Below are 230,686 nucleotides of genomic sequence, written 5' to 3' on the forward strand. Positions count from 1 at the left end.
TTAGGGGCGTCGCCAAGTGGTAAGGCAGCGGGTTTTGATCTCGCCATCCGTTGGTTCGAATCCAGCCGCCCCTGCCATCCAAATTCATTATAAGCCAACCGCCAAGGGTGCTTCATGCCCAATCTTGTCGTTTTTAGTGGAAGTGCTCATCCACAGTTCGCCCAAAAAGTCGTAAGCCATTTACATATTCCACTCGGTGCTGCTTCTGTAAGCAAGTTTTCTGATGGTGAAATTTCAGTTGAAATTACTGAAAATGTTCGTGGTAAAGACGTTTTTATCGTTCAATCTACTTGCGCACCAACCAATGATAACCTTATGGAAATCTTGGTAATGGCAGATGCTTTGCGTCGTGCAAGTGCTGGTCGTATTACTGCAGTTATTCCATATTTTGGCTATGCTCGCCAAGATCGTCGTCCACGTTCAGCACGTGTACCGATTACGGCTAAAGTTGTAGCAGATATGTTGACAACTGTTGGGATCGACCGTGTGGTAATGATCGACTTACACGCAGACCAAATTCAAGGTTTCTTTGATATTCCTGTTGACAACATCTACGGAACGCCAGCGTTATTGGCAGACCTACGTCAACAACAACATGACAACCTTATGGTGGTTTCACCTGACGTTGGTGGTGTTGTTCGTGCACGTGCTGTTGCAAAACAATTAGGTGATATTGATTTAGCTATCATCGATAAACGTCGTCAAAAAGCAAATGAATCACAAGTGATGCATTTGATTGGTGACGTAAAAGATCGTGACTGTGTCATTGTTGATGACATGGTAGATACAGCAGGTACGCTTTGCAAAGCTGCCGATGCACTTAAACAATTTGGTGCTCGCCGTGTTATTGCTTATGCAACTCACCCTGTTTTATCTGGCAAAGCAATTGATAATCTTCGTAATTCTGTTATTGATGAACTTGTTGTTACCGACACGATTCCTCTTTCTGATGAAGCTTTGAACTTAGGTAAAATTCGCCAAGTATCTGTAGCTAGCATGGTTGCTGAAACAATTCGTCGTATTAACAACGAAGAATCTATTAGCGCTATGTTCGATAGTTATCTATAATAGCCCAGCTTTTTTCTTAAACCCTAGCTTAGCTAGGGTTTTTCTATCACTAAACTGGTCGCAAGTTTAGTTTCATAATCTCAATGAGGATATGCCCATGGCAAACTTCGTATTAAACGCTCAAGCACGTGAAGCTGCACTACAAGGGAAAGGTGCGAGCCGCCGCCTTCGTCATGCTTCACAAATTCCAGCAATCATCTACGGTGGTAGCGCTGAGCCTGTAACAATCACTTTAGAACTTCGTGAAATCGTTAAAGCTTTAGAAAGCAACGAATTCTTCGAAGAAGTGATCGAAATCAAGATCGGTGATAAAGTTGAAAACGTTAAAATCCAAGCGTTACAACGTCACCCAGCTAAAAACACTCCTATGCACGCTGACTTCAAACGCGCATAAGTGTTAAAGGCGTAAATTAGTGTCAAATATTTCGCTAATTGTTGGTTTGGGTAATCCTGGTAAGGAATATGCCCAAACCCGCCATAATGCAGGCTTTTGGTTCGTTGAACAACTTGCTGATCGTTATGGTATCTCTTTAAAAGCAGAACCAAAGTTTCATGGTTTCACTGGTCGTGGTCAAATTGAAGGTCATGACGTACGCTTACTCTTACCAACAACATTTATGAACCGTTCAGGTCAAAGTGTTGTGCCATTTGCCAAATTTTATCAAGTCACACCAGAAGCGATCTTAATCGCCCATGATGAACTGGATATGGATCCTGGCATAATTCGTTTAAAAACAGGTGGCGGACACGGTGGACATAATGGTCTTCGTGATATTGTTCCGCATATCGGTCCTAACTTCCATCGTTTACGTATTGGAATTGGACATCCTGGCTCCAAAGAACGTGTTTCTGGTCATGTGCTTGGCAAAGCTCCTAGCAGTGAACAAGATTTAATGGATGCAGCAATTGATCATGCGCTTTCAAAAGTGAAAATGCTTGTTGATGGACAAGTTTCACAAGCGATGAATCAAATTAATGCTTACAAACCCGCTTAAACTTAAACTGAATTGTTGAACAATCACGCTTGCCATATTGTGTTTTTAAGCGCAAAATGCGCATCAAACCGCCTATACCCTGCGGAAACGTGACAAGTCAACCATAAGATATTCATCTTAGGTCTTACTCAGGAGACGCTAGCCATGCTATCTCGTTTATTAAAATGTAAAATTCACCGTGCAGTTGTGACACATGCAGAACTTCATTACGAAGGTTCTTGTGCAATTGATGGTGTATTAATGGACTTAGCAGGGATTCGTGAATACGAAGAAATCCACGTATGGAACGTAACTAACGGTAAACGCTTTACAACTTACGCAATTCGCGGAGAAGATGATTCAGGCATTATCTCTGTGAACGGTGGTGCTGCTCATCAAGCTGATGTTGGTGATTTAGTCATTATTGCTACATTTGGTGATTTTACTGAAGTAGAAGCTGATCTTCATAAGCCACGCTTAGTGTATGCGAATCCAGACAACACTGTAAATCATACAGCGAACTGCATTCCTGTACAGATTGCCTAATAAAAAAAACAAGATTCCCAAAAAAGCCAGTCATCATGTACTGGCTTTTTTATGGGTATATTTTCTGATATGTCCAAATCAATACAAAAATGCGTCAAACTATTGATAGGTTTTACTGAACCTCACTTGCAAAATATTGTTCAGATTCATTAAATAAATAGACAATAAAGATAAATTGAATGAAAGCATATGGATAATAAAAACGCTCAGCAAAGTAAAATTATTCCATGAATTAAAACCTGAATCTTTAATAGATCTAGCTCAGTTCTGCTCTGTAAAGCATTTACAAACAGGGCATCAACTCTATGATTTAGATGATCTCCCTCTTCATGTTTATATTATTGCTCATGGACGAGTCAAATTAACAACAAGAACCAATTTATCTACTTACCTAGGTCGTCACGAAATCGTTGGTGAAATGGGTGTTATTTCCAACCAACCTCATCATGGCCGTATAATCGCAACTTGAGATACTTGTCTTATAGAGATTCCCCAACAGCAGTTTACTGCGTTTCTACAAAAACACCCTCAAGTTTTATTTACTGTATCTCAAATGATCATTGCCCGTTCTCAGCCTGAATTGCAGCATATTCACGCAATGAGCCATAGCAGGACACTTTCAATTATCCCAATCTCAATGCAAATTCCAGCAATTCATCTTGCAGAACAATTGACTGAACATTTAAAACGTTGGCCCAATGTAAGAGTCGTAACTGCAGCACATGTCGATGCCTTATTTGGAGAGGGATTTAGTCAAACAAAATTAGACTACAGTTCAGAAGATCTAAAGTTAAGACAATGGCTAGCTATTCTTGAAGAAAAGCATTGTTATGTATTATATGCTGCAGATCGACCTGATGATGAATGGGCAAAGCGCTGTCTGCACCAAGCAGACCGAATCTTAATTTTAGCGGAAGCAAATCAATCTCCGATTCACAGCCCCTTAGTTGATGTCTTAAATCAATATGATTGGCAAAATCCAATTGAACTGGTGTTGTTACGCTCTGAAGGTGATCCCTCACCTTACACTCTGCAATGGAAGAAACTATATTGCGCTCAAGCACATTATTTTATTCACCCGTGGTCCGAAACAGATATTCGTGCGATCGCAAGACAAATTACTAGTCAAGGCTTAGGGCTCGTTTTAGGCGGGGGCGGTGCACGTGGCTTTGCTCATATTGGGTTGATACGAGCATTAGAGCAACTGCATATCCCAATTGATATTGTTGGCGGAACCAGCATGGGAGCCTTCATTTCTGCTTTAGTCGCTTGTGGCTTCGATAGTGTAGAAATGAAACATATTGCATATGAAACATTTGTTGCTCGAAATTACCTCAATGACTACATCATGCCTAAAGTTTCATTGATTCGTGGGCAACGCTTTCATGCACGTTTGCAGGCTATTTTTGGGCATCGTCGAATTGAAGAATTGAAACAAACCTTCTACTGTATTTCTACCAATCTTTCTACAGGTGAAGCAGTTATTCATGATCAAGGTGAACTTGCGACTTGGGTAGGAACCAGCATGAGTGTTCCTGGCGTTGCTCCACCTGTGGCGTGGCATGAAAATTTATTATGCGATGGAGGTGTGATTAATAATTTACCTACTGATGTTATGCAAAATTTGGAACGTGGTGCGATTATTGCCAGTAACGTAAGTTCACATGATGACATTCGTGTTCCAGGCATTGGATTGAATGAACCTGATCAAAGCGCCTTATTGAACTGGAATAAAATTATTAAAGATAAATTATTAAGAGCTCCACGTCTTGCAGAAATCTTAATGCGTACAGCGACACTTGCTAGTGACACAATGATTCAAGCAGCAGCAATAGAGCGCGCTAATTTACATATACGCATGCCCATAGATGGGATTGGAATGTTTGACTGGCATCGGCTTGATGAATTGGTTGAACGTGGGTATGAGCATGCATTAGAAACCTTGGTTCCTATCCGAGATACGCTCCCCTCTGCCTGATTATCACTGCTCAGTGATCGAATTCAATCCAATACCATATTGATCTAATAAATGATCTAGATATTGATAGGTTTCTTCATCGAGCTGCTGCATGTAGCCATTCAAAATGCTCTGACATAGCTTTTGCTTTGCAATTGGCATACGGCGAATAATGTCAAAAGTGACATCCCATTGTAATCTTAATAAAGATGCATAAGCGATATGATGCAAGACCTCCTCATCAATCTGAGATATTGCCTCAGCCACAGCTTCTCTCGCTTGATCTTGCATAAACGTAACAACTACAAGCATATCAGTCCATAAATTACACTGATCTGCTGCGGCTACGATACTTTGAATAATTTCAACCTGTCTCAAGGCTGGTAAATTGGCTACAAAATTCTGTGCGTGATTCGACAAACAAGCGACCATAGGCAGCATATCTTCCCATAGCTCATCTTCCTGCGTAGCTTGAATGATCGCATTAATTACACCTTCTCCTTGCTGAACAGCCAAATCTCCCAGCTCTTGTTTCAAGCTATAACCAATATGCGTCATAAGTGCCAAGAGTTTTGGCCATATGAGGCGTTGAGAAGAATCACAAATAATTAATAACGTTTTTTGTATCCGCTCTTTCGGCAAGACATGCACTAAATGATCAATACGTTCTCTTGATTCAATATAAAAGACGATTTCGAGTAAATCGCTCTCCTTTTCAATCATTTCGGCGATATCTCGAAAAACATCGTCCGCCAACATGCCAACAAAACGTCCCATCGTCACAAAATCACGTTGCTCAAGTAAAATACGAGCGATATCTTTTATTTGATGCGTCGTTAACAACATCAATAATTCTCTGGCTAAACGAGGGTCAAGATAAACTGCAATATCGGCAAGCATTTTGGGTGTTAAATGTTTAGCGATTTGATATAAATTTTCTGTAGAAAGATGCGATGCAATTTGAGCAACAATCAATGGCGATAAAAAGCGTTTTACGATAAATACGTTTAACCAACTTGGTAACCAATTTACCCATACAGCAAGAGAGCGAAATCTGTTTTTTTGTTGATCTTGTAATTGTTCTATTATTCCAAAACGAAACTGACGTAGGCTCTCTGGAGCCAAGGGTTTAAAAAAATTGAGCTGTGTTTGTGAAACACCCAAAATATGCGCCAGCTTTATAATTTCAGCTTCAACAGCTAATCTTGTCATGACCAGCCCCTATTGTTGATAGTTTTTAAATAAAGGTCTTAGAAAAAATGGAACTTTAAAGAGACTTTGATTAATTTTTTTATTCTCTTGTTCGATCGTTTGTTTTAATTGCTAATTCAACCAAGCCAAATCTTGCTGCGAGACTAAACTAAAATCTTTTAAGCTCATCACAGGTCGGTGAAGTTGCTGAGCCAAGTTTTCCAACTCGATATTATTCTTAATATCCATTTTATTGATCTCCATTTTTATTGTTCTATGTTTGGAGTGTATGCGTAATTCAAAAAGAATTCTAGCACTTAGAATTATTGAAAAATGTGAATGATTTCTTACTTAATCTTCTGGTTTAAATAGAACGGTTCATTCTATAAAAAACTATTTTCAGAATATAGAAAGTCGATATAATCAAATCACATCGCTTCAGGGCGGGGTGAAATTCCCCACCGGTGGTAAGTTAGGCTTTGCTCATCAAAGACCTAATCAGCCCACGAGCCTGTATATTTTTATATACAAGCAGATTTGGTGAAAAACCAAAGCCGACGGTATAGTCCGGATGAAAGAAGACGAAATCACCGAAACTTACTTTGGTTTGTTTCGGTGTCCGCTTATTTTGCATCAGTCCTGAAATGTTCAACCGTAACCCAATTACGCGAGCGTTTCATATGTCTAGTTTAATTCAACCTGAACTTTTCTTTTCAGCACTCTCACCAGCTGAACTTCGTATTCAACAAGCTTTAGATGATATCCGCCAAGGCAAACCTGTATTGGTCATGGACGATTTTGATCGGGAAAATGAAGCTGATCTTATTATTGCTGCTGAAACATTAACCGTCGAAACAATGGCACAAATGATTCGTGATGGTTCTGGTATTGTGTGTTTATGTTTGACTGAACAATTAGCTGACTATTTAGAACTCCCACCTATGGTCATAGATAACTCTAGCCAATTCAAAACTGCATTTACCGTCACGATTGAGGCAGCACAAGGCGTTACGACAGGTGTATCAGCAAAAGATCGTGTAACAACGGTTTTTGCTGCAACTAAGGATGGTGCTGTTGCAAGTGATCTTCATCGTCCAGGTCATGTATTCCCCTTACGTGCTCGTGATGGCGGTGTACTAACCCGTCGAGGTCATACCGAGGGGACAATTGATTTAGCTCGTTTGGCAGGCTTAAAACCTGCAGGTGTGCTATGTGAGCTAACCAACCCAGATGGTTCTATGGCATCAGGTATTCAAGTGTTAGCGTATGCGCAAACACATGGCTTGACAGTGATTAGCATAGAAGAACTCGTCCAATACCGTTTAAAGCATAATCTTTAATACAAAAAAAGCCTCGATTCATCGAGGCTTTTTATTAGGATACTTTGCGCCGTTGATTTAATTGCTCGATACATTCAATCAGCTCATTAAACTGATTGATTTGCGTGATCGGCTGCGCTTGAGCCAGTTCTTCTGGTGTTCCATAGCCATAACTGACCGCAATGGTATCAATTCCATGAGCACGTGCACCAACAATATCATATTGACGATCACCGACCATTACACAGTGCTGTGCATTCAACTGTTCTTGCTCAAGAATATAAGCAATTAAATCTGCTTTGTTGGTACGTTCACCAGTCAACTCACTACCATGTATTTCTGTGAAATATTGATCCAACTCGAAATGCACCAAAATTTGTTTCGCATAGACTGTTGGCTTAGCTGTTGCTAAAAATAATTGATAATCTCGTTGTTTTAGTTTGTAGAGTGTCTCAGCAACATTTGGATAGACTTGATTTTCAAATAATCCGATCACTGCAAAACGTTCACGATAGGCTGCGAGTGCTTGCTCAGCCAACTCATCACTTTGGGAGTTTAACAATCTCGCCAAGGAACCTTTTAATGGTGGTCCAATCGTCCAATCCAAATCTACTTCATCAGCTATTGGACAACCAAGTTTCTCTAGTGCAAAACGAATTGAACGATGAATACCTTCTTTGGGATCAGTTAAAGTCCCATCTAAATCAATTAAAATATTTCTGATCGCCATTCGCTCAATCTCTTACAGCCTTACATAACATAGTCGAGAGTTTCTCGAAACTTACATATACTAGCGTAATTGAGAGAACAAAAGGAAATTGCTGTGCGTCCTACCGTACTATGTTTTTCAGGTTTAGATCCTTCAGGTGGTGCTGGTCTACAAGCAGATATAGAAGCCATAGGACAAAGCGGTGCACATGCAGCAATTGCTTGTACGGCTTTGACAATACAGAACTCACAACAAGTATTTGGTTTTGAAGCAAGTTCAAAAGAATTGCTGTTAGCTCAAGCAAATGCTGTGGTTGGAGACTTACCTATCAAATGTGTAAAATCTGGCATGTTGGGCACTACCGATAATATTGCTGCATTAGCTGAATTTTTAAGAGCACATGATGATTATCAATATGTACTTGATCCTGTTTTAGTCGCAAACAGTGGTGGCTCTCTAGGTGATCAAGCAACATTAGTAAAGGCATTTGTTGAGCTAATTCCTCTCGCGACTGTGATTACCCCCAATACAGTTGAATTGAGAGCTTTAACTGGTGTGGATGATATTGAACTCGCTACTCAGAAATTATTTGAGATGGGTGCTAAAGCAGTTTTAGTTAAAGGTGGACATGAAGATACTCCTGACCATATCCGTAATGTTCTCTATGCTGATGGGAAAATGATTGCTGAAAGCCGTTGCCCGCGTTTAGAAGGTCAATATCATGGTTCAGGCTGCTCTTTGGCAAGCTTCATTGCTGGACGTTTAGCCTTAGGTGATTCACTAAAAATAGCGGTTCAGCATGCTGAAACATGGCTATTTGGTGTATTAAAAAGTGCTGAAACACCAGTTCCAAATGGGCAAAAGATTCCAAAACGATTTTGATGTTTGAAATATTGAATATATTTCAATGAATAGTTATAAAAAAAGGCGCTGAATGCGCCTTTTTAAAACCCACAAATTATTGCGGAATACGCAATACCTGACCAGGGAAAATTTCATCAGGATCTTTTAACATCGGTTTATTGGCTTCAAAAATTTTATTGTATTGGTTTGGATCGCCATAATACTCTTTAGAAATCTTAGATAAATTATCACCTGATTTTACAGTATAGAATTTACTTTCTGGTTCAGGCACTTCAACCGACATCTGATCATCGACCTGAGCAACATGATCAATATTACCAACGGCAAGAACTATCTTTTCTTTATCTGCTTGGCTTTTGACTCGCCCTTTAATAATGGCTGTATCGGTATTTCCATTATAGGTTACTGATAAACCATCAACACCAAGACCTAAACTCTTAATCAAGCCTAATAATTTATTGGCAATTTCTTGAGCTGAAGGCTCAACAGGTGTGGCTGGAGCAGGCTGAGGTTCTGCTGGTGCTGTATTTTTTTTACCAATGCCTTTAACAAAATCAAAAATACCCATTTTTTATTTCCTCTGTAATTATTGATTAAGCATAGTCAAAACAGACTTACAATTAGTTATACCGAAAAAATAAAGCATGCGAGTTTCAATTTAACGAGGTCTTGTAAATATATGTATATGCAGTAAAACTGATTTTAAGCTTTCACATTTATATATTTTAAATATAAAAAGCCACCTTACGGCGGCTTTCAATTCGTTCAAAACTTGAAGCAATTTAAACATTTTCTCCCACAATATTGGTCATATAATCAATTGCAGATTGAACGGTAATAATTTTCTCAGCCTCTTCATAAGGAATTTGAGTACCAAATTCTCCCTCAAAAGCCATAATGAGCTCAACTACAGCCAATGAATCAGCGCCTAAATCATCTGTAAAGGATGCATTTGGTAAAACATCTTCTTCATTTACACGAAGTTGCTCAATAATGATCTCTTTAATACGGTTTGCTATATTCATAAAATTCCCTTTTGTTGTTATGGTTTAATACATTATTTTAAATAGCATAAAATTTATACACTCAAATAAATTATTTTCATATTTATAGTTTATTTTTTTGTAAGATATTTTTACATCTATTCATATGAAAAGTTGAACATATAAAAAAGCCACCGAAAAAGGTGGCTTTTAATCATGTGATATGATTAACCAAGTTTCTTAGTTACATAATCAATTGCAGATTGAACTGTAGTGATTTCATTTGAATCTTCATCTGGAATCGTGATGTCAAAATCATTTTCAAAAGACATTACAAGTTCAACCAAATCTAAAGAGTCAGCACCTAAGTCATCCATGAAAGATGCTTCGTTTTTAATCTCTTCAGCACGCATACCTAATTGTTCAGCTACTGCTTGTTTGATGCGTTGTTCGATATCGCTCACAGGAATTCTCCTCATTGCTTGTGGCGTTTTAATTTGCCACTAGTTTAATTGAATATAAAATTTTTTAAAAGTTTATACATCGCCACTTAGGCCATGTATAAACCACCATTTACGTGTAAAACTGTACCAGTAATGTAACTAGCTTTATCGCTTGCAAGGAAACTCACTGCATGCGCAATATCTTGAGGCTCACCTAGACGATTTAAAGCTACTTGATCACTCATTTTTTTACGAACATCTTCGCTTAACTGATCAGTCATTTCAGTCGCGATGAATCCAGGTGCAACACTATTTACAGTAATCTGACGACTGCCCATCTCTTTAGCTAAACTACGACTGAATGCTTCAATCCCTGCTTTTGCTGCTGAGTAGTTGGCTTGGCCTGGATTTGCAAAATGTGCAACCACTGAACTAATGTTAATAATTCGACCAAAACGTGCTTTAGTCATACCTTTCAAAACACGCTTCGAGAGACGGTAAACAGCTTTGAGATGAATATTGAGAATATCGTCCCAATCATCTTCAGACATACGAAGTAACAAATTATCTTTCGTAATCCCAGCATTGTTCACTAGAACTAGCACAGAACCGTATTTTTGCTCGATATCTGTTACCAGTGCATCAATCGCTTCACCATTTCGAACGTCAAGTACAGCACCTGCACCGTTTTCAGCAAAGCTTTCTGTCAGTTTTTGCGCGCCTGATTCAGAAGTCGCGGTGCCAACTACAAAAAAACCGTCTTGAATGAGCTGCTGTGCAATTGCTGCGCCAATGCCTCGGCTAGCTCCTGTCACTAACGCAACTTTTCGTTGTTGTGTCATGCAATTTTTCCTTCTGCCACTAATACTGCGTTTAGGGCATCTTCCATACGTGCTTTGCTATCAATCGCAAATGCTTTTTCTATGTTCGGTAATCGCTTCGCAAGATTACTCAGTACAGTCCCAGGTCCACATTCGACCACATACTGAATACCTTGATCTTGCAGATATTGCATGGTACGAGTCCATTGCACTGACTCATATAACTGAGCCGTTAATGCCTGACGCAATTGAGCAACATCTGTCGCAATTTCCGCGTTGACATTTTGTATTACAGGAAGGCGTGGTAGCTCAATGGCAGTTTGTTCCAAAGCTTCAGCAAACTGTTCTGCTGCTGGCTTCATTAATGAGCAATGTGAAGGCACAGATACTGGTAGCGCAATGGCTTTGCCTGATTGCTCCTTTGCAGCAGCGATAACCTGTTGGACCAAAGTCGCAGTTCCTGCAATCACAACTTGACCTTGCGCATTGTAATTGGCAGCTTCAACCGAACCCTCACCATTTGCTGTTGCAGCTTGGCAAAGCTCAACCACTTTCTGATCATCAAGACCTAGAATTGCAGCCATAGCACCTGCACCTTGAGGAACTGCATTTTGCATGAGTTTCCCACGCAAATTCACTAGTTTTACAGCATCTCCCAATGTCATCGCTTCCGCAGCAACTAAAGCACTGTATTCACCAAGAGAGTGTCCTGCCAAGTATTTTGGTACTACACCACCTAACTCCAACCATACGCGCCATAACGCGATACTAGCGGTTAATAAAACAGGTTGTGTATTTTCAGTTTGATCTAAACCTTCTCCGCTTTGCGCGATATGCCATAAATCAAAACCTAGTGCATTTGATGCTTCATCAAAGGTTTCTTTGATCACACCAAACTGCTCAGCAAGTTCAGCCAGCATACCTACTTTTTGCGAGCCTTGACCTGGGAATACAAATGCGGTTTTTGTTGCTTGAGCTGCCTGCTCAAGTCGTTTAGTCGACATATAAAAATCCTTAAAATGGTCTATTGCCAGTTTCATCATTTCTCATGATTCTACATGAGAATAGCAGCAGACTTTTTCTCGATGCGGAAATTTAACATTGATTAAATCGTTTTATAATTGCGAAAAACAACAAAAAAGGGAGCTTTCGCTCCCATTTTTTCTATACTTTAAGCTAACGCTTAATGCATATGATTCAATTATTCAGCATCAGCTGCTTTAGCGAATAATTGACGACCACGGTAAATACCGTCTTTAGTCACGTGGTGACGACGATGAGTTTCACCAGTAGTTTGGTCTACAGATAATGCATTCTCGGTTAAAGCGTCATGTGAACGGCGCATGTCACGGCGAGAGCGACTTTTACGGTTTTGCTGAACGGCCATGATGGCTCCTTACAAAGATCGAAAAATGGATCAGAACAAATTCAGTTGTCTTAACTCAACATGATAACACAAATTGTGTTATGAGTTAAGTTTGCCTTTCAAACTTGCCAAAACATCAAACGGATTATCCCGCTTTTCTTCGACAACGTCCTGAAGGGCAGGTTGATGTTTATGCTCACAAACACCATGTTTGGGAGACAAAGGCATCAACAATAACAATTCATCTTCTAGCAATGCGAATAAATCAATCGAAGCAGGTGTATCAATACTCCCTTTTTTCGACGATTCACTTTCACCTAAAACGATGAAATCAGCATCCTCATCCAATCGCTCTATCAGTAACTCATCATCAATTAAAGCTAAATGAAATTCTGAGACTAATTCAATTTCAACAGATCCCAAACAACGTTGGCATTCCATTGGAACTTTAGTATCAATATGTCCATCTAACCATACAATACGATGATAGGCATCCATTGATAGCTTACAGTCTATGTTGATCAATTGATCACCAATTGAACCAACAGCTTCTCGAGCAATACGAGCAAAGCGAGACAATGGCAGTATTCCTGACCATGTATAGCCCTGTTCAGCCCATTTAAATGGCTCGATTTGGCTTGGAAAAGTATTTGCTGACATAATTAAGGCGGCAATTCTACAAATTCATCGGTACTCTGTCAAAGATTAAGATACAATTTTGCACTTCTTTAGACAGAACTCGGGGTAAATTAAGCAATGCACCTGTTGCAGCCGCAACCTGAAGTAACAACTTCATCACTTGTTAGCACCCATTCAACTGATCTACCTCGATTGATACCAGATCAAGTGCAACGCTCATCTTGGCAAAAGTTAACAACTGAAGTAGAACATGTTGATTGGCTCATTTTACACTTTAATCACTGGTTTTCCCACCATAATGTCACATTAGTTAAAGGTGATTTTGAACCAGAATATTTCCCAGCGACAGATCAGCTACCTGCACGAATCCAATTTGCTCATGGTTTTTTTAATAGTGCCTTACATGAAATTAGTCATTGGACGATTTCAGGGGAACAACGTAGAAAGTTACCTGATCTAGGTTATTGGTATGCACCTGATGGTCGAACTGCGGAACAGCAAGCGCTTTTTGAACAAGTAGAAATCAAACCCCAAGCGATTGAATGGTTATTTGCAACTGCATTTGGTCGAAAGTTTCGTGTCTCTTTAGATAACTTAACTGGTGAAGGTGGTGATGGTGCTTTGTTTAAAGACAATGTTTTTAATCAAGTAAAACGTTTTTTTTCAGGTGAGTCTAAATTACCTCGTGATGCTGCACACTTCATTTATTATATCTGCTTGTGTACGCGTAATGGACGAGCATTACAACTTGATGAATTTAAACGTGAATCGCTTGATTGATTGACAAAATTATCACATCTGAGACTTGCATCCGCCCCTTAACACGTTTCATACTTAATTCAGCCATAAAGATCAGGGAGTTATAATAATGTTGCACTTACATATTCATCCTGAAAATCCACAGGCACGTTTAATCACTCAAGCTGTAGATCGTATACGTGCAGGTGATGTGGTTGTTTATCCAACTGATGCTGCTTATGCAATTGGTTGCCAAATTGGAAATAAAAATGCGATGGAGCGAATTGCACAGATTCGCGGTCTAGGTCCCAAACATCAATATGCGATTATGTGTTGTGATCTATCTGATATTGCAACCTATGCAAAAGTTGATAATGCAATGTATCGACTGCTTAAAAATAATACGCCTGCTGTAACCACCTTTATTTTGCCTGCAACCAGCGAAGTTCCAAAACGTTTGATGCATCCTAAGAAAAAAACCATTGGTTTGCGTATTCCTAGCAATCCTATCGCACAAGCGTTGCTAAAAGAGCTCGGCGAACCACTACTCACAAGCACCCTGATTCTTCCTGATCAAACAGAACCACTAGATGATCCTTATGATATTGAAAATCAACTCGGCAAACGCATAGATGTATTTATTGATGGCGGTTTCGGTACTTTATCTACCACTAGTATCGTGGATTTATCTGGAGAAAACCCAGAGATCGTACGTCGTGGGGTTGGAGATGTAAGTGCGTTTGAATAATAAAGATATAGCAAATGCATCTATTTCAAATGTTAGTGAACATTTATGATTATGCTGATGACCAGACAATCTATGTCATTGAACCTTGGCTTTTAGAACCTATCTATCACCCTTGAAGTCAAAGAACCCAAAGAAGGACTTATACAAATTAAACATGACAATAAGGTTTTGAATATTTTTTAGAAGTTAAGATTGTAAAAGACATATTTGAAGATTTAGAGAATCTAAACTTGTGTATTCGATCTCAATGTCAATCAATTATCGAATACGCAATTTATGATGCTTAATGTCTAAATTGAATCACATAAAATCTGATAGCCGCTTTTTCTGTACACCTTGCTCATCAAAATTTCCTGGACTTAACCATTGTTGATAAGCTGGCTCTAAATCTGACCACTCTTCATCAATAATTGAAAACCACGCCGTATTACGATTTCTTCCTTTCACAATTCGATCTTGTCTAAATAAACCTTCATATTGAAACCCGAAACGCAATGCGGCTGCTTTAGAAGGTTGATTACAATCATCACATTTCCACTCAATGCGTAGAAATCTTTGCTTAAAACATTGTTGTAATAATAGAAAAGGGGCTTAGGAAGTTAAGCATATCAAAAAGTATGGTAACTTCCTTATATGAAAGCAAAAAATAGATACTATTCCCGTTCAAGAATCACAGAGGCAAAATTCAGACAGATCATTCGCTTTTTTGCCATGGATTTAACTGCTTCAGATACAGCTAAACTCACCAATATTTCTGTACGTTCCATCAATACAATTTACATCAGGTTGCGTAAAAAGATTGCGGCACAATGTGAGGAAATATCTCCTTTCAACGGTATCGTTGAACTTGATGAATCCTACTTTGGTGCTCGTCGTATTCGAGGAAAACGTGGACGTGGTGCATCAGGAAAAACCATTGTATTTGGACTACTCAAAAGAGATGGAAACGTATACACAGAAATTGTGCCTGATTGCTCCAAAGCTACGCTACAGGGCATTATTCGGGGGCATATAGAGCTTGATTCTGTGATCAATACAGATGGATGGAGAGGCTATGATGGTTTAGTTGATATTGGTTTTGACAAACATTTAAGAGTGAATCATGGGAACAACGAATTTGCATGCGGGGAGCGTCATATTAACGGCATAGAATCATTCTGGGGATATGCTAAAAAGCGACTCGTCAAGTTTAATGGAATTGACAAAAAGATGTTTTATTTGCATCTTAAAGAAACGGAGTATCGCTTCAATCATCGGAACGGTAATTTATATCTCGATTTGCTTAAATTACTCCGTAACAATCCTCTTTAACTTCCTAAGCCCCTAGAAAAATAGTTTCAGTAGCAGCCCTCGATTTTTTCATTTTATGGGAGAAATAAACATTACCGATTTCTATAGCACCGTAGTCAAGTCTAGGATTAAGCAGAGCAATCCATCCACAGATTTCACCTTCAATTTCAATTAGAAAATGTGTTGAGCCTTTAAAATTAAATGTATTTTTTAAGGACTCCGTAAGTACAGTTAAATTTAATGGTGCGGCATACGGCAAATAGGTCCAACAACTTTCATCTGGCTCTGTTGCAACACAGTTCCAAATTTGGGAAAAAAACTCGATTTGAAACTTCAGAATTGATATCAATTAAATTGACATAATTCCCCTCAATATTTCCACGCACTAGTTCACAAGGCTTAAAGTGCTCAACTGAAAAACTGGTGAGCTGTCCAAATTTGTTTTCTTGTGTTTCTTGATATCTGTACATAAAAAAATGCCAATTTTTTATAATGCGAAGACAATTTAACCATAAAATTCATCTATGGACTGCATACGATGCCATAAGCATAGAAAATACCCTGAGAAACTTAAGGTTTTTGTAAGTGAGCAATTTATTAAATTAGGTAATTCGATTAGAATAGATGAACTTGTTGTGACATGTGAATTTGCATGTGTCCGCACTTTCTCTTTCATGCTTTTGAAAATTCGCGTGGCTTATAACGGTAATGAATCAAATCCTTTCTTCTACATTGGAGACTTCTCCTTCCATTCGTGTGCTTGACGAATGGCAAGAAGCTATACCTGAAGATTTGTATATTCCCCCTGCTGCATTTGAAATTTTACTTGAGCAATTTGAGGGTCCTCTAGATTTCCTCATCTATTTAATCCAGAAAAATGGATTTGATCTTTTACAATTGGATATTTCCCCAATCGCTACCCAATATCTGTCTTATATGGATAGCATGAAATCACTCAATATCGAACTCACCGCAGACTATATGGTGATGGCTGCATTACTCGCCGATTTGAAATCTCGTTTGTTACTTCCAAAGCCTGTTGCTGTAGATCAATTTGAGAAAGATCCAAAACAAGAACTTATTGATCGACTTGAAACGTATTTAAGAATCAAACAAGTGGCTGAAAAATTAGGGCAAATGCCAATTTTTGAGCGAGATACTTTTAGTACTAACGTAAGCATAGGTCATATTGCTCCGATTTATGAAGGTTATGATGTAGATGCATTACGTGATGCTTTGTTTTGCGTATTCAATCGTCCTGAACCCGTTAAACATGTTGTTGCACAAGAACCTGTACTGTTAGAAGAGCGAATCGCCTTCATCGAAAGTCAACTTGCAACTGGTTTGAGCTTGAGTTTTATTGAGCTGCTAAATCCAAAACAAGGTCGTATGGGAATGGTTGTAACATTTATGGCTGTTCTTGAACTCACGAGACAACAAAAAATTCAAATTATTCATTCTGGTATCGAGGCTCCATTAACTATTCAAGGAGTATCAGCATGAGTTTAGAACAATTCGATTCGCATGAAGGCATGTCTCTTGAAGATATCCATCATGATGTTTTGTTGCAAATTGAGGCTATTTTATTTGCCAGTGACTCCCCAGTTTCACTAGCACGACTAAAAGAAGCATTTCAAAACCAATATAATAAGCAACAATTACGTACTTTTCTGCAACAGCTTGCAATGTTGCAGCATGGTCGATCTATTGAATTAATTGAAACGGCACAGGGCTTTCGTTTTCAAGTCCGTGCAAAATATCGAAATATTATCGCGCAAGTTTGGCCTGAACGTCCGACGAAACTTTCTCCTTCTTTACTCGAAACGGTTGCAGTGATTGCTTATCATCAACCTGTAACACGTGCTGATATCGAACAAATTCGTGGTGTTTCAAACAATAGCCAAAACTTGAGAACGCTTTTTGACTGGAACTGGATTAAAGAATCTGGTTTTAGAGATTTACCTGGAAGACCCGCGTTGTTAGTTACAACGCCTCAATTTTTAAATGCTTTTGGTTTAGCTTCGCTAGGTCAATTGCCTCCCCTACAGAACGCCAAGGAAGCATTCATGGCTCTCGATGCACATGCGCCGAAGTCTTGAGAAGGTGAACTGTTGATCATTATGTCTAAGGTTGTGCTGTCATGAGTGAAAAATTACAAAAGGTACTGGCGAGAGTGGGGTTAGGCTCACGTCGTTATATGGAAGAAGTTATTGCTGCTGGTCGTGTCAGCATCAATGGTAAAATCGCCCAAGTGGGTGAACGTATTGAACCGACTGATGAACTCCGTATCGATGGTCGTAAAGTACAATTCCAGATTGAAGACGAAATACGTCGTCGTGTATTGATCTACTACAAGCCTGAAGGTGAGATTTGCTCACGCAATGATCCTGAAAAACGCCCTACGGTATTTGATCACTTACCCCAAATCGCCAATGATCGTTGGGTAATGGTGGGTCGTCTTGATATCAACAGTACTGGTTTATTGATTTTTACAAATGATGGTGAGCTTGCTAACCGCTTAATGCACCCTTCAAATGAAGTAGAACGTGAATATGCCGTGCGTGTTATGGGTGAAGTCACTCCGCAAATCCGTAACAATATGCTCAAGGGTGTCGAACTTGAAGATGGTCCTGCTAAGTTTGAATCTTTCTCCGAAATTGGTGGCGATGGGATTAACCGTTGGTATCAAGTCGTTGTGAAAGAAGGTCGTAATCGTGAAGTACGTCGTATCTTTGAATCACAAGGTTTAAAAGTAAGTCGTCTACTCCGTACTCGTTACGGTACAGTTATTTTGCCACGTGAATTACGCACAGGTCGCTGGATGGAACTCGATAAAGCTGATATCGATAACTTAGCGAAATCAGTTGAATTAAAACCTCGTCAAGGTACAGGCTTATTCGGTATGGCAAAACGTCGTACTGAACGTATGAGTGAAAAACCAATGGCGGCGCGTCGTGGAGGTTATTTACGTCAACAACGTCGTGATGATGAACAACCAGAACAACAACGCCCAAATACCAATAATAACGGCAACAGTGGACGTAAAACCATTGGCCTGAATAAAGGTTTTAAAAAGTTCTAATTGCTCAGCAATGGAAATAAAAAACGCTCAAATTTGAGCGTTTTTTATTGGACTTAGATATGAAAATCAAAAACTAGCTAGGCAATACCTTGTGGAATTGCTTTTAATAATTTTTGGGTATATTCATGTTGAGGATTCAAATAGAGCTCATCTGAATTTGCAATTTCAACCACTTCCCCATGATTCATGACCATTACTTGATCTGAAATATATTTCACCACAGATAAATCATGAGAAATAAAAATATAACTCAAACCAAACTCATCCTGTAAATCCTGAAGCAAGTTTAATACCTGAGCCTGTACAGACACATCAAGCGCTGAAACTGACTCATCACAGATCAAAATCTCAGGTTTTAAAGTTAAGCAACGTGCAATCGCAATCCGTTGACGCTGCCCCCCTGAAAACTCATGTGGATAACGATCATATGCTTCAACAGGTAGGCTAACACGCTCCAAAAGCTCTAGTGCAATTTTTTTACGCTCTTGATCATTTTGACCGATTGCATGAATACGCATCGGTTCAAGTAAAATCTGCCCAATGGTAAACCGAGGATTTAATGATGCGTAAGGATTTTGGAAAATGATCTGAATTTTACGTTGATAGAGGGCAAATTCCTTCTCTGACATCGCAAGAATATCTTTACCATCTATAAAGGCCTGACCACCAGTTGCTTCATGCAATCGCATAAGTAACAAACCAATTGTCGTTTTCCCAGATCCAGACTCACCCACCAAACCCAATGTTTTGCCCTTAGCCAGTTTAAAAGAAACGTCTTTCACCGCCTGAAACTCATCACGTCCCCATAATCCTTTACGACTATAAAATGATTTTTTGAGATTTTGTACATCCAAGATAATCGGCTCGTCACCTGTTAAGCCACGACTACGTTCTTGCAGATGAACCGTTGACAGATTAATAGCTTCGATAAGCTGACCATTTTCTTGTTTCATAAAGTCACTGGTCACAGGTAAACGATATGGGCGTGAAGATAGTTGTGGACGACAATGCAACAATGCTCGCGTATAGACATCATTCGGTTGTTCTAAAACTTGTTGAGCATCTCCACTTTCACGAATTTCACCATGACGCATTACAATCACTTCATCGGCAATTTCACCGACCAATGCCAAATCATGGGTAATAAACAACATTGACATTTCACGACGCTGACGCAAAGACTCCAACAAATCAATAATTTGTTTTTGAATAGTGACATCTAGTGCAGTAGTCGGCTCATCCGCAATCAGTAGTTTCGGTTCACATGCGATCGCCATCGCAATCATCACACGTTGTTGTTGACCACCAGATAATTGACTTGGATAAGCATCGATCTTAGTGTCGGGAGATGGAATACCGACTTCTTTCAATAATTCTAAAACACGTGCACGAGCTTGTTTACGTCCCATACCCAAGTGGATACGCAAAACCTCTGCAATTTGATCACCAACGGTAAATACAGGATTTAATGACGACATTGGTTCTTGGAAAATCATCGCAATATCTTTTCCACAAATATTACGTAGCTCTGCAACAGATAGATTAAGTAAGTCTTTATCTTCAAAACGGATTTGGCTCTGTTCTGAAATTTGACTTTGTCCTTTCGGTAACAATCCCATAACTGCCAATGAAGTGACTGATTTACCACTTCCCGACTCTCCAACTAAGGCAACTGTTTTATTTTTTGGGATACTAAACGAAATCCCTTTAACAGTTTTAATCCATTGTTTGCTCTCGGATTTAAAACTCACCTCAAGATTTTCAACTTTTAATAACGGTGATTCATTTATTGTTGTCATCTCATCTCACTCCGCTATTTCAGTTTTGGATCCAATGCATCACGTAATGCATCAGTAAACATAGAAAATGCTGTCACTAACACCGCCATCGCAATCGATGCGGCAGCCAATTGCCACCATTTCCCTAAAATCAATTCGGTTTGCGCCTCATTCAACATACTGCCCCATGACACAACACCGACAGGAACACCAAAACCGAGGAAGCTTAAGATTACTTCTGACTTGATAAACGCTACCACTAGAATTGAAATCTGAACCAACGCGATATGACTCACGTTGGGGAAAATATGCGCAAACATACGGCGGAAATGGCTGACCCCAATTGCTTTGGCAGCAAGTACATATTCACGAGATTTATGCTTCATATATTCAGCACGAATCAAACGGAACACGCCTGTCCAACCTGTTAAACCTAGAATTAATACAATAGAAAGAATACCTTTCTGCTGCAAAACCGCTGCAACAGCCAAAACCAACAATAGATAAGGTATTGAGGTAAAGATGTTATAGAACCAATTGAGCACATCATCTACCCAACCACCAAAATATCCCGCGATTGCACCAAGAAAAGTCCCAATTACAACAGCTAAAAGTGCTGATAGTAATCCTACAAGAATCGAAGTTTCTGCGCCTTTAATCGTTTTAAGGAGAACATCTTGCCCCCATTTATCTGCACCGAATGCCAAAGTTGATTTCAGCTCTTGCTTTTGATCAAGTAACTCGCCTCCAAGTTGCTGATTGATTTCTTGCATATCCGATGCCAATGGATCGGTTACACCGTAGTAATCAATGGCTGTATTGCCTGAGGTTTGTTGTGCTGTTTGAGTATTTAATTCCCGTAAAATATCTTTTAAAGGATCGACTGGATTTTCAGGTAGAACTTCCACTTGCTTGGCGACTGGACTCAGAGGCGAATCTTCAGTATCAGCGCCCATAAAGGTTGGCGGTGCATAACTAACTGCGACTTCTTTGTTCCAATCCGAGGCGATTACGCCTGTAACAGATAGTAGCAGCACAATGAAATAGGCGAATACGATGAATAAGGATGCCATAGCAATACGATCTGCTTTTAATCGTTGTACTGCCAAACGCCATAATCCTGAAGATTCGGTATTAGTCTGAACTTGCGCTTTTCGTTTTGATAATACACTCAGCATAGTTCACCTACTTCAACTCTACACGCGAATCGATCAATTTATATATCAGATCAGCAATTAAGTTAAAAAACATGGTTGCAGCGGCAACGTATACCGTAATCGCTTTAATCACAGGAAAATCACTTCGTTCAACGGCAATAATGACTTCTCGACCGATCCCTGGAATACCAAAAAAGCGTTCGATCAAAAAGGCACCAATTAACAAAGCAGGTAAAGTTGCCATCACATCCGTCACAATCGGAATCGAAGCATTACGTAAAACATGCACGCCATAGACACGTCGTTCACTCACCCCTTTAGCGCGTGCCGTGCGCACATAGTCCTGATTCACCTCATCCAAAATAAAGCTACGATACAGTCTTAACGTTGGGGCGATACTTACCACCAACATGATAAGAACAGGTAATAATGCATATTTGAATAGATTTTCACTGAAGCTATCGCTCCAGCCTTGAACTGGAAACCAACCAAGCTGATAAGCAAAGAAGTATTGAAAAATAATGATATAAACCAAAATACTAATCGACATTCCAATCGTGCAAAGCATCATTACCATACGATCAGTCAAACTTCCTCGCACTGAGGCAACAGCCAACGCCAAAATGATCGAAATAACGGTTTGTAAAATCGTCAATGGAATCAAAATCGTCAATGATGGCCCTAAACGCGTGCTTATAATTTGCGAGACCGATTCACCTGTACTCCAACTCACACCATAATCGAAGCTTATAATTTGCTTGATAAAGATCCAAAGTTGAACGTAATAAGGCTGATCGACACCTAACTGTTGACGGATATTTTCTATTTGCTCAGGATTCGACATTTTTCCTGCCAAAATATATGCAGGATCTCCCCCCACCCAATTGAATAAGAAAAAAATCAGCAGCACGACCCCGAGCATCGTTGGGATCATCTGCCATATACGGCGTATGATATATGCCAGCATAAAGATGCTCCCTTATTTCACTCGTTGACCTGTAATTTCATCAAAAAATGCTTTGTTGTTCGGTTTACGTCCGAGGAAATCTTCGACCAACTTTTCTGCTGGTTTTTGGCTACCTTGAGATAAAATTGTTTGTCGATAATGCTGACCAACTTTTGGATTATTTAAGTTATCGCCAAATGCCGACAACATATCCAAAGCCATAACCTCAGACCACATATATCCGTAATAACCTACTTGATAACCATTCATGATGTGATTGAACTGTCCAGGGAACTCAGTTGTTGGTACGTAGCCAAGTGCTGTAGCATTTTCCATTTTCTTCCACACATCCAATGGCTGTACCTTCAAAGCATCTGTTCCATGCAATGCCATATCATACTGGGCGTATAAAGTTTGACGTGCATAATGCAAACCACGACCGTAACTATGTACAGCGGCTAACTTTTTAATTAATGCTTCATCAACTCGTGGGCAGGCAGGTTGGCAATAATCTGCAAGTTTAGAAAGTGTCTCTTTTCGTCTTGCCCATTCTTCATACATCTGAGAAGGTGCTTCTACAAAATCTCGCTCAACGGTAGTGCCCGTTTGTGATGAGTATCGAGTGTTGGAAAGGATGCCATGTAAAGCATGTCCAAACTCATGTACAAAAGTTTCAAGCTCATCACTGGTCAATCCTTGACGGTTAAAGTTAGTCACTAAAGCTGAAATAGGTTTACGATCAGTTAATGTACTCCGTCCATAAACACTCCACACAGCAGCATGACCATATTTCCCTTCACGTGGGAATTTGTCCATGTATAGTCCGCCCAGCAATTTTCCAGTTTTGGTATCCGTTACATCGTAATATTCAACTTCATCTTGCCAAGCAGGCACTTTTACAGGTTTAAACTCGATACCATATAAGTTAGATGAAATCGCAAATAACCAATCTTGTGCTGCTTGAGTTGGAAAATATTCACGCAGTTTTTCTTGATCTACTTGATATTTAGCTTTGCGTAACTTTTCACTCCAGTACGCTTCACTCCATCGTTCGATTTTGGCTTGCTCAAGTGGAATATTTAATGTTTGAGCTTTAAATGCTTGTAAGGTTTGTACTTCTTTTTGTTCTAAAGGCGAAACTGTTGCATGAATATCTGCCAGAAATGTATTCACTGCCTCAGGTGTTTTTGCCATGCGTTTTTGTAAAACCCATTCAGCATAACTTGATTTTCCAAACAGTTTTGCAAGTTCATATCTCAAATCGACAGCTTGTTTTAATAAATTCAGATTCTTTTCACCACCACGGCGTGTAAATGCGACTTGATAACGCTTTCGTGCCTCGTCATTTTCTGCAAGCTCCATAAATGGACGATATTCTGGATATTCAAATCCTAGTAAATAATTTCCTTTTTCATTTTTCTTTACAGCATCAATATAGCTTTGTGGTAAACCTTTTAACTCAGCAGCAGTAAATTCTAGCTTCTGCTTATTATCACGAACGTTCCGACTATATTCCTGCTCTATTTTAGTGAGTTGATCCAATATTTCTTTTAAACGCTGCTGTTTATCAACAGGGAGTTGTATCCCTTTTTCTTCAAAATCTTTCAAGATATCAGCTTGAAACTTTTGATCGATAGGATCAGTAGATTTAATTTTTTTAAATTGTTGATAAAGCTTTAAGTTTTGCAAAATTTCAGTTTGAAACTGACTAATTTTAACCTCACAATCTTCTGCAGCTTTGCGAACTGCTTCATCAGGATCCACGTTGCTATACAACCCGATTGGACCGTAAAAATCCTCAAAAGAAGCAAGAATCGCATCCCATTTTGCCAATATTGGAGCGGCTGGCGTATCTTGAGCGAGTTGAAGAGCTTCCAAGGACGTAAGCTGTTTTTTAACATCGTTAATTTTGGCGTCACATAATGCTGGAATATCTTTTGACTGAAATAACGGTAAGGTTTGTCGAGTCAAGTTATCTGCCGATGAAAATTGATTAACTCCCATCGTGAGTAGGCAAAAGGTGGTGAGTTTTAAATTGTAATGTTTCATTGTTACTCCAGTTCTTTAAATTTTATTTCTTCATATCAATATCGATGTACATCCACTCCGCAGGAAGTATTGGATGCTTTTTAAAACCAATCACTCGAGGCTGCGCCAGAATATTTCGGTAACGAGCACCGATCACTTGTACAGGCATATAAACCTCTAAAATACGTGACATTTTTCTGTATATGGCATCGCGCTCTGGACCTGGCACCATGTTTTGAGTTTGTTCATAAAGACGATCAAATTCAGGAATTTTGATACAACCATTGTTCGTTACATTGATATTTTTGCCATAAAACAACTGCATAAAATTATCGGCATCAGGATAATCTGCGATCCAAGCTGAAGCTTTGAACATGGTTTTACATTGCTTTTCCAACTTCAAGGCTTCTGAAAATGGGAGAGATTGTGTGGTCATCTGTATCTTGAGACCATCAAGGATTTTCTTCCAGAATTCAGCTTGTTGTTGACTACGTAAACTACTACCACTAACAGTCATCTCGATGACCAAAGGCTTACCATTTGGCAAGGTTCTCCAACCATTTGTACCAACTTTGTACTGATAACGATCTAATAATAGATTGGCTGCTTTGACTGAATAAGGAATACTTGATCTGTAATTTGGGTCATAACCAACAACACCTTCTGGGATTGGTGCTTGTAATTTTTTAGCATCACCTTTTTGCAAGATATTGATGTAGTTATCTGCAGAAAATGCCATCGCAATCGCACGGCGTAGAGCTATTTTTTCTTTGCTTAAACCCCCAACAACAGGGTTTTGCATGTTCCAATAATGATAGTCAAGTGATGGATCAACGATGCGAGATAATTGCACACCTTTTTTCACCAATTCAGGTTTTAACTTACCATTTTGTAAAGCTTGTACAGTCAATTCACCATCAAGTTGAAATAAGTCAACCTCATCTTTACTGAATGACAACCAGCGGGATTGCCCTTCTTCCATCACTTGTATGTCAATCACACCAATCTGAGGCATTTTTTTGCCTTGCATCGCTTTTACAATTTTCTGGTCTTCAGGGGAACTCGCTTTAAAGTTCCATACAAAACTACGAAAGTCAGGATTGGCTTTTAAAATAATTCTTGAACCTGGTGTCCAGCGAGACAGCATATAAGGTCCTGTACCCACAGGATGACCCATCGCAAACCCAGCTTTATTTCTATATTTTTCGATCACTTCTCTTGCTACAGCACCTGCTGGTTGATGAGCAAGTAACATTGGAAAGTTTTGGTCTGGTCGAGTTAGACGGATAACCAATGTGTATCGGTCTGGCGTTTGTAATCCCACAATCGGTTGGTCGTAATTGAATTTGCCATTCTTTTGCGCTTGCTTCTGTAACGCATCCATTCCAACAATACGTCCATCCAGTAACCAACTGTTCGGTGAATGTAGATTCGGATCCAAGAGTCGTTTAAAGGTATACGCATAGTCAAAAGACGTGAGTTCACGTTTTTTTCCTTTAAAAGCAGGATCATTGGCAAAATAAATCCCTTTTTGCAAACGGATGGTATACGTCAAACCATCTGCACTAATCTCAGGTAATGCGACTGCCGTGCGAGGGACTAACTTTGCTGGCGATGCTAAATAATCATATGTATATAAAGTCTCGAAAATCGAACCATTCACGTGTGCAGAATACAAATCATGTACACCTGCAGGATCAAAACCTGTTTCAGCGACTGGAAAGACATAACGCAATACTTTATTTGGATCAGCTGGACTTTTAGCAAATGTCAAAGTTGTTGTAGAACTCGCTATAAGCCCAACACAAAGCGCCAAACTGTAAGATTTCAATGAAAGTTTATAATTTTGCTTCATCTTGAACTCAATACTTATTTTTGTCGTGGTGAAGCAATATCTAAATATTGCCAGTTACTGTTCATAATTGGATGGGCTTTAAAACCTTGAACGTGGGATTGGATCACCCAATTTCGAATACGGGTATCTTGTAAAATTAGAGGATTTTCAGCTTCAATTTGACGACTCATTTTTTCGTAATATGGCATGCGCTTTTCTGGAGGCTGTTGCATCGCTTGTTTATACAAACCATCATAAGCGGATGAGCTATAGCACGACTGATTACCTCTACCCACATTCGGTCCATATAATAGTTGCGTGAAATTTTCTCCTTCAGGATAGTCTGCATGCCAAGCTCCACCCCAAATCATATATTGACATTGCGTCGCTGCTTTTAAGTTATCGGCGAAGTTACTTACTCTGAAATCTGCGCGAATGCCGATCGCATCTAAATTCTTTTTCCACAACTCCGAATACATCACTGAGGATGAGCCACTTTCAGTATTTATTTTTAGAACAAGTGCTTTGCCATTTGGCAGATTTCGATAACCATCAGCACCTTTTTTATAACCAAAATGATCTAACAATTTATTAGCCAAACTCGGGTTATAGCCAATACTACTTCGATATTTTGGATTGTGCCCATTTACCCCCGCGGGTACCAACATTTCAGCTTTAACAGCCTGTCCTTTTCTTAATATCCGAATATATTCATCAACATTAAATGACATCGCAATTGCGCGTCTTAATGCAATTTTGTCCAAATTGTTCCCACCTATAATTGGATCACGCATATTCAGCATGGTATAGGTGATCTCTGCCTCCTTGTTCGGATAAAGTCGAATCCCCTTTTGTCGCATCGCAGGCTTAAGTTGATTATTTTGGTCTAAAACTTTAGGAATGGAACTCGAGGTGAGTTTATCGAAATCGAGTTGTTTTGATTGAAATGCCAGCCAACGTGACTGCTCTTCTTCAATAATACTGATATTTACTTTACCAATTTGAGGCATTTTTTTGCCTGTCATTTCTTTAACCAACTGGTTATCCCAAGCAGTTCCTGTCGATTTAAAATTCCAAACAAAACCTCGATAATCTGGGTTAGCTACAAGTTCTATTTTACTACGGGGCACATACTTACTCAGCATGTAAGGTCCTGTACCTACGGGATGCATTCCCAATCGATCTTTATAATAATCAACTACTTCACGAGCAGTAGCACCAAACGTACTATAAGCTAGAATATAGGGAAAGTTATAATCAGGTTGAGTCAAGGTAAATTGAAGTGTGTATCGATCTAAGGCTTTTACCCCCTCAATCTTGGCATCATAATTGAAGCGACCTGTTTGCTTCGCTTGCTCAACTAAGGCATTTGCACCCACAATTTTCTGGTCGATAAATGCATATGAAGAAGAATGATTTTTAGGATCTAAAATACGTTTGACCGAATACACATAGTCTTCTGCAATTAACTCTCTACGCTGACCTTTAAATGCTGGATCAGCAGTAAAATAAATACCTGGCTTTATTTTAAATATATAAACTTTCCCATTTTCTTTGATCACAGGCATACTTTGTGCCGTAGCTGGAACCAACTTGACAGGATTAGCTAGATAATCGTATTGCAGCAATCTCTCAAAAATAACATCAGCTACATTACCGCTATAAAAATTAAAAGTTTTGACCATATCAAAACCATCGTCAGGTGCTTCAAATGCGATTCGAAGCACCTTATCCGCTTGCGCTGGAGTTTTAGCGTTTCCCAAAGGAGCAAATACAATAACGGTTGAGAACAAAGCGACCGTAAAAAATTTAGACTTCAATTAAATGCTCACATTATCGTTTTTTAATAAATACTAGACTTTCGAATAGCATTCAACCACACATCGATCTTACCTGCCTGACTTAATCCAATGATCTTGTTCACAAAAATGAATGGTTTGTGATATTTTTACCAATCATAAAAATAATTCAGATGTAAAACCGACATCAAGACCCAAAATTACATTGCTAATTTCATGCCACTTTTCAAACAAATTTAAAATAGAAAAATTAGACTCCCGTCTATTCACCCCTCTAATCAATATTTATTCATCCTAATTAAAAGTAACTTTATGCAAAATCTCATTTTTTCATAACATTCTTAACAATTAAAATAAGAGACTATAAATACATGTTTTAAAATATATAAAATTAAAATGCACCAAATAAATGCAAATATAAATTAGCATGTTTCATTTTAATACCATGTATAAAACCTAGAAAACTGTAAAAAAATGCCAATAAAAAATATTTTTATAAATTCATAATTTTTTAATAAATAGTAAAAATATGAAAAGCTTATTCAATAAAACTAAAACGCTTTTACACAATTTACTCTAGATTAAACCTGATCCAAAAAATGTATTTGGCACATGTCTTGCTAAAACGCTCTTGTTCAGTCTTTAAGAGTGACAATCCACTAGGGGTTATAAATTTAATGAAAAAAACTAATTTCGTTCAATCAAATGCTATGCCAAAAGCGAGCAAAACCGTACTCAAACTCAGTACCCTGAGTCTCAGTATGTTGTGTTTAACAATGACCCATGCAGCTGAAAATGAGTCGACCACGGAGGATAAACCCGCCAAAGTCGTCAAAGTTGCCGTTACAGGATCATCGATTAAAGGCGTTGCTGCACAGAGTGCATCTCCGATCACGGTGATTAGAGCAGATGACCTTGTAAAGCAAGGTGTTACAACAGTCGAAGAAGCTTTAACCAAGGTTAGTGCCAATCAAGCAGGGTTTTCTACAGCTCAAAATGTAGGTGCAAGTAATACTGAGGGTTCTTCTGCGAATCTTCGAGCATTAGGTACTGATAAAACATTAATCTTATTAAATGGTCGACGTTTAGCATACAGTCCATTTAGCACCTCAACCACAAACCTAAATATTATTCCAATGGCAATGGTTGATCGTATTGAGATTTTACGTGATGGTGCTTCGGCAATTTATGGTGCGGATGCAATTGCTGGGGTAATCAACTTTATCACCAAGAAGTCTTTTGAAGGTTTAAATATTAGTGCTGGCTTTATTCAACCAGAACAAAGTGGTGGTGATAAACAAGACATTTCAATTTTTGGGGGGTATGGTGATCTTGATGAACAAGGCTTTAATCTTATGGGGGTTATTGACTATCGTCGTTCAAATGACATTATGGCGAAAGACCGTAAAATTAGCCGACGCGGTGGTTTAATACCAGAGCTTGGTATTGATGGAACTTCTGCAAATGGTTTCCCAGCAAATTTTCGTGATCCTGCTACAGGAGCTCTTGGTAATCCTTATGGCAATCTAAACTGTAATAATGCACCAAATACTATCGCTGATGGTGGGCTCTGCTATCTCAACACACAAGCATTGATAGGAATTGTACCCAAAACAGAAACAATATCTGCTTTAGGACGAGGTACGTTCAAATTAAATGATAATTTCAATGCTATCGCTGAATATGTTTACTCACGAAATGAAGTGACTACATCAATCGCACCTGATGTTTACAGCCGCTCAGTTACTCTTCCTTCTACAAGCCCATACTATCCTGGTAATGGTATAACTCCTGAAGTTGCTGGATTAAGTGGTAATCCCCTTGAACTTTATTTGAGATCACAAGCTGGTAATCGCATGTCTAATCCAGTGAATGAATCACATCGGGCATTAATCTCTTTAGAGGGTGAAGCTTACGGTTGGGATATCAATACAGGTTTATCTTATGCACGTAGTGAAGCGACAGACGGTTTTGCTGGAGGGTATTTAAACAAAAGTAAACTCCAAGATGCTTTAAACAATGGAACCATTAATCCTTTTGGTCCTAGTGAAAATCAAGAGCTTTGGAAGTCCTTTGAAGTAAAAGGCGATACTAACACTGGTACGCTCACAGCCACCACATTTGACTTTACTATTAGTCGTCCAATCTACACGTTGCCTGCTGGTGACGTAGGCTTTGCTTTGGGAGGTAGTTTTAGTAAACAGGACTGGAAAGCCAATGTGAACTCAGAAATTGTAAGCCAAGTTCCTGGTAGCGGTATTGATCCTAGTAAACCTGAAAGTAAAGGTAAGAGAGATATCACCGCAGCTTTTGCAGAGTTACATGTTCCAATTACCAAAACCTTAGAAGCACAACTCGCTGCTCGATATGATGACTATAGTGATTTTGGTGATACATTTAATCCTAAAATCGCTTTCCGCTGGGAACCGATTAAACAATTAATGTTCCGTACCTCATACAGTACTGGTTTCCGAGCGCCAAGCTTATATGACATCAATGCCCCTCAAAGTAAAACTTATACGGGTGCTCGCTACGATGACCCTGTGCTATGTCCAAATGGTAAAGCTATATCACCAGAATACCAAACTGAATGTAATACCCAATTCTATCGTACACAAGGTGGTACAAAAGACTTACAACCTGAAGAATCAACCTCAATTACAGCAGGTTTTGTAGTAGAACCGATCAAAAATTTAGTGTTCTCTGCTGATTATTACAACATCAAAATTGATGGGCTAATTAACAGCATCGGTGAAGCAATGATTTTCGGTGATCCTGAAAAATATGCAGATCGCTTCATTCGAGGGGCTGATGGTCGATTGGAATATATCAACAGCGCACTAACAAATATGGGTGGAGTTAAAACTGAAGGTATTGATTTAGCGCTAAATTATCTTTCACCGATGACTTCTACTGGTCGTTTTGGCTTCGGCATTGATGGCACATATGTTATCAAATACGACCGTCAAGAAGAGAAAGGTGGTGCATGGGAAGGTTATGTTGGTAAATACGATGATCCAGCAATCTTACGTTGGAAACATGTTGCCAATCTTAACTGGAGCTACGAAAACTGGAAAATGGTCTTCGAGCAAGAGTTCTACCGTGGCTATAAAGATCAAAACCAAATTGGTGATGAGAAATATGATAATCACCGCGTAAGTGACTATACCCTGTACAACGTTTCAGGAACCTATAAAGGCTTTAAAAATCTAGAATTAACTGCTGGTATCAAAAATCTATTTGATGCTGAACCTTCTGCTTCGAATGTGCTCGATAACTTCCAATATGGTTATGACCCTCGCTATAGCGACGTAACGGGACGTGCATATTTCCTCAGAGGCACTTATAAATTCTAAAACTCTAACCACTGCAAGATGTTCCTTTTTGTCTTGTAGTGGTTCAACGTAATCCTGATGTCTATATAAGATAAAAATTGCTATCAAGATTTTCAATCTAGCCTAAATACTTTTATATAACTCAGCGATTACATTTTCAGGAGCAATTATGGGCATACCCTTTGCTGAAAGTGAAAATCAATCTGCCAAACGTCTTGTCGGACTTGGTCTAGTTTTATTTTTACATCTTGTGATCGCCTATATTTTAGTAACAAGTTTAACCACTGATTTTACTAAACCAGTCGAGAAGCCTGTAGAACTTCAGATTATTCAAGATATTGAACCGCCACCACCACCTCCACCCAAACTGGAGGAAAAAACACCTGAACTACCCAAAATGGTTGAGAAAGTGGCAAAAATGCCTGATCCGCCTAAGCAGGTGGAGAAAGTAACGCCTATTGCAAAACCAACACCTATACAACCAACCAAAACCTCAGTGGCAACACCTGCACCTGTCACAGCGGCTTCTCCAAGTCCTAGCCCTGTTGCTGCTCCAGTTGCAGTTGCTGCTCCCCCAGCACCTGCAAAACCAGCTGGAATTTCACGAGGCGTTTCAGAAGGTGAAGCTGGTTGTAAAGAGCCTGGTTATCCACGTGAACAGGAAATGGCTGGTGAAGAAGGTACTGTGCGTATGCGCTTACTTGTGGATAGCTCGGGCAAAGTAATCGATGCAAAAGTCAAAAAATCGAGTGGTGTACGTGAGTTAGATAAAGCCGCGACCAAAGCTTATAGCTTATGTAGCTTCACACCAGCGATGAAAGATGGTGTACCTCAACAAGATTGGTATGAAATCGAATACACATTCAAGATTTCTTAATGAATATAGAAGTGAATTAAACAATTTTTGGAGAATTTAAAATGAATAAAACTGTAAAAAAAATCTCTCGATTTGCTGCGATTGGTCTTATCTCAACCAGCACCTTGCTTCCAATTAGTTCTGTTTGGGCTGAAGAAACCACGCAACCCACAGCTGTAACTACGGTCGCGACTGATGCAACAACACAATCATCACCAACACCACCACCTCTTCCTGCGACTGAAGAAAAAGTGCATAACCCTTATGGCTTAGAAGCTTTATGGCGTGAGGGTGATCTCGTTGCAAAAACAACCTTATTCATCCTTGTTTTAATGTCAATTGGTACGTGGTACATCATCCTTTCAAAACTATTTCAACAAAGCAAAATCAAACGCCATGGTACTGAAGCTGAACGTAACTTTTGGGAAGCAGATACATTAAATAGCGCAAAAGAAAGCTTAAACCCTAGCAGCACGTATCGCTACATCGCTGAAAAAGGTATTCACTCAACCAAACATCATGATGGCACCTTATTAGAACGCATTGATTTCAACACATGGGTAACGATTTCGATTCAACGTGCTATTGATAAAGTACAAAGCCATTTAGGTAACGGCTTGGCATTCCTTGCAACAGTGGGTTCAACTGCACCTTTCGTTGGCTTATTTGGAACAGTTTGGGGAATTTATCACGCATTGACTGCGATCGGCATTTCAGGACAAGCATCTATTGATAAAGTTGCTGGGCCTGTGGGTGAAGCATTAATCATGACCGCAATTGGCTTAGCTGTCGCTGTACCTGCAGTACTTGGTTATAACTGGCTGACTCGTCGCAATAAAGCTGTCATGGACAATGTCCGTTCATTTGGCTCTGACTTACATGCAGTTTTACTCAGTGGCGAATTACGCAACAATCCTGTCAATCGTGATTCTAAATAAGGAATACGATTATGGGCATGATGATAAATTCAGATCAAAGTGATGATGATGTGATCGGCACCATCAACACCACTCCGCTTGTGGACATCATGCTGGTGCTTTTGATTATCTTTTTAATCACTGTTCCAGTGGTCACACATACAGTTCCTGTAAAGTTACCTGAAGAAAAGAACACACCTTACGCCACAACCCCTCAAAATATTCAACTTTCAGTCAACAAAACTGGCGATATTTTTTGGAATGAACAATACGTTGCAAATAAAGAAACTTTACTTGCTCGTTTACAAGTTGAGGCACAAAAGCGCCCGCAACCTGAAGTTCATATTCGTGGTGATCAATTGACACACTACGCTGCAATTGATCAGGTAATTAGCACCACCCAACAAGCGGGTATTGGCAAAATCGCATTTGTCACTACTCCACCTAGTTCACCTTAGTCAGACGATAAGGAGTTAGTCATGGGTATGAATGTCGGACCAAAAAGTGGCGAAGATGATGTGATGCTCGATGTCAACATGACACCTTTAATTGATGTCATGCTGGTGTTATTGATTATGTTCATCATCACAATTCCAATCCCAAACAATGCCATTAATATCAATTTGCCTAATGGTGCACCACCGCCACCAACCGATCAGAAACCACCTGAAACCATCAACTTAAGAGTCGATGCACAAGGTCGTATTTTCTGGAACGATCAAGCTGTTGCTGATCGCCAAGCATTGAAGATTTTGTTTGAATCTGTTGCACAAAAAGCTGATCAGGATCAGATCAAGTTTAAACCTGATCCTCAAGCTGAATATAAAAATATTGCTATGGTGATGGCATTAGCTCAGCAAAGCAAAGTCACTAAAATAGGAATCGTGAGTAATAACTAGAAAAATAAACACTAACTATTAAGCTTCACAATTCTAAGTTCCTCCTGTGCTAACAAGTCCGCTTGTTAGCTTTTTTTATTTAATTTCACTTATGACGATTGGGAGAACCAAACTATTTACTTTATATCCTTTCGGTTTGTTATTGCAGGCATTTCCTGTCACCGTAGTTTTCACAACATAAGGCGAATACGGCATCACGTTTAAATAACCCGTGTTATCTGATCCTGTACGACAATCTTCTGCATCAAGTTTTTCGTCATAGCGACCAGCATTAGAAGACTCTTGCACTTCAGTAATCAACTTGGCATTCCATTGGCTCAAATAAACTAAACTTTTAGTAGCTTCAACAGTTCCTTGTCCCGAACCAGCACTTTCGATTTCAACCAGTTCGATCGATTTACCTTTATACATCGTTGGATGAACTTTAAATGTATTCGATTGACCACCAAACTCTTTTAAAATTTTTGCTTGTTTGAGCTTTGGTCTAGTCAATACATAACCTGCCCAAAAGTTACGCCCAGCATTTTCAAAACTAACACCAGATAAATAAGCTTCTTCGCCTGAAATTAATTTTACTTTTTCCGTATGATCAATCTGAATGGCTTGCTGAGGATTCGCATTTGAATCTTGTAAATTAGTGATCCAACTAATGATGGTTTTATCTGTTGGTACTTCTGCATGAGTCGTCGAGATCAAACCTGACAAGCATAGTGTTATAAAAACAAAATTCTTCTTATTCATTGTAACTCACCTTAAGTTTATGAATTAAATCGCTTATAAAATTCATTAGTTATCGTGACTTAGTCTTCCCAAACCCACCCACTCATAGCAAATCTTGTTACTTTTCAAAGATGAAAAGTAACAAAAATCCTTTGTTAGACTGACGGTACGTCCTTGCCGCCCTACACGATCGTAGATATTTACTAGACAATAAATACCTAAAGTTAGTTAAACTTTTCCAAATCAATCCATTGAGCATCAGGAAAATGCTTTGCCAAATAAGCCTTTAAATAATCCGCTGTATCTTTAGAAATAAGTGGATCTTTCGATTCATCTTTTAAGTTATATACCAAAGCATGCAAACTCAAACCACGATGTTTTAAAGCTTCTAAACTCAACAATGTGTGGTTAATGCTTCCCAAACGTCCAGAAGTCACCAAAATCACAGGAAATTGATGTTGAGCAATATAATCAATGGTCAATAACTCTGTGGTTAAAGGCACCATTAAACCGCCCGCACCCTCTAATAGCACCACATCAAAACGCTGAGCAAGCTCTTTAGTTGAAGCTTCGATCTTGGCAAAATCTAACTCACGCCCATCTAAACGTGTAGCTAAATGTGGTGAAGCTGGATAAGTGAAAATCTCAGGCATGGTCAATTTTTCATGATCTTCCTGAAACCAGCCACTCCCCATAATTTCACGGTGTTTTTCGATGTCTTCAGACACATCGACATTGCCAGTTTGCACCAACTTCTGGGTGATAACACGCTGCCCTTGTTCAGTCCAAAGTTTGGCGAGATAACCTGTGGCATAAGTTTTCCCAATTTCTGTATCAATACCACTGACAAAATAAATTGCTGCACTCATGCTTTTCTCCGCGCAATCACGTAAATCGGATGATAAGTTAGGCGAAAACCTTGCTCATCATGAAACTGTTGATAATCAGAATAAAACTGCTGCAAAGATTGCTTGGTCCAACGATGTGACTTTGCTGTTGCAGTCACCCCCGTCGCTTTTAAATGATGCAGCACTAATTTAGGATCATCAAAATATAGATGTTTTTGTTCTTCTTGTATAAACACAATCTCAAAGCCATTTTCTTCAAGTTTCTGTTTCAACACTTCACTAGAACAATAATTTAAACCTTGCCCAGTCAGCTTTTTGATTTCAATTAAATTATTTTCACCAAATGTAGAGAAACCCAAATAGCCTTCCGTTTTTAAAGCATCATGAATTCGTTTTAATAACGCAGGTAGATCAGTCATCCATTGCAAAGCTGAACTCGAAATCACCGCATCCAATTCTGATGGTAATTCAAGCTGCTCAATATCTCCGATCAACCAAGCTATATTTTGAATCGTTGAAAAATGCTGATCTACATCCTCATAAAGATCATTTAAAAATAATTGATCAAACTGAAAATGAGTCTGAAATAAATGCGTTAAATTACCCGACCCACAACCGATCTCAAGTACAGAATCAAAAGTATTAGGACAATACGCTTTCAGATATTCAAATAACTGTGCACTGATCTGCTTTTGCACTACAGCATGCTCAACGTAACTTTGCCCTGCTTTGGCAAAACGTTGAGCGACTAAAGCTTTATCGACACTCACAAACATTCCACCAATTTTTCTAATTCTGCTTTTTGAACCATAGACGTTAATGAGATACGTAAACGTGAACTATTTTGCGGTACTGTTGGCGGTCGCACAGGCATGGCATAAAAACCTTGTTGCTGAACATAACGTGCTTTTTCAATCGCTGCATTACTTTCGCCGACAATGATTGGAATAATATGGCTACTTGATGGACTTGAAAAACCTTTTGCAATTACCGCTTGCTGTAAAAACTGACTGATCTCAGCCAAGTGCTGACGCTGCTGCTGCATATTTAAAACTTTATTAAAGATAAAGTCAGACCATGCCATTGAGATTGGTGGTAACGCTGTGCTGAAAATCAAAGGACGCATTTTATTAATAAGATAATCACGGATGATAGGATCACAAATAATATAACCGCCAATTGAAGCAATCGCTTTGCCAAAAGTCCCAACCAGGAAATCAATCTGATGCAATACACCATATTGCTCAGCACATCCTAGTCCTTGCCCACCTCTCACACCGATGGCATGAGCTTCATCAACATACAACATGGTTTTGACAAAACGTTGCTTTAACTGAGCCAATGCAGCTAAATCCGTTTCATCACCATCCATGCTAAAAATACTTTCAGTCACCACAATAATACGTTCAACTTGCTCATCTTGTTGATATTTTTGCAATAACTGTTCCAAATGCTGCAAATCATTATGACGATAACGCACATATTGAGCATTCGATAGACGAATACCATCAATCATACTGGCATGAACCAGTTTATCCGCCAAAATCACGGTTTTACTATCAGCTAATGCAGGCAAAATACCGATATTCATGTGATAGCCACTATTGAAAAGCAAGGCAGCACGACCAAAAGCTTTGCTTAGGCTATTTTCAAATTGTTCGTACTCTGCAAAATTACCAGTCAACAAACGCGAAGAAGAAGAACTAAATAACGTCCGTTCTATTTTAAGCGTATCGAGAAATTCTTCTCTTAAACTTAAATCAGCGGCTAAACCTAAATAATCATTGGATGCCAAATTCAACATGGTTCGATCTTGAATGGTAATCCATCGTCCCTGCTGTTGATTTGTAGTAAATTGGCGAAAATTACCTTGCTGTTTAAGGTTGTCAAGCTGCTCAGCATAATGATCAAGCAAGGACATTAGCTTGTGCTCCTTGCATATTTTTGACCACTTCACTCATCTGCACTAATAAGTAATTTAGCTCATCATCGGTGATCACATACGGCGGCATCACGTAGACCAATTTTCCAAATGGTCGCACCCAAATACCACGTTCAACAAACTGCTGCTGTAAGCTTTTCATGTCAACACTAGAGCTTAATTCAACCACTCCAATCGCACCTAATACACGTACATCTGCAACATGATCAAGTTCTGCTAAATCACTTAATTGCTGAACAAGGATCTTTTCAATACGTTGAATATTGCTCTGCCAATCTTGTTCAATTAATAATTGAGTACTTCTTAGAGCAACAGCACAAGCCAGAGGATTCGCCATAAAGGTTGGACCATGCATGAACACGCCCGCTTCGCCACGACTAATGGTTTCAGCCACTTGTTTAGTCGTTAATGTTGCAGATAATGTCATATAGCCTCCAGTCAAACCTTTACCGATACACATGATATCGGGTTCAACTTGTGCATGCTCCCAAGCAAACATTTTGCCTGTACGCCCAAAACCTGTTGCGATCTCATCAAAGATCAACAACAAATTGTATTGCTGACATAATTCTTTGGCTTGGCACAAATACTTAGGATGATAAAAACGCATCCCTCCCGCACCTTGCACAATTGGCTCAATAATCAGTGCAGCAATACTGTGATGATGCTGTTCAATCTGGTGTTTGAGCTCTTGAATATCTTGTGGATTCCACACACCATCAAAGCGACTTTGAGGCGCGGGTACAAAGATTCGATTCGGTAAACTTGAGCCAAAAATCTGATGCATTCCCGTAACAGGATCACACACAGACATCGCATTCCAAGTATCACCATGATAGCCAGAACGTGTAGTAATAAAATTGGTTTTCTCAGGTTGATTCAACGCAGCCCAATATTGCACGGCCATTTTTAAGGCCACTTCTACAGCAACTGAACCTGAATCTGCATAGAAAATTTTATCTAAACTCGGCGGCGTAATTTTTAATAAGAGTTTACCCAATTCAATTGCAGGTTCATGCGTCAAACCACCAAACATGATATGCGCCATGTTTTGCAATTGATCAGTAATGGCTTTATTGAGTTCAGGGTGGTTATAACCGTGAATCGCACACCACCATGACGACATGCCATCAACCAAAGTTCGCCCATCTTCTAATTCAATGGTTGCGCCATAGGCACGTTTCACTTTAAAAGTTGGCAGTGGATTTAACATCGAGGTATATGGATGCCATATATGTTCTAAATCAAATAAATCGGTCATCCATACTTCCTCATTGGTTAGATAAATATTGCTTTTAGGGGAGAGCTGCCTTGTGCTCATTTATTCTGGTATTAGCCTTCGGCTGGACCTACTTTTCTTTCGGGAAAAGTAGGCAAAACCATTTGTCATCCACAAAACCTGTTCACTTCTGGTGCCCATCCAAGAGTATCAACTCATCCATATTCATCACTTTTACTATCACCACGCAGGTTGTGGATGACGCTATCGAGTATCAATTTGTGGGAAAACTCTTATAAAAGAATTTGCAAACATCTTAAACTTGTCAAAATCTAAAATATATTGCGAGAACTTTCATTTCAAGCAAGATTGAATGTTGAGTAAATAAAATCTTCAATTACTTGCACAGTCTGCTCCACCATAAAACATAGAAAACCATGAGAAGCATCATCAATAGAAACAACCGTTAGATTTTTTGCAGCTAAATTCTGGATATTTTGAACAACTTGGTAAGGAACCAAAGCATCATGCTCAGCAAATACATGCAACTGTCTGCCTTGATAATTTTCATACAAACCAACCAAATTTAATTGCCCCAACAACTGCAACCCATCCCTAAGCAATGCAATCGCTTGTGGACGAATCAATTTCTGCATAGCCAAAAAGTCTTTTTTTGCTGAATTTGCACCTTGGCACACCAATAAACCAAACCGTTTTAGCGTAGTAATCGCATCCTGTTCAAATGATTGTTTAAACTGCATAAAAGTTTCGACTGGCATTGCTGTCGTCCAATCAGCTTGAGCAACAAAACATGGATTCGATGCTAGAGTGATTAACAGCTTCTGTTGATCATATTGCTGTTGAATTTGGTTGACTAATAGTGTTGCCAGTTGCCCCCCCAACGACCATCCCACAATGACATCGAATTTCACTGCAAGTTCGACATGCTGCTGCAAAACTTCATTATCGAGAGCATTAAAAATATTAATTCGTTCAACGATATGTCCTCTTTGCTCCAATCCGTCATATAAAGGTTTTAATAATTCAGATCCACCACCCCATCCAGTGATGAGTAAAATTTTATACTTCAACTTATGACCCAATCATTCAAACTTAAAAAAATTATATCTCTTTATAATCATTATTTTCTAAATCTACCAATAGATTTGCGGGAATCACTCTCTCCCAATTTTGTTTGAACTGTTTATGAACCTTATCAATTTCAAAAGGACTATTTCGTGCAACTTGCTGAGCATGAGCAATGTCATTCACTCGCAAATATGCGATTAAATAATCATTCCCATCCAATTCTAAATGAAACCAAGATTCTATTGTTACACCCTCGGCTTGTAAGGTCTGAATAGCTTCATCTTTTCGTTGTTCAATTTCTATTTTCCAAGCATCGACATTTGCCAGCGTGTCTTGCTTTAATTTAATTAATACTGCACCTACGTCCATTCTATTTTCCTTTTACCTTATTTAAATTCAACGATATAAAACAATCAAAAGCCCTGAAAAGAATTTACTCACGCATCAAATTTTTAAATTTGCTAAATTAAGTATCTATCACACTTTGAGATCAAAATGATGAATACGATAAAGTCCAAAGTTCTTATCGTTTGTAGCACACTTATGTTGCTCGGATCAGCGAGTTCAAGCTTTGCTCAAACCTCTATTTTCTCTAAACAAAATACCGCTCAAAAAGAATGGGTTGGACAGTCTGCACCAGATTTCAAACTGCAAGATCAAAGTGGGAAATGGCATACGTTAAGCCAATACAAAGGCAAATGGATTGTGCTTTATTTCTATCCAAAAGACGATACAGCTGGTTGTACCCAAGAAGCCAATCAATTTAAATCGCTCTATCCTCAGTTTTTAAAATCTAATGCTGTGGTACTCGGTGTGAGCTTGGACGATGTCGCGTCACATCAGAAATTCTCAAAAAAACTCGGACTTCCTTTCCCAATTTTGGCTGATGATAAAGGCGACCTTGCTGGAAAATTTGGCATTGTTCGAAATCTAGGTATTACCAAAATTGCCAAGCGAGAGAGTTTTTTAATTAATCCACAAGGTGCCGTCATGTATCATTATACGAGTGTGAATATACAGACACATGCTGATCAAGTGTTGAAGGATTTAAAAAACTTACAGAAAAAATAGAATATCAAATCAAAAAACTCAGCATATGCTGAGTTTTTTTAATTCACAAATCTTAGATTTGCGATTGAATATAATTCTGTAAACCAATCAATTCGATCAAACGTAGTTGCTTTTCTAACCAATAAGTATGATCTTCTTCTGTGTCAGAAAGCTGCTGACGCAACATATCACGGCTAATAAAATCGCCTTTTTCTTCACAGAGTTTAATTCCTGTCGCCAGTTTTTCACGTACATGATATTCAAGTTCTAAATCGGCTTTTAAACAACTTACGACATCAGTACCCACATTAATGTCTTCACGGTTCATGTTTGGTTGTGCACCTAAAAACAGAACACGGCGAATAATGGCATCTGCATGTGAGGCTTCTTCTTGCATTTCATGATCAATGCGTTCATAAATTTTGCTCAAGCCCCAATCTTCATACATTCTTGAATGAATTAAATATTGATCACGAGCAGCCAACTCACCGCCAATGAGCATATTTAAATAGTCGATGACTTCTGGATTGCCACGCATAATATTTACTCCTTTCGAATACAAGTATTATGAGCAACTTATAAGACATTTGCAAAAAATTAATTGTGTAAGTTTATGATTTTTATAAAATTAAAATGAGAAACATACGCATTTACAGTTCTAATTCGCATAATTTGTTTAGATAAAATAAGCTCTTGCAGATTTATTACCCCATTCGAAGCGGTAAAGTTACATCATTTTGTATTATTTGATTTTTGTAACGATTAACAATACTTCTTATTTGAAAGTGGAATTGATCAAAAAAACATTAAAAATGACTGGTCAGCTGTTGTTTGTTTGAGCAAAATTCGCTAAATATCTTCAATCACAAAAATGATTAGGAAAAAAAATGGATAAAAGTAAAGCAATTCTAGTCACGGGTGCGACGGGTTATATTGCAGGCTGGATTATAGAACGCTTACTCAATCAAGGTTATAAAGTTCACGCAACCGTTCGAGACCCCTCAAAAAAAGATAAAATCCAACATCTCTATGACCTCGCTGAAAAATCATCAGGTGAAATTCACTTTTTTAAAGCAGACTTACTTGAAGCACATTCATTTTATGAAGCTATGAAAGGCTGTGAGGTTGTCATTCACACTGCGTCCCCTTTCGTAGTGACCAATTACAAAGATGCCGTTAAAGACATTATCGAACCTGCTGTGAAAGGGACTGAGAATGTACTAGACAGTGTAAACCGCACTGATTCAGTAAAACGAGTTGTTGTGACCTCAAGTATTGCATCAACCTACGGTGATGCAATTGAGATTCAAAATACTGCTCATAATGAATTTGATGAGAGCCACTGGAATAATAGCAGCAGTGAAACTCACCAACCTTATCCATATTCAAAAGTGGTTGCTGAACGTAAAGCTTGGGAAATGGCTGAACAACAGGATCGCTGGAGCCTTGTTTGTATCAATCCTGCACTTGTTATGGGTCCATCACTCACTGATGCGAGTCAATCAGGCAGTATTGAAGTATTACAACAGTTTGGTAATGGCAAAACCTTATTTGGTGTCCCACCAATGTGGAATGGAATCGTAGATGTTCGAGATGTTGCCGATGCCCATGTCGCTGCGGCATTAAATCCACAAGCACATGGTCGTTATATCATTTGTGGTGGCACATTAAGCTTGCTAGAGATGGGCAAAGCACTTACACAAAAATTTGGTTATAAATATCCTTTTCCACACTTTACTGTACCTAAAGCAGCATTCTCATTGGTCGCACCAATATTTGGGCACTCTCGTCAATTCGTAAAACTCAATATGGGATATCCAATTTATTTTAATGCTCAACGTAGCGTAAATGAATTGGGTATCGAATATAGAGACATTCGAGAAAGTGTTTGCGAACATTTCCAACAATTACTTGATGATGGCATTGTAAAAAAACGTGCATGATAATAAAAGCCTATTCAACTACATTCAGTTCAATAGGCTTGTTTCCATTTTTTTTAGAACTAATCATCAAAATAATCACTATAAATTTCACATAGTCCATCATCAAATCCCCAGCCAATGCCATCTGTATCGTGACAAATCTTTGCTGCTCTTTGTTGAAATTGACTTTCCACATTGAGCTGCTTCATCCATTTGATTGCCTGAGCAAACATTGACTCCATACTATTATAAAATGGCTCATTAATATCGCCATACATGTTGGTAAATTTTACTCCAGTTTCAACATAATAGATTGCAAGATCAACTAGATGTATATTTAATCCATTAAGCTTTTTAAAGTCCATAACCGCTTTTCGTGCAACAGATAACCTTGCATCACCAAATCCATGTTTGGGCAAAAATTCATCCCGAATTATTTTTTTATATTTAGAAAGTACGTCATTTGCCCCCTCTGTACTTATCTGTGAATCATAAAAATCTCTAACCACTGAAAACTGTTGATATAGTTTAACAATCTCTTGAAGCAATTGTTTTTCAGGTTTTGTGACAAGATGGGCTTTCAATGCTTTAATACTCATTCAACCCCTCCGTACTGCGCCAAGAAATCCAAAAACTCTTGCTCGTTCATTACACGAATGTCTAACTTTTGTGCCTTATCAAGTTTGCTCCCTGCTTTCTCACCAGCAACGACACATTTGGTTTTACTTGAAACACTACCACTCACACGCGCACCTAAAGCTTGAAGCCGCTGGGTTGCTTCATCACGCCCCATACTTTCCAATGTGCCAGTCACCACCCAACTTTCACCATTCAAAGGTTGGCGAGTTGGTGCAGTTGGTGCATCCCAATGAATCCCTGCAGCAAGTAAGCGCTCCAAGACCTCTAAGTTATGCTCGGCTTGGAAAAAATCCACAATCCATTCTGCCGTAATATCACCTACATCAGGTGTTTTCTTCAAAGCATCAATATTTGCAGCTTTCAAAGCATCGAAGGTCTGGAAAGTATTGGCGAGCATACGTGCCGTAGTTTCACCTACACCACGAATACCTAAAGCATAAATGAAGCGTGCCAATGTGGTTTTCTTACTTGCATCAATTGCATCAATAAGGTTTTGAACTGACTTTTCACCCATTTTTTCAATGCTGAGTAATTTTTCTCGATGTTCATGTAAGTGATAGATATCGGCTACATCTCTGAGTAGATCTAGATGTAATAATGACTCTACCCAACGATCACCTAAGCCCTCAATATCCATAGCCTTGCGTGAAACAAAGTGACGAATCGCCTCAATACGCTGTGCTGCACAATATAAACCACCAGAACAACGAGCTAAGGCCTCACCTTCTGGCATGACGACAGGAGAATCACATACTGGACAATTCGTTGGTAAATAAACAAGCTCAGCATCGGCAGGTCTAAATTCAGCCCATACCTTTTCAACTTTTGGAATCACATCACCCGTGCGATACACGCTGACGGTATCGCCAACACGTACATCTAAACGATGAATTTCACCAATATTATGTAAAGTTACATTCGAGACAGTAACACCACCAACGAAAACAGGAGCTAAACGAGCAACAGGTGTTAGCGTGCCAGTACGTCCTACTTGCCAGTCAATATTTTCAACCTTGGTCAAAGCCGCTTGCGCTGGGAATTTATAGGCTGTCGCCCAACGTGGCTCTCGACTTAAAAAGCCCAGTTGTTGCTGCTGTTTAAGGTCATCGACTTTGACCACCATCCCATCAATTTCAACTTTGAGATTCGGACGTTCAAGCTGAATTTGCTCATAGCGTTGTTGAACTTCTTCAATAGACTCACAAAGATATTGACGCTCTGCGATCTCAAAGCCAAATTTGGTCAACCAGTGCAAACTGTCATGCATCGTCGTTAAGCCATGATGAGGCTCGCATTGAGCAATACCATAAGCATAAAAAGCCAATGGACGGGATGCTGCGATATTGGGATCAAGCTGTCTTAAACTCCCCGCAGCAGCATTTCGTGGATTAGCAAAGGTCTTTTCACCTTTAGCCTCTTGATCTGCATTAAGCTTTTCAAAACCTGATTTTGGCATCAATACTTCTCCACGCACCTCTAAGAGTTGTGGAATAGCTTGGTGCTGAGAAGATAAAATCTTAGGTAAATTACGGATGGTTTTGACATTTTGAGTAATGTCCTCACCTGTTTCTCCATCACCACGAGTTACGCCTCGAATCAACACACCATTTTCATACCAAAGTGAAATCGCTAAACCATCGAGTTTAAGTTCAACCTCGTATTGAACCTTTTGATTCGGTAGGCGCTCATCAATACGACGTGCAAAGGCAAATAAATCATCCTGATTGAAAACATTACCTAATGAAAGCATCGGCACTGCATGAGTCACACTTTCAAATTTTGATAATGCTTGTCCACCGACTTTATTCGTGGGTGTATCAGCTTGCATAAACTCTGGATACTGTTGTTCTAAAGCTTTAAGTTGATGAAATAAATGGTCATATTCACTGTCGGTGATCGTAGGTTGATCCATCACGTAGTAAGCATGATTATGTTTAGCGATCAATTGAATCAATTGACGCATTTGCTCAATAACTGAGTTTTGTTCCATTTAAATTTCACCATATAAAAGGGCGGAAAACCGCCCTATGTCTTTCATTGCATTTATTACAAAAATTTTATTTTAAACAGTTGTTTGACTTGGTCGATAGTCAATCACATGATGACGCCAATGCTCTTTCAACTGCGGAGAAAACTCGAGGTTATTCTCATCATAAACTTTACCATCAATTTCACGCGCAATTAATCCTGCAATACTAGTCATCATATCGTAGCCAGTAACCGCTTTGCTGTTTGGTAAAGCAAGGAAGAAAGCCAAGCCCTGTACTTGTTCACCTGATAACGTCTCCAAGTCAAAACCTGCTGGACCATTATCTGTAATGCGCAATACTGAAAACATCAAAGCACTTGGTTCATCAGTATTTTCATAGCGGTGGAAACATGACATTTCACCAAAACGCAAACCGTATTTCAGTAATACTTTTAATGCTTTGTCTCCAGAAAGTGCTCGACGCGGGTTTGGATAGACATTTAAGGCAATAATTTCTTCAGCAGTTGCTAACGCACTTTCATCATCGTAACGTTGTTGCTCATGCAAATGGACATCTAAAATATTACTTTCACCATCAAACTCAGCAATCTCAACAGTCTCAATACTTGGGTTTAACGTGAGCTCAGGCTCAACTTTCGCTTCATCAAGTTTATCGGAAGGATTTACCAGATCCTCCAAAGCCTTCCCTTCTGTCTGAGTTGGAGTGGAAAGTACAGCTTCATTTGCTACAGATGTTTTAACTTCAGCTGATTCAGCAATCTCTTGAACTTTTTCAGGTTCAGATGCTTTTTCAACTACAGTGACTGGTTGAGAAGCAATAACGGGAGCAGCTTCGATTGGATTAGTTTTAAAACTCGGCTCAACACGTTCAACAGCTAGCTCAGGAGTTTCCACCTTCAGAATCTGATCTCTCACATGACGTGGAATCACAGGCTGATTACTTTCAGGATTAATGTGCAAATCTGCTTCTAGTGAAGGCTCAACTGGTTTTGGTTTTCTTAAAATCATTATCAAACCAACGAGCATAATCACAACGGCAATAACAATGCCTATTATTGTATTCATTTCCATATTAGGACTCCGCAACTAACCCGTATTCTTTTGCCTGTTCTAAATCGACAGTCACTAATTTTGATGTACCTGGCTCTGGCATGGTCACTCCCAATAAATCAGTTGCCATTGTCATCGCCAATTTATTATGTGTAATGTAAATGAATTGTACCTGTTCAGAAAGCTCTTTTACCAAATTACAATACCGTTGTACATTCGCATCATCCAATGGCGCATCTACTTCATCTAGAACGCAGAAAGGCGCTGGATTCAATCTAAAGATCGCAAACACCAAAGCTAAAGCCGTGAGTGCTTTTTCTCCGCCTGACAGCAAAGCTAACGAGCTATTACGTTTGCCTGGTGGTCGAGCCATTAATTTGACACCTGACTGCCAGTCATCCTCAAGACTCAAAGTGGCTTCACCACCGTTAAAAACTTTAGGGAACAATACTTGTAGCTCTTGGTTGACCTGATCAAAGGTGGTCATAAATAGCTTTCGTGTTTCTTGATCAATGCTTTTCATTGCATCTTTTAGTTGGTCAACAGTATTTTGCAAATCTTGCATCTGATGGCTAAGCTCATCAAAACGCTGTGACACTTCTTCGTATTCTTGAGAAGCTGCTAAATTGACTGCGCCAATTTTCTCAAACTGTTGTTGTGCTTTTTCCAGTTTTTGCTGATGCTCTTTAATTTCAATCGACAGATCAGATACAGGTTCGGAATTAAGTTCTTTGAGTTGTTCTAAATAATGTTCACGATCTGACTTAGCAGCCTGCCATGCCAAGCGTTTTTGTTCCAACTGTTCACGCACCTGTTCATCTTTTTGTTGAGCTTGATGACGTTGCTCTGTCAGTTGTTGCTGCTTTTCTTGTACTTGATTCAATTCAAGCTGCCATTCATTCCAATTTTTTTGCAATTTTTCAGTTTGCTGGAACTGCTCTTGAAATTGTGACTCGAGATTAGGTAACTCGAGTTGAATTGGATCAACAAATTTCTTTGCCTGTTCTATTTGCTCAATAATTTGTCGATATTGTGTCTTTAAAAAAGAAATATCTTTTTCCAACAACTCAATATGTTGATTGGCTTGCGAGGTCTGCTGGCGTAATACTTCACGTTGTTGTTGTTGTTGAGTCAACTGTTGTTGTTGCTCATCTAACTGCTCATTTAAACTTTCAACCTGAAACTGCAAAGTTTTATAGTTCGGTAATACCGCTTCTAATTTAATTGCGAGTGCATGCAGATCAATTTCTAGATCATCTCTCTGCATCGCATCTTCTTCAAGCTGCAAATCCAATTGTTTTAGTTGATCTGCCAATTGTTGTTGCTGCAATACAAAAGCCTGTGCAGTACTTTGTAATTTAGCAATTTGCACATCAAGTTGTTGTAATTCTTTTTGCTTTTGTTTTTGGCTTTGTTGCTGTTGCTGTAAATGTTGTTGCTGTTGCTGCAAAGTTTGTTGTTGAATAGAAAATTGGTTTTCTATCTCAAGTAATTGTGGCTGCATTTCTGCAAGTTGCTGTTCGATTTCCTCTAAACGCACTTGATGGCTTAGCATGCCCTGTGCACTTTGGCTATCTTCATCATAGTGCAGAGCGATCACCCAATCAGCCCCGACATGATAACCATCAAGCGTCAAAATTGATTGTGCATGAATAAGATCAGACTGATAACTCAATGCTATTGTTAAATCATCTGCAACGGCAACATGTGCCCAGAGCGAAGATTGTGGAGCTTCAATAAAATCATTTAAACGACGCAGTTGTTGTATTTGAATCTTTTGCTGCGTGGATGATTTTAACTGACGTGCCACATCTTCATGGAATGTTTGTCCACTTTCGATCAACTGTGCTTGTAACCATTTAGCTAAAAATTTCTCAATGATCACAGCATGAGCTTTGCCTTGAGTTGTTAAGCGCAAGCTTTGCATCAATCGAACAGCATTTTGATTTTGTTTTGGACTCTGCTTCGCCAGCAATTGATTCAAATTTTTCTGTTCAGCCAATAGAACTTGAATTTCTGTTTTTAAACTCTGTAAATTGGCTTTATCTTGCTGTTGTTGATCCTGCAAAATCTTTGCATTTTGTTGAAATTGCTCAATTTCGGTTTCTAAAAGAATGATTTCTTGTTGTAATTGCTGCTGTAATTGTTCTAGTTGTGCTTGCTCATCATCCTGAACCTGAGCACGAATCTGATTACTTTGGTTCTGCAAAGTCTGCTTTTGTTGTTCGATTCGTTGCACATTTTTAGCAAGCTGTTCAATTTGTGCCGCCATTTGCAACTTTTTTTGTTGCTGCTGATCAACTTGGGTTTTAATTTGATCAAATTGTTGTTGTGCTTGTTTTTGTTGCGCCTGAAGATCACTAAAGTGATGTTCGGTCGATTGTGTTTGCTGCTCCAATTCGACTAAGGCTTCACTCTGCTCATCATATTGTGCAGTTAAAGTTTCGACCTGAAGTTCAGAAAGCTGTAGTCGTTCTTTAGTTTGAAGTTTTTGTTGTTCAAGCTGAATCAGACTACTACTATTTTGTTGAAATAAGCTTTGCTTTTGCTCCAAAGTCATTTTCAATTCAGCCAGTTTCTTCTCTGCCTGTTGCCATTCATGCTGCAAAGGTGACGATTGCTGAATCAAACGTTGAAATAAAGCACTTGTCGCTTCTAAATCATGCTCAATTGTATGCGACTCTGACCGAACTAATTTAAAGCGTTCGCCAAGCTCGTTCATTTCAACAGTATATTCTTGTTGTAACTTCTGACTTTGATTCGCTTGGAAAGACAGTATTTCGATTTTTAAAGTACGAATCTGAGTTTCTAAGGTTTTATATTGGATGGCGGCTTCGGACTGGCGTTTTAGCGTTCTCAGCTGTGATTTTAATTCAGCCGCTATATCTTCTAAACGCGCTAAGTTTTGCTCAGTATGTTCTAAATGCTGCAAAGTCTCACGACGACGTGCTTGATAGCGAGATACGCCAGCAGCTTCTTCAATAAACACTCGCATTTCTTCAGGTTTAGCATCAACCAAACGATTGATCATACCCTGTTCAATGACTGCATAAGAACGTGGCCCTAGACCCGTTCCTAGAAAAATATCGGTAATATCACGACGGCGGCATCGTGTGCCATTCAAGAAATATTCTGATTTTCCTTCACGTGTGACCTGACGACGAACAGCAAGCTCATTATATGCATTGTATGCGCCGCCTAATTTTCCATATGTATTATCGAAACGAAGCTCTACACTGGCAACACCGACAGGTTTACGCTTAGATGTCCCTGTAAAAATAACATCCTGCATACTACCGCCACGCAACTGACGTGCATTCGATTCGCCCATAACCCAACGGATCGCATCAATCACATTCGATTTTCCGCAACCGTTCGGCCCAACTACCGCAGTGCGGTTCGCCTTAAAATGTAAAGTGGTACTATCGGCAAAAGATTTAAAGCCTGAAAGTTTTAAACTGCTTAAACGCATACTGCCCTAACTAACGGCGTGAGCGTCTCGCCCAAGCCAATTCAATCTGTTTCATTCGTGTTAGAGATTCCAACACAAGGTTGCGCAAGTGTCGACAAAAATCTTCCATAAATAAAGCAGCTTGTTGTGATTTTCGGATCAAAATTGCATCAATCACTAACTTAAACAAGGTAAATGATTCTTGTAGTTCTCGGCGCGATGTATTTAAGGTTAAAAAATAGCTACGACGTAGTGATGGCAACAATTCCTTATAAAATTGCATCATGTAAGGATTAGCCACCATCTCATGTTGTTCTGCTAGATATTTAAAAATAGCATCATAAAATTTCTCTATATCACCAGCACGAACAAACTCGACAAGTTGATCCAATAACTCTTGTAGTTGCTCAGCTTCATTTACTCGCCAAGTTTCACTAATACGCTGCACAATATGCCCAAGAACCATCACATTGGTATCAAACAAAGCTTTGACTTGCTGAGCAGACATTTCAGAAACAATCGCCCCACGACGTGGAAAAATCTCGATCAAATATGTACGCTCTAGTAATAACAATGCTTCACGGACAGAGCCACGACTGACATCTAATTCTTTAGCAATGCGCAATTCTTGAATGCGTTCACCCTCGACAAGCTCACCACTAATTATTTGTTCACTAATATATTTTGCAATCTGTTCAGAAAGACTATCCGCCTCTTCGAGATTCATGAGCCCCTCGCTATCTTTGTTATACGCATTTTCCAATGCTGTTTGCGCTTTTTTGTTTTAACTGATCTGACCTTATAAATTCTATATCATTGTCTGACAATTTCATTGCTTTTTAAGCCAATCACTACTTTTAGACACTATTTCACCTTTAAATTTGACTTAATAATCTATTTTTATAATTTAAAGATCAATTATTTAGATACTCTACTAAGCATCAACCGAATATCTGAAACATTTTTTCTAATTGATTTTTTATTGATATTATTCTCATAAATTTTATTTATGCAAAATATGTCTCATTTAAAATTCTAGCATCCTCGTTCGTTTATCCAATAAAAAAGTAGTTACAAGCAAACAACCTTATTGTTCATAACTTAATTTCCAAACGAAGATCACCATCTTTAGACTAAAAAGTCTTTTCTTTTCAATGGTTACACGCCAACAACATGACGTGCACTTTTAGAATAAAACAGCCTATTAAATCAACGTAATAGTAATGATTACATGCAATTAAGAACTAAATTAAACCTTTGTAAATAAAGTAGCTTCCAACAAAAACCAATAATCCTGCAAAACACTTCTTCAGCATCGCTGCTGATAATCGATGCGCTACCCTAGCACCAACTTTGGCAGTAATAAAACTCATCACACTGATCCCCAGAAAAGCATATACATGTACATAGCCAATCGTATTGGGAACATTAATCTGTTCTTTTGCACCAAACCACATAAATCCAATCGCACCTGCTAAAGCGATTGGTAAACCACAGGCTGCAGATGTTGCTACAGCTTGTTGCATCACTACACCATGTCGATTGAGATAAGGAACCGTTAAACTCCCGCCCCCAATACCAAAAATCGCGGATGCGATACCAATTCCGCCCCCTGCTGCAAATTGTAGTGGTGCTGAAGGTAAATGCTTATTAGGATCAATCTGTGCATGCGCTCCTCTAAACATTTTATAAGCCATCCACACCGCAAAAATGCCAATCACTAACTGTAAATGTTGTCCTGACATCAGATCAGCAATTCCCGCCCCAAAAAAAGAGCCTAATATCAATCCTGGAGCTAGATTCTTAAATACCGACCATAGCACTGCGCCTTTTTTATGATGCGCCATGACTGAGCTGATTGAGGTAACAACTATGGTTGCAAGTGATGTACCTACAGCTATGTGCATAATGACATTAGGATCATAATTCAGCTGAGTGAATACAATAAATAAAATTGGAACAATTATTAATCCACCACCAACACCAAACAATCCTGCGGTGAATCCAGCAATTGCACCAATGAGCAAATATATGATTAACTCCATGAATACATGACCACTCTACTTGTAAAAAATGATGGATGATTTCGCAACACGCCAGTTACAGCAACTCTTAAATGCAAAGAATCAATATCCAGAAGTGGTGTTATTCAAAACCACAACGACATCTACTAATGATGATATGCGTGAGCTTGCTCAAAAAGGCATGACAACAGGTCTTGTGTGTAGCGCGCAACAAACCAAAGGACGTGGTCAACACCAACGTGAATGGGTTTCCCCTGATGGAAATGTTTATTTAAGCACACTGATTCAAACCAATACAGCACTTGATGGGCGACTTGCACTTGAAGTTGCATTGAATATTTTACAGATCCCATGCTTACGTAACTTATCATTAAACGTCAAATGGCCAAATGATTTATACAGTTCACAAGGGAAATGGGGTGGGATCTTAGTTGAACCGCTTTCTGTAAATCAAGCGATTGTCGGTGTAGGTATTAATATCAATACCCCTAATGTGGAAGATGCAGATCAATCAATTACATCGCTACATCATTTAGGATTATATCAACTTGAACGATTTCAGCTTATTGCTGAATTATATGTTGCGATTCAACAAGCAGCTCAATGGTTCGAACATGGTAGCTATAATCTAGCTGAACGATTTAATCATCATGCGATTTGGATCAATGAGTTTGTAGAGTTTGAACATGCACTAGGTAAAACCTATGGTCAGTTCCAAGGCATTTCGAATGATGGTGCCGTTATAATCAAATCAGATCAAACACAACAGTTCTATCAAGGTCGTTTACGTCTTGCATCTAACTAAGGGATCACAATGCGATGAAAAGTTTATGGCTTGATATTGGTAATACTCGTTTAAAATATTGGATTACACAGCAAGATCAAATTATTGAGCATGCTGCTGAATTACATCTCCAATCGCCTGCCGACTTGTTGTTAGGACTTATTCAACATTTTCGTTATCAGAACATTACTCACGTTGGGGTATCTTCTGTTCTCGACAGTGAAAATAATCATCGTATTAAAACAATCCTAGATATTTTAGAAATACCCGTCATTTTTGCCAAAGTACATACTGAATATGCTGGATTACGATGTGGCTATGATGTTCCAAGTCAGTTAGGAATAGACCGATGGTTGCAAGTATTAGCAACCGCTAAACCGAATGAGAGCTATTGTGTGATTGGATGTGGAACGGCTTTAACTATTGATCTTATTGATGGTTTCCAACATCTAGGTGGATATATTTTACCTAATCTGTACTTACAGCGTGACTCTCTGATTCAAAACACTAAGGGTATCAAAATTCCAGATTCTGCCTTTGATAATCTAGATCCAGGACATAACACCGTTGATGCTGTTCATCATGGCATTCTCTTGGGCTTGATTAGCACGATTCATCAAATCATGCAGCAATCGCCAAGAAAGCTCGTACTCACAGGTGGTGATGCCAATTTGTTTGAAAAATTTTTAAAGCATTATCAACCGCAAATCGAATCGGATTTACTTTTAAAAGGCTTAAAACATTATGTTCAGGTCAATTCTGCTGCTACTAATGTTTGAACTACCTTAAATAAATGTTCAAATTCACGATAGCCATCATCCTCACAAAAATGTCCTGCTTGGCTTACTTCAATCAATTGCGCATTAATATAATGTGCAAATTTGAATGTGTATGGCACAGGCACGACAGGATCATTACTTGAAAAAAACACGATACGTCGAAGGATATTCGTTCGAAGGTATTTGCTATCGAAACGATTTTCTTGAATAAATTGATTCCATTCTGGATGTTGCGGAATTGTTTCGTTAAAACCTGCTAAAAATAATGCTGCCTTAATAGATGTCCCTTTGAGCTTATCAGCCAGATATCTCGCTGCCGCTAGACAAGATAATCCATGTGCAACCAAAATACTTTGTTGATTAATAGTATTTAATTGAGCCTCTAAGCAAGTTTGCCAAACCTCCGCATCAGGATGACTTGAATCAGCCAGAACAACTCTTTCAGCAGAGATACCAATGCTTTTTAGTTGTTGCTCTAACCAGATATACCAATGCTGTTCTGGATTTGCATTTTCACAATGCAAAATAAAAACCTTATTTTTCATATCTTGTGACATAGTTTACATTTATCAATAAAATCATATATTTAATTTTTATTATCTAATTTTTACTAAACGTTTAGTGTTTAATTTTGTACTATTTTTATACACTAACATTTTTATACACCAACCATCAGTTAATAAAAAAGGCGCTAATGCGCCTTCTAATGAAAGTATGGGCTTTTATTTATTATTTTTTGGTATCGTTGTTACCAAATAATGGTCCCATACCGCCACCACCACCGAATTGTTTCTGCATATTGCCCAAAGATTTCAACATTTTGCTCATGCCTGATGGATTCGCAAATTTCTTCATCATCTTCGCCATTTGTGCTTGTTGCTTGATCAATTTATTCACTTCAGCAACATCCATACCACAACCAGCAGCAATACGTTTTTTACGGCTTGGATTAATTAAATCAGGATTACGACGTTCTTTAATCGTCATCGACTGAATAATCGCTTCCATACGCTTAACTTGCTTTTCAGGATTAGCTTTTTCAATTGCATCCTGAATGCCCGCATTACTCATACCAGGCAACTTATCCAAGAAGCCCATCATGCCGCCCATTTTACTCATTTGCTCAAATTGCATCAGCATATCTTCAAAGTTGAAGGTACCGCCTTTTTGCAATTTTTTCGCCATTTTTTCGGCTTTTTCTTTGTCGATCTTACGTTCAACTTCTTCGACTAAAGAAAGGACATCACCCATGCCCAAGATACGTTGTGCAACACGATCTGGGTGGAATGGCTCAAGCGCATCTAGTTTCTCACCAATACCCAAGAACTTGATCGGCTTACCCGTGATGGCACGAACAGAAAGTGCAGCACCACCGCGTGCATCACCATCAGTTTTAGTGAGAATCACACCAGTTAAAGCCAAAGCATCATTAAAAGCTTTTGCTGTATTGGCAGCATCTTGACCTGTCATCGCGTCAACGACGAACAAAGTCTCAGTCGGCTTCACAGCAGCATGTAATTCTTTGATCTCATCCATCATGTCTTCATCGACATGTAGACGACCTGCCGTATCGACAATCAAAACGTCAGCAAATTGAATTTTTGCTTGCTCAATCGCACGATTGACAATATCAATTGGTTTTTCTGACGCTTGTGATGGAATAAAACCAACACCGACTTCATTTGATACTGTTTCTAACTGCTTAATCGCTGCTGGACGATACACGTCGGCAGAAACAGTCATTACTTTTTTCTTTTGGCGCTCTTTGAGGAAACGCGCTAATTTTGCAGCCGTCGTGGTTTTACCAGCACCTTGCAAACCAGCAAGAAGGACCACAACCGGTGGTTTTGCGCTTAAATCAAGAGTCTCATTTGCCTCACCCATCATTTTGGTGAGTTCATCATAGACAATTTTTACAAATGCCTGACCTGGAGAAAGCTGAGTCATTACTTCTTGACCAAGTGCTTCTTCCTTCACCTTCGCGATAAATTCACGAGTTACAGGTAACGCCACATCGGCTTCAAGAAGTGCCATACGTACTTCACGTAAGGTATCTTTAATATTGTCTTCGGTCAGCTGCCCTGAGCCAGTAACATTTCTTAAACTCTGTGTGAGTCGTTCTGTTAAGGTATCAAACATTGCGAAATCCGCTTAAAATGGCTAGTTGCAAAAAAATCTTTCTTAAAATAGAAAATTTATGCATAAGATGCTATAGGATACTGTAGTTCGAAGCGAATTTATATCTTATATGGTGAATATTATTCATCCCCCTAAAAAAGGTTTGACATGATCAGTCTCCCCTTGGTTTACACAATTTTGGCACTTGTCTCATATACCAGTTCATTCTGGTATCTGTTTATCCATTTAATGTCAAAACGTACTCCAAATCTTTGGTGTTATGGTCTTATTGTTGTATTAGGATTGATACTTCATGGTCTTGTGTTGTCACAGGATATGATGACTCCGTTAGGGGTAAATTATGATGTATTTAATCTCATTTCCTTTACCTCTGGACTGATGTTAAGCCTAAGTTTAATTTTAAGTCTGATTCGCCCAATATTACCTCTAAATTTAATCGGCATTCCTGTTGCTGCAATTGGACTAATCCTAGGGTTTTCTTTGAGTCAATCCAATCAAACCATTGAACATCATGGAGTCGGTTTAGATACCCATATTATTTTGTCTTTGTCCGCTTATGCAGTTCTGTTGATGGCAACCATTCAAGCAGTTCTATTGTGGTTTCAAGACAGAGAACTTAAGAAAAAACAAAAAAAACGTATTTGGGTCAACCTGCTCCCTCCTTTTCAAGTGATGGAATCCTTACTTTTTGATTTAATTATTACTGGGTTTGGTTTACTCACCGCTGCACTAATCTTTGGTTTCTTTACTATTGATAATTTCTTTGCTCAACACCTCGCTCACAAAACTGCATTTAGTATTATTTCTTGGTTTTTATATGGAGCTTTACTAATCGGACATTACAAATTTGGTTGGCGTGGCCGTAAAGCGATTCGATTTACAATTACAGGATTCGTATTACTAGCAATCGGATTTATTGGCAGTAAATTTGTTTTAGAAATGATATTAGGGCGTTAATTTAACTGTCCCAATAAAAACTAGACAGCTTCTATTAAAATGCGTATAAACCAGTTTTTGTTTAACTAGGTAATGCATTGTGAAACTCGCACTCGCCCCTATGGAAGGTCTAACAGATCCAATTATGCGTGATGTCCTCACTCATGTTGGTCGTTTTGATTGGTGTGTGACTGAGTTTATCCGTATTACTGACAGCATTTTGCCTGACCATATTTATTACAGTTTTTGTCCTGAACTAAAAACTGATGGTAAAACAGCTGCTGGAACACCTGTACATGTTCAATTTTTAGGAAATAATCCTGAAATGCTCGCAGCCAATGCTGCTAAAGTCGTTGAACTCGGTGCTCCTGCAATTGATCTAAATTTTGGATGTCCAGCTAAAACAGTCAATCGCCATCGCGGCGGTTCAGTTTTATTAGATGAACCTGAAACGGTACATCTCTTAGTCAAAGCTGTTCGTGATGCTGTACCTAAACATATTCCAGTTTCAGCAAAAATGCGACTCGGCTATTTAGATGAAAACCATACACTCGATAATGCACATGCCATTGAAGATGCTGGTGCTAGTTGGCTCACAGTTCATGCTCGAACAAAAGCCGATGGCTATACACCTCCTGCCTATTGGGAAAAAATCCAGCCGATTACTGAAGCATTGAAAATCAATGTAATTGCCAATGGTGAAATCTGGAATAATGCTGATGCCAAAGCATGTTTAGAACAATCAAATTGCCAAGATTTGATGATAGGACGTGGCGCTGTTACAACTCCAGATTTGACACTCTGTATCCGTGAGAATAGCGACCAAGCGATTTTAACATGGCAGGAGCTAGTCGTATTACAACAACGTTTTTTAAGCGGACAATTCAAAACTGAAATTGGAATGATTGGTCGTTACAAGCAATGGTTAGGTATGATGACTAAAGCCTATCCAGAAGCTCAAGAGTTGTGGAGCCTAGTAAAACGAGAAAAGCAACTTGAGAATATTCTTGAATATTTAAATAAAAAATAGGGAGCGATACTCCCTATTTTTTACTAATGCTCTTAATTAATTACAGACCACTAATTTTCATTTTTAAGTCAGTAACTGAAGCATTTTTAAATCCAACATTTCCAATTGAACTATTTTGTAGACCATTAAATCGATAATTAGCACTTCCAACCGCAGGAATTGTTGTCATATCATTACCTAATTTGATTTCATTTAATGATAAATCAACTGCATCAGAGGTGATACAAGTACTAGGTGTTGTAGAGCAAGTGTTTACAAAATTTCCAAAAACAAAACCATCGGATTCAATACCAGCATGAAAATTATCTAAACGAAAACCCGTTAAAGGATTTGATGCTTTCATTTGAAACTTAAAATTTGCACCAATAGCTGTTGTTGTTGGATCAGTTTCATTAGCGTAGCTAGAGACTAGCATCATATTACACCCTGTCCCAGCTCCACAAATAGAATCAATCGCCCCACCTAGACGCACCATGTAACCCTGTGGCGCTGCTCCGAGTTGAATATTCATTTTCGGTTTATTCGTAGCTAAAAACTTTATATTCAAACCGTCATTTAATCTAAGTAACTCTTTAACACCTGTATTTAATGTTGCTGTAGTTCCACCAAAAATGGTTCTTTGTGTATAAATACCAGGAGTTGTCAAACCCATATCTGATACAGCATTTGCACCAGCCGTATAGATAGAGAATTTAGAAAATACTAACTCATCTAAATTTCCGAAAGTTATCCCGATATTCGCAAAAGCACCATTAGTACCTGTCCCTTTATCTGTATCAATAACAGCATTTAGACTTAAGTTGGTAGAAGTACCAGCAGCTTTTGCGGTTATAGTTGGACTCGACATAGTTGAATTAGGACTTTGTGCAAGTACTAACGCAGCTCTACCACGATATTCTGTTGCAGCAACCGTCTTTGTATCCCAACCATCAGGATCAATCACAGCCATTTGTTTAAATTCAATGCTTGGGGTAGTTACATTAATATTTAAACCATCTTGACCAGTCGCAACAGATAGACTTTGATCATCCATGGGTTGCATTGCTATTACTAGAGGACTAAAAAATAGAGTTAGACATCCTAGCATCTTATTTTTATTCATCAGATTCTATCCTTAGTTTCGAGGAATAATTCCTAATTGGCCAGTAATACGTCCACCCGTCAACACCATTTCACCTAAGCGTTGTGGCTGTGCTCCCACTGTTGGAGGATAAAGATTTATATCTCGAACTCTTAATACACCTGAAATCTTTTCAGCATTCGTTGCACTATTTGCTCCACCACTTGCTCCAATACCTGTTGTTCCAGCTGGGTTGAAAGTTAGACCTGCTTTAAAGGAAACCATACCATCACAACCTGCTGTAGGACATGTCTCTCGAGTATCTGGTGAAATAATAATTGCATTATTAAATGCAACTTTACCATCGATATTATCGAAACCTACAGTAGAACCATCTAATGGATCGCTTAACTGAATTGAGCTTTTCCCACCATCTTTTACAGCCTTAAGCTCTAACTCACCAACAACACTCAAGCGACTACCATCAGTACTGGTATATTCACTATTTGGTATTAAAGAAAGATCTATTTTCTTACCGTCTAAACGTAATTTAGTAGACAACAAAACATCATTATTATTTGAGAAGTCCGCTGATGAAGCTGATGCCGGTGTAGATGTCCCTTTATATAATGCTCCTGGTAAATATCCTCCTGCAATTTGTGCAGATAAGATAATCAAAATGTCTTTTAAACTAGCATTAAAACTTCCATTTTCAAGCCCAACTGTTCCCGTACCGCGCAATAACATATCGATATTACGCAAACCAATATAACGTACTGAGTTTGTATCAGCGTTATCTAATAACAAGATTGAAGTAGTCCTTTGCTTAGTAGTATCTGTACTTCCATTCATACCCGTAGTACTCATGGCAAGTGAAAAACCTAAACGCTCAGCACCAGCTACAACAGTATATCTTGTTCCACCTAAATCATAATAGTAAGCATCTGCTGGAGCAGTTGTACCATACATAGCTAAATTTGCATTTAAATCATAGAAAGGTAATGCTAAACCCCACGTATTACCTGCAGTATCATTGATTTTAGGAATCGTTGTACCTATCGTTCTTGCACTATTGGTAAAACGTCCGCTGCGTGAAAATGCCTGAAACTCTGCACCTCGAATAGCAGCCAGAAGCGCATAAGGATTTTGATCAGTCGTTCCATTATGAATATTTTGAACGTAATCAGCATCAGTGGTTAATGTTGTAGAACTAGAACCATTCCAATAACGACTTGTTTGCAATACTTTATTCGCTGGTAATAAAACAGTTTTTGTATCTACTAAATTTAGATAAACATTTCCTGTATCAAACGAACCTCTGTTTCTCAAATTCAAACCCGTTAATTCTCCGAATTCAAATCCGTAGGTATTAAACCCTGCACCCCCTAGCTCCAATGTCGTCGCTTTTGTATTATCGCCTTGCAACATTGGATCATTCTTTTTGGTAAAGTCAGCTTTCATACGGAAAGCTATACCGGTATTACCAATAATATTTTGTGTTCCTGACGAACTAGTCCCATTATTCGCTTTACCTAAAATATTAGTATTATCGGGATTACCAAATTGGTTATTTGTCACATTATAGATTGGATCTGTTCGTATATTTCCACTATTTACACTGACATCCAAGCTATTTGAATTTGTTCCTCGAACTTGAATTGAACCATTCACCATACGACCACTTGCACCCAATCGTATAAGTCCTTTAGCTTTCTCTGATGTAGCTTGACCATTTAAAGGGGTTTTAGTTCCATCTACAGAATAACGGTTATTTGGATTTACATTCTTATTCAGCATAAATTCTAAGTTTAAACCCGAATTACTCGCTGTAGAAGAATATGTATTTCCTGTAATTGTTCCTGAATTTGCTGGATCAGTTACACGAGTAAAATCAACATAACCATATGTTGTATTCGGTGTGGTACTTGTTGAAGTATTTACCGTTCCATCTGCATTGTAATTAATAACTGCATCAGGTACCCCGGCTGCATTAGTTCGAACAATAAATCCTTCTGTACCATCAATGTACATTACGCCTTTAGCAAAAAAATTAAAATTAAAATTTTTCAGGATTAATTGATTGAGTGTTTGGCTTGGTGATAATCCAGTTGTTTGTCCAAGATAAATACTTGCATTTTTCGAAGCAAACGTTAACTCACTCTGACCAGTCTTACTAAATAGACCATCTCGAGTTTTAAAACTAATACTTGTATCTGAGTTGGTTTGTATTGCGATGTCCCCGACTGGACTTCCACAAGCTGTTGAGTCACAAACCTTAAACTTATTCATACTGATTAAAACAGGCGCAACTTTTAAATTGAAGTCTAATCCTGCCTTATTAGATTCACTACCAGTATTCATTTGAATATTGATATTAGGTCTTACTGTTGGTGATGAGCTATGCGATTGAATTTTGAAATTCTCAGCTTCAGCTCGTAATGTAGTGTCAGTTGCTTTTCCTGCACTTCCACGTCCTGCATTATCTTGCCAAAAGAAAGTCCCAACATTTAACTCTTTAAAATCTAAATTAACATTTAACCCATCTTGTGCGTTAACGTCGCGCATAGATGTATCATCTAATGCTTGTAAAGCATAAGTAGAGTTGCTAACTAATAAAATACTTACAGCTAGAGTATTAAGTACAAAATATCGTGTCTGTAGTTTCTGATTCTTCTTTTCCATTGTTCAATCCTTTGAATTCAATAAAATTTAACAACGAGCATGATTACTACATGCAAAAATTTGGACTTTTCCATCTATTGCAAGGTTGCCATTCATTTGTAAACCGAGGAAACCCTTTTCTCGTCCTACATCATAATTATTGGCTGTTGTACCTGTAGCACCAGTGCTTTGAGGAACAGAACTATAAATTCCTGTTTTTAAGAAACCATAATCTTGGGGATTTGTAGTTGTTCCCTCAATCAAGTTACCATTTGTATCATAATAGGATAAAACTGTACCTGTATCCTGCTCGATAGATAGAGCATTAAAACCAAAATTACGAATTTGAATGGGTTTACTACTATCAAAAGTAAATTGCATGGCTGGCTTAATTACCGTACCAGTACCAGTTTTTGGAAGGTATTGTAAATCAACTGCATCTAAGCCTAATTTCTGGATATTCAAAGTACCTTGCAATCCTTTGAAGACCACCCAAAGCTTACGTCCTTTATTATCTATACTAGGATCACTAGCTGCCATCGACCAAACTGGATCATTTGCACCCGCTGTACCCTGTTGTACAAACCTCTTGTTCACAGAAATCGCTAACCGACAATATTCCAAACGAGCAGAATCACAGTTAAATGTTGGTGTGGTTCCTGCCAATAGATCTGTGTCACTTAAGATATTGTGATTTAAAGAGAGTTTAAATGATAAATCGGCCCCACCTTGCCCTTGTATAGATTGCAAAGTTTGGTTATCTAAGGCTTGCAATTCAGCATGAGATAAGTTTGTAGTGCACAATAGAAGCAAAGGGATTATTTTTTTCATATTTAAACTCCCGTTACAGACCAGTAGTCGTTATTTTCATATGTTGAATCAACAAACCATCGATTACAGCTGAACCGAGGTTATTACTTGGACTTGCATTGGTAATAATTGCTGGTGTTGCCGCCTGATTCGTTGCTGGAAACGGCGCTGCTGTTGTACCAAGTATAGTATTCACACTTGCATTTGAACCTGCTTGCCACACTGCGGCAGACGTTGCCCAATTACGGTTCGTCGTTGTACCGTAAGTATATTGTTGATTTGGAGTTGAGTAATTAGGACCACAAGTTGTATTCCCTGAACAAGTTGCTGCACTTGTAGGCAATCCATTTGAGGTTGTGAGGGTATCTTGCGTCATCCAAGCTGAACCATTCCAATATTGCCACTGTGTAGAAGTCCCTTTTATATCAATATTATTTTCATAACAAGTACTCCAACCACCAAAACCACAGCCATATGACCTACGCTGAAACGCATATTGATATGCATTATTATTAACTAACTGTTGACGTTGTTTATATTGCGCTTCGGTTAATTGTGCAGTCGTTGTATTGGTCGCTGTAGAAGTAACCAATTTTCCAAATGAAATGCCTAATGCCCCCTCACCGCTATAAGCTATGAGAGTCTTACCACTGTCAGGACTAAAAACTGAACCAATACTAATACTGCTATGCGTTGCCAACTTTTTGTTTACAAGGGTTGCCGCTGAATAATCTGTACGAGGTGACCCACCTTGATAACCACTAATCTCACTTGTTCCACACTGATATACATTACAAGTCGAACCTAAATAACTTTTATCAGCACCTGTATAGTCCGTATAAATTTTTTTATAAATTTCTGGCTTATTTGGAATCCGCGCAATTTCTAAACTTAGGTTCTTACCATCCGAACCTAAAATTACGGGTTGATACAAACTACCCAAAACCAAATTAATATTCGGATTATAAATAAATAATCCTTCGTTTGCATCAAATGATGGTGCACCACCACCATCCAGTGCTGGTGTAGTTAAACGTTCTGTATCTGTTGTTTCTCTAGTACTTAAACGTAATACTTTACCCTCTAATGTAGAAGGTACTTCCCATGTTCTTGTTCTTGTTTTTGTATCAGTCCGAGTCCGTGTTTGTATTTGATATTGACAGCCTATAGCATTACTCATAGTTGTTGTCGTTGACCCAGTATTACCACAGTTTCCTGTACTACTTGAACTTAAAGTAGAGTTTGCTCCCGCATGTACTAAGGTCCATGCACTCGGTGTTCCCATCGACTCACTTACATTCTCAGTAACTGTTGCCTTTAGGTCTTGAGCATCACCACTATTTAAACGAATAACTCCCGCAATACCCAACGTATTATTATAGAAAGAACTCATACCATTATTATTATTAGAACCACCTAATGTTTGGAAAACTTGTAAATTACTTCCATTCATACTAAAACCATTCGCTATCGCTTGTAAGCGTAAGCGATTAGCACGTCCAGTGGCTGTTGTACTAAAATTTTCACCAAGATTAAATTGATCCACATCTCCTTCAACTTTACTTTGGTCACGAACAAAAGCATCCGCCCACAATGCTAATTTCATATTATAGGCATCTTCAGCTGTTTTTGTACCAGTCTCATATAATGGTGCTTCAAGATTCAGGTATGTAACTGTACCATTTCCACCAGTAAAATCAGGTACGTTGCTTGCTGTAGCAGCTTTAAAAATCCAAGGGTTATTTGCTGTTCCCCAACTTGCTATTTTATTGCCAAAACGATTATTTGAATTATTATCATTTTTAGACAATGCTAAACCATACAAATACAGGTCTGCTTTACCAACGGAGTGATCAGCACTTGTGACTAAACCATCTTTGTTCGTATCCTGAACAAGAGATGTTACCCCCCCCACAGGAACATAATGAATATAACCAGTATCTTTACTCCGATCCGACAACGATACCTCATTACCAGTTTTATCGCCGCGAAGTACAAAAGAGAAGTCTGTAGGTAAAATTGCAACGCCTTCACCAGTCGTTTGGCTTAAAACATCATCAGAAATTTCTTGTAAAGCAAAAGCATATCTACTTATGCACAAACTAATTAATGTCGCCAAAACAGTTCGTTTGAATGATACCGTATGAAGTGTAGTCATCTTGACCTTCCTGTTACACGATGCTCCGCATCAACGTTATTTTTCTAAATCTTCCTGAGTGACTTCCAACCACAAAAAAGGCGCAGTCAAGGATATGCTTCCAAGCATCACTCAAATTGTAGGCAGAATCCGCCTACCCAATCTTACTTTTTATTATGCCTACTATTTACGCAATTGCAAAAAAAACCCGTTAAAAGTTACATTTTTCCGATGTATGAAAAATAAATATAACCTACACATATTTTTGTTTGGCTAGCACGATTATACTTTCTGTCTTATCTGCTCCAAAAATTTAGCTAATTTTTGCTTTTTATCTGGTGGCAAAGCGTAAAGCTCTGCTACGGTAGCTTCAGGTTTTATTACACCCACTCCAGCACCGACAGCGAACCAACTAGCGGCACTAAACATGGACATCCCTCCCATACTATGCTCTACAAAATCAATATCTCTCGGTGTCCGATGCACCCAGCATTTTTTGAGCTCCTGATAACTTTCAGATCGAGGTACGTTTAACATGTATTTCCAAAACGGAGTGTCTGAACGCCCAGTATCATAATGCATACGAATAAAATCACGTATACCCTCCCAATATTGAGCATTTTGTTGATTATAGAAGTCTATATTTTGTTGTGAAATTACCCCATGGTTTTCTCTTATAAAAGAAACCAGTAATTGTAATTGGCTGAGCATTTGCCCAATTGATGTTGCTTCTAATGGCTCAATGAATCCCGATGCCAAACCTATTCCTACTACATTTTTTATCCAAACCTGTTGAAAATATCCAGCTTCAAATGCAATTGGCTTAACAGGATTTATAGAGTGCCCTAACCAATTTTCAACTTCAAGTTGTGCCTCCTGATCAGTGATGAATTGATCATGATATACATATCCCGCACCTATACGCTCTTGCAATGGTATTTGCCATACCCAACCTGAACTCATAGCTGTTGCGCGGGTAACTAATTCAATTTTATTTTTGTGCGGCAAATGAAAAGGTAAGGCTCTATTCATAGGCAATGTATCAGAAAAAGAACACCATTGGCTTTGATATTTTTTTCCAATCAAAAGCCTTGAAAACCCAGAGGCATCTATCACAAAATCACAACTTATCTCGTGATTAACACATTGAATTGCAGAAACATTCTCAGTTGTAGGGTTAAATACAAAATTCTCTATTTTCTGCTCAACATGAATAATACCTCTAGCTAAGGCAATTTTCTTAAGATATTGACCAACTCTAAAAGTGTCAAAATGTAGCGATGCACCAAAATTATTCTTTCCTTTCAATAGAATCTCTAAAACCTCTTGGAAAGGTTTACGCTCTTCACTAAACTCATAAGATGCCATATAGCGACTAACATCTATTCCATGGTTAAATAATCCTGATAAATATGGATTAAACCCAAACTCATTCCATGCAAAATCAGGAGTTGGTAGAGGAAAAAGATGATAGTAATAGTCTTCTTGCTTGCCTGTTCTCCATCGTTCATAACGAAACCCCAATTTAAGCGTAGATCCCGTTTGTTCTATAAAATCTTTTAAATCGATATTCAAATCATGTAATACCGAAAGCAAGTTCAAAACTCCACCTTCACCAACACCTACAATAGGAATCTCTGGTGCTGAAATTACCATCACTTCAACAGATGGACTAAACAATTGTCTAAGTTGCAATGCAGCAAACCAACCTGCCGTCCCACCACCAACAACTACAACCCTATTCATTCCTCGTAGATTTATCATTCTTCTTTTCCCAATTTGAAATAATAAAAGCAGCCTCGGCTGCTTTTTTAAAATGTAAGCAAATTAACAGAATGTTAATGTTCCATAACAGTTTGATTTTGGCACTTGATTTTTTAGCTGTACATTAGATAAAGAAAGTGTGGCAGGTGTAGCATCACTTAAATCAATTATAATGGGGTTCGGAGTAGTCATTGTAATTCCAAATAAAGTACCAACAGCAGCATCAGCTGGAGCATAAACGCGTTGAGATTCTTGATTCAAAAAAGCAGAAGCTTTCGTCGCAACTTGAGGATAAACAGCAGATACATCCACTGGATTTTGACCTTTTAACAAACCTAAATTTACAGGTTCAGCAAATGACATCCACCACCCAGCTCTAGCAATATCACTAGCTTGAGTAAAATTAGATAAAGAGGTCTTTCCAATATCAGCTCCATCAATATAATTGCCTGGCCATAATAAATCTTGTAATTGTAAGGATAAATAGCCGCCTGTACCTGTCAAAGGTATATTATGAATCATACTTAAAGATTGCTCAAAACTAACATTTAAAGGTAGTCCTTCAATTCTTGACCCCTCTTTCAATTTAATTTTCGCCTTACATGCTATAACTAAGATACAGTCAAAATCCACTTTGAGCTGGTTATTAGGTCCTTGGTCCAACGGAATATCAACACTCGCCGTTACATTATCAATACGTGCAGCTGTTTGACGCTTACCATTAACCTGAAAGGCTGGTGTTGAAAATCCTGCCGTCACGGATGGAATCGAAATTCCCAATGTATCACTACTAGCAGGATCTGAAACCCAGTCTCGATTATTACCTAAAGCATTTAGTTTTCCACTTAAACGTTGGTCGTTAGTTTTACCAAACAATCCTGGTGTTGTTGTCACTTCCCCTGTTGTTGGACTAAATCTCATAAAGCCACTTAACGACTGAATTCCATCAGTAGTAGATGGCGATGCATTATTAGTTAAACCAGCGGTTAACAAAGCATTTATTTTTTCAGCACTAGCTCTAAAACCAACGACCTCACGGGTTGAAGCGCTATTTGGGTTTTTAATAGCAAACTCCAAGAAAGGATTACTAATTTTAGCACTTGTAGCAGCACGTCCATCCCCCGAATAGGCTGGATTACCATCTATATCATAACCACCATTCGGAACAGCATTCCCATTAATGTCATAGTCCCCACCATTTGGAAGCCCACTCAAGGCTAGATTTTTAATATCAATATCACAGCCTCCAACACCATTCTGCCCGCCACAACCTAGCTGTAAATTCTTTATATTAGCATTCAACTCCAATTCAGCTTCAAGCCCTAATTTATAGAATCCTATATTATTGGAGCCACTAATATTCCTCATTAAATTTGCACTATCTGTTGGAGATATATATGACAAACTCATCAATGCCTGTCCTGTTGTAGCAGACATCTCACTATCACTCAGACTCTGCAAACCTTCGGAGGACGCATAGGCAAAATTCAGGCATACACTACCCAACGCCAACATAGCAAAATGTAGAGACTTAAACCGTCGCATAACGACCTCCGTGTTAAAACTTCCATATGTTCTTTTTATTACTTGTTTCTGTTTGATCGAATACTCACTTATATAGCAGTAGTAATTTCCGTGATCCTGTACAAAAACAAATCAAATTATAATGATTGTATCTTATTTTTTATTAATTGCTAGCTTCATTCGTCTGAACAATTCTTATGATGAATGAAGAATTTTTAAAAATCATCAAATTAAAAAACCCATCATTTACAAATGATGGGTTTTTTAATTTAGGTCTTCGGTAAAGTCACGCCTGTCTGACCTTGGTATTTGCCACCACGATCTTTATATGATGTTTCACATACTTCATCGCTTTCAAAGAAAAGCATTTGTGCGACACCCTCACCCGCATAGATACGCGCAGGTAAGTTTGTAGTATTGGAAAATTCTAAAGTAACGTGACCTTCCCACTCAGGCTCTAACGGCGTCACATTTACAATAATACCGCAACGTGCATAAGTCGACTTACCCAAACAAACAGTAAGTACATTTCGAGGAATACGGAAATATTCAATGGTACGCGCTAGGGCAAATGAGTTTGGTGGGATAATACAAACGTCTGATTCGATATCAATAAAACTTTTATCGTCAAAGTTTTTAGGGTCAACAATCGCTGAATGAACGTTGGTAAATACTTTGAATTCACGTGCGCATCGAACATCATAGCCATAGCTCGACACCCCATAAGAAATCAACTTTTCGCCATTTTCACCATAACGAACTTGATTCTCTGCATAAGGTTCAATCATGCCGTGTTTTTCGCTCATTTCACGAATCCAACGATCAGATTTTATTGCCATGACTTTTTTCCAAAATCTAAATTAATGATTGGCAGGTACTTTAACGTAAATCATCATTAATGAAAATAAGACTGCTATCCCAATAGGCAGAATAGCAAAGATACTTTATAAATTGATTAATGCAGAATAGCTAATCGGGATTGAAAAACTAATAAGCACGACAGATGCTGTACGTTGTAATTTTGATTGTGAAAGCCATTTAACCTTATTGGTCGCCAACATGGCTCCGACAGAAATCCAAAACAGAGCAATCGGCAGAATCAAACCAACAAAAGCACTCATATGCGCTAAGTAGATATCTTGGCTCTTCCATGCAACTGCTGGAAAAATAGCAGAAGCAAACAACAACGCTTTAGGATTTAAAAGCGTAGCAAACAATAATTCACGTGGGCGAATAGTTGGTTGATTTAATGCCACTTGTTGATTCGCTGTACGCCAAAGCTTAATCGCCAAATACAAGATATAGCCAGCGCTCATTAATTTTAAAAAGGTAGGAAGTAATGGTAAAGCTGTTGATACTTTGCCAATCAACATACCCCAAGCTGTTATAGCAACGATATAACCCAATGCTTCAGCCGGAATAAGTAAAAGTGATTTGCGTACACCAACCTGAACACCAGATGATGCCAATAATGTGTTGGTTGGGCCAGGAGTAAATAATATGGTTATAACTAAACCAATGAAAAACCATGAAATCATTGAATGACCACACTAAAGGATTCTCTGAGATTAATCCAATTACAATTTTATAGCAAAAAATAACTGTAAGCACTTATAACGTTAATTTCACTACAATTATTTAACTATTTATTTTATTTCATCTTTATAAATTTCAAGTAGCTCGCTACTGAACAGTCACCTAGATATCTATGTATATTTAAAGTACGATTACCGTGAATTTTTGAATAACATTTTACTGATTAGATTAAGATGTAGCATGAAATTTAAGCTAAGCCTAAGCAAAAAGTGCTATTTTATAATCAGTTGATCACACTATTTCCATTCTTCTACTCGCCAATATTTTATGCCTAAGCAATTTTTTCATAAGTGGCTTCCCTCATCAGAGAAAGTTGCTCAACTCAAGTTTATGCGCATTTTTGGGGAAAGCACCTTAAATCCTTTACTTTGGTATGTGAATCGTCACTCTGTTGCCAAAGCGATGTTTATTGGCACCTTTTGGGGCATATTACCTGTACCTTTCCATAGTTTATTTATTATTCTGACAATCCTATGGTTTGAGGTTAATTTGCCGATCGGACTGTGTATGGCATGGCTGACCAATCCTCTCACTGTAGTTCCTATACTTTATTTAGGCTTTTGGTTTGGAACTAAGATTTATAATGTCAATATGATTGATCAAGAGATGTTATTGGGTGTGCTACATCAAATCATCAATTGGTTAAAAAACTTTGGGCATGGGCATATAGACTTGAGTCTGGCAAAAATTTTAATTTCAGGTTTAGTAATAGAAGCCATTCTGTTTGCTTTATTGTTTTATTGTGCAACTCACCTCTTATGGCGCTGGTTTGTTATTAAAAACTGGAAAAATAGAATTCAAAATAATCAAGAAGAAATCATGTAGCTGATTTCTTCTAAATCTTTAGTTTTTATCCAATTGTTGTTTCATGTATTGTTCAACCACATCAAGTACATAGTCCTGACATGCCTCACCCGTAGCAGGATTATATGCACCATTATTGGTAATATTATTAGATAAAATTCTTATACCTAAAAATGGAACATTAAACTGATGTGCAATCTGTGCGACGGAAGCTGCCTCCATCTCCTCTACAGAAGTTTGATAATTATTATGGAAAAACTGGATTCGATCTAGCTCATTATTCCAAACATCTGCTGAACCAATCGTTCCCTCAACCACATTCCCTTTGCTATAAGAAGCTTTTGCTTTATGTGCAGCGATCAGTAACTGTTGATCACCTTCAAATTTGCGTATCGCAATCGGTTCAGGGTCAGACTCATCTTCTGGTAACACATCAAATGCCTCTGTCCATGCCAATGAGTTTGAACCACTCCCTATCGGTAATCTTGGTGTTCTAAACGCACCAATATTTGTCGTGTATTTACCTAATACAATATCAAACACGTTTAAAGCAGGATCATGCCCGCCTGATGTACCTTGGTTAATAATTGCAATTGGTTTATATCGCTCAATTGCAAGTGCTGTAGCTGCGGCAGAATTACTCATGCCCATACGTGTTTTGGACACGATCACTGGATAACCTTTATAAGTTCCTTTCCAAAACTTCCATCCACCCACTGTTTCAACACTGACGTTATCTAATTTTGATGCCATACGTTCAGATTCGACAGGTAAAGCACCTTGGATCACGATGGGTTGTAATTTAGTTTCTAATTGCTCTGTCTCTTTTGGAGAATCATCACCATTACAAGCACTCAGTAAAAATGCACTACACAATCCCAGAATACTTACAGCTCTTTTGACGGACTTCATATCATCACTCGAAAATAAAATAGTGATGAAGCAACTCTCATGCCATATTTTACCAAACGATATATTTTCAACATCAAACAAAGAAAAGCCCAACGAAATGTTGGGCCGAACTTAAAATAACCATCAGTTAGAAAATGCGCTTGTCATCTCTCTGACGTTTTGGAAGTTTTTCCATCTGTTTTAAGACACTTTCCGCAATATTGATATAGCTTTCAGAAGCGACATCTTGTGCGATGACACTTGGTTTACCATTATCGGCATTCTCTCGGATTTTTGCATCTAAAGGTAAACGACCTAGTAAAGGTATGTCATATTGTTCAGAAAGCTGATCACCACCACCCGTACCAAATATTTGCTCTTCATGTCCACAGTTAGAACAAACATGTGTTGACATATTCTCAATCACACCGAGTACAGGAATATTCACTTTATTAAATAATTCAATCCCTTTTACCGCATCCATTAAGGCAACATTTTGCGGTGTAGTAACAATTACCGCACCAGTCACTGGGATACGCTGTGCAAGCGTTAATTGAATATCGCCAGTACCTGGTGGCATATCGATAACCAATACATCCAAATCTGGCCACAGAGTTTGATTAAATAACTGCATCAATGCGCCAGTGGCTTTAGGGCCACGCCATGCTACAGGAGTGTTATGCGCACCAATCAAATGACCGATTGAAATCACGGCCATACCATAAGCATCTAAAGGAACAAAATGTTCATTTTCAATCTGTGGTGTACGACCAGCATTGCCCAACATAGTTGGAATACTTGGACCATAGATATCTGCATCCAACACCCCAACTTTTAAACCGAGTTTTTGCAATGCGAGCGCAAGATTCACAGTTGTGGTTGATTTACCTACACCACCTTTACCCGACGATACCAAGATTACGTTTTGAATACGTGGATGTGGAGCAACATCTCGTTGTTGTGGTGCAGCTTTCTCAATCGGAGGATTATTTGGGTCAGCTTCAGCTTTAGGAGATGCATCCATCACTGGAGGAAGGTTGGTGTTTTGTGCTTTTGGTTTAGATGAACAACTATGTCCCGCCTCGCCATGGGCAGCATGTTTCTGCTGAATAATATGCAGATTGAGTTCTTGGATACCACACTTTTCTAAGGCATCTGCAAGTTCATCATGGATTTGTTGTAAATGATCTTTTTCTTCAGGAAATGTATTGATCGTGAGCTGTAGGATGCGACCTTGAACATTAACTTGGCTGATACGATCTTTCAAGGCATTTTCAGAGTTTGGAAGAATATAATTTTGAAGGACTGTTTGGATTTCATCTTCCTTCACTTCTTGCGCAGGCGAAAAAACGGATTTTAAGGAAGAAAGCCACGACATTTTGTACTCCAAAAACTGATCATACTCACTGAATGTGGTTAGTTTAGCAGTATTGGAGATTCGACGCTCATATCAAAGACCGTAATTGCTCAATTTTATGTCGCAATTTATCTTTGCCTATCAGCGTCGATTGTTAAAGCTTTATCGTGATTAGCCTTTGAATTTATTGATCGTATCAGTGGCAGCTTTCTTTAAATCATCTAACTTGCTGCTAGCTTGAGCTTTCAGATCATCAAATTTTGCAGCTGCCTCATCTTTTAACTCAGCTGCTTTGGCTTTTGCATCTTCTAATTTATGCGTTGCCTCTTCTTTTAAGTGATCTAATTTCTCTTTGGCAGCATGTTGAGTATCCGCCAGTTTTTCTTTTAACTCATCTGCTTTAGCTGATAATGCAGCTTTACTTTCACCGTATTGATCGCTTGCATTGGTCTTTAAATCATCTAAAGCTTGCTCGCCTTTTTGCTTCAACTCATTGGCTTTATCTTTAGCTTGCTGTAAATCAGCTTTAGTTTGATCAATATCTTTCGCTGCGAAGTTTTTTACATCCTCCACAGTTTCCTGACCTTTTTGTTTGATATCACTTCCAAGCTCGCTGACTTTATCTTTAGCCTGCTGAAAGTCTGCTTTGGTTTGCTCTAAATCTTTTGCTGCGAACTGTTTTAACTGATCAATTTTGTCATTACTCATGTCTTGTTCCTCTTGTTATTTCGTAAAAGCTGTCGTTGATTTCTATTACAGTTATACAAGATTCTACCTACACTTATCGTGTTTGCTGCAAATTGAAACAAATGGGATACAGGATGATTCAAATTTATTGCTGATTAATAACCATTTGAATTTTCATATATAAAAATCATATAAATGCATAACACAACTAAATTACTTGATACGAGCAGACTGCTGAATCTCATACAATACATGCCAACTTAATGGATGATCTTGAGCTAGAGCAGGATGTTGAAATTCTACTAATTTCCTCATCCCTAAGCTTTGCATAAGCGCTTGTGATCGCAGATTTTCTAAAGTGGTAAAAGACACAACAGTTTCAAGCTGCAAATGATTAAAAGCAAAATCTAAGGCTGCATTTGCTGCTTCTTTTGCATAACCTTTGCCCCAAAATGGTTGATCTAAGCGCCAGCCAATTTCAACACAAGGCGAAAATGAAAACTGTGTGGGTTGATCATGTAATCCTACCAAGCCTATCAATTGTTGAGTCTGTTTTAATTCTACTGCCCAAAAGCCCCAACCCTGTTTTTCAATAATTGCCTTTAATTTATCTATATATACATCGCTTTCAGCGCGCGTTAAAACTTTTGGAAAATACCGCATAACCTCTGGATTAGCACTCATCTCTGCAAAAGGTAAATAATCCGTGTCTCGCCATTGGCGTAAAATCAGTCTTGGTGTTTCGATCATTTTTAGAACCATTAAATTTGTATTAAAAACTATTCACAATATAGGGAATTAGATCAGATATACTTTTGCGCTATCGTGAAATTAACCTGACTTATAAAGCTTTATATATGAATGAAAATGAACTTCTAGAAATTCAAAATGAACTGCAAGCTCAACAAAAGCGCCTGAACTATATTCTTTCGAGTAAAAGAAGAATCCAAAGCATGATTGATTCTTTTGAAGGTGATTTGGCAGAACAATTACTTCCTGTCATTCATAATGAAAGCAACGATTATGCTGGAATCGCAACAAGTTTGGCACTTTCAATTTGTTGGAAATTTTCAAAAGTTGAATTCCCAAAGACCGTTCATTGGTGCAGTGAATTAAGTATTAGCGATCTACAAGTTAAAGATGAATTTACCGCTGTAATTAAAGCCCAAGCTTGGTTGGGAACTTTAGGAAGTGATGAGCTTTGGCAAACGCCACTCTTTGCCGAAATTACAGTTGATCCAAAAACCAATAGTTTAAAAAGCTATCACATCCATTTCTTATCTAAAGGGAAAATCATCTCTTTAAGAAAGAACGCTAAGCAAAGTGTTACCGTTAAGCAGATGCAGAGTATGTAATCCTTTGGGATACATACTTTTTTAATCAAAATAAGATCATGTTCTTCTTTTGATTTACTTTATTCATCACAAAATAACAACTGTTCGCCCCCATACAACTCAAAGCCAAAATCGGCAGCATCATGAAATACATCACAACACCAATTTTTAAAGTTGAAAAATCAATGTGGTTCACTTGATCTTCGAACAGAATCATTAAGACCAGTAAAGCCCAAGCAATTAAGATCACAAAACTTATTTTTAAAAACTGGTATGAATCAAAAATCTGAGTGGGCAGTTTCAATACTGCAAAAACAATCAGATAAAAGATAAAAGCCAAAACGATGAGGATTGGGGTCAAATACATCATAACTTCCATGCCATCACTGACTACATGAAGCAGATGATTCTGTCGATAATTTAAGAACAAACAAAATGGAATCACAAAACTAAAAACAGAAACTAAACTGGCTGAGACTGATGAAAAAACTAATGACCAAGACCTCATTTTTATTTTCCTCTCTTTGATATTGTGATTATTCTCGATCAAACAGATGTACTTTGATTGAAGCCAAAGTGAAGCTTGTATGAAGTTTCAAAATAAGATTCCCTTCAGGCTAAAAAGATTTCACCGATTCCCTTGTGCAAGTCGCTCTTAAGTCATGTAAAATCATCCACCTTGTAAATACGAATGAGAGAACAATATCCGTGCGTAAAATTTTAGTCACCAATGCCCTTCCTTATGCCAATGGTCCTATCCATATGGGTCACTTACTCGGTTATATCCAAGCAGATATTTGGGTTCGTGCGATGCGTGCAATGGGTCATGACGTGACTTACGTATGTGCGGATGATGCTCATGGCACAGCGATCATGTTACGTGCTGAAGCGAATGGCATTAGCCCTGAAGCGCAAATTGCCAATGTTCAGAAAGAACACATTCGTGATTTTGATGGTTTTGGTGTGCATTTCGATCATTATGATTCAACTCATAGCGATGCAAACAAAGCACGTGCATCTGAGATTTATATTAAAAACCGTGAAGCAGGCAATATCGCTGTTCGCCCTGTCACACAATTATTTGATCCTGAAAAAGGCATGTTCTTGTCTGATCGTTTCATTAAAGGCACGTGCCCGAAATGTAAAGCGGAAGATCAATACGGCGACTCATGTGAAGTCTGCGGTACAACCTATAACGCGACCGAGTTATTAAACCCACGCTCAACATTGAGTGGTGCAACGCCAGTTGAGAAATCATCAGATCACTATTTCTTTAAACTACCGAATTTCTCAGAATACTTACAGAAATGGACACGTGATCAAGGTCGTTTACCATTGTCTATTGCCAACAAGCTAGATGAATGGTTTGAATCGGGTTTATCAGATTGGGATATTTCGCGTGATGCGCCTTATTTCGGTTTTGAAATTCCAGATGCTCCAAACAAATATTTCTATGTTTGGGTAGATGCTCCGATTGGTTATATGTCGAGTTTTGAAAACTACATCAAAACTAAACGCCCTGATCTAAGCTTTGATGATTTCTGGAAAAAAGACAGCGACAAAGAAGTTTATCACTTCATTGGTAAAGACATTGTTTACTTCCATGCACTGTTCTGGCCTGCAATGCTTGAAGGTGCGAACTATCGCACGCCATCTGGTTTATTCGTAAATGGTTTCTTAACGGTGAACGGTCAGAAGATGTCGAAGTCTCGCGGTACATTCATTAAAGCTGAAACTTATTTACAGCACTTGAATCCTGAATATTTACGTTATTACTTTGCTTCTAAGCTTTCAGACAAAGTTGAAGATTCGGATTTGAATTTGGATGACTTCGTTCAGAAAGTGAATTCTGACCTTGTCGGTAAAGTAGTGAATATTGCCAGCCGTTGTGCAAAATTCATTAACAGCAATTTCAATAATACACTTTCAAGCACATGCGATGAACCTGAATTGGTTCAAAGCTTTATTGATGCAGGAGATTCAATTGCTCAAGCCTACGAAGCACGAGAATTCTCTGCTGCTATTCGTGAAATCATGGCACTTGCAGACAAAGCGAATCAATATATTGATGAGAAAAAACCGTGGGCGCTTGCGAAGCAAGAAGGTCAAGAACAACAAGTTCATGATGTTTGCTCAGTTGGTATCAACTTATTCCGTCAGCTTGCAATTTACTTGGCTCCTGTTCTTCCAACACTTGCGACTCAAGTTCAGTCTTTCTTACAACTTGAAAGCTTTGACTTTGCATCACGTCAGCAAATCCTCGTTGCACACAAAATTGCACAATTCCAACCACTGATGCAGCGTGTTGATCCTAAAGCAGTTGCTGCAATGGTTGATGCATCTAAAGACTCTTTAGCTGCTGCGGCAGAAACACCAAAAGTGGAAAAGAAAAAAGAAAAGAAAGCTGAGAAGAAGCCTGAGCCTAAAGTGGGTGAAGCTGAAATTATTGGTATTGAAGACTTTATGAAAGTTGACCTACGTGTAGCTGAAGTTTTAGAAGCTTCAACTGTCGAGGGTTCTGATAAATTACTTCAACTTACTTTAAATGTTGGTGAAGCTGAACCACGCAATGTGTTTAGTGGTATTCGTGAGTTTTATCAGCCCGAAGACTTAAAAGGCAAATTGGTGGTGATGGTGGCTAACCTTGCGCCACGTAAGATGCGTTTTGGTATTTCTAACGGTATGGTACTTGCAGCGGGTAATGGTGAAGGTGTTTGGGTGATTTCACCTGAATCTGGTGCTAAAGCTGGTGATAAAGTTTCTTAAGATTTTAAATCTAAGATGAGAAAAGCCTCTACGTTGTAGGGGCTTTTTTATACCATTTATATAATTTATTTTCTTGTTTTAAAAAAATATATCGATAAAATAAAAGCGCTTTTTATTTTTTATAACTATCCGGGGTATGCATGAAAAAATTACTAGTTTCAGTTCTAGCGATGTCAACAATTGCATTTACAGGCTGTTCAGTTCGTATGGCAGACATGACTGTAGCTTCTACGAAGAACTATAACTTGAACTCAAACCAATTTGTGAAGGGTGAGCGTGTCACAGGTGAAGATAAGGTTCCGGTAGTTTTATTCCCATTAGGTATTCCTAACTTCAAAACAGCGGTAGATCGTGCAATTGAAAAAGATCGTTGTGCTGTGGCTTTATCTGATGTTGTTATTACTCAATTGAATCAAGCATTTATTGTGGGGCAGATTGGTTACCGTGTTGAAGGTACTCAAGTAATTGACCGTTCACAGCCAGAATGTAAAAAATAATTTTTAGTTGTAAAAAAGCCTCTACGTTGTAGGGGCTTTTTTGTTTTTGGGATTTCCCTCACCCCGACCCTTCCCCATGGGGAGAATCCATTATTAAATCAATATTGGAATGTTACCTTACGAAGTTGAATTTCTTATACGTCAAAAGTAAGGTAAATATAGCTAAATTCTAAAAACACTAGCACATGGAAACATCTGTAAAACCTAATTTCCTATGGTTTTAGGTGTGATAATAAATTAAGTATTCAGCTATAGTATATAACCTTCATCCCAACCTTTTCCCTGAGCCATATGTGGCGCAAGAAAAAGAGCTTTCAAAAAATTTTAAAATTTATATTTAAGTATGATAAAAAATACCCATCCCTTTAAAACTTATAAGAACCCCATGAAAACATTTACCCCCCTATTCCTCGTATTCGCTCTAAGCACCACAGCCCATACCATCCAAGCTGCTGAATCCACCATCTCCCTACAAAAACAAGTTGCTGGTTACTACCAATATCAAGCTGGTGACGTACAGATCACTGCCCTGCTCGATGGTACAAACTTCATGTCACCAAGCTTGTTTAAAGATATTCCACAACAACAAGTTCACGAGATTTTAAAGAAATACTATGCAAATCAAGAGAAAGGCGTACAAACCTCAGTAAATGCCTTCCTCGTTAATACAGGAAAATCTCTAGTATTAGTGGATAGCGGTGCAGCTAGTTGTTTTGGTGCTCATTTAGGTTCAGTTTTAACGAACCTAAAAGCATCAGGCTATCAACCTGAACAAGTCGATACCATTCTACTCACACATCTACATCCCGATCATGTCTGTGGAATCAGTAAAGATGGCGTTGCCAATTTCCCTAATGCGACAGTCTATGTATCTGATGATGAAGCAAAATATTGGCTAGATCCCAAACAAGCGGCAAAATTACCAAAAGATAAACAAGCCAATTACTCAGGCACGGTTGAGAAAATTAAACAAGCGATTGCGCCTTACCAAGCCAAACAACGCTTTAAAACCTATAAACTCGGTGATGACATTCAAGGTTTTAAAGTCATTAACACGGCGGGACATACACCTGGGCATTTTAGTTATGAATTAAAAACCAAAGATGAAAACGTGGTGTTTATTGGAGATATCGTCCATTCACATACTGTGCAATTTGATAAACCTGAAACGGCAATCGAATACGATATAGACCCGAAAAAAGCAGTTGAAACACGTTTAAAGCAATTCGCAAATTTTGCTAAAAATGGACAAACCATTGCCGCTCCACATTTACCGTTCCCCGGCATTGGACATATTTATTCAGCAGATGGAAAGAGCTATCAATGGATTCCTGTACATTTTAAAGATTAAGACAAATGAGCTGATTTTAGGCAATAAAAAGCGACTTCCATAGTCGCTTTTTTACGGTATCACTTCATTCCAAAGATCAACTTCAATCCAAGCAAGGTCATGACACCACCTGCGATACGATCAAAAACAGCTTTAGATTTTAAATAAACTTTACGTGGTCCTTCTGCTGACAATGCAACAGCCACTAGAGAATACCAACCTGCATCAATAAAGAAACACAAAATTGGCAACACCACATAGAAATAAGTTGGAATTTCTTTAGGTAATAAAGCAGTAAAAATACTGGCAAGCACGATTGCAATTTTAGGATTACTCAACTGCGTGATAAGACCTAAACGAAAAGCTTGTGCATAGCTCATGTTATGAACTGCACCCTCCGTTGATGCCATTGGTTCTTTAGCATGTTTAATAATTTTATATGCGAGCCAAAGTAAATACAGACCACCAAAGATTTTTAAAGCCAAATATGCTGAAGGCACTGCAAGTAAGATCGCCTGTAATCCCATCACAGCTAGAAAACCAAACAACGCTGCACCCGTACCTGTGCCAAGCGCAGTAAATAAACCATGTTTACGTGAAATCGCAATCGAGTTTTTTGCAACATAAATAAATGTCGGACCAGGGCTAATCGCACCTAACATCAATGCCAATGTAATCGAGCCTAAAATCAATATTGATTCCAAGATAAACCTCAAAATTAGAATAATTTTCTAGCAAATATTTTATGCGAAAAAGACTCATACAAGATACTATTTTTTACAAATCACAGTGCATAGATAAAATCTTACAATTCAACAAATTAATTAAAAACAATAATAAAAACCAAATAACTTATATAAAAAAACCATCAAAAATACAGAGCCAAGATGAACTATTAAATAAAAAACCAATCATCTACATTTCTTATTTAGCCAGCTAAAAGATTAAGTATTTACTCCACTATTTCACTATTTTAAATAATAAAAATCACCTTATAGATTCATTAAGCATTGTTAATTAGCCAAAACCGATCAGACTCGCTGCCACATTGATTGCAACCGCCAAAATCACTGTATTAAAAATAAAAGCTAAAACACAATGAAAAATATTCAGATGTCTAAGCTGTGAGCTGGTAATAGAAACATCTGCGGTTTGTGCAGAAGTGCCAATGATATAGCTGAAATAGACAAAATCGAGATAATCAGGTTGATCTGTTTTTGGAAAATCCAAGCCCCCATCGACTTGACGGCTTTTCGCAAGATAATAGTCATGTGCATAATGAATAGCGAACAAGGTATGCAGTAACAACCACGATGAGAAAATAGTTCCTATCGTTAGCAAGATCAGAATCGTTTTAATGATTGCTTGATCTTTGGGAACATGACTGAGCTGCACAGCAATCGAAATAAAACAAACAACGATTGCAATTAAAGCAACCGTAAGTATCATCCACTTCCCTTCATCTTGTTGCTTTGCTCTCTCTAAGATGTGCTCTGGGTCTAAACGCCACATCATCTTTAGAATCATAAACAAATATAGCCAGATTGCAGTATTCCAGCCAATTTGTAGCCGTGTCGCCCAATGCCATGAGCTGAATGCTTGCAGCACAAAAAAGATAACGAAGCCCAAAGCAAAAGTTGCGGATAAGTATGGACGATGTTTTAAACCACGAAAAAATCGATGCATAAAGGCTTGCATATAAAACCTACCTTAAAATTTTCAAAATCAAATTGTTTTATTTTTTAATACGATAAGTTTGTTGCTACACAAACCAATTTACCCCTATTACTCAATATAAACAAATCAGATATCGATCGTTTATTTACATCGGACAAGTTTGTCCGTTAAATAACTCTTATCCAATTTATATACCTAGCAAGTTCAATAATGAATAAACGTGTTCAACAAGCTGCTCATAACCGCGAAGAATTGCTTCATGCAGCAGAAGAGGTATTTCGGGCTCAAGGTGTACATGTGCCATTACAAGCGATTATTGATCATGCAGGCGTAGGACGAGCAACCTTTTATCGTAATTTCGCTGATCGCAAAGCACTCATGTTTGCCCTACTTGATCAAGCGATGATGCGCTTAGAACAGAGAGCATCCGCTCTACTCGAATATAATGATGGTTTTATTCGTTTGATTGAAGGGCATATTGAACAACTCCCTCATCTGATCGTACTGATTGATTACTGGCGTATCATTGATCGCCAAGACCCAATCATGCTAAACATTTATGAGCGACGAGATAAAGCATTACAACCTTTAATTGATAAAGCCATAGCGCATCAATTGTGTCGCCCTGATCTGACCCCACAAGACTTTGGCATGATTACGGCGATCTTAGGCTCTTCGTTTCAAGGACATCCTACTTCTGATCAAGTGCGACTGGCAAAACGTGCAATAGAATTATTATTAAGCGGCATCAAAATTTAGTTCGAGGAATAATATGGATAACAGCCCTCGCTATCTTGAAACTCCACCCGATTGGTCAGCCGATGAACGCCCTACGCTACCCGGCTCTCCTGCGGCTATCGCACATGCAAAGCCAAAACGTTTTGCATATTTCTTTATTGGACTATTTATTTGTATTGCTGCCAGTTTAAGTAATGGTTTTATTGTCGCTAATTTACCAATTTTCCAAGGTGAGTATGGTCTCACACCATCACAAGCAGCTTGGTTACCTGCTGCTTATGTGATGGCAAATGTCAGTTCAAATTTGATCTTATTTAAAGCTCGGCAACAATATGGCTTAAGACTATTTTCAGAAATTGGATTATTAGTATTCATTGGTGTGTTGGTCTTACACATCTTTGTCAAAACCTATGAAATGGCTTTATTTGTCCGCTTTATTGCAGGTTTAGCCGCTGCTCCACTTAGCTCATTGGGTATGTATTACACCATGCAAGCTTTTGGTAAAGCAGATATGGCAAAAGGGATTTATTTGGCTTTCGGCTTTCAGCAACTCGGTTTGCCTTTGGCTTGGATTATCTCGCCGTTTTTACTAAGCGCCAATCAATGGGATGTGATTTATACCTTTGAACTGGGTTTGGCAATTTGTTGTTTTGCAATGGTGGTAGCTTTAAAGCTGCCTCGAAGTATGCGTCTCGCGGTTTTTGAGAAACAAGACTTTTTTACCTTTGCACTGCTCGCTCCGGGTTTCGCCTGCCTGTGTATCGTATTAACACAAGGGCCTATTCACTGGTGGTTTGATAGCCCTTGGTTAGCCTATACCTTGATCGTCGGTTTTTGTTTAATTGTGTTTGGTTTGACTTATGAACATTATCGTCGCAATCCACTGATCATGACACGTTGGTTGGCGACAGGCGATCTTTTGAGTTTCATCGTCAGTGCCTTTGCGCTCAGACTATTAATGTCTGAACAAAGCTACGCTGCGGTCAATTTTCTAAAAACTGTTGGTATGGGTCCTGATCAATTTGTTCCGCTTTATGTGGTTATTTTCTGTGGAACGATTGCAGGTTCGGTATTTAGTGCGCTGACATTTCATCGTGAGCGTTTAATTTTAAATTTATTTCTGGCTGAAATTTTAATTCTGATCGCCTGTGCTTTGGATTATCACCTGACCAGTGATGTACGACCTGCAAACTTTTATCGAAGCCAGTTCTTGGTGAGTTTTGCAGGGGGCGTATTTATTGGTCCACTGCTATTGATGGGTTTTATGCGTACCTTACAACGTGGTCCTCAATATGTCGTGACCTTTATTGTATTGTTCTCAGCTACGCAAAACTTTGGTGGTTTAGTCGGTTCATCATTTTTCAATACCTATCAGCAACGCCACACTTATGATTATAAAGTTGAGATTAGTAGAAATCTCGATCCTACCGATCCCCTTGTCGCACAGCGTTTGCAAAGTTATCAACATAGTTCAATGCTCACAACGAATGACCCTGTTTTACAAAACAATCAAGCCCTACAGAATTTAAATAAGGTGGTGACTCGTGAAGCTCAGGTTCGTGCCTATAACGATGTGATTGCCTTAAATGGCATCTTTGCCGTTATTTTGCTGCTTTGGGGCTTATTTAAATATGCTCGTAATAAGTACAAAACCCATAGAAGCTTGCAAACAGCAAATTAATTTTATTGTATTTGATTGAGAAAAAATTATGTCTGAACAAGAGAAACCTGAAAGCTCCAAGATCGAAAACGCTGAGCAGAATAATCATGCTCAGTCTGACAAAGCAGTTGAGTCCGTGCCAAAAATGCCACCACCACCGCCACCTACAACCAGTAAATTGATTAAAACCAAACGCTCTACCTTATGGTGGATGCTTTTAGTATTAATTGTGGGGATTACCATTATTTTATGGGCGTGGCGAATTGGTCCATTTCATACGGCGATTGAGCAAACTGACAACAGCTATGTGAAAGGCAAAACTACCATTCTTTCCTCACAGATTAATGGCTATATCAAGGATGTATTGGTCAAGGACTTTGATCAGGTCAAACAAGGTCAAGTGTTGATGCATATTGATGCAACCACCTATGATCAAAAAGTCACGCAGGCTGTCTCAGGTGTAGAACAAGCAGAAAATAGTCTAGCCAATCAAACTCAAGCCATCGCCCAACGCCAAGCTGATGTGGTTGCAGCGCAAGCCAAACTTGATCAAGTCAAAGCGCAATACGACTTATCCATCGCACAACTTAAACGCTATCAACAACTTGGAGATAGCGGTGCAGCATCAAAATCTGAACAAGATAAAGCGGCTGCGGATGTACAAAATAATCTAGCTTTGCTCAAACAAGCGCAGGCGAATATCCTCGTTGCACAAGAAGCATTAAAAACAGCACAAGTCGCGCAAGCTGGACTAAGAGCACAAGTGAATAGTGCTCAAGCGCAATTGGATCAAGCCAATACCACAAAGGATTACAGCACGATTGTTGCACCATTAGATGGTCAACTCGGTGAGGTCAATCCACGAGTAGGTCAATACGTGGCAGCAGGAACACAATTATTGTATTTAATCCCGAAACAAACATGGGTGATTGCGAACTTTAAAGAAACGCAAATTGCCAATATGAAAATTGGGCAAAAAGCGTATTTTACTGTGGATGCCATGAATCATCAGAAATTCACAGGACATGTAGAGCAAATTTCCCCTGCGGCTGGTTCCGAATTTAGCGTACTAAAACCTGATAATGCCACAGGTAACTTTACTAAAGTGGTGCAACGGATTGCAGTGCGTATTGCGATAGATCCAAACCAAAAAGGCATCGAAAATTTACGTCCTGGTATGTCCGTGATTAGCTCTGTAGATACCGACTCTTAATGCAGCACTGACATTCTCAATCAAATACATTTACAATGTGATCAAATCCAATTTTTGTTTATTCCAATGTTTGATCACATTGCTTTTCCAACTCCTTATCAAACATTAGACCTTCCCTTTCCTGTGCAATTGACAGTGAAACGTCTTGATCTCATTCACCCTCAGATTTCAGGGAATAAGTTTTTTAAACTGAAATACAATCTGCTTGCAGCAAAGCAACAAAATTTGAATCAAGTGCTAACCTTTGGCGGGGCTTACTCTAATCACATCGCTGCAACAGCTTATGCAGCACATTATTTTGGTTTTCAAAGTATTGGCATTATTCGTGGTGAGGAGTTAGCTAAACAAGCGTTCAATCCAACCCTGCAAACCGCACAAGATTTTGGTATGCAACTGCATTTTGTCAGTCGAGCTGAATACCGACTTCGCCATGAACTTGAGTATTTACAACAATTAAAACAGCGTTATCCAAATACTTGGATTATTCCAGAAGGTGGGACTAATGACCTTGCGATACAAGGCACGAAAGAAATTCTGTCTGCTGATGATCGAGAAAATTATGATGTGATTTGTTGTGCTGTCGGTACAGGTGGCACGATTGCAGGGATCATCGAAAGTAGTTCAGATCAGCAACATATTTTAGGCTTTTCGGCACTTAAAGGTGATTTTCTCAAGCACGATATTCAACAATGGACCAATAAAACCAACTGGTCTTTAACAGATGAATATTGTTGTGGTGGTTATGCCAAAACCAATTCTGAACTGCTGCAATTTATGCAGCAATTCGAACAACAATATGCTGTTCCACTAGAGCAGGTCTACACAGCTAAAATGATGATGGGATTATTTGATTTAATTCAACAAGGGAACTTCCCTGTGAATACGAGAATCTTAGCGATTCATACAGGTGGACTACAAGGACGCATGAAATAAAAGTCACCCTGAAGTGACTTTTGATCTACTGATTCTAACGGCTTAAAACCATCCATCAGCGATTGGTTTATTATCCATAAACACCACAAGACCTTTTACGATGCGATAAATAAACCAAATCGACACCGCAAACAAGATTGGAATGCCGATGAGGACAAATGACAATACGAAACCAATCACAGCACCAATGAGCGTGAACCAAAAGGTTTTGATTTGCCATTCAAAATGGCTCGCCAACCACGTACCTTGTACTTCATTTCGTTTCATATAGTTCATGATGACAGCTGCAATACTGGTCAAACCCACAAAAATACTGGCTGCATATAAACCATAGGCAATTAAAGTATATTGTCTTAGTTGATCTTGGTTGTTGGGCTGAATATCGTTTAAAAATATTTTATCGTTCATTATTTTTACCCCTCTATAGAATTCAACTTTATAGCATGCCTTGATTTTAAAGGCATATTTTTTAATCAAACAATCGACATACTCAAAAGGCTTTAAATCTTCTATAATTGCCCGCTTTTCGTATTCTATCGAGTAATGCTCATGGTTCATCAAGTTGATGTGGTTGTTTTAGGTGCAGGTGCATCGGGCTTGATGTTAGCTGCTGAAGCAGGCAAACGTGGACGTTCAGTCGTCGTACTTGAAAAAGCCAATAAAGTCGGTAAGAAAATTCTGATGTCAGGTGGTGGTAAATGTAACTTCACCAATTTAGAGGTGGAGCCTTCCAACTATCTTTCAGAAAATCCTCATTTTGTGATTTCTGCCTTAACAAGATATACCAATTGGGACTTTATTGGTTTGGTCTGTGAATATGGCATTGAATACGAAGAACGTAAACATGGTCAGCTCTTCACGTTGAAAGGCTCTAAAGAAATTCTTGAATTGTTACTTTCAGAATGTAGCAAATCAAAGCACGTTGAAATTCAAACACACTGCGAAGTTGAACAGGTAAAAAATAAAGCAGATTCAGGTTTTATTATTGAAACCAATCAAGGCACTTATCACTGTGAGTCGTTAGTAGTTGCCACTGGTGGTCTATCGATTCCAACATTAGGCGGTTCAGGTTTTGGCTATGAACTGGCAAAGCAGTTCGGACATCATGTATTTCCAACCCGTGCTGGTCTTGTTCCCTTTACTTTTTCAGATCAGTTTAAAGAGGTAACCACTCGCTTAAGTGGTAATGCATTAGATGCAACCTTGATCAACGATCGTCATCAATTTACTGAAGCACTTTTATTTACCCATCGCGGTTTAAGTGGTCCAAGCTCCTTGCAATTATCCAATTATTGGCATGTTGGAGAAAGTTTTAAAATAGACTTTTTCCCAAGCCAAGATTTATTGGATTTTTTCAAAGCCAAGAAAAAATTACAACCTAAAGTTCTACTCAGAACTTTACTGAATGAGTTCACTGCAAAAAGTATCGTTGTTGAGTTACAGCAACTCATTTGGGCGGATCACAGTGAAACTGCGATTGGCAATATCAGCGATGCTCAACTTGAGCACATTGCGGCACAATTACATGCTTTTACTGTCAAACCATCAGGAACAGAAGGTTATCGAACTGCAGAAGTGACTCTCGGTGGCGTAGATACCAGCGAGGTATCCTCCAAAACCATGGAAAGTAAAAAACAAAAAGGCTTGTACTTTATTGGAGAGGTTCTCGATGTAACAGGTCATCTTGGGGGATATAACTTCCAATGGGCGTGGTCATCAGCACAAGCCGCTGCTCAATTCGTCTAGAAAATTCAAATTGAGCAGATCATTTGATGAACTAAGAGTGATGCTCAGGAGAATTCGCTGCTTCAACAGAAGAGGATTGCGAGCTATTTGATGTTGATTTTTCTTTGCTCGTGCCAGACTTTGCAATCACGAATTTATATGCACTTGCCAAAAATCCTACAGTGATTCCAGCAATAATAATCGGTGCAAATACGCGGTTAGGCTTCTTCATTTAATTCTCCTATAGACTTTTTATTTATTGAAAAAACAAAACGACCACCCTGTTAAGAGTGGTCGAATTGATCAAAAAAATCAAAGATTATTTTTTCTATTCATCTGAATATGGAGATGAAGGAGGAGTTGGATTGTTATTGGTACTGATTGTAGGTTGATTTTGATGAATTGGATTTGGTTGCTTAGCTTCGGTTTTTGCTTTATCCAATAAATCTGTCAATAAACGTTCAGCGGGTTGACGACCGCCTAAACCAAATGCCAATGCAAAAGCAACTGCAACAGAACCCAACGTCAAACCAAATGCCAAGTTAACGATCGAATCGGCAATACCCATTGCTTTTAGACCCATCGCAATGACTAAGCCCATGATCAAAATGCGAACTAGATTACCTAACCAACGTGAGCTGTTGTATTCACCACGTTGCACGACATTCGCAACCACATTTGCAAGCCAAAAACCGATGACCAAGATCACAGCACCGAGTAAAATGTCTGCACCGAATTGGATAAACATGGCAATCAAGCCACTCACCTGTTCTAAACCTAAGCGATTCGCTGCTTCAGAAACAGCAAATAACATAGTAAAGAACACGATCAAATAGCCAACGATATCAGAAACACGTGTTTGTCCAAGAAAACGTTGTACATCCAGTTTCATCGGAACTTCGTCAACACCAGCACCTGATATTAATTCAGCGACCAAACGTCCAACAAATCTCGATACAACATAAGCCACGATTAAAATCAATCCAGCCGCGATAATTTGTGGAATTGCATGCATAATTTCATTCAACATCGCTGTTGCTGGTTGTGAAATTGCTTCAACACCCAATGCTTCAAATGCCACAATTAATGCTGTGATGATAATAATTGCAAATACAAATGAACCTAAGAATTTAGAAACACTTGAATTTTTAAATAATCCGATCTTTGCTGCTTGAGCCTGTAAACCTAAGCTATTGGTTAAGCCCTCAACAATACCACGAACGATTTTCGCTAAAATATAACCAACAAAAATGATTACGCCTGTAATGAATAGATTCGGTAAGAATGCAATTGCTTCATTTACCATATTCTGCACAGGAACAAGTAGCCCAGTTAAACCGAGAATAGATAAAACAATCGGCAAGAATAATAATAAAACTAACCAATAAAAGATCTCAGCAATATTACTGCTCAGTGAACTAACACCAACTTCACTACTTAACTTATCGTCTAACTGAGTTTTGGATAATACATTGGTCAAGCCTAGACGCACCAAACGTGCAACAATCCAACCAATAAATCCGACGGCAACAGCAGCTAACAGATTTGGAATATAAGCCAGTACACGACCAACCATATTGCTAAATGGATCGCTTACACCACTAATATTTAAGACATTTAATGCACCAACAACGGCCAAAATCATCACAAACCAAAATACAAGTTTGGAGATGAGACTTTCTATATTGGGCGCTCTACCAGTCGCCGATGACAATTTATGATTGGTATCAAATTTTTGTAATAACTTTTTCACGCCTGCTGCAATCACTAGGGCAATAATCCAACCCACCAGTAGAATAACAATTGCGGCTAATATTGGCTGAAATTGATCCCAATAATACATTGCATCAAATCTCCCTCTTTGGGATGGATCACTAAAAATTTCATTCATGTCATGTTATCCTTTTATGTGTTTTTTAAGTCAAATACAGCTACCCAAACTCATTCTGTTAAGAGAACATCACGAATGGATATCTAGACCATAATTTTTGTTTAATTCTCAATCAACGAACAGCATCACTAATACAACAAAAATTACGCATAATTTTGCAAAAAAAGCCCATTAGTTCACACCAATGAGCTCGTTAAATCGATTAGGTTTGGTCTAAGATAGATTGCTTACGCATTTAAAAGGACCGAATGCAACTGTGACATGATCACTTGTGCAGTAGGTTTATTCGAATGGTCTGCAACCATAAAAATTAATAATGCTAGCAAGAACAGCCCTACGATAATGAGCATATAGACTGGTAATTTCCTTTTCCTTGCTATTTCTTCTTTACTGGCCACATGAGGCTGTGGCTTACTAAAATCATGCATCATAGTTTGCCCTCATCCTTTTATTGCTTAGACCTTTATATTAGCAATGGACTGTGTTGCATTGTGTGACAAAGCTTCGCACTATCGTTGTTTTGTTTGCATAACTCTACTTTTTATTATTTGCATTCTTGTATAAAATATAGGCGGTTTAGAAAATGATAAAAATAAGCTATAATCCTCTGTCACGTTTCTGTTCTGTTTTTAATTACTGTATGTCCTATAGCCAACAAAGTGTTTCTCTAGATTTAGACACTGATGTCACACATCAATGTTTTTTACATCACACACGCGATGAACATTTGATTGGTATTATCGAGTTCAATAAACCAAGCTATATTTTAAAGTGGGGTGATCTAGAATATTTCCGTCGACGTACTGAAGAATTCTCGGTTATGCCCTTACCTGATTGCATTAATGCAATGATTATCGATATTCGGAATGTACAACCATTTCTCGACAATGAAGTTCCGATTTTACCTTGGCGCTTACTTGAAGAAGATTGCCCAGTTCGACTGGTTGTTCCCCATGATCGCTTAGAGCACTACACTGGACTTTTTGAGCCCACATGGCTGAATACAGATGTTGATACCGCAATTCAAGAAATCCGCGAATTTATGGATATGTTTGTTCACTAATAACATATCCATGCGTACCTATTACCAATAGTTCTCTACAGCAATATTTCCCTCACCACGACGATTCATCGTCAGTCCACGTTGTTTTAATGCATCCTTGGTATCTTCTACCATTTGTGGATTACCACATAACATCACATGGCTAGTAGCAGGATTGAGTGATAGGCCAACCACTTTTTCTAGCTCACCATTTTCAATCAAAATAGGTAAACGATCATGTAGGGTCGCATTTGGATCACGGGTAATAATTGGTACAAATTTGAACCCTGTATGCCCTTCACCAAAGCTCTCAGCAAGCTCTTGTATACGATCTACATAAGCCAGTTCAGCTGTAGATCTCACACTATATATAAGATGAATATGCTGATATTTCGTCCACGTTTCAAAATCTTGGAGCATAGATAAAAAAGGCGCCAATCCAGTACCTGTGGCTAATAACCATAAATCATGAGCTAAAGGTAATTGATAGCGAGCTAAAGTTAAATACCCATACGCAGTTTTGTCGAGATATAACTCATCACCGGTTTCAAGATGTTGAAGGTTTGAAGTAAACGCACCATCAGGTACAACGATAGAAAAGAATTCCAGATTTTCATCAAAAGGTGAAGAAACGACTGAATATGCACGAACCACCAATTCACCATTTACCATCAACCCAATACGAGCAAATTGACCTGCTGTAAATTTAAAATGGGCGGGTCTCGTCATCGTGAAACTAAAAAGATTGTGAGCCCAACGATGTACAGATAAAACCTTTTCTACGGTAAATTTTTCAATTGACATGATTTGAACGTGGCACGAAACAGTATGCTCATGTTAGCATGATCGAATATTTGATGGATACTCAAAACACTAAGGCTATATAACATGCGAATGACCTTACGCCAATTGGCTGTTTTTGTGGCGGTCGCTCAGGAAGGAACCGTAACCAAAGCCAGTGATGCTGTTAGACTTACTCAAAGTGCAGCAAGTATGGCTTTAGCTGATTTAGAAGATGGTCTTGGTGCGCCATTGTTCGATCGACTCGGCAAGCGTTTACAGCTTAATGATTTGGGACGCTTTTTATTGCCACAAGCATTAGAAATATTAGGTCGCTGTGAATCTTTTGAGCAAGCAGCCAAAGGTGAATTACAAAGTATTGACCTTAGATTGGGAGCAACGCTCACAATCAGCGACTACTTGATGCCTGATTTAATGGCTGATTTCTTACAAAAACACCCACAGGCACACTTACAATTACAAGTAGGTAATACTCGTCAAATGATTGAAGCAGTCAATCAATTCCAACTGGATTTGGCTTTAATTGAAGGTTCTTGTCATTTGCCACAATTACAGTGTATTCACTGGCGTGATGATGAATTAGCCGTTTGCTGTGCACCTTCACATCCTCTTGCTCAAATTCAACGTGCATTAAGCCCTGCTGACTTTCTAAATGTTGAATGGATTTTACGTGAAGAAGGCTCTGGTACACGTGAAGTTTTTGACAATGCAATTTTACAAGATGTTCCTGATGCGAATATTCGTTTGACCTTAGGTCATAACGAAGCAATTTTAAAAATTGTAGCGGGTGGGCTTGGGATGTCCTGTGTATCAAGATTGGCGATTGAGCCTTTAGCTGAAAAAGGTCAATTGGTCATCCTTGACACACCGTTCTGGCAACTGACAAGACCACTTTATATGCTGGTACACCGTCAAAAATATCAGGGACCAGGATTAAAAGCCTTTCTACAATTTTGTGAAGATCAGATTTAAATCTGATCTTTTTAATTTACCATCTCGAATCATTCTCACACGGTTCACCATCATTATCACCATCCATTTTGGTATTAGGACAATTGCGCACAAAGAACTCTGCTTCTTCACGTGATCTCATTTGCGAACAATGTTGGCGTCCATCACATTTAAATTGAGTCTGATTCGCTGTCGATTGTTGTGATTGGTTATTCATGACAGGAACAGATGTTGAGGCTTGCAGAGCGTTTTCTGTCTTTTGAGATAATTTAATTTCCGGCAGCTCACCCAAAGCATCTCGTTGCTGTTGCACAATTTTCTTCTGCTCTGCAATCAGCTGTGCTGTTTTTAATTCTTTTGATTCTGCATACGACTGATATTTTTTGAAAACTAATCCTCCTAAAATTGCAATCACAATCAAGCCAATAATCATAAAAGTCATACCTTTATGATTTGCATGTTTTTGCTGTGAGACCGATTTATTTTGAGTAGATGAGTTGTTGGCATAGTTTGGATAATCAATATATGCTTGTTTTTGATCTAAGCGCACAATATTTGCAGCTTTAAACTTTCCATTATTATCTTCAACGATCAAAAATTTTAGTTTTTCACCAATTTTAGGTTCACCAGATGCTTTTGGAAAATCTTTGATATGGAAGAAAACATCAGTTTGATGACCATCTACCTTAATAAAGCCAAAACCTCTTTCTGTATCGTATTTTTTTATTTTTCCTTCAACAAACATTTTGCACTCAATTTTTCATGTTTTGGTTATTCTAATAAAAAAGAGACCGTAAAGCCTCTTTTCTCATGATATTTCAATCAAAGATTACTGTAAGGATCAACGTCTTAAGTTTGATAACAATTCATTGGTAATCGACTTATTGTGATCCATGATTTTGTTTTTCTTAGTTTTAGCGGGGTTAGGATCAACGCGCTCAATTTTAATTGCTTTATATTTACCTTGATTTTCTACAACTGAAAATTTCACTTTTTCATTGCGCTTAGGTTCACCTTCAGCTGCAGGGTAATCTGAGATATGAAAAAAGATATCTTCACCATTCGATGCAATAAAACCAAATCCTTTCTCAGGATTATATTGCTTAATTTTCCCGTGGTAGAGCTCTTGCTTCATGACATTTATCCTACTTTACGATGATGCTCATCATACTATATAGATAATAAAAAAGAGACTTGCTATTTCCCTTTCAAATCACAGAAATAAAAAGTCTCTTTTCATATTTTAAAATTAATCTTTTTGCACACTACCAAAGATTTTATCGCCTGCATCACCCAAACCAGGCACGATATAACCTTCTTCATTCAGGCCTTGATCAATTGAAGCCGTATAAATACGAACATCAGGGTGTGCAGCTTCAACTTTTGCAATCCCTTCAGGAGCAGCAACCAAAATCATCACTCGAATATCTTTACAGCCACTAGCTTTCAATACATCAATTGCAGCAATCAATGAATTACCCGTTGCAAGCATAGGATCAATAATCATCGCCAAACGATTAGCGACATCTGGTACTAGCTTTTTATAGTAAGTGCGAACTTCTAAAGTTGCTTCGTCACGCTCTAAACCTAAAACACTCACCTTTGCACTTGGAATCAGGTTAAGTACACCTTCTAGCATTCCAATTCCTGCACGAAGAATCGGAACAATCGTGATTTTTTTCCCTGCAATACGTTGAGTTGTTACTTTCCCTGCCCACCCATCAATTTCGTGATCCACAACAGATAAGTCCTTTGTTGCTTCATACGTCAATAGCATCGTAACTTCTTGCGCTAATTCACGGAAGTTCTTAGTACTAATGTCAGAGCGACGAAGTAAACCAAGTTTATGGCGAATAAGCGGATGACGAATTTCTTGAATCGACACGAGTAAGTACCTAGCTAATATAAATATTCGCTTATTATAAAGTGTTTTTTTACTATTCAATAAAAAAGCCCCCAGTTTTGGAGGCTTTTTTGTACAAATCAGATTATCGGATGATTACTGTTGCTGAGATAACATGAAATGTAATGGAGAAAGAATCTCTGATTTTAATGCTAAATTGATCATTGGATCTGGATAGATACCTAAGAACAATACCAACAATGCAGCACCTAGTACCATGATCCCACCAACTTTAGTTCCCCAATGCGCATCAGCATCAATACGAGGAGTATCTGGTGAAGTCATGTACATCACAACCATGACACGCAAATAGTAGTACAAACCGATACCACTACCCACAACGATCATTGCAGCTAAGAACCAGTGTTGAGTTGTTACTGCAGCCATAACCACAAGGAACTTACCAATAAAGCCCGCTGTTAATGGGATACCAGCTAGCGATAACATCATCACAGTTAATGTTGCAGTCAAAATCGGACGGCGCCAGAACAAACCACGGTAGTCAGCAAGACTTTGTGCTTCATCCACGTTGTTATAAGGGCTCGACATTAACGTAACTGCACCAAACGCACCGATTGTTGTAAGTACATAAGTAATCACATAGACCGTCACGCTACCAAGGCTCGCATAAGTCATGCTAATTAAAGCAATTAACAAATAACCAAAGTGAGCAATCGATGAATAACCAAGAATACGTTTCAAGTTTACTTGACGTACTGCAAGTAAGTTACCTACTAAAATTGACAATACAGCAATAATTGTAAGCACTGTTACCAGCGATTCAACTAGGATTGCACCTGATGCCAATAAGTAACGTACAAACAAACCGATCGTTGCTACTTTCGCAGCTGTCGCCAAGAATGTTGCCATCGGTGCTGGAGCACCTGCATACACATCTGGTGTCCATTTGTGGAATGGAGCAAGTGACAGTTTAAACGCAACAGCAAAGATGATTAAGCCTAAGCCCAATAACACCATTGGCTGTTTGATTGCAGTGAATAACGCTTGTACAGAATCATAGAATGATAATGAACCTGTATAAGCATAAATATACGCCATACCCATTAACAACATTGCAGATGCCGTCGCTGAAAGCACAAGATATTTAATCCCTGCTTCCAAAGATTGGCTGCGCTGATGGGTATATGCCAACATACCATATACTGGAATTGACATTAATTCTAAGCTGATAAAGAACGAAGCATAATGAGAGCTAGCGACCATCAACATCGCACCTGCTACTGAACACAGTAGCAAGATGTACAACTCTTCGCGATTGTCTTTATATGTCTCAATATAAGCATGTGACAAAGTACAACATGCCAAAGCTGCGATCAAAATCATGAATTGATAGAGCATGGTAAATGGATCAACCATAAACATGCCCATCACGTTTACAGGTGCATAGTGACCTGTATACGCAGTGTATGCGATAAAAATTGCAGCGAGGTTAAGCCCCACAACTGAAGTTGTTGCGATTAAATTATGATTACGTTTAATCGAAATCAATAACATCACAACAATTGCAGTCAACGCCACAATCATCACAGGGACGAGCGGCATAAGTTCAGAAAAAGAAAGTGTGAAGTTCATGGTTTATTGCATCTCCACATGCTCAAGTTGAGTTGTTGTCTGCTGAACAGTTTCAACAACTTCTTGTACTGGCATATAACTATTTACTAACCATTGCATGCTTGAATGCGATACATCCAAGAATGTTTGTGGGTAAATACCTAACCAAACCAAACCGATCACACAGATCATCAAGATAGTAACTTCACGTGCTGATAAATCTTTTAATGGGCTTGTATAGTGCTGCTGTTGCTCTGGATTTGGTGTACCAAACAATGCTTTATGAATCAAAATCAAGCCATAAAGACCAGCAAACACCAAGCTTACTGCCGCAATAATCGTGAATACAGGATAAGCTTTGAATGAACCCATCAAGATCAGGAATTCACCAATAAAGTTACCTAAACCTGGTACACCCACAAGTGCAGCTACAAAGAACATTAAGAAAAATGGAAGGTACTGCAACTGACCGCGTAAACCACCCATTAAGCGTAAGTCACGTGTATGTAAACGCTCATAAACCTGACCAGACATGATAAATAATGCAGCAGATGACAAGCCATGTGCCAACATCATGATCATAAGACCCTGGAATGTCAGGATATTACCTGCGTAAATAGCAAGTAAGATGAAACCCATGTGCGAAATAGACGTATACGCAAGCAAACGTTTCATATCTGTTTGCTGATACGCTAAGAATGCACCGTAGAAAATACCAATCAAACCAAGAATGATCGCAATATCAGCAAATTGTGCTGATGCTGCTGGGAAGAATGGGATAACGAAACGAAGTAAACCATAGGCTGCTGTTTTAATCAAAATACCAGCTAAGTCCACAGAACCTGCAGTTGGTGCTTGTGCATGTGCATCAGGTAACCAACCATGTAATGGGAACACAGGTAATTTCACAGCAAAACCGATGAAGAAACATAGCATAAATGCATAAGCAACTTCAGGCGGTAAGTGGTTCGCCACAGCCAATAGATAGTTGTAATCGAAGCCAATCATACCTGTCATCATGTATCCATAAACCACAAGGCCTAAGATACCGATCAACATGATCAAACCAGCAATTTGCGTGTATAAGAAGAACTTGGTTGCAGCATAAACACGTGAACGACCATTCGAGCCTTTATGACCCCATAACGCAATCAAGAAGTAGATTGGTACGAGCATCATCTCCCAGAAGAAGAAAAACAGGAATAAGTCAATCGCTAAGAATACACCGATAACACCACCTAAACTCCACAGGAGGTTTAAGTGGAAGAAACCAACATTCTTTTGGATCTCACCCCATGAACAGCCAACCGCAAGTACACCAAGTAATGCAGTCAGTAATACCATGAGTAAAGATAAACCATCCACTGCCAAGTGAATGCTAATGCCTAGTGTCTGAATCCAAGGTAAATGGAACTCAGCCGCCCAAGTTGGAACTTTACCACCCAGCTCGTAACTAAATGTACCACTTTGCCAAAGTGCAATGCCTAAACCAAAGGTAATAAGCATACCAATTAAGGCAATCCAACGCGGTAATTGTTGGTCGAATTTATCAACCAACCAACAAATAAAACCAGCAATGAAAGGAACTAAAATCAGTGCGGGTAAAATTAAATTGTTTTCCATTTTATTTCCCCACAACCTGAATCACGATCAAGATCATCAATAGCACCACTACACCGAGTGACATGCTTGATGCGTATTCACGTAATGAACCAGTTTGACGCGAGCTAGTAAAGGTATTACCACCTTTCACAATCGCAGGTAATACTAGCCATAAACCATCAACTGGATCACGACCTAAGATTTTCGCAATCAATAAATAAGGTTTGACGAATACGATGTCATACAAAGCATCAAAACCAAATGCTGTACGGCAAATATGTGCTAAACCAGCGCCCAATGATGTTTGAGCAAATGATTTAACAGCACCATATGCAAAGGCAAATAGGAAGATACCTACTGCTAAACCAGCAAGTGCAATACCACTCGCCAAATGTTCTGCATGCACAACAGCTTCATGTAAAGCTTCAGGGATAACAAAACTTGGAATACTTGCAGCAGTCAATAAATTTGCAACTGGTGCTTGCAAGAAGTAACCAATTCCTGTTGATAACACAGCAAGAATCGCAAGTGGTGCCCAATATGTCACACCATGAATTGCATGAGCGTGAGTTTTTTCTTCACCGAAGAATACGACCCAAATTAGACGGAACGTATAAATAGAAGTTAAGAACGCGCCCGCTACACCAACCCAATACAATGTGTTGTAAAGTGGAATATTTGCAATTGTAGACTGTGCATATACTGCACCTAAGATGGCATCTTTAGAGAAGAAACCAACAGTTACGATTGGAAGTGCAGCCAATGCGCCACCACCGATGACGAAACACCAAAATACGAATGGAATCTTTTTACGTAATCCACCCATTTTGAAAATGTTTTGTTCGTGATGACATGCAAGAATTACGGCACCCGAAGAAAGGAACAATAATGCTTTGAAGAATGCATGAGCCAACATGTGGAACAAACCAGCTTGGTAAGCTTCAGCACCTACAGCCATAAACATATAACCTAACTGACTCATAGTTGAGTAAGCCAAGATACGTTTGATGTCGGTTTGAACTAGCGCTGCAAAACCAGCTACAAGCAATGTCACAGCACCTGTAATCGAGATGAACTGCATCACTTCTGGTGCCATTTCCATCACGGAGAACATACGGCAGCATAAGTACACACCTGCTGTAACCATTGTCGCAGCATGGATCAGTGCAGATACTGGTGTCGGACCTGCCATTGCATCAGCTAACCATGTTTGTAATGGAATTTGCGCTGATTTACCTGCTGCACCCAAGAACAACATTAATGCTGTCCAAATTGACAATGATGAGCTTTGCGTCATTACAGTCGCTGCATTTTCAACGATGTACTGAGTATTCAAAGTACCAAATTGTTGATAAAGCAAGAACAATGCGATGAGTAAGAATACGTCACCGACACGTGTTACTGTAAATGCTTTGATTGCTGCCCAACCATTTGCAGGATTAGAGTAATAGAAACCAATCAGTAAGTAAGAGCACAGCCCCACGCCTTCCCAACCTAAGAACAATAACGCTAAGTTATCACCAAGTACCAACAACAACATGCTGGCAACGAATAGGTTGAAATAAGAGAAGAAACGCGCGTAATCTTCTTCACCACGCATGTACCATGATGCAAAGATATGAATCAGAAAACCTACACCTGTGATCATGCCCGTCATTAATAATGACAAGCCATCAAGATGTAAGCTAATACCTGGCTCAAAACCGCCAACACTGAACCAAGTCCATAAATGTTGAACGAAAACGGTTTGACCACTGCTCGTAAAAGCAAGACCAGCAATTAAAGCAAATAGAGCAGATAAACCAACTGAACCAACACCAATAATGGCAGCTACATTTTCAGAAAGCTTATTGCGCCCTGCCGCTAAAAGGATAAAACCAATGAGCGGGAATAAAACGGTTAAATATAATGTACTCATCCGCGCATCTCACTAGCAGCATCAACATCCAAGTGATGGAAGCGATGATAAAACTGAAGGACGATCGCAAGACCGATACACGCCTCGGCAGCAGCAAGTGTCAAAATTAAAATAAACATCACTTGACCATCTGGCTGAGACCAAACGCTACCTGCTAGGACAAATGCTAATGCAGCAGCATTCATCATGATTTCAAGGCTCATTAGCATAAATAATAGGTTGCGACGCACCATTACACCGTAAAAACCCAGTGCAAAAAGGATGGTTGCGACAATCAAACCATGTTCTAAAGGGATGTGTCCCATTATTCTTTATCCTCTTCTGCACTTGGTTCACGTTTGCCTAAGTGATATGCAGCAACTAGGGCTGCAAGCAACAACATCGCGGCAACTTCTACCAATAATAGATAGTGAGTAAATAACGCTTGACCTACGGCTTTAGGACCTACGATTTCTAAGCCCATTGGTGCAGAAATCGTGGTGTATTCACCGTTTAACATCCAAACAAGTGTCAAACCTAAGATAAAACTCAACATTGCAGGATATGCCCATGCATCTGAGGTTAACCATTTACTTTCTTGTTCAACTGTTTCTTGACCTAGGTTGAGCATCATCACAACGAAGACAAACAAAACCATGATCGCGCCTGCATAGACAATGATTTCAAGTGCAGCCGCAAACGGTGCACCCACAATCATGAAAATACCAGCAACAGCGAGCAATGAAACAATCAAGCTTAATAACGCATGTACAGGGTTCGTGTTAGTTACAACACGAACTGTCGAAACAATGGCCACAAGTGCCATCAAATAAAATGGCCACATCATGGTAATAAGCTCCGTACATCAACTGGTGCACTTTCTTTTTGTGCTTGGCCTTTGTCTTTACCTGTTACAGCCATACCTGTTACACGGTAGAAGTTATAATCAGGATATTTACCAGGACCTGAGATAAGTAAGTTTTCTTTCTCATAAACCAAATCTTGACGAACGTATTCAGCAAGCTCGAAATCAGGCGTCATTTGAATAGCAGTTGTAGGACATGCTTCTTCACACATACCGCAGAAAATGCAACGTGAGAAGTTAATACGGAAAAATTCTGGATACCAACGCCCATCTTCTTTTTCCGCTTTTTGCAATGAAATACAGCCTACTGGACAAGCAACCGCACAAAGGTTACATGCTACGCAACGCTCTTCACCATCAGGATCACGCGTCAAGATAATACGACCACGAAAGCGTGGAGGTACAATTTGTTCAGCTGGTACTTCTGGATATAAAATCGTGTCACGTTTACGCGTGGCATGGCTAAACACCATCCACAACGAACGTACAATCGATCCAAATCCAGCTAGAATTTTATACATTTTGTACTCCCTGCTGTCCTAGGCCTGATTCATCAGAATCACAGCACCAGTCACTAACAAGTTGACCAACGCCAATGGCAAACAAACTTTCCAACCAAAATTCATGACTTGGTCATAACGTGGACGCATTAAAGAACCACGCGCCAAGACAAACATCATTACAAAGAATGCTGTTTTAATTACGAACCAGAAAACTGGTGGAACAAATGGAATTTCTAAGTTAAATGGAGCTAACCATCCACCGAAGAATAAAGTGACGATTAAAGCTGAGATTAATACCACGTTGACATACTCTGCAACGAAGAACATCCCCCACTTCATACCACCATATTCAACATGGTAACCTTCAGCTAACTCTTGTTCAGCTTCTGGTTGGTCAAATGGATGACGGTGAGTCACTGCTACACCTGCGACCACGAAGATCAAGAAACCAATGAATTGTGGAATGATGAACCACATATCACGTTGTGCTTCAACAATCTCACGAAGGTTAAATGATCCCGCAATTGCAACCACACCCATTAATGAGATACCCAAGAACACTTCATAAGAAATGGTTTGAGCAGCAGAACGAAGACCACCAAGCAATGAGTATTTGTTGTTAGATGCCCAACCACCAAATAACACTGCATAGACTGCGATACCCGCCATTGCCATAAAGAACAACAGACCGATGCTCATATCAGCAACGCCCAAATATGGACTTACTGGGATAACCATAAATGAAAGTACGGCAGTTGCCATTGCAACTGCTGGTGCTAGACGGAAAGTCAATTTATCAGCAAACTTTGGTGTCCAGTCTTCCTTAAACATAATCTTGAGCATGTCAGCTACGATCTGGAACATACCTCCAGGACCGACACGGTTAGGACCATAACGATCTTGCCACAATGCCAAGAGACGACGTTCGATAAATGACATCAATGCAGCGATAAGAACCACAACCAACAAGATCACGATCGCTTGAATCACTGAATAAGCGATTGGCCAGTTCTCAGCCCAAAGTGGCGTTTGACGTATAATTTCTTGATTCATGAATTACACTCCTACCGCCACAGACACAGGCTCAGCCAATGAAACTGTTGGTGCTAAACCAATTGGATAACCAATATAGCCTGTTGGTAAATATTCAATCACTTGTACAGGTAAGCTAATGCTTGTTTCGCCTGCTTGTACTGTAATACGTTGACCGTCTTGAACATTTAAACGTGTTGCATCTTGTTCACCAACAGCAAACATCGCTTCAGGAATACGAGATTCCATTGCAGGTGTTTTAATCGTAAATTCACCAGAACCAAAGATATGGTGCATTGGTACAAGACGGAAACTTTCAGGGTTCACTACAACAGCAGTTGGTGCCACATAGCTACGTGCAGGACGTTTAGCTAAACGATCAAATAGACGCACACCTGAATCACCGCCTTTTAAGTGACCACCCACTTCATCTTGGTATTTATTCCAAGCTTGTGGTGAGTTCCAACCTGCAGACCATGCGAAAGGTACTAGCGAAGAAGCTGTCTGATTACCGACATAACCTTCCATCGAGAACGTTAATGCTGAATCTAGATCAGTTGGCTGTTTAGGTTCATGAACAGATAATGGCGCGCGCATTGCTGTACGACCAGAATAACGACGTGGTTCACGCGCAATCTTCAAGCCATGGATACGATATCCTGCATCAGGTGCAACATCTTGAATGGCTTCAAGCACAGGAACATTCTTCACGATGTCATCAATCACATCATCAAGCAGTGTCCAATCTACAGCTTTGCCTTTGAGACCAGTCTCAACGGCATGTAACCAACGCCAAGATTCTTTGATTGCATATTCAGGCTTGTAATAGCTTGGGTCATATACTTGATAGAAACGTTGCGCACGACCTTCTTGGCTCACAACAGTACCATCACCCTCTGCAAAACTTGCAGCAGAAAGAACGATATCTGCTAGTTTCAGAGTTTCTGTTTCACTATGATCCAATACGATTACGGCTTCAGCTTTCTCAAGTGCAGCTTTGACTTGTGCAACTGGTAAACGACGAGTTAAGTCATTTTCAACCACAACAACAGCATCATACTCTTGAGCAAATGCCTGTTCTAAGCTTAAACCACCGAATAATGCTAGACCCATTGAGTTCACTTCAGGAACCGTCAAAGATAAACCAGCATTTTCACCAAGATTCTGTGCAACTTGTGCAGCAGCTTCCATAATCGCTGAGTCTTGCAAGCTTGTACCAGAGATAATCAATGGTTTTTTCGCCGCTTTTAAAGTGTCAGCAATCGTTTGTGCAAATGCTTTTGCATCATCGTCAAGACCAGATACTGTTTCACCTTTTACAGCAGCAGCGACAGCAAAACCTAAACGTGCAATATCGTTTGGAGAAGCAACAACTTCACCTGTTGCAACATCCGCTAAACGCGTTTGTGTTGCAGCAAGAATATAAATCGGTGATTTTGCTTCTTGGCCAATACGTTGCACAGGCTCTGCTAACCAGTCAGGAGTACGCGTTTTCGCAGCCATTTCTTTCGCTTTATTTTTCGCAGCTTGGCGAACTGATAAAGCCATACGTGGTGCTGTTTGCGTTAAGTCTTCACCCAAGATTAGAACTGCATCATAGCTCTCAATTTCACGCATGTTCGGGTTATAGATACCCTGTGTTTGCATGATTGAAGCAGCTAACTCAACCAAGTTCTGCTCTTTTTGAGACATACCTGTTGAATAGTTAGCTTGACCAACAAGTTGGCGAAGTGCGTAGTTTGATTCCAAGCTTGCACGAGGAGAACCGATACCTAGAACTTTCTTACATTTAAGCTGTGCAATGACTTGATCAAGTGCCTGATCAACACTCACAGTTGCAACAGTTTCACCATTACGGAATTGAGGTTGGCGTGGACGATCTTCACGATTGACATAACCCGTACCGAAACGACCTTTATCGCAAAGGAAGTATTGGTTTACTGAACCATTAAAACGGTTTTCTACACGACGGATTTCACCATAACGCTCACCTGGAGAGATGTTACAGCCCGAAGAACAGCCATGACATACGCTCGGAGCATACTGCATATCCCATTTACGGTTATAACGTGCAGAGTGCGTTTTATCGGTAAATACACCTGTTGGGCAGACTTCAGTCAAGTTACCAGAGAATTCAGATTCTAAAGTACCTGATTCCGGACGACCGAAATAAACACGTGATGCATTCGCATAAACACCAAAGTCGGTACCACCCGCATAGTCTTTATAGTAACGAACACAACGGTAACAAGCGATACAACGGTTCATTTCATGTGCAATAAAAGAACCTAACTCTTGGTTATGATGTGTACGTTTCGTAAAGCGATAGCGACGACGATCGTGCTGAGTCATGACCGTCATATCTTGCAAATGACAGTGACCACCTTCTTCACAGACTGGACAGTCATGTGGGTGATTCGTCATCAAGAATTCGACAATCGATGCACGAAACTCTGTTGCTTCTTTGTCTTCAATCGAAATGTAAGTATTGTCAGCGGCTGGTGTCATACAAGACATTACCAAACGCCCACGTGTGTCCTCAGGATTCGCATATTGAGTTACCGCACATTGACGACAAGAACCAACAGAACCTAAGGATGGGTGCCAACAAAAATACGGGATATCGATGCCAAGGCTTAAACATGCTTGTAGCAAGTTCTCTGAGCCATTGACTTCATACGATTTTCCATCGACATGAATTGTAGCCATAGTCGAATTCCTTAAACCTGTTCTACATCGCGAGTAGCTGCATGGGTTTTAACCTTTGCCTCAAACTCATGACGGAAATATTTTAATGCGCCCATCAGTGGCTCCATCGCACCTGGTGCGTGGGCACAGAAAGTCTTACCAATCCACAACTTTTTAGTGAGTTCAGATAGATGTTGAATATCTTCCATCTTACCTTCACCACTTTCGAGTGCTTTCAGTGCTTTAACAGCCCATGGCAAACCATCACGGCATGGCGTACACCAACCACACGATTCACGCGCAAAGAATTCTTCTAAATTACGGGTCGCTGAAACCATACATTGGGTTTCATCTACGACCATCAACAAACATGTTCCTAAACGTGAACCTGCCTTCATGATGCTTTCAGCATCCATTGGTAAGTCTATATGTTCAGCAGCTAAAAAGTCTGTTGATGCCCCACCCGGCAACCATGCTTTCAGTGTTAAACCATCACGCATACCACCTGCATGATCTTCAATCACTTCACGTGCAGTTGTACCAAATGGCAACTCCCAAAGACCAGGGAATTTCACCTTACCTGATGCACCGTAGATCTTCGTACCAGGGTCTTTAGATTTATGTGCAGAAAGGTTGATATACCATTCTGGACCACGCAACATAATCGCTGGCAAGTTATTGTAGGTTTCTACGTTGTTTACAATCGTTGGACGACCCCATGCACCCGCAACTTGTGGGAATGGTGGTTTAGTACGTGGATTGGCACGACGACCTTCAAGCGAGTTGATTAATGCTGTTTCTTCACCACAAATATAACGACCTGCACCTGTGTGAACATACATTTCGAAGTTCCAGCCACTACCTAAGATGTTTTCACCTAGATAACCTTTAGCACGGATTTGCTCTAATGCTTCATTCAAGTATTGAGCAGCTTCGATATATTCACCACGAATGAAGATATAACCATGAGTTGCCTCTAGGGTATAACCAGCAATCAACATACCTTCAATCAATTGATGTGGAAGCTTTTCCATCAACAAACGGTCTTTGAATGTTCCAGGTTCCATTTCATCAGCATTACAGATCAAATATCGTGGACCACCATCATTTGGTGCCATCAATGACCATTTAATTCCTGCTGGGAAACCTGCACCACCACGACCTTTAACCGTTGCAGCTTTAATGACGTCGAGTACATCTTTTGGAGGCATACTAAGTGCTTTTTTAAAGCCTGCATAACCCTCTAAAGCTTCGTATTCATCAGCATTGCGTACTGCATCTTGCTTACTCAAACGCCAAGTGAGTGGATGAGTTTCTGGATTACCGTCGCCATAAATTGGTTTTGGTTCAGTATTCATACATACTTCTCCAATAACTGTTTAACTGATGATACATCCACTAAACCGTGAGTATCTTCATCAATCATTAACGTTGGACCTTTGTCACAATTGCCTAAACAGCAAATTGGAAGCAAGGTGAAACGACCATCTGCTGTAGTTTGTCCGTATTGAATGCCTAACTCGCGCTGAAATGCTTCTGCTAAAGTTTCTGCACCCATTAAGAAGCAAGCAATCGAATCACATAATAAAATTACGTGACGACCTACAGGTTGGCGATAAATACGGTTGTAAAACGTTGCTACACCCTCTAAATCAGCCACACTGATAGTCAGCAATTGCGCAATTGCATTCATTTGAGCGTCATCTACCCAACCATTACGGCGTTGTACACACTTTAAAGCATCCAAAGAAGCTGCGCGTGGATACGGATAGTGACCAATGTGATGTTCAATCTCATGGATTTCGTCAGCAGTCAAAATCCCTTCAACATTCACACGTGGTTTTTTATCAGTCAAAATCATCATAATCGTTTACCCCTAGCGATCCACGTCAGCCATAACTACGTCAATGGTCGCCAAATAAATGATCAAGTCAGATACTAAGCTGCCGTTAATAACAGAAGGCATTTGCTGTAAATGAGTGAATGTTGGCGTACGAATACGAGTACGGTAGCTCATTGTTGACTTATCAGAAGTGAGGTAATACGTACTCGCACCTTTCACTACTTCAGTCATGAATGAAGACTCACCAGCAGGCATAACAGGACCCCATGACACGCTCAAGAAGTGCGTAATCAAGGTTTCAATATCTTGTAATGTCTTATCTTTCGGTGGTGGAACTGCCAATGGATGATCCGCTTTATATGGACCAGAAGGCATATTATCCAAGCACTGTTGAATGATTTTTAGTGATTCAGTAATTTCGCGGAAATGCACTAAAACACGCGCATATGCATCGCCTTCATACTCAACTGGAACATCAAAGTCGAAGTTCTCATAACCACTGTATGGACGATATTTACGGACATCAAAATCAATACCAGTTGCACGTAAACCAGTACCTGTCACACCCCAAGCTAACGCAGACTTAGCATCGTATTGCGCTACGTTACGCGTACGACCGATAAATACTGAGTTTTTAAGTGCAGCTGTGTAGTACTCGTTCAAACGTTTCGGCATCCACTCTAGCAACTCTTTAACAAGTTTTTGCCAGTTGTTTGGAAGGTCATGCGCCGTACCACCGATACGGAACCATGCTGGATGCATACGGTAGCCCGTAATCGCTTCAACGATGTCATAGACTTTCTGACGGTCTGCGAACATATAGAATACAGGCGTCATACCACCAGCATCCTGAATCGCTGTACCACAGAATAATAAGTGGTTATTGATACGGAACAATTCGTTCAACATCACACGAATCACTTGCGCACGTTCAGGTACTTTAATCCCTGCAAGCTGCTCAACTGCCATTACATATGGCATGTTTTGCGCACAACCACCTAAATAGTCAACACGATCCGTATAAGGAATGAATGAATGCCAAGTTTGACGTTCAGCCATCTTTTCCACACCACGGTGGTGATAACCGATATCAGGCACACAGTCTTTGACTTCTTCACCGTCCAACTGTAAAACCACACGGAAAGCACCATGTGCAGATGGATGGTTAGGACCTAAGTTGAGGAACATGAAGTCTTCATCAGCGTTACCGCGTTTTAGACCCCAGTCTTCTGGTACGAAACGTAAGTGTTCTTGTTCGAAATCTTGTTTCGCTTGATCTTGCATATATGGCGTATATTCTGTCGCACGCGCAGAATATTCTTTACGCAACGGATGACCTTCCCAATAAGTCGGCAACAAGATACGACGGAGCATTGGATGCCCTTCGAAATTGATCCCGAACATATCGTAAGCTTCACGTTCGTACCAGTTGGCATTTGGCCAAATGTTGGTTGCCGTTGGAATGTTTAAATCATTTTCATTCAACGCAACTTTGATACGGATATCACTATTACGCTCAAGCGATAATAGATGATAGAACACAGTGAAGTCAGATGGAGGCAACCCATCACGGTGAACACGTAAACGCTCATCAACCGCAGACAAGTCAAACAGCATCACATAAGGACGTTCCACTTTACGGAGGAACATGAGGACTTCTTGCACGCGTGCGCGCTCAACCCAGACAGTTGGAAACTCTTCACAAGTCGCCTGCACGTAGAAGTTCTCACCAAATTTGGTTTTGAGCTCTTCTACAATTGCAAATGCTGGGCGTGAATCAACCTGAGTCGATTCTGGCATAGCAATGTCAGTTTCAGCCATTGGCTTGGCTTCCTATTTAATACAAATTCTGTCAATTTCCACGATGACCATATCCAATAAGCGATATGTCAAAAACTCATCGTTTAAATTATTTAATTTCATCCATAGAGCGTAGGTTTTTCACCGCAATACGATCAGCATTTTTACGGTCACGTTCTGGCATCATCTTTGGCTTATAAACAGGCTGAAGATCATCACCAATAACCGCTGAAAGTGGACGGCGCTCTAGTTGAATTTGGTCTTGAAGTAACATCAATGCTTGGATTAATGCTTCTGGACGAGGTGGACAGCCTGGGATGTACACATCAACAGGAATAATCTTGTCTACACCTTGCACCACAGAATAGATGTCGTACATACCACCAGAGTTTGCACAAGCACCCATTGAAATCACCCATTTTGGCTCCAACATTTGTTCATACAAACGTTGAATTACAGGTGCCATTTTGACAAAGCAAGTTCCTGCAACGATCATCAAATCCGCTTGACGAGGTGAAGCACGAATAACCTCTGCACCAAAACGTGATAAATCATGAACGCCAGTTAATGTAGTTGCATATTCAACGTAGCAGCATGATGTACCAAAGTTGAATGGCCACAAGGAGTTCTTACGCCCCCAGTTCACAGCTGTATGCAACACATCTTCAAGACGTGTCATCATCACACTTTTATTAACTTCTTCCTCTAATGGATCAGTTACGATCTGACGATCTTGCAATGGATATTGATCGGCATCTGGATTCGCACGGGTTAAAGTATATTTCATCCCGACTTACTCCTGTTTAAATGATGATGTAGTCGGTGTTTTAGATTTAACACGACCAGAAGACTGTGCTGGAATATGACCTGTAGGATCGACAACCAATTCTTCAATGTTATTGAATCGAGTGATCTCAGCAATATTCATATTTGGCGAACCAATTTTCATTGCTACACCTGCAGATTTACGACGATCTACTGGCGCCCAGTTCAACGCACCAACAGAAATGGCATAAATCAAGGCAATCAAGAGATCAACCACAAAAATCACAACCGTGGTAAATCCAAACCACCCTACTTCACGCACAGATGTAGACCACGCGTAGAGATAGAGAGCTTCAAGATCAAAAACAACAAAGAAAATGGCAACGAGATAGAATTTGGCTGACAAGCGAATACGAGCACCGCCCGCACCTACTACGCCTGATTCAAACTGCTCTTGCTTGGCACGCCCCCATGCTTTACCCCCAAGGAGTAAAGGGACTGTCAGCATAAAAACGCAAAGAAATGTAACGCCGATCACGAAAGCGATAATCGCCCAATCGTATGGAGTAATGGCACTCATGCGGGGATAACTCCTGGCAGGCCTATTTTTAACAAAGAATGTATGTATTGGCCTTCAAATACACCAAACACAAAATTAATCCCGCCAATTGTACCTGATTTCTAATTTCTCATGCTAGTTGAAGCGCTTTAGTCTTTTGGATGATTTTGTTCATAAATTTACTGATATATATAAGATCAGTGTTAATTCACCCTCAAAAATCGATTAATCAAATCACGTATAAGTTATTAATCATTTTTTTCTATATTTATGCGCCAAAAACATTCTTCTTTTACAAGCCATGCGCAAAAATATAACAACATGAACCAAATGATTGTATAAGCATAAATTTATGGTGAAATTTTAAACAAAATTTATATAATAGCGCCACTCAAAAGCCATCAGGAACAGCGTTAGAATGCCCTCACTTAAAGTCGCATCAAAATCTCTTTCGCTTTCCCAATTATTTCTATTGTTCAGTGCAGTTATCTTGTTCTGCTGCTTACTTGGCATCGCAACACGCCAACTTACATTTTTAGCTTCATTTTGGCCAGCGAACTCCGTACTTTTAGGTATCCTGATTCGCTTTCCTCAAACACGCCATCCAATTAGTTTTATTGGCGCTATAGCTGGGTATTTAATTGCAGATTCAATGCAAGATACCCCTTTTTTGCTGAATGTATGTTTAACGTCAGCCAATTTACTTTATGTCATCACCACATTAGCGCTCTATATTAGATTTAGAAATTACATTCGCTCATTACATCAAGGTTACTTTTATCTATTTTTATTTAGCTTTTGCTGTATTGGGGCTTTATCTAGTTCATTATTCGCTGCGATTTCACTCCCCTATTTTAATACTAAATTTGCTTTGGGTACGTTTTGGATCGATTTTGGCTATTGGTTTACGGCTGAAATCCAAAATGCCCTCTTACTTCTTCCTGCACTACTTAGTGCACCAAACTTTAAAGAGTTAAAACAACAATTTATAGAATTTAAAACTCAAACTGTTCAACAGAGTTTTCCGCTATTTGCAGTTCTTATTTCAATTGTGATTGCATATTACGATACAGGACCAGGTTCGCTACTTTACCCAATTGCACCCTTGATTTGGTGTGCGCTTGCTTATCGACATTTTTCTGTTGTGATCATTACTTCGATAACCTGTGCTTTTATCATTCATCATGTTTCAGAAAATTATTTACAACTCTATCCACATGAATATTTAAACAATACCATCTCTATTCGATTTGGCTTGATTATGATGACGATTGCACCTCTTACTGTGTCCAATATCAATATGGTAAGGTCAAAGCTCATTCAAGAATTACAACACATCGTTGCACATGATGAACTCACCTCTAGTTTAACTCGACGACAATTCCTCCAGTCGGTACAACTTCTACATGCTCAAGCTCAAAAAGCACAACAAACCACAGCATTTTTGATGCTTGACCTCGACCACTTTAAAAAAGTGAATGATACCTATGGTCATCAAATGGGAGACAAAGCACTGAAATATTGCGTACAGGAGATTCATTCATTACTCAGACCAAATGACTTACTTGGACGTTTAGGTGGTGAAGAATTCGCAATTTTTATGAGTGATATCGACCCTGATACAGCTTTTCAATATGCTGAAAATATACGTTTAAACATCAGCAAGATGCCTATTCCACTCAATGATCAGCAGCAGTTTTACATACAAGTCAGCATTGGAATCTGTTTGTGTACTCCTGAAAATCAACAGTCTATTGATGCACTATTTAAACAGGCTGACGATGCGTTGTATCAAGCCAAACATCAAGGACGAAACCAAGTTGTGATATCGACATAATATGTTTCAATTCAGCTACATGCTTTAATTAAGTTTATACACTCTTACCTTCATTCATCGGTATTCTAGAGTTATAAAACAAGGAGAAAAAATATGCAGCTAGAATACACACATGACACAGACTATTTCTTTTTCTCACAACTCTTAATGCGTCATATCGAAACTTATATTCAAAAACATCCTGACGCAGACAATGCGATTTTTGACCTAAGAGATATTTATGAAGTTTTTAGAGAGGATTTTGCTGCGACCACAACAAATCTAGAAGGTATTCTAAATATTGCAGATACATATAAAGTCGAAACACTTGATGGAGATAAACCACTCATTCGAAATTATAAAATTGATGTAAAAAATAACTCTCTATTAATTGATTTTAATGCTGATGCATTACAGCGTTTAAAATCGGGGTATCCACTCATCGAACCAGATGCTTCTGTACAAGAATAATTAATTGTGACAAAGAGAAACCTCAGATATCTGAGGTTTATTTTTTTGCAGGCTGTTTATAACGTTTTGCTGGCCATGTCATGATAAAACGCGCCCCACCGAGATTTGGGCTTTGATCGACTTGTATATCACCACCAAACCAATATGCAATACGGCTTACAATTGACAACCCCAATCCATAACCACCTGAGGCACGAGTACGACTATCATCTAAGCGTGCAAACGCTTCGAAAATACGTGAGCGCTCTTGCTCTGGAATACCAGGACCATCATCTTCGACGCAGACATAGGCTTTACCATCCGCACGAACACCACCACTAATTCGCACTTTATTGTCACAATAGCGAACCGCATTACCTACAAGATTTTGTACGACTCGATGTAAATAGCGTCTTTCAGCATCGACACGAAGCGCTAAAGGAGGTGCAATGAGTTCAATCTCTTTTTGTGTTTTCAGTGCCTCTGTTTCCATCGCCACTTGATCCAACACCTCAACTAGCACAACATCTTCAAAATCTAATGAGGGTGTACCCTGCTCCAATTTGGCATAAGTCATAATCTCATCAATCAAGGTATTCAGCGCTTCAATGTCTTTATCAATCATATCCACTTGCTGAATCCGATAATTATAATCATCTTCTTCGGCAAGCATTTCCATCCCAAAACGTATACGAGCAACTGGTGTGCGTAACTCATGAGAAACCGCACGCATCAACTCACGTTGTGCCTCGATTAAACGCTGAATATGATCGGACATATTGTTATAACTGGATGCCAAGTTTGCCATTTCATCACTTCCCTCGATCGGGACACGCAATGACAGATCACCAGATTTCATTTTGTTTAAGGCATGACGAACCTGACGAATCTTTCGTTCTAAAGGTAAAATCAACCCATAAACGCCTAAACTCAACAAGAATAAACTAAATAGAGTAATCCCTGCTGCGAGCTGGAATGGCATCCAATTGAACATCGGAACTGGACCTAAGACCAAAACTTGTGCTGGATGATTCGGCATCGGTGAAACAATCGAAATGGTTGTGCCTCGAACAGTCGCACTGTCCTTATACAACAGGACACTTTGATCTTGGCGTAAACGACCAATTTGCTCTGAATCGAGATTAATCTCACGAATATCTAAAATATCAATCGGATAATAGAAGTGCTTTTTAATTTTTTCTAAGTATTCACGCTCTTGTCCCGGATAGAAAATTAAATAATCCAAGACAAATATAGGCAACGCCTTCATCTGACGTTCGCCAATTTTATCTACTTTAATATAGATAAAATGCTTCGGGTCATCTTTTAGACCAATAATAATATAACCAACCCCGTTGTTCGCATCGTAGCGCACAACAGACTTTTGCTCAGAAATTCGTCTTTTTTCAGTTCGAGATAATTCAACACGCGCAGCATCAACATAATAAATTGGAAGCTCTAACAAATCAGAAGCATCAGAAATCCAATCTAGCTTTTGCTGCTTGGCAGGCTGGCGAGATACCCCTTCACTAATTACGAATGAAATCCCATCCGTAAGTGATTCACGATATTCTTGCGCACGTTGGTAGTTAATGATTTGAACCAGCAAATAACAAAATGCGGCAACCACAACCACTAAAACGACCAAACCAGCATAGATACGCAAGAATATGCTGTTTTTGAGTACTCGACTTACCATAAGGTCAATAATTCCAAACTAATTAAAGTCCCTTCTGAGCAGTAAACTGCACAAGTCCCTTTTTTCAAGGGAGTCATCCCCCTTTCGTGAAAAAGAGGGATTCGGAGGATTTAGACCCCGTTGGTTTCTTTTACAAATAAATAACCTTTACTACGTACTGTTTTAATACGTTTAGGGTTTTCTGGATCATCACCGATTTTTGGACGAATACGTGAAATACGCACATCGATCGAACGATCTTGTCCATCGTATTCAATACCACGTAAGCGCTCAAAGATGTCTTCACGCGATAAAATGCGCCCTGCATTAGATGCTAATAACCATAATAAGTCATATTCAGCGCTAGTGAAGTCTACTAATTCGCCATTTAAAGTGACTGAGCGACCACCATTATCAATCACAAGATCATCAAATTCGATACGTTGAGCAACTTCATCTTCTACTGTTTTGTCAGTACGACGTAAAAGTGCGCGAATACGAGCCAACAACACACGTGGCTGTACAGGTTTAGCGACATAATCGTCCGCACCCATTTCTAAACCAAGTACCTGATCCATATCTTCAGTACGCGCTGTCAACATCAAGATCGGTTGATGGTAATGTGGGCGAACTTCACGACAAACTGTTAAGCCATCTGCGCCTGGTAACATCACATCAAGTACAACTAAATCTGGTTGTTCGCTAATAATACGACGAATGGCACGGTTACCATCTGTTTCAACACCAACCTCTAAACCATTACGGATTAAATACTCTTGTGTTAAACGCGCTAATCGTTCGTCATCTTCAACAATCAAAATCTTCGGTAACTTTTCTTCTTGGCTCATATGTTTGCCCCTACAATCAGAGAGAATCTATCTTTAAAAATCTGACAGATACATTGGTTTATGTTTTGCAATATACACACGTTTACATTGTAAACAAGTAGTCGTTCACCAAACTGATACACGGCAATATAGTTTTGTTATATTTTTATTAAAATTATGAATTTTAATAGGTTTTTAAATTTCAAGCTCAGTTTAAGAGCAGAATGAATTTTGAGTATAGATTTTGTACCAGTGTTAAACAATTTGTTTCTTAACTGATCGATACTGATTTAAGTGTTTGTTTTTTGAGTTATCCACAGAGTTATCTATAAGCCTTTTTAGGCGGCTTTGTTATGCTATGTGCCTGTGAATTCAGCAGTTAAGACATGAAAAAAAATTTACTAAAATGTCAAGGATTGATCTGCTGTTAAAAATCCCGTATCTTGTGTTGAAAATAAACTTTAACCACTAAGTATTGTGTTTATCCCTCAAACATCGTGGCATACTTTTTGCTCGATTCAAACGGTCCATGAACATAAAAATAGATGATAATGGAGCTATGCTGACATGAGCATCATCACTTCTACTCCTGGCCAACTTCAGGTTATTAAGCGCACTGGCGAAATTGCGACTTTTAATGCTGAGAAAATCTCTGTTGCGATTGGGAAAGCATTTTTAGCTGTTGAAGGTCAACAAGGAGCAGACTCAAGTCGCATCCATGACCGTATTTCTCAACTTACTGAAATGGTAATGAATACGTTTAAACGTCGTTTACCATCTGGCGGTACGATTCACATCGAAGAAATTCAAGATCAAGTTGAATTGGCACTCATGCGTACAGGCGAGCAAAAAGTTGCTCGTGCTTATGTGATTTATCGTGAACAACGTGCAACTGCTCGTCAGCAAACAGGTGCAAATCACCATCCAACATTGCAAATCACCGATCACAATGGTCAGCTCCAACCGTTGGATTTAGATGCGCTTACAGCAACGATTGAAACTGCAAGCGAAGGCTTGGAAGGCATTGACGTTCAAGCGATTGTCGATGAAACCGTTAAAAACCTTTATAACGGCGTAAAAGAAAGTGACATTGCAACAACGATGATGATGGCGACTCGTACGCGTATCGAACAAGAGCCAAATTATACTTATGTGACTGCACGCTTGTTATGTAATGAGCTTGTCGGCACTGGATTAGAATTCTTAGGTTTATCAACAGATACATCTGAGAATGATGCTTTAGAACCTTTCTTGAAGAAAGGGATCGAGCTTGATCTTTTATCTCCTGATCTTCTTAATTTTGACCTTGCTAAATTATCAGCAGCGATTCAACCTGAACGCTCAAATCAATTTACCTATCTAGGTCTACAAACTTTATTCGATCGTTACTTCATTCATTCAAATGGTGTACGTTTTGAATTACCACAATTATTCTTTATGCGTGTTTCAATGGGTCTCGCACTCAATGAAGAAAATAAAGAAGAGCGTGCAATCGAGTTTTATAACTTATTATCTAGCTTCGATTACATGGCATCTACGCCAACGCTATTTAACTCAGGTACATTACGCCCACAACTATCAAGCTGTTATTTAACAACAATTGGTGATGACCTATATGACATTTATGGTGCGATGCGTGACAACGCAATGCTTTCTAAATGGGCTGGTGGTTTAGGTAATGACTGGACACCTGTACGTGCTTTGAACTCATATATCAAAGGTACAAATGGTAAGTCTCAAGGTGTTGTTCCATTCCTTAAAGTAGCGAATGATACCGCAGTCGCTGTTAACCAAGGTGGTAAGCGTAAAGGTGCAGTTTGTGCGTACTTAGAAACTTGGCACTTAGATGTTGAAGAATTCCTAGAATTACGTAAAAACACAGGTGATGATCGTCGTCGTACTCACGACATGAATACAGCGAACTGGGTTCCTGATTTATTCATGCAACGTGTATTTGAAGATGCTGAATGGACATTATTTACACCTTCAGAAACGCCTGACCTACACGACCTAACAGGTGCTGAGTTTGCTGAACGTTATACACATTACGAAGCAGTAGCAAAAGAACAAAACATGCTACACAAGAAAGTACGTGCCAAAGACTTATGGCGCAAAATGCTTTCGATGTTATTTGAAACAGGTCATCCGTGGATTACATTCAAAGACGTATGTAACTTACGTTCGCCACAACAACACGTTGGTGTGGTGCACTCATCAAACTTGTGTACTGAAATTACATTGAACACAAGCCAAGATGAAATCGCTGTATGTAACTTGGGTTCGATTAACCTTGTACAACACGTTCAAGGTGGTGTGTTAGATCGTGAAAAATTAGCTCGCACGATTAAAACTGCGGTACGTATGCTCGACAACGTAATCGACATTAACTACTACGCTGTACCACAAGCGAAAAACTCGAACTTAAAGCACCGCCCTGTCGGTATGGGTATCATGGGCTTCCAAGATGCACTATATGAAATGGGCATTGCTTACGGTTCAGATGCAGCAGTTGATTTTGCTGATGAATCTATGGAAGTGATCAGTTACTACGCGATTCAAACATCAAGCGATCTTGCGCTAGAGCGTGGTGCTTACTCAACATTTAAAGGTTCATTGTGGGATCAAGGCATTCTACCAATCGACTCTTTAGAGTTAGTTGCTAAATCACGTCCTGAACGTATGTTCGAAGTTGATCGTACTCAACGTTTGGATTGGGATAGCTTACGTGCCAAAGTTCAAAAAGATGGTATGCGTAACTCAAATGTAATGGCGATTGCACCGACTGCAACGATTTCAAACATTTGTGGTGTGTCTCAGTCGATTGAGCCAACATTCCAAAACTTGTATGTGAAATCTAACCTTTCAGGTGAATTCACAGTGATCAACCCTTACCTTGTTCGTGCATTAAAAGAACGTGGTCTATGGGATACCGTGATGGTAAATGATCTGAAACACTTTGAAGGTTCAGTACAAAAGATTGCACGTATTCCTGAGGAATTGAAAGCAATCTTCGCGACAGCTTTTGAAGTGGAAACTCGTTGGATCGTTGATGCAGCATCACGTCGTCAAAAATGGATTGATCAAGCACAGTCGCTGAACCTTTACATCGCTGGTGCAAACGGTAAGAAACTTGACATTACCTATAAGATGGCATGGTTACGTGGTCTTAAAACGACTTATTACCTCCGTGCTTTGGGTGCAACTTCTGCTGAAAAATCAACAATCAATACGGGTGCATTGAACGCAGTTAAACCAGCATCAGTTGAGGCTCCTGTCGTTGCAGCTCAAGCGGTTGAAGAGAAGAAACCAGAAGCTCAAGTTGAAGAAGATGGTTTCACTACAGCAGCTCCAGTTCCAATGGCATGTTCAATTGACAATCCAGACTGTGAAGCTTGTCAGTAATTTAATCCAATAAAGCACCCTTCTTTATAGCAAGAAGGGTTCTAAAGATTAAGGCAAAGAGTATGATGACTATGACTCATAACTATATGTTGGGATTAGCTGTTCTGATCTTTGCCTTTATTTTCTTTTATGTACCGATGGTTTATGCATTTTTAGCCATTCGTAAACAACAGCGTAAGCAAAATAAGTAGTTTTAATCTACAGCGTTTAGTAAACGAATTACTTCTTTTGATTATGTAAAAATACAAAATCAAATGTAAATTGAAGATTGCGAAAGATAGATAGCAATTAGATATTTATAAACGATTTGAGAAAAATGTTGGGGATACGGCAATATCCCCCACACGATTCTCAGATAACCAAGAACTTGGTTGACTGATAGCTTTCTTAGCAGAAAGTAAAACGAATATTCGTTCACTTTGGGCTATGAGTCAACTGTTAATTTTCATCAATTAACTAACACTTTGTTTTAAGGAGCATTAAAGATGCGATTAGAAAAAAGTAACGTCTCGACCCAATTTGCAGGAGTATTTCATGCCGTTATGGTGTTTAAGCTACGATTTGAAGAATAAAACTCGCTCTCATTATTCTAAAATATATCAATTACTTAGAAACTATGATTGTGAGCGTTTACAACAATCGATTTGGTTACTTCGTACCTCAAAATCGATTGATGAAATCACAAATGATTTTAGGCATTGTGTTGATCAGAATGACCGTCTTGCGGTATTTCCAATCGACCAAAATTTGTTAAATATTTTGAAGGAGTAAAATACCCCTTATCATTTATTAGTATTAATAAATGATTTTGAAACAGTAGAATGACTATAATTATTCTACTGTTTCAGGGGTTCATTCCTTACAACTAGGAGAATCCCATGTCCATTTTAAGTTGGGACGATTTTGAAGATGATTCGCAAAAACCGACTACACCTGAACACAAGTCTGCGTCCCTCGACTCGCAAAAAACGGTTAATACGCAGATGGTATCTAATGCAGAGCAATCATCGCCGAGCATGGCAGCTGCACAACCCGTTGGAGCCAGTGCCAACCGAGCAACAAATCCAACCGATTCGTTGGCTAGAGCATCTGCAGCCCTAGATCATTTGGACGTTGCACCAGGCTTAGAAGAGCTTGAAATGGGTGCTCAGCGTGTACAAGTTGATGACAAAGCCATGATCAACTGTCGTGCGGATTTAAACCAACTTGTTCCATTCAAATATGAGTGGGCTTGGCAAAAATACTTGGATGGGTGTGCAAACCACTGGATGCCACAAGAAGTTAACATGAACCACGATATCGCACTTTGGAAGTCTGAAAATGGCTTAACCGAAGATGAGCGTACTATCGTTATGCGTTCTTTAGGTTTCTTCTCAACAGCAGATTCATTGGTTGCGAACAACTTGGTTTTGGCGATTTATCGTCATATTACAAACCCTGAATGCCGCCAATACATTTTGCGTCAAGCATTTGAAGAAGCGATTCACACGCATGCTTACCAATACTGTATCGAATCTTTAGGTATGGACGAAGGCGAAGTCTTCAACATGTACCGTGAGATTCCAAGTGTTGCACGTAAAGCATCATGGGGTTTGAAATATACTCAATCTTTAAGTGATCCTACATTCCACACAGGTACGCCTGAAAACGATCAACGTTTACTTCGTAACTTGATTGCATTCTACTGTGTATTAGAAGGTATTTTCTTCTACTGTGGTTTTACTCAAATCTTGAGTATGGGTCGTCGCAACAAGATGAATGGTGTTGCTGAGCAATTCCAATACATCCTGCGTGATGAATCAATGCACTTGAACTTTGGTATCGATATGATCAACCAAATCAAGATTGAGAACCCTCACCTTTGGACTGCTGAATTCCAACAAGAAGTGATTCAAATGATTCTTGAAGGTACGATGCTTGAGATCGAATATGCACGTGACACTATGCCACGCGGTGTATTGGGCATGAATGCAAGCATGATGGAAGAATATTTGAAGTTCATCTGCAACCGTCGTTTATCGCAACTTGGTTTACCAGAGCAATTCGCTGGTGTAACAAACCCATTTGCATGGATGTCTGAGATGATGGACTTGCGTAAAGAGAAGAATTTCTTCGAGACGCGCGTAACAGATTACCAAACAGGTGGTGCTTTGAGCTGGTAAGTATTTGCTCATCACGCTGAATGACAGATAATGCGAGATTTTTGACACATATTACGAGATTGTTACAAATTCCATCAACTACATTAATTCAAAAAAATAGAGCCTAATGGCTCTATTTTTTTGCTACTTAATTGGAGGTGATAGCTTTCTTGATTTTATAATTTCGAAACCTTCTGGTAATGGTTTAAATTTATCATTATCTTGTGTCCATCTTTTTGAATGACTTTGAAAAGCTCTTAACTCTTTTATGTCTAAAGTAGCTGCTACTACAAAGTCATTTTCTCCGCCTCGAACTCTTGCTAAATCACGATTGTAAGATTTTTTAGCTGGAACCCGAATTCGACTATCTCCGTACGACCTGTTATTTACAAGAATTGTATAAGCATGGACATCAAGAGCTGCTGACTCAATCAAAGTAGAGAATGTCTCTAAATCTTGATTCCAACTCAGAACTGAAAGGGCATCTACTTTTCCTTGGAAACTAATTCTTGCTTTACTATTTTGTAATTCAGAACAAACCATAACTCCAAAATGAAAATTATTGTGAATATAAATTGGCTTTCTTAGTGGTCTTCGAATACCATTTTTACCTCTTGGCTTTGTTATATCAAAATCCCACTCTTTACCATAAATACTAATTAAATCTTTATCTTCAGCTACAGCAGGTTCTAACTTAGGCTGCCAAATTTTAGAAAATGTTGAATAGCCTAAACGATTATCTGCTAGTATTAATACTGCTTCACTAATTAGTTTAGCATCTCCCGTATGGCGATATTCTGTTCCTGCAATAATACTAATTCCTAAAGAACAGAGTCTTAACGCAATACTATCAACCCAATCCAATGGTATAGATAATTCAGGAAATATTACATAATCGGGTTTAGGTTTTAATCTCAAAATATCATTAACTAAATCTGATATTCGTTGATATCTATCTAAACTCAAGTTAGGTTTATTTGCGGCTGAACTTGCCCAATCCTTTTGAGAAATTTTTAAATTAGTTAAAGCTACAATAACATTATCTTTGTTATTTGTTCCTATTCTTAAAAATCTACGTGGTTTTTTTGACTCTGAATTCTCCCTAATACTATAATTTTGTTTATCATTTTCCATTGCTAGCAAACTTGGTTTGATCCATACACCTCGTACAGCTTGTGTATAATTAGCCCAAATTAATGCAGGCCTAGTTGTACATACTTTTCCATCATTAGTTAAAAGACCAACACACTCAGGCGCTAATTCAGATATTTCTGAAGGAGTATAAGGTCTTGTGGGAAACAAATAAGGCATGTAGTTTTCATAGGAATATTTATTTTGATCAATATACTTTAGACGTTTTTTATAGGATGATTTAAGAAAATTTTGAAGTGATTCAAAACTAATTAAATCAATTTTTTTAAATGCTGTTTTAATTAATTTATTTTTCTCACTCAAAGAGCTTTCAAATAATTGCTTTGACTCTTTAAAGTTCAAAATTTCTTTATATGGAATTTTAGCTAAATCAGCCTTAGCAACTAATGGAGCATTGTTATAGAAATTATTAATATTTTGATCAAAATTCACTAAATCATTAAAAGAGTTTATATTATCAATTAATCTTTTAAAAAATAATTTTTCAATTTCCCTTTGTTTAGTTTCTTGCTCTTTAAATAATTTCTTAGAATCAAAATATTTTGTGGCCGCATCTATAAATAATATGGTTAAAGAACCTGCAATGTACTTCCATATATCTTCACGAAGCTGGCATTTTGTACCATTAATTTCACCCTGTGGTTCAAAAATCCGATCTTTTATAACATCTAGTGCTTTATAAGATTTTAGAACTATTTGCAGCGCTTGCTGCCATTCATTCAGACCAATAGCAAAGCCAAGAAGACGAGGCAAATATGTGAAGTGATCAAAAATAACATCTGCTCTCAAGATATGATTATGAGCAAATTGATAAAACTCATCTCTTTGCTCTTTCCATACCTTCGGTGGTAAATCTCTAGCAAGTGTTTCGACATGTCTTAACTGTAAAGACCAACTTAATCTTCTTATGGTTAAACCGTCTGCACGTCGTAATGTATCCGCATTTTCACCAACACTTCCAGCAGCGGATAGGACCTTTGCAGCTGTCGATTTATCCAATTGGTCAGGAGAAGGCATCAAACGATGTTCACTTGAAAGCTCATAAATATCTTTTTCGATACTATCAAGTAAATCTAATCCCATTTGCCCCTGTAAAATAAACAATTTTTGCTTGTTAGATTGCAAACGAATTTGGGTTTTATTATTTTTTAAATATGGTTGATTGATTGACCAATTATTAGTTTGATTAGCATCTTGTACTAAAACTTTACTTCCTAAACGCTCCCTTAAAAACTTCATCAATTTGTCACTATTTGTTATATTTCCAGTATCTTTTAAGACTAAGAACATATCATCTACATAGCGACCATAATGTATTGGAGTTAATTTCTCATTAATCAATTTATCCCACTGATGCAGTATCATATTAGAAATGATTCTACTAGCAGTTAAACCTATAGCTAATCCACCCGATATAGTTTCAGATTGATCTGAAATTTTTTTTGAAAAATTAACAGCTTCTTCAGCCCATTTTGTTAAAAAAATGGCTAACTGTTTAGTAAATAAAACTTCTTGGTTATTAAGCTCTTGACCAAAAGAATCACGAAGTTTTTTAGAAGAAATAATTTTCGGATCTATGTAATGATAATAACTTTTAAGATCCAAAGAGACAGCTATCACGCTATTATCTTTTTCTAATTCCTCTCTTATCGCATTTAACCCATCATTACGCCATTTTTGGTATGGTTGAAAATAAGGTAAAAAAGAACCTGTCGCACTAATATGGAAAGGCTTATACGTACTAATAGGAGAATCATTGTCTATTCGCTTAAGCCTTGCACCATAACAAGAATCTGTTAACTTTTCATCAAACTTCTCTCCAATCATATTAATCCATAAAGCAGAAATAATATGAGTTTCTACAGGGAAATCTCCTATTATTCGAAAAGATGGTTCCAATTTATTTTCAGAAAATAAATTATCTAATATTTTTTCAGGATTTGAGAAATGTACATGCCCTACAGAAGACGTATCTTTCTTTTCAATTTTTAATTTTTTTGGAACAACTCGAAAATCACCTAATAACCTTTTATTTACCTTAAATCCCTTCTCCTTCTTGAGTTGTGTGAGTAGATTATTCAAATTTTTTAGTAAATTTTGTTCATATCTTGCAAATTTTACAGCAGTCGGAAATGTATTTTCAAAAAAACAGTCTGCTTTAGCTTTTCTATAAGCGACTAATAAATCTTCTAGTTGAAGATTCTCCCACCCTCTGAAATTTGCTTGATAAGACATAATATCCCCTTTTAATTATACTAATGGTGTTATCAAATGTGTCTTCATCCAACTTAAACCATTTAACACTTCAGCTCTACTAAACCGTTTCTTCTCATCAGACCATGCATAAAAGTCTTTCAGAAGCTGCTCTTCGGTAACAGATGACTTTTTTTCTAACAAACGTAACCAGCAAGCAAAGAGAGTTGCTACAATTTCTATATGATCAGACTTACTCGTTCTAAAAAGTCCTATTAAGTCATAAATTTCAGATACATCTTTAGCAAAATACCTATTAAATGCTGATCTATGATCATTACATCTACTGAGAGGTTTGTACTTTAAGTCTCGCTTAGGATCGTAACTAAACCACTCACGATCTTTAAACTCTTTATCTAAATAACGTGCCATAACTGGATCATATGGACCAGCGGCATGTTGTTTAAAGTCAGCAGCTAAATCCATATGCTTTAACTGTTGGCACAGATAAATCAACTTTTGCAGTTTTAAATGACCAAAAGTTGGCTCTGTATGCAACTGAAACGTGATTTCAGCAGCTAAAGATAAAAGCTTCAAATCATCGTCAACGCTTTCATCTGCAAACAAATCAATTTGATCAGTACTTTTTTGCTTCGAATTTTTAACTATCTCAATTGGCTTTTCAAACTGAATAATATTGTCTGTAGTTTGAGATTCGTTATTATCTTTTGAATCAAGCAAAGCATTAACAATCAAACTATCCGCTAAATGCAGTTTATTTTTTTGTAATTTTCTTAAAGATACTTGCAGAGAATCTATTATAGAATTTAATATTTCAACTTTCTTTATAATACGTTTTTGTTCAGTCAATGATGGTAAAGGAATTAAAAATTGAGATAATTTTCCAATACTTAAACCCTCTCTGGATACACCAACTTGTACATCCATAACAAGTTTTTGAATATAAGATGAGCGTAAAACCAAATGCAAGAAAGGTGCTAGATCTTTATCAATACTTCTAACAATCGTTACATGCTGACTAACATTCGCAGTTTCAAAATCAGTTGCCACTAATGCGCATCGACCTATTGACCCACCTGTTATATTAAATAACAAATCATTAGCTTGTACATGAGTCCCTGACATTTTTTCATGTGTCCCTTCAGAGATAAAAGCAACATCATCTAATGCCAAGCCATCATTCCAAACATTTTGTGAGCGTAAAAAGGGAATACCTGAATCTACATATACCTCTTTGCCACCTTTTGGTGTACTTCCTGCACCAATTTTTGAAGTCAAAGAATCTAGTCGCGCCCAAACCCAGTTATGGGGAATTTCATATTGCTTTTCTTCATTACTTATTTCAAGCAAAGGCTTCGACTTCTTAATCTTTCCTTCTTTTATTAACTTCGCTTTCTCTTCAGTAATTTGTTTTAGCAACTCACTTGCTGGCTCATCATTTGGGTCTTGTTTTACCAACTTCCCCATAACTGCTAGCTGCAAAATCGTTTGCTTTAGCTGGTCGATACTGTATTCAGTAGTAAATAGCAGATCAAAATTTTCTGAAATACGTTGCCAATTCTGTTGAAACTCATCAACATCGGATGAATTAGTCAAAACATTTAATAACGTATCAACTAATTGATCATGTGCTTCTGAGCTTAAATTTTGCTGCTCTTCAAGTTGATCACAAAGTTGCATTAGTTCATCAACTTTAGTAACTATACGTTGTTGTTCATCTAATGGAGGAATTGGAATAGGTGTATTTCTTAATGCATTAAGAGATACGAAAGATTGCACTGCACCTTGAGCATTCGCTTTCAAATGATCTGTAATATAAATCAGATATTTTAAAACATATCTGATGTTTGTAATCTCACGCTGATAAGGTTTAAATAATGCAACATTTTTAACACTAAACTCTTGATAGGTATCAACTAATACTGGATTACCAATACTACCAATCATAGCAAATAAAATATCACCGAACTCAACTTTAGATCTTATCGAAATAGATTCATGATCTTTTTTAGAAATATACTTAACATCTGTAAAATCTAGTTTACCACTTGAGATATTTTTACTAGTTATAAGTGGATATCCTTTCTCAATATACTTAGGAGTATCATGAGTTCCATCTCTTACATCCAAGTAATCCTGTAATGTAAGCCATGTCCAGCTTGATGGAATAATATACTTTTCTTCAATAGGTAGTTTTTTTGATTTTTTTATTACACCTTTATCAATTAATTTTTGCTTAAATTCGTTCAATTCTTTTATTAGCACTTGAGAACTTTCTAAAGAATTTCTAGTAGATAATTTGCCCTTGAATGCCAAGTCTAAAATCAATTCACGTAATTTCTGCACACCATAAATTGAATTACTAGAACCTGAACTACGTCCACGTCCCGACTTTTTTTCAGTTTCCGCTGTTAACCAAATATCTAAATGCTCAGTAATGAGTTTCTTAACATCTGTCATTTTACTCATCCCGAACTATTGACCTAAAGATTCATCTAAAATTGCTTTTAATTGCTGACGAATTTTAGCAACCTCAGCTTCAAAGCTCTCATATTTAGCCAAAAGCTGTTCAGGGTCTTTTACATCCTCTTCAACTTGATGCGGATTTTTTATATCAAGGTTATAGCCGCGACCAATAATATCTTGAAGTGATACTTTCCATGCTTGTTCATTTGCTATACGACTTGCAAAGCCATCACTTTCTTTCCCCCACCATGCTTTTAAAGTGTCGAACTCCTTAAGCTGAAGCGGTTTAGTTTTGTTATAGGCTTTTACACCCTGTGGTAATTGGTGCTCATAGAACCATATATGTTCTGTTTTCTTCCCCTTGGTAAAGAATAAGATATTGGTACTAATCGATGTATATGGTGCGAATACAGACTTAGGTAAACGAACAATCGTATGAAGATTACAATCTGCCATTAATTTTTCTTTAATGGCTGTTTTGATGCCCTCACCAAACATAAAACCATCAGGCAATACCACTGCTGCACGACCATGCACTTTTAAAAGCTGAATGATCAACACCATAAATAAATCGGCAGTTTCACGAGTCTGAAATTTTGAAGGGAAATTCTTCTCAATGCCTTGTTCTTCAGTACCACCAAATGGAGGATTAGTCAGAACTACATCTACACGTTTATCTGTTCCCCATGAAATCAAAGGGTACGATAAAGTGTTGTCTCTACGGATTTGTACAGGTACATCAATACCATGCAGAATCATATTGGTTGTACATAGCAAATGCGGCAAAGGCTTCTTTTCAATTCCATAAATACTATTTTGTAATATCTTTTCATCTTCAGCAGTTTGAACATAGTTTTCACGCTTATGTTCAATTGCAGAAGTAAGGAACCCACCTGTACCGCACGCAGGATCAAGCACAGATTCACCTAATTGAGGATCGATCATCTGCGTCATAAAAGTTGTGACTGCACGTGGAGTATAAAACTCACCTGAGTTTTTGGCAGCCTGTAAATCACGTAATAACTGTTCGTAAATATCACCGAAGGCATGACGTTCTTTAGATTTATTAAAATCAAAGCCCTTTTGAATCTGGTTAATGACTTTACGAATCAAACCTCCAGATTTCATATAGTTATATGCATCAGCAAATACATTTTGTACTACACGAGCGCATGGATCATCGTTTTCAACAGCTAGATTTTGTAATGCTGGGAACAATTCATTGTCGATGAAATCTTTAAGCTCATCTCCTGTCATACCTTCATCATTCGCAGCCCAATTGCGCCAACGAAATTTTTCAGGAATCGGGGATTTAAAAGTTGTCCCTTCCAATAAAGCTAAAGTTGCTAGTTCATTCTCTCGATCATCAACAACCTTAAGGAACAACATCCACACCAACTGCCCAAGACGTTGCACATCACCATCAACGCCCACATCTTCACGCATGGTATCTTGAATGGATTTAATTGTTCCTGAAATGCTCATATTACAACTGCATTAAACTTAAAAATTTGGCGGCAATTGTATCAATCCAGTGATTAAGATGCATCCTCATATAAATGATCTCCTAGCTCTTTTAAAGCATTTGTATATGCTTCAACCGACCCAAATGACTGAATAATTTCAATGATTGATCCCATTTGGTTAAAAGGCGGAATTTGTAAAATCTTTACATCTTCAATTGGCTCAATCCCCTGATCTGCGTATTTATCTAGTAAGGCATCTAATACCTGACGAGCCTGATCATTATATTTGGTGAAATAGTTGCGTTTACGTACATTATTAGCACGTTCTTTTTTAGTCAAAGCAGGCTGATCGAAAGCAATATGACAAATCATATCGAAAGGATCAAAATCTTTCCCAACCTCATCCTCTAATGCTTCAAAAATTACGCCTTGTTTCTTAAACTCATCAATAATTAAAGACTTTTTAGCAGTACCTTTCCATTTTCTTAAAAATGCATCTAAAGATTCATAGTCTTTTAAAATATGCTGGCGTGTATAGTCTTTCAGTGATTCAGTAACTAATTTTCCATCGTTATCATAAAACTGAACCCGCTCTCCAATCACATTAACGGCAACATCATTTACATAGAATTTTCTTGGTGGTTCACCACCACCGTCACCTGTATCCTCACCATCAGAAGTACCCCCTATTGTTGAATCATCATCAGGATAATCTGTATCATCACCTTCATCTCCAATATCTGGCTCATCAGGTGGTACTACAGGTTCATCTGATTTAGGTTCATAAATGACAACAGGCTCACCATCAAAAGCTGGATCACTAAAAAGCTCTGTAGCTTTTTTGAAATCCATAATCGTAAACCACGTTTTTCCGAACTCTTCATTGATACGCGTACCACGACCAATCATTTGTTTAAATTCAGTCATAGACTTAATATGCTGATCAAGCACAATCAATTTACAAGTCTCTGAATCCACCCCTGTGGTCATCAATTTGGAGGTTGTTGCTATAACGGGATAACGTTCTTCGGGATTAATAAAGTTATCTAGTTCAGCCTTACCCTCTTTATCATCGCCTGTAATACGCATGACAAATTTACGGTTTTCTTTAACTCGCTCAGGATTCAAATTAACCAATGCTTGACGCATCCGTTCTGCATGATCAATATCATCACAAAACACAATTGTTTTGGCATAAGGATCTGTATTAACTAAAAACTCTGTAATTTTTTGAGCAACAATTTCTGTACGACTCTTTAAAACAAGCCCTTTATCCATATCTTTAAGATTATAGATGCGATCAGTAATTTCATTGCCATGCTGATCCTTTTTGCCTTTCTCTGGTCGCCATCCTTGTAGGTCTTTATCTAGATCGATACGCACAACTTTATAAGGTGCAAGGAAACCATCTTGAATCCCTTGTTTCAACGTATAGGTATAAACTGGATCACCAAAATATGTAATGTTTGAAGTATCTTTGGTTTCTTTTGGGGTCGCTGTTAAACCAACATGAGTAGCTGAACTAAAGTATTCTAAAATTTCACGCCATGATGAATCTTCTTTTGCACTTCCTCGATGACATTCATCAATCACAATTAAGTCGAAAAACTCAGGACTAAACTGCTTATAAATATTTTTTTCTTCTTCCGAACCTGTTACCGCCTGATAAAGAGAGAGATAAATTTCATAACTTTTATCAATCATACGCTTAGAAATTTTAGTCATGTGCTGACCAAAAGGTTTGAAATCTTTGTTTTTGGTTTGGTCTACTAAAATATTTCTATCAGCTAAAAATAAAATCCGTTTTTTCGCACCAGCTTTCCATAGACGCCAGATAATTTGAAAAGCTGTATAGGTTTTTCCTGTACCTGTTGCCATAACAAGCAAAATGCGATTTTGCCCACGCGCGATTGCTTCAATTGTTTTATTAATTGCATTAACTTGGTAATAACGAGGCATACGTCCTGATCCATCGTCATAATATGGGTATTCAACAATTTGTTTAGATTCAGGGGTAGTCAAACCATTATATTGCTCATACAGCTTCCATAATCGCTCAGGGGAGGGAAATTCATCTAATTCTAGTTCTTGTTCAACTTTTCCAAATAATCCCGTTTGGTCATGGAATAAGAAGCCATCACCATTACTTGAAAAAACAAAAGGTACTTGTAAACAATCAGCATAAGCTAAAGCCTGCTGCATACCAGACCCCAGACTATGATTATTATCTTTGGCTTCAATAACTGCTAAAGGAATATTCTTCTTATAGTAAAGAACATAATCGGCACGTTTTCGCTCACCACGAGTGTGTAGCTTCCCACGTACCATGATTTGACCATTGGTAAAAGTTACTTCTTCACGAATTTGGTGCGCAGTCCATCCAGCTTGTTCTAAGGCAGGATTGATAAATTTACTACATATATCTCGTTCAGATAGTTTCTTCTTATCCATTCTAAAACCATGTATTTGATTCTTATAATTAGAATAATGAATTTTGGAAACTATTGATAGTTAATCAATAGGTTAATAATTTCAGTATATGAAAATGATTTATCCTTAGAACAGCTATGTAATGAAGTTTTGTGAGTAACAAAAATGAATTGAAACAATACACAATTAGATAGCCGACGGCCTAATAATACATTGGAGTGTACACCAAAAATTGGAGATATTATTAAATACATTCTATCTCATGGTAATCCTCCCATAAATAACCGAAGTTAAAAGTAGAGGTTAAGCAGCCATTAGAGGTGGCTTTCCTTTGTTAGCTTGATGTGGTCTTTCATGGTTGTAATGCCACAACCAGTTTGTTGCATAATCTTGTACTTCATCCAAAGTATCAAATAAATGCTTGCTCAGCCAACTATAACGTATGGTCCGATTATAGCGTTCAATATACGCATTCTGCTGTGGCTTACCCGGTTGAATATATTCAATACGAATACCGTGCTCAGTAGCCCAGCGCACAAATTCGTGACTGATAAATTCGGGACCATTATCGCATCGGATCACTAACGGTTTTTCTCTCCACTCCAGCAATTGATTCAACGTACGAATAACCCTGATTGTGGGCAATGAGAACCCTGCTTCAATGGCTAGGCCTTCGCGGCGGTAATCATCAATCACATTCAATAATCGAAACTTGCGACCATCGGAAAGCTGATCATGCATAAAATCTAATGACCAAACCTGATTTTCTCGGATTGGTTCTTTCAATGGTTCAGGCGCATGCCGTTTTAGTCTTCTTCTCGGTTTAATACGCAGATTCAGTGCCAACTCACAGTAAATGCGGTAAACCCGCTTGTGATTCCAGCAGCAACTCCCAACATGCCGTAAATACGAGAAGCACAAACCAAAGCCCCAATCGGAATTTTCCTCAGTGAGTTCAATGAGCTGTTCAGCAATGAGTGCATTGTCATCGCTGAGATTGGCTTGATAGCGGTAGTAGGTTTCACTAATGCCAAATGCTTTACAAGCCAAACGAATACTAATGGCATGCTGGGCAACTGCCTGTTGTGCCATCTTACGCCGGCAAGATGGCTTTACCACTTTTTTGCCATCGCTTCCTGGATGATTTCGGCCTTTAATCGCTCTTCCGCATACATCTTTTTAAGTCTGGTATTTTCGGCTTCTAGCTCTTTCAGTCGAGCCATTAATGATGTATCCATACCACCATATTTGGCACGCCATTTATAAAAGGTAGCATTACTCATGCCATGTTCACGGCAAAGGGTCGCTACAGGTGTGCCAGATTCTGCCTGTTTCAAGATGGACATGATCTGACTGTCAGTAAATTTAGATGTTTTCATGCAGAATCTCCTGCTCGTATCTTAAGAGAAAATTCTACTTTTAGATCCTATTATTTTTAGGGGGGATTACCTCATGAAAGAACTCAAAGAAGTAATTCATTACAGTAAAAACATGTTGGATCTTTTTTTATTTTTCAATTTATTAGGAAATTTGAAAAAAATTTCATAAAAAACATGCCAATTTGCGCATCAACAGTAAGCTATTCATAGGCATGGCAGGTATGTTGTTGATAAGATGACAGTCTAGGAATATTTATTTAATTATTTTTATAATTAAATGGGTGACGGTAACCTTCCCAAAGGATATGAATAACACTATTAACCCAATTTAATCGATTTAAGGTTTTAGATATGACAATTGAAAACCCAGAGAACGAACGTGAAATAGCTAAAGCTGCCGCTCTTGTGCTTCAGAACCGCTTTATTGAAGTTACACGTACTAGAACAGTACTCTATGTAAAGAATGATATCGTATGGAGTAAAGCTCCCAATAGCGAACCTGTATTGGTCAAAAAGTTATCCGGACGCAATCCAGATCTTGCGAAAAGGTTTGCTGGCCGAGGGACTTACAAAATTAAAAAACGTGGTAATGATTTTATTACCTAATAGTAGTCTATCTTTGAACGCATACTATTCATATTCAAGATAGATAATTATAAAAATAATAGTAAAGCTAGAAGCCTCATTAGTCTTTAGGCAGCAAATCATGTGGTGCAACTTTAAGTATTTGTGCAATCTCATAGAGCTTTAGTACCGTGATATTTACTTCTCCTCGCTCAATACGTCCCACATAACTACGATCGATATTGCAAAGTAATGCTAATTTTTCTTGAGTAATTTTCTGCTCAATTCGACAATTCCGAATAGCATGTCCAATTTTCTGTGCTAAATCGTTCATAAGTTCTATTCCTATAAAGAATAGAACTATTCATTTTTGAGGACTAAGTATCCACGGCTTATAATCCTCATTGTTATTAAATTTTTGATACTAAAAATAATTCTGAGCCAGAATTTCTATGCAAACTTCTAATGCTAAGGTCATAAGCAAGTAATTACTCAAAATTTATACACCCATAACCACATACTTTGCTTTGAATATAAAACTCCAGATGAAAAAGGACTATAATCCTCTTTTTTTCCACTATGTGATTTAGATGAACGAAATCAAGCACCCTCTTAAAGAACAGTTTCTTCTGTTGCTTGAAAATGATATTTTCTTGATATGGTTCAAACCAAAAGATCTTTGGGCATACTTCGAAGGTGCTCCTGACTCATCAAAATGGCAAATCTACTCTTTCATTAAACAATTAGTAAAATTTGGCTATTTAAAAAAAGTCTACGACGAATTAGGGAATCAATATTATTCAGAAACCGATAAGTTGAGTGATTTTAGAATTAGTCATTGCAAAGAAAAAGCAAAAACAACATTAACAGAAAAATTAAGATTACTCGACCAAGAAAAAGCTGAAAAACATTTTGAAATACAAATAACTAGAGAGCTAAGCAAACAACTACCAGAAATTAATTATTGTTTTAAAAACTACATAAAAGAGGCTTTGTTGCACAAAGATTTGAAATGCAAAGCGCCCCTAATTGAGCCAAATTTAAGGCGTAACTTGGGTAAGTGGTCGACCTAATTCCGTAAATCTGTTAAGAACTGCTACACGTGCATGGATCTCATTCACTTGGCTATCAAAACTCCTTGCACTGAGTTTATCTCCTAATAATTTGATGCAATGCATCTTAGTTTCAACCAAACTTCGCCGATGATAGCCTGACCATTTTTTCCATAGTGTCCTGCCTAAACGCTTAACTGTTCGAAGTAATTCATTTCGCTCTAGCGAGCTACTCTTTGTATCTTTCCATGGTTTCGCATTTTTTCTAAGTGGAATCACCGCATGCCCTTGCCGATCTGCAATGACCTGACGGCATTGCTTGGTGTCATAAGCTCCATCGGTATAAACAGAGTCAATCTGCTCATCTTGTGGAATCTGATTAAGTAAATCACCAAGCACCTGTGAATCACTGACATTATTGGTTGTAAGCTGAACTGCTCGTATTTGTAGGGTTTTAGCATCTATACCAATATGAAGTTTACGCCATTGGCGACGATATTCAGGTCCATGTTTCTTGCGCTTCCATTCGCCCTCACCTAGAAACTTCATGCCTGTAGAGTCCATGAGTAGATGCAGCCCATCACGACTTTTTTGGTAGCTGATTACAATATCAATATGCTTTTGTCTTCTACAAAGCGTGGTGTAATCTGGAGCTATCCAATTTAATCCGCAAAGTTTAATCAGACTTTGCACAAAGCCAGTAACCATACGTAAAGACAGACGGAATAAGGATTTAATCATTAAGCAGCATTGGATGGCTGCGTCGGAGTAGGTTTGATTTCGCCCTTGTTTGCCTTTTGATGGAGCATACCATTGCGTAGCAGGATCAAACCAAATGGCAATATTTCCGCGACTCATAAGTGCTCGGTTATATGCGGGCCAATTGGTTGTGCGGTAGATTTTGTGTGTAGGCTTCTTCATTTGAAAATTATATCGCTGAAAAAGCCTTTACAGATAGGTTTGTGCAACAAAGCCGATTTGAACTATACAACGCCTAAAAACTTGGTACCTACAAAACAAGTTGCAAAAGTCGAAGCTGCTGCACATTAAGCATGCTTAAACTGAAACAGAAAGGGATGAGTTTCGACTCTTCCCTTTTTTATTTTCTCATTTTTGAATTATGTCCACTGATTGTTCTCATTCTGCCTTTGCGGTATTTCGTTGTCGTGATTTTTCATTTTTAACGATAAATCAAGCTTGTTTGACATTTGCTGTGTTGATACAAGAAATCGTTATCGCCTTTCAACTGTATCAAATTACCAAGAATCCATTGATGCTTGGTTTGGTAGGTCTGATGGATTTTATTCCATTTTTGGTATTGTCCTTGTGGGGTGGTTATATTGCAGATCGTTTCAATCGTCAGCGGATTTTACAGCTTAGTTTTAGTCTAGCAATTCCATTATCAATCGCACTTTGGATTTGTTTTGATCTATTTGAGCATGATCATATCAATGCCAACATTCTACTGATTTCTACCTTCGGGATTTTATTCTTATTTGGATGTATTCGAGGAATTTACAGCCCTTGTTTTAATTCACTGCGCCCTTTTATTGTCCCAGAACATTTATATGCCCGTGCAGCCACTTGGACCAGCATGTGCTGGCAAGTATGTGGCATTCTAGCACCAGTCATTGGAGGATTATTGCTTGCACATTTGCGCTTATCCGTAGTGTTTAGCGTTATTACAAGCTTATTCCTCATAGGTAGCTTAGCTTTATGGGCTCTAACAAGTAGAACTTTTCCTGAGATGCAATCCGAGTCTGCCTTACTCAGTATCAAAGAAGCTTTTCTCTATATTCGTAAAACTAAAATTATTTTTTGGGCAATGTTTCTTGATTTAAGTTCAGTATTTTTTGGAGGAGTAATTGCCCTATTGCCTATTTTTGCCAGTGATATTTTGCATGTCGGAGCAACAGGTTTTGGAATATTACGCTCGGCACCAGCCTTCGGTGCTTTATTGACTATGCTGATTTTGGTTCGATATCCTCCAAAATATCAGCCATGGAAAATCATGTTGCTTAGCCTTACTGGTTTTTCATTATGTACTTTGTTATTTGCTGTTACTAGATATTACTTTTTATCTGTCGTGTTTCTCATTATTATAGGTTCGTGTGATAGTGTTAACATTATTATCCGCCAAACTTTACTGCAACTCATTCCCCCACGAGACATGCTTGGTCGTATCGCAGCGATTAATGGCATCTTTGTGACATCAAGTAATGAGCTTGGTGCTTTGCACTCAACGCTAATGACACGTTTCCTCACGGTTGTGCCAGCAGTTCTGATTGGTGGCTCACTTTCTTTAGCTTGTGTTGTTTTAGCAAAATTTAAGACCAAAGACCTCATGCGGTTTCACTTTTAGCTTTGCTTGACTACGCTTTCAAATCGTTTATGTGATATGAAACATTCTTTGCCCGCTTCTTCTGAGTCGTCTAAATTTATTATTTCTTCCATTTTTATATGGCTGACTTTGTTATGGTTACAAGCAACCTATATTGTGATTATTGGCGGCAATAGTTATCTGTTTTGGACAGCACTAGGTTTATTAGTACTCACCGCATTAAGTTTCCGTCCAAGTTCTTTAAAAAATAGAATTGCTCTTGTACTGACACTGGTATTACTGGGCAATTTAGTTTTCCACTCCCTGTTCTGCACTTATTTAATCTTAGCTTTTTATTGTATTTTTTATTTATATTCAGGGCATTATAAATACAAAAGATTTATGAAACTCTTCTGCCTATTCTTCATTATGATTTTATTTGCACTGTATCAAACGCAGTCTTTGCAAGAATTAAAAAGCCATTATGCTCCCTATGAAACAGGTGAAACATGGCAAAAATATGGTGCGCTATAGACCATAACATTTATGTTTGTTGTGGTTTTGATCAAATCATTTTTGTCTATATGTATCCATAAACTGAAGTGTATCCTTCAGAGTGAGTTGGGCCGGTTTGGTGTCCAACAGAAATTGATATTCATGAGCTGTAGGATCAGTTTTCTGATCAAAATATCGTGATTTGGTTGCTACACCAACTTTCTGCAATTGTTTTTCTAGTTGGCGAGCTTGTTGTTCAAATGAAGCGGTATTGCCATCTGTTAAATAAATTGGTGGAAGTGCTGCGTTTAGATATTCAGACACCACTAATCCTTTATCCTCAGTACGAGTAAGCCAGTCTTTGTCCTCTAAATATGCCCAACCAATACGTCCAAATGCAAATCGGGTAATCGCAGAGTTTGCCTGTAGAACCATATTTTTCAAATCATAAGGACCACAATACAATAAACCACCTCGGATGTCGGATAGATTTAAGGTCTTCTGAATATTGAGCAAGTCTGCATATTGAGGGTTGGATTGAATGAGTAAAAATTGCAAAGCGATCTGTGCTCCAGCGGAGTCCCCTGCAATAAATATATTCGCCATATTTAAATTATGTTGTTTAGCAAAGTTCGTTTTTATATAACGGATGGCTTCAGAAACTTGGATGACAGGTTCAGGATATTTTGCGGTCGGCACAAGTTCATAATTAAGCACAAAGACAGAGTAACCTTGTGAAGCTAATTCAGTTGCATAAGCTTTCACTTCAAGCTTATCTCCACCGACAAATCCGCCACCATGCACTCAAATTACTACGGGCTGATGAGCTAAAGGCACTTTAGTCTTGTAGAAGTCAAATGTATTTCTTTGAAACTTTGATGGATAGGTTAAGTTTGTCGATACAATCACGTTCGGCTCTTGGTACTGAGCAGGTCGTGAATCTTTTGGAATGCTAAATAAACTGTGCTGCAATAACCAAATTGTCGGCTTAGGACTGACAAATAATACAGATACAAAGATCACAACCATGAGAGCACAAAAGATCATTATTTTTTTCATTTGAAGTTCCTTCTAGTCTCATATTTGCGAGTTATCAGTTTATAAAACATTGATTCTTCTCTGTTGGCTGTTCGATTATGATCATTCGAACTACAAGATCATCTAACGCTTAATAAGAAAAAATAAGCTAGATTATGAAGCAAATTATACTTTGTAAAATCTTCACGATTTAAAAAAACCCCACAGAAATGTGAGGTCTTGTAATTAGTCTTGTGAGTCAGGATAAAGAGGACGATTTCCTGGACTAATTCGGTTGATATGTAAGAAAGTCATATGACGCTCATACTTATCTAAAATGTCATTAATGACCTGTTCTTTGGTATATCCGACCAAATCATTGTCTTGAGAACCTTCATACAAGAATGTTTCCAAACGATAGTAATATTGCTTACCACGTTTGCCTCGTTCACTAAATGTCGGAGCGATATAACGTACAGGCCAAATTTGATAGACAAAATTATGCTCATCTTCAATGAAAATCGTTAAGTCTAGGTGATACAACTTATCGTGGTATTCAGATTCGCCTTGATTAACCTCAACGTTCATCCCTCGTTTAATCAGTTCATCAGCAACCGTTTGCACTGCAGGTCTACATACATTGTCGAGCATACGCAATGTTTCATGGCTACCAGGATGATGCATGACACGTGAAAGGCGTTGTTTCCAATTTAGAATATCGACATTACCAACTACAGGTGCAGCATTTAAGCTACGACTAGCTTTACGATAATCTTCTAAACGGAGAGATTTATAGAGTCCAGCCATCACAAGCAGCATAACAAAGCTAAACGGTAATCCCATGATTACGGTTGCACTTTGTAAAGCAGTAATACCATTTGCCATCAACATCGCGATGGTCAATAAACCAATCGCAATCGCCCAAAACACACGTAACCAACGTGGTGCATCATTATCGACATTAGAAAACTTCGTGGTGAAGTTACCCAACACCAAAGCACCCGAGTCGGCAGAGGTCACATAGAACAGAAGCCCTGTAATGGTTGCTACACCAGCAACAAATCCAAACCACGGATACTGTGCCAATAAGTCATAAAACCCATGTGCAGGATCTGTCAAAACAGTTTGGGCTAAAGCTGTATTACCATCAAAAATAACATTGTACAAAGCACTGTTACCAAAGATTGATAACCATGTGATCGTGAATAGTAGAGGAATAATCAAAGTTCCACAGACAAACTCACGAATGGTACGACCACGTGAAATACGTGCCAAAAACAGACCTACAAATGGAGACCAAGCCACCCACCATGCCCAAAAGAATAATGTCCAACTATTCATCCACTCTTTCGGTTGTTCAAATGCAAAACTGTCTAAAGCTAAGCTTGGAAAGCGGCTGATATAGTCACCAAAGTTTTGTACCAAGGCATTTAATAAGAACTCTGTATTTCCTAAAAACAGCACAAATAGCATTAAACCAATAGCGGCGTAAATATTGATTTCAGAAAGTACTTTAATGCCTTTATTGACACCTGCTGTTACCGAAATAATCGTCACAATCACAGCAACCAAAATCAGTCCAGATTGAACCCATAAACCTTCAGGCCAATCAAATAAAACATGCAAACCATAATTGATTTGAACAACTGCAATACCACAAGTCGTTGCGATACCGAAAATCGTCCCAATCACGGCGGCGGTATCTACGGTATGACCAATCGGACCATCAATTTTTTTACCAAAAATCGGATAAAGCGCCGAACGAATGGTCAGAGGTAAGTTATAGCGATAACTAAAATATCCCAAAGCCATCCCGACTAAGGCATACATGCCCCAGCCTGTTAGACCATAATGAAATAAAGTCCATACCATCCCTTGACGAGCGGCTTCATAAGTTTGCCCCTCACCCACTGGTGGATTCATATAATGTGACAGTGGTTCAGCCACCGAGAAAAACATTAGATCTGTGCCGATACCTGCGGCGAACAGCATCGCCGACCAACTCAGCAGGCTAAACTCAGGTTTGGAATGTTTAGGACCTAGCTTTATATCGCCATAACGAGAACAAGCGATAAAAACCACAAAGATGAGGTAAAGCGTTGCGGCAAGTAAGTAATACCAACTGAATTTATCACTCACCCAAGCCAGTACAACATTGAGCAAATGATTCGAAAAATCATTAAATAAAATCGTCGTCAGTGAAAATATTAAAATTATGAGCGCTGAAACATAAAAGACCACGCGATTTAACTGATCTTTTGTTTGAATAGATGAATCATCAACTGCTCTTGGATTATCTGTCACCATACAATCCTCAAGGAAAATTTAAATTTTGAAAGTTGTTTTTCTCAATAACTCGACCACGATTTATTGACGAAAACAACGAGAAGACACAGCATTTAAAAGATATTAAAAACAACACCAATCATTGCATAAGCTGCATTTTTGTAATTACCCGTGTGGATGCAAAGAAGCATTTTTAAGAGTAATTGAGCTTAGACCCAACCACTAAAAATCCATTCAATAAATCAACACTTTTGATACTTTAACAGGGATCTCCGATAACACGGTTAAGAGTTATGTAAAGCATCCTTGTTGCAAATACTATACTTTTAATTGATTGAACGTTCAATCAATTAAAAGTATCATGATGTTGTGTTATCATTTTCTGCATCCAGATTTTAATCTAACGCCTTAATAATTTTAGGCATTTATGGCAACTACACATGACCAAACGCAGAGTTAAACCTGAACACGAACGCCGTGAAGAGATCGTTAATGCCGCATTTGAAGTGATTTATGAAGTGGGTTTATCACAAACCACCATTTCACAAATTGCAAAAAAAGCGGAGGTCTCAACAGGTATCGTCAGCCATTATTTTGGTGATAAGCAAGGGTTAATGATCAACTGTATGCGAGAGATGCTCAAAAGATTGCATCTCACCTCTCTGCAATACAAAGCCAATACAGCAGATCAACAACCTGAAAACCAAATTAAGGCAATCATTGATTCAAACTTTGATAGTAGTCAGGTCAATAAAACCGCTATGCGCGTTTGGTTAGATTTTTGGTCAGCCAGTATGCATAGCCCAGAGCTTGCACGTTTACAACGCATTAATGATCGACGCTTGTATTCGAACTTAAAACATCACTTTTTAAAACTGATGCCAAGTGAAAGTGCAAGTATTGCTGCGAGTGGCTTAGCAGCACTGATCGATGGGTTATGGCTACGAGGTGGACTCGTGGGGAATGATCATTTCGATCGGCAGAATGCAAGACGAGTTGCCTATGACTATTTAGACATGCAACTTCAACTGGCTAAACCCTTATTTCAGGAGAGACAAAATGAATGATGTGCAAACTCATCCATTGTATATCCACGGTCAATATGTCAATGCCACAAGTGGTGTAAGTTTTGACAGTATCAATCCAGCCAATGGCAACGTAATTGCCCATATCCAACAAGCCTCTCAACAAGATATTGAAAAAGCTGTTCAAAGTGCTCAACAAGGTCAAAAAGTTTGGGCGACAATCACAGCAGTTGAGCGTTCTCGTATTTTACGTCGAGCTGTAGATATTTTACGTGAACGCAATGATGAACTAGCAAAACTTGAAACCTTAGATACAGGTAAAGCTTATAGCGAAACATCGACTGTCGATATTGTGACAGGTGCTGATGTGCTCGAATATTACGCAGGTTTATCGACAGCCATCCAAGGTGAACAAGTTCCATTACGCGAAAGTAGTTTCTTCTATACTCGCCGTGAACCTTTAGGTGTCGTTGCAGGCATCGGTGCTTGGAACTATCCGATTCAAATTGCTTTATGGAAATCCGCTCCTGCGCTGGCTGCGGGCAATGCCATGATTTTCAAACCAAGTGAAATCACCCCACTTAGCGCATTTAAACTTGCTGAAATTTATACCGAAGCAGGTGTACCTGATGGTGTATTCAACGTCGTACAAGGGGCTGGTCGTGATATCGGTCAATGGCTGACAGAACATCCTGTCATTGAAAAAATTTCGTTTACTGGCGGTGTTGAAACTGGAAAAAAAGTGATGGCAAGTGCTGCTGCTTCGAGCTTAAAAGAAGTGACTATGGAACTTGGCGGTAAATCACCACTGATCATCTGTGAAGATGCAGATATGAATAAAGCCGCAGATATTGCGGTGATGGCGAACTTCTTTAGTTCTGGTCAAGTCTGTACCAATGGTACGCGTGTCTTTATTCCAGCATCATTAAAAACAGAATTTGAAAATGCAGTATTAGAACGTGTGCAACGTATTCGTATCGGCGACCCAATGAATGCAGATACCAACTTTGGTCCATTGACCAGTTTCCCGCATATGGAAAAAGTTCTTTCCTACATCAATGCAGGCAAACAACAAGGCGCCAAATTACTGATCGGTGGTGATCGAGCAACGGGTGAATTGGCTGAGGGTGCATATGTATTACCGACAGTATTTACAGATTGTACCGATGATATGCGAATCGTGCAGGACGAAATCTTTGGTCCAGTCATGAGCATCTTGAGCTACCAAACTGAAGATGAAGTCATTCGTCGTGCCAATAACACCACTTTTGGTCTAGCAGCAGGTGTGGTGACACCAGACATTAACAAAGCACATCGCATTATTCACCAAATCGAAGCTGGTATTTGTTGGATCAATACTTGGGGCGAATCCCCTGCTGAAATGCCAGTCGGTGGTTATAAACAATCTGGTGTAGGTCGTGAAAATGGGATCTCGACCCTATCTCACTACACACGCATTAAATCCGTTCAAGTTGAGCTTGGTGATTACCAAAGCATTTTCTAAAAGCATTGCGCTTTATCTTATCTTGATCAACTGAGTCACATGTATTCAGTTGATCTTGCAACAAATAAAGGCAGATTATGAATAAGCAAGAATACGATTATATTATTATTGGTGCAGGCTCAGCAGGTAACGTCCTCGCTGCACGTTTAACTGAAGATGCAGATATCTCAGTATTATTATTAGAAGCAGGCGGTCCAGATTATCGGCTTGATTTCCGCACGCAAATGCCAGCCGCTTTGGCGTTTCCACTACAAGGCCGTCGCTACAATTGGGCATATTTGACCGACCCTGAACCACATATGAACAATCGCCGTATGGAGTGTGGTCGTGGTAAAGGTCTAGGTGGCTCATCACTCATTAATGGTATGTGCTACATCCGTGGTAACGCGATGGATTTAGACCAATGGTCAACGCATCAAGGGCTTGAAGATTGGAGCTATGCGGATTGTTTACCATATTACCGAAAATCAGAAACACGCGACATTGGTGCTAACGATTATCACGGCGGTGAAGGTCCTGTTTCAGTCACCACCCCAAAACAAGGCAATAATGAACTGTTTCATGCCATGATCGAAGCAGGTGTACAGGCAGGTTATCCTCGTACAGATGATTTAAACGGTTATCAGCAAGAAGGTTTCGGTCCGATGGATCGAACGGTGACACCACAAGGTCGTCGTTCGAGTACTGCTCGCGGTTATTTAGATATGGCAAAAGGTCGTCCCAATTTGACGATTGTCACCCACGCCATGACCAATAAAATCTTATTTAGTCATAAACAAGCAATTGGTGTCGAATACATTATTGGTTTAGATCAAGCCAACATGAAACAAGCATATGCCAAACGTGAAGTCTTGTTATGTGCAGGTGCAATTGCATCACCGCAAATTTTACAGCGCTCAGGTGTTGGACAAAGCACTTTCCTCAAATCGATGGATATTGAGGTGGTACAAGACTTACCTGGCGTGGGTGAAAACCTGCAAGATCATTTGGAAATGTATTTACAATACAAATGTAAAAAACCAGTTTCACTTTACCCAGCATTGAAATGGTACAACCAACCTGCGATTGGTGCAGAGTGGTTATTCCTTGGCAAAGGTATCGGTGCAAGTAACCAATTCGAAGCAGGTGGTTTTATTCGTTCATCTGATGAATTTGAATGGCCAAATATTCAGTATCACTTCTTACCCGTTGCGATTAACTACAATGGTAGTAATGCCGTGAATGAGCATGGCTTTCAAGCCCATGTTGGTTCAATGCGTTCACCTTCACGTGGTCGGATCAAACTCAAATCCAAAGATCCATTTGAGCATCCAAGTATCTTGTTTAATTACATGTCAACCGAACAAGATTGGCGTGAATTCAGAGATGGGATTCGTATCACGCGTGAAATCATGCATCAACCCGCACTTGACCCTTATCGTGGCGAAGAAATCAGCCCAAGTATGCAGTTAAAAACCGACGCTGAACTAGACTCTTTTGTCCGAGAACATGCCGAGACAGCCTATCATCCATCATGCAGTTGCAAAATGGGTGAAGATGAAATGGCTGTTGTCGATGGTCAAGGTCGTGTTCACGGCGTACGCGGGCTACGTGTAATTGATGCCTCTATCATGCCAATCATTATCACAGGCAACTTAAATGCCACCACGATTATGATGGCAGAAAAAATTGCTGATCAAATTCGTGGGCAAAAATTACCACCTTCGCAAGCACCTTATTTCAAAGCAGGATCAAGCCCTGTTCGTCAGACTCCTTTACGTCCATTTGCATAACCTAGTCCAGTTATGTTCAGCACCTTATGACACTAAGGTGCTGCCAACCATTAGGAAAATTCAAATGAAAAGAATTTTACTTCTAGTCCCTTTGGGCTTCTTCTTGCACACTGCTCATGCCACTGAAGCAAGCACAGAAATAGCATCACCTTTTAGCGCTAATCTAACACTCGCAAGTCAATATGTATCACGTGGTTTTCAACAAACTTGGGGCAAACCTGCAATTCAAGGTGGAATAGACTATAACCATGATAATGGTTTTTATGCTGGAACTTGGGCATCGACTGTGAGTGATCATTTTATTCGTGATGCATCAGTAGAGTGGGATGTTTATACGGGTTACAGCCGTAGTTTTGGAGATCTAACTCTAGGCACTAAAGTCGCTTACTACTATTATCCTGGCGCCAAAACTACAGCAGAAACAGGAAATACTCGCTTTGATTACGGTGAAATAATCCCAGAAATCAGTTATGGACCATTAAGTGTTAAATATTCCATTACCTACACCCAAGATTACTTCGGGAATAACTCGGATACTTTAGGTATTGGTACTAATAAACATTCTCGTGGTTCAGGTTATCTTGATGTCAGTTGGCATCAACCTTTAGGGCAAGGTTGGTCGGCAGATGCGCACTATGGTCATCAGCGAATCAAAAACTTCTCTGATGCAAACTTTCAAGACGTCAGCTTTGCCATTAATAAACAACTCTCGTACAACCTTTTGGGAAGTTTAAGTTACAGCAAAGCATGGGATAAAGATGATTACTACAAGCAATATAGCAATGGCAATCCTAATGCCAAAGTCTCAAATCCAATTGATTCCACGGTGGCTGTCTCACTGACAAAAAGTTTTTAATCCGCAAAATAAAAAAAGCTGCAATCAATGCAGCTTTTTTATTCAATACCATTTAGGCATTGATCAACTCAATATCTGATCCTGCTCGTTTTGGATCGATCAGAATTTTTGCATGTTGCTCTGGATCACGTAAGGCATCAAAGGCATTCCCTACACCTTCCAGACCAACCACACCCGTAATCAGCGGTGAGACATCAATTTTACCTTCAGCAATCATATGCAGGGTGTCACGAAACTCAAGTGGTGTATAACCCAATACATATTGGATTTCCAATTCTTTATTGATCGCCAATGCAGGTTCGATCTTATCACTTTGCATACAGACACCTACGCCCACAATACGTGAGAACAATGGTGCACCCTCCAAGATTTGCTGCATGATGCCAGAGACACCTACGCATTCAAAAATCACAGGACGTTTCGGTAATAGGCCAAGCTTATCCCCGACGCGCATAGCATTAACCCATGGCAAAGAGAAAGTCTGAACTTTATCAAAAATACCCATCCCCATATTGATTGCTTCAGAAACATTGCCGAGTAGACCAAGCTCTTTCCAACTACTAAATGGAGATTGTTGTTTAGGATCAATCAAGACATCTGCACCGCACAGTTCAGCGAGTCTACGACGATTTGGTGAAAAATCACTAGCAACTACCGTTTTAACTCCCGCGGCTTTGAGCATAATAATTACGCCTAAACCAACAGGACCACAGCCAATTACAATCGCTGGTTCATTTTTCTTAATCCGACTACGACGAACTGCATGTAAAGCAACAGCCATCGGTTCAGTTAACGCTGCGCTGTCGGCATCTAAGCCATTTGGCACTTCAAACATTAAACTTGATTGAACCAAGATTTGCTCAGCATAACCACCTGAAGCACTCGGTGATAGACCAGTTGGGACATAACCTTTTGGATCAACATTTAATAGCGGCATCGCACAAACTAGTGTGTCGGCTTTTAATTTACGGCGCGTTTTTGGACCATAATCTAAGACTTTACCGCAGAACTCATGACCGAAAACCAGCTTATCTGAGGATTTTGCTACCCCATTAAAACCTACACGTGCTGCCAAATCATGCATATGATCACAGTGATGTTGCATGTGTAAATCAGAACCACAGATTCCACAACGTACCACCTCAAGTAACACCTGTCCTTTAGCAGGAACTAATTGAAGACTATCTTCAAGCTTCAATTCAGCGTTAAGACAAACTAGAGATTTCATAGGATGCTTTCCTTATTGTTTTATTGCATGTGTTAACTGTTTTAATTTTTTCATTAAAACAGTTTAGCTCACTTATTTCATTTTTAATTTTGACATACAGCATTGTCAGAATATATGACTTAAAGATCAATATTCCTATCAAATAAGGTCAGCTTTATAAATCACTCGATAATGCAGTTTAAAAATCATTCTCTTTTAACTTCAAATAGATGAATCTTTTTTTCTAAATTACTCCCTATTTTTATTAAAAAAGATCAAATTTAACACTTGCCTTAAATAGTGTTATTATGCCAATATATATTTACTGGCTTTAAGCCACTATAAAAGAGAAATTAAAAATGACGATCCAACTTATGACAGCTCAAGCGAATGTTCCCATCGAGTTTTTGCAGTTTTCAGGTGGCGAACGTCATATTCAACTACAACCAGAGTTATTGAACCAATTACAAGCACACGCTCAGATCACAGCCTCACTGAATCACAGTACAGATGTAATGGACTATCTATTACTGGAAAATGTGTTGTTAGAACAAGGCTCGCGCCTTTCGGTGGAAATCCCTTATTTTCCTTACGCACGTCAAGATCGTATCTGTGCACAAGGTCAGGCCTTCTCATTAGATTTAATGACCAAGTTATTGAATAGCAATAGCGAAAAATTTGCAGGACAACGTCAGAAAATTGTGGTGTGGGATTGTCATAGTCCAAAGACCATAGAGCTGTTACGCAAAAATACCAACTTCCAAGAGGTAATCAATATCGAACCGATTGAGATTATCCAGCAAAGCTCAACATTGATGCAGATCTTAAGCGCAGATAATACCGTGTTGATCTGTCCTGATGCAGGTGCAATACAACGCACCCAAGCGATTGCCAACGGCATCAATTCGCAACGCCAACAGGCGATTGACATCATTCACTGTGAAAAACAACGTGATCCAAACACTGGAAAAATTAGAGCAATAGCGGTGAATAGCCCTGATTTGACAGGAAAAACAGCCGTTATCACCGATGATATTTGTGACGGTGGTGCAACATTTATTGGTATTGCCAAACAACTACGCAGCCTAAACTGCCAAAACATTATCTTGTATGTCACACACGGCATTTTTAGTAAGGGGCTGGCGGTATTTGATGGCTTGGTCGATCAGGTGTTTACCAGCAATAGCCTGCCACAAGCAGAAGCAAACAAACTCAATATCATCAATTTTCAAAATTAAGCTCTTAAGTAAGAGGCCTATAAAATGACTATGAAAATAAATCCACTCAATGCAATTGATTTCTACAAAGCCGATCACCGTCGTCAGTATCCAGTGGGGACTGAATACGTCTATGCTAACTTTACCCCTCGCTCATCACGTTTAGCCAAAATGTTGCCTGATTTTGACGACAAGATTGTGTTCTTCGGTTTACAAGGTTTTATCAAACATTTTTTAATTGAAAGTTGGAACGAGGGCTTCTTTAATCAACCTAAAGCCAAAGTAGTCGCAGCCTATAAACGTCGCATGGACAATTCTCTAGGTGAAGGTGCTGTTCCCGTTGAACACATCGAAGCATTGCACGATCTTGGCTATTTACCTTTAAAGATTAAGGCACTTGAAGAAGGTAGCCGAGTCAATATCAAAGTGCCTGTATTGACCATTATTAATACTGATCCGAATTTCTTTTGGTTAACCAACTATATTGAAACTGTGCTCAGTGCCGAATTATGGAAAAGTTGCACCACTTCAACAATTGCTTATGAATACAAACGCTTGTTAACTCAATATGCAGAAAAAACAGGTGTACCTTTAGACTTTGTTGCTGTTCAAGGCCATGATTTTAGTAGCCGTGGGATGAGTGGCATCTATGATGCAGCTCAATCAGGCGTGGGGCACTTGACCAGTTTTATCGGTACCGATTCAGTCACTTCGATTGACTATGCTGAAGAATATTATAACACCACTGGTGTCGTCGGTGTTTCGGTGCCTGCAACAGAACACAGTGTGATGTGTATGGGCAGTGAAGAGAGTGAAATCGAGACCTTTAGACGTCTGATCTGTGAACTCTATCCGAGTGGCGTGGTCAGTATTGTTTCAGATACTTGGGATTTTTGGCGTGTGATTACTGAGTTTAGCGTGGAATTAAAATCAGAGATTCTAAATCGCCAACCAAATGCCCTCGGACTCGCCAAAGTGGTGTTTCGCCCTGACTCTGGTGATCCTGTGAAAATTATCTGTGGCGATCCTGATGCAGAGCTAGATAGTCCCGCTTATAAGGGTGCAGTGCAATGTTTATGGGAAATTTTTGGCGGTACAGAAACAGCCCAAGGCTATAAAGTACTGAATGAACGTGTTGGTTTAATCTATGGTGACTCGATTACTCTAGAACGTGCCCAAAATATCCTAAAAGGCTTAGAAGCCAAAGGCTTTGCCTCGAATAATCTAGTCTTTGGTATTGGCAGCTATACCTATAACTATTTAACTCGCGACACTTTTGGCTTTGCCGTAAAAGCCACTTGGGGTCAAGTCAACGGCGTAGGTCGTGAGCTGTTTAAAGACCCTGTGACAGATTCGGGTGTTAAAAAATCAGCCAAAGGTTTATTAAGGGTTGAACAAACTAATAATGGCTTTGAGTTATTTGATCAACAAAGCTTTGAACAGGAAAATAAGGGGGCATTGCAAACAGTATTTGAAAATGGTCAATTATTAAGAGAATGCTCTCTTGACCAAATTCGGGAGAGATTGGTCTAGGCAAAACTTTCTATGATTAAAACACATCCAGTGCTTAGATACTCGGAAAAGTCATCCACAACCTGAACAAGCCAAAGCGACTAAAGCATTGGCTTAGTGCAAGATAAATGAAATGAACAGTTAAGCGCTTAGGCAAAGCTTTCGCTTTACGGTACGGCAAAGATTATCAATCTTTACCGTACCTCAGGTTTGGCCTACTTTTGCCAAAACATTTACGAAGCTTTAAACGCTTCTCAGGTCGAGCCTGAACAAACTTAAGAGATTAAAGCTTTAGTGAAGTGTAAGACATAGTGGCTTATCCTAAAATATGATGAGAACCCAATAAGACTCCGCTATGATGTTACTTTATTCCGATTTCTTAATATTTCTATGAGTAAGGAAACTATCCATACGTCCGAACAGGAATACCTTGCCCACTATCAAAAAACAGACTATGACACCCCACTGTTTACGGTTGATATGGCTATTTTTTCTGTGGCAAAAGGTCAATTACAAGTCTTAATGATTCAGCGCTCTAACTTTCCCGAAAAAGGAAAATGGGCGCTTCCAGGTGGTTTTATTGATTTAAAAACTGATCCAGATTTAATGGCAACAGCACATCGTAAACTACTTGAAAAAACAGGGATTCATTCTCCGTACCTTGAACAAGTTGAAACCATCGGCAATCAGCATCGTGATCCACGTGGTTGGTCGATCACATCACTTTATTTTGCACTGATTGATTTTAGTAAATTTGAAATTCAAAAGACTTCAACAACTGAAATAAGTAAATGGATTTCTATAGAAGAAGCCTTGCGACTAGAATTAGCTTTTGACCATCAGAAATTACTAAAATTAGCATTTGATCGCTTGTGCAATAAAACCCGCTATACCGCACTCCCAGCTAGTCTCATGCCTGAATTATTTACCCTGACCGAATTACAAACAATCTATGAAATTATTTTAGGCCAAACCCTAGAAAAAAAATCATTTAGACGACGCATGCAGGAGGCGGGAGCAGTTGAGGAAACAGGGCAACAAAAAATTGTCGGTAAACGCCCTGCTCAATTATTTCGTTATGCACTAGATGATTTTAATTTCACCTTTCCGCGTATGTTGGAAACACCACGTAACTCAGATAATAAAGAAGAGAGCTAAGGCAAAACCTTAGCTCAAAATATCACTTCCAAGTTTCGCGAATCATGTCTACTGCTTTTTCAGCAATCATGATCGCAGGTGCGTTGGTATTACCATTTACCACTGTTGGCATAATCGACGCATCAATCACACGCAAGCCTTGAATACCATATACTTTCAGCTCAGGATCAACCACAGCCATCTCATCTACACCCATTTTGCAACTACCAACTGGGTGATACACCGTGTCGACACGTTGGCGTAAAATCTCACGAATCTCATCATCAGATTGCACGTTTGCAGTAAACATATCTTCTTTAATTTTTTCACTCAAAGCAGGTGCTTGCATTAACTTTTGCGTGACTTTAAATCCATCAACCATATCTTGAAGGTCTTGCTCATCCTCAAGGAATTTAAAGTCAATTAATAGCGGATCATCTACATTTTTGCCACTGAGTTTGACCGAACCACGCGCACGAGGATTGAGCAAACATACGTGGCATGAAATACCGTGTCCTGTATGCATGGTTCGAGCATGATTATCTACTACAGCAATGACGAAATGCAGTTGTAGATTCGGTTTATCTAACTCAGGACGGCTCTTTAAGAAACCACCACACTCTGCATAATTGGTCGTAATTAGACCTCGACGCTCCTTACGATAACGCCCAATTTGTTTGATTAAATCTAAACTACCACCAACAGAAACACCGAAAGTTCCATCTATTTGTTTAGTCTTATAAGCAAAAATAAAGTCAGGATGGTCATGTAGATTTTCACCAACTCCAGCTAAATCTTTAACCACAGGAATACCGTGTTTTTCTAATTCTTGACGAGGACCAATCCCCGAAAGCATCAAAACTTGTGGTGATTGGAAAGCCCCTGCAGAGAGTAAAACTTCTTTATTTGCACGAACAACTGTGACTTGTCCTTTATGCTTAAATTCCACGCCTACAGCACGACCATTTTCGATCACAATTCGCGATACCATCGCTTGTGTGATCACATGTAAATTTGGACGCTTACCGATATAAGGCAATAAATACCCACGTGCAGCACTCCAACGTTCACCATTCTTCTGGGTAACTTGATAGACACCTACGCCTTCTTGCTCTGCGCCATTAAAATCATCATTCAGTGGATAGCCTACTTGTTTAGCTGCTTCAATAAAGGTTTTTTGGTATGGATTATCTGAATGTAGTTCACTTACATTGAGTGGACCATGCTGTCCATGATACTCATTTTTAATTCTTTCGTTATGTTCTGATTTTTTAAAATATGGTAACACTTCATTATAGGACCAACCGGTATTTCCTAAAGCTGCCCAATGATCATAATCATCCCGATGCCCGCGAATATACACCATTGCATTGATCGCTGAACTCCCGCCTAAGCATTTACCACGTGGTTGATATCCTTTACGTCCATTTAAACCTTTTTGCGGTATGGTTTCTAGTGCCCAGTTATTCAGTTTCGTTGGGATGCTAATCACCGCAGCTGCTGGTGTATTCACTAACCAGCTATTGCCGTCCCCACCCGCTTCCAATAAACATACTGAAATATTTGGATTCTCCGAGAGTCTACCTGCAAGCACACTACCCGCCGAACCACCACCTATTACTACAAAGTCAAATGCTGTTTGTGTCATTGCTATCCCTGTTATTTTCATTCTTTCAAAATGCAAAAAGATTATGCTCAAATGCACATCTAAATATTGGTTTACTTGTCTAACAGACTTGATTATTCCTCATAAAAAGTAACTGGATATGGGGCAAAGTACAATAGCCAAATCTGGCAATACGATTGAGTTAAATCATCAATTTCTACAGTCACTTATACAGTGGATTTCTTTTCTATTTCCTTTTGCTTTAAATGCTCAACATGCAAACGATTTGTCTTCCAAGAAGGCTCTAATACTTCTTTTTCAATTCGATATTTAATTCTTTTGAGCTTCATCGGACTAATCACCTGTTGATCAAAACGTTTTACGTATTCAATCCAAGCTTTACTACGAAAGACATTTTCAGGCATATCTGTTTTAAATTCGCTTCGAGCTGTAAATACAACAATAGAATGCAAATACTGCGGATCAACAACATCACTTAAAACCATTTCCAATACTTTAATATGCTTATAGTTTTGGTGTAACGGATTCTGAAATTTATAACTTTTCTTATAAATTTTTTGTGTCCACTGCTTCTGGCGAGCATTTCCAAAAATCCATCCCGTATAGTTTTTAGTTTCAACGATGAAAACACCATAAGGACTTATTAAAATATGATCAATTTGAGTCGTCCCGTCTTTCTGATCAGGTAGAGTACAATTATTGAGCAATATATATTCAGCACTTAAATACTTAGCAACATGCTCAGAAACCATAAACTCACCAACTTTCCCCTTGAAATTCGGTGATTTGAGATATGTAACCACAGCAAGCATAAGAAGAATTAAAATAATATAAAAGAACATACTTCCCCATGAATATTTTATTTTTTAGAAATTAAAATCAACAGCATCAAATATACAATATATTTGTCAAAATATTATTATAAAAACTGGGTTAAAAACCAATTCGTAATATTTTATTTGGTCGCACTTCTATATTCTCCAAATAGCATAATCAAACCACCAATAAAAATAAAAAGTAATCCAAATAATTTGAAAGCATCTATTTTCTTTATTTGCATCCCTAATAAACCACTATGATCAATTAAGGTAGCAAAAATCATTTGCCCTAAAAATATCCATAATAGTGTATTGGTTGCACCTATATGTGGAGCTGCCACAAACATACATAGAATATAAAGTGAACCCAAGAAACCTGACAACCACATCCACCAAGATGTATTTTGATAAAATGGTGGTTTCACCGTTCCATCCATCCACAATGCAATAACAAGCGAAACAATCGCACCGCCTATATAAAGAAAAAAGGTCGACTGTATTTGGCTTGCGCCACTGCTATGACGAAAGGCATTAATGACTGCCAATTGTAATGGAACAACTAGCCCACCTAATAATATACTAGGGTGTGTTGACACTTTTAGCTTAAAAAAATAGCGAAGTAGTAAAATCAAATCGCCAAACCTAATTTTACTATTCGCTATGCCTCGTACCATGCTGACAGATCAACACTGGCAAAAGTTGAAAACTATTTTGCGTAATTTATCTATTCATCACAACTCAAATTTACGTAATTTTATTGAAGCTATTCTCTATAGAATTAGAACAGGCTGTCCGTGGCGAGATATTCCTTCCTATTTCGGTCAATCAAACTCTATTTTCAAACGTTTTAATCGTTGGTCAAGCAGCGGTAAGTTGCTTAGATTATTCAAATTATTAGCATCATGCCCCGATATGGAGTGGATTTTTATTGATGGCTCTCACGTACGTGCTCATCAACATTCTGCCGGTATAGCGAATCAATCCATTTCTAAAAGTGTAGGAGGAAACTCCTCAAAAATACATTTGATTGTTGATTCACATGGCAATCCTATTGATTTCATGATTACCGATGGCACTACACATGACATCAAAGTTGCATCTGATTTAATAGCAACATTAGATTTAAAAGAGACAGAAGTGGTATGCGCAGATAAAGGCTATGATTCAGAACCACTGCGTGAGCAGATCAGAAAAACAGGAACAAAAGCGAATATACCAAAGAAAATAAATAGCCAATCGAACAATGATCATATGGATTGGTATTTATATAAAATCAGGCATTTAGTTGAAAATATGTTTTGTAGATTAAAACAATTTAGAGGGATAGCTACTCGATATGACAAGCTCAAAAGAAATTATCAAAGTGCTGTTGCCTTAGCCTGTATATTTTTATGGCTACCTTTATAGGTTTAATTATGAACAGTAAATGTCAACAGACCCTAATCAAAACATAATTAATATTTTGCATTCATTGACTCTCATTTTTAGGTTTCTAATTTTTATGAACTAATTGGATTGAGAAACTTATGATCATGCTTGTAGAAGGTTTCAACATAATGATTGAGTAACTCTTACTCTAAACTATCTTATAAAAACAAATACCGCATCAAACATTTTATAGTTCAATTGTGACTCAAATGCTTTTGATTAAATAATAAAAGCTTGGCGATAGAAATAATTTCAGAAGAGTAAATAAGTTTTCGTTATTTAATTAAATAAGATATAAAAATACAGACGTAAAAAAACCGCTGATTAGCGGTATTTTATCTCATCTTTAAGATGATGGTCGGAGCAGTAGGATTCGAACCTACGACCCCCTGGTCCCAAACCAGGTGCACTACCAGGCTGTGCTATGCTCCGATTACTCTATAAAAGAGTGGGGTGAATGACGGGATTCGAACCCCACACAAATTAAAAATAATTCAATATATAACAATAAATTAAGATTTTAGAAGGCTAAAAATGGGCAAATATGGGAATATATAACCATTGGTACGGTCATCGCACCAAGATAACGATCGCAAATTTTGAAAATGAAATTAGCCGTTATTGGGGGCTATGTTTAACCGAGTAATGGAGTAATAAAAAAAAAGTACCTAAATAATTCAGGTACTTATTGTTAAGTTTTCAGAGTAATGTTTTAGTGAATCATTAAGATGATTATTACTGCTGAATATATTGATTAATTTTAGATAAATAGTCTGGCATATCTTCAGCAATCAATTTGCCGTAATGCTTATAGATCATAGATGTATCTGCGTGCCCCAGCTGCTCCGCGATCCACTCTGGAGGGACTTGGCCACTCGATAATAATTGGCTCGCAAAAGTATGCCGACCTTGGTTGATTCCCCTTTTTCGTACCTTTGCCTTTTTGAGATGTTTGCCCCATCGATAGCGCAATTCGTGATACTCAAAATGTGTCGACCGTTCACGATTGAGCCAGACGAATCTTAATCTCTCCTCCTTATAACTGTGGTTATCGCGCTGAAGCACTTCAATCACTTGTGTTCGAGCATTCCCTGAAAAGTGATATTGCTCCTTCAGTGCATCCAATGCTGGCTGTAACAGTTTAATTTCACGTTTACGACGACGATTTTTAGTTACTCGATACACACCGCGAACATAAGACCGGTTTATTTGTATTGTCCCCTTTTCTAAATTGATATCCTCCCAAGCGATTGGGATCTGTTCCGACATGGAAAGACCAGTCCAGAAAAGGCAAGGTAAAAGGTTCTCGATATCGAGATCCGTTTCAGTCTGAAGTAATCGATTGATTTCAGCTTTGGTAAATGGATCTGGCTCTGGAGTATCCGCTTGGTGAATGGTGATGTTTTGGAATGGATCGAATGCCACTTTATTTTCATCACGCCAAACGGCATGTACTTGTGAAAATCTAGTGATGATTTCACGTATGGTTTTACTGCTGTGCGTATCTTTTAATTGTTTAATCCATTTCTTAACTTGTTTAGTCTCGATTTCTTCAGGGTGGAATCTGCCCCATTTGGGATTTATGTGGTTTTTTACATGACCTTCATAAGATGCATAAGTGCTTGGAGCAACTTCCTTTTTAATGTCCTCTAAATAAATTTTTGCATAGAAAGAGATCTGGTTTTCCTTTAAATTTTTTGAGTTTGGAAAATGTCTTGATAGCTCAAACTTCCCCATTTTCATTTCTAGAGTGATCAATTCAGCCCATTGTTTGGCTCGTTCTGTGTGCTCTGGAGTCGCTGGCCAATCTAAAGGTTCATTAAGTTTTTCACCTTTGTTGAGAATCCACATTCGTAAACTATTGCCACGACACTCGATACCCGCTGCCATAATATTTCCTAAAATTCACATAAACTTATTCTAAAAAAAATGCGCCTCATTCGGAGGCGCATTTGAGGTGTTTAATAGGTTCAGAAAGGGAGCTCACTTCGTCTGAAGGATTCGGTACGCAATGAACTTAATAGGAAACCATCAGACTTTTCGATTAGATCATCAAGGATTTGATCGGGTAAATCTGATATTGCATAGCCTTTGTATTCCCCATAAAAAATATGTGTTGGGGTGCGAGAGTTGTATGCAAATGCAGCTAGATCCTCCATGTCTTTTAGCCCTGCCGTTTGGACTATAGCCTTTAAAATTTCAAAGGTTGTGTAACAGTCACTAATTGCACTATGTGCTTCCTTTAAGCATATACGTGTTTGCCTTTTGTTTTCACTGACATGATATGCAAGGGCAGTTAATGAATGACTTTCTAGCTGTGGCCATAAACGTCGAGCCATTGCCAGTGTACAAATTGATTGAAATGGATCATATAGTTGTGCATTGAAATCGAAACCAGCTCTATTCATAGCTTGGACATCATAATCAATATTATGACCAATCAAATAACGTGTATTTAATTTCTGTGGGATTTTAAATTCAGTAAATGGCTGACAGTCCTTCAAATCCTCATCAAAGATATGATGCACGGCCATTGCACCTAAACCGATAGATTCACTTGGTTTGAATCGACCTAAATCATGCTCATATCCGATCTTGAGTTCACCATCCTCAAAAGTGAAATCCAAGGCACCTGCTTCTATAATGTCGCCATGTAATTTATGGGTTTCTGTGTCGAAAATTAATCCTTGGTTCGGGTACATAATCATTCCATCCATCTAACACAATTGTTGGTAGAACATTCGGCTGCAATATGACCATTATGAGCACTGATTTGATATCGCATCGTTCCAATAGAACAAATAGGACATTCAATTTCACTTTGAAAGGTTAATTGAGGTTTACCATTACCATGTTTGTCAGTAATCGCCTGACGTGCGGTCGCAATATTCTGAAAATCCATCTTTATTATCCTTAAACTGGGTTTGCAATTGGCTGTGTATCGAGCATTTGCATTTGGCTGACTTTTACTTCAGTCACATACCGTTCAATTCGCTTTTCATCTGTGTACTTGCGTGTATGAAGTGAGCCTTCGATATATACCTTTGCACCTTTGGCAAGGTATTGAACCGCGATCTCACCTAAACGGCCATAAGCAACAATTCGATGCCACTCGGTATTTTCACGCCACTCACCTGAACGCTGGTCTTGCCAGCGTTCAGATGTCGCTATAGAAAATTGTGCATAAGAACCGCCATTCGGAAAGTTTTTAGATTGAGGGTTCGCTCCAAGTGAGCCGACCAAGATAACTTTGTTTACGCCTCTCATAACTCCCCCTTCGTCTGTAAATATTTAATTTTGGTATGAACGCAATTTGTATCCCGATCTAGTACTTCAGCTATGTAAGGGACTTTGAAATTTTCCTGAAGCATGGCTTTTAAAACTTCTACTTCGCAGTCCCACCACTTGCCACGCGTTCGTCGAAACTTGCTCTTTGGCCGTCCACCTTTACAACGTAATAATTTAACTCTTTTTCTGACACGTTCGATCGGACAATCTAAAACATCTGCTATTTCACCCAGTGGTTTGCGATCCTTCAGCATACTTTCCAATACATTTATTTCGCTTTGCCACCAATGCCCATGTGTCGTAAATACTGTTATTGGATGACCAAACTTTACATGTTTTGAGACTGCTACATTCATGCTGTATCTCCTTCACCATCAACTTTTAAAAAGCTTTCTGGTTCAATATCGATTTCCTTATCTAAATCTTCATCCCAAATAAAAAGGTCTCCTTTACAGCATGGGGATACATACATCATTTGACCGCTTTCGGTAACTTCACCTGTTTGGTTATTGATAACCCTTTGATAAATTGAGTTGAAATGTAAAGGTTTAATTGGTTGTCCTGAACCACACGTTGCACAATTCCAACTTTGATTCTCAGTAAGCGTTGGTAGGGTAAATAAAGGATGCTCTGCAACTGCCGAAGGTAGTTTACGATCACAAATGTCGTCATAATCTTCAAATTCATCAAACATTATTTATCCCTCCAAGCCTTGTTCTTTACGAGCTTTTAATTCTTCTTCCTTGTGCAAATCCTCTGCTCTTTTTACTGCAATATCCGCAGCATCAATCATGTTTTTGGCTAAGATCCATTGCTGGCGAAATGCACCACCCAAACTGTTTGAACGGTATTTACCATCTTGATCAAACTTGAAGTTATAAGGAATTCGAATGGAAATAAGGATAAGAAATTCCAGATCATCACAAGCACGGTAAAAATCTTGAATTACATCGCCTGCATATTCACTTATATCGTCTTCTACCTTGATCCATGCAAGTGTTGACTCAAGAGCTGGACACTGTTTTAAAAGGGATTTACTAGTCCAATCTTCATAAGCATCATCAAGAAAATCGGCAAACTGATCAGATACATTATGAGAGTCGGATGCAGTAAGGCTTGGTATGTGCAAGATATTTTCAAAAGTGACGTTTGAATTGAACATTTCTTCGATCAAGTTTCTAGGAAATTTATTGTTTTGCATGATTCAATTCTCCAGTTAAATTTTTGATAAAACTTTGCCCGTCACACGTAGCATTTCTACTGTGACACCCAATTTTTCGGCAAAAGTTGCTTGGTTCTTTCGATCAAGAAAATTACACGCCCATTCCAAAGATTCACCTTTACTATGGTGATCAAGAAATTGTTGGGTCTTATCAGCGATGTAAGGTGCATCCATACCATTTTCTGTAAATGTTTCAACGATTAGGTGTGCTACATAATTTAAGTTAGAATCATTTTGCATAATTGCTCTCCAGTGGTTGTGTGACACATACAAAAGTGGCCGCTTTTGTATGTGTGCCTATAAAAATTAGAAAAATGAACGAGAACTTTCAGATCCAGACTTCGCTGCTCTTAACAGTGCTTTGAGTAAAAGCATTTGAGCCAGAGCATCTGCCAAATCTCCAGTTCTTTCACCGTTGTTGGATTTTGCTTTAGGGAATTCAGGCAAATTCAATAAACTGTAGAAATCATCTGTATATGCCCATTGATGAATATGGTTTTCTTTTAAATCGCCTTTAGGTGTATGCCATTCTTTGCATTTATTGCAGTACTCAACATCTGACATAACTTGTTTATCTTTAAAGATCACAACGATTGAACGACCATGTTCAGGTAGATTCGAAGCTTCTGAGAAAATTGAATCCATTTTTGGATGTGCTGGAATTGCTTCAATTTGAACATTAAATTGTTCTGCTTTTGATTCATTTAAAATGTGTTTGGCAAAGTTATAAACGCTGTCCAAAATTGAACCAGAATTAGAGCCCACTCCTACTGGATAACCCATTTTGTTTAGAAGATCTTCTCGTTGAATATCTCTCCCTTCCAAACGTTTAGATAGCCAATTCGCAACATCTTCCGAGATAGGCAATGAAGCTTGCAGAAATCCTGGTGTTGAAATATTTAATTTATACATAGTGGTTTCCTCTATTTAAAAATGGGATTAGTCCCGTGATGACACTGGTTTTTCAAAGATCCAACAACGTTTTGTTGAGTTGGTGATTTTGCTTTGAATGGCTTTATTCGCCTCAACAAAGCGGTAATGAAGACTGTGTCTAAGCGCAGTCTGCAATTCGTTTACTTCAGGTAATGAATATCGATAATCTGCTGCGACTTTGTATAAATGGGCAAAGTTGATGGCGAAAATATCTGATTTGGCTGAGTGGTTCACCACGCTGTCATGGTGCTCAACCTTTCTGATTGAATCTTCCATTTCTTCAATGGTGTTCCAGAAGTTCTGGACAATGATCGAATCTGACTTGATAACCTTGTCCCGTGTCTGAGCCATTGCGATAAATTCGGCATGGACTTGCTTTTGGATCTCTAATGGAACCTCGCATACATGCTTGCAAAGGGCATCAAATAACGACATGAATTGGGCATGGTTTTGAACCACACGTGAACTGCGGATGTTGTGTTGTTCCTGGTGCAAAATCGCATCATATTTTTCAAAGCCAAGCTTGTAGGCTTCTAAAATCGCTGCTTCCTTTGATAAACACTGCAGTATGAATTGACTAACATCTTCTGGCTCATATTTATCGAGTCGACGAGACGCATATAGACTGTTTTTAGTGAGTTGGCTCTTCCAAAACTTGGTATGAACGATACGTTCCATGATGGGTGTAGTGGAAACAACTTCAGCATTTTGGCTGATAACAATTGTGCCCATGAATGGTGGCTCGTATGTTTCGTTACCACCCGTTTTCATCCCCTGTGCACCTAGCGATCCACCATCAAATAATGTTTTGAGGGAATCCCAATCGAACTGCTTAATTGTACCTTTCTCATTTTCTCGTTCTGATTCAATCAATACGACTGGCAAATTTGAAACTTGTCTGAAGGTACGAATTAAGCCTGATTTGGTGGATTTAACTGGATCGACACCTTCGTATTTGATACGACCAAACAACTTCCATAAAAATAAAAGCAGAGTCGATTTACCTGTACCAGGTTCTCCGACGACTTCAAAGAAAGGAAAGGATTTGTGCATTTTGCGGATCTGTTGGGCGTATAAGCTGCCAAAAAATGCCGTTAATGTAATGAGTCCCCTAACGCTATACGCATCTATAAAGTCATTAATCCATTGTTTTTTATAATCTGTTAATTTCGGATTGATTTCTAAAACAAAAGGAGCTTTACACTTTAAGTTAGTTTTGTTTGGGAGTTCAAAGTAGTCCTCTTTGTTTAGTTTGAACTGCTTACTTGATTGGTAGGCTAATTCACCCAGAACATAGGCTTTTTGGTCGGCATGGTAGCCAATGTAATTGATCAATTGAACGCGCTTAATATCGGTCAGCTCACGCTCTAAAAAGGCATCAAGTTGATTGCTATTCCCTTTATAAAATTTACCTGGTGCAATGTGTAAAAGACGTTTCTTAAACTCTGAAGCTGATGAGATGTGCCCTGCACTAAATGTGTTTTTAATGGTCTTAGCACCGCGAGGAAAATCGATCTGGAAGTAATAGTCAGCTTCGTCTATTTCTGCCATGTATTGGTAATACAATCCACGCGGTCGACAATCCATAATTAACTTCGCTTCAGCTGCTGCCAAAATTGCTGCGTCTCGACGTTCTTCTATTGCTTTGTCTTTTTCTTCTTGTGCCCAATCTTGATTGTCTTTGTCTTCAAAATTGATGCCTTTCATATAGTCATCGTATTTGTCCATATCGAGTTTGAACCAATACACTTGATTGTTAAAATCAAAAGGAAATGATTTAGTTCCTTTGTGCTTGTAGATAAGTATGCCTTTATCCACAGCTTTCTCTGCTACAAGCAACGATCCGTAATACTTATAAGTTTCTAAATAGCCGAATGTAAGTCGGTCTTGTTTATATAGATCATTCCAATCTGTCTTTTTACGTCCACCAGGAGGTAATGCAACATCACATTCCCATCCATCAGCTTTAGCACGTTCTAAATTCTTGAATATTCCATCATGGCCAGCTGGATCGTTATCAAATGCCCAAACAAGTTTGGGTCTTGGTTTTCCTTCTGCATCACACTTGCTGGCTAATATGCCAAGAAATATGGCTGGATAATTATTGCAGCTTAATGCTGAAAAGCTGGTGATGTCAGAAAGCCACAAAGCAATAGTGTCGAAGATACCTTCTGTAATCCAAATTTCTTTTGAATCAATATAGTTGGTATTTGGAGTCGTCCACGCGTGATTTTCCGATTTCCACCCATATTTGAAGGTCGTTTTTTGCAGAACGCCATGATCATCCAATATGCGTTGCCACCAACCTTCATTTCCTTCTTGATCAGTAATAGGAAAACGTAAGGTGACAGAACTAAGATCATGCTCAGGACTTTTGTAATATTCTTGAGAAAAAGTAAGTCCAGATAGTTTCTCAAGTGGGAAACCTCGACCTTCAACTAAATAGGCATTAACAGTTTTGTTTGGATCTTCTTGAGTGGGTTTAAAACGTTTCTCCCACTTTTCGAAAATGTCGGGATAAAGATCTCGAATTGAGATCTCTTTTCCACATTCATTTTTACGTGGGCAGAATACGACCCATGGTGCTTCAGCATGTGCCCAAGCTGAACGCTCTTTATGATTGCATTCAGGACAGCGACCGCCTCGTAATTTACCGTTTTTGACTTTAAAACCGTAGTCGTTATACAACCGATCTACAATCAAGGTTTGAGTTTCTGGATACATATTTATTCTACAAGTGGCGTTTCTTTTTAACGATTTCTCGTCCTGCTAAAGTTAGTAGCTTTTCCTGAAGCCTTTGCCTAATAAGGAATTCAAGCGTTTCTTGTATATTATTGAGTCCTAATTCGACTCGGGCTTCCTCAATGATTTCTAACTCTTGATCGCTAAGAGTTACGATTTGTCTGGTCGGCATTTTCAGCTCCCTTGGAGGTGCTCAGATGCGCCTTTATTCATTATTTTTTCTAAGCTAAAATCGCTCACATCATCAGCAATAAGAATCGCAAGTGCTTGCTTTAGTGCAAGGTTTCTAAGCATTGCTCCAGTATGTTCACCAGTCATACGGTTTACGATCGTGAATAAAGCTGCTTCGTCATCTGTTAAGTTGACATTGAATCGGTTGCCTCGTTTTTGCTTATAACTCATGTATCTATGCCTCTTGTGCTTTGCCTGCGTTGTAACGTTCTCCAGCAATACTGGATTTACTGCGGTTTGTAGCCTTTGCCAACTGATCGATTTCATTGAATTCGCTAAGTGGCATGTAAATAATCACGCTTTTTCGTGGTTCATCTAACTTAGGGGCACGGGTACTGTGTCGGGGTGTTTTTTCTGTGCTCATACGGTATCCTAGGACATAGTGATTTGCTATGAATCACTATAGCACATAATTTTTACCTTTAAACATAAAAAGGAAATATTTTTATGCCTGATATCGACCCGAATATTTCAGCGGATATTGCGATACGTTTTAAAGAGGAGCTAGAACGGAAAAATCTAAAGGCTAAGCCTCTGTCAAAAGAAATTGGTGCTAGTGAGAATACGTTAGGCGCTTATGTACGTGGAAATGTGCCTGATCAATGGGCTTATCTACATAATCTTCATAAGAATGGCGTAGACATCCGTTACGTGCTTTTAGGTATAGATCCTGACTATGCTGGTCTCACCAGTGAAGAAAGTTTGTTATTAAAGGCCTATCGTCAATTATCACCTGAAGGTCAAAATGCATTGTTAGGGTTAGGCAAAGCTTATGCAAAGGATTTAGAGAAATAGCGTTGAATCGAAATGTTGAAGCCTGATAAATTTATTATTCAGATTCAAAATGAAATTGAGTCCAAGTACGTACAAGAAATTTTATTTAAATTAGAATGCTATTGGATCAATAAAATAAGACCTGATTTTATAGATAAGCGATTGAAATATATATTGGTTATAGGATATACCATCCAAATTATTGAAGATGATAAATTTGAAGAATACCAGGATATTTTAAAGATCAATTTTGAACAACTTGACTCCCTGACTTAGTTGAAAAAGCCTCCAATATTGGAGGCTTTTTTATTTATTCAGTATCTTCTACATAGTCTTGGACGACTGCCAATTTCTGCTCAAGATCCTGTAGGAGGTAAATCAAATCATTATTGTTGTATATGACATCCTTATTTCCAGTAGAAGCTTCAAGCGACTTTCTCCACACTCGTAGTGTACCGAGTGAGCTATCAATATTTAATGATGCATCTGCATAAGTCGTTTTCATTTCGTCTAACCTATCAATCTGATTTAATTGGAATTCCCATACGGTGACTTCCTGATTATTCCAAATTGGACTTTTAATCGACTTTTCACCCATAAATTGAGGATAAATCAAATTTTCAAATGCATTTTTTAGTTCATTGATATCAAGTGTTTTTAGGTTTAACTCTCTGGCCAAGTCATTTATTTGATCTGGGCATATACCTAAAAATCCCTTGGTTCGTACATGATTGATTTTAACCGACAAATATACGGATCTGTCTATAATTTCAAAGAATAACACACAGATTCCGACTAGCTCACTGTGTTTAGACTGAACTCTAGGGGCTATGGGTACGTATGGAATTAATTCTGTATTCATGATTTATCGCCCTCCAAAAATGAATAATGAAACCGTAAACATGACCGTACACAAGGCAGCGAGTCCATCAAAAATGTTTTTTCGGAAATGGGCGAATTTAAGTTGTTTCTGGCGTTTTTTGTAGTCTTGCCAATTATAGATAGGCGTGTGCTCGATCGCATGAATTGATTTTTTCATGATATTTACTCTTGGTAAGTTTAAAACCTACCGCCATCACTTTCCTAGGGTAATGGTGGTAGACCGAACAAGGCTAGGAAAACCGTACCAAGAGAAACGGCCAGCGCGAAGCTGCCCCGCCCGATCTACCATAACGAGTATAGCCGATCAGACTTTTTAGGCAAAAAAAAGCCGCTACGAGCGGGTATTTTCTGCTCTCTTGGTGAGTTTTCAGGTTTCCTAGGCCTGACGCAGATTTTGCTGCGTTCTTACATCTTGCCGATAGTGAGTCATTATGTCAATATAATGATTCAGTATTTTTGAATGTAAAATTTTTAAAAGGTATGAAATAAATGCCAACCCCACAAGAAATCACGGCAATACAACAAATTGTTATCGAAAAAACTATACCTTATATTGTTCATTTCACGAGAGTTGATAATTTACCTTCAATTTTAACTCATGGAATTTATCCTCCTAATAGTTTTCCACTTATAAATAACCAAGCATTAATTACTGATCCATTAAGACTTGATAACAAACGTGATTACTCTTGTTTTAGTATTGCTTTCCCTAATCATCGAATGTTTTTTAGGGTAAGAAATAATATTCAAGGAGACTGGGTACTATTAAGATTAAGCAGACAAATTTTATGGGATTTTGATTGTCTATTTTATCCGATAAATGCTGCAGATAACTTTGTGCGCTTCAGAGATATAAATGAATTTAAAGGTAGTACAGCACTAAGAAATTTGTTTCTGAATACTGAAGATAATCCTAGAGAGCCTTTTTTACACGCTTGTGATCCTACCAACGATCAATCAGAAGTAATGGTTCCAGGAATAATTAACTCGAATTATATTGAAGATATTATTTTTGATTCTCAACAAGTAGCACAAGACTTTATAAATAAAGTTCCAAATCATGGTAAAAATCTTTATTACTGCCCTCCTAATCAAAAATTTTATACCACTAGAAAAGCTTGTAGATACGGTTATTAAAAGGCAATAGTTATGGCATCTAGACCAATATTTGTACCAGAATATTCAAAGAACTTCCTTGTAAATAAGATAAATATAGATTTTACATATTTTTCAGGTTTTGCAATAAGTCAGAAACAAAAATCTATTGACTCTTTGCATGATGCTATTAAAGAAAATTTAGGGTTCAAACATATTTTAGAGGTATCTAGTAAATCCAAAGATAAATTAGGTATTGATCTAAGTGCTTTTAACTTAATGATGCAAGACTCAAAAACTGGTAAAAGTTTTAGTGTCGAATGTGCATTCCAAAGTAGCAAAGTTTTTGAAAATGGAGGTCCATATCAAGATTTACTATCTGTGACGTCACGTGAGGCAAAAAAAGACCAAAGAATTAAAGAATCAGGTGATCTTATAGAGTTTAGATTTTATCATACAGTTTGGGATACTTTACCTAGAACAGCATTTTATGATTGGCTCTACGTTAATGCTCTAAATGCAAATATTCAATATCATGAAGAATTGGATAAATATGAAGCATTTACAGATATTGAGTTTAATCCAGAAAAATCTATAAACTGTCAAGCTCATGCGATTGCTATATTTATGTCTTTGAAGCATAGAGGTCTATTGAACCAAATTAAAAATCAGGATAGCTTTTTGAAACTATATGGTGAATTTATGAACAATAAAAAAATTCCAACTATTGATGATAAGAGCCAAATGAAAATTGATTGGAAGCTCTAAATATTAAATTTCTAACTTTAATAATATTAATTATCAACTAAAAAATTAAATAGATTTTAGATTTAGATATTTGTTGAATTATTTAACCGATTTTTCTTAATTAAATTTTTGGACAATCTATGTGTCAGCATACAGTAGAGTGATAAATGAAATATTCACATATATCATCTTATAAAATAGACAGTTTAATCATAAATTTACACATATGGAATCAGGAGCGTGTTCGCTCAATATTCCGAATTTACCATAAGAGTAAAGAATACAAAACTTTGTTCGATTATGATAGTTTCAAAAATTTAGTTGAAGAAAAAAACTTATACGGAATAGAGAATAAAGACAGCGAAATTTGTATATTTTGTCATAAAGAGCCATCTCAAACTACTTTCAATAAACTACCGCATGTTATCCCTTATTTAATAGGTAATAAATATTTGTTACATCATGGAGAATGCGATGAATGTAATGATTTTTTTGGTAGGAATTTAGAGTGTGAACTTGATAAGTATTTAAAACCATATCGAACTTTAAACCGACAAACCAATAGAAGAGGTAATTCAATTAGCAATGAATGGAGGTCTAATAGAAGTTTTAAATATGATAAAGAGAGTGATAAATATATATTAGAACTGAGTGAGGAAGATATTCAATTTAATCATGCAAGTAAACACGTCACATTTAAGTTAAATCAAAATAAGTATATTCCTGTGCTTGTTTATAAAGCATTTATGAAGATATTTTATGGACTTTTACCACGTGAGCGTTTAGGTGAATTTGAATTACTTAGAAAGTGGATTATTCATAGAGAAAGCAACTTCATTCCGTTTTCACCAATGAACGTTATGAAAACTCGGCTTGATGGATTTAGCACTTCAATTTTAGATATTGTAATAATTCATAAAGATGTAACTAATTTACAAGAGTTTAAAGAAAAATTACCGATGAATGAAGATTTGGATTACATAGCACATTTAAGATTCGGAAACATAATCTATGAGTTTCCTATTCTTACTGATTTATCTTTCCAAAAAATGAAAATTTTAAAAAACAATAATTTAAATATTTCATTTAATTTTCCCAATATACCAAAATTAGGTTTTTCCTCTGAAAAGGAAATTATAGATTTTTCGATCGCAAGAAAAATATCTACAACTGAATCACTTTATTTCAGATTCGAGAACTTAACCGAAGAAGAGTTATGATTTAGACCTAATTAGAAAAGAGGTTTAGATGAGCTTAAAATTTTTCATTTTATTCCCAACTTGAACTGGATGAGTCTCCACTTTCATAACTAGATGCTGAAAAATTGCTATAACCTGAGCTATATCCCGAAGACGAAGTACAGCTTGAATGTCCATCCTCACCAATTGGCGTTTGTTCTTGGTGAATTACTTGATGGCATTTTCCTGAATCAGAAGAATCTAAAACTACAGTTTGAAGAATCAAGTGCTCTATTACACGATTATGATCATGTGATGAGGATTTAGACTGAGTGCTCGAGAAGCTGATAGGAATACCATAATTTTGTGTTTTTTGTTTTTTACACTTGCATTTAACTTTGGTTGAAAACCACCAACGTTTTAAGCAGATCGGACACTTAATCGTAAAGCTCATGAGGAATGTTCCTCATCATTGGCTACCTTTAATTGTTGCAGTTGTTTCAAGGTAGGAAGGTATATGGATGAGTTTGGTGTTGCACTTGGTGAAATGGTATGTGTAAGTTCGATATGACCACCACAAGTAAAGCCGCATAATAAATTTGGGCATTGAAGCCATAAAACTTTTAAAAGTGGATGATTTTGTTCGCTAGAGCGTATTCTGAGCTTGGACACTTGGCAATGTGGGCAAAGAATTTGGGGACGTCCATTATTCTTATTGATTTTATTGTAGTCTAGGTTTTGCTGCATGATCCCACCAAAATAACAAATATTTTACCATTGTATATAAAAAGCAATATTATTTGTTCTTTATTCTTTTTTTTTATAGTATTTACTCACTTCTCTGTTTAGTAACATGTTATGCAGTTATTGAAATGTCAGTGTTGCTTAAAATTGCTGGCAAAATCTAAAACATTTAATCAAATAGAGATTAAATGTCCTCGTTGTAAAACATTAAATAACTTCCAGAGCACCAAGAGTGCCTTACCTGAATGCCAAGAGCATCTCAATACACCAGGTAAGATTGATGAATCAAATCACTTCTGTAACACCTCAATACAATCCTAAAGGACGCAGCTTCAGCGGCTGGTTAGGCGGTAAATCTCAACTCGCACGAACAATCATAGAAACCATGCCAGCGCATACAACGTATGTTGAAGTATTTGGCGGTGCAGGTTGGGTATTGTTTAAAAAGACCCCGTCACCTGTTGAAGTCATCAACGATGTTAATGATGACTTAATCAATCTATACAGAGTTCTTAAATATCATTTTGAAGCTTTTCTAGATGAGTTTGAATTTCTACTGATGTCCCGAACTGTTTTTAATGATTTCAAGCAATCCAAGTCGCTTGGTCTAACAGATCTACAGCGTGCATCCCGTTTCTATTACATGCTTCGTGCAGCTTTTGGCTGTCAGTTGGATGGCTCTTTTAGTTACTCAAAAGATCGCGCTGCGCGTTTAAAATTGGGTGATGAATTACGAACGCACCTGGTGGGAATTCATAAACGTTTGCAAAAGGTGACTATCGAAAATTCTAACTATGATTACGTTCTGAAGCGTCTTGATAGCCCTGAAACTTTGTTCTATATCGATCCACCGTACTGGGATTGTGAGAATTTTTATGGCAAAGGGATCTGGTCAAAACAAGATTTTTATTTGCTGAAGGAGCAGCTGGACGACATCAAAGGTAAATTCATTTTAAGCTTAAATGACACGCCTGAAGTACGTGAGTTATTTAAGGATTACAAGATCCAGCATAAAAAGATTCGCTGGTCTGTCAACAATAAAGCAGCGCATGAAGAACATAATGGCAATGAGTTAATTATCACCAACTTTTAACGTAAACTAATCCCTCTACGGAGGGATTTTTTATGGCTGAAGATAAGTTAGAAGAAGGCTGGATTCGTGTGCGATTGTATGATGGTAAAGAGGCTGATCTTCGGTGCCTGAGAGATCAAAAGGGCGTAATTGTTAAGGTTTACGACTATCAAGGTAACGAGTTACAGCATAATACAGGCGCTCGTTTTGTCGTTTGGCGTGGTCTAAGATGGATCTATTGATCTTTTTCATCCAGTAAGGCTTTATATTCACGATCTGCAGCTGTTGTTGCTGTTTGACGGTTCTTATAAAGATAGGTCAAACGCTTTGGTGTTGTTTGATCACCTTTTGTCACTGTTGCCGTGTTATTACCATTTTTGTAATAAGCTAGAATTCCTGTATATCCTCCACGTTCGTTATCGATCAACTCCGACAAACTATCCGCATCAGGTAAATAAACTTCAGCCTCACATTTTGTGGTATATCCGCCACTTTCATTGTATTCATGAATGACTCGCGTGCCGAGCCAAACGATGTCATCAATCAAAGGTTTAAAACCTATAAAGGATATAGGTGATTCAGGAATGAGCTCAGGTCTGCCGTAGGCCAGTGTAAAACTAAAGGTAGCTGACTTACTTTTTATTTTATTAAATTCAGCTTTGGCCACATGCTCCGCTGTTTGTTTATCACGTTGGATATTACGCAGCTCACGTGTGTTTTGATCCGACATCCCTACTGTGACTTTTTGTCTCTTTGCATGGGTATTGTCATAATAATAGACCGTTACTCCAGATACATCATCCGCCCCATCTGTATCTGAATATTGGTGTGAATCCCCTTCTGATCTTGTTATCACAACTTCAGGTAAGAGGTTGCCACTAATAGTTTTGCCTTCGCCCTTAGGCATAAATAATAGGTTGCCATTTTTCACCATCGCAATGGCATCATGCTCGTCGGCAATACGGGTAATCAAATTGGCATCTGATTCGTTTTGATCAATATGGGGTAATTCAATTATCCCTAATGTTTCGTTTACGATTGGATTTAGACCATGCTCGAGCGCGATTGTCTGGATAATATCTGCAATCGTTTTTTTATCGAAACTGCGTTCCTTTTTTTTCTTAAATGCTGTTTTTAGATCCGCAGCTTCGGCACGTAAAGTGAGTATATCGGGTGCACCCTGATGTCCGCGTTCCTTGACGAGATATTTACCTTTATAAACAAGACCGGTATTGCTCCAGCCGATCCAAGCTTCTATCTCCGCACCCTTGGGCGGGATATCTAATAAACCATCATGATCACTCAGTTCAATTTCAATGGAGTCAGTTTCGATGCCACGATTGTCTGTGATTGTTATACGCATCAGCCGATCCTGAATCATGGTTCCAATATCGGTACCATTGACCAGCAAGCGGTAAATTGCATGAGGATAGTTATCATTGAAGCCCTGCTCTACATCTGCGGCAATATTGGTTAGGGTCGATGCAATATTCATAAAATATTACCTAAAACATTTCCAAGAACGTTCCCCACTAAAACCCCTGCAGTTTGATTTTTCTTTAGCTTTAAAGAAAATTCGATTTTGCGTGGCGTACCATCTTTAAAAAAATAGCTTTGGGTTTCTTCAACATTATCAATTAGCCATGATCCATAAATTTTTCCGTTCCCAGCAATCAATGGAAATGATTTACCTGTATCCCCCATTACACGTAAAGCGGTAATCGACATTTGAGATCCAAACTGGGGAACGATAGATCCATCCAAGGTTATCGTGTCTTCACCTTTACCTGTAAATTGATATGCAGGCATGCTACCGACACGAGAGTTGCTGACATGATTCCAACTCGTTGAACGTTGAAGGCTTTGGTAAGTGGCTGTTGGTATTGAAAATACGAACATGCCGAGAATCATCATCATATTAATGTTCCTGGTCTTTGAAGCTGCTGCGAATACGAGCTAACTTTTGACGATCACGACGATCCAGTACGTTCTCAATCATAGCTTGAAGCTGCTGAAGATTTTGTCCTGGTGCTGCCGTAAGTTGGATAGTGATTTGATCACCTTCAATGACAAACTGGCTTGCACTACGTATTGGGGAAATGGCTTGCATCGGTCTAACTTTATTTAACGCTGGAGCGACATCAATTTTTGAAATAGCTTCGCTGGCCCGTGGGTTAAAAATGGTTAATGCATGTTGAAACTTTTCCTTCAGGGCTGGAAATTTTTGATCCAATCCCATCGCAATACCAGTCATGATATGCCCACCTAAACCAGCCATAACACGAGATGGACTTCGAATGACCATGCGCTGCTTTAACCAGTCTGGCATGTAATTGGCAACTTCATTCCATGTTTCTTTAAGTCTTGGGAATTTTGAATTAATGCCGTTAATTAAGCCATCGATGATCATTGAACCAAAACCCGTAAATTTAGAAGGCAAATCAATACCGAACCAACTCAGCACTCCAGCAAATGCCGTATAGAACAATCCCAATGGAGACCAGTTGACAATTAAAGCTGAAATTCCTGAAATGCCACCACTAAAAGCGCTTTTGATTTCTATCCATCGTGCTGTAAACCAACTTCCTACTGGAGCAAATATTGTGGTTAACGATATCCAGGCACTACTAGCTCCAGATTTAACAAATTCCCATGCTGAAGATGCGCTGTTTTTTACTTTATTCCATTGTTCAGCGAACCAAGGACCTATGCTGTCCCAGTTCTTATAGATGAGATAAACGCCAGTTGCGATTGCTGCAATAACTAATAATATGGGATTGGCCAACAAGAAGCGTCCCATTACAAGAGCCATTCGTCCTACAAATAAGAATGCCTGGCCTAAAAGCTGTAATCCAAAAATAGCTGAACGAATGATACCCGTAGCTAATAAGCCAATACCTCGTATCGCAAATATATATAAGCGTCCTGTAGCTAGTAATGCATAGCGAGTAACAGTTAAAAAAGCCGTACCAAGCCATTTAAGCAATGGTAATGATTTTAGAGCCAAAGAACCCATTAACCTAAATGGTGAAACTAAACCTTTGATCATCAAACCAAAGATTGAACCCGTCATCGTGGTTGAAGCCAAAATTAATCTTAAACTCAACATACTTAAAATCAACGGTGAGAACACGACCAATGCACCACCGATGACTAGCATGCTGGCTGCTATACTCAATAAACCAATACCAAGTGCTTTTGCTAAGGTTGGATTTCGCTCCATCCATCCAGTAAAGGTTTGTAAGGCTCCAGTCGCAATCTCAATGGCTTTGGTATAAACAGGTAAAATCGTGGTACCGAACTTTAAATATGCATCATGAAGTTTGGCTTTTGCTTCGAGTTCCTTACCAGCGGTTGTTCCTTTTGCCTGTTCGCTTAATTGATCAATATTATATGCACCTTCATTTAGACGCATGTTTTTATGAATATTCTCTCTTTGATCATACATATTGGAAAATAACATCGATGCCGTTCGGTTCGAGAACATCGCACCTATTGCATCAAGCACTTGACCTCGCTCAGTAATTCCCCTTTCTGCTAAAGATGGAAGTAGGACTTTTTCCATCCAAGCAAACTGGTCTTTTTTAAATAAATCAGCGCCTTTAATGGCACCAATATCTAAATAAGATAAGTCACCTGTTTTATTGTGGCGAACCTTACTTGGGTCTCCAATTAATCCAAATTTTTCAAGATTTTGTGCTGCACGTTGTGTAGTTCTCCCTTGATATAAGTTTTGATACGCTGACATCATGGCAGTACCGACACGAAAACCACCCATTTCTTGAACGAGTGGTTCTAATGTGTAATAAAATGCTTTGTTGTCTGCACCTTTCGCGGCTATACCACCCGTTTTAATTAAATTCAACCATTCTTCGGCTTGGACTCTTCCGCCTGTTGCAGTGATAACTTGTTGAATCATATTCGCTTGTTCGCTAAAAGCTTTTTCACTTTTTAGACCATTTCTCATTTCAATGACTTTTAGCATGTCCATGAATTTTTTTTCATTTTCAGCACCATGTTCATTACCAAACATGGCTTCATTTGCGAATTTCATCTTTGCCAACATCGGTGCAACCATTTTTGCATGGTGTACATCGGCAAAAGCTGTGACACCATCTCGTACAAGGGTTAAGTTATCCAGCGTGCTTGTACCAAAGGTTTTCATAGCATTTGCATAATGCAGAGCCTCTTTTGTCGCTTCTTTGCCCATACCTAAAGACATGATTCTGTTTTGCTCGACATCCACGCGCTTGCTTTCATCTATAGGCTTACGCATAGAATATAAAGCAGCTGCACCTGTCATAGCTGTACCCATGCCATAGCCAGCTACAGAACGCAGATGCCCAGCCTGACGCTCATAATTTCTCTGCATTTGTGTCATACGTTGTAAACGTTGCTCTTGTTCACGCATAGACTGATTGGCTTGATTAAGTTGGGTTCTAAGCCTCTGTTGATGATCTGCCAGTCTATTTGTAGATAATCCCGCATCATTCATCTCTGTACGCATACGCTGAAGCTCAATGCGGTTTCTTTCAAATTCTTGTTTGAGCTTACGTGCCTTAGCTACAGACTTATCAAAATCTCGAGTGAGATCCGCAGATGGATTTGTTTTCATCTGCTGACGTAAGTTCTTTATATGATTTTGGAGGTCTTGAAGGGCTTTAGCCTGGTCTTGAACGGCCTTTTTTTGTTTCTGATAACCGTCAATTTTTTTTTGTTGTTCGTTCAGAGAACGGATTTCATCTTTGGTTTTTTTTAAAGCACGACTGGCAGCATTGCTGCTGCCTAGAATCGCTTTAAGGGCTGGACTTAACTTATTTTTCCCTCCGAATAGTACTTCCAATCTTAATTGCTTCATTCAGCATCTGCCCCATTTCTTTCTATTGCTTTTTGATGCCACTCCATCAGTTCACTTAGTGACATTGATTCATATGTCTGTGGAGTCCAGTTGAACACCACAGCGATATTGGCTATTGCGTCTTCTACTGTTGGAGTGCAATTTCCGCACGTACTGATTTCGGTTGCAAAAAAGTAATGATTGCTCCACCCATTTGAATAATGTCAACTGGATCGATGACATTGTTATTGAGCTGGCTTGCTGTAATCGTTGGATTTGTACATAACGGTAATAATGTACAAATGGCATTTACATCACCATTCAGGATGTCAGCGATTCGAACTTTCTTCAGCGCAGGCACAGAAGGTTTACGGACTTCCACTTGTGTAATGGTGGAATCGCCTAATTTATATGGGGTATCAAGAGTAACGACTTCAACATCTGGATTTTGGATGGTTTCTAAGTTTTCGAGTTGTTCTTTGGTTTGCATGGCAAATTCCTTAAATGTAAAAATTAATAAAAAAACCTTCAGCAAGTCGTAGCTACTGAAGGGAGGAAAAAATTAATGACCAATGTTCGCGCGGTGTTTTTCAAGTAAATCAACACCGTTTACATTTTCGATGAGACCAGGGATGTCAATTTCGATTTCAACTTTGCCATCGATGGTCAATTTGTAATAAGACCAAATGGTTTTAATTGATTTTTCAGTATCATCACCCGCTTTGGAATTGCCGAAATCAATTTCTTCATGTCGGCCACGGATGACGACTTCGACTGCAGAATCTTCACCTGTATCGTCACGTTGGTATGAGCCAGCAAAGCGCAAACCGATCGCCCCTACTGTTGCAGCACCAAACTGACGAATTACAAGTGGATCAATACCACCAAGCTTCCATGACATTTCAATCATGTCATCAGCTAAGCCGTTGTCCCATTTGATATTGCCGTTCATACCACCACCGCGCCAATCTTCGAACTTGCGTCCTAACTTTGGCAATGTGACTTCCCCAGTTTGACCAAGGTAGGAATTACCTTCGTTAAACAGATCCATTAGTTTGAGTTTCTTAGGTAAAGCCATGTTAATTCCTATATATCTAAGCAGTCATACGTGACGCGAAATCAGCGAGATAACGGTCTGTGATACGTTGCTGTAATGTGAGATCTTCAAGTGGAGGCACTGGAGTAAAGTCATAATCAAGTAATAAACGCCCTGCTTTTAATGACTCTTTGCTGTTGAATGCTGGATCGAACCAACACTGACCATCGATGATGTACCCTTGGGTACGAAGATCACGGAATTTGGCATTAATGCCCTCTACAATGTCTTTCGCCAAAGATGGGTGCAAAGGTTTATCGACTGCCCACATATGACCCTCAGCCATCGTGTCCGACAAAACTTGAGCTGTACGAGTAGAGTTTTCAAATGCGAATAGAGGATCCGCAGAACAAGTACGTGAACCCCAAAAACGGAAGCCATTGCTCTGTATTAAAGTCGTGATTTCATTTGAATTGAGATAACCAGCATCGGTATCCATTGACTGCAGTTGCCAAAAAACGTCTTTAGAAATCCCTGTCACGCCATTTACTGGTACGTTTGAAAGGGTTTTATGCCATCCTGTGTCATTGTCAATTTTTGCGCGTAAACCTAATGCTCGAGCGGTTGCTTCAAAAGTAGTGGTTGATGATGTAGCTGTATCCCATCCCAAAAAGTCTGGCCAGATGATCATGGTCTCGCGAGATCCAATCGCATCACGATACGCTGCTGCCTCTTCTTTGGTTTCACAACCATTGGCACTCACATAGTTAAATGCGCGTAACTTTTCAGCGATACCACCTAATGCGGCTGAGACTGGAGCAGTATCAAGTCCTGGTGCACCTAAAATACGTGGTTTTACTTTTAGGTTTTGTTCAGCGGTCAGTAAGGCTTTCATGCCTGTGTATTTGCCATTCACTTGACCGCCAATCACTGCAGTGTTTTGCTCCGCTTCAGTCACTTTTGCTTCTACACGTACAACGACAACTAATGCATTGGTTTGGTCTGCAATCGCCTGTAATGAGCGAGCAAGTGTGCCTGTTGATCCTGCTTTTTCTATTGAACGTTGAACATCTGTAACAAGTACGGCTGTGTTTAGAGGGAAGACTAAAGGATCAGCATCTTCTCCTGTGGCTAAAAGACCAATAACTGAAGTTGATACTGTCCGAATGGGACGTGTACCGCCATTGATTTCAATGACTCGTACACCATGAAAATATGAATCTGTAGCCATAAAAAAGCCTGTGATCTGTTGTTTTGTATTCAGATCACAGGCTTACAAATTAAAAATAGATTGTCAGTTACTAACTCTTGTATGTGAGTTAAATACAAAACTATAAATGAAGAGCATAATCCCAAAGCTTATCGACTTCTTCTAAATTTAAATTGAGTTCATCCATCATGTATTTAACAGATGGATTACCACGTTCAAAGCGCTCTGACTCACTATATTCAATTTGTACTCGCTGCTTCATGATTGGATCTTTGATCGCCTCAATTGATGCTTCGACTGTATTGAGTAGACCATTATCAAGTAACGCTAATTTGAATTGACGACGAGTAAGAGCTGGAAAATTAGATAAATAGATCTGCTCTTTTTCCTCATCAGTTAAATAACGCTCAGGATTGAGTAATCTATCCGTTTCTTCTTCAGTCAACTGAATAAAATCCTCAGTGATTAATTCATCTTGAGGTCCATCTTGTTCAAATGCATGAATTAAATCTGTTTGAGTATTTCTAAAGTATTTCATCTTATTTCAATCCATTTATAAATAGTGTGCGCTGTAATCATGTAAGAGAATCCATTTGGAACTGGATATGACAGAGTTCTCATTGCTGACTCATTCGTATTAATTAATTGATATCCATCGACAGTGTGTACTAGAGCTGTGTTATTACTTCCTGCTGCTGTAACAATTAAGAAGATTGGCTTGCCTGTGTTATTTGTATATACAACACCTGACACTCTAGAAGCAGTTAAATCATTAAAGGATTGATTTATACCTATTCCAGCTTGCAAAGATGTACTGATATTTATATTGCCAGAACCATCAAAGTTTGCATTTCCTGAGACAGCGCCTGATATCGAGATATTTCTTGAATATGCAAGCCTTTCAGCAGAAGGTGCACGTCCATCACTATTTCCAGTACCTCCACCAACCACAGATAAAGGCACCATTCCATTATTTGAATAAACACCCCATCCACCACCATTAATGAATAAGTAGTTTCCCGATTGATGTCTAAATTGTGCTTCTGGACCATTAAGAAGCACAAATCCATTTGATGAAATATTACCTGTTATAGACAGATCACCTTGAATTGAACCACCTTTCTCTGTGATGATTCTTTCAAATGGTTCTTCGAAACCAGCATTGTCACGCGCTGATCGGTACCAAAGTCCACCGTTTTTATATGCAGTTAAAAGTTGTAAAGCGGGTGATGATCCAGAACCTAGGAAATGAACTACTGTTCGACTATCAGCTGCACTAATTTTTGAATACACACCTGATATTGCATTCCATGCAACATCGTTTACTGAACTCGTTGCACCATCTGCCTTAAATTTAGTTGAATCAAAAATTGTAATATCACTTGTACCATCAAACTGAACGTTATTGATTCTTCTAGGTGTTTGTAATTTTGATGCTGATGCTGAATTACCTGTGATATTGGAATCAGTGTAAGCAATTTGCTTTTTAACTGTCCAAGAAGTGTCATCATATCCACTTTGAAAATGATAAAGCCCTTCAGCTGCTTTATTAAATACAAGGGCATTTTTTCTGCCACCCGAGCCATCATTCCATCCATTTAAAGTAATGAAGTCACAAAATGCCGATGTGGTATCTGAATTATAAGTACCAAACCATGCCTGAAGGGAGTTCGCAGCTAATTCTGTTGGTAAAAGAGTTCTGTCATCTTTCATGACTGTACCAACAGCATTAGATGTTGCATCTAATTTGCTATCTTGTAGTTTTTTACCTTGTGCTGCCGTCAATGCTTTAGATGCATCATTTGTGGTGAGATCATCAACAAGTTGTACAACGCCTGTTTGAGCCGTTGTTGCTGAACGAATGGTCTGTTGGGAAATACTTGTGATCAGACCTTTTGCATTTACAGTAATTGAAGGAATTTGTATTGTGGATTCATATGTATTTGCAGCGACACCACTGTTGGCTAAAGTTAATACGCATGACGGATTTGTAGAGCCATCAAAATTGAATGAGCCAGTTGCAGCTCCAGTAAAACTGATTGTTCTGGAAGATTGTAACTTAGAAGCAGAGGCTGCATTTCCTGTAATATTTGAATCTGTATAAGCGATTTGCTTTTTAATCGTCCATGTTTGTGAAGCATATTCGGCTTGATAATGATGTAAAGACTGTCCAGTCTTACTTAAAACCAATGCATTCTTTAACCCACCAGATGCTTCATGCCATCCATTAAGTGATAAAAAATCACAATAAAAAGTACTATTATCAGAATTTAAAGTTGCAAAATAAGCTTGTACTCCTAGACTAATCTCGGAAGGTTTTAAGATGCGGTTATCAATTGGTTTTATACCTACTGCATTTTCATCTTTATTCAATTTTTGATCGTTAAGAATCTTACCTTGAGCTGCTGAAAGTGGCTTAGATGCATCGTCAGTTGTTAAATTATTGACCAATTCATTTCTACGAATATAGTTCTCATTTACCCAACTTCTAGTTGCATAAATAAGCGAGTCATCTAAATAAAGTGCAAGGACATCAGCATTCTGAACGTTGATGATCAGTTTAATTGCTATTTCTCGTGCTCCACCTTCATCTTCTAATGGTTTGTATGTTGGCGGATAACTTGCATTAACAACCATTGTCGTATCAGCAAAAAGTCCCAATTCTCTAATAAAAAACCCACCAATTGAGGTTGGTATAATTCCTTCACACACGATTTGATTAGAATTATTTGGGTTAATTTCTACAACATTGAGAGCGATACGTGCTTTTTCATTAACTAAATTTGATCTAGTTTCTAAAGGCGTGGGAACAGATCCGTTCCCATCACCAACAGCAATATGTGAATAATTGATTTTATTATTGACAGTTGCATTCGCAATTAAGGCTTTACCATTATTGGTCAAAATACCTTTATATGTGTTGGCCATTTTCTTTTTTACTCAACATAAATTGTGACTGTTTCGGCCCCATGACAGCCGATTGCAATTCGGGGCAAACATACGGGTTGTACATTAATTAATAGATTTGTTAGATGGCGACTTGCTGGCTTTGCATCTTTAACAAGTCTATTAACTTCAGCGTATGTCTCCTCAGTAAGTTCAAATCCATTTAAGTTCAACTCTAATGTGAAAGTACCTGGTGTCCCTACAGGATTTGTTTCAAACCATTCATGAAAAATGCATTGGTAACCAAATTGAGATAGAACCTCACGAACAGCTTGTCGAGTTCCTTTAATTTGATGTTGTCGAAATGATTTTTTAATAAGTGAACGCTGCAATGAGGGTTGCCAACTGTTATCCCAAGAATCAACAGAATATTGCCATGCCAAAAAAGACAAGAATGAATCAGGGGCATTATCAATAGAAGCTAATGATTTGATTGCTAATGGAAGTTCACAATTCCTAGCTGTAACTTCAGTAATATTTCTTTCAAACTGAGTACTATTTGGAGGCAGTAATTTACTCACTCAATTCCTCCGATCGTTACTGTTAAATTGTTGCAATATGAGGCTTGAGCTTGTGTCAAAACAACGTCTGATAACGGACTTTCTAATTCAACACGACGTACGCCATCAACATGCAATGCGGCATATATCGCTGATAAATGAATTGATCGTCCAATTCTTTTTTGTTTGGTTGCATAAGCAGTAATATTCGAAATTGCTTGTTGAAGTAATGTTGCTGCCTCAGGGTCTTTATCAATGTAAAGTTTAGCTTCAATCGAATACTCAACAATTTCTACAGATTGAACTGTGACTCTATCTCCTATTGGACGTACATCTTCAGCCGTTACAGCATTTTCAACAATCTGAATCAATTCTGGAGATGCCGTACCTGTTAATGAGTCAGCTTGCAAAATAGTTAAGGTGATATAAGCGGGCTGAGGTGAAACAACTGATACATCTCCAACTCTACCATCGGCATCCCGCGCAAATTTTTTATATGCAGCCTCTGGTCCTGCAACCGATAAAGTGTCAAATGCAAGCTGAATACGTTCGCGAAAAGCATCATCAGATTCCATGATTGCAGCAATCGGTGGGGTTTTGCTATTGTCAGCTGGCTTAATTGTTAAACGAGAAACATTGAAATTTGCCCCAACTTGATCTAGATCATTGTTGGTGGCATATGCCAGTAATAGTGCCCTTGCCGATGTATTAATCCTATTGCGAAGTATCAATTCACGATATGCATTTTCTTCTAGAAATTTTGTTAAAGGTTCACTTTCGCGCTCTAGTGTTTCAGTTATTTGATCTACTTCATCATTAGGAAAGAGAGCAATAAGAGCTGCTTTTCTTTCAGAAAAAATCGTCTCAAAATCAAGGCTTTCAATAATATCAGGCGGTGACAACGAATTAAAATCTACACTCATGCTTTAGCACCCATATTTAAAGGAATTCTTAAATTCATAGATTGACCTGAAACTCTGTAAACAGTTTCAATATCAAAAACCAATCCACTTCCTTGAACGCTATAAAGTTTGATCTGATTGATATCGACACGCTTCTCCCAAGTCGTAACTGCAGCATAAATTGCGCTGTAACATTTGAGTAACAGGACTTCATTAATAGGTTTATCTAACAGCTCAAAAATAAGAGAGCCATAGTTTCTACGCATTGCACGACTTCCGATTGGCGTAGTGATAATGTCTTGCAACGACTGTTGAATAGATTCTTGAAGAGAGGTAGTTTTTTGGCCATTGTTTTTATTGATCATGGAACAGGTCCTCCAGATGTACCACCACCAGTTTGAACTCCAGATGTTTTATGCGATTTCAGGCTAATATCACCTGCTTTAACATCTGCATCAGTACTGAAATTACCTGTTGAATGGCTACTACCCTGTACAAGTTGGCTACCACCCACTGTGTTATTTCCAGTCATTGCTGTACTGCCATTAATCTTTAAATTGCCATTTATTGTGGTATCTCCGTTTAATGTGATTCCACCTAACGCTGTAATAACAGCTTTACCTCCTTCAGGTAAAATGGCTTCTAAGATATGTGAACTGGTGTCATAAGAAATAAAACAACCATCAGAAAATAAACGAATGTTTTTATTTGGGTCAGTAGAAATTGACGGATTATTTTCATTATTCAGACCAGCTACTGCGATGCCTAGCTCTAGAACTCCACATGGACTTAATACAACAACTTCTTCACCAGGACTAATCGGATCCCATGTTTTGTCATTTCCAGCTCTTAAATTTAAAAAACGGATTTCCGCAGTCGTAATCTCGCCTAAATCGACGGTGACTGTAGGAAAAGGTTGGGACGGATTAAAGGTCTTGACTGTTCCTAAACGAATCAGGTTTTCAAGACGACGGGCGATTTCTGCATTCATGCAGCAATCGTTATTCAGCACAGCATTTATTGCATGTAATGTTGCTTGTATGTCAGTTAAATACAAATAAGTTACATATCGACATAAGCCGTTATATCGGTCTCAATCATCTCGATTTCTTCAGGGGTAAAGCCTAATAGTTCGCGACTGTGATATTTCACAGTAGGACCATTGCGATTTACTTTATCCAGTAAACCAAATTGATGAACACGTGCGATAAATGCAACACGTCCAGCAAAACCAATAGCAACACCTTCAGTTGTTCTATGGATTTTCATCCACTTGGCATTTTTAATTGCATTGAACATTTTATTTTTTATCTTGTTCTTTTTATCGCGTAACTTATTTTTCCGAGGCACATACTTACTGCCATCAGGGTTTTGTTGTTTGGTTATACGTTTCTTTTGAGATCCACGAAGTTTACGACCTATCGACATTTCAAGCTTTCTTCGCTCTACATCTGAAAGCTTAATTAGCATCGCACCTAAATGATCACTAAGCGCCTGTAACTCGGCCATAATTAATTACCAAAAAATAAATTTTCAGGATCTGCCGACATCCACTCTGCAAGTACTTCCCCTGTTTTATGATCAACCATTTTAAAAGGAGTTGGCTCAGCTGCAGTTTCGTATTGTGGTTCGCTCGGGAATGAGATATCTAATTGGCCATCGGGCAGCCGTTTCACTATCACACGTTCCGTAATTGGGAAATTAAGAGCTAGATCCACTTTGCTATTGTCTAAAAGCACCGTTTCAAACTTAAACGCATTTTTGTTCTTGTCTAAGTTGACCAATAAATCGGATTGGTTGATACGTACCCAATCTAATAATGGAATCATCACGGCATCCAGTTCGCCAGCGTACTCTGTCAATATGATTTCTAATTCATATTCATACTCAAACGAAAGCCCGTTGGACATAAGACTTCGGATTTTCCCATTGTCAGTATGAATCAGCAATCGATCAGGATCTCGCTGTAATTCTTTTACAGCATTGAGCATGTGAGTACGCAGGCTTTCTGGTTTTTTCATGCGACTTTAACCTCGCCATAGATTGGCTCAAGGTGATCCCATTCTTTTTGGAATTTTGCTTGATAGCCCAATTTTTTATAATTTTTACCGTTATACAGCGTAAAAACTGTGTGCCAATCTTGTTTTTGTAAAGCTGCTAAAAGACCAGGTTTCCATTCAATAAACCGAATAAAAGCTTCAAGTTGTAGTGTCTCACTTTGTTGTTGTTGGTCAACAAAGTCTTGAACTGATTGATAGCCTAGATCTTTCCAGTTTTCCCCCATAATTTGAAATTGCCCCCAGCTTGTAGACATAAGTGCAGATTCTTTATGGATATTGCTTGCTAAACTCAAACGAGTGTATTCAGCTTGATCGCCTTTGTAGCCACCCACCTGAGTATTGACTAGATTAGGAACAGTTTTGACTAATCCTGTCGCTAAAGTTTTACCTAATGATTGACTGAGATAGAAATACATTCGGTGGCGTTCAAATAAGATTTTAGCTTTTCCATTTTTGAGAAAACCTACTCCTCGTCCTTCAACAGCACCAAAGACTCGAATCACTAACTCTGGAACTTTTAAACGTTTTGCAGCTTCTTTGTAGTCATCATCTTTCAACAACTTACTAACAGAATTTCCAGTTAATGCCTGACGTGTCTTATCACCTACTTTACCATCGGCCACTAATCCAACTTTACGCTGAAATTGAATAACTGCAGCTTCGGTACTTGGTCCGAAATGACCATCAATATTAAGTGGCTTTCCACCAATATTTTTATAACCTAAAGCAGCTAACTGTTTTTGAAGGGTTGCAATGGCATCGCCTTTTGAGCCAAATTTTAAGATCATGACGTACTCCAGATTACCTTAGCCACATTGCCTTTTGCTCGATAAATGATGACCGCGAACAGGATGGAAAAGACGGCATCCCATAACGTAACAGGGTCTTTAAATAATAGAATATGTACGCTTTGCCCCATAAATGACGCGATTAGAATCGTTGCCATAAAAGAGTAAAGTCTTCTATGTCGCAATCCTGTTGGATCAAAGCAGATGATGCGAAGCCCGCAAAAAATATAGGCAATCAAAGCGATAAATTGAAATAGGATTTCCATCATGATGTTCCTCCACCACGAAATTTATTCCAGATGTCAGATAAACTGGTTTGATCCACCCAAACCATAAGTTTTAAAATGATTGGCAATGAAAAAATTGCTGCAGCCATTCCTGCCGTTGCATCATTTGTAATAAATGTCCGAGCAATAACTTCAGGTGAAAGTAAATAGCCAAATCCAGTCGCTAGAATCATCGTGGTTAAACGTTGTAAGGGTCTTAAATCTTTCTTTGTCGTAGCAAATAGTGCAGCTCCAAAGACCGCCCCGAGTAATGCATTGCCATTGATAAATGGTAGTAATGAAGCAGCACTGAGAGTCAAAGCTGTCATAGTTGTGGTTGTTGCTGGTTCTGCCATATTTTTTCTAATCCCATAATTGAATGGTTTGTTTTGTTTGTTGCGGTGTATCAATGTCGGGCAAAATCAGTGAAGTACCCATTGGAAGAATCACGTCCAACTCTGATAAATGAGGATTGGCAACTAAGACTTTTTCCACTACGCCAGAACTTCTTCCGTAGTAACGCCAGCAAATTGAATCAATGGTATCGTTTTGGATAGCTGTTACTGTTTTACTCATATCAATTCAACCACCGTATGGTTTTCGCCTAGCAACTGCTGAATCGCCCATTGTTTATTTCGACGATATTCATCAATGGTTAGACTAGAATCTTCGAGATTTTTTAAACCAGCATTTGAACTGTCATAGGACCGATATTTCTCATTTACCTTTGCAGCTACACCATTTGATACGGCAGAAAAGTAGAGATAATCCGTTTCAGGTAAATCATCGACTTCGCCTTCAGACAAATCTGATAATTGTGATGCTTTAGATTTGAGTGCCTTTAATAAGCGGTTTACATCGATCACTTCTTCAATGATGTTTTGTTTTAATCTTTCGTTTGTGACTGAGCCATCGATTCGGATTTTTTCCCGAATATCATCCAAAGCAATTTGCGGAAAAAACGGGTCACTCTTGATGATGATTTGACTTGGTGTGTTATTGCCATTTGCAACGAATCCCATGAGATCTCCCCTCCTGTAATTATTAGTGCACGGGTGGGAACGATTGTTTAATGATTATCACAATGTAATGACATCGCAATCGTTCGCCCATGCGGTGCGAGGGCACTTGGTTATGTCGTTTTAAAAGCCAAGCTGCCTTGGTCATCAACGACTTGTGAACCATTGCCATTTAACAATGGTTCAGCTTGTTGGGTGGTTTGAACTTCTTCTTCAGATTGTTTTACCTGGTCAGATGGCACAGGTAATTTTTTTAACAATGAAGTCAACATTTTTAAATCTTGCTTACCGTTGCAACGATCATCTAATTTGATGGCTCGCTCTAAACGTTGTTTGGCATATTCGGCATGGTGCCAAATCCATTCAGGTAATTGGTCATCAATCTCACCTGAATTGGCATCAATTGCCTTATTGATTTCCTTGATTTCACCTTTGGCCAAAGCAACGAGCAGTTTTGCACGTACTTGATCGGGCATATCCAGTGCCTCTTTTGGAATATCTTCATTCTCCAAAAGTGTTTCTAGATTCCAAAGAATCGGCAAATCAATATCAGCATTGGTTTTGAGTTTCTTCAAAAATGCATTCGCGATTTCTTCAGTCACTAATGTTACTGTTGTACGTTCAAAACGATCAGGCATGATCATGTTATGACGTAATGCAAAATCAGCCATTTCGATGGCTTTTTCATAATTACCAACATCAATACACCACACCAAAATGGTCATGAATACGCCATCTTGAATCGGTTTATTGGCTTCGATAATGCCTTCTACATAAGGCAAATACGTTGGGACGAGAGCCTGTTTTAGCTGAATCTTCGCTTCAATCGATTGGATCTGCTTCAAGCGATGGCGGTCATTGTTTAACTGAGCCAATTGCAGTTCGTAAAAGGTCTGTTCTTGCATGGTGCCGAACTCAGCAGCCGATTCGGCTGCTGCTTTGGCACTATGTTTATGGAAATGTTGACGTGCTAATGACATGGCTTACACCAATTCAATGTTTTCAGCCATTGCAGCAAGACCTAAATCTTCGATGTAGTAATCTTCGTTTGAAGATTCATAGTTCTCGATTTGATCGCGTTTGGCATTATCTACTACGGTACGACGACGAGATCCTTCCTGAACATAGATTGAAAGGTTGTCAAATGTTGTCACCAAGATTGCATTTTCTGGGAAGAACGGCACAGCATAGACAGGTAAATTGCCCATGCGTTTTTGGCTGATAATAATATCTGCAGAAAGTTTTTCGCTGTTCTCTTGCTCTTTGTTTACCAGTGGGAAATATTTGTCAGAAACAGTACGACGATTACATAGTACAACCAAATCAGGATTGTCCTGGTGTACCTCATCAATCATTTCATTGGTTAAATCCATTACCAATGCATCGACATTATGATAATCGCCTGTCGCACCGATTTTGATTTTTCCAACTGTTGCTCCTGAAGACATAACACGGGAGGCATTTTCTTCACGCATTTTTTGCAGCCAGCCTTTGTTCACATCTTGAAGCTTTGGATTGGCTACAATATCAGTGGTTGCAGCAATCGACGTACCATTAAAACCAATCATGATACGGTCAAGTGCTTGACGTTTTTGAATCTGACCACTGAAGCGAGCATAGAAATCTTTAAATTTCGCCCATTGATCTAACTTTTGATATTTAATCGCGGTATCAAAGTCAGTTTTACGACAAAAGTAAAAACGCTCATCCATTGATGACGGATCTTTGGCTTGGCGATCTGTGGTATCGGTATTGGTACGCGATGCAATTGGACGTGAAATTCCAAGTCCTACAGCAGATCCAGATTGTTCATTGACTAAATGGATATTAATTTTTTGTAGGAATGCTGAAGACAACTGGATCTTGTCTTCGAGTTTTTGTTGAATCGTTGGGGTTACTGTAAATTTCTGAGAAACTTTTGGAACACCATTCAACTTTGCTAATTGCTGCATTGCAGCATTGAATTTTAATCGTGTATCTATACGCATTGAATTTACTCTTTATATTTTTATTGTTGGATTAGCAATCAACAATTTCAGTGAATTGGGAGTTACCAGATGTTGGGCGTGGTTCAGAATCAGGTTCACCATTGAGCTTTTGCTTCAGATCGTTAAAATCGTTTTTGAGCTGCTCATGGGCTGTATTTAAAGTGCTGAAATCACTCTCTAATTTAGAAACAGCTTTACCCTGCTCTGCAGTTTCAGTCGCAATTTCGATAATCGCGTTTTCTTGTTCAGAGAATGATTCCGCTGTCTTTTTCTCGTCTTTTTCTTGTTTAGAAAATAGTTTTTTTACTTTGTCGAGTAAGCCAGCGGAATAGGATTGAGGCTCTTTGACCTCTTCAAATTCGATTTGGGTTTCTACAGCTGCGGTGAATAAATTCTCAGGACGTTGTTTACGTTCATTGAGTGGATTTACTTTTGCTCCAGCAGCAAAAGCCAACATTTCAGTTCCGAGGGATGCTGGGGAATCTGTAACAGCCAAACCGATCAGATAAGCCTTTCCTGTTTTGGCAAAGTTTTCATCGACTTCTATCGATGTATAAACTTTCTGCTTTTGCTGGTTCAGAGAAATAAGATTATCTGTCGGTTCGATTTGGGCAAAAAGTGCATCTTTTTCTTCACCATTGATGGTTACTTTTTCTGTTTTTAAAGCAAGTACATCGCCATAAGCACCAAAAGTTCCACCAGGATAAACACTGCGTAAATGCTCAATGTTAATACGAGCACCATAAGTGTTTGGATCATAGCTTTGAGCCATTTGAATGATCCAATCAGATTGGATTTCACGACCGTCAGTGGTATCCCCTGCTACTGCAATACGAAACCACTTGGATTTGTATTTCTTTTCTTCTTTGCTCATTTGCAAACCTATCAATGAAATTATGGAAAAATTCATGTTTTCGAATAGGTGCAGAATGGGCAATGTAGACTATCTCAAGCAATTCAAATGGCTTGTATATAACTGACATACAAATGGCTTTAACTGATAAATAAATAAGGTACTGCCAATGTTTGCCAATTAAAGTAATCACTAATTGGCAATGAATGATTTATCACCCATAGCAAACTTACATCTGATTATGGACAACAAGCTCAAGGCGAAATTCCTTTATTGGCTTGGTTGGAAAATTGTCGATATTGCAGAAGTACTCAACGAGAATGAGCGAACTGTTCAGGCTTGGAAAACACGTGAGGATTGGGAAAAAGAGAAACCAGAAAACAGAGTCGAAAATGCATTAACTGTACGGTTAATGACTCTGATTTTAAAAAATAAAAAAACTTCTGGTGACATAAAAGAAATCGATGCATTGATGAGGGCATATAAAGAATTTGCTCGTATTGAAAAGTATCGTGATGGTGGCAGTGAAGCAGATCTAAATCCAAATATTCGTAAACGGCATACCGAACGTAAAGCAATTCCAAACCATTTCACTGAAGAGCAAATCGAAGAGCTCATCTTGGCGTTTGAAGAAAATCTTTTCGATTACCAATGGACTTGGTATCGGGCGATGGATGAACGATCAAGGATGATTTTAAAAAGTCGTCAGATTGGAGCGACTTATTATTTTGCCCGTGAAGCATTAATTGATGCCTTACGAACTGGGCGAAATCAAATCTTTTTATCAGCTTCTAAAGCTCAAGCACATATCTTCAAATTTTACATTAAAGCCTTTGCTTCAGAGATTTGTGGAGTTGAACTCACTGGCGATCCAATTGTCCTATCTAATGGTGCAGAACTACTGTTTTTAGGTACAAATTACAGAACTGCCCAAGGACATCATGGAAATTTATATTTCGATGAAATCTTCTGGACATACGGGTTTAATGAGTTAGAGAAAGTCGCGTCTGGTATGGCCATGCATAAAAAATGGCGTAAAACATACTTTTCAACACCTTCAACAATCACCCACGAAGCTTATGCACATTGGACAGGATCACGCTTTAACAAAGGAAAACCAAAAGCCGAACACTTAAAAATTGATATCACCCATAAAGCATTGGCCAAAGGGAAAAAGTGTACTGACAGAATTTGGAGGCAGATTGTTACTGTTGAGGATGCTGTTGCTGGTGGCTGTGACTTATTCGATATCAATCAACTCAAATTTGAATACTCGCCAGAAGACTATGCAAATTTATTAATGTGTGAATTTGTGGATGATGGCCAGTCCATGTTCCCTCTCAGCATGCTGCAGATATGCATGGTTGATACACTTGAAATATGGAATGATTTCAAAATTTGGCATAACAGACCATTCGCCAATAAACCTGTTTGGATTGGATATGATCCTGCTTTGAGTGGAGACAATGCTGGTCTCGTTGTTGTTGCTCCTCCAGCTGTAGCTGGTGGAAAGTTTCGAGTACTTGAACGACATCAATTTAAAGGTGATGACTTTTCACAACAAGCCGAACATATCAGAGCTATTACTCTTCGATATAACGTAACTTACATCGGCATCGATACTACTGGCATGGGTTATGGTGTTGCAGAACTAGTTCGCGCTTTCTTCCCTGCACTCACTACTTTCAATTATTCACCTGAAGTGAAGTCCCAACTTGTCTACAAGACATTGGATGTCATCCGAAATGGCCGTCTCGAATTTGATGCTGGTGACAAGGATCTCGCTCAATCGTTAATGAGTATTAAAAAGACTCTAACTTCAAGTCAAAAACAAATCACTTTCTCGGCTGGCCGATCTGAAGAGATTGGACATGCTGATCTCGCATGGGCACTCATGCACGCAATTTATAACGAGCCATTGGCTGGAATTACAGAAACAAATACCTCTATGGTGGAGATTTATTCATGAACCCTTTTTCTATTGCAAAAGGTTTGGTAACAACTGCGCTCAGTCATTTTCCACAGAACATAAAATCAACGGGAGCAAAAAATGAAGTCGAAGCATTTTCTTTTGGTGATGCTGTACCAGTCTTAGACGGAAATGACTTATCAAATTATATGGAATGTTGGTTCAATGGGAGGTTTTATGAACCACAGGTTAGTATGGCTGGCTTGTCTAAAAGCTGGAAATCCACGCCATATTTAAGTAGCGGTATTATTTTCAAAAGAAACTTTCTAGCAAATTTATTTATACCTCATCCACATTTAAGCAGAATGTCATTTGAGCAAATGGCATTAGACTATGTCTGGTGCGGAAATGCTTATATGGAGGATGTAAAATCTCGACTAAAAAGTACAATTGAATACAAACCTGCTTTAGCCAAGTACACCCGTGCTGGAGGTCATCGAGGTCAGTACTTCTATCTGAACAATGACCAAAAAGGATATAAAGAATATGAATTTCCAGCAGATCGTATTTGTCATATACGCGAAACTGATATCGATCAAGAAATCTATGGAACGCCAGAGTACATCTCAGCATTGCAAAGTGCTTGGCTAAATGAATCGGCTACTCTGTTTAGACGTAAATATTATAACAATGGTTCACATGCTGGTTTTATCTTGTATGTGAATGATGCAGCTTCAGATCCTAATGACATTACAGCCCTAAGAACGGCATTAAAAGAAAGTAAAGGACCAGGCAATTTCCGCAATCTCTTTTATTACAGCCCAAATGGGAAAAAAGATGGTATTCAAGTTATTCCAACATCTGAGATTGCTGCAAAGGATGACTTCACTAATATTAAATCGATTACCCGTGATGATACTTTAGCTGCCCTTCGAATCCCACCACAGTTAATGGGCATCGTTCCAAGTAATGCTGGTGGATTCGGTGATATTAAATCTGCGACTGAAGTTTTCTTTCATAATGAAATTGCTCCATTACAATCACGATTGCTTCGACTTAATGAATGGGCTGGTGATGAAATAATTAGATTTAAAGATTATGATTTGAAAAAAATCTAAATAAAAATAAACCCCAAAGAATTTTTGGGGTTTATTTTTTAATTCTCATGTATCCTTTGACCTAAATAATATAAGCCTAAAAAGGTTAATAGCATTAATTGGACTAATAAGAAATTAAATATAGTTAAACATATAAAATAAACTATAGAATAAGTTAATTGCCCTGTAGCTAAAATTTCTAAGTTATACATATATCTAAGAATAAGTATAAAAAAATATGCAACCAGACTTATAAATGATAAATAAGAAAATAGTCTTGCAAGAAACTCTCTTCTGTTAAGTGGTTCGCCTAAATATTCAGGAGCTACTCCATCCATATCTCTATCCATTGTTGGACTGGTTAACGTAGCAATCGCCGCTAAAGCAGCAATATAAAAGCCTGGTATTGTTTGTAAAAATCCTGCTAGTAATGACGAAATATCAGAAGCAAAAATATTTACATCTTCTTTTGTCCTTGAGCCAAAATAAAACTCTATTCCCACCAACAAAAAGCTTATCAAAATTGAGATAATCAAAGGTATAAGAAAATCGAATACTTTTTTGGAATAATGCCCTTCAACTTTCCATATTATCGCAAGGTAATTTAAAGGTTTAAATATTAATTCAAACATGTCTTACCCTCTTAATTGCGATAAAAGATTCTCAGATATTAGCTTGCATTCTATCACATAGAAGACGATTCAAAACGACGACATCCGTCGTAGGTTGTCGCAGCTTTTCATCTAACAATTTTTTCTTCACTAATGTAAACTCTTGTTCATCAGAATCATATTCAGCGTAACGATTTGCGCCATTTGAATCAGTAAAATTGATTTTAAATACTGTGCCTTTCAAATCAGTATGCTGACCAATTAAGTTATTGAATGATTGGATAATTGCATCGGTTTTCTGCTTAAATGTTTTTGCACTACTTGGTACAACATTCGCCCCAACCTTAAGACTAATTTTGAGCGCATCTTGTTGAAATTTTCCCTGATTATCAAATTGAGGATTAATTTTAGCTGGTCTATAAAATTCAACATTTTTAATGTTACCGTTTACAAACGCTTCGATAATCTCTTCGCTAAATTCCGATTGATATTCAAATTTTAAACGATATCCTAATGGTTCGGGGACACCATTTTTATCTCTTTTGTTAGGGTGTTCACCAAAAAAATAAGGTTTTTTTACAGCATCACTTCTTGCATGATTAGTAAAATAGTTCAAAGTATTAATAAAAATTCTTGCAGTTACACCTCTTTCATATTCAGCAGCAAATTGAGCCAAGGTAGGATTTTTTTTATCGACCTTTATCACAATATGTACTCTTTTTTCAGCAGCTTCTGTTTTAGCTCTTTTCAGCAATCTTGGTTTATTGGTTTTTAGATCTCGAACACATGGATCATCTGCTTCAGCATCGGCAACAATAAAAACAAGACGGACCACATAAGCTGATTTATCAATTTCGATATTAGATAAAATTCCACAGAATTTTTCATTCAAAAAGCGATAGTGAAAATCCTCATAATTCCAAGTTTTTAATTGATCAAAATATTCGAGAATATCAAATTTGACTTTTGGTGTTGGAGATTTATTAGATATAGGCCTAAGGTCAGCTACCATATTATGAAAAGTCACAACGATATTTCCCGACATACTTAACCACCTAGATTTTAATGTAAAAACTTATATAGTGATTCACTATCTTGGCATAACGGCAATCTCTCGGCAATATAAATATACGTTCAAAATGCATGATATTTACATTAAACCTCCTATCAACACCATAAGGCATTTACAGCTACTCGTAGTTGCCCACCCCACCTGCGGTTTACAAATAGGACTGATTTACTGCAAGGTGTGTCATAGGATAAAGGGCTTTGTAACCTTATTGGTATTTGGAAGTTCTAAGTCTTAGGCTATTTTTTTGATACTGCATTTCACTGCAAATTACTAAAAACACTAAAGGCATATTTTTATTCAGAAAGCAGAGAACAAGATTCTGATCTCAAGTTTAAGAAAAGCACAGATAATCGTTACTTTCTACCTAGCGTCTTTGAATTGAAGTAATAAAGTAAGAAACCACTATAAGCAATTGTTTTTTAATAATATTTATCATTACAAAATTAAGTAATTTTTTGTAATAACAAAAGTAATATTTTATAAGTGTTTGTTTTTAATAAATATAAAAATTAACTAGAATGACTTTTTTTAACAGTAACAAATTACATGGATATTTCTTGAAAATTACATTGTGAGATGGTTTTATTCTATTGAAATATATAAATTATTTATAAAATATTACTTTATTACTTCTAAAATTGACTAACATCAAAATTCTACAATGAATATCAAATTTTCCCATTTTGCTGATATTTGAGTCTTTAACAATCAATTTTCTGGGAATGATTTGGGAATATGGGAATGCTTTTATTAGGCAGAATAATTGAATAAAAGATTCGAAAATACCGTGTGGTATTTATTACAGTAAGGAGGGAATTTTTAAATAAATCATTGATAATCAATGAAATGGTCGGAGCAGTAGGATTCGAACCTACGACCCCCTGGTCCCAAACCAGGTGCACTACCAGGCTGTGCTATGCTCCGTTTGTGGGGTGAATGACGGGATTCGAACCCGCGACAACTGGAATCACAATCCAGGGCTCTACCAACTGAGCTACATCCACCATAACATTTGGTTCTATGTACCAAGCTACCAACTGAATGGCGCGCCTGACAGGATTCGAACCTGTGACCATCCGCTTAGAAGGCGGATGCTCTATCCAACTGAGCTACAGGCGCATAACGATGATAATACTATCAAGCGATACTTCGCCGATCTTAAAATAATGTTTTTCAACATCTTTTAAATGGTCGGAGCAGTAGGATTCGAACCTACGACCCCCTGGTCCCAAACCAGGTGCACTACCAGGCTGTGCTATGCTCCGATTTATCTCAGCTTTTATTGTATCGCACATCGTGCGGTACGGTGTGCATTCTAGGCTTGACGTCGCATCACGTCAACACCTAGTTTTAAAAAAAATGATTTTTCCTTATCAAATGTATATTTAACAAGCATTTTAACGCTTTAGAGAAGCACTAAAGTTCAACATTCGATCGAGCGGTAATTTTGCGCGTTCAGCCAATGCTGGATCGACGTGTATTTCTTGATCAGCATGTTGTAACACGTGCAAGATACCATCCAACTCATTCATTGCCATCCAAGGACAATGTGCACACGAACGACATGTTGCGCCCTCACCCGCCGTTGGCGCTTCGAATAATTCTTTATCTGGTGCTGCTTGCTGCATCTTATAGAAAATACCGCGATCAGTAGCTACGATCATTTGTTTATGCGGTAAAGTCTGCGCTGCTTTGATCAGTTGCGAAGTACTTCCCACTGCATCTGCAATATCTACTACAGATTCAGGCGATTCAGGATGAACTAAAACTGCTGCATCAGGATATAGCGCTTTCATTTGTGCAATACCACGTGCACGGAATTCTTCATGTACGATACACGCGCCATCCCATAACAACATATCAGCACCCGTTTTCTTTTGGATGTAACGTCCTAAATGCTGATCAGGTGCCCAAATAATTTTTTCACCCAAACTATCAAGATGCTCAATAATCTCGACTGCACAGCTTGAAGTCACTACCCAGTCAGCACGTGCTTTCACAGCTGCAGAAGTATTGGCGTACACCACGACAGTATGATCGGGATGTTGATCACAGAATGCTGTAAACTCATCTACTGGACAACCCAAGTCCAGAGAACAGGTTGCCTCAAGTGTAGGCATTAATACTGTCTTTTCAGGAGATAAAATTTTTGCTGTTTCTCCCATGAACTTTACCCCAGCAACTACGAGAGTTGATGCAGCATGATCACGACCAAAACGCGCCATTTCTAGAGAATCAGAAACACAACCACCTGTTAATTCTGCAAGCTCTTGAACATCAGGATCACAGTAGTAATGTGCAACAAGGACAGCATCACGCTTTTTAAGCTCAGCTGCAATTTGTGCGAACTTTTCTTGTTTCACTTCTGGGCTGAGGCTATGGTCCTTTGGCTCACCCAAACGATCTAAATGCGCCTGCACAATATTTTTGGCTTCGTTCGCAATTAAATTCGCATCATTCATAAAACGTCTTCTCTATCCTGCGTGCTTGCATCACAGCAAACATGTAACGTGGGTATCTAGGGTGATCATTTGGGATGAATCACTTCGTCCACATATGAGTGATATAAAAAACCCCACTGTGGAGGCTTTATTATAACGCATATTTACGAACGATAATCGGCATTAATTTTGACGTAGTCATAAGAAAAATCACAGGTATAAACTGTGTCTTTCGCTTCACCTCGTCCTAAATCAATACGAATCGTGATTTCTTTCTCAGCCATCACAGCAGCGCCTGCTTCTTCGGTATAGTCAGGATTCGCACCACCATCCAAGCAAATCTGTACATCACCTAACCACACTTGAACCTTACTGCTATCTAAGTTTGGAACACCTGCTTTACCAATCGCCATTACAATACGCCCCCAGTTTGGATCAGAAGCGAACAAAGCTGTTTTAATGAGTGGTGACTCAGCAACACTATAAGCAACATCACAACACTCTTGGGTATTGGCTCCGCCTTCCACCTGTACCGTAATGAATTTAGTTGCACCTTCACCATCACGAACAATCAATTGTGCTAAACGATTCATAATACGCGCAAGTACATCCAGCACTTGTTGGTAACGAGGGTCATCTTGTGACTCAATTTCTGCGCCACCAGCTAGACCTGTTGCTACAAAGATACAAGAGTCATTGGTTGAAGTGTCGCCATCAATTGTGATGCGGTTAAACGAATGCTCGACAGTCGTTTGTAAAAGTTGCTGAACAAGTACTTTTGATATTGGTGCATCTGTTGCAACAAAGCTCAACATGGTTGCCATGTTCGGGCGAATCATACCCGCACCTTTACTGATTCCAGTCATGGTGTATGTCACTCCATCAAGCTCAAACTGTTCAGATGCACCTTTCGGAGTAGTATCTGTGGTCATAATGCCAGAAGCAGCTTCAGCCCAACGATCCGCATTTAAATCATTTAATGCAGGCTGAATACCTTGAACTAAACGCTCAATCGGAAGTTGCTCACCGATTACACCTGTTGAAAAAGGTAGAATCTGATTCGCTTGGACACCTGCTAATTCCGCTAATTTGGCACACGTCGTTTCTGCATTTTTATAACCTACAGTTCCTGTTGCCGCATTTGCATTACCAGTGTTAATAATCAAATAACGTGGTGTATTTTCTGCCAAGTGTTTTTTACTAAGCAAAACCGGCGCAGCAGCAAATGCACTTTGAGTAAATACACCTGCAACATTTGAACCTTCAGCAAATTCAAAAATGACTAGATCTCGTCGATTTGGATAACGTACATACGCCTCAGTTGAGCCAATTTTTACACCCTGCACCACATGCATAAGTGGCATTGTTACGTCACCAACAGCCATTTTTAAACTTCCATTCAATTTAATAAGAAAAAGATCGGGAAAATAATCACCATAAAACTATACCTCCACCATTAGATACTCGATAAAGTCATTCACAGCCTGCGTGGTATCTGCAATATATTGTTTCTGCGACAGAATAAAGAGAATGCAAGAGTCCAACAGGTTCTGTGAATGACAATGGTTTTGCCTACTTTTGCCAAAACAAAAGTAGGTCGAACCGAAGGTTTATCCGACAATTGATATACTTGAGACAAGACACCGTCATGCTAGTAATTATTTATCAATTATTTAGATAGGGTCTTACAGCTTACATCCGTAGCTTATTCCAAAAAGCAATGAAAATCGAGTATTAACAATACAGATTATCGAATTTGACTTTGCTCTAAACTGAGTAAAATCTGCTTCTTGTCCAACCCACCAGCAAAACCAACCAATGCCCCACTCGATCCAATCACTCGATGACACGGCGCAATAATCGAAATCGGATTCTTACCATTAGCAGCACCCACTGCACGTACAGCTTTTTCATTACCAATCTGGAGTGCAATCTCTTTATAACTACGTGTTTCCCCGTAAGGAATCGTCAATAAAGCCTTCCAAACCTGCTGCTGAAAATCAGTGCCTTGAAAATCAAGAGGTAAATCAAATTGTTGGCGCTGCCCTACGAAGTATTCTTCTAATTGTTTTTTAACTCGCTGTAACATCGGATGTTGATGATCTTCTAAGGGCTTTGCTAAACGAACTCTTTTATGATCTTCATTATCCCACATGACTGCAACTAAAGCCTGATCATGTGCTACCAGTTTTAATGCACCTACAGGAGAATCCATATACATATAAACCAATTGCATTAAAAATTCCCCATAGGCTTTGTTCCATTCAGCTTACTCAATCCGATAAGATGCTGAATTTTCTTAATTTGAAGACAATTTCATTAAAATCAGACCAGATACGATCAACACTGCTGCAATCATTCGCATTGCGGTCATCGGCTCATTCAAAATGAGAATACCCACCACGAAAGAGCCAATCGCTCCAATCCCTGTCCACACCGTATATGCTGTACCTAAAGGAAGTGAACGCATTGAAATCGACAATAAAACAACACTTAAAATCATGAAAACAATAGTCACGATGCTTGGCGTTAGCTTAGTAAAACCTTCAGACATTTTCATAGAATATGCCCAAATAATTTCAAAAATACCCGCCAAGATTAAAATTGCCCAAGCCATTTTTAACAGTCTACTTTATCAATAGTCAGGTCGTCCCAACGTGATTCTTTGCAAGGAGGTCGTCCTCCTTAGTTGAACAGTTTACTGTAAAATGCGCAATTGTGTGAATTGTTGTGTATCTAGACAACTTAAATAATTGAAATAATTAAAATTTCTTAATACAACTATTACTGCCAAACGATACTTTCAACTTTCATGAGTTCACAAGCACCATTCCCCGTATCTTCTCGAGATAAAGAGCTTTTCCATCGCCAGCCATCTGAAGCCTGAATCTCAATCAATGAACCTTTTAAATAGACCAAATCATCTTTTTTTATCTTCTTCATTTGCGATGCCACAGAAGGATTTGCTGGGACTAAATGCATGTTGGCACTATGTGTTGCAATCTCTCTTAATGAAATAGGTGGCTCATTTTCAACTTTCCAATAATACCAACGATTACTTTGAGAAATATCAATGCGCTCATACACTTGCGGTTTCGCCATCTCTCCCCAACCGACCGCAATGTCGATCGGTGAAAATTCAGCTTCTCTTCCCCAATGATAATCTTCTTTGGATAAGACACGGAAAGAACCTTCATACTTTTCTAATTCAATGATTTGAACATTCTGTTGTGTCTTGAGTTGATCTAAATCAGGAACAGGTTTTAAAAAATTTGTCCAAATTAACCATGCAAATGCGACTGCTAATACCCAATACATCCATTTAGGCATCTCATTTATCCCTTTTGTTTCGTATCGCATTCATCCATTGATTTAAATGCTGAAATATAGTCTTCAAAAAAATCTGGAATTGGTAAAAATAATTATGCTTAGATGAATCTATAGATTCCTCTTGTATCGAACCCTTATGTCGATCAATCATGATCTGAATCGGTTCGTAATGCGACATGGTTTGTTGCAATTCCACCCTTAAATTCAAACACTCAAGTTTATAAGTGAGCAGAGATAAATCATCTCGATGGTACAACGTGAGGTGCTTACAGTTTAAATCTATATGATGCTCGATTAATACTTCCGAGAAAGGAATTAATGCTTTTCTGATTCGTTGTACATCCTGATCATGTTTCATCAGAGGAATATAATAATAGCTCACCTGCATAGAACTATTATTGCTCCGCTGTGAATCTGAAAAAGACGATTGATTGCTAATCTTTTCGAGGGAATCTGTTATTACTGTTATTTGATTGTTTTGTTGTTCTAAAGCCATTTATACACCATCAATGACTCAAAAAAGATACTGTTAGTATAAACCAACAGTATCTCAGTAAAGTGACTTTTTAGACAAAGTATCAGAACTTTAGCGTTAATCCCGTAGCATATAACCAACCCTTTTCACTTTCAGAAGCAGCTTGCCATGGTGTTTGCTCCGCACCTTTATGATAAGCATATGCTACATCTACAAAAGGCATAAGTTTTTTATTGATCTCATAACGCACTTGTACTCCCGTTTGTAGTTTAGATAACCCCGATTTCTTTGCATATTTCGATTCATCACTCAATACCACATCTGCATTCAAATAGGGTTGAGCAATTAACTTTTGTGTAAATAGCAAGTCTCGACTGGTTTCTAAACTCAACTGCCAACGCTGATCTTGTCCAGCAAAAACATAAGCTTCTGTTTCAAAGAAATATGGTGCTAAACCATGCAAACCGAATACAGCACTCCATTGATCTTGATCTAGCTGATGTTCTGGTTGATATTGATAACGTACACCCGCCTGTATATCCCAAAAATCTGCAATATTTCGGCTATATAAAGTCATTGCTTCAGTTTCAGCTTTTTCTGATTCAGCCTTCTCAACATGGGCTTTGATGAAGATTTTATTTTCATCTGTACCCACCCATGTTTTTAACTCGGTGCTTACACTACCCTTACCATCCTCATCTACCGCCCAAGCATTTTCTAAACTGGTTGATTGGTATATTTGCCCGCCATGCTCGTCATGATGGCTATGCTCTGCATCTTGAACATCGCTTGAATATGCAAGTTTGGACTGTTCATGTTTGTGATGATCTGCCTTTGACGTTTCCATCACAACCATCTGTTGCTGTGAGGCTTGATTCATCTGCAACATTTGATTATGAGCTTCATGGGCATGAGCAAATCCTCCCAAAGAGGATGCAATACCACTCACCACGATCAACTGTGTATATCGTTTCATCTTCGAAGACTGCTTAATGATGTGCATGGCTTTCTCCTATCGATGGTTGAACTGGTGTAGATGTTGGTTGAGTGGCTGTTTTTGCCTCATTGACATTCGCAACAATCAACTTACTCATCATTCCTGCACTCATGTGATAGAGCAAATGACAGTGAATGGCCCACTCTCCTAATTCATCAGCTGTCAGTAATGCAGTTACGGTTTTACCGGGTGGTACGATCACGGTATGCTTATTTGGCATATCGGCTGCGCTTTGTCCATTTTCTAGCTGCATAAACATGCCATGTAAATGCATAGGATGTGCCATCATACTTTCATTGACAAACTTCAAGCGAATTCGCTCACCGTACTGTACTTTCAATGGTTCAAAATCTTTATCACTGAATTTTTTACCATCAATTGTCCAAATATATCGTTCCATCGTCCCACCTAAACGAATCACGAGTTCTCTTTCTGCAGCACGCGTATCCGGCTGAGGAGTTAATGCTCTTAGATCAGTATATTGCAATGCTTTATGGCCGACAGGTGTGGATGCATTTGCCCAACCTTGAACAGCTTGTGGTTTATGTTGATTTGTTACGGACATAGAGGATTGTTGCTTATCCGAATGATGATGCATTTCGCTCATATTGATGTCGGCATGAGATTTATGGTTCATATCGCCCATATCCATTTCACCATGCGCATTATGATTCATTGCCATCTTACTCATCTGAGTATGTTGGCTATGATCCATTTTAGACTTATCCATTTCAGCATGCTGGCTATGATCCATTTTGCTCGTTTCATCTTGCGCATGCGCTCCATGTCCCATATCGTCCATGGTCAATAATGCACGTGGACGCGCTGCCGGCATCGTCACGGTCTGTTGTGCTGGCTTCATCTCATTCTGCAATGACGCGATTGCAAAACCAGAACGATCAATTGACTCTGCTTGGATTTGATAATGCGTTTGAGTTGGTTCAACAATTACATCATAAGTTTCTGCTGCACCAATTCTAAATTCATCGACTGGAACAGGTTGGACAGGCTGACCATCAGCACTGACAACCATCATTTTTAAATTAGGAATTCGCACATCAAAAAAAGACATCGCCGAAGCATTGATAAACCGTAAGCGAACTTTTTCTCCTGCTTTGAAAGCACCTGTCCAATTTTGTTGTGGTGTTTTCCCATTCACTAAAAAGGTATAGCCAGTGACATCCGATAAATCAGTTTTCAGCATGCGCATCTGATTCCACATCGAACGATCTTGCCATGTAGCTTTCAAACCTTGATCTTTCACTTGTGACCAAACATCAGCGACAGTTTCTCTTTGATTTTGATAGTACTCCGCTGATTTTTTTAGATTTGCCATGATCTTGTCACTTTTCGTTTCATGGAAATCGGAAAGCATCACTACATAATCACGTTCAGCATTCTCATGTTTGGCTACAGGCTGTTTTCCTTTGGGATAAATGACCAAAGGACCATATAAACCATCCTGTTCCTGACCTTTACTATGTGCGTGATACCAATAAGTTCCGTTTTGTCGTACTTTAAAACGATACTCAAAACTACCATTTGGCTTAATACCTTTAAAGCCATTGAAGCCCGGAACACCATCCATAAGCCCTGGTAAAAGTAAACCATGCCAATGCAGAGAGGTGTCTTGATCTTTAAGTTGATTATGGACATGAATGACCGCTTCATCCCCTTCTTCGAACTCCAGCAAAGGCGCAATAAATTTGCCATTCACTGTAATTCTTTGAACAGGTTTTCCTGTGACATTCACCATCTCTTGGTTGATATTAAGATGATACTCTTTGATTGCAGCCATGCTATAGGGCGCGAATAAGAGACCGAAACTCGTAATAACGCCAGCATATAATTTTGAAGACATGAAATAATCCTAATCTATTGATTCATCAAATTTCCCTAACTATAAGAAGTTAAGAAAAGACTGAGTGGCTGATAGATTAGGCTTTGGGAGGACGAAGAATTTCTTGCCAATATCCAGCTAAGTGTCGAGCTTGATATGCTGTTATTAGATGAACAGGTCGTTCAAAAACAGATAAAGCAGATAGTTCAGGTATATTTTGATCGAGTGTAAAACTCACCGTTTGACAATGTGATGGATGATTACAATCTTCACAATGTTGCTGATTTGGCACTTGTTGGTCATGACATTTACTCAAACTCGTCATATCTTGATGTGCCATTTGCATTTGATGATGCTGTTCACTTTTCATTTGCATCTTGTGACACGGCATATCCTGAGTAGTTACAGTGGATTGCTCAGTATGAATTGCATGTACAGCTGCAATGGCGACATTACCCCCCCCCGATGAAAAATATCATCAGGAACACAAACCACATATGTTTGTATCTTTTGAGATGTAGCACTGAATATTCCTATCCACAGATCAGAATCTTTATCTATATTAAGCATAAGTTGTTTCATAGTTATGCACAATCCTGTTTATGTTCAAATTATGCAATATTCAACAACTTTAAACAGAGTGATGCTGTTTTATTCTACAATATTTGCAAAAATCACTCATGAGTAAAAATAGAGCAAAATAAATAATTTAGCGCACAAAAAAAAGGACAAAAACTTGTCCTTTTTCGTTCAAACTGCTGTGAATATAAACAACTGAAATCATTTTGTTTATTTTAACAACATCTTATCCACTCGCTTATCAACACGGTTATCCACGTAGTTATAAACAAAGTTATCCACAGCCCAATGTATATAATAGGTTAAATAGACTAAATTTGTTTTGCACCAACTTTAGCCAACTCTGCACGCATTTGGTCGATCACTGTTTTGTAATCTGGCTGACCAAAAATTGCTGAACCAGCAACAAACATATCCGCCCCAGCTTCTGCTATTTCTCGAATATTTGCAGGTCCTACACCACCATCCACTTCTAAACGAATATCACGACCACTTGCATCAATAATTTGGCGTGCTTGGCGAAGTTTTTCTAATGTCATCGGAATAAATTTCTGCCCACCAAAACCAGGGTTTACACTCATTAATAAAATTTGGTCAACTTTGTCTAAAACATAATCAAGATAATGTAATGGTGTCGCAGGGTTGAAGACCAAACCTGCTTTTGCACCACCTGATTTAATCAACTGCAAAGAGCGATCAATATGATCTGTCGCTTCTGGGTGGAAAGTAATGATATCGGCACCTGCTTCCAAGAAGTCACCAATCATACGATCCACAGGAGAAACCATGAGGTGTACATCAATTGGTGCTTTGATACCGTAATTTTTTAATGCTTTACAAATACCTGCACCGAAGGTCAGATTCGGAACATAGTGATTATCCATCACATCAAAATGTACAACGTCTGCGCCTGCAGCTAGAACTTTTTCTACATCTTCACCTAAACGAGCAAAATCAGCAGATAAAATTGAAGGAGCAATGAGATAAGGCTTGGACATGGATAACCTGACAATGACGAAGGAATGATTCCGTGATTATAACAAATTCATACTGTTTAGGGCTGTTAGAAAGTGATTATTCGAGCATTGCAAACATGCAACACCACGTTGCAGAGTTACTATTTTTTTATCATTGGTTATTTGCTAAGGTAATTTTCGATACAAAAAATGAAGTCGTATGATGAAGAGTACTACACAAATTGAAACAGTCGAAGGTAAACGAATCGCTAAACGTTTACTCAATCACTGGAAACATAAATTTGAAGTTGAAGAAACTGAAATCTATTCAAAAATTTTGATGCCTACTGCAACGGTGACACTCACAGCACAACAGGAATACTTAGAGGTTATCATTGAAAATCAACAAGATGATGTTGAGCGCCTAGAGCAAGTTGTAATAGATCATTTGAATCGAATGGCTCAGCAGGAATTCGCTGCCAATTGGACTCATCAAGAATAAGAAGCTCATTATGAGCTTCTTTCAAAGATTAAGCATTCTTTTCTAATTGAATAGCATGAAATTGCAAATGATCATCGATAAAGCTTTGAATAAAATAGTAACCATGATCATAGCCTTCATGCAAACGTAAAGTAATATGCTGGCCAGACTCTAAACAAGCTTGTTTAAATTTTTCAGGATTTAACTGCGCAAAGAATTGGTCTTCTAAACCTTGATCAATCAGAATTTCTTCAAATTGAGCCCCTTTCTGCTGCACTAATGCAGTTGCATCGTGTTCTGCCCAACGTTGTTGATCCTGTCCTAAATATTGACTAAATGCCTTTTCACCCCAAGGGCAAATACTTGGTGCGCAAATCGGTGCAAATGCCGAGACCGATCTAAAAAGTTCTGGGTACTTAAATGCTAATGTTAGGGCACCATGACCACCCATTGAGTGTCCAAAAACTCCAACCTGATTTTCAATGATTGGAAATTCTTGCAAAACATGAGCATAGAGTTCATCAACAATGTATGACTCCATTTGATAATGCTCAGCCCAAGGTTGTTGAATCGCATTAATATAAAAACCAGCACCCTGCCCAATATCCCAATGATCGCCTTGAGCAACGTGCTCTCCACGTGGAGATGTATCAGGAGTAATCAAAATAAGACTTAATCTTGCTGCCATGCGTTGTGCATGTGCTTTTATTGCAAATGTTTCTTCAGTACACGTAAGCCCTGCAAGATAAAAAAGCGCAGAACAAGGTTTGCCATCTAAAGCAGCTGGTGGGAGATAAACACCAACGCGACTTGAGCCTTTGAGGTGTTGTGATTCAAGTTGATAAATCCTTTGTTCACCCTCAAAACAACGATTTTTTTGCAGTAGCTGCATGTTGATCATCCTGTGTTTTTGTAATGTCTGTTGTTGTAATATTTTGAGTAGGGAATAAATATGGTTCTAATTGCGGCAGCATGAGTTCCATATTACGACCAATTGACCATTGTGGTTCAGATGGCTCAAAACCTTGTGCAGTTTCCCACTGTGTCACCGTTTGTTTGGCTTGTTCGAAGGCTTTTTTCATTGAAGACTGTTCACGCATCGCCAAATCAAAAAAAGCTCGACCGAAATAAGTATAATCTGCTTCATTATTACAGCCAAAAGAAGTCTTATCCGCTGCTGATGCGGTAATAATCAATGTTTCTGGAGACTGTAATGCAGGAATAAAACTTCCAGAATAACATGCAGAGATTACAATCACTCGCCAACGAATACCTGACTTATCCAGAGTTTCACGTAACCATTTTGGATCGACCTGACCTAATTCAAGTGGTGCATTTTCTAGTTCAAAATGATTTTTTTCACCATGTGATGTCATATAAAGAAATAAAACATCACTATCACGATTCATCTGTTGACCGATACGGCGCAAAGCAAGCTCGATACTTGTCTTTGAAGCTATTGGTACTTCTAAACGCGTGGCAGGGTTATTGACCAGCATGATAGAACGGTCGACAGTTCCAAAGCGTGTATCAAACTGCTCTTTTATACGCTCAACTTCAGATTTAAAAACATCCACATAACTATCACCTGCAACACCTAAAAAGTACCAGTGACTTTGGGCAATGTCGCCATATTGGATGTTATCTAATGCTTGTTGCAATAAATTACTCTGAGCATAAAAGGCTTCCTCTGAAAAGCTTGGAGGAGTTTCTTCGACTTTCCAAATCGGTTGATCTTTCACCGATAATTGCCAAACCACCATCGTTGCAATCGTTGCGATAAAAACGAGAGCTCGCTCCCACCAAGGCCAATTCAGCGCACGTGAGAACACCCAAATTACGGCTAAACTTTGCCAAACAAATAAAGCCACAAAGAATGGTGGTAAAAAACCATTATAGATACTATCAGGTATGAAGTTTAGATATCCATTCGATCCTAAATACTGAATCAAGCACTGTAAGAGCAAAATATTGGTATCAAGAACCAACCAGAGTAAAGCAGGCACTAACATCAAACGTGCTTGGTTCATCCGTTGAGATAGAAAAATCCCGACAATCAAGGCAATGAATGGCCAAAGCGCATAGCCAATGAGACCTTGAGGGTTAAAATCACCTACTTGACCAGCTACTAACCAACTATATAACGAGTTTGTACAGCCACCTAAAATCCCCCAAAGGATCAGCTGAGTGATAGAAGGATGAACCACTTGTAATGAACGGCGGGACCCGAGGAACAACCACATTCCAGCAATTTGGTTACTTTTGAAATCATGCCAGATATTAATGGAGGGTTTGAGATCTATCATAGAATTCTTCGGGAGTATCTCTTCTTAAGCCTAAACTAAAAAATATGCCAAACGTTATAGATTAAATGTCGCTTTTTCAAAATCGTTAATATATGCAACCGTAGTGTAAGCTTAGCAAGAATTTTTTAGCAATCATGCTTTTGAACTATATCACAAATTTTTACCGAGCATTGACCTAAGCCAAACAATCATCTGATAAAAAGACTCAAATTTAACCTTTTGGAAAATAAGCATCAAATCGACAAGCATCCCCTAACCATTGATGATCAGGATGTTGTTCAGCAAGATAAACTGCATGGCGTGGTCGTTTAACAATTACTCTTTTTGCAATTTTCTTAGCTAAATCGAGTAGTTGATCACCCAAATCCATTTCACCATCTTCGGGTAATAACATATGCAACAACTGCATTTGTTTTTTGACTTGTGCCTGTTTTTTTATCGCTTGCTGATTTTGATCACGCTGGGGAAACATCGGATCAAGATAAACAACATCTAGATATTCACCTTTCTGTGCTAACTCATTTAAATAGCAATTTGAGTCTGCATGTATAAGTTGAATGCGCTGCATAGTGGCTTGTAAAAAAGAATCTCTTTCGGCTTGTGCCTTAGCATATTCCAGTAATACAAATAAAATTGGATGTCGCTCAATTAAGCGTACATTGGCACCCAAATGTGCCATAAGCAAGCTATCGTGTCCCAACCCTGCGGTAGCATCAATAAGTGTTGGTTTCTCTCCAAGTTGACATGCCCTCGCTATCATTTCTGATTTTAAACTTGCTCTTTTTAAACGAGGAATTTCAGCACACCAATCGGGCTGCATTTTCATGCCATTTGCACTGAGACTTAAACCATCTTCGTCCAACACCAATGCCATATCTGGATTCAAACGTAAAAATCTTGAGTTAATTTTCTCTACAACATGACCCTCAAGTTTTACATCTAGTTCAGAAAAACGAGCTTGAAGTTGCTGAAATGATTGTTCATATTCTGCTTGATACCAACATATCATTCGCATTACCAATGCACCCAACCTGTCCACCATGTTGCAAGTATAAATACCCCAAAACCGATACGATAATACGCAAATGCCGTAAAATCGTGTTTAGAAACATATCGAATCAAGGCACGGATCACGATCAAAGCAGAAATAAAAGCAACCACAATTCCAACTGCAAGTACCGCTAAATCATTACTATGTAAATCATTTCGCATTTTATACATATCGAGTAAACCTGCACCCATCAATACAGGAATACCTAAGAAAAATGAAAATTCAGCGGCAGCTTTACGTGATATCCCTAAAAATAAAGAACCAATTATCGTTGAACCCGATCGTGAGGTACCAGGGATCAAAGCAAAACATTGAATTAACCCAATCAACGTTGCTTGTTTAAAAGTCAAATCATCCACTTCAGAACTGACAACTAAATGCTTGCGTCTTTCCGCCCAAAGAATAATAAAACCACCAACGATTAAAGCGATAGCAACAGTAATGGCATTAAATAAATAAGCTTTAACCACATCACCAAATGTTAATCCAATGATCACAATAGGAGTTGAAGCAATAATTAAATTTAGGCTTAAACGGCGACCTTGCTCCTGACCTTTCATTGCTCCGATCAGAGCACCCCATAATTTTCCCCAATACTCATAAATGACCGCAGCAATCGCACCGATCTGAACTGCAACGGCAAACATATCTCTTTTTTCTACAGTCCAAAAATCTAGCAACTGTCCAGACAAAATAAGATGACCTGTACTTGAGATGGGTAAAAACTCTGTTATACCCTCAACCAATCCCATTATGGCTGCTTTAAATAGCAATAAAATATCCATAACTCACCTTAATTTGGTTTACCCTGATCAGCAATTTTTTTCCACGCATCATCACGTAAATAAACTGGCAAGGCATGTTCTGCATCAACCCATTTTTGTTGAGTTGCATAAACTCGTGCGATGGTTGCGATATCGTGCGCAGTTGCTTTGATATCAGCAACAGTTTGATTTAAGGTTTTAGATTCATCTTCTTGCATAAATTCTATGAGAGTTGAACCTGAACCAATTGGTGTAAACTTACAGTATTCGCTAGCACGCTCATAAGCTAATAGTTTTTCTTCATCGATTGCTTGCATAATACCAAACTGATCTAAGCTGTAATTTGCAATATACACTTCTTGCATTCGTGCATCTAAAACAGCAGAAACTTGTTTCAAACCGGTTAGTCGATATGCTGCTTGAGCTAAAGCTTGTAAAGTAGAAACAGGTATAACTGGCAAATCATGCGACCATGCTAAAGCTTGTGCAACTGCAGCATTGATGCGCACACCGCTAAAAGAACCAGGCCCTCGGCTAAATGCAATTGCTGTTAAATCAGAAAGTTGTGTCTGTGTCTGAATTAAAGCCTGCTCTGTTAAAGGCAAAATTGTTTGAGTTTGTGCCTTTGTTCGCTCATCCAACTGAAAATAGAGTTCTTGTGTGTCATCAATTAGTGAAACTGAACACTGCTCATTTGCAGTTTCCAATGCAAGCAACTTCATGCAAAAACCTTGGTATAAAAGAGATGAAAAACGTCGAGTATCATACTCCACTCAGACATCATAGGCGAGCTGTTCTATTTTTATGGATACAAAAAAGCCAAGCATTCACTTGGCTGAGTTCATATCAATTTATCTGAAGTGCTTTAGAAATTAAACGCTTCTAAATTTAGGAAGTTTTTAAAATGCTCGGCATAATGTAAGGCACTCATTCGTAGTTTAACCGCACCTTCATCATCTACAGTTTTAACTATTTTACCAGGTGAACCCATTACGACAGAATTATCAGGGATCACTTTACCTTCTGGAATTAATGCATTCGCACCAATAATACAATTCTTACCAATCACAGCATTATTTAGAATCACCGCATTAATACCAATTAAAGAATTATCACCGATGGTACATCCATGTAACATCGCCTGATGGCCAATCGTAACGTATTCACCAATATTCAATTCAATACCAGCATCTGTATGCAAAACTGCATTCTCTTGAACATTCGAGTAATTACCGATTCGAATTAAACAGTTATCCGCCCTAATAACAGCACCAAACCAAACACTGACTTCACGTCCTAATTCTACCTGACCAATCACAGTTGCTGTCGGTGCAACCCAACCATCCCAAGGTTGTTGAAGTGCTTTAGGAGTAAATTCTTTATATTTGTACATCATTTTTAAAAACTCTACTTTTCAAAGTGAAATTAAAACTTAGCTAGACCAAAGTTAGGTGGATTAACTAGAAATGGCCATTTTTTTTGATAGCCTAAACCGTATTGGAATAATGAAACGAGCATTCTTGCGGTGAGACCCCACACGACTTCGCTTTCAACTTGCATGCTTGGAAAATATAAAGATTGACGGGCTAATCTAACTTCATAAGGTAAAGGAGGAGCATCGATTAACTGTTTTAATGGTACAAAGAAAATGCGATCAATTTCTGAGGGCTGTGCAATAAGGTTTACTTTCGCAGGGATTAAGCCAACAATTGGTTTAACAGACAATCCACTCCGTGCTCTTTGAATCGGTAAATCACCCAATAATTTAACATCGAAAGGATTTAGTGCGGTTTCCTCTTGAGCCTCACGTAAAGCAACAACAATATTACTGGTATCACTAGGGTCACGTTTACCACCAGGAAAAGAGACCTCACCTGCATGTTGAGATAAATGAATTGAACGACGTGTCAATAAAACTCTAGGCTGAGTCTCCTGCGTAATTGCGATTAAGACTGCTGCATCAGCTTGTTGAATTCGTCTGGAAAATCGCAACCGTTGTTCTAATAGCTGTATTAACGATGCCTCTTCCATGCTACTCATCCCTCTTTGAATGCTTTTCTTATCCACCAACATCATAGCCGAAATTTTACTGAGGAACATAGCTGATCCTAATGCGAATTCACAAAAATTCAGTTATGCTGAGTTATCTCTAGGATTGATGATAATTATGAGCTTTTGTGTAGCGTGTGGACATCAAACTGAAGCAAAAATTCCATTAGGTGATCATAAAACACGTCTTGTATGTACAAATTGTGGCAATATTCATTATGAAAATCCCAAGGTTATTTGTGGTGCTTTAGCCCTATGGGATGACAAAGTTTTACTGTGTCGACGAGCAATTGAACCGCGCTATGGGTTATGGACCTTACCTGCTGGTTACATGGAATTATTTGAAACTATGGAACAAGGTGCAGCTCGTGAAACACGTGAAGAAGCGGAAGCAGAAGTCGAAATAGAACAACTTTATTGTATGTACAATATTCCGCGTATTGGACAGATATACGTATTATTCAAAGCACATATTAAACAAGGTTTCTTTGGAGCAGGTGAAGAAAGTATTGAATGTCGTTTATTTGAAGAACATGAAATCCCATGGTCTGAACTCGCATTTCCAAGTGTTGAACAAACATTGAAACACTACTTTTCTGATCGTAAATCAGGAACATTCACAACTCATCTAGAAACGTTGGGTACTCGTTTAGACCATACGGGTTAAAAAAAAGACCGCTTAACGCGGTCTTTTTTATATTACGACTTAACTTTAATTGCCTTACATGCTGGGATAGATTGATCTGCAATCTTAATACTTACCGAACCAGAGAAACGTTTCGCTAATTCACGTTCTTCTGCTGTAGGAGCTACGTATTTATTTTTTTCCTCTGTGGTCAAATCATCATATAAACGATTATATACATCTACAAAATATGCATAAGTATTTGACCATGTCACTGTATTATTTGAGAAATTCGTTAAATTAATGCCCGTTGCTTGACCTGCAAGAAGGTTATTGATATTGATTTTCGCCCCAGTGCCTGCAGTTACGTTCAAGCCAAACATTACTCCATTGATATTTCCAAACTTAGGATTAGACAATATCGCTCTCACACTGATTGATTTATCATTCGTTGAAAATAATGTCGCTCCCGTTGTACCAATTCGGAACTGTTTTTGATCATTACTATCTGTGATTGAACCATCACTATTCACTGTCTTCACGCTGCCACAAATACCAGACATATCTGTAGCTGTTGAATTCGCTTTGATATCTGTACGTATATCACCATTTTCATCAATGACAATTCCTAAATCGACTGGAGCTAGGTTTGCTTCATTGCTGAATCTGAATGTTAAAGTAGCATACAAAGGGAAGATATATTGCTGATTTGATGCAACATTATTTCTAGTTTTAAAAATGTCTTTAGCTAAATAACTCGAAGGATTAATCTTAACAATATCAACAGTTCCATTATAGTTAGTACTTGATATAGACTGTTTCCATAAACCAAGATGAGTTGTGTCAACGGTATCCGTATCTTTGGCTTTAATCAATTGTTTATAAAAGTTAGTTGTACCAGGTATAGTATTTCTATTGATTAGCTTACCTTGATATATCAATAAGTCTTCAGCTGAATTATTTTCTGAAATTTTAAAACGTAAAGGTTTATTTGTATTTACTTGCATATTAATCGGGTCAAGCCAATCCTTTTGCGCATCTACTTGTAATTTAATTGGTTTTACCTTTGTAATCAAGGTAATTGGAGCAACAACCAACCCATTCGTTATAGTTGCAGCTCCTTTCCATTGCTGACCATCACCAATCGTATATCCTTGTCGATCAGACAATAAGAAGAAAGCGCCCATTGAATGCAATAGATTGGTGTCATTATCTACGCATTTTGAAGTCAATTCTTTATTACAACCGAAGAACCCATCTGGGCGGAAATTATTAACACTTGTACTTTCACCACCAGCTTTATATGCCGGTAAATCAGCTTGCCAAACACCCGTGTTAACCAAGTTTAAAAGACGAATTAATAGAGCATAGGCTTGGTCGTCAGAAACTTTTGATACATCTAACCAGGGTTGTAAAAGTGTAATATATTCGCCAGACAATAATTCATTAACACCAATATCTTTAGTGACATTCACTAATAAATCTTTCTTCTCTTCAGTAAATTCTATCGGTTGTATATCTCCAACTACATTGTCATTTCTTTCAACGCCCAGACTATGCATAATTCGAATCAGCGCAACAGCAACTCGAATAGTTTCATCATTTTTATCAAGAGAATTTGGCATCTTGCCAGTTAATGCCGTAGCGAAATCTATTACTCGAATATGTGGAAGAGTTGCTGTTTTTAACTTAGAAATTGTATCTAACTTAATCGTACCAAGGTTGATTTTTCGAGCTGAAGAACCTTGAATATAAAAACTTGCTTCATCCCCTAGCTTACATGCTCCAGTAACAATATTACCGTCTAATTTAGTCGCAAAATGATTGATTTTATCCGTACTACAATCAAAATTTATTCCAGAAACAGGATAATCAAGCACAAATTTCAGACAATCACTTGCTGACACGTCACAACTTGTATTAGATGTAACACCATCAACGCCTTGGTTTGGATCTTCATTTATTTTAGCACTTTCACCACCACAAGCTGTCATCATTGCAGCAATTATAGATAGGCTTAATGGTAATATCGTTTTTTTATTCATACTAAAATTCATCCTAATATTTACTGTATAACAGAGATTTTTATCTGTCCTTGATTTGAAAGCTCTTGTTCTGGTACATCAACTGCTGAGGCTAATGGTGTCATCATTACATAGTGTGCTGTTTCTGGGACACGCAATACACCTTGAATGGCAGCATGCTTGAATGTTGTTTCATGTACAGTTTCATTTTTGAAACCACTAACACCTTCTTGGATACAACCTTTTTTATCTAAGAAGATAACAAGTGGCCAATAATACACTGGTTTATTATTACTGGAGGCATAGGAATCAATCTGAATATATGTAATCGGATTGCCTAGTTCAACTAATTCGTATTCAAATTTCTCTTTTAGAGGTTTTCTTGGCCATAAACCAATATCTTTATTAAGACTAAGCTTTTTAATTGATTTTGTATAATTTTCAATAAAACAACGATCTTCTTCAAATGCTAATGCTAAGTCTTCTGGTGTTAATCTTACATAATTTGTAGAAAGTGTAATCGCTTTACTCGACTCGATTGGGCGACTCATTATGCGATCTAACATTGAGCGACTAACCCCTTTTTTACGCTCAATAGTTTCTAAACGTCCACTCCCATCAGGCATAGTATAAAAACGCTTTTTCCCTTCTAGATTAAATTCTTGACCTTCTAAATATTCATTATTTACATATGACACACCATCTATACTGGTAAAACCATCTTTTTGCTGTGCAGATGTATTGGACTCTTTTTTCAGTTCTTTATTATTGATTGGAGTAACAACTTTTGAATCTTTTTCTTTTTGATTTATATCTTTAGTCTTTAGTTTTTTAGATTCTAATGTTTGAACAGATTTCGATTCTTGTGACAATGGAATCTCAATTGTAAGTGTCTTTTGGGACTCAACATTTTGTTCAACAATTGCTGGTTCAATCTTTTCTATTTTACGCGTATTACTTATGTCACTCTGTATATTTCTATTTTGAGAGTTAGACAGTTTTACTGGCGTTTCGACTTTATTTTCAATAATTTCATTGGGTAAGGTCGGTTCTTTCTCAATATATCTAACCTGAGATTGAAGTTGTTGTGAGGTGTCCTTTTTAGGCACAATCATTGGGCGTCCATCTGGGCCAATGATTGTATAGAACCCATCTGCATACACATTTTGTCCAGACACTATGCCAATACCAATTATTAGCATAGCGTATTTAGACATTTGAATATTTTTCTTAAGCATTACCATCTAGTTCTATAATTAATACCAAGTAAAGTGACTTTGGTATTTGTTTTAATATCTAAACCTGCGTACGGATTCAGTAAGATATTATCTACACCCGTTTTGTTCGCAAGGCTACTTGTATTGGCTGGAATATCATCACGACTACGTAAGAAACCAATAGATAAATCTAAATCTGTATCTTGATCAAAGCGATAGCCTACACCAAGCCCAAACAATTGTGCGTTGTTGATCGGAACCATTGTATTTCGTTTATCATCAGGAATTGAACTTGTCCGTGGTTCATAACCTATACGTAGCTTTAAACGATCCGTGGCAGAATATTCAAAACCAATCCCCCAACGCCACGAAGATTGGAATTTTAAAGGTAATGCTAATGAACGATCAGTAACATCCCCAGATAATAATTTCGCGACTTTTAATAATGATATTTGTCGATCAAATTCAAATTTAAACTTATCCCATGCAGAGAAATCAGTCCAACCAATATCGAAATTCATTTGTAAATCTGGAAATATTTTGTACTTTATACCTGCTTTAAAATGCTGAGGATATTTAAAATCCATCGCAACAAGACCAGATTCGATATCTGGTACAAATCCAGGTAAACCCAAAATTGCAGCAAGAATTTGTCCTGTGGCTGAAGAATTTAGTCCAGCGATTAGCTCTTGAGAAGCATTCGCATTATTTATAAGATACTTACCTTTTAGACGCATTTTAGCCTCACTTTGGTAAACCATACCAAAACTAAAATCATCTGTAGGTTCCCATAGCACACCTAAATTATAGCTAGGACTCAAAGACTGTTCTAAGGATACATCTAAAGCACCCAATTTATTAAATGGATTAAGACCCTCTTGAGCATTACAAATACCAAATAACAGTAAGTCAGTAATAATATCGCCATTGTCTTTAAATGGACCACAAACCACTTCATCTACCATACGCAACACACCAATCATTTCATTGGGGAAGCGTAAATCTGTCTTCATCGCAATCGCTTGATAAGACATACCAAAAGAGGCACCAATCGCTAAGTGATCATTCACCTGATATCCGAATGAAGGAGAAAGGTAGGTAATACGTTCTAAAGCAACTTGTTGTCCCATGAAATTACTTGGATTTCCATCCTCTGCACCAAATCCAGCAACTAGCGGTGCGTAAACTGCTGTTGCATAGGTAACTTTAGAACCAGGTGGTTTATAAGCTATACCCGCTGTCGGAGCTGCTAAAGGAGCATTAGGACCTAGATCAACAATTTTTTTAAGTACCGGAACATAAATACTGGCATATTCTACGTCACCAGAAACAGTACCTTTAAAGTCTGTACAGATGCCCGTTTCAACTTCTGGACCATCATTACAAACCAATGGATCGTCAGAATAACCGAAAACATTATAACCAGCAGGTGCTGTATAATCTCTTTTAATAGCAAAGTTCGCAAGAATACCTTGAACATCAGTTTGCAAACCATCAATTTTAGCAAGCGCAGCTGGGTTAAAATGAACGGCACTAATACCAGGTGGATCTGCGGTAACAGCATTTCCAAGTGATAAAGACCTAAGATCTACAGATAAGTCTTGACCCAACTGTGCATTAGTAAAATTCGAAAGTCCCGCGACTAGAATACCTATCGTTAAAGGACATAACTTAGGATATTTCACCATTGTCTCTCCTTAACGTAGTTTTTTACCAAAACCAATAATATCTAATGGGAATGAAAGTCCTAATGAAACATCTGGTGCATCTTCTGTTAAACCAATTCCAACAGTTCCATTCACGATTGTTTCTGGAGATACACGTACACCTAAAGCAAAAGAAAGAGTAGCACTACTTTGATCAGCAGATTTAAAACTTTCACCTTCGCTAAAATAAAATTTAGCACCAGTATTAAAGCTTTGTTGGTAAGACATCGTTAAAGATACGTCGTAATTGAACGAGTATGCAAAACCAAAAGCGAATCCACCGCTTAAACCTGGGTCAAAACTTTCTAGAGTTCTTTGATTACCACGCAATTGGTTTAAACCTGTCTCTTTGAGACCATAATTAGCAGAAACTGATGTAAATAAAACAACTGGATCAATATATTTACGAGTACTAGCACCAACACCTACTGAATAGTAGCCTTTACCAGTTGATAGTTCATCGATCCCTATCTCATAAGGACTATCACCTGTTTTGGTTGATAGGCTACCAAATAAAACCAAAGGGAGTCGCCCTTGTTTAAGTGGAAAAGGCTCCCAACGTGCTCCAAAGGATAAATCCCCTAAGCCTGCTGCAGTTTCATCTTGTAATAGCTCTTTTTTTGCAATAAATGGAACAGTTGCAGATAATGTTAAGTTATCTAATAAGCCATATTGAACTGTAAAAGTATTGGTTAATGTATGGTTTGCATCTTCTTCAACACGAAGCCGAGCTAAAGTACTCGTACTATCATCAGTCGCTAAGTCAAGGCGACTATCGCGATAATAGGTATAGTCAATATCATAATAAGATGAGAAAACACCTTTTTTGATTAAAGAATATTGACGTTCATTTGAAGTGAATACTTCTTGTAAATTAGTTTCCTTAGTCGCATCACCTTCTTGCTTCTGCAAAGCATTTGCAGCTTCACTTGCATCATTTGCAGAAGTGGTAGATGTAGCTTCAGCTACAACTGGTGTACTTTGTGTTGCCGACTCATTGATTTGAGTCTGTTCTACATTCGCAACTTCAGTTTGGTCTTCAGCATAAAGGGTCGTCGCTATAGCACTTAAACTTAATGCTAATACACTCACATTCATCCATTGATTGTTCATTATGACATCCTACATCTATTAAATTCTGAGATTATTTACGCTTATAGTACATACGCATGTATGTAGTGATCGGTTTATTGTAGTTCTCTGAGTTTGGATCAGCATCAAGTACCCTACGCATTGTAGAGGCTTTATCAGCAAGTTTCTCAAACTTTTGCGTAGGGAATTGAATTTCAGCCAAAGCATATCGATTGACTGTAGCATCATCTACGTGGCGCATGTCTTCATCTTTTAATGCCAATAGATTTTTGCGATATTGCTCAGGAACATCTACGATAAACAAAGTATTATTGTCCCAAATTTCTCGAAATCGAGTTTCATCAAAACTTATATTTCCAAGAGCTGGATCTGCAAGATACACGCGCCCATCTTTATAAGCTTTATAAACAACAAAATGTTTAAATCCTGCATAAGTTATCGGGACAATAGCTGGTTGCTTTAAAGCTGCTAAATCAGAGAATTCGCCACGATATCCGCCACTATTTAGACCTAATGCTGTTACAAATCGCTTCATATCTAAAAGAGAGAAACTTCTTCTTTCAATGATTCGTTGATATTCACCGTACTGAAGCAAGCCACTCATCGTTTGCTGTTCAGTTAGCTTTAAACCACCGTATCCATTTAAAAGTGTCGTCAATGCCGCCGAACCACAACTATAGTCATATGCTTGACGTACGATGCCTCGAAACTGATCTTCAACTGCTGGTTTTATAACAACCGCTTCTCGATGATTACGAGTAAATGAAGAATTCCTAGAATCTAAAGTTTCAGTATAATAAACTGTTCCTTCAGGTTTTTTTTCTATTTCAAAGGCTTGCGTTGTAAAGTAATACATCAATGCAGAGCCTAGAGCTATCTCTAACATAATTCTCTTTTCTTAACAGCGGCATGATTTGCCTTATTCATTTTATTCTTAGCGTCACTGACACTACTTCCCTGTGTGATGAAGATACCGTTTTTTATAAAAAAAAACAGCTTTTTTTTAGCTTTTTTTGATGAAATGTTATTTCTTTTACATATCTTCGTGTATTTCAAAGAAAATATGTAACGGCCTCACTTTCAAATAGAAAATTAATATCTAGCTTAAAACCACTTTCCTTCAAAGATTAAAAAAAGCGCAATAAATGCGCTTTTTTTAATCAACAAATCAACTTAGTAACCAGCGATTGTAATCTTAGTTTGACCAAGTTTCAGACCTTGGACTTCTACATCACCAATTGAAGCATTTGTAGAACCAGTCGCAGCAGCACCTAAACGTACAGCTTTAACATATATATCATTACCAGCTGCGCTGTTGTTCGTAATTTCTAAACCAGTGCTTTTAACTGAGATACCTAAATCAACATCAATTGCACCGCCACCAGCACCACGAACATGTAAACCATCAAGATAGATCTGACCACCACCAGCAGCATCATTGATACCTAGGTTAGTGATGTTAAGACCGCTTAGAGAAGATTTAACAAGAACCATAGCACCTTGTGGAGTAGCACCTAATTGTACGTTAGCTGCAACTTTACCCATATCCAATGTTAAACCAGTAAGGATTTGGTTCTCAGTTCCTGTCGTGCCACGACGGATATTAGCAGAAGCTAAATCAGGAGCTGCACCAGAAGCACCAATACTGATTGCACCCACTTTAACTCGAAGTGCTGCAACATTAGCACCGATATTTAGGAATGCGCCACCAGCTGCAGCATCACCAGCATCAGTATCAATTTTTAAATTAAGCAGGTTAGTTGATAGAGTACCATCAAAGTTATCTGCACCAGCAGTTGCCTGAAGACCTAGACCATCAATATGAATTGCACCCGGAGTTGCTTTACCACCTAAGTTCACACCATTAAACGCAGCAGTTGCAGCTAGACCGTCGTTATCATGTACGTATAAATCTTCAACCAAGATACCTTTTGTAACAGCTACAGGGGTTCCCATAAAGGTAGCCAAGTCTGCATTTACACCAGCACCAATACCAATATTGATACCATCTTGACCAGTAGCAGAGCTAAGTGCAGCATCATCCATCGCTTGCATAGCCATTGCATTTGCGCTAATCGCCATTGAAGAAACTAAAGCTAGTTTAGTAAACATTTTCATTGAGCACTCTCCCAAGAGCATTTATTTTTTGACTTACACTACTCTAAACTGTCCACTGTTGTTTTTTTCTTAAATGACAACTTGAACTTCCGATCCTTGAGTAGTTCGCTTAGCAAGTACTAAATTACCTGTTTGTTATTTTATGTTCAACTCCTGTTAACCGCTTTTTAGTAATAAACCGATAAACGGCATAAAAAATACACTACTGCATTACAACTCTTAGTCAGCAATAACATTGTGAATTATCTGTATATTTATAAGATCATTTTTTAAAAAACAAGTATACATTTCTCTCAGTTCTCCATTTATCTGAATGGATAAGATATTTACATAAATGTTAACAATGACACTTTTTGCCATTTTTATGAATTTAAATTACTGATAATGACAATTTTTATGAGATGAATCACAAATACAGTTTAAATGATTTTCGAATTACAACCTGTTTTTGAAAAACTCCGATGATTTCTCACTATTGTAGTACAATTATTTCTTATGATTTGCATGTGTTATTTTCAAGTTTATGAGCCAGTTTAAGCAAAAACTCAATATTTCATCTCTATCAGTCTCTGAAATTCTATTTCAGTTGAGAGAGTTAATTGGTTTGGTTTATTTGCATGATCAAAACTCACCTATTATTAGTTTTTTGCCAAAACATTATTTAATCTTCGAAAATTCAACATCAAGACAGTTCACTCAACTTGAGTTAAACCAATACCATCAAATTACACATCCTTTATCGATCATCAATTTTGTTCAGTTTAGCAAAAATCCAATATCAACCATCGAATCCATTTCTTTTAAAGGTGGATACATCGGCTTTATAAGTTATGACTATTGTTCAAACTTATGCGTTAAAACTGCTATGCGCTCTCAACCCAGTCTTTTTCTAGGTGAATATTCAAGTTATCTTAAATATCATAATGGTGAATGGTATTTCTATGGCAATGAAAAAAAATCAGTAAACACCTATAATTATATTCTATCCCTTTTGTCTAAAAATAAATCAGATCAACTTGAATCATTATCTTTACAGGATCAATGTACACCTCGTTGGTCTAAAACCAAGTATTTACAAGCATTTAGCAGAATTCAAGACTATATTAAAGCTGGTGATTGTTATCAAATAAATTTAACTCAAGAGTTTACAGCAAAAGCGAAAGGCTCCCTACTTAGTAAATCAAATGATTTTTGGCAATTAACTCATGCACCATATGCAGGCTATGTAAAAATTAATGAATTCGAACTTTTAAGTTGTTCACCAGAGCTATTCATTGAATTTGATAATAAAAATAAAATTAAAACTCGACCAATCAAAGGCACCATGCCAAGACACCAAGATCCTCAACAAGACCTTATTTCAAAAGAAAAGTTAACAAATTCAAAAAAAGATCAGGCTGAAAATGTGATGATTGTGGATTTGCTAAGAAATGATTTAAGTGTGTATGCAGAAACTGGTTCAGTAAAAACAACAAAATTATTTGAAATTGAAAGTTTTAATCAAGTTCATCATATGGTGAGTGAAATCACCGCGACATTAAAAGAAGAAGTTAATCCGATGCAAATGTTGCTATCAGCACTTCCAGGAGGCTCAATCACAGGGGCACCAAAGATTCGCGCAATGCAAATTATCGATGAGCTTGAAGAATCTCCACGCGGTGCCTATTGCGGAAGTTTAGGATATTTTAATTACGATGGTACAGGTCGCTGGAATATTTTAATTCGTAGTATTCAAAAAAATCAGGACAATCTTTCGATTTGGGCAGGTGGTGGAATTACTATCGCATCTGATGCGGAAGCCGAATACCAAGAATGTTTTGATAAAGTTTCTGCCATGCTTGATCTACTCAATACATGGCAGAAATAAAATAAGCTACTTCAAAATTAACTTATTAGCATTTTTAATGTATCAACTAGGCGCTGATTTTGTTCATCAGTACCAATCGTGATACGCAAAAATTGATTAATTCTTGGTTTGTTGAAATAGCGAACAATAATACCTTGCTCACGCAATTTTTCTGCAAGTTGTGCTGCATCGTGTAGGGAGTGTGTAGCAAAAATAAAGTTTGCTTTTGAAGGCAAAACATTAAAACCTAGCTCAGTTAGGTTAGCTACCAATTTTTCACGACTTGCAATGACTTTCTCACATTGCTCTTGAAAATAATCTTGATCTTCAAAAGATGCTACAGCTGCAGCAATTGCAAAACGGTCAATTGGGTATGAATTGAAACTATTTTTAACCGCTTCAAGTGCAGCAATCAAATGGGCTTGTCCAATTGCAAATCCAACACGTAATCCAGCCAGTGAACGAGATTTGGAGGTTGTTTGACATACAACCAAATTCTCATAACGACTTATAAGTTCAACCGCTGATTCTGCTCCGAAATCTACATAAGCTTCATCAATGACTATCACACGATTTGGATTAGCTTTTAACAGTTGTTCAATTTTGTCCAAACCTAATGCAATACTCGTTGGTGCATTTGGATTGGTGATAATGATGCCACCATTTTCCTGTTCATAATCTGAAATATCTATTTCAAATTTTTCATTCAAAGGAATTTGCTTTGTTTGAACACCAAAAAATTGACTATAAACTGGATAAAAACTATAGGTTATATCTGGATATAGAATTGGTTCTTGCTGAATGAAAAATGCTTTAAAAATATGAGCAAGCACTTCATCAGAACCATTTCCTACGAAGACTTGGCTAACGTCAACATTTTGTTGTTTAGCGATTGCTTGTTTTAAAACCGTAGCATCTGGATCAGGATATAAACGAAGGGCATCAGCTTGATGAGCCAAAACAGCTTGCACTGCATCAACCACTTTTGGTGATGGTGGATAAGGATTTTCGTTTGTATTCAGTTTCAATAAATTCTGTATTTTTGGTTGTTCACCAGGTACGTAAGGCTCTAAATCACGAACCTCAGGACTCCAAAAACGCATTTGTTCAATTGTAAATGCCATTTTATATACTCTCAAAACTCTCTAAAAAGGGGCTTTATCAGCCCCTATATTCGTGGGTTAGCTATTGATAACGATAACGAGCTGATCGAGCATGTGCATCGAGATTTTCTTCCACCGCCAATATGTCTGCTGCTTTTGCTAAGGTTTTGACACCTTCTTTTGAGCACATAATTAAGCTTGAGCGTTTTTGAAAATCATAGACACCAAGCGGTGAGGAAAAGCGAGCTGTACCAGATGTTGGTAGGACGTGATTAGGCCCCGCACAATAATCACCTATTGCTTCAGGAGTATAGCGCCCGATGAATATTGCGCCCGCATGACGTATTTCTTGACTCATCAACTCTGCATCATCTAGACATAACTCTAAATGCTCTGGAGCAACTTGGTTAATAAGATCAATTGCTTCTGCACGGTTCTTCACAAGTACTAATGCGCCACGATTTTCAATAGAAGTTCGAGCAATATCTGCCTTTGGCAGTTCGTTCAAATGCTTTTCAATTGCATTTTCCACAGCATTTAAAAGATTCTCATCAGGTGTAATGAAAATTGATTGGGCCACAGTATCATGCTCTGCCTGAGACAATACATCCATTGCTAACCATTCAGCATTATTTTCACCTTCAGCATAAACAAGAATTTCTGAAGGGCCTGCGATCATATCAATGCCTACTTGACCGAAAACTGCTCTTTTAGCTGCGGCAACAAAGCGATTACCTGGCCCTGTAATTTTATCTACAGCAGGTATTGTTTCAGTACCATAAGCCAAAGCTGCAACAGCTTGTGCACCACCTATTGTAAAAACTCGGCTCACACCCGCTAAATATGCTGCTGCTAATACCAATGGATTAAGTTCACCATTGGGTGCAGGAACAACCATAATAATTTCAGGTACGCCAGCAACATGGGCTGGTAAAGCATTCATAAGTACAGACGATGGATAAGAGGCTAAACCACCAGGTACATAGATCCCAACACGATCAAGTGGAGTGACTTTTTGACCTAATGTATTTCCCAAATCATCAACATAAGTCCACCCTTCTTGCTTCTGAGCTTGATGAAATGAACGAATTCGTTTTGCTGCTAACTCAAGTGCATCACGAGTTTCAATGGTTAAACCCTCAAAAGCGGATTTGAGTTGTTCTTGGCTGAGCTCTAAGTCTGAGAATTGATGCGCAGGATGTCGATCGAACTGTTGCGTTAACTTAAGTACATGCTGATCACCTTGTTGACGAACATCGGCAATAATTTGGTCTACGGTTTGTACTAATTGAGGATCATTTACAGTTTCAAATGCTAATAGTTCAGCAAATATCTGCTTAAAATTTTGATCCTGAGTCGATAAACGTCGCATCAATTTACCCACAAGGCGAAAAAGAGAAGAATAAGTTTACTCTTTTTCGAAGTCCTTGTGGGCATCATATCAACATCTATCACTCAGTTTTCATAGGAAATCACGTTTAACGTGATTGGACTGCTTGTTCAAGTTGAGTCAAAATTGGATTTAATAAAGCTTGTTTCCGTTTAAAACTCGCTTTATTGACAATAAGACGCGAAGAAACTTTACAAATCTCTTCTAATGGCTCTAAACCATTGGCGCGTAAAGTATTGCCCGTATCAACGACATCGACAATATAATCACCCAAGCCTACTAATGGCGCAAGCTCCATTGAACCATAGAGCTTAATCACATCAACTTGTTCACCTAAGCTCGCATAATATTGACGCGTCAAATTGACATACTTGGTTGCAATCTTCAAACGTCCTTTCGGACGTTCCATTCCAACTTTACCAGCAGTCATTAATTTACAATTGGCAATTTTCAGGTCAAGTAACTCATACACATGTTGAGCTCCATGTTCCATTAATACATCTTTACCCGCGACACCAAAATCTGCTGCACCGTTTTCCACATATGTTGGCACATCAGAAGCACGTAAAATCAAAATACGTACTTTCTTATGTGTGGTTGGGAAAATCAATTTACGAGATTTATCAGGATCTTCAAGTAAATTTATGCCTGCATTTTCAAGTAATGGCAATGTTTCTTTTAAGATACGACCTTTACTGAGTGCTAAAGTTAAACCATGATCAAAATTACCCATTACATCAAAATTCGGATCATCGTTTCTTAAGTCATTCATCCTTTTACTCGCTTAATCTGAGCGCCTAAACTTTGCAATTTTTCTTCAACATGTTCATAGCCACGATCTATATGGTAAATACGATCAATTAGTGTTTCACCTTCTGCAACTAAGGCTGCGAGCACTAGTGAAAATGAAGCACGTAAATCTGTAGCCATAACAGGTGCAGCCTGAAGTGTTTCCACACCAGTTACGATCGCATCATGGCCTTCTACCTGAATATTTGCACCCATACGTGAAAGTTCAGGGACATGCATAAAGCGATTTTCAAAAATTGTTTCCGAAATCGTCGCAAAACCACGACCAATTGCATTCACGGCCATGATTTGAGCTTGCATGTCAGTCGGAAATTCTGGATGAGGCAATGTTCTAAAACTAACAGCTTTAGGACGTTTCCCTTGCATGTCTAGTTCAATCCAATCATCGCCACGAGTAACTTCCGCACCCATTTCTTCGAATTTATCTAATACAGCTTCTAATAATGCTGGATCTGTATGCGTCGTTTTGATACGACCACCAGTGATCGCTGCAGCAGCTAAATATGAACCAGTTTCGATACGATCCGCTACGACTGCGTATTCACAACCATGCAGACTTTCAACACCAGTTACTACCAAAGTGTCTGTATCAAGGCCTTCAATTTTTGCACCCATTTTAATTAGCATTTGGGCGAGGTCTGTAATCTCAGGCTCTCTAGCAGCATTACGAATTGTGGTAACACCATCTGCTAAAACAGCAGCCATCAAGATATTCTCTGTACCACCCACGGTCACCATATCAAAAACGACTTCACCGCCTTTTAATCGACCATCAACTGAAGCATGAACATATCCATTTTCAACTTCAATATGTGCACCTAACGCTTCCAAAGCTTTTAAATGCTGATCAACTGGACGTGAACCAATTGCACAACCACCTGGTAATGATACTTTTGCGTTACCATAACGTGCTAATAATGGACCTAACACTAAAATTGAAGCACGCATTGTTTTCACAAGTTCGTATGGTGCAAATTGATTATCTAATGTTGATGCATCAGCACGAACCGTATCCCCTTCATAGGTCATAGTAATGCCAAGACCCGCTATTAATTTAACTAATGTATTTACGTCTTTTAAGTTTGGCACATTGGTTAAAGTAGTCGGAGAGTCCGCAAGAATCATTGCAGCGAGTAAAGGTAAAGCTGCATTTTTAGCACCAGAAATGCGTACTTCACCTTCGAGCTTAACACCGCCCGTAATTAAAAATTTATCCATTAATATTTAAGCTCCGAAAAGGCTTGCTTTACGCCATTCGTCTTTAGTCATTGCACGAATAGTAACTGCGTGAACTTCACCACTCGCGATATAAGAATTAAGAGGTGCATATACGGCTTGTTGACGTGTAAGAGTTCTCTTTCCTTCAAATTGATCATCTACAATACGAAGGTCGAATTTTCCAGCTTGTCCACTCACTGCTACTTCTGCTTCAGGGAAAGCTTCTTTTAAAATTTGCGTGAGCTGTTCACTATTCATTACAAGACCTCTTATACAGCCAATGGTGTAAAACCGCATATTTTACTATAACTTTTTCACATTATTCAGTAAGCAGTTTCTTTTTTTAAAAATAAAAAAAGAGGCTATCAAAACTAGCCTCTTTCTTAAAAGCAATTTAACTTAAAACAACCAACTCATGCTGGTAAGAACATTGCATTTTCTATGTTTAGCAAGCTGTCTTTTTAATTTTTCTGTCAGTTTTTTTATTGAAGTATACATATCATCTGCTGTTGCTTGAGCAAACAGCTCAACCCCTGGTAAACGTATGATGGCCTCAGCTATATGATTGGCACTCCCTTTATGCGAACGCTTATCGATTTGATGATCTTTCGCTAATTTAATTTGCATACTGTTTACTTGATCAAGATGCTTAGTCATTTGACTAAACTTTTCTTTTATATTTTTTTCAATTGCTGGTGTAATGGTTAAATGGTGTCCACGAATTGTTATTTGCATAATTCTATCCCTCACCTTTTCTTAGGATTCAAGAAATAACTAAAACAAATTAATGCACATGAGTGGTTCAGTATCCATTAAATCATTTCAGTGATCTCTCTAGTGACTATTAAAAAAATTCATTATTTCGTCATAATGAGCTATTAGAATAGTCACACCTTAAAATTTAGATCAAGACTTTTCTTTCAGAAGATGAAGGAATATGTAACGATTCTCTATATTTTGCGACTGTTCTACGAGCAACCTCAATACCTTCTTTTTTCAACATCTCTGCTATTGCATTATCTGACAAAGGCTTACGTGGATTTTCATTAGATACGAGCTTTTTAATCATGGCACGAATTGCAGTCGAAGATGCCTCCCCACCAGAAGTTGTTCCAACATGACTTGAAAAAAAGTATTTCAATTCAAATAACCCACGGGGTGTAAGCATATATTTATTGGTTGTCACACGAGATACTGTTGATTCATGTAGTTCAACTTCTTCTGCTACATCACGCAAAACTAAAGGCTTCATTGCTTCAGCACCTTGCTCAAGAAATGCTCGCTGATGTTCAACAATACAAGTCGCAACCTTCAATAATGTTTTATGACGCTCATCTATACTCTTAATGAAGTTCTTTGCTTCTAACATTTGATTGCGCAAATAAACATTATCGTCACTTTGATCTGCTCGACGAATCATATTGGAATAAAATGAATTAATCCGTAATTTAGGCATTACATCCGGATTTAATTGTACATTCCAATGCTGATCTTTCTTTGCGACAACGACATCAGGTACCTGATACTCTGATTCTTGTTGATCAAACTCCAACCCAGGATAAGGCTTTAAGGTTTTAAGTAGCTCAATTGCATTAGTAAGTTGTTCTTTTGATAATCCAGTTTGTTTCAATAATTTATTTAAATCATTAGAAATCAGCAGTTCATAGTAATTTAAAAGCTGCTTTGCTTCGGCTAAAAAAGGAGTCTTGTCTTTAATTGTTTCTAATTGAATTTGCAAACATTCAGCCAAACTTCTTGAGCCAACACCTATCGGCTCTAAACGTTGAATATGTTTTAAGACAACAATAACCTCATCTTCTTCAACATCTTCGTCGTTATCAACCTCTCGTAACAATTGATTCACAGCAATTAAAATATCTGTCAAATCAGCATCTAGAAATCCCTTATCATCCAAAGAGTCTACAATACAATAAGCAATCAGCTTATCCACCCTAGAAAAATGCAAAAGATTAACTTGTTCTAGAATATGTTCTTTTAAACTAAGGTGAATTTGTCTGTTATCTTCTCTTTCTTCATACTCTGGTGTAGCAAGTGCGGTGGATTGATGCGTATAAATATCATCCCACTCTGTATCAACGGGCAAATCATTTGGTAAATGATCTGCATTCAATTCAGATGTTAAATCTTTATTTTCATTAGCTTCAACACTATTTAAACTTTCAATACTATTATTATCTTCAATTTTTTCGAGCAATGGATTACTATCAAGTTGAATTTGTATCTCTTGCTCCAACTCCAAACTAGAGAGTTGTAAAAGTCGAATTGCCTGCTGCAATTGAGGAGTTAACGATAAATTATTCGCTACTTTCAACCCAACAGATAATTTCATAATCATTCCCTATATCAGAAAAAGCAAAAAACATGCCTATAAAATTATTTATAACACAAAGAAACTTGAACAACTATAAATAAGCTTACTTTCCATCTATCTATATGCTCAAAAAACTAGCAAAAAATTTTTATATAAATGTTCTTAGATAGGTTGTCTATTTTTATATGGAAAAGAAACACAATAAAAAACACCCCCTCTGCGTATGCGGAGGGGGTGTTTTAGAATTAAAAGCTGGCGATGACTTACTCTCACATGGCAAACGCCACACTACCATCAGCGCGAAGAGGTTTCACTTCTGAGTTCGGGAAGGGATCAGGTGGTTCACTCTTGCTATTGTCGCCAGCAAACTGTTGTGGTGTTTTCGGGTCTTATTCACATTAATTAATAATGTTTGCCTTACTTACGATCCAAAGAGTTATTAACGGATTAGATAATTGGTCTGTATTGTAACTAGTTTGTACACTAAATCAAGTTATGTATTGAATTTATCTTGAATACAACAACTGTTTGGGTGTTGTATAGTCAAGCCTCACGAGCAATTAGTATTGGTCAGCTTCACACGTCACCGTGCTTCCACACCCAACCTATCAACGTCCTAGTCTCGAACGGCTCTTTAGAGGAATAAATTCCTAGGGAAATCTTATCTTGAGGTAGGCTTCCCGCTTAGATGCTTTCAGCGGTTATCCCTTCCGAACATAGCTACCCGGCGATGCCACTGGCGTGACAACCGGTACACCAGAGGTTCGTCCACTCTGGTCCTCTCGTACTAGGAGCAGATCCTCTCAAATTTCCAGCGCCCACGGTAGATAGGGACCGAACTGTCTCACGACGTTCTAAACCCAGCTCGCGTACCTCTTTAAATGGCGAACAGCCATACCCTTGGGACCTGCTTCAGCCCCAGGATGAGATGAGCCGACATCGAGGTGCCAAACACCGCCGTCGATATGAACTCTTGGGCGGTATCAGCCTGTTATCCCCAGAGTACCTTTTATCCGTTGAGCGATGGCCCTTCCATACAGAACCACCGGATCACTAAGACCTACTTTCGTACCTGCTCGACTTGTGGGTCTCGCAGTTAAGCGCGCTTTTGCCTTTATACTCTACGCGTGATTTCCGACCACGCTGAGCGCACCTTCGTACTCCTCCGTTACTCTTTAGGAGGAGACCGCCCCAGTCAAACTACCCACCAGACATGGTCCTCGTCCCGGATTACGGGACAGAGTTAGAACCTCAACATTACCAGGGTGGTATTTCAAGGACGGCTCCATTGGAACTAGCGTTCCAACTTCAAAGCCTCCCACCTATCCTACACAAGTAAGGTCAAAGTTCAATGTCAAGCTGCAGTAAAGGTTCACGGGGTCTTTCCGTCTAGCCGCGGGTACACTGCATCTTCACAGCGATTTCGATTTCACTGAGCCTCTGCTGGAGACAGCGCCGCCATCATTATGCCATTCGTGCAGGTCGGAACTTACCCGACAAGGAATTTCGCTACCTTAGGACCGTTATAGTTACGGCCGCCGTTTACTGGGGCTTCGATCAAGAGCTTCGCTTACGCTAACCCCATCAATTAACCTTCCAGCACCGGGCAGGCATCACACCCTATACGTCCACTTTCGTGTTTGCAGAGTGCTATGTTTTTAATAAACAGTTGCAGCGGCCTGGTTTCTGCGGCTGCCAACCGCTCAGGGAGCAAGTCCCATCACCGTCAGCAGCGTACCTTCTCCCGAAGTTACGGTACCATTTTGCCTAGTTCCTTCAGCAGAGTTCTCTCAAGCGCTTTGGTCTACTCGACCTGACCACCTGTGTCGGTTTCGGGTACGATTCCTGTGTAACTGAAGCTTAGAGACTTTTCCTGGAAGCATGGTATCAGCCACTTCACTGTACAAGTACAGCTTGCTATCGACTCTCAGCATAGAGCACCCCGGATTTGCCTAAGATGCATGCCTACGGTCTTCCACCTGGACAACCAACGCCAGGCTGACTTAACCTTCTCCGTCCTCTCATCGCATTACACAGAAGTATTGGAATATTAACCAATTTCCCATCGACTACGCCTCTCGGCCTCGCCTTAGGGGTCGACTCACCCAGCCCCGATTAACGTTGGACTGGAACCCTTGGTCTTTCAGCGAACGGGTTTTTCACCCGTTTTGTCGTTACTCACGTCAGCATTCGCACTTCTGATACCTCCAGCATACTTCTCAATACACCTTCATCGGCTTACAGAACGCTCCCCTACCACTTGACTAATGTCAAATCCGCAGCTTCGGCACATAGTTTTAGCCCCGTTACATCTTCCGCGCAGGCCGACTCGACTAGTGAGCTATTACGCTTTCTTTAAAGGGTGGCTGCTTCTAAGCCAACCTCCTAGCTGTCTATGCCTTCCCACATCGTTTCCCACTTAACTATGATTTTGGGGCCTTAGCTGGCGGTCTGGATTGTTTTCCTCTTGACTACGGACGTTAGCACCCGCAGTCTGTCTCCCGGATAGTACTCATTGGTATTCGGAGTTTGCATCGGTTTGGTAAGTCGGGATGACCCCCTAGCCGAAACAGTGCTCTACCCCCAATGGTATTCGTCCGAGGCGCTACCTAAATAGCTTTCGGGGAGAACCAGCTATCACCAGGCTTGATTAGCCTTTCACCCCTATCCACAAGTCATCCCCTGGCTTTTCAACGACAGTGGGTTCGGTCCTCCAGTTAGTGTTACCCAACCTTCAACCTGCTCATGGATAGATCGCCTGGTTTCGGGTCTATACCCAGCAACTAAACGCCCTATTAAGACTCGATTTCTCTACGGCTCCCCTATTCGGTTAACCTCGCTACTGAATATAAGTCGCTGACCCATTATACAAAAGGTACGCAGTCACCGAACAAGTCGGCTCCCACTGCTTGTATGCATGCGGTTTCAGGATCTATTTCACTCCCCTCACAGGGGTTCTTTTCGCCTTTCCCTCACGGTACTGGTTCACTATCGGTCAGTCAGGAGTATTTAGCCTTGGAGGATGGTCCCCCCATATTCAGACAAGGTTTCACGTGCCTCGCCCTACTCGTCATCATTATGTGTGCCCTTTCGTGTACGGGAATATCACCCTCTACGTTCGCACTTCCCAGAGCGTTCCACTAAAACACACATAACTTAATGGGCTGCTCCCCGTTCGCTCGCCGCTACTAAGGGAATCTCAATTGATTTCTTTTCCTAAGGGTACTGAGATGTTTCACTTCCCCTCGTTCGCTTCATAAACCTATGTATTCAGTTTATGATACCCGCCTTATAGCGGGTGGGTTCCCCCATTCAGAAATCTCCGGATCAAAGGATATTTGCCGCCTCCCCGGAGCTTTTCGCAGGCTATCACGTCTTTCATCGCCTCTGACTGCCAAGGCATCCACCACATGCACTTAATTACTTGACTATACAACCCCAAACAGTCGTTAACACATACAAGTGAGTGTTATCGTTGCAAACTTAATTGCTACTGGTTTGTTGTCTGTGAATTTAATCACCATACAGCTTCAATCTAAATTCATATACCAAAACGCTTGATTCAGTGTTTTTGCTAGTTCTCAGATTAAATATTAATTTAACAATTACTTGTTATCTTCCTATTTAATCGAGTTTGAACAATTTATTTCAGACTCAATTTTCTAATCTGTTAATGATTAACTACCACCTCGTCGGTGCGTAGTAAACTGTGATAAATCACAGAAGTTAAGAAGCTATTTGCTTACTAAGTTCTGTAATCTTTAGCTCCAAGCTTCGTTCTATGTGTGCCTGCGCACAGCATAGCTGTTTGCTTAAATTCTCGGACAAAGCGTTGCTTTGTTTACCCTCGAATTTGGTGGAGACTAGGAGAGTCGAACTCCTGACCTCCTGCGTGCAAAGCAGGCGCTCTACCAACTAAGCTAAGTCCCCAGCTTTAATCATAATGAACGACATATCTTTTTATCTAGCAGCTTGTGATTATTCATCACTTCGTCAGTAGTGGTGGGTCTGACAAGACTTGAACTTGTGACCCCACGCTTATCAAGCGTGTGCTCTAACCAACTGAGCTACAGACCCTCAGATACATCTTCGAAGAACAACTTGTTGTGGATTCTTACCGGTCACCAATCTTTCGTTAAGGAGGTGATCCAGCCGCAGGTTCCCCTACGGCTACCTTGTTACGACTTCACCCCAGTCATCGGCCACACCGTGGTAAGCGTCCTCCTTGCGGTTAGACTACCTACTTCTGGTGCAACAAACTCCCATGGTGTGACGGGCGGTGTGTACAAGGCCCGGGAACGTATTCACCGCGGCATTCTGATCCGCGATTACTAGCGATTCCGACTTCATGGAGTCGAGTTGCAGACTCCAATCCGGACTACGATCGGCTTTTTGAGATTAGCATCACATCGCTGTGTAGCAACCCTTTGTACCGACCATTGTAGCACGTGTGTAGCCCTGGCCGTAAGGGCCATGATGACTTGACGTCGTCCCCGCCTTCCTCCAGTTTGTCACTGGCAGTATCCTTAAAGTTCCCATCCGAAATGCTGGCAAGTAAGGAAAAGGGTTGCGCTCGTTGCGGGACTTAACCCAACATCTCACGACACGAGCTGACGACAGCCATGCAGCACCTGTATCTAGATTCCCGAAGGCACCAATCCATCTCTGGAAAGTTTCTAGTATGTCAAGGCCAGGTAAGGTTCTTCGCGTTGCATCGAATTAAACCACATGCTCCACCGCTTGTGCGGGCCCCCGTCAATTCATTTGAGTTTTAGTCTTGCGACCGTACTCCCCAGGCGGTCTACTTATCGCGTTAGCTGCGCCACTAAAGCCTCAAAGGCCCCAACGGCTAGTAGACATCGTTTACGGCATGGACTACCAGGGTATCTAATCCTGTTTGCTCCCCATGCTTTCGTACCTCAGCGTCAGTATTAGGCCAGATGGCTGCCTTCGCCATCGGTATTCCTCCAGATCTCTACGCATTTCACCGCTACACCTGGAATTCTACCATCCTCTCCCATACTCTAGCTTCCCAGTATCGAATGCAATTCCCAAGTTAAGCTCGGGGATTTCACATCCGACTTAAAAAGCCGCCTACGCACGCTTTACGCCCAGTAAATCCGATTAACGCTCGCACCCTCTGTATTACCGCGGCTGCTGGCACAGAGTTAGCCGGTGCTTATTCTGCGAGTAACGTCCACTCTCCTTGAGTATTAGTCACGGTAGCCTCCTCCTCGCTTAAAGTGCTTTACAACCATAAGGCCTTCTTCACACACGCGGCATGGCTGGATCAGGGTTCCCCCCATTGTCCAATATTCCCCACTGCTGCCTCCCGTAGGAGTCTGGGCCGTGTCTCAGTCCCAGTGTGGCGGATCATCCTCTCAGACCCGCTACAGATCGTCGCCTTGGTAGGCCTTTACCCCACCAACTAGCTAATCCGACTTAGGCTCATCTATTAGCGCAAGGTCCGAAGATCCCCTGCTTTCTCCCGTAGGACGTATGCGGTATTAGCATTCCTTTCGGAATGTTGTCCCCCACTAATAGGCAGATTCCTAAGCATTACTCACCCGTCCGCCGCTAAGATAAGGTGCAAGCACCTCATCTCCGCTCGACTTGCATGTGTTAAGCCTGCCGCCAGCGTTCAATCTGAGCCATGATCAAACTCTTCAGTTAAAATCATTTTGCACCTTAGTTAAGACAAGGTGCTAATTCTGGCTCATCAATTTTCTGACTAAAAATTCGCTCAAATAAACTTCGAGAAATTTCTACCATTCAATCAATGAAAATTATTTCGATCGATCAACCAGTAAAAATCCACACAAGTTGTTCTTCTATTCTCTTAATGATCTTCTCGATGATTCGTCATCATCAAGCTAGGTCGGCTATATTACTCTAAATT

General features: G+C 38.7%; 218 protein-coding genes, 8 tRNA genes, 3 rRNA genes, 5 pseudogenes and 1 riboswitch. Of the genes and pseudogenes, 68 read left to right on the forward strand and 166 right to left on the reverse strand.

The window, feature by feature from the left end:
• Positions 1 to 2: 2 nt before the first annotated feature.
• The 6 genes and pseudogenes from F948_RS03710 (at position 3) to F948_RS03735 (ending at position 4,566) form a co-directional block, all read left to right on the forward strand.
• A tRNA-Gln gene (locus F948_RS03710) sits at positions 3 to 77 on the forward strand.
• 37 nt (positions 78 to 114) lie between these two features.
• The gene (locus F948_RS03715; protein ID WP_004913997.1) at positions 115 to 1,068 is read left to right on the forward strand and encodes a ribose-phosphate pyrophosphokinase; all 954 of its coding nucleotides are present in this window, start codon (positions 115 to 117) and stop codon (positions 1,066 to 1,068) included.
• A 97-nt stretch (positions 1,069 to 1,165) separates the two neighbouring features.
• Positions 1,166 to 1,462 (forward strand): 50S ribosomal protein L25, encoded by a 297-nt coding sequence (rplY, locus tag F948_RS03720; RefSeq protein ID WP_004913998.1) that lies wholly within the window; start codon positions 1,166 to 1,168, stop codon positions 1,460 to 1,462.
• Between the two features lie 19 nt (positions 1,463 to 1,481).
• A complete protein-coding gene (pth, locus tag F948_RS03725) occupies positions 1,482 to 2,063 on the forward strand; it encodes an aminoacyl-tRNA hydrolase (protein WP_004913999.1) in 582 nt (193 codons plus the stop codon).
• 144 nt (positions 2,064 to 2,207) lie between these two features.
• Positions 2,208 to 2,588, forward strand: a complete 381-nt coding sequence (panD, locus tag F948_RS03730; protein WP_004914001.1) for an aspartate 1-decarboxylase — start codon at positions 2,208 to 2,210, stop codon at positions 2,586 to 2,588.
• A 187-nt stretch (positions 2,589 to 2,775) separates the two neighbouring features.
• Positions 2,776 to 4,566 (forward strand): annotated as a pseudogene (locus F948_RS03735) (patatin-like phospholipase family protein).
• 3 nt (positions 4,567 to 4,569) lie between these two features.
• Here F948_RS03735 and F948_RS03740 read toward each other — a convergent pair.
• Entirely contained in the window at positions 4,570 to 5,757 is a 1,188-nt protein-coding gene (locus tag F948_RS03740) for a hypothetical protein (protein ID WP_004960119.1), read from the reverse strand.
• 9 nt (positions 5,758 to 5,766) lie between these two features.
• A pseudogene (locus tag F948_RS16335) lies at positions 5,767 to 5,985 on the reverse strand (hypothetical protein).
• A 182-nt stretch (positions 5,986 to 6,167) separates the two neighbouring features.
• A riboswitch (FMN riboswitch) is annotated at positions 6,168 to 6,323 on the forward strand.
• 93 nt (positions 6,324 to 6,416) lie between these two features.
• On the opposite strand from F948_RS16335, the gene ribB reads away from it, so the two are divergent.
• Positions 6,417 to 7,076 (forward strand): 3,4-dihydroxy-2-butanone-4-phosphate synthase, encoded by a 660-nt coding sequence (gene ribB / locus F948_RS03750; RefSeq protein ID WP_004960125.1) that lies wholly within the window; start codon positions 6,417 to 6,419, stop codon positions 7,074 to 7,076.
• A 34-nt stretch (positions 7,077 to 7,110) separates the two neighbouring features.
• Here ribB and F948_RS03755 read toward each other — a convergent pair whose 3' ends face one another.
• Positions 7,111 to 7,785 carry an HAD-IA family hydrolase gene (locus F948_RS03755; protein ID WP_004960126.1) on the reverse strand — a complete coding sequence of 225 codons (675 nt, stop codon included), beginning with the start codon at positions 7,783 to 7,785 and terminating at the stop codon, positions 7,111 to 7,113.
• 93 nt (positions 7,786 to 7,878) lie between these two features.
• Between F948_RS03755 and F948_RS03760 the strand changes: the two genes are divergently transcribed.
• Complete coding sequence (locus tag F948_RS03760) at positions 7,879 to 8,646, forward strand: hydroxymethylpyrimidine/phosphomethylpyrimidine kinase (protein ID WP_004960129.1); 768 nt, start codon at positions 7,879 to 7,881, stop codon at positions 8,644 to 8,646.
• A gap of 76 nt (positions 8,647 to 8,722) precedes the next feature.
• Here F948_RS03760 and lysM read toward each other — a convergent pair whose 3' ends face one another.
• The 7 genes from lysM to F948_RS03795 all read right to left on the reverse strand — a co-directional run bounded on the left by lysM (position 8,723) and on the right by F948_RS03795 (position 12,901).
• Positions 8,723 to 9,196, reverse strand: coding sequence for a peptidoglycan-binding protein LysM (lysM, locus tag F948_RS03765; RefSeq protein WP_004914021.1), 474 nt, complete (start codon positions 9,194 to 9,196; stop codon positions 8,723 to 8,725).
• A 214-nt stretch (positions 9,197 to 9,410) separates the two neighbouring features.
• On the reverse strand, positions 9,411 to 9,653 hold the full coding sequence (gene acpP, locus F948_RS03770; RefSeq protein ID WP_004676488.1) for an acyl carrier protein: 243 nt from the start codon (positions 9,651 to 9,653) through the stop codon (positions 9,411 to 9,413).
• 185 nt (positions 9,654 to 9,838) lie between these two features.
• On the reverse strand, positions 9,839 to 10,075 hold the full coding sequence (gene acpP / locus F948_RS03775; RefSeq protein ID WP_004655272.1) for an acyl carrier protein: 237 nt from the start codon (positions 10,073 to 10,075) through the stop codon (positions 9,839 to 9,841).
• Positions 10,076 to 10,161: 86 nt separating this feature from the next.
• Entirely contained in the window at positions 10,162 to 10,896 is a 735-nt protein-coding gene (gene fabG / locus F948_RS03780) for a 3-oxoacyl-ACP reductase FabG (RefSeq protein WP_004682865.1), read from the reverse strand.
• Entirely contained in the window at positions 10,893 to 11,879 is a 987-nt protein-coding gene (gene fabD, locus F948_RS03785) for an ACP S-malonyltransferase (protein ID WP_004960135.1), read from the reverse strand. The genes fabG and fabD overlap by 4 nt, the downstream gene beginning before the upstream one ends.
• Before the next feature lie 197 nt (positions 11,880 to 12,076).
• Entirely contained in the window at positions 12,077 to 12,262 is a 186-nt protein-coding gene (gene rpmF / locus F948_RS03790) for a 50S ribosomal protein L32 (RefSeq protein ID WP_004638135.1), read from the reverse strand.
• Positions 12,263 to 12,340: 78 nt separating this feature from the next.
• Positions 12,341 to 12,901: a YceD family protein gene (locus F948_RS03795; RefSeq protein WP_004960137.1), complete on the reverse strand. Its 561-nt coding sequence runs from the start codon at positions 12,899 to 12,901 to the stop codon at positions 12,341 to 12,343.
• 96 nt (positions 12,902 to 12,997) lie between these two features.
• Here F948_RS03795 and F948_RS03800 point away from each other — a divergent pair, with 96 nt between their 5' ends.
• Together F948_RS03800 and F948_RS03805 are read left to right on the forward strand one after the other, a co-directional pair.
• Positions 12,998 to 13,660 (forward strand): elongation factor P hydroxylase, encoded by a 663-nt coding sequence (locus F948_RS03800; protein WP_004676481.1) that lies wholly within the window; start codon positions 12,998 to 13,000, stop codon positions 13,658 to 13,660.
• Between the two features lie 88 nt (positions 13,661 to 13,748).
• On the forward strand, positions 13,749 to 14,366 hold the full coding sequence (locus tag F948_RS03805; RefSeq protein ID WP_004914027.1) for an L-threonylcarbamoyladenylate synthase: 618 nt from the start codon (positions 13,749 to 13,751) through the stop codon (positions 14,364 to 14,366).
• 300 nt (positions 14,367 to 14,666) lie between these two features.
• On the opposite strand, the pseudogene F948_RS03815 reads toward F948_RS03805, so the two are convergent.
• Positions 14,667 to 14,951: pseudogene (locus F948_RS03815) on the reverse strand (GNAT family N-acetyltransferase); the annotation flags it as partial.
• Positions 14,952 to 14,999: 48 nt separating this feature from the next.
• Between F948_RS03815 and F948_RS03820 the strand changes: the two are divergent.
• The 4 genes from F948_RS03820 to rluB all read left to right on the forward strand — a co-directional run bounded on the left by F948_RS03820 (position 15,000) and on the right by rluB (position 18,738).
• Positions 15,000 to 15,677, forward strand: coding sequence for an IS1595-like element ISAju1 family transposase (locus tag F948_RS03820; protein WP_004960139.1), 678 nt, complete (start codon positions 15,000 to 15,002; stop codon positions 15,675 to 15,677).
• A 687-nt stretch (positions 15,678 to 16,364) separates the two neighbouring features.
• The gene (locus F948_RS03830) at positions 16,365 to 17,159 is read left to right on the forward strand and encodes a segregation and condensation protein A (protein ID WP_004960148.1); all 795 of its coding nucleotides are present in this window, start codon (positions 16,365 to 16,367) and stop codon (positions 17,157 to 17,159) included.
• The gene (gene scpB, locus F948_RS03835; RefSeq protein WP_004952612.1) at positions 17,156 to 17,755 is read left to right on the forward strand and encodes an SMC-Scp complex subunit ScpB; all 600 of its coding nucleotides are present in this window, start codon (positions 17,156 to 17,158) and stop codon (positions 17,753 to 17,755) included. The genes F948_RS03830 and scpB overlap by 4 nt, the downstream gene beginning before the upstream one ends.
• A 41-nt stretch (positions 17,756 to 17,796) precedes the next feature.
• Positions 17,797 to 18,738 (forward strand): 23S rRNA pseudouridine(2605) synthase RluB, encoded by a 942-nt coding sequence (gene rluB, locus F948_RS03840; protein WP_004914044.1) that lies wholly within the window; start codon positions 17,797 to 17,799, stop codon positions 18,736 to 18,738.
• A 77-nt stretch (positions 18,739 to 18,815) separates the two neighbouring features.
• Here rluB and F948_RS03845 read toward each other — a convergent pair whose 3' ends face one another.
• From F948_RS03845 to F948_RS03870, 6 genes are read right to left on the reverse strand one after another with little or no spacing between them, the layout of a single operon-like run.
• Complete coding sequence (locus F948_RS03845) at positions 18,816 to 20,537, reverse strand: ABC transporter ATP-binding protein (RefSeq protein WP_004960150.1); 1,722 nt, start codon at positions 20,535 to 20,537, stop codon at positions 18,816 to 18,818.
• A gap of 14 nt (positions 20,538 to 20,551) precedes the next feature.
• Positions 20,552 to 21,694, reverse strand: a complete 1,143-nt coding sequence (locus F948_RS03850; RefSeq protein WP_004960152.1) for an ABC transporter permease — start codon at positions 21,692 to 21,694, stop codon at positions 20,552 to 20,554.
• 7 nt (positions 21,695 to 21,701) lie between these two features.
• Positions 21,702 to 22,640 carry an ABC transporter permease gene (locus F948_RS03855; RefSeq protein WP_004960153.1) on the reverse strand — a complete coding sequence of 313 codons (939 nt, stop codon included), beginning with the start codon at positions 22,638 to 22,640 and terminating at the stop codon, positions 21,702 to 21,704.
• A gap of 12 nt (positions 22,641 to 22,652) precedes the next feature.
• On the reverse strand, positions 22,653 to 24,668 hold the full coding sequence (locus tag F948_RS03860) for a M3 family metallopeptidase (RefSeq protein WP_004960155.1): 2,016 nt from the start codon (positions 24,666 to 24,668) through the stop codon (positions 22,653 to 22,655).
• 22 nt (positions 24,669 to 24,690) lie between these two features.
• The gene (locus F948_RS03865; RefSeq protein ID WP_004960157.1) at positions 24,691 to 26,502 is read right to left on the reverse strand and encodes an ABC transporter substrate-binding protein; all 1,812 of its coding nucleotides are present in this window, start codon (positions 26,500 to 26,502) and stop codon (positions 24,691 to 24,693) included.
• A gap of 14 nt (positions 26,503 to 26,516) precedes the next feature.
• Entirely contained in the window at positions 26,517 to 28,301 is a 1,785-nt protein-coding gene (locus F948_RS03870) for an ABC transporter substrate-binding protein (protein ID WP_004960158.1), read from the reverse strand.
• 656 nt (positions 28,302 to 28,957) lie between these two features.
• Between F948_RS03870 and F948_RS03875 the strand changes: the two genes are divergently transcribed.
• From F948_RS03875 to F948_RS03895, 5 genes are all read left to right on the forward strand, one after another.
• Positions 28,958 to 31,636, forward strand: a complete 2,679-nt coding sequence (locus F948_RS03875; protein ID WP_017397493.1) for a TonB-dependent receptor — start codon at positions 28,958 to 28,960, stop codon at positions 31,634 to 31,636.
• Between the two features lie 148 nt (positions 31,637 to 31,784).
• A complete protein-coding gene (locus F948_RS03880) occupies positions 31,785 to 32,492 on the forward strand; it encodes an energy transducer TonB (protein ID WP_004960162.1) in 708 nt (235 codons plus the stop codon).
• A gap of 41 nt (positions 32,493 to 32,533) precedes the next feature.
• Positions 32,534 to 33,409 carry a MotA/TolQ/ExbB proton channel family protein gene (locus F948_RS03885; RefSeq protein ID WP_004960164.1) on the forward strand — a complete coding sequence of 292 codons (876 nt, stop codon included), beginning with the start codon at positions 32,534 to 32,536 and terminating at the stop codon, positions 33,407 to 33,409.
• Between the two features lie 11 nt (positions 33,410 to 33,420).
• Positions 33,421 to 33,846, forward strand: coding sequence for an ExbD/TolR family protein (locus F948_RS03890; protein ID WP_004914066.1), 426 nt, complete (start codon positions 33,421 to 33,423; stop codon positions 33,844 to 33,846).
• 21 nt (positions 33,847 to 33,867) lie between these two features.
• Positions 33,868 to 34,287 carry an ExbD/TolR family protein gene (locus F948_RS03895; protein ID WP_004960168.1) on the forward strand — a complete coding sequence of 140 codons (420 nt, stop codon included), beginning with the start codon at positions 33,868 to 33,870 and terminating at the stop codon, positions 34,285 to 34,287.
• A 75-nt stretch (positions 34,288 to 34,362) separates the two neighbouring features.
• Here the strand turns inward: F948_RS03895 and F948_RS03900 are convergent, their stop codons facing one another.
• The 7 genes from F948_RS03900 to F948_RS03930 form a co-directional block, all read right to left on the reverse strand.
• Positions 34,363 to 35,028 (reverse strand): hypothetical protein, encoded by a 666-nt coding sequence (locus F948_RS03900; RefSeq protein WP_004960169.1) that lies wholly within the window; start codon positions 35,026 to 35,028, stop codon positions 34,363 to 34,365.
• A gap of 203 nt (positions 35,029 to 35,231) precedes the next feature.
• Entirely contained in the window at positions 35,232 to 35,876 is a 645-nt protein-coding gene (gene bioD / locus F948_RS03905) for a dethiobiotin synthase (protein ID WP_004960171.1), read from the reverse strand.
• Positions 35,873 to 36,631: a malonyl-ACP O-methyltransferase BioC gene (gene bioC, locus F948_RS03910; protein ID WP_004960173.1), complete on the reverse strand. Its 759-nt coding sequence runs from the start codon at positions 36,629 to 36,631 to the stop codon at positions 35,873 to 35,875. The genes bioD and bioC overlap by 4 nt, the downstream gene beginning before the upstream one ends.
• The gene (locus F948_RS03915) at positions 36,622 to 37,776 is read right to left on the reverse strand and encodes an 8-amino-7-oxononanoate synthase (protein WP_004960175.1); all 1,155 of its coding nucleotides are present in this window, start codon (positions 37,774 to 37,776) and stop codon (positions 36,622 to 36,624) included. Before F948_RS03915 ends, bioC begins: the two co-directional genes overlap by 10 nt.
• Complete coding sequence (bioA, locus tag F948_RS03920; RefSeq protein WP_004960178.1) at positions 37,763 to 39,058, reverse strand: adenosylmethionine--8-amino-7-oxononanoate transaminase; 1,296 nt, start codon at positions 39,056 to 39,058, stop codon at positions 37,763 to 37,765. The genes F948_RS03915 and bioA overlap by 14 nt, the downstream gene beginning before the upstream one ends.
• A gap of 317 nt (positions 39,059 to 39,375) precedes the next feature.
• Complete coding sequence (locus tag F948_RS03925; protein WP_004960180.1) at positions 39,376 to 40,119, reverse strand: alpha/beta hydrolase family protein; 744 nt, start codon at positions 40,117 to 40,119, stop codon at positions 39,376 to 39,378.
• Positions 40,120 to 40,138: 19 nt separating this feature from the next.
• Positions 40,139 to 40,474, reverse strand: coding sequence for a DUF6176 family protein (locus tag F948_RS03930; RefSeq protein WP_004960183.1), 336 nt, complete (start codon positions 40,472 to 40,474; stop codon positions 40,139 to 40,141).
• Between the two features lie 126 nt (positions 40,475 to 40,600).
• Between F948_RS03930 and F948_RS03935 the strand changes: the two genes are divergently transcribed.
• Complete coding sequence (locus F948_RS03935; protein ID WP_004960185.1) at positions 40,601 to 41,176, forward strand: peroxiredoxin; 576 nt, start codon at positions 40,601 to 40,603, stop codon at positions 41,174 to 41,176.
• A gap of 52 nt (positions 41,177 to 41,228) precedes the next feature.
• On the opposite strand, the gene ftn is transcribed toward F948_RS03935, so the two are convergent.
• Positions 41,229 to 41,693, reverse strand: coding sequence for a heteropolymeric bacterioferritin subunit Ftn (ftn, locus tag F948_RS03940; protein ID WP_004914117.1), 465 nt, complete (start codon positions 41,691 to 41,693; stop codon positions 41,229 to 41,231).
• Between the two features lie 349 nt (positions 41,694 to 42,042).
• Here ftn and F948_RS03945 point away from each other — a divergent pair, with 349 nt between their 5' ends.
• Positions 42,043 to 43,098: an SDR family oxidoreductase gene (locus tag F948_RS03945; RefSeq protein WP_004960189.1), complete on the forward strand. Its 1,056-nt coding sequence runs from the start codon at positions 42,043 to 42,045 to the stop codon at positions 43,096 to 43,098.
• Positions 43,099 to 43,157: 59 nt separating this feature from the next.
• Here F948_RS03945 and F948_RS03950 read toward each other — a convergent pair whose 3' ends face one another.
• The 6 genes from F948_RS03950 to F948_RS03975 form a co-directional block, all read right to left on the reverse strand.
• Positions 43,158 to 43,676 carry a DUF6155 family protein gene (locus F948_RS03950; RefSeq protein WP_004914121.1) on the reverse strand — a complete coding sequence of 173 codons (519 nt, stop codon included), beginning with the start codon at positions 43,674 to 43,676 and terminating at the stop codon, positions 43,158 to 43,160.
• Positions 43,673 to 45,706 (reverse strand): NAD-dependent DNA ligase LigA, encoded by a 2,034-nt coding sequence (gene ligA, locus F948_RS03955; protein ID WP_004960191.1) that lies wholly within the window; start codon positions 45,704 to 45,706, stop codon positions 43,673 to 43,675. Before ligA ends, F948_RS03950 begins: the two co-directional genes overlap by 4 nt.
• Positions 45,707 to 45,778: 72 nt before the next feature.
• The gene (locus F948_RS03960; RefSeq protein WP_004960193.1) at positions 45,779 to 46,777 is read right to left on the reverse strand and encodes a cell division protein ZipA C-terminal FtsZ-binding domain-containing protein; all 999 of its coding nucleotides are present in this window, start codon (positions 46,775 to 46,777) and stop codon (positions 45,779 to 45,781) included.
• A gap of 1 nt (position 46,778) precedes the next feature.
• Positions 46,779 to 50,228, reverse strand: coding sequence for a chromosome segregation protein SMC (gene smc, locus F948_RS03965; protein WP_004960195.1), 3,450 nt, complete (start codon positions 50,226 to 50,228; stop codon positions 46,779 to 46,781).
• A gap of 10 nt (positions 50,229 to 50,238) precedes the next feature.
• Complete coding sequence (locus F948_RS03970; RefSeq protein ID WP_004960197.1) at positions 50,239 to 50,934, reverse strand: GntR family transcriptional regulator; 696 nt, start codon at positions 50,932 to 50,934, stop codon at positions 50,239 to 50,241.
• Positions 50,935 to 51,451: 517 nt separating this feature from the next.
• Positions 51,452 to 52,252, reverse strand: a complete 801-nt coding sequence (locus F948_RS03975; RefSeq protein WP_004960207.1) for a sulfite exporter TauE/SafE family protein — start codon at positions 52,250 to 52,252, stop codon at positions 51,452 to 51,454.
• 31 nt (positions 52,253 to 52,283) lie between these two features.
• Here F948_RS03975 and F948_RS03980 point away from each other — a divergent pair, with 31 nt between their 5' ends.
• Positions 52,284 to 53,036: a biotin--[acetyl-CoA-carboxylase] ligase gene (locus tag F948_RS03980; protein ID WP_017397494.1), complete on the forward strand. Its 753-nt coding sequence runs from the start codon at positions 52,284 to 52,286 to the stop codon at positions 53,034 to 53,036.
• Between the two features lie 14 nt (positions 53,037 to 53,050).
• Complete coding sequence (locus tag F948_RS03985) at positions 53,051 to 53,794, forward strand: pantothenate kinase (protein WP_004960213.1); 744 nt, start codon at positions 53,051 to 53,053, stop codon at positions 53,792 to 53,794.
• Here F948_RS03985 and F948_RS03990 read toward each other — a convergent pair.
• Both F948_RS03990 and ffh read right to left on the reverse strand, forming a co-directional pair.
• On the reverse strand, positions 53,764 to 54,351 hold the full coding sequence (locus F948_RS03990; protein WP_004960216.1) for an RBBP9/YdeN family alpha/beta hydrolase: 588 nt from the start codon (positions 54,349 to 54,351) through the stop codon (positions 53,764 to 53,766). The two genes, F948_RS03985 and F948_RS03990, sit on opposite strands and share 31 nt — an antisense overlap.
• Before the next feature lie 172 nt (positions 54,352 to 54,523).
• Positions 54,524 to 55,933: a signal recognition particle protein gene (ffh, locus tag F948_RS03995; RefSeq protein ID WP_004914148.1), complete on the reverse strand. Its 1,410-nt coding sequence runs from the start codon at positions 55,931 to 55,933 to the stop codon at positions 54,524 to 54,526.
• A gap of 147 nt (positions 55,934 to 56,080) precedes the next feature.
• Between ffh and F948_RS04000 the strand changes: the two genes are divergently transcribed.
• Together F948_RS04000 and F948_RS04005 are read left to right on the forward strand one after the other, a co-directional pair.
• On the forward strand, positions 56,081 to 56,890 hold the full coding sequence (locus F948_RS04000; RefSeq protein WP_004960220.1) for a cytochrome C assembly family protein: 810 nt from the start codon (positions 56,081 to 56,083) through the stop codon (positions 56,888 to 56,890).
• Between the two features lie 79 nt (positions 56,891 to 56,969).
• Entirely contained in the window at positions 56,970 to 57,899 is a 930-nt protein-coding gene (locus tag F948_RS04005) for a tRNA dihydrouridine synthase (RefSeq protein ID WP_004960223.1), read from the forward strand.
• A 40-nt stretch (positions 57,900 to 57,939) separates the two neighbouring features.
• Here F948_RS04005 and F948_RS04010 read toward each other — a convergent pair whose 3' ends face one another.
• The 8 genes from F948_RS04010 to F948_RS04045 all read right to left on the reverse strand — a co-directional run bounded on the left by F948_RS04010 (position 57,940) and on the right by F948_RS04045 (position 69,393).
• Positions 57,940 to 59,001 (reverse strand): hypothetical protein, encoded by a 1,062-nt coding sequence (locus F948_RS04010; RefSeq protein WP_004960226.1) that lies wholly within the window; start codon positions 58,999 to 59,001, stop codon positions 57,940 to 57,942.
• A 12-nt stretch (positions 59,002 to 59,013) separates the two neighbouring features.
• Positions 59,014 to 61,641, reverse strand: coding sequence for a DUF6160 family protein (locus tag F948_RS04015; protein WP_004960228.1), 2,628 nt, complete (start codon positions 61,639 to 61,641; stop codon positions 59,014 to 59,016).
• Between the two features lie 27 nt (positions 61,642 to 61,668).
• On the reverse strand, positions 61,669 to 62,451 hold the full coding sequence (locus F948_RS04020) for a hypothetical protein (protein WP_004960231.1): 783 nt from the start codon (positions 62,449 to 62,451) through the stop codon (positions 61,669 to 61,671).
• Positions 62,452 to 62,464: 13 nt separating this feature from the next.
• Positions 62,465 to 64,588, reverse strand: coding sequence for a hypothetical protein (locus tag F948_RS04025; RefSeq protein WP_004960236.1), 2,124 nt, complete (start codon positions 64,586 to 64,588; stop codon positions 62,465 to 62,467).
• Between the two features lie 261 nt (positions 64,589 to 64,849).
• On the reverse strand, positions 64,850 to 66,331 hold the full coding sequence (locus F948_RS04030; RefSeq protein ID WP_004960237.1) for a tryptophan 7-halogenase: 1,482 nt from the start codon (positions 66,329 to 66,331) through the stop codon (positions 64,850 to 64,852).
• Positions 66,332 to 66,394: 63 nt separating this feature from the next.
• Positions 66,395 to 67,876 (reverse strand): hypothetical protein, encoded by a 1,482-nt coding sequence (locus F948_RS04035; protein ID WP_004960241.1) that lies wholly within the window; start codon positions 67,874 to 67,876, stop codon positions 66,395 to 66,397.
• A 248-nt stretch (positions 67,877 to 68,124) separates the two neighbouring features.
• The gene (dcd, locus tag F948_RS04040; RefSeq protein ID WP_004914176.1) at positions 68,125 to 68,694 is read right to left on the reverse strand and encodes a dCTP deaminase; all 570 of its coding nucleotides are present in this window, start codon (positions 68,692 to 68,694) and stop codon (positions 68,125 to 68,127) included.
• A 105-nt stretch (positions 68,695 to 68,799) separates the two neighbouring features.
• Positions 68,800 to 69,393, reverse strand: a complete 594-nt coding sequence (locus F948_RS04045) for a LysE family translocator (RefSeq protein WP_004960244.1) — start codon at positions 69,391 to 69,393, stop codon at positions 68,800 to 68,802.
• Positions 69,394 to 69,718: 325 nt separating this feature from the next.
• On the opposite strand from F948_RS04045, the gene F948_RS04050 reads away from it, so the two are divergent.
• The gene (locus tag F948_RS04050; protein ID WP_004960247.1) at positions 69,719 to 70,276 is read left to right on the forward strand and encodes a DUF2062 domain-containing protein; all 558 of its coding nucleotides are present in this window, start codon (positions 69,719 to 69,721) and stop codon (positions 70,274 to 70,276) included.
• 18 nt (positions 70,277 to 70,294) lie between these two features.
• Here the strand turns inward: F948_RS04050 and F948_RS04055 are convergent, their stop codons facing one another.
• From F948_RS04055 to F948_RS04070, 4 genes are all read right to left on the reverse strand, one after another.
• Positions 70,295 to 71,167 (reverse strand): 5'-methylthioadenosine/S-adenosylhomocysteine nucleosidase, encoded by an 873-nt coding sequence (locus F948_RS04055; protein WP_004960250.1) that lies wholly within the window; start codon positions 71,165 to 71,167, stop codon positions 70,295 to 70,297.
• A gap of 127 nt (positions 71,168 to 71,294) precedes the next feature.
• Positions 71,295 to 72,524, reverse strand: a complete 1,230-nt coding sequence (gene apbC, locus F948_RS04060; protein WP_004960251.1) for an iron-sulfur cluster carrier protein ApbC — start codon at positions 72,522 to 72,524, stop codon at positions 71,295 to 71,297.
• Positions 72,525 to 72,674: 150 nt separating this feature from the next.
• Positions 72,675 to 73,211: a hypothetical protein gene (locus F948_RS04065; protein WP_004960254.1), complete on the reverse strand. Its 537-nt coding sequence runs from the start codon at positions 73,209 to 73,211 to the stop codon at positions 72,675 to 72,677.
• Positions 73,212 to 73,403: 192 nt separating this feature from the next.
• Positions 73,404 to 73,940 (reverse strand): GNAT family N-acetyltransferase, encoded by a 537-nt coding sequence (locus F948_RS04070; protein WP_017397498.1) that lies wholly within the window; start codon positions 73,938 to 73,940, stop codon positions 73,404 to 73,406.
• A gap of 107 nt (positions 73,941 to 74,047) precedes the next feature.
• On the opposite strand from F948_RS04070, the gene F948_RS04075 reads away from it, so the two are divergent.
• Positions 74,048 to 74,545, forward strand: a complete 498-nt coding sequence (locus tag F948_RS04075) for a hypothetical protein (protein ID WP_026057416.1) — start codon at positions 74,048 to 74,050, stop codon at positions 74,543 to 74,545.
• Positions 74,546 to 74,570: 25 nt separating this feature from the next.
• Here the strand turns inward: F948_RS04075 and F948_RS04080 are convergent, their stop codons facing one another.
• On the reverse strand, positions 74,571 to 75,032 hold the full coding sequence (locus F948_RS04080) for a hypothetical protein (RefSeq protein WP_004960264.1): 462 nt from the start codon (positions 75,030 to 75,032) through the stop codon (positions 74,571 to 74,573).
• A gap of 200 nt (positions 75,033 to 75,232) precedes the next feature.
• Between F948_RS04080 and metG the strand changes: the two genes are divergently transcribed.
• The 3 genes from metG (at position 75,233) to F948_RS04095 (ending at position 79,138) form a co-directional block, all read left to right on the forward strand.
• Positions 75,233 to 77,290 carry a methionine--tRNA ligase gene (metG, locus tag F948_RS04085; RefSeq protein WP_004960268.1) on the forward strand — a complete coding sequence of 686 codons (2,058 nt, stop codon included), beginning with the start codon at positions 75,233 to 75,235 and terminating at the stop codon, positions 77,288 to 77,290.
• A gap of 140 nt (positions 77,291 to 77,430) precedes the next feature.
• On the forward strand, positions 77,431 to 77,787 hold the full coding sequence (locus F948_RS04090; protein WP_004960269.1) for a hypothetical protein: 357 nt from the start codon (positions 77,431 to 77,433) through the stop codon (positions 77,785 to 77,787).
• A gap of 385 nt (positions 77,788 to 78,172) precedes the next feature.
• Positions 78,173 to 79,138 carry an MBL fold metallo-hydrolase gene (locus F948_RS04095; protein ID WP_004960270.1) on the forward strand — a complete coding sequence of 322 codons (966 nt, stop codon included), beginning with the start codon at positions 78,173 to 78,175 and terminating at the stop codon, positions 79,136 to 79,138.
• A gap of 59 nt (positions 79,139 to 79,197) precedes the next feature.
• Here F948_RS04095 and F948_RS04100 read toward each other — a convergent pair whose 3' ends face one another.
• Both F948_RS04100 and F948_RS04110 read right to left on the reverse strand, forming a co-directional pair.
• Positions 79,198 to 79,821 carry a LysE family translocator gene (locus F948_RS04100; RefSeq protein ID WP_004960271.1) on the reverse strand — a complete coding sequence of 208 codons (624 nt, stop codon included), beginning with the start codon at positions 79,819 to 79,821 and terminating at the stop codon, positions 79,198 to 79,200.
• 313 nt (positions 79,822 to 80,134) lie between these two features.
• Positions 80,135 to 80,815 carry a DUF1345 domain-containing protein gene (locus F948_RS04110; RefSeq protein ID WP_004952490.1) on the reverse strand — a complete coding sequence of 227 codons (681 nt, stop codon included), beginning with the start codon at positions 80,813 to 80,815 and terminating at the stop codon, positions 80,135 to 80,137.
• Between the two features lie 189 nt (positions 80,816 to 81,004).
• On the opposite strand from F948_RS04110, the gene F948_RS04115 reads away from it, so the two are divergent.
• The 4 genes from F948_RS04115 (at position 81,005) to F948_RS04130 (ending at position 85,338) form a co-directional block, all read left to right on the forward strand.
• Positions 81,005 to 81,553 carry a TetR/AcrR family transcriptional regulator gene (locus F948_RS04115; protein WP_004960272.1) on the forward strand — a complete coding sequence of 183 codons (549 nt, stop codon included), beginning with the start codon at positions 81,005 to 81,007 and terminating at the stop codon, positions 81,551 to 81,553.
• Between the two features lie 13 nt (positions 81,554 to 81,566).
• The gene (locus tag F948_RS04120) at positions 81,567 to 83,213 is read left to right on the forward strand and encodes an MFS transporter (RefSeq protein WP_004960273.1); all 1,647 of its coding nucleotides are present in this window, start codon (positions 81,567 to 81,569) and stop codon (positions 83,211 to 83,213) included.
• 124 nt (positions 83,214 to 83,337) lie between these two features.
• Positions 83,338 to 84,405, forward strand: a complete 1,068-nt coding sequence (locus tag F948_RS04125) for an HlyD family secretion protein (protein ID WP_228128835.1) — start codon at positions 83,338 to 83,340, stop codon at positions 84,403 to 84,405.
• Between the two features lie 66 nt (positions 84,406 to 84,471).
• Positions 84,472 to 85,338 (forward strand): 1-aminocyclopropane-1-carboxylate deaminase/D-cysteine desulfhydrase, encoded by an 867-nt coding sequence (locus F948_RS04130; RefSeq protein ID WP_004960286.1) that lies wholly within the window; start codon positions 84,472 to 84,474, stop codon positions 85,336 to 85,338.
• A 42-nt stretch (positions 85,339 to 85,380) separates the two neighbouring features.
• Here the strand turns inward: F948_RS04130 and F948_RS04135 are convergent, their stop codons facing one another.
• Entirely contained in the window at positions 85,381 to 85,746 is a 366-nt protein-coding gene (locus F948_RS04135) for a DUF4870 family protein (protein WP_004960291.1), read from the reverse strand.
• A 141-nt stretch (positions 85,747 to 85,887) separates the two neighbouring features.
• On the opposite strand from F948_RS04135, the gene F948_RS04140 reads away from it, so the two are divergent.
• Positions 85,888 to 87,084: a BaiN/RdsA family NAD(P)/FAD-dependent oxidoreductase gene (locus F948_RS04140; RefSeq protein WP_004960294.1), complete on the forward strand. Its 1,197-nt coding sequence runs from the start codon at positions 85,888 to 85,890 to the stop codon at positions 87,082 to 87,084.
• A 31-nt stretch (positions 87,085 to 87,115) separates the two neighbouring features.
• On the opposite strand, the gene F948_RS04145 is transcribed toward F948_RS04140, so the two are convergent.
• The 3 genes from F948_RS04145 to F948_RS04155 all read right to left on the reverse strand — a co-directional run bounded on the left by F948_RS04145 (position 87,116) and on the right by F948_RS04155 (position 89,382).
• Positions 87,116 to 87,295, reverse strand: a complete 180-nt coding sequence (locus F948_RS04145; RefSeq protein WP_004914255.1) for a hypothetical protein — start codon at positions 87,293 to 87,295, stop codon at positions 87,116 to 87,118.
• A 96-nt stretch (positions 87,296 to 87,391) separates the two neighbouring features.
• The gene (locus F948_RS04150) at positions 87,392 to 88,954 is read right to left on the reverse strand and encodes a mechanosensitive ion channel (protein ID WP_004960299.1); all 1,563 of its coding nucleotides are present in this window, start codon (positions 88,952 to 88,954) and stop codon (positions 87,392 to 87,394) included.
• Between the two features lie 227 nt (positions 88,955 to 89,181).
• A complete protein-coding gene (locus F948_RS04155) occupies positions 89,182 to 89,382 on the reverse strand; it encodes a hypothetical protein (RefSeq protein ID WP_026057418.1) in 201 nt (66 codons plus the stop codon).
• A 212-nt stretch (positions 89,383 to 89,594) separates the two neighbouring features.
• On the opposite strand from F948_RS04155, the gene F948_RS04160 reads away from it, so the two are divergent.
• Positions 89,595 to 90,017 (forward strand): hypothetical protein, encoded by a 423-nt coding sequence (locus F948_RS04160; RefSeq protein ID WP_005403158.1) that lies wholly within the window; start codon positions 89,595 to 89,597, stop codon positions 90,015 to 90,017.
• A gap of 21 nt (positions 90,018 to 90,038) precedes the next feature.
• Here the strand turns inward: F948_RS04160 and F948_RS04165 are convergent, their stop codons facing one another.
• Complete coding sequence (locus F948_RS04165; RefSeq protein ID WP_004960302.1) at positions 90,039 to 90,800, reverse strand: ferredoxin--NADP reductase; 762 nt, start codon at positions 90,798 to 90,800, stop codon at positions 90,039 to 90,041.
• Positions 90,801 to 90,884: 84 nt separating this feature from the next.
• Between F948_RS04165 and gigC the strand changes: the two genes are divergently transcribed.
• Entirely contained in the window at positions 90,885 to 91,769 is an 885-nt protein-coding gene (gene gigC / locus F948_RS04170; RefSeq protein ID WP_004914268.1) for a LysR family transcriptional regulator GigC, read from the forward strand.
• 16 nt (positions 91,770 to 91,785) lie between these two features.
• On the opposite strand, the gene F948_RS04175 is transcribed toward gigC, so the two are convergent.
• The 16 genes from F948_RS04175 to ndhC form a co-directional block, all read right to left on the reverse strand.
• The gene (locus F948_RS04175; protein WP_004960305.1) at positions 91,786 to 92,493 is read right to left on the reverse strand and encodes a cold shock domain-containing protein; all 708 of its coding nucleotides are present in this window, start codon (positions 92,491 to 92,493) and stop codon (positions 91,786 to 91,788) included.
• Positions 92,494 to 92,589: 96 nt separating this feature from the next.
• On the reverse strand, positions 92,590 to 92,883 hold the full coding sequence (locus tag F948_RS04180; RefSeq protein WP_004914276.1) for a cold shock domain-containing protein: 294 nt from the start codon (positions 92,881 to 92,883) through the stop codon (positions 92,590 to 92,592).
• A 114-nt stretch (positions 92,884 to 92,997) separates the two neighbouring features.
• Complete coding sequence (gene upp, locus F948_RS04185) at positions 92,998 to 93,633, reverse strand: uracil phosphoribosyltransferase (RefSeq protein WP_004914278.1); 636 nt, start codon at positions 93,631 to 93,633, stop codon at positions 92,998 to 93,000.
• A 114-nt stretch (positions 93,634 to 93,747) separates the two neighbouring features.
• Complete coding sequence (gene nuoN, locus F948_RS04190) at positions 93,748 to 95,244, reverse strand: NADH-quinone oxidoreductase subunit NuoN (RefSeq protein WP_004914279.1); 1,497 nt, start codon at positions 95,242 to 95,244, stop codon at positions 93,748 to 93,750.
• A 3-nt stretch (positions 95,245 to 95,247) separates the two neighbouring features.
• A complete protein-coding gene (nuoM, locus tag F948_RS04195; RefSeq protein ID WP_004960309.1) occupies positions 95,248 to 96,846 on the reverse strand; it encodes an NADH-quinone oxidoreductase subunit M in 1,599 nt (532 codons plus the stop codon).
• Between the two features lies 1 nt (position 96,847).
• Positions 96,848 to 98,743 (reverse strand): NADH-quinone oxidoreductase subunit L, encoded by a 1,896-nt coding sequence (nuoL, locus tag F948_RS04200; protein WP_004914283.1) that lies wholly within the window; start codon positions 98,741 to 98,743, stop codon positions 96,848 to 96,850.
• Positions 98,740 to 99,048: an NADH-quinone oxidoreductase subunit NuoK gene (nuoK, locus tag F948_RS04205; RefSeq protein WP_004914285.1), complete on the reverse strand. Its 309-nt coding sequence runs from the start codon at positions 99,046 to 99,048 to the stop codon at positions 98,740 to 98,742. The genes nuoL and nuoK overlap by 4 nt, the downstream gene beginning before the upstream one ends.
• Entirely contained in the window at positions 99,048 to 99,566 is a 519-nt protein-coding gene (gene nuoJ, locus F948_RS04210; protein WP_171053817.1) for an NADH-quinone oxidoreductase subunit J, read from the reverse strand. Before nuoJ ends, nuoK begins: the two co-directional genes overlap by 1 nt.
• Positions 99,566 to 100,108 (reverse strand): NADH-quinone oxidoreductase subunit NuoI, encoded by a 543-nt coding sequence (nuoI, locus tag F948_RS04215; RefSeq protein ID WP_004914290.1) that lies wholly within the window; start codon positions 100,106 to 100,108, stop codon positions 99,566 to 99,568. Before nuoI ends, nuoJ begins: the two co-directional genes overlap by 1 nt.
• Positions 100,109 to 100,126: 18 nt before the next feature.
• A complete protein-coding gene (gene nuoH, locus F948_RS04220; protein WP_004914292.1) occupies positions 100,127 to 101,143 on the reverse strand; it encodes an NADH-quinone oxidoreductase subunit NuoH in 1,017 nt (338 codons plus the stop codon).
• Between the two features lie 3 nt (positions 101,144 to 101,146).
• A complete protein-coding gene (nuoG, locus tag F948_RS04225) occupies positions 101,147 to 103,831 on the reverse strand; it encodes an NADH-quinone oxidoreductase subunit NuoG (protein ID WP_004960316.1) in 2,685 nt (894 codons plus the stop codon).
• Positions 103,832 to 103,842: 11 nt separating this feature from the next.
• Positions 103,843 to 105,168 carry an NADH-quinone oxidoreductase subunit NuoF gene (gene nuoF / locus F948_RS04230; protein WP_004952448.1) on the reverse strand — a complete coding sequence of 442 codons (1,326 nt, stop codon included), beginning with the start codon at positions 105,166 to 105,168 and terminating at the stop codon, positions 103,843 to 103,845.
• Complete coding sequence (gene nuoE / locus F948_RS04235; RefSeq protein ID WP_004638051.1) at positions 105,165 to 105,674, reverse strand: NADH-quinone oxidoreductase subunit NuoE; 510 nt, start codon at positions 105,672 to 105,674, stop codon at positions 105,165 to 105,167. Before nuoE ends, nuoF begins: the two co-directional genes overlap by 4 nt.
• Positions 105,675 to 105,686: 12 nt before the next feature.
• Entirely contained in the window at positions 105,687 to 107,474 is a 1,788-nt protein-coding gene (gene nuoC / locus F948_RS04240; protein WP_004952445.1) for an NADH-quinone oxidoreductase subunit C/D, read from the reverse strand.
• Positions 107,475 to 107,562: 88 nt separating this feature from the next.
• Positions 107,563 to 108,240 (reverse strand): NuoB/complex I 20 kDa subunit family protein, encoded by a 678-nt coding sequence (locus tag F948_RS04245; RefSeq protein ID WP_004881335.1) that lies wholly within the window; start codon positions 108,238 to 108,240, stop codon positions 107,563 to 107,565.
• A gap of 6 nt (positions 108,241 to 108,246) precedes the next feature.
• Positions 108,247 to 108,798 carry an NADH-quinone oxidoreductase subunit A gene (ndhC, locus tag F948_RS04250; RefSeq protein ID WP_004914305.1) on the reverse strand — a complete coding sequence of 184 codons (552 nt, stop codon included), beginning with the start codon at positions 108,796 to 108,798 and terminating at the stop codon, positions 108,247 to 108,249.
• A gap of 397 nt (positions 108,799 to 109,195) precedes the next feature.
• Between ndhC and F948_RS04255 the strand changes: the two genes are divergently transcribed.
• Together F948_RS04255 and F948_RS04260 are read left to right on the forward strand one after the other, a co-directional pair.
• Positions 109,196 to 110,614 carry a GGDEF domain-containing protein gene (locus F948_RS04255; protein ID WP_004960324.1) on the forward strand — a complete coding sequence of 473 codons (1,419 nt, stop codon included), beginning with the start codon at positions 109,196 to 109,198 and terminating at the stop codon, positions 110,612 to 110,614.
• 93 nt (positions 110,615 to 110,707) lie between these two features.
• The gene (locus F948_RS04260; RefSeq protein ID WP_004914312.1) at positions 110,708 to 111,064 is read left to right on the forward strand and encodes a hypothetical protein; all 357 of its coding nucleotides are present in this window, start codon (positions 110,708 to 110,710) and stop codon (positions 111,062 to 111,064) included.
• A gap of 37 nt (positions 111,065 to 111,101) precedes the next feature.
• Here F948_RS04260 and bfmS read toward each other — a convergent pair whose 3' ends face one another.
• The gene (gene bfmS, locus F948_RS04265) at positions 111,102 to 112,742 is read right to left on the reverse strand and encodes a sensor histidine kinase BfmS (RefSeq protein WP_004952440.1); all 1,641 of its coding nucleotides are present in this window, start codon (positions 112,740 to 112,742) and stop codon (positions 111,102 to 111,104) included.
• A 110-nt stretch (positions 112,743 to 112,852) separates the two neighbouring features.
• Entirely contained in the window at positions 112,853 to 113,569 is a 717-nt protein-coding gene (gene bfmR, locus F948_RS04270) for a response regulator transcription factor BfmR (RefSeq protein WP_004914319.1), read from the reverse strand.
• 546 nt (positions 113,570 to 114,115) lie between these two features.
• Here bfmR and F948_RS04275 point away from each other — a divergent pair.
• The 4 genes from F948_RS04275 to F948_RS04285 all read left to right on the forward strand — a co-directional run bounded on the left by F948_RS04275 (position 114,116) and on the right by F948_RS04285 (position 119,112).
• Positions 114,116 to 116,950 carry a ribonucleoside-diphosphate reductase subunit alpha gene (locus F948_RS04275; protein WP_004960329.1) on the forward strand — a complete coding sequence of 945 codons (2,835 nt, stop codon included), beginning with the start codon at positions 114,116 to 114,118 and terminating at the stop codon, positions 116,948 to 116,950.
• Positions 116,951 to 117,012: 62 nt separating this feature from the next.
• Entirely contained in the window at positions 117,013 to 117,141 is a 129-nt protein-coding gene (locus F948_RS15940) for a hypothetical protein (protein ID WP_004960332.1), read from the forward strand.
• A gap of 343 nt (positions 117,142 to 117,484) precedes the next feature.
• On the forward strand, positions 117,485 to 117,721 hold the full coding sequence (locus tag F948_RS04280; protein WP_004960334.1) for a CRISPR-associated endoribonuclease cas2: 237 nt from the start codon (positions 117,485 to 117,487) through the stop codon (positions 117,719 to 117,721).
• Between the two features lie 107 nt (positions 117,722 to 117,828).
• The gene (locus F948_RS04285) at positions 117,829 to 119,112 is read left to right on the forward strand and encodes a ribonucleotide-diphosphate reductase subunit beta (protein ID WP_004960336.1); all 1,284 of its coding nucleotides are present in this window, start codon (positions 117,829 to 117,831) and stop codon (positions 119,110 to 119,112) included.
• A gap of 123 nt (positions 119,113 to 119,235) precedes the next feature.
• On the opposite strand, the gene F948_RS04290 is transcribed toward F948_RS04285, so the two are convergent.
• The 5 genes from F948_RS04290 to F948_RS04310 all read right to left on the reverse strand — a co-directional run bounded on the left by F948_RS04290 (position 119,236) and on the right by F948_RS04310 (position 130,198).
• Positions 119,236 to 122,478 (reverse strand): RNA-directed DNA polymerase, encoded by a 3,243-nt coding sequence (locus F948_RS04290; protein ID WP_004960339.1) that lies wholly within the window; start codon positions 122,476 to 122,478, stop codon positions 119,236 to 119,238.
• A 15-nt stretch (positions 122,479 to 122,493) separates the two neighbouring features.
• The gene (locus F948_RS04295) at positions 122,494 to 124,917 is read right to left on the reverse strand and encodes a restriction endonuclease subunit S (protein ID WP_004960341.1); all 2,424 of its coding nucleotides are present in this window, start codon (positions 124,915 to 124,917) and stop codon (positions 122,494 to 122,496) included.
• Positions 124,918 to 124,932: 15 nt separating this feature from the next.
• Positions 124,933 to 126,408 carry a type I restriction-modification system subunit M gene (locus F948_RS04300; protein ID WP_004960344.1) on the reverse strand — a complete coding sequence of 492 codons (1,476 nt, stop codon included), beginning with the start codon at positions 126,406 to 126,408 and terminating at the stop codon, positions 124,933 to 124,935.
• 53 nt (positions 126,409 to 126,461) lie between these two features.
• Complete coding sequence (gene hsdR / locus F948_RS04305; RefSeq protein WP_004960345.1) at positions 126,462 to 128,840, reverse strand: EcoAI/FtnUII family type I restriction enzme subunit R; 2,379 nt, start codon at positions 128,838 to 128,840, stop codon at positions 126,462 to 126,464.
• A 282-nt stretch (positions 128,841 to 129,122) separates the two neighbouring features.
• A protein-coding gene (locus F948_RS04310; protein WP_115636315.1) for an IS3 family transposase occupies positions 129,123 to 130,198 on the reverse strand; the annotation gives its coding sequence in 2 pieces (ribosomal slippage) (positions 129,123 to 129,946 and positions 129,946 to 130,198; 1,077 coding nt in all).
• A gap of 351 nt (positions 130,199 to 130,549) precedes the next feature.
• Here F948_RS04310 and F948_RS04320 point away from each other — a divergent pair.
• Positions 130,550 to 130,804 carry a hypothetical protein gene (locus tag F948_RS04320; protein WP_004814619.1) on the forward strand — a complete coding sequence of 85 codons (255 nt, stop codon included), beginning with the start codon at positions 130,550 to 130,552 and terminating at the stop codon, positions 130,802 to 130,804.
• 79 nt (positions 130,805 to 130,883) lie between these two features.
• Here the strand turns inward: F948_RS04320 and F948_RS04325 are convergent, their stop codons facing one another.
• Positions 130,884 to 131,096: a helix-turn-helix domain-containing protein gene (locus tag F948_RS04325; protein WP_004281769.1), complete on the reverse strand. Its 213-nt coding sequence runs from the start codon at positions 131,094 to 131,096 to the stop codon at positions 130,884 to 130,886.
• Between the two features lie 256 nt (positions 131,097 to 131,352).
• Between F948_RS04325 and F948_RS04330 the strand changes: the two genes are divergently transcribed.
• Positions 131,353 to 131,835: a hypothetical protein gene (locus F948_RS04330; RefSeq protein ID WP_004960355.1), complete on the forward strand. Its 483-nt coding sequence runs from the start codon at positions 131,353 to 131,355 to the stop codon at positions 131,833 to 131,835.
• On the opposite strand, the gene F948_RS04335 is transcribed toward F948_RS04330, so the two are convergent.
• Positions 131,803 to 132,735: an IS5 family transposase gene (locus tag F948_RS04335; RefSeq protein ID WP_041525416.1), complete on the reverse strand. Its 933-nt coding sequence runs from the start codon at positions 132,733 to 132,735 to the stop codon at positions 131,803 to 131,805. The two genes, F948_RS04330 and F948_RS04335, sit on opposite strands and share 33 nt — an antisense overlap.
• A 199-nt stretch (positions 132,736 to 132,934) precedes the next feature.
• On the opposite strand from F948_RS04335, the gene F948_RS04340 reads away from it, so the two are divergent.
• Both F948_RS04340 and F948_RS04345 read left to right on the forward strand, forming a co-directional pair.
• Complete coding sequence (locus F948_RS04340) at positions 132,935 to 134,176, forward strand: MFS transporter (protein ID WP_004960359.1); 1,242 nt, start codon at positions 132,935 to 132,937, stop codon at positions 134,174 to 134,176.
• A 36-nt stretch (positions 134,177 to 134,212) separates the two neighbouring features.
• Complete coding sequence (locus F948_RS04345) at positions 134,213 to 134,668, forward strand: hypothetical protein (RefSeq protein ID WP_004952409.1); 456 nt, start codon at positions 134,213 to 134,215, stop codon at positions 134,666 to 134,668.
• A 36-nt stretch (positions 134,669 to 134,704) separates the two neighbouring features.
• On the opposite strand, the gene F948_RS04350 is transcribed toward F948_RS04345, so the two are convergent.
• The 3 genes from F948_RS04350 to F948_RS04360 form a co-directional block, all read right to left on the reverse strand.
• Positions 134,705 to 135,433: an alpha/beta hydrolase gene (locus F948_RS04350; protein ID WP_004960362.1), complete on the reverse strand. Its 729-nt coding sequence runs from the start codon at positions 135,431 to 135,433 to the stop codon at positions 134,705 to 134,707.
• Positions 135,434 to 135,688, reverse strand: a complete 255-nt coding sequence (locus tag F948_RS04355) for a hypothetical protein (RefSeq protein WP_004960363.1) — start codon at positions 135,686 to 135,688, stop codon at positions 135,434 to 135,436.
• 204 nt (positions 135,689 to 135,892) lie between these two features.
• Complete coding sequence (locus F948_RS04360; RefSeq protein WP_004960366.1) at positions 135,893 to 137,953, reverse strand: choline transporter; 2,061 nt, start codon at positions 137,951 to 137,953, stop codon at positions 135,893 to 135,895.
• 419 nt (positions 137,954 to 138,372) lie between these two features.
• On the opposite strand from F948_RS04360, the gene betI reads away from it, so the two are divergent.
• The 4 genes from betI (at position 138,373) to F948_RS04380 (ending at position 143,089) form a co-directional block, all read left to right on the forward strand.
• Positions 138,373 to 138,999 carry a transcriptional regulator BetI gene (gene betI / locus F948_RS04365; RefSeq protein WP_004960369.1) on the forward strand — a complete coding sequence of 209 codons (627 nt, stop codon included), beginning with the start codon at positions 138,373 to 138,375 and terminating at the stop codon, positions 138,997 to 138,999.
• Entirely contained in the window at positions 138,992 to 140,461 is a 1,470-nt protein-coding gene (gene betB / locus F948_RS04370) for a betaine-aldehyde dehydrogenase (RefSeq protein ID WP_004960375.1), read from the forward strand. The genes betI and betB overlap by 8 nt, the downstream gene beginning before the upstream one ends.
• Before the next feature lie 77 nt (positions 140,462 to 140,538).
• Positions 140,539 to 142,233: a choline dehydrogenase gene (gene betA / locus F948_RS04375; RefSeq protein ID WP_004960376.1), complete on the forward strand. Its 1,695-nt coding sequence runs from the start codon at positions 140,539 to 140,541 to the stop codon at positions 142,231 to 142,233.
• 64 nt (positions 142,234 to 142,297) lie between these two features.
• A complete protein-coding gene (locus F948_RS04380) occupies positions 142,298 to 143,089 on the forward strand; it encodes a TorF family putative porin (protein WP_004960378.1) in 792 nt (263 codons plus the stop codon).
• A 52-nt stretch (positions 143,090 to 143,141) separates the two neighbouring features.
• Here the strand turns inward: F948_RS04380 and F948_RS04385 are convergent, their stop codons facing one another.
• Entirely contained in the window at positions 143,142 to 144,317 is a 1,176-nt protein-coding gene (locus tag F948_RS04385) for a zinc-binding dehydrogenase (protein WP_004960380.1), read from the reverse strand.
• 338 nt (positions 144,318 to 144,655) lie between these two features.
• On the opposite strand from F948_RS04385, the gene prs reads away from it, so the two are divergent.
• From prs to ntrR, 3 genes are all read left to right on the forward strand, one after another.
• On the forward strand, positions 144,656 to 145,534 hold the full coding sequence (prs, locus tag F948_RS04390; RefSeq protein WP_004960382.1) for a ribose-phosphate diphosphokinase: 879 nt from the start codon (positions 144,656 to 144,658) through the stop codon (positions 145,532 to 145,534).
• A 24-nt stretch (positions 145,535 to 145,558) separates the two neighbouring features.
• Positions 145,559 to 147,046 (forward strand): nicotinate phosphoribosyltransferase, encoded by a 1,488-nt coding sequence (locus F948_RS04395; RefSeq protein ID WP_004960384.1) that lies wholly within the window; start codon positions 145,559 to 145,561, stop codon positions 147,044 to 147,046.
• Positions 147,047 to 147,415: 369 nt separating this feature from the next.
• Entirely contained in the window at positions 147,416 to 148,183 is a 768-nt protein-coding gene (gene ntrR, locus F948_RS04400) for an ADPR responsive transcriptional repressor NtrR (protein WP_004960387.1), read from the forward strand.
• A 22-nt stretch (positions 148,184 to 148,205) separates the two neighbouring features.
• Here the strand turns inward: ntrR and F948_RS04405 are convergent, their stop codons facing one another.
• From F948_RS04405 to F948_RS04415, 3 genes are all read right to left on the reverse strand, one after another.
• Positions 148,206 to 149,810: a GMC family oxidoreductase gene (locus tag F948_RS04405; protein WP_004960390.1), complete on the reverse strand. Its 1,605-nt coding sequence runs from the start codon at positions 149,808 to 149,810 to the stop codon at positions 148,206 to 148,208.
• A gap of 185 nt (positions 149,811 to 149,995) precedes the next feature.
• Positions 149,996 to 150,631 (reverse strand): nuclease-related domain-containing protein, encoded by a 636-nt coding sequence (locus F948_RS04410; RefSeq protein ID WP_004960393.1) that lies wholly within the window; start codon positions 150,629 to 150,631, stop codon positions 149,996 to 149,998.
• 113 nt (positions 150,632 to 150,744) lie between these two features.
• Positions 150,745 to 151,239 (reverse strand): DMT family transporter, encoded by a 495-nt coding sequence (locus F948_RS04415; protein ID WP_004960396.1) that lies wholly within the window; start codon positions 151,237 to 151,239, stop codon positions 150,745 to 150,747.
• A 28-nt stretch (positions 151,240 to 151,267) separates the two neighbouring features.
• Between F948_RS04415 and F948_RS04420 the strand changes: the two genes are divergently transcribed.
• The gene (locus tag F948_RS04420; protein ID WP_004960399.1) at positions 151,268 to 152,014 is read left to right on the forward strand and encodes an IS5 family transposase; all 747 of its coding nucleotides are present in this window, start codon (positions 151,268 to 151,270) and stop codon (positions 152,012 to 152,014) included.
• A gap of 376 nt (positions 152,015 to 152,390) precedes the next feature.
• Here F948_RS04420 and F948_RS04425 read toward each other — a convergent pair.
• From F948_RS04425 to F948_RS04490, 14 genes are all read right to left on the reverse strand, one after another.
• Positions 152,391 to 152,467: transfer RNA gene (locus F948_RS04425), tRNA-Pro, on the reverse strand.
• Positions 152,468 to 152,770: 303 nt separating this feature from the next.
• Positions 152,771 to 153,925, reverse strand: a complete 1,155-nt coding sequence (locus tag F948_RS04430; protein ID WP_004960402.1) for a tyrosine-type recombinase/integrase — start codon at positions 153,923 to 153,925, stop codon at positions 152,771 to 152,773.
• A gap of 80 nt (positions 153,926 to 154,005) precedes the next feature.
• Positions 154,006 to 154,737 carry a 3'-5' exonuclease gene (locus F948_RS04435; protein WP_004960406.1) on the reverse strand — a complete coding sequence of 244 codons (732 nt, stop codon included), beginning with the start codon at positions 154,735 to 154,737 and terminating at the stop codon, positions 154,006 to 154,008.
• A gap of 2 nt (positions 154,738 to 154,739) precedes the next feature.
• On the reverse strand, positions 154,740 to 154,937 hold the full coding sequence (locus tag F948_RS04440) for a hypothetical protein (RefSeq protein WP_004960409.1): 198 nt from the start codon (positions 154,935 to 154,937) through the stop codon (positions 154,740 to 154,742).
• An 11-nt stretch (positions 154,938 to 154,948) separates the two neighbouring features.
• Positions 154,949 to 155,302 carry a single-stranded DNA-binding protein gene (locus F948_RS04445; protein ID WP_004960413.1) on the reverse strand — a complete coding sequence of 118 codons (354 nt, stop codon included), beginning with the start codon at positions 155,300 to 155,302 and terminating at the stop codon, positions 154,949 to 154,951.
• Positions 155,299 to 155,679 (reverse strand): hypothetical protein, encoded by a 381-nt coding sequence (locus tag F948_RS04450; RefSeq protein WP_004960417.1) that lies wholly within the window; start codon positions 155,677 to 155,679, stop codon positions 155,299 to 155,301. The genes F948_RS04445 and F948_RS04450 overlap by 4 nt, the downstream gene beginning before the upstream one ends.
• Positions 155,676 to 156,017: a hypothetical protein gene (locus F948_RS04455; RefSeq protein WP_004960421.1), complete on the reverse strand. Its 342-nt coding sequence runs from the start codon at positions 156,015 to 156,017 to the stop codon at positions 155,676 to 155,678. The genes F948_RS04450 and F948_RS04455 overlap by 4 nt, the downstream gene beginning before the upstream one ends.
• Before the next feature lie 3 nt (positions 156,018 to 156,020).
• A complete protein-coding gene (locus F948_RS04460; RefSeq protein WP_004960424.1) occupies positions 156,021 to 156,524 on the reverse strand; it encodes a hypothetical protein in 504 nt (167 codons plus the stop codon).
• Positions 156,525 to 156,539: 15 nt separating this feature from the next.
• Complete coding sequence (locus tag F948_RS04465; protein WP_004960427.1) at positions 156,540 to 156,785, reverse strand: hypothetical protein; 246 nt, start codon at positions 156,783 to 156,785, stop codon at positions 156,540 to 156,542.
• Positions 156,786 to 156,851: 66 nt separating this feature from the next.
• Positions 156,852 to 157,457 carry a hypothetical protein gene (locus F948_RS04470; RefSeq protein WP_004960430.1) on the reverse strand — a complete coding sequence of 202 codons (606 nt, stop codon included), beginning with the start codon at positions 157,455 to 157,457 and terminating at the stop codon, positions 156,852 to 156,854.
• A gap of 27 nt (positions 157,458 to 157,484) precedes the next feature.
• Positions 157,485 to 160,202: a toprim domain-containing protein gene (locus tag F948_RS04475; RefSeq protein WP_004960438.1), complete on the reverse strand. Its 2,718-nt coding sequence runs from the start codon at positions 160,200 to 160,202 to the stop codon at positions 157,485 to 157,487.
• A gap of 7 nt (positions 160,203 to 160,209) precedes the next feature.
• Positions 160,210 to 160,392: a hypothetical protein gene (locus F948_RS04480; protein WP_004960441.1), complete on the reverse strand. Its 183-nt coding sequence runs from the start codon at positions 160,390 to 160,392 to the stop codon at positions 160,210 to 160,212.
• 2 nt (positions 160,393 to 160,394) lie between these two features.
• Complete coding sequence (locus F948_RS04485) at positions 160,395 to 160,622, reverse strand: hypothetical protein (RefSeq protein WP_004960446.1); 228 nt, start codon at positions 160,620 to 160,622, stop codon at positions 160,395 to 160,397.
• A gap of 4 nt (positions 160,623 to 160,626) precedes the next feature.
• Positions 160,627 to 160,815: a hypothetical protein gene (locus F948_RS04490; RefSeq protein WP_004960447.1), complete on the reverse strand. Its 189-nt coding sequence runs from the start codon at positions 160,813 to 160,815 to the stop codon at positions 160,627 to 160,629.
• 83 nt (positions 160,816 to 160,898) lie between these two features.
• On the opposite strand from F948_RS04490, the gene F948_RS04495 reads away from it, so the two are divergent.
• Positions 160,899 to 161,246: a hypothetical protein gene (locus F948_RS04495; RefSeq protein ID WP_004960448.1), complete on the forward strand. Its 348-nt coding sequence runs from the start codon at positions 160,899 to 160,901 to the stop codon at positions 161,244 to 161,246.
• A 12-nt stretch (positions 161,247 to 161,258) separates the two neighbouring features.
• Positions 161,259 to 161,501: a hypothetical protein gene (locus F948_RS04500; RefSeq protein ID WP_004960451.1), complete on the forward strand. Its 243-nt coding sequence runs from the start codon at positions 161,259 to 161,261 to the stop codon at positions 161,499 to 161,501.
• A 34-nt stretch (positions 161,502 to 161,535) separates the two neighbouring features.
• Here the strand turns inward: F948_RS04500 and F948_RS04505 are convergent, their stop codons facing one another.
• Positions 161,536 to 162,087 (reverse strand): hypothetical protein, encoded by a 552-nt coding sequence (locus tag F948_RS04505; RefSeq protein WP_004960454.1) that lies wholly within the window; start codon positions 162,085 to 162,087, stop codon positions 161,536 to 161,538.
• Positions 162,088 to 162,596: 509 nt separating this feature from the next.
• On the opposite strand from F948_RS04505, the gene F948_RS04510 reads away from it, so the two are divergent.
• The 3 genes from F948_RS04510 to F948_RS04520 all read left to right on the forward strand — a co-directional run bounded on the left by F948_RS04510 (position 162,597) and on the right by F948_RS04520 (position 165,169).
• Positions 162,597 to 163,244, forward strand: coding sequence for a DarT ssDNA thymidine ADP-ribosyltransferase family protein (locus F948_RS04510; protein ID WP_004960458.1), 648 nt, complete (start codon positions 162,597 to 162,599; stop codon positions 163,242 to 163,244).
• Between the two features lie 12 nt (positions 163,245 to 163,256).
• A complete protein-coding gene (locus F948_RS04515; RefSeq protein ID WP_004960461.1) occupies positions 163,257 to 163,970 on the forward strand; it encodes a DarT1-associated NADAR antitoxin family protein in 714 nt (237 codons plus the stop codon).
• Positions 163,971 to 164,116: 146 nt separating this feature from the next.
• The gene (locus F948_RS04520; protein WP_004960464.1) at positions 164,117 to 165,169 is read left to right on the forward strand and encodes an HNH endonuclease; all 1,053 of its coding nucleotides are present in this window, start codon (positions 164,117 to 164,119) and stop codon (positions 165,167 to 165,169) included.
• Positions 165,170 to 165,218: 49 nt separating this feature from the next.
• On the opposite strand, the gene F948_RS04525 is transcribed toward F948_RS04520, so the two are convergent.
• Both F948_RS04525 and F948_RS15950 read right to left on the reverse strand, forming a co-directional pair.
• Complete coding sequence (locus F948_RS04525) at positions 165,219 to 165,581, reverse strand: hypothetical protein (protein ID WP_004960467.1); 363 nt, start codon at positions 165,579 to 165,581, stop codon at positions 165,219 to 165,221.
• A complete protein-coding gene (locus tag F948_RS15950) occupies positions 165,578 to 165,874 on the reverse strand; it encodes an Ogr/Delta-like zinc finger protein (protein WP_080592507.1) in 297 nt (98 codons plus the stop codon). Before F948_RS15950 ends, F948_RS04525 begins: the two co-directional genes overlap by 4 nt.
• A gap of 111 nt (positions 165,875 to 165,985) precedes the next feature.
• On the opposite strand from F948_RS15950, the gene F948_RS16850 reads away from it, so the two are divergent.
• Genes F948_RS16850 through F948_RS04535 form a run of 3 tightly spaced genes read left to right on the forward strand, consistent with a single transcriptional unit; the run spans position 165,986 to position 167,185 of the window.
• Positions 165,986 to 166,192 (forward strand): Com family DNA-binding transcriptional regulator, encoded by a 207-nt coding sequence (locus F948_RS16850; RefSeq protein ID WP_080592508.1) that lies wholly within the window; start codon positions 165,986 to 165,988, stop codon positions 166,190 to 166,192.
• The gene (locus F948_RS04530; RefSeq protein ID WP_004960474.1) at positions 166,152 to 166,964 is read left to right on the forward strand and encodes a DNA adenine methylase; all 813 of its coding nucleotides are present in this window, start codon (positions 166,152 to 166,154) and stop codon (positions 166,962 to 166,964) included. Before F948_RS16850 ends, F948_RS04530 begins: the two co-directional genes overlap by 41 nt.
• A gap of 32 nt (positions 166,965 to 166,996) precedes the next feature.
• On the forward strand, positions 166,997 to 167,185 hold the full coding sequence (locus tag F948_RS04535) for a hypothetical protein (RefSeq protein ID WP_004960477.1): 189 nt from the start codon (positions 166,997 to 166,999) through the stop codon (positions 167,183 to 167,185).
• Here F948_RS04535 and F948_RS04540 read toward each other — a convergent pair.
• The 23 genes from F948_RS04540 to F948_RS04645 form a co-directional block, all read right to left on the reverse strand.
• Positions 167,179 to 168,438, reverse strand: coding sequence for a contractile injection system protein, VgrG/Pvc8 family (locus tag F948_RS04540; protein ID WP_004960479.1), 1,260 nt, complete (start codon positions 168,436 to 168,438; stop codon positions 167,179 to 167,181). The two genes, F948_RS04535 and F948_RS04540, sit on opposite strands and share 7 nt — an antisense overlap.
• Positions 168,435 to 168,860 (reverse strand): phage tail protein, encoded by a 426-nt coding sequence (locus F948_RS04545; protein ID WP_004960481.1) that lies wholly within the window; start codon positions 168,858 to 168,860, stop codon positions 168,435 to 168,437. The genes F948_RS04540 and F948_RS04545 overlap by 4 nt, the downstream gene beginning before the upstream one ends.
• A 1-nt stretch (position 168,861) precedes the next feature.
• Positions 168,862 to 171,801, reverse strand: a complete 2,940-nt coding sequence (locus F948_RS04550; RefSeq protein ID WP_004960482.1) for a phage tail tape measure protein — start codon at positions 171,799 to 171,801, stop codon at positions 168,862 to 168,864.
• Positions 171,798 to 171,959 carry a GpE family phage tail protein gene (locus F948_RS15960; RefSeq protein WP_100222373.1) on the reverse strand — a complete coding sequence of 54 codons (162 nt, stop codon included), beginning with the start codon at positions 171,957 to 171,959 and terminating at the stop codon, positions 171,798 to 171,800. Before F948_RS15960 ends, F948_RS04550 begins: the two co-directional genes overlap by 4 nt.
• On the reverse strand, positions 171,926 to 172,270 hold the full coding sequence (locus tag F948_RS04555) for a phage tail assembly protein (protein ID WP_004960484.1): 345 nt from the start codon (positions 172,268 to 172,270) through the stop codon (positions 171,926 to 171,928). The genes F948_RS15960 and F948_RS04555 overlap by 34 nt, the downstream gene beginning before the upstream one ends.
• Before the next feature lie 72 nt (positions 172,271 to 172,342).
• A complete protein-coding gene (locus tag F948_RS04560; RefSeq protein ID WP_004960488.1) occupies positions 172,343 to 172,858 on the reverse strand; it encodes a phage major tail tube protein in 516 nt (171 codons plus the stop codon).
• Between the two features lie 16 nt (positions 172,859 to 172,874).
• Positions 172,875 to 174,047 carry a phage tail sheath protein gene (locus F948_RS04565; protein WP_004960498.1) on the reverse strand — a complete coding sequence of 391 codons (1,173 nt, stop codon included), beginning with the start codon at positions 174,045 to 174,047 and terminating at the stop codon, positions 172,875 to 172,877.
• 100 nt (positions 174,048 to 174,147) lie between these two features.
• A complete protein-coding gene (locus F948_RS04570; protein ID WP_004960500.1) occupies positions 174,148 to 174,564 on the reverse strand; it encodes a hypothetical protein in 417 nt (138 codons plus the stop codon).
• A complete protein-coding gene (locus F948_RS04575; RefSeq protein WP_004960502.1) occupies positions 174,561 to 176,954 on the reverse strand; it encodes a phage tail protein in 2,394 nt (797 codons plus the stop codon). The genes F948_RS04570 and F948_RS04575 overlap by 4 nt, the downstream gene beginning before the upstream one ends.
• Before the next feature lie 8 nt (positions 176,955 to 176,962).
• Positions 176,963 to 177,493 carry a phage tail protein I gene (locus tag F948_RS04580; RefSeq protein ID WP_004960504.1) on the reverse strand — a complete coding sequence of 177 codons (531 nt, stop codon included), beginning with the start codon at positions 177,491 to 177,493 and terminating at the stop codon, positions 176,963 to 176,965.
• On the reverse strand, positions 177,490 to 178,395 hold the full coding sequence (locus tag F948_RS04585; protein WP_004960506.1) for a baseplate J/gp47 family protein: 906 nt from the start codon (positions 178,393 to 178,395) through the stop codon (positions 177,490 to 177,492). Before F948_RS04585 ends, F948_RS04580 begins: the two co-directional genes overlap by 4 nt.
• On the reverse strand, positions 178,392 to 178,739 hold the full coding sequence (locus F948_RS04590) for a GPW/gp25 family protein (protein ID WP_004960509.1): 348 nt from the start codon (positions 178,737 to 178,739) through the stop codon (positions 178,392 to 178,394). Before F948_RS04590 ends, F948_RS04585 begins: the two co-directional genes overlap by 4 nt.
• Positions 178,736 to 179,365: a phage baseplate assembly protein V gene (locus F948_RS04595; RefSeq protein ID WP_004960510.1), complete on the reverse strand. Its 630-nt coding sequence runs from the start codon at positions 179,363 to 179,365 to the stop codon at positions 178,736 to 178,738. Before F948_RS04595 ends, F948_RS04590 begins: the two co-directional genes overlap by 4 nt.
• Positions 179,366 to 179,436: 71 nt before the next feature.
• Complete coding sequence (locus tag F948_RS04600) at positions 179,437 to 179,883, reverse strand: phage virion morphogenesis protein (RefSeq protein ID WP_004960513.1); 447 nt, start codon at positions 179,881 to 179,883, stop codon at positions 179,437 to 179,439.
• A 2-nt stretch (positions 179,884 to 179,885) separates the two neighbouring features.
• Positions 179,886 to 180,395 carry a phage tail protein gene (locus F948_RS04605; protein ID WP_004960516.1) on the reverse strand — a complete coding sequence of 170 codons (510 nt, stop codon included), beginning with the start codon at positions 180,393 to 180,395 and terminating at the stop codon, positions 179,886 to 179,888.
• Positions 180,392 to 181,222, reverse strand: coding sequence for an N-acetylmuramidase domain-containing protein (locus F948_RS04610; RefSeq protein ID WP_004960518.1), 831 nt, complete (start codon positions 181,220 to 181,222; stop codon positions 180,392 to 180,394). Before F948_RS04610 ends, F948_RS04605 begins: the two co-directional genes overlap by 4 nt.
• Entirely contained in the window at positions 181,219 to 181,491 is a 273-nt protein-coding gene (locus F948_RS04615; protein ID WP_004960520.1) for a phage holin family protein, read from the reverse strand. Before F948_RS04615 ends, F948_RS04610 begins: the two co-directional genes overlap by 4 nt.
• On the reverse strand, positions 181,488 to 181,844 hold the full coding sequence (locus F948_RS04620) for a putative holin (protein ID WP_004960522.1): 357 nt from the start codon (positions 181,842 to 181,844) through the stop codon (positions 181,488 to 181,490). The genes F948_RS04615 and F948_RS04620 overlap by 4 nt, the downstream gene beginning before the upstream one ends.
• Before the next feature lie 7 nt (positions 181,845 to 181,851).
• The gene (locus F948_RS04625; RefSeq protein ID WP_004960524.1) at positions 181,852 to 182,064 is read right to left on the reverse strand and encodes a tail protein X; all 213 of its coding nucleotides are present in this window, start codon (positions 182,062 to 182,064) and stop codon (positions 181,852 to 181,854) included.
• Positions 182,061 to 182,510, reverse strand: coding sequence for a head completion/stabilization protein (locus F948_RS04630; protein ID WP_004960526.1), 450 nt, complete (start codon positions 182,508 to 182,510; stop codon positions 182,061 to 182,063). Before F948_RS04630 ends, F948_RS04625 begins: the two co-directional genes overlap by 4 nt.
• A 110-nt stretch (positions 182,511 to 182,620) precedes the next feature.
• The gene (gpM, locus tag F948_RS04635) at positions 182,621 to 183,487 is read right to left on the reverse strand and encodes a phage terminase small subunit (protein ID WP_004960528.1); all 867 of its coding nucleotides are present in this window, start codon (positions 183,485 to 183,487) and stop codon (positions 182,621 to 182,623) included.
• A 3-nt stretch (positions 183,488 to 183,490) separates the two neighbouring features.
• Positions 183,491 to 184,495 carry a phage major capsid protein, P2 family gene (locus F948_RS04640; protein WP_004960529.1) on the reverse strand — a complete coding sequence of 335 codons (1,005 nt, stop codon included), beginning with the start codon at positions 184,493 to 184,495 and terminating at the stop codon, positions 183,491 to 183,493.
• 31 nt (positions 184,496 to 184,526) lie between these two features.
• Positions 184,527 to 185,369, reverse strand: a complete 843-nt coding sequence (locus F948_RS04645) for a GPO family capsid scaffolding protein (protein ID WP_004960531.1) — start codon at positions 185,367 to 185,369, stop codon at positions 184,527 to 184,529.
• A 181-nt stretch (positions 185,370 to 185,550) separates the two neighbouring features.
• Between F948_RS04645 and F948_RS04650 the strand changes: the two genes are divergently transcribed.
• Positions 185,551 to 187,317: a terminase large subunit domain-containing protein gene (locus F948_RS04650; RefSeq protein ID WP_004960538.1), complete on the forward strand. Its 1,767-nt coding sequence runs from the start codon at positions 185,551 to 185,553 to the stop codon at positions 187,315 to 187,317.
• Complete coding sequence (locus F948_RS04655) at positions 187,314 to 188,375, forward strand: phage portal protein (RefSeq protein ID WP_004960541.1); 1,062 nt, start codon at positions 187,314 to 187,316, stop codon at positions 188,373 to 188,375. The genes F948_RS04650 and F948_RS04655 overlap by 4 nt, the downstream gene beginning before the upstream one ends.
• 38 nt (positions 188,376 to 188,413) lie before the next feature.
• On the opposite strand, the gene F948_RS04660 is transcribed toward F948_RS04655, so the two are convergent.
• From F948_RS04660 to rpe, 16 genes and pseudogenes are all read right to left on the reverse strand, one after another.
• Positions 188,414 to 188,986: a hypothetical protein gene (locus F948_RS04660; RefSeq protein WP_004960543.1), complete on the reverse strand. Its 573-nt coding sequence runs from the start codon at positions 188,984 to 188,986 to the stop codon at positions 188,414 to 188,416.
• Between the two features lie 31 nt (positions 188,987 to 189,017).
• A complete protein-coding gene (locus tag F948_RS04665) occupies positions 189,018 to 190,010 on the reverse strand; it encodes a hypothetical protein (RefSeq protein ID WP_004960545.1) in 993 nt (330 codons plus the stop codon).
• 874 nt (positions 190,011 to 190,884) lie between these two features.
• Positions 190,885 to 190,961: transfer RNA gene (locus F948_RS04670), tRNA-Pro, on the reverse strand.
• Positions 190,962 to 190,965: 4 nt separating this feature from the next.
• A tRNA-His gene (locus F948_RS04675) sits at positions 190,966 to 191,041 on the reverse strand.
• A 38-nt stretch (positions 191,042 to 191,079) separates the two neighbouring features.
• A tRNA-Arg gene (locus F948_RS04680) sits at positions 191,080 to 191,156 on the reverse strand.
• Between the two features lie 69 nt (positions 191,157 to 191,225).
• A tRNA-Pro gene (locus tag F948_RS04685) sits at positions 191,226 to 191,302 on the reverse strand.
• Between the two features lie 132 nt (positions 191,303 to 191,434).
• The gene (gene nadA, locus F948_RS04690) at positions 191,435 to 192,499 is read right to left on the reverse strand and encodes a quinolinate synthase NadA (RefSeq protein WP_004914354.1); all 1,065 of its coding nucleotides are present in this window, start codon (positions 192,497 to 192,499) and stop codon (positions 191,435 to 191,437) included.
• Between the two features lie 143 nt (positions 192,500 to 192,642).
• Positions 192,643 to 193,863, reverse strand: a complete 1,221-nt coding sequence (gene argJ, locus F948_RS04695; RefSeq protein ID WP_004914356.1) for a bifunctional glutamate N-acetyltransferase/amino-acid acetyltransferase ArgJ — start codon at positions 193,861 to 193,863, stop codon at positions 192,643 to 192,645.
• A gap of 362 nt (positions 193,864 to 194,225) precedes the next feature.
• Complete coding sequence (locus F948_RS04700) at positions 194,226 to 194,714, reverse strand: methylated-DNA--[protein]-cysteine S-methyltransferase (protein WP_004960547.1); 489 nt, start codon at positions 194,712 to 194,714, stop codon at positions 194,226 to 194,228.
• Positions 194,715 to 194,777: 63 nt separating this feature from the next.
• Positions 194,778 to 195,095 (reverse strand): DMT family transporter, encoded by a 318-nt coding sequence (locus tag F948_RS04705; protein WP_004952367.1) that lies wholly within the window; start codon positions 195,093 to 195,095, stop codon positions 194,778 to 194,780.
• A gap of 167 nt (positions 195,096 to 195,262) precedes the next feature.
• Positions 195,263 to 195,808: a hypothetical protein gene (locus tag F948_RS04710; RefSeq protein ID WP_004960552.1), complete on the reverse strand. Its 546-nt coding sequence runs from the start codon at positions 195,806 to 195,808 to the stop codon at positions 195,263 to 195,265.
• A 1-nt stretch (position 195,809) separates the two neighbouring features.
• On the reverse strand, positions 195,810 to 196,304 hold the full coding sequence (locus tag F948_RS04715) for a hypothetical protein (protein ID WP_004960556.1): 495 nt from the start codon (positions 196,302 to 196,304) through the stop codon (positions 195,810 to 195,812).
• An 82-nt stretch (positions 196,305 to 196,386) separates the two neighbouring features.
• Positions 196,387 to 197,286 (reverse strand): copper resistance protein B, encoded by a 900-nt coding sequence (locus tag F948_RS04720; RefSeq protein WP_004960558.1) that lies wholly within the window; start codon positions 197,284 to 197,286, stop codon positions 196,387 to 196,389.
• Positions 197,273 to 199,141: a copper resistance system multicopper oxidase gene (locus tag F948_RS04725; RefSeq protein WP_004960563.1), complete on the reverse strand. Its 1,869-nt coding sequence runs from the start codon at positions 199,139 to 199,141 to the stop codon at positions 197,273 to 197,275. The genes F948_RS04720 and F948_RS04725 overlap by 14 nt, the downstream gene beginning before the upstream one ends.
• A gap of 76 nt (positions 199,142 to 199,217) precedes the next feature.
• A pseudogene (locus tag F948_RS04730) lies at positions 199,218 to 199,617 on the reverse strand (hypothetical protein).
• 393 nt (positions 199,618 to 200,010) lie between these two features.
• The gene (gene rpe / locus F948_RS04735; RefSeq protein WP_004914382.1) at positions 200,011 to 200,697 is read right to left on the reverse strand and encodes a ribulose-phosphate 3-epimerase; all 687 of its coding nucleotides are present in this window, start codon (positions 200,695 to 200,697) and stop codon (positions 200,011 to 200,013) included.
• Positions 200,698 to 200,878: 181 nt separating this feature from the next.
• Between rpe and F948_RS04740 the strand changes: the two genes are divergently transcribed.
• Complete coding sequence (locus F948_RS04740; protein ID WP_004960569.1) at positions 200,879 to 201,157, forward strand: DUF2218 domain-containing protein; 279 nt, start codon at positions 200,879 to 200,881, stop codon at positions 201,155 to 201,157.
• 28 nt (positions 201,158 to 201,185) lie between these two features.
• Here the strand turns inward: F948_RS04740 and fghA are convergent, their stop codons facing one another.
• The 7 genes from fghA to F948_RS04775 form a co-directional block, all read right to left on the reverse strand.
• Complete coding sequence (fghA, locus tag F948_RS04745) at positions 201,186 to 202,028, reverse strand: S-formylglutathione hydrolase (protein ID WP_004914389.1); 843 nt, start codon at positions 202,026 to 202,028, stop codon at positions 201,186 to 201,188.
• Positions 201,997 to 203,442, reverse strand: coding sequence for a C13 family peptidase (locus tag F948_RS04750; protein ID WP_004914392.1), 1,446 nt, complete (start codon positions 203,440 to 203,442; stop codon positions 201,997 to 201,999). Before F948_RS04750 ends, fghA begins: the two co-directional genes overlap by 32 nt.
• Before the next feature lie 211 nt (positions 203,443 to 203,653).
• Positions 203,654 to 204,457: a class I SAM-dependent methyltransferase gene (locus F948_RS04755; RefSeq protein ID WP_004960571.1), complete on the reverse strand. Its 804-nt coding sequence runs from the start codon at positions 204,455 to 204,457 to the stop codon at positions 203,654 to 203,656.
• The gene (locus tag F948_RS04760) at positions 204,457 to 205,278 is read right to left on the reverse strand and encodes an undecaprenyl-diphosphate phosphatase (RefSeq protein ID WP_004960574.1); all 822 of its coding nucleotides are present in this window, start codon (positions 205,276 to 205,278) and stop codon (positions 204,457 to 204,459) included. The genes F948_RS04755 and F948_RS04760 overlap by 1 nt, the downstream gene beginning before the upstream one ends.
• Before the next feature lie 8 nt (positions 205,279 to 205,286).
• A complete protein-coding gene (tsaB, locus tag F948_RS04765; protein WP_004960577.1) occupies positions 205,287 to 205,979 on the reverse strand; it encodes a tRNA (adenosine(37)-N6)-threonylcarbamoyltransferase complex dimerization subunit type 1 TsaB in 693 nt (230 codons plus the stop codon).
• Positions 205,980 to 206,122: 143 nt separating this feature from the next.
• A complete protein-coding gene (locus F948_RS04770) occupies positions 206,123 to 206,653 on the reverse strand; it encodes a gamma carbonic anhydrase family protein (protein WP_004960582.1) in 531 nt (176 codons plus the stop codon).
• 29 nt (positions 206,654 to 206,682) lie between these two features.
• Positions 206,683 to 207,297 (reverse strand): CoA pyrophosphatase, encoded by a 615-nt coding sequence (locus F948_RS04775; RefSeq protein ID WP_171057523.1) that lies wholly within the window; start codon positions 207,295 to 207,297, stop codon positions 206,683 to 206,685.
• 127 nt (positions 207,298 to 207,424) lie between these two features.
• Here F948_RS04775 and F948_RS04780 point away from each other — a divergent pair, with 127 nt between their 5' ends.
• Positions 207,425 to 207,973, forward strand: coding sequence for an NUDIX hydrolase (locus F948_RS04780; protein ID WP_004914410.1), 549 nt, complete (start codon positions 207,425 to 207,427; stop codon positions 207,971 to 207,973).
• 32 nt (positions 207,974 to 208,005) lie between these two features.
• Here the strand turns inward: F948_RS04780 and filF are convergent, their stop codons facing one another.
• The 6 genes from filF to filA all read right to left on the reverse strand — a co-directional run bounded on the left by filF (position 208,006) and on the right by filA (position 216,088).
• On the reverse strand, positions 208,006 to 209,976 hold the full coding sequence (gene filF / locus F948_RS04785) for a putative pilus system protein FilF (protein ID WP_004960590.1): 1,971 nt from the start codon (positions 209,974 to 209,976) through the stop codon (positions 208,006 to 208,008).
• Positions 209,977 to 209,996: 20 nt separating this feature from the next.
• A complete protein-coding gene (gene filE, locus F948_RS04790) occupies positions 209,997 to 211,193 on the reverse strand; it encodes a putative pilus assembly protein FilE (protein WP_004960593.1) in 1,197 nt (398 codons plus the stop codon).
• Complete coding sequence (gene filD / locus F948_RS04795) at positions 211,193 to 212,857, reverse strand: putative pilus system OmpP1/FadL family transporter FilD (RefSeq protein WP_026057382.1); 1,665 nt, start codon at positions 212,855 to 212,857, stop codon at positions 211,193 to 211,195. The genes filE and filD overlap by 1 nt, the downstream gene beginning before the upstream one ends.
• A gap of 12 nt (positions 212,858 to 212,869) precedes the next feature.
• Complete coding sequence (filC, locus tag F948_RS04800; RefSeq protein ID WP_004960605.1) at positions 212,870 to 213,991, reverse strand: putative pilus system protein FilC; 1,122 nt, start codon at positions 213,989 to 213,991, stop codon at positions 212,870 to 212,872.
• 31 nt (positions 213,992 to 214,022) lie between these two features.
• Entirely contained in the window at positions 214,023 to 214,856 is an 834-nt protein-coding gene (gene filB, locus F948_RS04805; protein WP_004960611.1) for a putative pilus system C39 family peptidase FilB, read from the reverse strand.
• Positions 214,857 to 215,143: 287 nt separating this feature from the next.
• Complete coding sequence (gene filA / locus F948_RS04810) at positions 215,144 to 216,088, reverse strand: putative pilus system protein FilA (RefSeq protein WP_004960615.1); 945 nt, start codon at positions 216,086 to 216,088, stop codon at positions 215,144 to 215,146.
• Positions 216,089 to 216,611: 523 nt separating this feature from the next.
• On the opposite strand from filA, the gene pabB reads away from it, so the two are divergent.
• The gene (gene pabB / locus F948_RS04815; RefSeq protein WP_004960618.1) at positions 216,612 to 217,955 is read left to right on the forward strand and encodes an aminodeoxychorismate synthase component I; all 1,344 of its coding nucleotides are present in this window, start codon (positions 216,612 to 216,614) and stop codon (positions 217,953 to 217,955) included.
• A 17-nt stretch (positions 217,956 to 217,972) separates the two neighbouring features.
• Here pabB and hisC read toward each other — a convergent pair whose 3' ends face one another.
• From hisC to F948_RS04875, 12 genes and pseudogenes are all read right to left on the reverse strand, one after another.
• Entirely contained in the window at positions 217,973 to 219,058 is a 1,086-nt protein-coding gene (gene hisC, locus F948_RS04820; protein WP_004960621.1) for a histidinol-phosphate transaminase, read from the reverse strand.
• A 61-nt stretch (positions 219,059 to 219,119) separates the two neighbouring features.
• A complete protein-coding gene (gene hisD / locus F948_RS04825; protein ID WP_004960625.1) occupies positions 219,120 to 220,409 on the reverse strand; it encodes a histidinol dehydrogenase in 1,290 nt (429 codons plus the stop codon).
• Positions 220,410 to 220,515: 106 nt separating this feature from the next.
• Positions 220,516 to 221,199: an ATP phosphoribosyltransferase gene (gene hisG, locus F948_RS04830; RefSeq protein WP_004952306.1), complete on the reverse strand. Its 684-nt coding sequence runs from the start codon at positions 221,197 to 221,199 to the stop codon at positions 220,516 to 220,518.
• Complete coding sequence (gene murA, locus F948_RS04835; RefSeq protein ID WP_004952303.1) at positions 221,196 to 222,455, reverse strand: UDP-N-acetylglucosamine 1-carboxyvinyltransferase; 1,260 nt, start codon at positions 222,453 to 222,455, stop codon at positions 221,196 to 221,198. Before murA ends, hisG begins: the two co-directional genes overlap by 4 nt.
• Before the next feature lie 6 nt (positions 222,456 to 222,461).
• Positions 222,462 to 222,713, reverse strand: a complete 252-nt coding sequence (ibaG, locus tag F948_RS04840) for a BolA family iron metabolism protein IbaG (RefSeq protein WP_004914432.1) — start codon at positions 222,711 to 222,713, stop codon at positions 222,462 to 222,464.
• A gap of 136 nt (positions 222,714 to 222,849) precedes the next feature.
• A pseudogene (hpf, locus tag F948_RS04845) lies at positions 222,850 to 223,190 on the reverse strand (ribosome hibernation-promoting factor, HPF/YfiA family).
• Between the two features lie 166 nt (positions 223,191 to 223,356).
• Positions 223,357 to 224,805, reverse strand: coding sequence for an RNA polymerase factor sigma-54 (locus F948_RS04850; protein ID WP_004952298.1), 1,449 nt, complete (start codon positions 224,803 to 224,805; stop codon positions 223,357 to 223,359).
• A 232-nt stretch (positions 224,806 to 225,037) separates the two neighbouring features.
• Positions 225,038 to 225,152, reverse strand: a 5S ribosomal RNA gene (gene rrf, locus F948_RS04855).
• 174 nt (positions 225,153 to 225,326) lie between these two features.
• Positions 225,327 to 228,217: ribosomal RNA gene (locus tag F948_RS04860) — 23S ribosomal RNA — on the reverse strand.
• Positions 228,218 to 228,641: 424 nt separating this feature from the next.
• Positions 228,642 to 228,717: transfer RNA gene (locus F948_RS04865), tRNA-Ala, on the reverse strand.
• Positions 228,718 to 228,787: 70 nt separating this feature from the next.
• Positions 228,788 to 228,864: transfer RNA gene (locus F948_RS04870), tRNA-Ile, on the reverse strand.
• Positions 228,865 to 228,923: 59 nt separating this feature from the next.
• Positions 228,924 to 230,460 (reverse strand): 16S ribosomal RNA (locus tag F948_RS04875).
• The 16S, 23S and 5S rRNA genes sit together here with 2 tRNA genes alongside, the layout of an rRNA operon.
• Positions 230,461 to 230,686: the final 226 nt, after the last annotated feature.

It is taken from the genome of Acinetobacter junii CIP 64.5 (assembly GCF_000368765.1).
Lineage (GTDB): Bacteria > Pseudomonadota > Gammaproteobacteria > Pseudomonadales > Moraxellaceae > Acinetobacter > Acinetobacter junii.

Coding starts and splice junctions, on each gene's coding strand:
- F948_RS04035 (WP_004960241.1), bottom strand. CDS start 67,876: ATGCGACGGTTTAAGTCTCTACATTTTGCTATGTTGGCGTTGGGTAGT.
- F948_RS03715 (WP_004913997.1), top strand. CDS start 115: ATGCCCAATCTTGTCGTTTTTAGTGGAAGTGCTCATCCACAGTTCGCC.
- F948_RS03805 (WP_004914027.1), top strand. CDS start 13,749: ATGTTGCACTTACATATTCATCCTGAAAATCCACAGGCACGTTTAATC.
- F948_RS04130 (WP_004960286.1), top strand. CDS start 84,472: ATGTTTGATCACATTGCTTTTCCAACTCCTTATCAAACATTAGACCTT.
- F948_RS03930 (WP_004960183.1), bottom strand. CDS start 40,474: ATGGACGTAGGTGCAGTATTAATTAAATTAAAGCAAGACACGCTGGCA.
- F948_RS04435 (WP_004960406.1), bottom strand. CDS start 154,737: ATGTACCCGAACCAAGGATTAATTTTCGACACAGAAACCCATAAATTA.
- F948_RS04475 (WP_004960438.1), bottom strand. CDS start 160,202: ATGTATCCAGAAACTCAAACCTTGATTGTAGATCGGTTGTATAACGAC.
- F948_RS04095 (WP_004960270.1), top strand. CDS start 78,173: ATGAAAACATTTACCCCCCTATTCCTCGTATTCGCTCTAAGCACCACA.
- F948_RS04445 (WP_004960413.1), bottom strand. CDS start 155,302: ATGAGAGGCGTAAACAAAGTTATCTTGGTCGGCTCACTTGGAGCGAAC.
- F948_RS04570 (WP_004960500.1), bottom strand. CDS start 174,564: ATGAAATACTTTAGAAATACTCAAACAGATTTAATTCATGCATTTGAA.
- F948_RS04320 (WP_004814619.1), top strand. CDS start 130,550: ATGACAATTGAAAACCCAGAGAACGAACGTGAAATAGCTAAAGCTGCC.
- fabG (WP_004682865.1), bottom strand. CDS start 10,896: ATGACACAACAACGAAAAGTTGCGTTAGTGACAGGAGCTAGCCGAGGC.
- filF (WP_004960590.1), bottom strand. CDS start 209,976: ATGAATAAAAAAACGATATTACCATTAAGCCTATCTATAATTGCTGCA.
- F948_RS04145 (WP_004914255.1), bottom strand. CDS start 87,295: ATGAAGAAGCCTAACCGCGTATTTGCACCGATTATTATTGCTGGAATC.
- F948_RS04565 (WP_004960498.1), bottom strand. CDS start 174,047: ATGGCTACAGATTCATATTTTCATGGTGTACGAGTCATTGAAATCAAT.
- F948_RS03945 (WP_004960189.1), top strand. CDS start 42,043: ATGGATAAAAGTAAAGCAATTCTAGTCACGGGTGCGACGGGTTATATT.
- F948_RS04640 (WP_004960529.1), bottom strand. CDS start 184,495: ATGCGTATAGATACACGATTAAAATTCAATGCTGCAATGCAGCAATTA.
- F948_RS04330 (WP_004960355.1), top strand. CDS start 131,353: ATGAACGAAATCAAGCACCCTCTTAAAGAACAGTTTCTTCTGTTGCTT.
- F948_RS04655 (WP_004960541.1), top strand. CDS start 187,314: ATGAACCCTTTTTCTATTGCAAAAGGTTTGGTAACAACTGCGCTCAGT.
- F948_RS04325 (WP_004281769.1), bottom strand. CDS start 131,096: ATGAACGATTTAGCACAGAAAATTGGACATGCTATTCGGAATTGTCGA.
- F948_RS04430 (WP_004960402.1), bottom strand. CDS start 153,925: ATGGCAGCGGGTATCGAGTGTCGTGGCAATAGTTTACGAATGTGGATT.
- F948_RS03755 (WP_004960126.1), bottom strand. CDS start 7,785: ATGGCGATCAGAAATATTTTAATTGATTTAGATGGGACTTTAACTGAT.
- nuoC (WP_004952445.1), bottom strand. CDS start 107,474: ATGGCTGAAACTGACATTGCTATGCCAGAATCGACTCAGGTTGATTCA.
- hsdR (WP_004960345.1), bottom strand. CDS start 128,840: ATGGATAAGAAGAAACTATCTGAACGAGATATATGTAGTAAATTTATC.
- F948_RS04140 (WP_004960294.1), top strand. CDS start 85,888: ATGGTTCATCAAGTTGATGTGGTTGTTTTAGGTGCAGGTGCATCGGGC.
- F948_RS04155 (WP_026057418.1), bottom strand. CDS start 89,382: ATGCATGATTTTAGTAAGCCACAGCCTCATGTGGCCAGTAAAGAAGAA.
- F948_RS04465 (WP_004960427.1), bottom strand. CDS start 156,785: ATGCAAAATGATTCTAACTTAAATTATGTAGCACACCTAATCGTTGAA.
- F948_RS04605 (WP_004960516.1), bottom strand. CDS start 180,395: ATGAAAAAACCAGAAAGCCTGCGTACTCACATGCTCAATGCTGTAAAA.
- F948_RS04280 (WP_004960334.1), top strand. CDS start 117,485: ATGCCGTTATGGTGTTTAAGCTACGATTTGAAGAATAAAACTCGCTCT.
- F948_RS04485 (WP_004960446.1), bottom strand. CDS start 160,622: ATGAGTTATAAGCAAAAACGAGGCAACCGATTCAATGTCAACTTAACA.
- F948_RS04760 (WP_004960574.1), bottom strand. CDS start 205,278: ATGGATATTTTATTGCTATTTAAAGCAGCCATAATGGGATTGGTTGAG.
- F948_RS04245 (WP_004881335.1), bottom strand. CDS start 108,240: ATGAAATATACTTTAACCCGTGCGAATCCAGATGCCGATCAATATCCA.
- F948_RS04650 (WP_004960538.1), top strand. CDS start 185,551: ATGAATGATTTATCACCCATAGCAAACTTACATCTGATTATGGACAAC.
- smc (WP_004960195.1), bottom strand. CDS start 50,228: ATGCGTTTAAGCAGTTTAAAACTTTCAGGCTTTAAATCTTTTGCCGAT.
- panD (WP_004914001.1), top strand. CDS start 2,208: ATGCTATCTCGTTTATTAAAATGTAAAATTCACCGTGCAGTTGTGACA.
- F948_RS04450 (WP_004960417.1), bottom strand. CDS start 155,679: ATGAATGTAGCAGTCTCAAAACATGTAAAGTTTGGTCATCCAATAACA.
- F948_RS04665 (WP_004960545.1), bottom strand. CDS start 190,010: ATGTCGGGAAATATCGTTGTGACTTTTCATAATATGGTAGCTGACCTT.
- hisC (WP_004960621.1), bottom strand. CDS start 219,058: ATGGCATTTACAATTGAACAAATGCGTTTTTGGAGTCCTGAGGTTCGT.
- F948_RS04555 (WP_004960484.1), bottom strand. CDS start 172,270: ATGCAAACCAAAGAACAACTCGAAAACTTAGAAACCATCCAAAATCCA.
- F948_RS03860 (WP_004960155.1), bottom strand. CDS start 24,668: ATGAAACATTACAATTTAAAACTCACCACCTTTTGCCTACTCACGATG.
- F948_RS04275 (WP_004960329.1), top strand. CDS start 114,116: ATGAGCATCATCACTTCTACTCCTGGCCAACTTCAGGTTATTAAGCGC.
- F948_RS04595 (WP_004960510.1), bottom strand. CDS start 179,365: ATGAATGCAGAAATCGCCCGTCGTCTTGAAAACCTGATTCGTTTAGGA.
- pabB (WP_004960618.1), top strand. CDS start 216,612: ATGAGCCAGTTTAAGCAAAAACTCAATATTTCATCTCTATCAGTCTCT.
- F948_RS03865 (WP_004960157.1), bottom strand. CDS start 26,502: ATGAAGCAAAATTATAAACTTTCATTGAAATCTTACAGTTTGGCGCTT.
- hisD (WP_004960625.1), bottom strand. CDS start 220,409: ATGCGACGTTTATCGACTCAGGATCAAAATTTTAAGCAGATATTTGCT.
- F948_RS04440 (WP_004960409.1), bottom strand. CDS start 154,937: ATGGATTTTCAGAATATTGCGACCGCACGTCAGGCGATTACTGACAAA.
- F948_RS03820 (WP_004960139.1), top strand. CDS start 15,000: ATGAAAGCAAAAAATAGATACTATTCCCGTTCAAGAATCACAGAGGCA.
- F948_RS04345 (WP_004952409.1), top strand. CDS start 134,213: ATGAAACATTCTTTGCCCGCTTCTTCTGAGTCGTCTAAATTTATTATT.
- F948_RS04010 (WP_004960226.1), bottom strand. CDS start 59,001: ATGAATAAAAATAAGATGCTAGGATGTCTAACTCTATTTTTTAGTCCT.
- F948_RS04780 (WP_004914410.1), top strand. CDS start 207,425: ATGAGCTTTTGTGTAGCGTGTGGACATCAAACTGAAGCAAAAATTCCA.
- F948_RS04165 (WP_004960302.1), bottom strand. CDS start 90,800: ATGTCAATTGAAAAATTTACCGTAGAAAAGGTTTTATCTGTACATCGT.
- ribB (WP_004960125.1), top strand. CDS start 6,417: ATGTCTAGTTTAATTCAACCTGAACTTTTCTTTTCAGCACTCTCACCA.
- F948_RS04115 (WP_004960272.1), top strand. CDS start 81,005: ATGAATAAACGTGTTCAACAAGCTGCTCATAACCGCGAAGAATTGCTT.
- ibaG (WP_004914432.1), bottom strand. CDS start 222,713: ATGAATAGTGAACAGCTCACGCAAATTTTAAAAGAAGCTTTCCCTGAA.
- F948_RS04300 (WP_004960344.1), bottom strand. CDS start 126,408: ATGAGCATTTCAGGAACAATTAAATCCATTCAAGATACCATGCGTGAA.
- F948_RS15950 (WP_080592507.1), bottom strand. CDS start 165,874: ATGCAGCAAAACCTAGACTACAATAAAATCAATAAGAATAATGGACGT.
- lysM (WP_004914021.1), bottom strand. CDS start 9,196: ATGGGTATTTTTGATTTTGTTAAAGGCATTGGTAAAAAAAATACAGCA.
- F948_RS04335 (WP_041525416.1), bottom strand. CDS start 132,735: ATGAAGAAGCCTACACACAAAATCTACCGCACAACCAATTGGCCCGCA.
- F948_RS03950 (WP_004914121.1), bottom strand. CDS start 43,676: ATGAGTATTAAAGCATTGAAAGCCCATCTTGTCACAAAACCTGAAAAA.
- F948_RS03980 (WP_017397494.1), top strand. CDS start 52,284: ATGGATGATTTCGCAACACGCCAGTTACAGCAACTCTTAAATGCAAAG.
- betI (WP_004960369.1), top strand. CDS start 138,373: ATGACCAAACGCAGAGTTAAACCTGAACACGAACGCCGTGAAGAGATC.
- F948_RS04295 (WP_004960341.1), bottom strand. CDS start 124,917: ATGACAGATGTTAAGAAACTCATTACTGAGCATTTAGATATTTGGTTA.
- F948_RS04720 (WP_004960558.1), bottom strand. CDS start 197,286: ATGCACATCATTAAGCAGTCTTCGAAGATGAAACGATATACACAGTTG.
- bfmR (WP_004914319.1), bottom strand. CDS start 113,569: ATGAGCCAAGAAGAAAAGTTACCGAAGATTTTGATTGTTGAAGATGAC.
- ligA (WP_004960191.1), bottom strand. CDS start 45,706: ATGGAACAAAACTCAGTTATTGAGCAAATGCGTCAATTGATTCAATTG.
- nuoM (WP_004960309.1), bottom strand. CDS start 96,846: ATGGAAAACAATTTAATTTTACCCGCACTGATTTTAGTTCCTTTCATT.
- rpmF (WP_004638135.1), bottom strand. CDS start 12,262: ATGGCCGTTCAGCAAAACCGTAAAAGTCGCTCTCGCCGTGACATGCGC.
- F948_RS03885 (WP_004960164.1), top strand. CDS start 32,534: ATGAATAAAACTGTAAAAAAAATCTCTCGATTTGCTGCGATTGGTCTT.
- F948_RS16850 (WP_080592508.1), top strand. CDS start 165,986: ATGCAGTTATTGAAATGTCAGTGTTGCTTAAAATTGCTGGCAAAATCT.
- nuoJ (WP_171053817.1), bottom strand. CDS start 99,566: ATGTGGCCATTTTATTTGATGGCACTTGTGGCCATTGTTTCGACAGTT.
- ftn (WP_004914117.1), bottom strand. CDS start 41,693: ATGCGTGGCAATCCAGAAGTCATCGACTATTTAAATATGCTCATTGGC.
- F948_RS03740 (WP_004960119.1), bottom strand. CDS start 5,757: ATGACAAGATTAGCTGTTGAAGCTGAAATTATAAAGCTGGCGCATATT.
- F948_RS04660 (WP_004960543.1), bottom strand. CDS start 188,986: ATGTTTGAATTAATATTTAAACCTTTAAATTACCTTGCGATAATATGG.
- murA (WP_004952303.1), bottom strand. CDS start 222,455: ATGGATAAATTTTTAATTACGGGCGGTGTTAAGCTCGAAGGTGAAGTA.
- tsaB (WP_004960577.1), bottom strand. CDS start 205,979: ATGAAGTTGCTTGCATTGGAAACTGCAAATGAGCAGTGTTCAGTTTCA.
- ffh (WP_004914148.1), bottom strand. CDS start 55,933: ATGTTTGATACCTTAACAGAACGACTCACACAGAGTTTAAGAAATGTT.
- apbC (WP_004960251.1), bottom strand. CDS start 72,524: ATGTCGTGGCTTTCTTCCTTAAAATCCGTTTTTTCGCCTGCGCAAGAA.
- fabD (WP_004960135.1), bottom strand. CDS start 11,879: ATGTCGACTAAACGACTTGAGCAGGCAGCTCAAGCAACAAAAACCGCA.
- F948_RS03970 (WP_004960197.1), bottom strand. CDS start 50,934: ATGAATCTCGAAGAGGCGGATAGTCTTTCTGAACAGATTGCAAAATAT.
- nuoE (WP_004638051.1), bottom strand. CDS start 105,674: ATGATGATTTTGACTGATAAAAAACCACGTGTGAATGTTGAAGGGATT.
- F948_RS03900 (WP_004960169.1), bottom strand. CDS start 35,028: ATGAATAAGAAGAATTTTGTTTTTATAACACTATGCTTGTCAGGTTTG.
- ntrR (WP_004960387.1), top strand. CDS start 147,416: ATGAGTAAGGAAACTATCCATACGTCCGAACAGGAATACCTTGCCCAC.
- bfmS (WP_004952440.1), bottom strand. CDS start 112,742: ATGGTAAGTCGAGTACTCAAAAACAGCATATTCTTGCGTATCTATGCT.
- F948_RS03850 (WP_004960152.1), bottom strand. CDS start 21,694: ATGCTGAGTGTATTATCAAAACGAAAAGCGCAAGTTCAGACTAATACC.
- prs (WP_004960382.1), top strand. CDS start 144,656: ATGACGATCCAACTTATGACAGCTCAAGCGAATGTTCCCATCGAGTTT.
- F948_RS04255 (WP_004960324.1), top strand. CDS start 109,196: ATGCCCTCACTTAAAGTCGCATCAAAATCTCTTTCGCTTTCCCAATTA.
- scpB (WP_004952612.1), top strand. CDS start 17,156: ATGAGTTTAGAACAATTCGATTCGCATGAAGGCATGTCTCTTGAAGAT.
- F948_RS04630 (WP_004960526.1), bottom strand. CDS start 182,510: ATGGGATTCGTTGCAAATGGCAATAACACACCAAGTCAAATCATCATC.
- F948_RS04125 (WP_228128835.1), top strand. CDS start 83,338: ATGCCACCACCACCGCCACCTACAACCAGTAAATTGATTAAAACCAAA.
- F948_RS03935 (WP_004960185.1), top strand. CDS start 40,601: ATGATGAATACGATAAAGTCCAAAGTTCTTATCGTTTGTAGCACACTT.
- F948_RS04075 (WP_026057416.1), top strand. CDS start 74,048: ATGAATGAAAATGAACTTCTAGAAATTCAAAATGAACTGCAAGCTCAA.
- F948_RS04050 (WP_004960247.1), top strand. CDS start 69,719: ATGCCTAAGCAATTTTTTCATAAGTGGCTTCCCTCATCAGAGAAAGTT.
- bioC (WP_004960173.1), bottom strand. CDS start 36,631: ATGTTTGTGAGTGTCGATAAAGCTTTAGTCGCTCAACGTTTTGCCAAA.
- F948_RS04715 (WP_004960556.1), bottom strand. CDS start 196,304: ATGGCTTTAGAACAACAAAACAATCAAATAACAGTAATAACAGATTCC.
- nuoG (WP_004960316.1), bottom strand. CDS start 103,831: ATGGCTACAATTCATGTCGATGGAAAATCGTATGAAGTCAATGGCTCA.
- F948_RS04755 (WP_004960571.1), bottom strand. CDS start 204,457: ATGCGAATGATATGTTGGTATCAAGCAGAATATGAACAATCATTTCAG.
- F948_RS04620 (WP_004960522.1), bottom strand. CDS start 181,844: ATGGCAGAACCAGCAACAACCACAACTATGACAGCTTTGACTCTCAGT.
- nadA (WP_004914354.1), bottom strand. CDS start 192,499: ATGAATGATGCGAATTTAATTGCGAACGAAGCCAAAAATATTGTGCAG.
- F948_RS04410 (WP_004960393.1), bottom strand. CDS start 150,631: ATGTTCTTTTATATTATTTTAATTCTTCTTATGCTTGCTGTGGTTACA.
- nuoN (WP_004914279.1), bottom strand. CDS start 95,244: ATGAACTTCACACTTTCTTTTTCTGAACTTATGCCGCTCGTCCCTGTG.
- betB (WP_004960375.1), top strand. CDS start 138,992: ATGAATGATGTGCAAACTCATCCATTGTATATCCACGGTCAATATGTC.
- F948_RS04455 (WP_004960421.1), bottom strand. CDS start 156,017: ATGTTTGATGAATTTGAAGATTATGACGACATTTGTGATCGTAAACTA.
- F948_RS03990 (WP_004960216.1), bottom strand. CDS start 54,351: ATGTCACAAGATATGAAAAATAAGGTTTTTATTTTGCATTGTGAAAAT.
- F948_RS03890 (WP_004914066.1), top strand. CDS start 33,421: ATGGGCATGATGATAAATTCAGATCAAAGTGATGATGATGTGATCGGC.
- filB (WP_004960611.1), bottom strand. CDS start 214,856: ATGTTAGAGATAGCTCTAGGCTCTGCATTGATGTATTACTTTACAACG.
- rluB (WP_004914044.1), top strand. CDS start 17,797: ATGAGTGAAAAATTACAAAAGGTACTGGCGAGAGTGGGGTTAGGCTCA.
- F948_RS04615 (WP_004960520.1), bottom strand. CDS start 181,491: ATGATGGAAATCCTATTTCAATTTATCGCTTTGATTGCCTATATTTTT.
- F948_RS04505 (WP_004960454.1), bottom strand. CDS start 162,087: ATGAATACAGAATTAATTCCATACGTACCCATAGCCCCTAGAGTTCAG.
- dcd (WP_004914176.1), bottom strand. CDS start 68,694: ATGGCAATAAAATCTGATCGTTGGATTCGTGAAATGAGCGAAAAACAC.
- F948_RS04610 (WP_004960518.1), bottom strand. CDS start 181,222: ATGATCTTAAAATTTGGCTCAAAAGGCGATGCCATTGCAACCCTTCAA.
- F948_RS03795 (WP_004960137.1), bottom strand. CDS start 12,901: ATGTCAGCAAATACTTTTCCAAGCCAAATCGAGCCATTTAAATGGGCT.
- F948_RS04560 (WP_004960488.1), bottom strand. CDS start 172,858: ATGGCTTTACCTAAGAAACTCAAACTAATGGATCTGTTTAACGAAGGT.
- F948_RS04480 (WP_004960441.1), bottom strand. CDS start 160,392: ATGCCGACCAGACAAATCGTAACTCTTAGCGATCAAGAGTTAGAAATC.
- F948_RS04065 (WP_004960254.1), bottom strand. CDS start 73,211: ATGAGTAATGACAAAATTGATCAGTTAAAACAGTTCGCAGCAAAAGAT.
- F948_RS04380 (WP_004960378.1), top strand. CDS start 142,298: ATGAAAAGAATTTTACTTCTAGTCCCTTTGGGCTTCTTCTTGCACACT.
- filA (WP_004960615.1), bottom strand. CDS start 216,088: ATGAAAATGTTTACTAAACTAGCTTTAGTTTCTTCAATGGCGATTAGC.
- nuoI (WP_004914290.1), bottom strand. CDS start 100,108: ATGTATAAAATTCTAGCTGGATTTGGATCGATTGTACGTTCGTTGTGG.
- F948_RS04470 (WP_004960430.1), bottom strand. CDS start 157,457: ATGTATAAATTAAATATTTCAACACCAGGATTTCTGCAAGCTTCATTG.
- F948_RS04550 (WP_004960482.1), bottom strand. CDS start 171,801: ATGAAGCAATTAAGATTGGAAGTACTATTCGGAGGGAAAAATAAGTTA.
- F948_RS03895 (WP_004960168.1), top strand. CDS start 33,868: ATGGGTATGAATGTCGGACCAAAAAGTGGCGAAGATGATGTGATGCTC.
- F948_RS04135 (WP_004960291.1), bottom strand. CDS start 85,746: ATGAACGATAAAATATTTTTAAACGATATTCAGCCCAACAACCAAGAT.
- F948_RS03800 (WP_004676481.1), top strand. CDS start 12,998: ATGCACCTGTTGCAGCCGCAACCTGAAGTAACAACTTCATCACTTGTT.
- F948_RS03855 (WP_004960153.1), bottom strand. CDS start 22,640: ATGCTGGCATATATCATACGCCGTATATGGCAGATGATCCCAACGATG.
- F948_RS04520 (WP_004960464.1), top strand. CDS start 164,117: ATGAAATATTCACATATATCATCTTATAAAATAGACAGTTTAATCATA.
- gigC (WP_004914268.1), top strand. CDS start 90,885: ATGCGAATGACCTTACGCCAATTGGCTGTTTTTGTGGCGGTCGCTCAG.
- F948_RS04120 (WP_004960273.1), top strand. CDS start 81,567: ATGGATAACAGCCCTCGCTATCTTGAAACTCCACCCGATTGGTCAGCC.
- F948_RS03875 (WP_017397493.1), top strand. CDS start 28,958: ATGAAAAAAACTAATTTCGTTCAATCAAATGCTATGCCAAAAGCGAGC.
- gpM (WP_004960528.1), bottom strand. CDS start 183,487: ATGTCATTAGCACGTCAACATTTCCATAAACATAGTGCCAAAGCAGCA.
- F948_RS04360 (WP_004960366.1), bottom strand. CDS start 137,953: ATGGTGACAGATAATCCAAGAGCAGTTGATGATTCATCTATTCAAACA.
- F948_RS04285 (WP_004960336.1), top strand. CDS start 117,829: ATGTCCATTTTAAGTTGGGACGATTTTGAAGATGATTCGCAAAAACCG.
- F948_RS04525 (WP_004960467.1), bottom strand. CDS start 165,581: ATGAGCTTTACGATTAAGTGTCCGATCTGCTTAAAACGTTGGTGGTTT.
- F948_RS04575 (WP_004960502.1), bottom strand. CDS start 176,954: ATGGCCAACACATATAAAGGTATTTTGACCAATAATGGTAAAGCCTTA.
- F948_RS04160 (WP_005403158.1), top strand. CDS start 89,595: ATGTCCTATAGCCAACAAAGTGTTTCTCTAGATTTAGACACTGATGTC.
- F948_RS04530 (WP_004960474.1), top strand. CDS start 166,152: ATGAATCAAATCACTTCTGTAACACCTCAATACAATCCTAAAGGACGC.
- acpP (WP_004676488.1), bottom strand. CDS start 9,653: ATGAATATAGCAAACCGTATTAAAGAGATCATTATTGAGCAACTTCGT.
- F948_RS04080 (WP_004960264.1), bottom strand. CDS start 75,032: ATGAGGTCTTGGTCATTAGTTTTTTCATCAGTCTCAGCCAGTTTAGTT.
- F948_RS04600 (WP_004960513.1), bottom strand. CDS start 179,883: ATGGCCGAGTTACAGGCGCTTAGTGATCATTTAGGTGCGATGCTAATT.
- F948_RS03915 (WP_004960175.1), bottom strand. CDS start 37,776: ATGTCCTTGCTTGATCATTATGCTGAGCAGCTTGACAACCTTAAACAG.
- bioD (WP_004960171.1), bottom strand. CDS start 35,876: ATGAGTGCAGCAATTTATTTTGTCAGTGGTATTGATACAGAAATTGGG.
- F948_RS04540 (WP_004960479.1), bottom strand. CDS start 168,438: ATGAATATTGCATCGACCCTAACCAATATTGCCGCAGATGTAGAGCAG.
- F948_RS04645 (WP_004960531.1), bottom strand. CDS start 185,369: ATGAGCAAAGAAGAAAAGAAATACAAATCCAAGTGGTTTCGTATTGCA.
- rpe (WP_004914382.1), bottom strand. CDS start 200,697: ATGTCCAAGCCTTATCTCATTGCTCCTTCAATTTTATCTGCTGATTTT.
- nuoL (WP_004914283.1), bottom strand. CDS start 98,743: ATGAGTACATTATATTTAACCGTTTTATTCCCGCTCATTGGTTTTATC.
- F948_RS04725 (WP_004960563.1), bottom strand. CDS start 199,141: ATGTCTTCAAAATTATATGCTGGCGTTATTACGAGTTTCGGTCTCTTA.
- F948_RS04180 (WP_004914276.1), bottom strand. CDS start 92,883: ATGAAGCAAGAGCTCTACCACGGGAAAATTAAGCAATATAATCCTGAG.
- F948_RS04515 (WP_004960461.1), top strand. CDS start 163,257: ATGGCATCTAGACCAATATTTGTACCAGAATATTCAAAGAACTTCCTT.
- F948_RS04045 (WP_004960244.1), bottom strand. CDS start 69,393: ATGATTTCATGGTTTTTCATTGGTTTAGTTATAACCATATTATTTACT.
- F948_RS04490 (WP_004960447.1), bottom strand. CDS start 160,815: ATGAGCACAGAAAAAACACCCCGACACAGTACCCGTGCCCCTAAGTTA.
- F948_RS04015 (WP_004960228.1), bottom strand. CDS start 61,641: ATGGAAAAGAAGAATCAGAAACTACAGACACGATATTTTGTACTTAAT.
- F948_RS04705 (WP_004952367.1), bottom strand. CDS start 195,095: ATGGCTTGGGCAATTTTAATCTTGGCGGGTATTTTTGAAATTATTTGG.
- F948_RS04700 (WP_004960547.1), bottom strand. CDS start 194,714: ATGCAATTGGTTTATATGTATATGGATTCTCCTGTAGGTGCATTAAAA.
- F948_RS04510 (WP_004960458.1), top strand. CDS start 162,597: ATGCCAACCCCACAAGAAATCACGGCAATACAACAAATTGTTATCGAA.
- F948_RS04775 (WP_171057523.1), bottom strand. CDS start 207,297: ATGAGTAGCATGGAAGAGGCATCGTTAATACAGCTATTAGAACAACGG.
- F948_RS04340 (WP_004960359.1), top strand. CDS start 132,935: ATGTCCACTGATTGTTCTCATTCTGCCTTTGCGGTATTTCGTTGTCGT.
- F948_RS04850 (WP_004952298.1), bottom strand. CDS start 224,805: ATGAAATTATCTGTTGGGTTGAAAGTAGCGAATAATTTATCGTTAACT.
- F948_RS04495 (WP_004960448.1), top strand. CDS start 160,899: ATGCCTGATATCGACCCGAATATTTCAGCGGATATTGCGATACGTTTT.
- F948_RS03985 (WP_004960213.1), top strand. CDS start 53,051: ATGAAAAGTTTATGGCTTGATATTGGTAATACTCGTTTAAAATATTGG.
- bioA (WP_004960178.1), bottom strand. CDS start 39,058: ATGACCGATTTATTTGATTTAGAACATATATGGCATCCATATACCTCG.
- F948_RS04175 (WP_004960305.1), bottom strand. CDS start 92,493: ATGTTTGTTGAAGGAAAAATAAAAAAATACGATACAGAAAGAGGTTTT.
- F948_RS03830 (WP_004960148.1), top strand. CDS start 16,365: ATGAATCAAATCCTTTCTTCTACATTGGAGACTTCTCCTTCCATTCGT.
- filC (WP_004960605.1), bottom strand. CDS start 213,991: ATGAACAATCAATGGATGAATGTGAGTGTATTAGCATTAAGTTTAAGT.
- F948_RS04545 (WP_004960481.1), bottom strand. CDS start 168,860: ATGATGATGATTCTCGGCATGTTCGTATTTTCAATACCAACAGCCACT.
- F948_RS04355 (WP_004960363.1), bottom strand. CDS start 135,688: ATGAAAAAAATAATGATCTTTTGTGCTCTCATGGTTGTGATCTTTGTA.
- F948_RS04460 (WP_004960424.1), bottom strand. CDS start 156,524: ATGCAAAACAATAAATTTCCTAGAAACTTGATCGAAGAAATGTTCAAT.
- hisG (WP_004952306.1), bottom strand. CDS start 221,199: ATGAATGACTTAAGAAACGATGATCCGAATTTTGATGTAATGGGTAAT.
- F948_RS04025 (WP_004960236.1), bottom strand. CDS start 64,588: ATGACTACACTTCATACGGTATCATTCAAACGAACTGTTTTGGCGACA.
- fghA (WP_004914389.1), bottom strand. CDS start 202,028: ATGCAGCTACTGCAAAAAAATCGTTGTTTTGAGGGTGAACAAAGGATT.
- argJ (WP_004914356.1), bottom strand. CDS start 193,863: ATGGCTGTTGGTGACGTAACAATGCCACTTATGCATGTGGTGCAGGGT.
- F948_RS04110 (WP_004952490.1), bottom strand. CDS start 80,815: ATGCAAGCCTTTATGCATCGATTTTTTCGTGGTTTAAAACATCGTCCA.
- betA (WP_004960376.1), top strand. CDS start 140,539: ATGAATAAGCAAGAATACGATTATATTATTATTGGTGCAGGCTCAGCA.
- F948_RS04000 (WP_004960220.1), top strand. CDS start 56,081: ATGATCAGTCTCCCCTTGGTTTACACAATTTTGGCACTTGTCTCATAT.
- ndhC (WP_004914305.1), bottom strand. CDS start 108,798: ATGAGTGCCATTACTCCATACGATTGGGCGATTATCGCTTTCGTGATC.
- F948_RS04395 (WP_004960384.1), top strand. CDS start 145,559: ATGACTATGAAAATAAATCCACTCAATGCAATTGATTTCTACAAAGCC.
- F948_RS03960 (WP_004960193.1), bottom strand. CDS start 46,777: ATGGAAATGAATACAATAATAGGCATTGTTATTGCCGTTGTGATTATG.
- F948_RS04625 (WP_004960524.1), bottom strand. CDS start 182,064: ATGAGTAAAACAGTAACAGCTATCCAAAACGATACCATTGATTCAATT.
- F948_RS04740 (WP_004960569.1), top strand. CDS start 200,879: ATGAAGAGTACTACACAAATTGAAACAGTCGAAGGTAAACGAATCGCT.
- F948_RS03975 (WP_004960207.1), bottom strand. CDS start 52,252: ATGGAGTTAATCATATATTTGCTCATTGGTGCAATTGCTGGATTCACC.
- F948_RS04290 (WP_004960339.1), bottom strand. CDS start 122,478: ATGTCTTATCAAGCAAATTTCAGAGGGTGGGAGAATCTTCAACTAGAA.
- F948_RS04055 (WP_004960250.1), bottom strand. CDS start 71,167: ATGAAGTCCGTCAAAAGAGCTGTAAGTATTCTGGGATTGTGTAGTGCA.
- rplY (WP_004913998.1), top strand. CDS start 1,166: ATGGCAAACTTCGTATTAAACGCTCAAGCACGTGAAGCTGCACTACAA.
- F948_RS04585 (WP_004960506.1), bottom strand. CDS start 178,395: ATGAGTGTAGATTTTAATTCGTTGTCACCGCCTGATATTATTGAAAGC.
- F948_RS04750 (WP_004914392.1), bottom strand. CDS start 203,442: ATGATAGATCTCAAACCCTCCATTAATATCTGGCATGATTTCAAAAGT.
- filE (WP_004960593.1), bottom strand. CDS start 211,193: ATGCTTAAGAAAAATATTCAAATGTCTAAATACGCTATGCTAATAATT.
- F948_RS04020 (WP_004960231.1), bottom strand. CDS start 62,451: ATGAAAAAAATAATCCCTTTGCTTCTATTGTGCACTACAAACTTATCT.
- F948_RS03880 (WP_004960162.1), top strand. CDS start 31,785: ATGGGCATACCCTTTGCTGAAAGTGAAAATCAATCTGCCAAACGTCTT.
- F948_RS04770 (WP_004960582.1), bottom strand. CDS start 206,653: ATGATGTACAAATATAAAGAATTTACTCCTAAAGCACTTCAACAACCT.
- F948_RS03845 (WP_004960150.1), bottom strand. CDS start 20,537: ATGACAACAATAAATGAATCACCGTTATTAAAAGTTGAAAATCTTGAG.
- nuoH (WP_004914292.1), bottom strand. CDS start 101,143: ATGAATCAAGAAATTATACGTCAAACGCCACTTTGGGCTGAGAACTGG.
- F948_RS04420 (WP_004960399.1), top strand. CDS start 151,268: ATGCCTCGTACCATGCTGACAGATCAACACTGGCAAAAGTTGAAAACT.
- F948_RS04500 (WP_004960451.1), top strand. CDS start 161,259: ATGTTGAAGCCTGATAAATTTATTATTCAGATTCAAAATGAAATTGAG.
- F948_RS04090 (WP_004960269.1), top strand. CDS start 77,431: ATGAAAAAATTACTAGTTTCAGTTCTAGCGATGTCAACAATTGCATTT.
- F948_RS04150 (WP_004960299.1), bottom strand. CDS start 88,954: ATGAATGAAATTTTTAGTGATCCATCCCAAAGAGGGAGATTTGATGCA.
- nuoF (WP_004952448.1), bottom strand. CDS start 105,168: ATGAATACTGAACCAAAACCAATTTATGGCGACGGTAATCCAGAAACT.
- nuoK (WP_004914285.1), bottom strand. CDS start 99,048: ATGGGACACATCCCTTTAGAACATGGTTTGATTGTCGCAACCATCCTT.
- F948_RS04405 (WP_004960390.1), bottom strand. CDS start 149,810: ATGACACAAACAGCATTTGACTTTGTAGTAATAGGTGGTGGTTCGGCG.
- F948_RS04590 (WP_004960509.1), bottom strand. CDS start 178,739: ATGATCAATAAAAACAATGGCCAAAAAACTACCTCTCTTCAAGAATCT.
- F948_RS04030 (WP_004960237.1), bottom strand. CDS start 66,331: ATGATAAATCTACGAGGAATGAATAGGGTTGTAGTTGTTGGTGGTGGG.
- F948_RS04710 (WP_004960552.1), bottom strand. CDS start 195,808: ATGCCTAAATGGATGTATTGGGTATTAGCAGTCGCATTTGCATGGTTA.
- F948_RS04260 (WP_004914312.1), top strand. CDS start 110,708: ATGCAGCTAGAATACACACATGACACAGACTATTTCTTTTTCTCACAA.
- F948_RS04070 (WP_017397498.1), bottom strand. CDS start 73,940: ATGATCGAAACACCAAGACTGATTTTACGCCAATGGCGAGACACGGAT.
- F948_RS04535 (WP_004960477.1), top strand. CDS start 166,997: ATGGCTGAAGATAAGTTAGAAGAAGGCTGGATTCGTGTGCGATTGTAT.
- F948_RS15940 (WP_004960332.1), top strand. CDS start 117,013: ATGATGACTATGACTCATAACTATATGTTGGGATTAGCTGTTCTGATC.
- F948_RS04385 (WP_004960380.1), bottom strand. CDS start 144,317: ATGAAATCTCTAGTTTGTCTTAACGCTGAATTGAAGCTTGAAGATAGT.